Genomic DNA, 230,686 nt, shown 5'->3' with positions numbered 1-230,686 from the left:
TGCTCGGTGGGGACGGCAAACGCGCCACCGAGATTATGATGGCGATAAACCGCCAGACGCTCGGCACGCTCATCAAGAACGCTAAGGGGAACAGCCAGTCGATTGAACAAATCGCAACACTTTTGGACCTTGCGCTCCGAGAGCGCAACCGACTTTCACATTCGTTTTACCGGCAACACAATTTCCGCAGAAATTCAGGCGAGGGCCGGGCGTTGATGATGCAGGACCTTGAGACTATCCACGATGTCATTCTTGAGGCGTATAAGCAGTTGATGTTACTCCACGGTACCGACCTTGACGCGCTGGCCCAGCAACCGTTCACGCTGTCTATGGCCCATGTGCGGATCATCTGACAGCACGGAGTAGGCCGCGCGTCCTTGCCCCGCCGTGTTTCACAAGGGTACAGCTTGAGATACTGCCGGTGAGCGGGTTTGACGGGCATATCCTGTTGCGGCCCATCAAGGCGAAAACGCCGTTGCCGATCCCGCCGCCACTGGCGTTAGCCGTCTGCAAGTGAACATAGCCGCCCCGCACGAAGCATACCTTCAGAACATCACCGGAGAAATCACAAACCTGTCGCACCGCTGCTTTTGCTCATCGCGGATGCTCAAGGGTTGTTGCGGGTGCGCCCGGTCATACGACACGTCGAACTTGAGTGGGCTCCCGAACAAGCACGATTGCCAGCACAGCGGGAAGATGACAATCGTGTCCGGGTGAGCAAGCACTTCCGGGGTGACTGCTGGAGCTACCAGTGTGCCTTGCACAATGACCGCTTGGTCAGTAGCGGTGTATGGGTTGCTCTCTTCGTCGGTGTATCGCAAGCACCAGTCCATGTCCTTAGCCCATGAGGAGCCGGATTGCACATCAGTCAACATCTGTCTAATGACAGTATTCCTAACTGCGGGCGCGGGCATCGGATACGGCGTCATCGTATCGAGCTTGACTCCGGTTAGGCTCGTGTTCGTGGGGTGGGGGAAGATGTCGGTTACCTGCACCACCCTGTAGGAGCCAGCTACAGTTCGTTGCTGCTCCATCGCCATTGGAGACCTTGCTCTTAGCATGTGCATGAACTCAATCAGAAAATCTTTGTGCTTCGCCCATGATGCGAACTTGTCACGCTCCATTAGCTCACGCTTCGACCGCCATTGCTTCTCGAGGCGTCCGAATACAGAGTCGGGATGCGTGACGGCATCGTAGTCGGTTCCCTCGGCGTAGTCATAAAACCCTTCGCCCTGTCCGATTTCTCTAGTGCTGACCGGTCGCCATTTCTGAGTCTCTTTCTCGAAAGAGAAAAGAGGTCTGGGCTCTTCCTTGCGTGACGGGCCGATGAACCCTTGCATGTAACACTGCGGGAGCCAATGGTCTTTTCTTCCCGTCAGTTTGGAGCCGTTTTCTTCTGGAGACATTCGCGCTGTCCTCCAGCTTCATAGTAGTCCCGAAAATCCGCGCGCCCGTACATATCTAAACCAACGTTTAGAGCCTGCACGGAGCCATCCGTCCGACTTGAAGCTGGCCAACCGTGAACTCGGGACCGTGGAGGGCATCGGCCAGGATGGACGGATGAGTTTGAAGATGGACGGAGGCCGCCCAGAAGACCGTGTAGTCGAGCTTTATCCGGCGACGCCGAGCTGGGGGCCAAAGACCTGGTCAACAACCTCATCGCTTACGTTGCCGTTTCGCGCGGGCCTGCGCTGTGCAACTGTTCACTAACAGCCGAGAGAAGCTCGGCTCGGCGCTCGGGCATGATGTCTCGCACACAAGCAGCTCATACGCCCGGCCCGAAGCCGCCGCAGCGTGAGCTTGCAGAGGCACCCAAGCAGGAGAAGAGCCATGACTTGGACATTGGATTGAGCCTCTGAGCCTGCCCATGCCTGCAGTTCACCCCTCTCTCGGTTCTTGAAGGCCAAGCACTGCCCAAAAGAGAAGGTGTGCGATGATGGGAAAGCGGCAAAATTTACACATAAACTTACACAGTTCACATTTAGGCAAGCATAACTCTTTATATGGTAGCTACTTACTAAGAGACACAGCGGACTTAAAATCCGTCGCCCTTTAGGGAATGGGGGTTCAAGTCCCCCCTCGGGCACCAATGTTTACAGGGGTTTGGCGGTATTTCTTGTGGGTGAGGGATCTGGATCAGGTGCCGGTGGATGTTGCGGTGGCTGTTCGAGATTTTGGCTTTGTGACCTCGTGCAGATGCTTTGGCGGGGGCTATGCGTTCGTCTCGACTCGCTTGGACTACCCGCATGAATCGAGCAGATACGAGAGTGGGTTCTGAGACTCGAGCAAGCCATTAAGTCGTCACGGTATCTTCAGGCATTGCGTGGCATCGCGCACATTTCGGCGGTGACGATCGCGTCCGAGTCAGGCCCGGTCTTCGTTTCCCAGGCGCTCGATAACTGATGGGCTACTGCGGCTGTGCCCAGTGAGAACTCCAGTAGGGAGGGGCATCGACAGGGCAGAATCACGAAGACGGGTAACGCTCACCTGAGACGGATTGTTGTCGAATCCGCATTTCCAGATCATTGTTTCCTGGTGAGCGCCTTCCTGGCTGTTGCCTTCGGCGCTGCTTCCTGAGTCGACGACTCTGGACCGGGATCGGGAAACAAAACGTTCCCCCCTCTTAGAAGTTGCATGAGGGCCCCCGCCGTAGCCCGAGAGGAGGTCCTTCCTTTGCTCGCGCGCCAGATATCGGCTGCAGCAAGGAGTACTTCTAATGCAACCCTGGCCGTGAGCAATACGATCGGATCATCACCAGCCTTTTGCAACGATTCCGCAAGCTGTTTGCTCAATTGTCTTTGCTGTTCCCCGAGATAGTCCCAGAGTCGTGCTCGCGCTACCGGAGACTGGCCAAGGATGGACCGTACAAGCAGTGCATGCCTGGGTTCTTCATCCTCCACAGCGAGCACAGCGAAGATTGCCTCCGCGAGGGCGCGTTCCACCGACAGATCTTTGACTCGAAGCGCAAACACTTCGGCAAATTTGGCTGTGTTTCCGGTGAAGCTCGCCAGAACGATGAGGTCTTTGCTGGGAAAGTATCGGTAGAGGGTAGAAGGGCTGACATCCGCGGCCTCCGCAATCGCCTCCATCGTGGTCTCTTCATAGCCTTTCCCTGCAAAAAGGCCCATTGCCTCGGAGATCATTCGTTCCCGGCTGCGCTGCGCTTTGCGTTCTCTCATGCCCATAATGCAAATTTACATCAAATAACAGCGTCACGCTATTGACAGTTACTATCAATAGGCAGAAGCTTGCAGTTGTAAGCAGTTCAGAGGTGTCAAATGTTCTTTCTCGGTAAGTTTCGGATTCATTACCCTTCGCAGATCGCAATACTCATGTTGCTCTTCATCACAGCCGCTCTTAGAGCGCAGAACGCGGATGACAAGGCTGTTGATGAACCTACACGCCATCCGGCCATCCAGGCCAAATTGCTGATTGGTTTGCCCGGAATAGACTCAGGCAGCTATGGCGATCTTTCATTCAACAGTCGTACCCTGCAGTTCACGACGCGAGACGCTTCCTTCAAAGTAGCCAAGGTAAACATCCTCTCGGTCTCGGATGGGGACGAGCAAGTCGAACTGGGTGGCGTGGCCGGCAAGTTTGCTCGCACAGCTATTCCGTATGGCGGTGGTTATGTGCTTGGGGCGGTAGCTCACAAGAAAGTAGGCCTTCTCACGATGGAGTTCGTTGACGCTTCAGGTCAGTACCACGGAGCGGTCTTTCTTATGAAGTCTCAGGATTCCGCGGCAGTGATCAGTGCTCTTAGCCTCAAAGTTGTGGCTAGAGCAACTCCCCAGCCCGTGACGGCTCCAGCATGTTCCGCGTCCGAGCAGACACTGAATACGGTGAAGGTGGAAACAATCTCTGCAGACGCCCCATCGAGCTTTCCGTCCGAAGACCGGGTGCTGCTGTACGAGCGGCTCGTCGAACGGCTCCAATCGGAGAAATCCATCGAACACGTCTACCGTTCTGGCGACCAGAGTTCCCAGGCACAATGCGCCGCGTTTTCCATCAAAGTGAGCCCCATGGCTTTCACCAAGGGCAACCAGGCTTTGCGTGCTTCAGTCGGGCCGCTGGGTCACTTCGTTGGAACAACCAAGCTCAGCTATCACCTGACGATCACCACGCGGGATGGTACTTCACTCTTCGACGACGATCTCAAGAAATCTGAAGGTGCGGACAGCGACAGCCTGAATATCACAAAGTTCGTGAGCAAGACTGTGGTCAAGGATCTTAGAAGGTCCCAATCGCATCTACGCAAAGGGCAGGCAGCCCAGGCGATCTAAATGAACGCCGTGGTGGCTCGTTCTGGGGGAGTAGCCGGGTGTCCAGCAGTGCGGATGCCGGCGAAACGCCAACCACCTCAAGTTCATGAACAAATGATAGAAGCGCAGCGTCAACTTCCCAAATCACGCAGAGGAATCTACTCCATCGAACTGCATCATTGCGACGGGATAAGGATTGCGCTTCTGACAACAGGTAATTCGATACAGCAGTTCGCACCCTGCTCTATCTTTGAGTCTTCAAAGAAAATTTGTCCGCCACTACGATCGACGATGAGCTTTGCGATGGAGAGTCCGAGTCCTGCTCCGCTCCTGTTGGAGGTCGATGCAGAGTCGCTTGTGAAGAAGCGGTCAAAGACACGTTCGCGTTCGGCAGGCAGAATACCTGGACCGCTATCGTGAATACAGACCTTCTGAAAGATTCCTTCCTCTCGCTCTTGCCGGGAGTAGAAGACGTGCAGCTTCGATCCGCCTGCTGTGAATTTGATCGCATTGTGAAGCACGTTGAGGAACGCAACTCGAACGAGACTTCTATCTGCGACGATATCTTCTACAAGCGCGGCGGCGCCCTCCTGCATAACAGCAAGGTGTCGCTCTTCCAGAAGAACATCAAGCAGAGTGATGATCTCCGCAAGCAATTCCGGAAGCGAGAACGGCCTTTGTTGGTCCGCTGCCTGGCCGAGTTCCGTCTTTGCCAAAAGGAGGAGTCCGTCGATGGTCTGGTTGAGCCGGATAGTTTCTTCGAGCATGCTTCCAATTGTGTCGCGATACTCCGCAGCGCTAAGATCTTCCAACAGACTCGCTTCGCCTAAAGCGCGGACCGATGCGAGGGGTGTGCGCAGTTCGTGCGCAGCATCCGCTGTAAAGCGTTGCAGCTGTAGAAAAGCCTGTTCGATCCGATCCAGAAGATGGTTCAGCACTCGTGCCATGTGACCGAGTTCATCATGAGGGTTCTCGACTGTTACACGGTCATGCAAGCGGATTGCAGTGATCTGTTCTGCTCGTGCAGCCATGAGATCAAGCGGGCGAAGCGCGCGTCGGGCGATGCTATAGCCCGCAAAGCCAGCGAGGATCAGGGCGATGGGTGTGGCCAGCAGAAGCAGGAAGAAAAAACGGAGCATCCGGTCATGCAGGGGTTCAAGGCTGTAGCCGAGCCGAATGAGTACCAGTTTGTTCTGGACAGGATGAAGGTGGCTGATGAGCAGGACATGGGTTCCATCAGCGATCCGGATCGAGCGTTGGTTATACGACGTTGCACCTTCATCTGGAAGTGTTACTCCGCCGAGGATCATGTCGCCGAGCGTTTTGCTACGGTAGAGGATCACCCCGGACTGATCCCGCACTTCCATGAGGCGGTCTTCCAATAGGTGTGATTGAGGACGAGAGTGATAGTTGTCCTGAAGGTGGAGTACTCCCGTAGCATCGAAGTAGAGTAGGCCTTCCACGGTCTCAACATCCTGAATTTCGTCGTGAAAAATCTGCCGTTCCAACAAGAAATACTGGAAGCTAAAGACGACAGCGATGTAGATCGTCAGGATGGCTGCAAGAATAGCAATGAACCAGACGGCAAGACGTGTACGGATGTTGGCTGGACGAAAGATCTTCACCGTGGTGGCTCCCGGAGGGCGAAGCCTACACCGTGGATGGTATGCAGAAGCTTCACCGGAAAGGGATCATCTATCTTTCGACGAAGACGAGTTACCTGCACATTGATGATGTTGTCTATCGGAGTGGACCGTGAGGCTTCATGCCAAACATCCTTCACCAGCATCTCGCGCGACACCACGCCGTTACGGTGCTCGAAGAGGTAGAGCAGAAGGTCATACTCACGTGTCGTCAGTTCGAGACGGGAGCCGCCCCGAGTCACGATGCGAGCTTCCTGGTCGACAATAAGGTCAGCCAACTGTAACGTGCCAGAGATGACCTTCGGCGCCGTCCGGCGGAGTGACGCTGACACGCGCGCAAGCAGCTCCGGAAAGGAGAAAGGCTTGCCGAGATAATCATCCGCCCCGGCACGCAGTCCGGCCACACGATCTTCAACGGAGTTGTGAGACGTAAGAATAATGACGCGCACGTTCAACCCCTGCGCACGAACCTGAGTAAGAATTTCCAAACCCCCACGGTGTGGCAACGTCAGATCCAGTATCACCAGATCAGGCTGTGTTGTAAGGATGAGAAAGAAGGCATCCTCTCCCGTTTGCGCATGCGTAGCGTTGTAGCCATTGCTTCTCAGACGCGCAACGATGCTATCTCCCAGCTTGGAATCATCTTCGACAACGAGTACGCGGAAAACTGAAATCATCGCGAGCGGACATCCTTCGTTTTCTATCCTCGCAGGAACGAACCGTCGTGGGGCGAGAGATGGCGAAAATGTAAGATTTGTGTAAGGAAAATGTAAGGAAAATGTAAGATTTGACGCTACTTCGTCGTGGTCTTCTAAAAGGGTCAGCAGTCCTGCTGCCCTGGAGTTGAGATGAAAGTAGCCTTGTCACTCGCGCTTACGCTGTTAGCTTCCTCGTTCGCTCTCGCACAAACAAACCCAGATGTTTCACTCGCTCCAGGCACGACGCTGCCGATCTCTTTTACTCATGGCATTGATGCTGGACATGCTCGCGCTGGAGCCGTCGTTGAAGCAAAAACAATGCAGCAGGTACGACTTTCCAATGATCACGTCCTTCCTTCTGGAACGCGCGTGATCGGACATGTTGTGACCGCGAATGCATTTTCTTTTGACAAAACTCCCTATGCAAAACAGAGCGCATCCACACTGGCCATTCAGTTTGATTCTCTTGTGAGCAGCGGTGAGACGATCCCGCTGCATGTGTATGTTCGAGCCATGGCTGATCCGCTTTCCGTCTGGGATGCACAGCGGCCCAAGGCGACCGATCTCGATCCGCTGAGCACGACGACGCAGATCGGTGGCGATCAGGTCACCCCCTCGCAGAGTGAAGTCGAATCGCAGCAAGGCGAGACGGTTGGTTACAAGCGGAGCAGTGGCGTCTATGCGCACCTGGTTTCAGCAGTAGGACGCGGTTCGGATGGATGTGATGCAACCGACACGGAGCAATCGATGGGCTTGTTCTCGGCCTCTGCTTGCGGGCTGTATGGGTATACCGATGCGAGCCTCTTAAGCACGGGGAAGAGCGGCGACTCTACGCTGACGCTTGCCTCACGTCGTCGATCTGCACAGGTATGGGCTAAAAGCGAAGCGTTACTTGAGGTTATCGGACAGTCGCGGACGATCTCTCAATAAAGAAGGTCGTATGGCCGGGCCCTCGCCTGGGGCCCCAGTTTTGAATTCGACCGGAGATCACGATGCTTCAGGCTGGCCCCGCACTCAAAGTAACCGTCCATATCAATCAGGACACAGGCTCGACGGATGGATTTCTGACTGACGACATTCTGACATTCCTGCAAGAAAAGGGGATTGCGGGTGCTACAGTCTTCCGGGCTCACGCTGGTTTCGGAGCCCATCATCGTCTTCACAGCAGCGACGCCGGCGATGTTTCCGGGCTTCACTTGCCGGTCATCTTGTACTTCGTCGACGAGCTAGCGAAGGTGCGGAGCATCCTTCCCGAATTGCTGGCGATGGTCACCGACGGTTTGGTCGAAGCCCACCCCACCGAGGTTCTGAAAGATGTTGCTAGTCCTGAGAAGGTGCTCTCCTGATGGTTCGAATGAAGACCGTTCTCTGCTTCGTTGTTGTTTGCTTCCTTACCGTCGTCTCCGCGTGCAAAGCACAAACAACAAGCCCAGAGACACCCGTAACAACGTTGACGCTTCACCAGGCGGAGACCATAGCGATTGCCAACCAGCCTCGTATCCTTGCGGCACAGCTCAGGGCAAGAGCTGCAGCACAGAGGATAAAAGAGGCTCGTTCCGGTTTGTTCCCAACGCTGGCGTTCAATGTTACGGGAGCCGAAGTCGCCGATACGGGCACGACAACTGCCGCTGGTGCTCTCACCACCTCGGCGATTTCAGACCGGTTTGCTTTTGGTGGCAATCTCGTCCAGCTTGTAACCGACTTCGGGAGAACAAGCGCCCTCGTGGGGACCGAACGTTCGCTTGCTGAAGCACAAAAAGATCTCACGACGCTCGCGGGTGCACAAATTCGCCTCAACGTACGGGCAGCCTACTTTCAGGTCTTAGGTGCGGAGGCTGTTCTGCACGCCGCTCGCGAGGCGCAGGCGAATCGCCAGCTCATCGTGCGTCAGATCAGCGCCTTGGCGCAGAGCCAATTGCGATCGACCCTTGATGTCAGCTTTGCAAGTGTTCTCGAAAGCCAGGCGGAGCTTGCCGTCTTCCAGGCTGAGAGTTCGGTCCAGCAGCAGCGAGTGCATCTTGCGACGGCTATGGGCCAGTCACAACCCATCAACTCGGTGCTCGTTGACGAAGCACTCCCGGAGGCGCTGCCCCCCGATGCTGCATCGTTGGTCCTGCAAGCAAATGTACAGCGTGCGGATATCGGTGCCGCCGCTTCCCGCCAGCAAGCTGCCTTACACCTTGCCGATGCGGAACGTCGGTTACGTTATCCGACGCTGAACGTTCTTGGTGCTGCCGGTCAGATCCCGTTTCACGACCACACCCTCGAAGGGAACTATGCCGCGGCTGGCTTCAACCTGAATATTCCGGTCTTCAACGGAGGTCTGTTTTCAGCGCGAAAGAACGAAGCCGTGCTCGAAGCAAGTACACGGACCAAGGATGTGGATGCCATCAAGCTTGAGGTCGATGAACAAGTCCAGAGTCAGTGGTACCAGGCAAACGAGGCGTTTCGCAGCCTCGATGTAACGGCTCGTCTCGTCGCTCAGAGCAGGGAAGCGCTTCATCTTGCACAGGCTCGGTACCAGGCGGGCCTCGGCAGCATCGTGGAACTTAATGAAGCCCAACTGAGTGAGACCTCCGCCGAAATCACGGCGGCGGGTGCGAACTACACCTATCTCACACGGCGGGCGCAGCTCGACTACGCAGCCGGACTCTTGAACTAAAAGGATGAAATCCATGTCAAGCTCTATCCGCACGGCAATGCTTATTGCGGTCTCTGCCGGAGCCTCCTGCCTGATGACTGCGTGCCGCCAGACGGCAACCGTAGCGGCGGAAGTTCCTACCGTACCCACAGCGACGGCGGGCGCGGCGAATCTTGCGGATGAGCTTGTCCTGACCGCGGAATTCATACCCTATCAGGATGTTGACGTGATGGCAAAGGTGGCCGGGTACGTCAAGAGGATTCCAGTTGATATCGGTGATCACGTCAAGACTGGTGATCTGCTGGCAACATTAGAAGTACCGGAACTGCAAAATGACATGGCACGGGCGACGGCAGGCGTAGCCGCGGCTCAGGCCAATATCATCACCGCGCGGGCTGCCGTTACGCGGGCGCAGGCGAGCGAGAACATCGCCCACCTTTCGTTCCAACGCATTCAGGATGTCTCGGTGAAGCAGCCCGGTCTCGTCCCAAAGCAAGAGGTTGATGTTGCGGAGTCCCATGACCTTGAAGCTGCCGCCCAGGTTGCGAGCGCGCAGTCCGCATTGCAGAGTGCACAGGAGATGCGCACACAGGCAGACTCGGAGAGACTGCGAACCGTAACGATGTTGCAGTACGCGACGATCCGCGCACCGTTTACTGGTGTTATCACCAAACGATATGCGAATACAGGATCGATGATCCAGGCAGGCATCGCCTCTCAGACGCAAGCCATGCCGGTGGTGAGGCTAGCTGAGAACAGCTTGCTACGCCTGATTCTTCCTGTGCCGGTGAGTGCGGTCGCCGATGTTCACAATGGCAGCACTGTCGAAGTCAACGTCACGACGCTCAACAAAACGTTTCCTGGCAAGATCACACGCTTCGCCGATTCACTACAGACTTCTACGCGCACCATGGACACCGAGGTCGATGTTCCAAACCGTGACGGCACCCTGGTTCCGGGCATGTATGCTGAGGCCCACCTTCATCTTGCGAGTCATCCGAACACTTTGAGCGTTCCGGTGGATGCGGTCGAAGGACTTGGAACTACAGTCCAGCATGTCTACGTCGCCAAAGGCGGCGTGCTCCACCTGGTCGAAGTCACCGTGGGTTTACAGACACCATCACGCGTCGAGATTCTCTCGGGGCTTCAGAGTGGTGATCAGGTTGTGGTTGGACGGCACAGCGGTCTGGCCGATGGAGAACAGGTGAAGACGCAACCTGCCGCCTATGAAGCAAACGGAAGCCACAGCTAAGGGCAGCCTAACCACGAAGCAAGAAAGTCCATTGCCATGTCGGGATTTGCAATACGTAACCCCTATCTGATTCTCGTTCTTTGCTTCCTGGTTATGATTCTCGGGGCTGTCAGCACGGCGGATATGCCGGTCGATATGTTTCCGCCAGTCGATCTTCCCGTTGTTGCCGTCGCGACCTTCTACTCTGGCATGCCGCCACAGCAGATTGAAACAAATATCACATACCACCTCGAGCGCATGTTTACGCTGGCGAGTGGCATCGATCATATGGAATCACGATCGCTGCCCGGCGCGAGCCTGATCAAAGTCTACTTTCGAGCGGGCACTAACCCAGACGGTGCAGCCTCCTCCATCGCCACACTGGCGATGAGTGATATGCGGGATATGCCACCGGGAACGTATCCGCCGATTGTACTCAAGCAGGACGCGTCGAGTCTGCCGGTTGCCCTGGTCACTCTGACCGGTCCCGGCCTGGATGAGAGCAAGCTCAAGGATATCGGCCAGAACTACGTTCGCAATCAACTAGCAGGTGTGCCGGGAGCCTCGGTTCCTCAGCCCTTTGGTGGCCGCTGGCGGCAGATCATGCTGTACGCGGATCCGTTCAAACTCGAGGCCAATCAGCTTAGCCCGATGGATGTCGTTCGCGCGGTCAACGAATCGAACGTCGTCCTGCCAGCCGGTGATGTGCAGATCGGTCGGACGGACTACAACATCTACACGAACTCCATGCTGAAGGGACCCGAGGATATCGCGCAGGTTCCGTTGAAGATGGAAGGCCAATCGCCTGTTCGTGTCGGCGACGTGGCAACCACGAAGGACGCCTTCTCGCTGCAGTACAACATCGTTCGAGTGGACGGTACGCGGGCTGTTTATGTTCCTGTGTTCAAACAAGGCGGTGATTCGAACACCATCGCCATCGTCAATGGCGTCAAGACCACGCTGAAGAAGTTGTATGACGTGCCTCCATCGCTGAAGACAGACGTCGTCTTCGATCAATCGCGTTTTGTGAAAGTAGCGATCGAAACCCTGGTTCATGAGGGTGGGGTCGGGCTCTTCCTGACCTGCCTGATGATCCTGATCTTTCTCGGCAGTGTGCGAGCTACGTTGGCGGTCTTCTTCTCGATCCCGTTGTCAGTGCTCACGACGTTCCTGGTGTTACACCTTGCGGGAAGCTCGATCAACAGCATGGTGCTGGGAGGTCTCGCACTTGCTCTCTCGCGATTGATCGATAATTCAGTCGTCGTGCTCGAAAACATCTTTCGGCATCTTGAAGGGGGTGAATCCCCAGCCGTAGCATCAGAGAAGGGCGGTAAAGAAGTCGCTCTGCCAGTCCTGGCCGGAACTCTCACAACCGTAGTCGTGTTCTTTCCGGTCACTCTGCTTTACGGTGTTAGTAAATTTCTCTTCTCGGCGCTGGCTCTTGCAGTGGTCATCTCACTTTTCGCCTCCTATTTCGTGGCGCTGACCGTAGTCCCGCTCTTCTGTGCGCGCTTCATCAAGAGTCCTCACGGGGAAGCCGCTCCTGCCCTCGGCGGAGGGGAAGTTGCGGCACCTGCAAAGCGACCCAGCCTTGGCGACCGTTTCAACACGCGCTTCAATGCAGGCTTTGAAGCGCTGCTCAACCGCTATAACGGCATGGTCGAGAAGGTTCTCCTATGGCCACGCGCCACGCTGGCGATCTGCGGCATCGGCTTTGTGCTGAGCCTTGCACTCTTTCCTCTGCTCGGCTTGTCATTCTTTCCGCGAACTGATCCGGCGCAATTCGTCATCAACTTCAAAGCTCCATCCGGTACGAAGCTTACAGCTACTAACGAGGAGGCCGCGAAGCTCGAAGGCCTGATCCGCAGTGTTGTGTCGAAGCATGACATGGGCATGATCGTGACCAACCTCGGACTCGACCCAGGCTTCTCGGCGCTCTACTCGCAGAACTCGGCTATGCACACGGGCTTCATACAGGTGGCCCTGCAGCCGGATCATACGACAGGTAGCTTCACCTACATCGATGAAGTTAAGAAGAAGATGTCGTCCGATATGCCGGAGTTACAGGGCTTCTTCTCCACTGGCAGTCTCATCGACGCGGTATTAAACATGGGGTCCCCGGTGCCGGTCGACGTGCGGATCACGGGTGCGGACATCAACGCGGACTATGCCATAGCCCAGAATGTGGCGGCCAAGATTCGTGGCGTCCACGGTGTTGCTGATGTCTACATCCCGCAGGACATCGACTATCCCTCGCTCCAGTTGACCGTCGACCGAACGCGGGCCAGCGAGTTAGGCATGACAGAGAAGGAAGTCGTGTCGAATGTCATCACTGCACTTACATCGAACACGATGATTGCACCCAGCATCTGGATTGATCCGAAGAGCGGTAACAACTACTTCCTTACGGTGATGTACAAAGAGGGTCAGGTTCAGTCGATCGATGACTTAAAAGCTATTCCGCTCCACGGCAAGGGGATCTCACAGCCTACCCGGCTCGACATGGTCGCAACGATCAAGCAATTTGATGCACCGACTGAACTCGACCATACGCAGATCCGCAGGTACGTCGATGTGTACGTGCGGCCACAGGAAGAAGATCTTGGGCGCATCTCGACTTCGATTCACCACATCCTCGATACAACGCAGATGCCGCATGGCATTGACGCAACGCTCGAAGGTAGCGTGGAATCGATGAACAACTCCTTTCACAGCTTTGCCATCGGACTGATTCTTTCGGTCATCCTGCTATACCTGATTCTTGTTGCACAGTTCCGCTCCTTTATGGACCCATTCATCATCCTGCTCGCCCTTCCTCCAGGCATCACCGGTGTTCTGGTGGCGCTCCTGCTCTGGGGAACAACGCTCAATGTCATGTCGTTGATGGGTGTAGTGATGCTCGCGGGTATTGCGCTCTCAAACAGCATCCTGATCGTCGAATTTGCGCACCATCTCATCAAGGAGGGTATGAACGCCCATGAAGCTATCGTTGCTTCGTGCCGCGTCCGGCTTCGTCCCATCCTCATGACTTCACTTGCAACGGTCATCGGCCTCTTGCCGATGGCGCTCAAACTCGGGGAGGGAAGTGAATCTTACGCGCCGCTCGCGCAGGCAATTATCGGTGGCCTTACGCTTTCCGTCCTGCTCACCATCTTCCTGGTGCCAGCTGGCTTTCTTCTCGTATATGAAAACAGGACGTCAGGAAACGAGAGCCATGCGTAATCTTGAACTACTTCGTAAAACCATTATTGATGGCTGAGGTGTGGGATGCGTTGCTAAGTCTGCGCCCGCCACACACTCAAGGCTACAGAAGGATTAGTGATTGGCTCACATGGCAAGCTCACCCACGATGGATTTCTAACTCACGATGGGCGTTCACAGCACTACGCTGCTGATGCAGCATTCAAGATCACGATAAGTTCGTCAATACAAGCTTCCGGTGCTGTCTCCAATAAGCTTCAGAAATGGAACGATCACACGCCATGCGCTGGCGAATTCTAGTAGCGAAGGAAGTCAATACCCTTACTCCTTCACTCCAGGAAACGATAAAGAAGCAGGCCTTCGGTCCGATGGTGGTCAAAGGTCTTGCGCATGTTCTAAAGGCTCTAAGAGACCACAGGCCAGCTCTCATCCTCTTCGACGTACGCTCGTAGGATGTATCGCTCAAAGATCTGCTTTGGCAGATGAACGAACTCAGGAGTACCCGCTCGGGTGCGGAAGTTTATTCTGTCGTCGAGTGGCGGCATCGATGAGGCCGTTGCCGCTCTTGAGTTGGGAGCAGACGATTTCCAGTCAAACTGATCTCCGCGCGGGAACTGGGAAGGACGCGTACATCCTGCAGATGGACAATCCCTATCTCCTCCTCAATCGAGGAGCGTTCGAAGCCTCAGGCTTGAGGAAGAGAAAGCTGAAGGCAGTTCGAAAGCAATCATTGAGAAAGTGTTCGCGGATCTTACTTCTCATGAGAACTTACAGAGCACAGGTCGAACACATGAGCCGTCAACACTTACGCACATCTTCACCACGAAACATATGCGTGAGGGAACACTTCCCGACACTCAGTACGGCAGACTCGTTACTCATAGCTACCTCCCTACGTTGACTGGGCACTCCGCATGAACTTCGGTCCCTACCAGTTCCCATGGCATGGTGCCGGGATTACTCACTTTTCCGCCAACAGCTATGACTGGCACGTCCCACTCGAGTTATCTGGAGCTGACATCATCCCGGGGACTTATCACGGCGTGGTAGCTCCGGTAGATATCGCAGCAGGCGGCGCTGCTCTCCTTGGTTCCACCGCGTCAGGCAGGTGGGAACCAGCCCTTCGTCATCCGTTCAGTGGATGCCATTTGCCGACATATCAAATGCGATTGCTCCGATTGATGTGGTACGGTAAAATTCAGCATACGACAATTTTGAAGTTCTGCCGTCTCGGAACAGGATCTTACGCGCCCCTAGGCGTGTCAGGGTCGTGATACGCCGCAATTGCGGTCTCATCTCTGCATCCGGGCAGGCAGCGAGGAGCAGCATGAGTTTTTTTTCGAGGCTAATACGTATTTCGTTTGTCGCAATGGTGGTCCTGATCGGATCGATGATCGCGGGGGCGCAAACCTTTCGCGGATCGCTTACAGGAACAGTTCTCGATGCACAAGGCGGCGCGATCCAAAACGCCGCGGTGCAGTTGACCAACCCTGCGACGAACGAGGTGTTGAACAGCAAGACGAACGGCTCAGGCGACTTTAACTTCCCCGAGCTTTCCGTCGGTACGTACAAGCTTTTGGTCAATGCGCCGGGCTTCTCTGCGAAGAGCCTCGACAACGTTACGATCGAAGTTTCCAAGGTGAACCACCAACTGATTCCTCTTTCGGTTGGTGCCGAATCGACCGTTGTGGACGTACAGGCTGCCGGCATCACGGTTGACACCACCACCAGTTCGCTGGTCGCCGTGGTTGATTCCAAGTCGGTGCAGGAGATCCCGCTGAACGGTCGTAACTTCACCCAGATGATCAGGCTGGCTCCGGGAGTGAGCCCCTACAGCAACACAGTGAACGGCTCGCGTACCGCGGGTGTGAACTTCCAAATCGATGGTGCGGACAACAACGATCCGTGGTCCAACGCGGTTGCTTCCAACCAAGGCGGAATCGCGGGTATCGCAGGCGGCCTTATCCCCATCGAGGCGATTGACCAGTTCTCGCTCCAGGCAGCCGGCGAAGCAGACACTGGCCGCAATGGCGGCGCTAACAGCAACATGGTCATCAAGAGCGGCACTAATCATCTCCATGGCGACGTCTTCTACTACGACCGTAACGAACTCTTTGCGTGGCTCAGCCCGTCGGTAGCCAAGGGCAGCCGGATTCCTGAGATTCGTAACCACCAAGGTGGATTTACCCTGGGCGGTCCGATCTTCAAGGACAAGACGTTCTTCTTCCTGGCTGGCGAAGTGCAGATCGCACAGGCAAACAACAGCCTTGCTGATACGGTTCTGAACGACACGTGGATCGCTGCCGGTCGTGCGATGCTTGCGAATCATGGCTCCGCCGTCAATCCTGTTGCTACGAACATGTACACCCTGCTATTCCCTGCTGTGAGCCGCACAACGACAGGTTATCTGAACCAGTACCAATCCAACGGCGTCAACACGTACAACAGCTACAACGGCATCATCAAGCTGGACCACAACTTCAGCGACAAGTACACGCTCTCGGTGCGCTACCTGGGCACGACAGGCGCCCAGTCGGCAGACGTGGGTTCGCATTTCGCGGACTACTTCGAAACCGCTCCGATGCACATTCATAACGTCTCGATCGTGCAGACCAGCACGTTCAGCAGCAGGTTCCTGAACCAGATCACGTTTGCCGGGTCATCCTTCCTGCAGGTATTCAACGACCGCAACCAGAGCTTCGACGTGCAAGGGAATGGCTTGCCGCTTGGTCTGACCGGGCAACTGGGACATGGCGCACCGAAGTTCGCAATTGGTTCGTTCGATTACACCGGCGCAACCGCCCCGCTGGGTCGCCAGGATGTTACCGGTCACGTGACCGACCAGATGCACTACACGATTGGCAAACACGACCTCAAGTTTGGCGGCGAGTATCGTCACGCGAATCTGAACGTGGCCTACTTCGTCAATGGCCGTGGAACGTTCACGTTTGACGGTACCCGAGGTGGGTGGACTGACGCGGATTGCCTTGCGGCAAACCTCAACACCACCACTGTCACTGTTAACTCCGCTGCGGGGGCGAACTGCTCCACGGGCAAGCAGGTGGCTGACTTCCTCGTCGGTCAGACGAGCGTAACGGCCGGTGCACAGATTCTGCGTAATAATCCGCAGCGCGTGTACCTCATCAACACGTTCGATGTTTACGCTGGAGACGACTACAAGGTCAGCAACCGTCTCACGCTGAACTATGGCGTGCGTTGGAGCTACCCTGGCACTGTAAACGATGATCGCAACTCGATCTACAACTTCACGCCACAGCGCGGCTACTTCAAGGCTCCGCTGTATGACAAGAACCTGGGCAATGTCGCACCACGCGTCGGCTTTGCCTTTACGCCGTTCAATAACTCCACGGCAACTGTCATTCGCGGCGCCTACGGCTGGTTCTACGATCAGCCTACGGTAGGCCAGTTTGTTTACAACAGCGTCGGTAATGGTGCCAGCGCCGGCATCTTCGGCAGCCCAGGTGATGCGAATGCTGCCATCAACGTCTCCAGCAGCACCTATACCCTCGGCACCTCGACCTTCCCGGCCGGCGTGAGCTTTGGAGCGAATGGTCAGCCCACCACGTCGCTGGGCATTCTTGCCATCAACCCCAACTACCGTGCTGCGTACATGCAGAACTACAACGTGAACGTCGAGCAGCAGCTAGCGCCGAACACTCTCCTGACCGTTGCGTATGTGGGCAGTGGTGGTCGCCGTCTGGCGTACGTCGCCGATCTGAACCAGATCCCGGTTACAACGAACGCAGCAGCCCGAGTTCGACCGTACGCCGCACAGTATCCCTACCTGACGGCCATCAACCAAGTGAACAGCGGAGCTACCTCGAACTACAACTCGCTGCAGTTCTCGCTGAAGCAGGCACAGTGGCATGGTCTTTCGGCTACGGTGTATTACACGTGGTCCAAGTCGATGGATGATTCGTCAAGCGCCACCACGCCTATGAACAGCCTAAACCTTCGCCAGGACTGGGGCCTGTCGACCTTCGACGTGCGCAACAATGTGTCTGGCTTCGCCAGCTACGCTGTTCCGCACTTCACAAGCCGCGCTCCTCGCCTGACGCAGGGCTACCAGGTAAACGCGCTCTACTCGTTCGCAGGTGGTACACCGGTCAATATCCTTGCCGGGACCAACACCAGTGGATCGGGCGAGGCCAGCCGTGATCGTCCGAACCGCACCGGAGGCGTGCTCCCTTATGTGACTCGCGTCACCACGTCGACTGCTACCTCGCGTTCGTACTCTTACCTGAATAAGGCGGCATGGACCGCTGCTCCAGCCGGTACCTTCGGCAACGAGCGTCGCGACAGCATCGAGGGTCCCGGCTTCGGCGATGTCGACATGTCGTTCTTCAAGCGCACACCGATCACGGAGCGTATCAGCACGGAACTTCGTGCCGAGATCTTCAACGTCGCCAACCAGTCGAACTTTGCCAACCCCAGCGGTACGCTCACGTCATCGGCCTTCGGTGTTCTGTCTGCAACGCGTAACTCCTCCTCGGCCCCTGGCCTGGGAGCGGGCGAGCCACGCAACATGCAGTTCGCCTTCAAGGTCAGCTTCTAAGTCTGTAACTGCACCGAACGAAACGGGCCCGCTGTGTTCTGCACTCTTTGCAGGGTGCAGCGGGCCTTCTCCTTTTACCCAGAACACCTTTGAAATGGAGTGATTCAGTGACTTGTTTTGCAACGAAGCTTTCTGTAGTCGCATGCGCGGCTGCATTTGTCCTCGGAACGACCGTGCAGGCGCAGAATGACGGCGACAAGGTCGACCTCGGCGCCCTGAACACCATCAAGAACCAAGCCTTCCAAGACTCGCAGGTGATGGAGAACCTTTATTACCTGAGTGAGGTCTATGGTCCCCGCGTGAATAACAGCCGCAACCACCGCGCCGCAGCCGAATGGGCGATGAAGCAGATGAAGGAGTGGGGTCTGCAGAATGTGCACCTGGAGAGTTGGGGGCCATTCGGCTACGGGTGGCAGATCAAGAAGTTCTACGGTGCTCTGGAAAATCCGGCATACGCTGCACTTATCGGCTTCCCACTGGCGTGGACGCCTGGCACCAACGGCCCCGTCACCGCAGAGGCTGTCTTCGCCCCTCTCCATACCGAGGCAGACTTTGCGAAATACAAGGGCAAGCTGAAGGGTAAGGTGGTGCTCTTCTTCGATCCACGCGCGCTTGCGATGCACACTGAAGCTGAAGCGCATCGATTGACCGATGCAGAGATCGAAGCACGCGCGGAGACGCAGGATCCGTCACGCTCCGGCTTTGGCAGGGGTGCAGGTGCAGCGACCCCACGTCCCGGCGACATCACCCCTTCCACTTTCTCCACCGCCGCGAGCAGCGGCATGGTGCTACGCAACAAGATCAATGCGTTCTTCAAGGAGGAGGGCGTACTGGTGGCCGTGACGCCGGGATACAACGGGGATGGCGGAACGGTCTTCGGCTCTTACGGTGGATCGCAGAATCCAAACGACCCGGTCGGACCGCCCATGGTCGCGATCACGCCGGAACAGTACAACCGCGTGGTGCGCCTGCTGGATCACGGCGAAAAGCCAAAGATGACTTTTGATATTCAAGTGGAGTACCAGAAGGACGACCAGAATGGCTTCAACGTCATCGGCGAGATTCCCGGCACGACAAAGCCCGAAGAGGTCGTGATGGTGGGCGGTCACTTCGATAGCTGGCAGGGAGGTACCGGCGCGACAGACAACGGCACCGGCTCGGCAGTCGCAATGGAAGCCATGCGCATTCTTGCTACCGTAAAGAAGCCCATGGCACGCACCGTCCGTGTGGCCCTGTGGGGCGGCGAGGAAGAGGGCCTGTACGGCTCGCTGGCGTACGTGCAGAAGCACTTTGCACCGCGCACCACCATGGTCAAGACACCTGAGTATGACAACCTGGACGTCTACTTCAACGATGACAGCGGTAGCGGTCGCTTCCGCGCCGTGTCAGCGCTGGGCAACGATCAGCTGGCGGCCATCTTCCGCTCGTGGATCGCACCGGTCAAGGACCTGCAGATCGCTACGGTCACCGGTGTCACGGCAGGCCCAACACTTGCTCCCGGCGGTACGGATTCCACTTCGTTTTCGTGGATAGGCTTGAATGGCGTCGGTTTCATGCAGGATCCGCTGGAATACGGCACGCGCACCCACCACAGCAACATGGACCTTTACGACCGTGTGCAGAAGGGCGATGTGATGCAAGGAAGTATGTTGGAAGCGTGGTTCGCGTATAACGCAGCCACCCGCACCGACATGCTGCCACGCATCCCGACGCCAGCACCCGATCCTAAGGCAAAGGGCTTCTAAGCTCCTGTTTTCTCAAGAGGCCCACAATCTCGCCTGACTTCACTTGTGAGGGGTGAAGGATAGAAACGTGACTTTGCCGATCATGTTCTGAGGATGGCCCTCCCAGATACTGTCTCCAATGCGACGGCTTATCGGGAAAGAACACCAGCTATACACAATTGGGTCTCACAAAGGAGGATGAGCCTTTCGGCTCATCCTCCAACCTGGTGACTACTCGCAATCGGCTGCATCTGCGGAATGTCGCCGCCCTCGATCTTCGAGAGCCTCTTCATGCTTGGCGGCATAATCTCGTCGTTCTTCCAACTTCATGGGTGCGATGTCTGAGGATGACATATTCCTTGTTGGCCTGAGCGTTTTTAGCTTCCGCGTTCTGCCCAAGGCGTCCGATGAGCCTGATCTGGTTGAACATGGTGCAAGTCTCCGTTGTTTCTGGTTTGTGCCGCAGTCTGCATTCCACGCTTGCCCGAAGGTGAATGTGATTGGGACAAAAGTTTATTCCGGAACGCACTTTCTGGCTCGAGTCTTGTCGATCGGGGTATCAGGTTTGCTGATGCCGGCCGAGTGTATGAAGCCTTATGTAAAGTTCGAACAAGAACGGCTTCATCGAGGCTGAAGCGATTGCTAAGGCGGGGTTGCGGCTCGCCATGGCGTTTGTCTAGCGGCTCGTGAACGAGTAGCGCGCCCATCATGATCGTCGAAACCTAATACCGTTAATTGCCCTGCTATAGATATCAAGCCAGTTCTGGTTCCCGCATTCTCGTTACCCATACTCGTCGACACACATAGATACGTGCGCACCTGCGCCCGTAACTTTTCGCAGCTTAAGACGATTAGGTTACTAGTCGCAAATCCAAAAGTAACACCTAAGCGTAATATGTCTGGTATACGACACATGGGTATGCTGTCGGTTAAGCGGGTTGAGTACGTGAGGTGAGCACCTATGCAAGAAATGCAACCCTCGCCCGAAGATCAGATCGTAGGAACGATTCCTTGGGCTCGTATTACCGGCCAAAGTGCGATGTCACAGCGCATTCGTTTCCATGAGTGGGTTACCACTCCGCTTGGCGAGATCGAGACCTGGTCCCAGACCCTGCTGCTGCACGTCAATCTCATGCTCGCTTCAACGCATCCAGCCACAATCGTATGGGGCTCGGAGATGATTTTCTTCTACAACGATGCCGCGATCCCATCATTAGGCAGGATGGATCCTGGCTCGCTTGGGAAGCCAGCGCGAGAGATATTCAGAGAGGCATGGCACTTCCTTGGTCCGGAACACGAGGCATGTTTCTTGCGTGGAGAGACATCCATCCGGGAGAACGTACTGGTTCCTCTCACGAAGGGATCACGAATCGAAGACGGGTACTACACATACTTTCTCACTCCTATCTTTGAAGGAGTGAGGGTCGTCGGTATACGGGGCGTACACCACGAGACGACGGAGAGCGTGCACGCCATTGCGCAACTTGCGGAAGTCCTCGATACCACTTCAGATGGGGTGGTGAGCGTCAATCATGAGTGGGTAATCACCTATATGAATGCCCGGGCCACGGAGATTCTGGGACCTGCCTCCGCGATCCTCGGAACGAATATATGGGAGAGATTTCCCCATCAGGTCTACCCCGATTCGCCCTATGTTTCAGTGTACGAACGCGCGATGATGAAGCGTAGCGCTGGCAGCTTCGAGGCGTTCTACCCCGAACCATTGAACATATGGGTACATATCGAAGCTCGACCGGCTCCGGGCGGTATCGTCGTCTTTATTCGCGATCTGACAGAACAGAGACGAACTGCGGATCTTCTATGCCATAAAGCGGAGCGCGAACGTACAGCACTCGCTGCGCTCTTCGAACAGGCTCCAGTCCTGCTTGCTGTTCTTAGAGGTCCGGAGCATATCTTCGAACTGGTCAACCAGTCCTATCGCGACCTGCTTGGCAATCGAGAGTTGATCGGGCGACGCGTTGTGAATGCTCTTCCCGAACTGGACGGAACAAGATGGATCGACCTGTTAGATGAGGTGTATCAGACTGGCGAAACAAGAGTAGCTGACGACATCCGTATCTCGCTCTCGCAGTTTGAGGGTGGACCACTCGAAGAGAAGTTTTTCAACTACGTCTATCAGGCGCGGCGCGAACTCGATGGTTCCGTCTCCGGCGTTATTGCCATAGGAGTTGATGTAAGTCTTGCCGGGGAGGTATTGGAAAGTACGAGTGACGGCATCCTCATGCTTGATCGCAACTGGTGCTTTGTCTACCTCAATCCACATGCCAAGGAACTCCTGAGTGACGGAAAAGCGCTGGTCGGTTGCAACGTATGGAAGGAGTTCCCGGCAGCGTCAAATCTCGCGTTTTGGGACAACTACCATGTCACCATGGAACAACGCATACCTACGCAGTTTGTCGCCTATTACCCCGCGCCGCTCGATCGCTGGTATGAGGTTCACAGCTACCCCACGCACCAGGGGATCAGCGTGTTCTTTCGTGACGTCACAGTGAAGCGTATTGAAGAGGAGCGCTTGCGGCTTCTAGAGCAAACCGTCGCCGCTGCACCAATTGGCATCACGCTTGCGAAATATGACGGTTCAAACCATTGCCCTTTGATCTACGTCAACCCGGCCTTCGAAAAATTGACAGGCTACTCTGCCGAAGAGGTACTTGGCACAGACTGCCGCTTTCTGCAGGGGTCGGACCTTCAGCAGGAAGGAAGGTTTGAACTCCAGAGTGCTATTGTAGACGGCACCCCGAGCAAGGCATTACTTCGAAATTACAGGAAAAATGGAGAGACCTTCTTCAACGAAGTGTACGTTTCACAAGTACGCGGCGAAGATGGCAAGGTCAGCCATCTCATCGGAATTCAGAACGATGTCACTGATCAAATCGAGACAAGAGAGCAACTGGCAAGACAGGCACGGTACGATGCCCTGACGGGCCTTGCTAACCGTTATGCCCTCGTCGAGCAACTGAAGAGTGCGCTCGAGACTGCGCAGCAGTGCGATCGCCAAGTTGCGGTTATGGTTCTCGACCTCGACAACTTTAAACATATGAACGACAGGTTCGGGCACATCGAAGCTGACCGTATCCTCGTGCAGATCAGTCGACGGTTGAACTCGCTCGTCGAGAGGACCGATACTGCGGCACGACTAGGTGGGGATGAGTTTGCATTTGTCCTCTCCGGGTGGGAGGACCAGGCTCGACTCGAGAAGCAGATGGAGCGATTGCTTTACGAGATCAGGAAACCGCTTCAACTCGGCGATCAGGAGATCATGATCACAGCAAGTGCCGGGATTGCTCTCTTTCCGCAGGACACCAGCGAACCGGAAGAACTTCTGCAGATGGCGGATCTCTCAATGTACTGGATCAAGCGAAGTGGAAAGAACTCCTTCCGCTTCTATAGTCCGGATCTAAGATTTAATCAAAATGAGCCGCTCGACGTCGCGATAGGCTTCAGACGTGCGCTTGTAAATGGCGAGTTCGAACTCTTCTATCAACCCCGCGTCTCTGCGGAGTCCAAAAAGGTTAAAGGGTGTGAGGCGCTCATCCGGTGGAATCACCCGGATCGTGGCATGTTGCTCCCTGCTCAATTTGTTCGCATTGCCGAGGATACTGGACTCATCAACGAGATTGGGCAGTGGGTGCTTGAAGAGGCACTCAAACAGAATGCAACGTGGCGACGCGATGGTTTCGAGCCAATCTGCATGTCAATTAACGTATCTGCCTCGCAAATCCGCGATCCGTCTTTTCCAAGGATTGTTGCTGATGCACTCGCAAAAGCCTGCCTGCCTGCTGAGTCGCTCGAGTTGGAATTGACTGAGTCGTTGCTTATCGACAATGGAGCGCTTGCAGAAAGTTCCCTCGGAGCTCTGAAGCAGTTAGGAGTTCGTATTGCGATCGATGATTTTGGAACAGGCTATTCAGGGCTCCACTACCTCTCCCGCTTTCCGATCGACACGATCAAGATCGATCAGATCTTCACCCGCGACATCGTGAAAGATGAGACGGCTGCAATCATTTGTCGCCTGGTGTTGAGACTCGGACAGGAACTCGGCCTCACGACCGTCGCTGAGGGAGTTGAATCAAACGAGCAGGCCTTGCTTCTGGAATCGTGGAACTGCTGTGAGTTACAGGGATACATGTTCGCTAAACCATTACCAGTCCATGCAGCGGAGTTTGCTTTCCAGCGATCTTCGTAGCTTTCGGTTTCCGAGCCGTTTTTTTCACACTTACACAGTGAGGAGGGAGCTGCCTTGTCACTTGAATCCTGCCAAACGCCTCAGTGGCTAGCGAATTAATGTTGCGGGCAGAGGAGCAAACCTATGTACCTCAAAAGGGGCAGGATCATTCTGGTCCATGCATAAGCGTCGACCGATAAAACATGGAAACAGTGGCATTCCCGTCTTAAGTGACGTAAGCGTCTAATTCCGAAGCTGAGGCGATGGCGAGGTCAGCAAGAACGTCGACTTGCCAGCAAGCTCGGGCGCGCACGCATTCAGATGGTCTTGTGTACGCCGCACCCTACTTAGACACATCAAGCCTCCGCTGGGGCTTTGTTCGAGAAGTACAACGAGGAAGAAGCAGCCTTGGAGTTTGAGAAGCTGGAAAGGGGTCGAGTCGCAGGGGTACTCGCAAAACTCACCACACCCATATTTTAGCAACCGAAGTGGAAATGAGTGACTTGCAGCATGTTCCTCCTAGCGCACTTAGATTTTAGAGTCCGCTCTCGTACCCACGACGGATCTCATAAGGTGAGTATCTTTTCGGCTGCTGAACGCAGTATCGTCACTCTTCGGTCTCACCTTTTGTTTATCAAATCGGCGACCGATACAGGATAAGGAAGTTGTATCTCCTCAGGAAAGAGCGTCCGGTGTGCTTGCAAGATTGGGAAAGAACAGATATGCCTAGCAGTGAGGATAGGCTTCCGTTCGCTCCACGTTGCGTTTGGAAATTGTCCGCGATGCAGGCCAGCCTGGGCTGCTTCGTTCTTCGAGGAGATTCCGAAGTTGCTCCGGCGATGGTCGCGTTCCGTCAGCAGCGAAGAGTTGGGCGATGCTCGTCCAGAGCAGAAGTTGAAACGCCCACGATGCGAGACGGAAAGGCCATAAGACATTAGCTGGAAAGCCGGAGGGCACTTCATTGATCGCGGGAAGAAAACTTTTTGCTGGTCCAAAGCAAAGCAAGTGAGCCTTTCTGGAGTTTCTGAGTTGATTCCGAAGCATAATCTTCTAAATGACCTGTGAGACCCCCGTAGAACGGTGACATGCCCAAACTTCAGCGGCAATCACTTCGCCCAAGATTAAGAAGCTCGACCAGAAGGCCGTGAAAACACCCAGCCTTCTCACCACCTCAGAGACACGTGACTTGGCGAGTCCGTCATGGCTTCACCACAACAAGTCAATGGTCCTTTGCCCAAGCGGAGGACCATTTCTTTTGCGATGCGACACTGCTAAACGTCTAAGAATGATCGACTATACGTAAGACGCACTACCAGACATAAATCGTCGTTGATCATTGTTGTAAAAGGCTTAGGCAAACGGTCTGAGTCTGGTTGCGGTCACCACAGAAAAGCATCCTCGATTGAAGGTGAACCGGTTCTTCCATCAACAACGCTCACTTTGATAACGACCTCTATGTTAGGCCTATTAGGATTCTCCTTGAATCGCGCCTTGATCAGTTGCATGTACTGAGAACTAGTTGCGAACTGGGCGGCTGCCTCGGTTCCGTTGCGTCCGAGTCCAGCAAGTACGGTCACAACACTTCCGGTAGTGCCATCATTAAAGCGGGCGATAAGTCCGTAATCATCCGTGCTCGCATAGGGCTGTGATTTATCGCGGATCCATTGGTGGTCTGGATGATCGCGATCGATGATGCCTTCGGATGGTTCAGGCGAAAAGTAAAAGCGTGTCGGGCGCAGCAAGCGCATGGTCCATGGGTTGTTATAGCCACCGAGCAGGATGATTGGATGGTCGCGCAGATCGCTGAGTGGAGTCGATGTGGAGGCGAGTACGCTTGTCCATCTGCCATAAAAGTTCCTCAAACGAGCCGAGGGGGCGTAGGTATGTCTGTGCTTGAGAGGGGTTACCGAGTTGGGGTAGGGTATCGAAGAGCATTTGAGTCACTTTTCTGAAAAGCTGTTGCATAAGTTAGTACGTTCGTGAGTTGCAGTATCTGGTCACATGGAGCTTTGCAGTCCAGCGGTAAAGACAGCCATCAATCTTCTCTAACCATTCACACCTTGGCGGGACCAGTGTGCTGTGCATGAACACCAGCTTCCATCCCTCTGGTCTTTTGCCGACGATCGCGGATTCTAACCACTTCACCTTGGTCGTCACCGAAGCATCGGGCGTGTAGCTGCTTGATTACCGGCATGAGGCTGTCAACGTCAAACCGTACTCCAGAGCCAAAGAGATAAAGCCTGGTGCAATGACCGAATCGAATGCAGGAAGGTCGTCTGGAGAGAAGTGCCTTGCTCCAAGAACCTGGGCCGTGACAACGTGGGGGGTCAACCTTGCTGGCTTCTCGAGATCAGCCAAAAGGTGCGATGAGCTGATTTAAGCCACTAACACTTTACGGTCCAGCGCAGCCGCCACCACGTCATGGTCAACAACATGGTCGATCAAGGACGCAGAGAGTACATGTTGAGGCGCTTGTGGCAGCGATTCAAATACTGAATCATGAGCGGCGATCTCGTCTGTCGTGAGATGGAGCGCCCCGATACCGTTACGGTACGCGGATGCAAACGCCGCGAGTGGGACTAAAGTATTCCTCCCGCGCCTGGAAACTTGTGTGATCGCATCCCCAGCCATGAACAAGAACCATGGGGGCTAACGTAATCGAACTCCCTTCATCGGTGTATGTGAGATTCGTACCGTCCCTTTGAATTGAAAGCATAAAGTCCCTTCTCACTCATTTTGTTGCTGTTATGTAGCTGTTCAGCGTCCTCGGAGGATGCAGCAGACTTCCCCAACGTCCTGCGATATTCAGTCGGTGTCACAGCGCAAAGCAAGCGGAACACTCTGGCGAAATGCTGCGAGGTCTGGAATCCGCAACTAATCGCGATATCAATCATTCTTAGTCGTGACGAGCTGAGTAGATCCTTGGCGTGTTCTACGCGAGCATTCAAGACAAACTGATGAGCTGCCTGTCCCGTCGATTTCCGGAACATTTGGTTAAAGTAGTTGGTACTCAGTCCTGCTGCCGCGGCCATATCTTGGAGAGAAATTTCGCTGTCGATCTGTCCATACACCACCTGTTTCACTCTGGATAGCTGCATGGGCGTCAGGCCGCAATGGTATTGAGGAAGAGCCCGTTTTAGATTGCCGCGCACCTGGACCAGTGCCGAAGCAATTGCCTGTGCGATGGAATCCATGTAGAGGCGACCGGAAAGCCCTCCTGCTTGCTCCTCCGACTGGATTGCAGAGATCAGTGCATCCACTCGCTTGTCCTCAAACTGTGTGCTGCTGCTGATCTCGACCGTCTCTGCACCCGCCTCTTCTGCGATTGCCCGGAACGCCTCGTCCGGTAGATCGACCTTGAGGATCCTGACCTCGCTCTCCCAACGAACGAACTCGTCAATTCCTCGATTACAAACGATCAAATCTCCGGTGCTGTAGGAGTAGTCGAGGAGCTTATTGCGGCTTACCCCATGCTGGTATCGGCATGGGGTAAGCACCTTGGCCAGGGACTGTTGCTGCTGCATGTAGTAGGCGGGCTCTGGTTCGGCGCAGCTGTGAATTTGCTGCACATGCAAGCCATCGTTCGTGTCCATGCGTACCTCCGGTTGTCCGGAGTCTGCGAATTCCGACAATATCTTAAGCCTACGCCTAACCAGTCCGATACGACGGTCGATCATGCAGCCGGTTAGCGCTATCGTGACGCCTCACTCCAGCTGCAAGTGCGCTTTGACCTCTTTCTCGTCCAAGTCCAGAAGTACTGTTGTTAGTGAACTGTTGGGTAAGCGGGCAATTGCGCCGCAACCTCATTCGGCGACAACATGCGTACCCCATACTTGATGAAGACCTCCATCGTCGCCGTGAGATCCGCCGTCGCGTATGTTTCCATGTCGGAAGGAATCTTCATCGTGCGAGCCGGCGCGTTCATCTTGTTGATCGCGTTGAGGAATCCTCCTGGCGTCATCAAGGCCAGCACATGACACTCGTCAGACTGAATCAGATAGGCATGAGGAACCTTCTTTGGTAGAAAGACGGATTCACCGGCTGCAACTGTCAAGACCTGACCATCGACGAACACCTTGATTTCACCGGAAAGAATGTAGAACAACTCATCTTCCCGCTCGTGGACGTGCGGTGGGGGCTCGGTCCCTTTCTTCATCTTCGATTCAACTAGGTCGAAAGCACCGTTGTTGTCAGAACCCCCAGCCAACTGGCTGATAAGGAGTCCTTTGTACCATGTTGAATTGTCGAGAGCGGGGGACCGTTTATATGCTTGTAGTTTGTTCAATTTATTCCTTCTTTCCTTTGTGGTGGTCGTCGTAAGCGAGCATTCAATAACCATCGGGCTGCTTTATCTATCTGAACGCAGCCGGAGTTGCTTCATGTGTCCGAACGGATGATGTGTGTCTAAACCCCGGGACATAGTTGGCGAAGCCCTTGATGACTCCCGTGTTCGAAGTCCACCCTGCGCGCTCTTACGCCCTCGATTGCTATCATGGTGTGAACAAGCTTGGTGATGACACCCTGCCTTCGCTTCGGCGTGAACATTCTCGCTCTTAAGGAATTCGTCACGTTTGCGCGGGCAATCAGCCCCGTGGCGTACAAAGATTGTGATGGAGGGGATGGGGCAGACTTGGACCAAACGGGTGCCTGTTGCGAGAAAGCTAGCACAAATTAGCACAGATCGGAAGATCTTGGGGGTAAGTCATTCATTCTAAACAAGAAAATATGGAGGCGCGGGTCGGGATCGAACCGACGCATAAAGGTTTTGCAGACCTCTCCCTTACCACTTGGGTACCGCGCCTCGGGTTGGGCTAGGTGCTACTGCAAAACCCGTCTGACTGTGATGAAGTGTATCGCAGATGAGTATTGATTGGAGCGGGAGACCGGGGTCGAACCGGCGACATCTTCCTTGGCAAGGAAGCACTCTACCACTGAGCTACTCCCGCTCGAACAAGTTCAAGTATAGAGACCAAAGGAGGTTAGGTCAACGCTGCGGGAAAGGTTTGTGTGGGAATGAGGTCGAGATGCGCAGCTAGTTTGCGGCGCGTGCAGGAGAGAACGGAATGCGTGGGCCGGAGATGGCATCGGAACGGCGGCGGACGATGTGTGGCGTGAGCAGCAGAACAAGTTGGCTGCTATCGGCCTCAACGGTTTGATCGCTTGCGTTCTGAAAGCCGGGAAGTTCGGCGATGCCCGGCAGACCGTCGATGGCGCGAATCTCAGAACGATTGACGTTGCTGAGAATGAGTGCGGTCTCGCCATCATTGACGGTGACATCGGAGACGAACTGACGGCTATTGAGGACCGGAATGCCATCGAGCGAACCGCCCGCCAACGCTTCGATCTTTAGGTCAAGTTTTAGATTCACCGCGTTCTTCTTGGAGATGGTTGGCGTCGCTTTCAGAGTGAGGCCGAGGTCTTCGTATTGAATCTGGGGAACAGTCTGCGAGGAGCTGCCAAGCTGGTTCAGCAGACTTGAGGCGCTGACGCCGTTGATGCTGACGCCTGCGAGTGCAGAGGTGTTTCCGGTGACCCCCGTGGAATAGGTAGAGGTTGTGATGGGGTAGCGGGTGCCGATGCGGAAGTCCCCCGGTTGACGGTCCGTGATGCGAAGCTGGATCTCGTCCAGGGAGCGGGTGTCGCTCGAGTTCAGGCCGAAGTTCAGGGTGATTCCACCCGTGGCGTAGATACCTGTTGTGGTGAGGCCTCCGCCGAAGATGCCGAGAGTGCTGCTGAGGAGAGCGCTTGTGGCGACACCGGAGGCGAGCAGGTATTCGGCGATCTGGAGAACGCTCGAGCCGACGGGGATGAGCCCTTGTGCGATGGCCTGGTTGACGATCGTCTGGTTCGCAGTGACGAGCTGCTGCGCCTGGCTGGCTACGTTATAGGCACCGATCTGCTGCGGGACGCTGAGACCGGTGTTGCGGCTGTGGGTGAGGTCCACGGAGTAGAGCTTGAGGTCGAGTAGAACCTCGCTGCTGCCATCGAGGAGGTCGGCGAGCGTCAAATTGATGGCATTGATGGCTTGTTCCGGCGCCCGAATGACGATGTTGCCCAAGCCATTCTCGACTGTCGCCTGCTTGACGTCGAAGATGTTGCGGACAACGTTGCCGAAGTCGCTCATCTGCTCCGGGGTCATACCGGGAACGTAGATGGTCTCTTCCATCTGGCGCTCGAGACGCTGGCGATTGTCGGGGGTGTCACGTGCGACGAGGATGCTGGTGGCGTCTAGTGGAACCGCGAAGAGATGGTTGATGCGGAGCAGGATGTGCATTGCCTGCTCGTAGGAGACATCCTCGAGATCGAAGCGAATGTTCTGGTGGGTGACGGAGTCGTCGAAGACGGTGCGAATGCCGTAGGCCTTCGTCACATCGCGAACAATCTGCTGAACTTCGGTATGGCTGTGGAAGCTTTTGATTCCGTCGGCAGGAGTGAGCTGGATTGCTCCCGCGAACACTGGAGGCCGGACCAGCCAGGGTTCTTCTGCCCTAGCGGTTGGCGCATCATGCTGGGTGACCGTCGGATTCCTGGGATCGATGGCACGGGCTTCCGCGAGGAGAGCATCAGCCTTGCTGTTATGACCGAGCATGTGCTCGCGGCCTGATTCCTGCACAAGAGCGGTGACGTGATGTTCGCGGGCCATCGCGAGCGCGGTGGTGTAGTCGCGGTTGGCTGGATTCAGCTCAAGTGCATGGCTGAAATGCTTTTCAGCTCCGGTGTAGTCGCGGCGGTCGAGTGCTTTCGCGCCGGCAAGGTAGGCATCGGCAGCCTGGTTCTTCTGCTTATCGCTGGCTGGCGGGGGAGAGATGGATGCCGCTGCGGACATCGCGACGGAGCTCGAGGAGACCTGTGGTTGTGCGAGGGAGGTCGAAGGAACGCAGACGCAGAGAAGGAAGGCGCAGACAACTCTCGATGCCGCAACGATCGTCCGGTTGTGAATGGAAGGCGTCATGTCCTGCTGATTAGACGGGGCAGGTGGCTAACGGGCGTTTACGACGCTCTGCAGGCGCAGGCGCTCGCTGGTTGGTGGACGTCGCATGCCGCTGCGAATCTGGGTGGTGTCCAGATCGAGTTCAGCGAGGGTACGGCTCAGGGTATTGCGATGCATGCCGAGTTCCTCGGCAGCTTTGCACTGATTACCTTTATGGCGGCTGAGGACCTCGAGGATATAGCGCTTCTTGAACTGCTTGACGGCGTCCGTATAGGAAATACCGGCGCTGTGCATCTGTATCACGATTCCGTCGAGTTCGCGCTTCAAGGTCACCTCACGTACAGGTCAAGTCAGTTGCTGAATCAGAATGCTGGTTTGTTGAATTCGTTACATCTCTATTGTGGCCTTACTGAGGCTGCTTGATCCAACCGGGCGCAGTGTGCTTGAGTTGTGCGGCGCCGTTCGCAATCTGCTGTTCAAGGTCGTGAGGTACAACGAAGGATACCCCATGCGCACCCGCAAGGAAATAGGGACTTAGCTGAGAATTTTTGGTCAGGTTCGACCATGGCCCAAATGCGGCCAGAACCATCATGCAGGCAACACCAAGGAGACAGCCTCGGACAAAGCCAAAGGCTGCGCCGAGAAGACGATCGAAGAAGCCGAGACCGATGGCGTCTGCACTGGTACGGAGGAGTTTTCCGGCAAGGCTGCAGGCGATCATTACGCCGGCTGCGATGAGGATGAAGGCTACGATCTGGGCGGTCGTAATGGGTGTAATCCAGCGAACGAGGCTCTGGGCGAGGGTGTTGTAGTTCCAACTCGCGAGCAGGATGCCGGCGACGAGGCCGACGAGGGAGAAGATCTCACGAAGAAAACCACGCAGGAATGCCCGGACGGTCGAATAGACGAGGAGTGCGACAAGCACCCAGTCAAAGACAGTCAAGGAGGCGAGAGTCACGCGCCTTGACCTTCCAGGCTGGTGAGGCCGGTGATGAGATGAAAAGCCTCCAGATATTTCTCGCGGGTGCGGGAAACGACCTCGTCGGGAAGGCTAGGCGCGGGAGCCTGTTTGTTCCAGTGAATGCTTTCGAGATAATCGCGGACGTACTGCTTGTCATACGAGGGCTGCGGGCCGCCTGGGGACCAGGACGCAGAGGGCCAGTAGCGGGAGGAATCGGGGGTGAGTACCTCATCGGCGAGAATGATTTCGGGCTGGCCCAGTTCGTTATCGATCAAGCCGAACTCGAATTTAGTGTCGGCGAGGATGAGCCCCTTGGTTGCGGCATAGTTGCTGGCCTGGGTATAGATAGCCAGTGTTAAGGTCCGCAGGGCGTCTGCGTATTGCTTGCCGATTGTGTCGACCATGGTGGCGAAGGAGATATTTTCGTCATGGCCAATGTTGTTCTTGGCGGCTGGCGTAAAGATTGGCTCGGGAAGGCGGTCCGACTCGCGCAGGCCGATCGGGAGCGGAATGCCGCAAACTGCGCCGGTCTGCTGGTAGTCCTTCCAGCCAGAGCCTGAGAGATAGCCACGGACCACGCATTCGACCGGGAACATCTTCGCTCGGCGAACGAGCATTGATCGCCCGGCGAGTTGGCTGCGAAATGGATGAAGTGCGGTGGGGAATTGGTCCGGATTGGTGGTGATGAGGTGATTCTTCGTCACGGAAGCGAGGAAATCGAACCAGAAGAGGGATAGCTGCGTGAGGATCTTGCCTTTGTCCGGGATTCCGCTGCCGAGGACATGGTCAAAGGCGGAGATGCGGTCGGTGGCGACGAAGAGGAGGTCGGCTTCGGGATCAGGGCCTAGGGAATAGATATCGCGGACTTTGCCGCGGGCGAGGAGCGGCAGATCACCGAGATCGGTATGAAGAAGTGCTGAAGACATCGTGCAGACAGTATCGCGCATTGCGGCGGGCCATGGTTGGGGATGATGCGGTGAGTGATCAGAGTGACAACGGCTTATCGGCCTGGGATGGGCTTGTTGCAGCACAATCTTTGAAGTTCATCTAAGAACGCTCTCATGCGCGAACAGGCGACTTTGGCCGTTCGACTGCAATTGTCGGGGCGTGAGGTTCACCATGCAAATAAATCCGTCGATGGGCGATGCGCTGGGGCGCTACCTGGATCTGGCGAGCGACCAGCTGAAATTGACAGCAAGCAACATGGCCAACATCGACACGCCGGGCTACAAGACGCAGGGGTTTGATTTCGAGCAGGAGTTTCGGCGTCAGCAGTCGGGCCTGGATCCGGCGGGACCACAGATTACGACGGTTGATGGATTGGTAGCGCGTCCAGATGGGAACAACGTCTCGATGGATCGTGAAGGTCTGCAACTGGCGCAGACGCAGCTTAAGTTCAAGATGGGTGTGGAGCTTCTCAAGGGGCAGTTCTCCAGCGTGATGACTGCGATCCACGCGGAGACGAAATGAACCTCTTTGGGTTGATGGACGTAAGCGCGTCGGCCCTGAAGGCGGAACGGGTGCGGGCGGAGGTAGTCGCGGCGAACATGGCCAATGCAGAGACAACGCGCACGGAAGACGGTGGACCATATCAGCGAAAGCACGTGGTATTTCAAGCGGATGCTGGTGCGGGAAGTTTTCAGCAGACCCTGCTAAGCCGAATGGGAGCAGGTGCTTTGCAGGGGAGCGGTACGAGCTTCGGGCTGCTTGGCTCGGGCAACTCTTCGGACAGCGTAACGGGAGGGGTCGAGGTGACGGGCGTCCTGGCCGATCAGAGTGCGCCACTGCGCCGGTTTGACCCACAGCATCCAGATGCTGGTCCTGATGGTTATGTCGCTTATCCGGACATCAATCCGCTTACCGAGATGGTGGACCTGATGGGCGCAACGCGTGCTTACGGGATGAACGCCTCGGCCGTGCAGGCAGAGAAGGGCATGGTTGCATCGTCGTTGGAGTTGTTGAAGTAAACGGACGCGAACAAAGGAGAGCTGCATGGTGGCAATTGATCAGATTTTAGGAATGTTGCAGGCGACCGCAGGGAGCAGTGCTACGTCGCTGAGTGGGACCGCGGCGGCGACTGGTACGGCGGGCGTGCCATTTGCGGGCGTAATGCAGGCGATGATGCAGCAGACGGCGACGCTTGATAAGAAGGCGGTGCAATCGGTTACCGGGTTGCTGGATGGATCGGGCGTTGAGGTGCATGACGCCATGATTGCTACGCAGAAGGCTGACATGGCATTCGAACTGGCGTTGCAGGTACGGAACAAGGCTGTTGGGGCGTACCAGCAGATGTTGTCGATGCAGTTTTAGGAATTCTTGATAGACGCTGCGTATTGAGACCGTCACACAACTTCGATAGGGACACAGGACCGTAATGGCAGAGACAGTAGAGGCGGCAGGACTGGAACGTAGACCGGGGATGGCCAGTGTGCCCGGAGGCAACGTCGCTGAGAAGGCGGCGGCGATGGCCTCCGCTCTGCGGCAAAGAATAGCGGCGATGGCTCCAGGACGCAGAAATTGGCTGATTGCCTCGGTGTGCGTGGTGGTAGCGATCTTCGCTGCAATGGGATGGTTTGCTCAGCGACCCGACTGGAAGGTGTTGTTCTCGGGGCTGGAAGCGAAGGATGTGCAGCAGGTATCGCAGGAACTGGCTGCCGCGGGAATCTCGTATCAGGCCACGACGGATGGAACGGGCGTTGAGGTTCCGGCGGAGTTGATCGACAAGGCCCGGATGGAGGTTGCGGCTAAAGGTATGCCGCAGACAGGCCGGCTTGGATTCGAGTTGTTCGATAAGCCGAACTGGGTGGGTAGTGAATTTGACGAGCGGGTGAACTATCAGCGCGCGCTTGAGGGTGAGCTCGAGCACACGATCGGCACGTTGAGCGCGGTGAAGTCGGCGCGGGTTCACCTTGTGCTTCCACAACCTTCGTTGTTTCTTGCGGCGGAGAAGGTGGCAAAGGCTTCCGTGGTGCTGAAACTCCGGCGGACCGCCATGGATCCGGAGCAGGCTGATTCGATACGCAGCCTTGTGGCTGGGGCAGTCGAGAACCTGAGCCCGGAACAGGTAACTCTGGTCGATGCGGATGGCAGGGTGAATCTGAAGGCGAAGTCAGCCGGAGGTGTTGAGGATGCGGCGGCGGAAGAGGCGCTTGAGGCGAAGCTGGTGGCGATGTTGGAGCCGCTCGCGGGACGGGATAATGTGCGGGCGACGGTGAATGTCAGTTATGACCAAGGGAGTGAAGAGCGAACGGATGAGGTCTACGATCCTTCGCAGACGGCTGCAGTGAGTATGCAGAAGAGTGAGCAGACGGCTGCGGGACAGGGAAAGGCGGGTGGGGTCCCGGGAACGGCCAGCAACACGCCCGCCGGTTCGCCGCAGGGCGCGGTGCAGGGGTCGACCGCTGCTGCAGCACCGGGGACACCGCCGCTGTTGCAAAAAGACCCGAACCTGCCGGTATATCCGCAGGTGAATGCCCAGGGTCAGAGCCTAAAGGAAGAGAACGGGACATACGCGGTGACACGACATCTCGTTCATAGCGAGCAAGGACCGGGCCGCGTGCGCCGTGTTACAGCGGCGGTGCTGGTAAATGACCGGATGGCAACCGAAGGTGCAGGGAAGCTGGAGCATGCCGTCTGGAAGCCAAGGAGTGGCGAAGAGATGCATCGACTTGAAGAGTTGGCGCAAGCTGCGGTTGGATTTGATACGAGACGTGGAGACCAGGTGGTGATGCAGAACATCAGCTTCAGCTCGAATGCTCCAGAGCCAAAAGCTGCGGCAATGGATAAGGCCCTGGAGCAGGTCCATGCATTGCTCAAGACGCAACCGGGACTGCTGAGAACGGCGATGATTGGCGTCTGTGGGTTACTTCTGGTCTTGTTTGTAGTGCGTCCGGCTGTGCGCCAGGTAACGGCCACGTTGAGTGAGCCGATGTTACTGACAGCAGGAGCGGCAGGTCCTGCTGTTGCAGAGCTACAGGCACCTGTAGAAGCTCAACGAAGCGACTTCGAGCGCATGTTGCCACGAGAGGCGAGATCGAAGACGCCGACTTTACGTGATGGAATTTATGACTATGTCGCGGAGAGTGTTCGTCGCGATTCTGCACAGAGTACACGCTTAGTAGAAGCGTGGATCGGCACCTCCGGGGAGGTAGAGTAATGGGCGCGATCGCACCGTTGAAGATGCCAGATGCATTGCGCCAAAATCCTCTGTTGCTGCCAGTTGAAGCTGGATTTGCACCCGTGGAGATGCCAGGTCTGCGGAAGGCGGCGATCCTGATGGTGGCGCTTGGGGAAGATCTCGCCAAGTCGCTCTTCCAGAGCCTGAGTGAAGCGGATGTCCGCCGCGTGACGGATGAGATTACGCGGCTGGGCGAAGTGCCGGCACTCCTGTCGACCCAGGTCCTGACCGAGTTCTATGGATTGCTTGAGACACGGGAGCATATGTTGCGCGGCGGTCCTGAGTACGCGATTAAGCTCCTCACCGAAGCTTTCGGCGCACAGCGTGCAGAGGCGCTGCTGGCGCAGGTAAAGGGGATGCAGCAGCGATCCTCCGGCGATCTCGCGATCTTGCAGAAGATGGAGCCGCACCAGCTGAGCAAGTTCCTTGAGAACGAACATCCCCAGACGGTGGCCCTGGTGCTGGCGCATCTCGATCCAAAACGTGGCTCGACGGTGCTGATGCACTTGAAGGATACGGTTCGAGTCGACGTGGTGAAGCGGCTGGCAGAGATGCGTCAGTTCTCGCCCGAGATGGCACAGACCGTGGCGCTGGTGCTGCACCGACAGATGGAGGCACTGGGCTCAAACGGTCGCAGATCGTATTCGGGCTTCAAGGCTGTGGCGGAGCTGCTGAATCGCCTTGAGCCGGTGGCGAGTAAGGGAATCCTCGAAGAGATCGAGACGAACGAGCCGCAGCTTGCGATCGGGATTCGAAACCTGATGTTTACCTTTGACGACCTTCTGACGGTTCCGTCACAGAGTATGCGGGAGCTTGTGGGTGCGGTCGATAAGCGCGTGCTGGCCATGGCGCTAAAGGGAGCTAAAGACAACCTGAAGTCCTACCTCTTCCTGGCGATGAGTTCGCGTGCGGTGGAGATGTTGAAGGAAGACATGGACGTGATGGGGCCGGTGCGTGGCAAAGATGTGAGCGCTGCGCAGCAGGAGCTGTTGTCGATTGCGCGAAAGATGGAAAGCGAAGGACGAATCATTTTGAAGATAGAGGCTGACAATGATCTCACCGTCTGAGAACGCAGTACCTGATGGGAACCCGGCAGCGACAGGAACCATGTGGAAAGAAAACTGGCGTACGGGATCGGTTCTACCGCTTGAGTTCAAAGCCATCGATCACCCATTGCGCCGTAAAACGGATTGGATGGGTGGGGATGAAGAAGAGTTCGACGCGCGTGATAGCCGTCTGCGCGAGGAGTTTGCCAGCCTGGAGGTGCGCTATCGTGCCCAGACGCAACAGCTCCCAGTACAGTTGACGGAAGCCCGAGTCGAAGCAAGACTCGAGGCCCGGTCGGAGTGGGAGATCGAACTCAACGAACGCATTGCAACAGAGTGTGAGCGCATCACCGGTGTCTGTACCGAGTTCGCCAAGGCACGCGCAAGCTACTTCATGTCTGTTGAGGAGGAGGTCGTTCGTTTGGCGCTAGCTATCGCCGCGCGCGTGCTGAATCGGGAGGCAAAGCTGGACCCGCTGCTGCTGGGTGCTGTTGTTCGTATGGCTCTTGAGAAGGTGGCGGAGGATAGCGGAGCGGTTCTGCATGTTCCGATCGCAGAGGTAGAGTCCTGGCGCACCATGCTTTCGACCGAAAGTGAGTCCGTTGTGACTGTCGTCGGTGAGGAGCGGATGGCGGAGGCGGAGTGCTTTCTTGAAACGAGCGTCGGACGTGTGGAGTTGGGCGTTGTGGCCCAGATGGAAGAGATCGAAAAAGGCTTTTTTGACCTGCTGCAACAGCGACCGCTGTAAGAGGTGAATGTGGATGTGCAGGATGCTGTACAGACTAGCGGCAGTCTTGAAGCTTACTTCTCGCGGCTGGCAGTTCGGCCGGCGTGGCGGTGGTGTGGACGAGTCGTTAAGGCCGATGGGCAGACGGTTGAGTCAGAGGGGCCACTCTGCTCCGTCGGGGAGAGCTGCGAGATTACCGATAGTGCGGGTGGGAGACATCGGGCCGAGGTCATTGGCTTTCGTGGCCGACACGTACTCGTGATGCCCCTTGAGGCAACGGTGGGGATTCGGTATGGCGATCGAGTGACGGCTCTGGGAGAGAGAGCAGGAGTTGTTGTGGGCGAGCAGATGGCCGGACGTGTTCTGAATGCGCTGGGAGCGCCGTTGGATGATCTACCAGCGCTGCGCCTGACTGCGACCTGGCCCTTGGATGGATCGATGCCGCGTGCTATGGAGCGTGAGCCGATTCGAGATCCGCTGCAGACGGGTTTGCGCGTGTTGGATGGCATGTTGACGGTGGGTCGCGGTCAGAGAATCGGTATCTTTGGCGGCTCAGGTGTTGGCAAGAGCACGTTGATTGGCATGATGACGCGCAACACGGCTGCGGACATTACCGTTGTCGGACTGGTGGGCGAGCGTGGCCGGGAGGTTCGGGAGTTTGTGGAGGACTCGCTCGGTGAAGACGGACGAAAACGATCCGTGGTTCTGGTGTCCACATCGGATCAGAGCCCTTTGTTGCGGATGCGAGCAGCTATGGCTGCGACCGCGGTAGCGGAATTCTATGCGTCACGGGGCAAGCATGTCCTCTTGGTGCTTGACTCGCTTACCCGCTATGCAATGGCTGCGCGCGAGGTTGGGCTGGCGGCGGGTGAGCCTCCGGCGAGTAAGGGGTACACGCCGTCAGTATTCGCGCGACTTGCAAAGCTTGTGGAGCGAGCTGGAAACTTCAAGACAGGGAGTATTACCGCTTTTTACACGGTACTGATGGAGGGTGATGATCAGCAAGACCCAGTAGTCGATGCCGTGCGCTCACTTCTGGATGGTCATGTGGTGCTGTCACGATCGATGGCGGCGGCGGGTTGGTATCCTCCTGTCGACGTGTTGGATTCGTTGAGCCGCCTCATGCCCGCGGTGACGACACCGGAGCATCGCGAGCAGGCAATGATTGCGCGCCGGTTGCTGGCGGCCCATGCACGATCGGAGGACCTGATACGGATCGGGGCATACAAACCAGGCACGGATGCTGATCTTGATCGCGCAATTCGAGTGATGCCTGCTATGAAGAGTTTTCTACAGCAGGGAAGCCGCGAGACGATGAAGATGGAACAGACGGTGAAGCAATTGCAAGCCCTGGAACTTTCCCGATGAAGTCGCGCACGTCTGTCCTGAAGAGGATAAACATACTCTATGGCTTAGTCGAAGAGATCCATTCGGGAGTATTTCGGCAGACGGTCGCCTTAGTCAACGAGGCAGACCAGGCGATCACACTACAGGCCGGTCAGGCCCATGCTGCCGGGGCTCTTGGACGAGCTTCGTTGCGTGAGGGGGATCACCAGGAGTGGGTATTCTCCAAAGCTCAAAGGGAGTTGAGCGAAGCACGGCAACAGCAGCTCAAGACGGTCCGCGAGGCGCGGGTGGTGAATACCGAGAAGGCACGGGACGAGTATCGTGCCAGCAGAATCAAAAGCGAGCAGATGAAGACAATTGTTGAGCAGAGTCAACAGGCGGAAGATCTGATCGCGGGGCGACGGACTCAGGCTGCCGCAGACGACCGCTTCCTGTCACGGCTCCGCTGGAAGCAGCTCCACAGCGACGACCTATGAAGCTTTACTAATGCAATGTCGGCCAGAGTTGGCTGGTGGAGTGCTTCTCTCCTTATTGAGTCGGAGAGCTGGCGATGATGGCACAAACTGCAGGTGTTTCCCAATTCAACGAAGTAATCTCTTCGCAGGAAGATCAGGTGAGCCGGAACAAGAGCGAGGCGATTCCTAATCATTTCGCTTCGACGCTCCAGGCCATTTCCGATCAGGAAACGCCTCGATCGTCTGTTGTAGAGAATTCAGATTCGCAAAGTAGGACCGGGACAATTTTGAGTAGCAGGTTTCTAAGTAAGCTTGATTCCGGTGTCGGACCTTCAGAGCCCCTTTCATTGGGTGTAGATGGTCTTAAAAAGTCCAAGATAGTCCTGCCGATATCTTCAACGGCGATGAGTGGGAATGAGGCGAGCTTACCTTTCGCGGCAGAAGAACCGAATTCAGTTGAAGCCAGCCCTGCTGCGATCAGAGAGACAAAGAACGGCGAGAGCGAAATAAATGGTTCTAAGCTGTCGAACGATCTTCCCGTAGTTTCCGGTTTCGCGCCGCCGAGCGTTGAAGGGGTAGTTGAGGTTGCCGCTCCACTGAGCAACAAAGCGGAAGTGTTTGTTGCGGGATTTTTGGGAGGGAGTAAGGGCCAAGTCTCAAAGGTGGCAGTCTCCGATCAAAAAGCACATATTGCAAACCACAATGCCCGGGCTATTGACCGCGAGAATTCTTTGACCGCTGAAGGTCTCATTCAAGCTGTCCCCATTGAAAGCGAAGACAAGGGGTCTAAGCCTCTTGGAGAGCTTCACCTCGGTAATCAGTCGACAGTTTCAGTACCCCTATCAGCGCAGCTTATGCAGACGGAACACGTGCCTCGTCCTAACACTGGAAAGCCTGTGCCGCCTGGTACAGCTGCCGGTCAGATCGTTGTGTCTGATCAGGGGAGTGCTCCAGCACCTCCCAAAACACTTGAAGTTAAATCTGGAAAACCAACCGAACTTCTCAATGTCAAGCTGGAAGAACGGACAGTGCATTCGGGTGTTTCGGAAGTTGTTGGTACTTCTACAGTGACGGCCTCATCCTCATTTGTTCCATCGATGGTTACGGTTGGAGTCACTTCGGGAACTGTTAGTACTACAACAAATCAGTCAAGTGGAAGTGGAGTGATGGAGTTGCGTACCTCAGCGGAACTCCAGGCAGAAGTCTCCGGTGGGAGTCTGCCCCATACAATGCTGGCTGCGACACCCACGGCACTGGAGATAGGTGTGTCGAGTGGAACCCATGGCTGGCTTAAGATTCGTGCCGAGCTTACCAGCACCGGAGAGGTGAACGCCTCATTGAGTGGGGCTTCAATCGCATCGGCGACATCATTACGAAGTGAACTGCCGGCGCTGAACTCCTACCTTCAGGCGGAGAAAATCTCGATTGGGGAGCTTGTTGTTCATCCAATGACCCACGCAACCAGTGCAGCCTCGCAAGAGCTACAAGGCACGCTTGTGGATACGACAAGGACTTCGAAAGATGGTGCAAGCGATCTTGCCGGCACGATGGCGGACGGCTCGGCAGGGGGGCGCGCTGGTCGAGAGCGCAGTGAGGATCCGAGCAGCATTCCGATATCTGGAGATAGCGAACCTTTGCTGGAGGCGCGGTCTGATCCATCAGCACAGAGAGATCGCACGGAATTGGGCGGCATTGGGAGTCGGCCGCCCTTCGAGTACGGTACCGGCGGAGGCTGGGTGAACGTACGTGCATGACCTTATGAAGATTTTGAGGAACGAGGAGGCAGAATGAGTGGACTACAGTTTAATTCTCTTACGAGTGCAGGAACGGCGGCGGCTAGTGTCGCTTCTTCACTCATTCCAAAAAAGCACATGTCGGCATCACCTGCACAGGCAATGGCGGTGGGGGACAAAGCGGCAGCAGCACCGGCGAATGACGCGTCTGCCGGCGACATCACCTCAAGTGACTTTCTTACGCTGCTGGTGAGTGAGCTGAAAAATCAAGACCCAACGCAACCCACTGATCCGAATGCTTACATCACGCAACTGGTCGGCGTAAATAGCCTGCAGCAGTTGATCTCGATCAACTCGGGTCTCACGTCGATCGAGACTCCGCCTGCCAGCTAATTTCGGTGACTAACTTGTTGTAGGAATTCACGAAAGACTCACCGAATTTGAAAGAGAGACATAGTGCCTAATTTTTCGATAGCTTTGACAGGACTTGAGGCAAACTCAATTGCGCTCAACACCATTGGTAACAATCTTGCCAACTTGAACACAACTGCCTACAAAGGGCAGAGTACGACCTTTGAAGACCTGTTCTATCAGCAGATCGGTACGTCAGGATCGAATGATCCAGTGCAGGTCGGCGTGGGGACTCGTGTCTCTGGTACAGCTACTAGCTTTGCTCAGGGCACCATTTCGACCAGCGCTAATTCTACGGACATGTCCCTCAGTGGTGATGGCTTTTTCGTGGTGCAGCAGGGAGGGGTGCAATCCCTGACCCGCGCTGGAAATTTCCAACTTGATTCTGTAGGCAATCTGACCACAATCAATGGTGAAAGCGTCATGGGATTTCCAAGTGTTGGGGGGGCGGTAGGCAAGAGTTCGACACTAGCTCCACTAACACTCCCGGTGGGAGAGACACAGTCCGCACAAGCTACGCAGAATGTCTCGATCAGCACGAATCTTGATGCATCGGCGGCTGTGGGAGCCCAATTCCAAACGCCGGTTACTGTGTACGACACACTGGGGCAAAGTCACGTGGCAACGGTGACGTATACCAAAGCCAGTGCGACGAGCTGGGGTTATGCAGTGACACTTCCGGCAGCGGATGAGACCGGCACGCCGACAGGAAATACAGGTACTTTGACCTTTGATTCGACAGGCAAGCTGGTAACACCTGCTGCCAACGTGGCAGGTGTTACATTTCCTGGCATGGCAGATGGCGCAAGCAGCATGAACTTCAGTCTCAATCTGTACAACGCAGGTGGAGTGGCGACGGTTGGCCAATCGGCGTTGGCGAGCAACAACGTCACTTCTAATCAAGACGGCTTTCCTGCGGGCACATACCAGAGCTTCAAGGTGGATGCGCAAGGTATTGTGTCGGCATCATTCAGCAATGGCAACTCTGCCCTGATTGGCCAGGTAGCTGTGGCCTCAGTGAACAATGACAACGGACTTACGCGTACAGGAGACAACAACTTCCAGACTACAGCGGCCTCGGGAGCGTCAACGATCGGCGTTGCGGGGACCGGCGGCAGAGCAACTATAGAAGATGATTCGCTTGAACAGTCGAACGTGGATATCTCGACCGAGTTCTCTAATTTGATTGTCGCCCAGCGAGCATTCGAGGCAAACTCGAAGACGGTAACTACCTTCGACACCGTGACGCAGGACGCGATCAGCATGATTCGCTAACAAATCGTAGAGCTATAGAGCGGGAGCAGAGAAGCGAGTGTCAGCCATCTTGGCGAATACTTGCGGTGCTGCTCCCGCTTTCCAGTCAGGCCGCTTCTGTGAAATAGCTAATGATGTGACGAAGGGCCTTGGCGCTCGACGTGCATCTTCACCAGCATCATGGCAAGCTCCTCTGCAATTCCTGAAAATATCGTCCTCCCTTCTGCACCTGTCGCGAAGCTGCCGTGGGTGCCTCTGATCCTTGCGATGGTGGTAACGGTCCTCCTCTGCGTGAGCGTTCTGGCGGGAGGCATGTTCTACCTGATGCGATCAGGAAAAATCTTTACACAGAAGGCGAATGTAGCTGAAGCCTCTGCGGGTGCGCCAACTCTTATACCGGCTACCCACGGAATGATCCTCGAGCCAATGGTTGCAAACCTGGCAGATGCGGGCGGAGCGGCTTATTTGAAGGTCGCGCTTACCCTGCGTCTTGCTGATGATCCTGCGAAGAAAACCACCGCTTCCAAAGAGGAAAAACCTGCTAAGGGGATGAGCGATGCCGAGGCGGCGGTCCGCGACACGGTCTTGACGGTGATCGGTGGACAGACTGCCGACCAGCTCCTTGGAGCGGAAGGTAAGCAGCATCTGAAAGCGTCTTTGAAGTCTGCACTTGCCAAGAACAATCCCGAATTGAAGATTGTCGATCTCTATTTTGTTGATTTTCTAGTGCAGCGATAACGGTGAGAGCGGCGGAGCGAAGCGATGTCCGATACAGAACTGATGGCTGCGCCGGCTGAGGCCGCGCTGTCTGCCGTCCCTGGGCCAATGCGTCAGGGCGATGAATGGATGGAGCGGATTGAAGAACATCCGCAGTGGCTGGTGCTATCTCGGCTGCCTGTTGTGTTGACGGCGCGCATCCCTCTGGCAGCCTTCAAGGTGCGTGATCTTCTGCTTCTGCAGCAAGGGCAGCTGATTGAAAGTGACTGGTCAACGACTGAAGACATCCCAGTCAAGATCGGCCGTGTTCAGCTGGCGTGGAGCGAATTTGAAGTAGTGGAAGACAGTATGGCGATGCGTTTGACACGACTGGCCTAGGAGCAGACAGATGGAACTGGTGCAGGGATTTACGAGACGACAAGAGATTGAGAAAATACCATCGGCTGGCGGCCTTGGCGCCTGGATGGTCGGAGCGTTGCAGGGTCGCGTTCGCATCAAGTGGCGCGGTGGAGTTCCGGATCGAATGCAACAGATGCAGCTACTCGAGACGCTTCCGTTGGGAGGGAAGCGTCAGATGATGTTGATCGCCTGCGAAGGGGAACGCTACTTGGTAGGCTGCGGACCCGAGGCGGTGACAAGCATTGTGAAATTGATGCCAACAGTGAGCGAAGCACGGCCTGCGGTAAAGACGTGGCTTTGATCAGGCCGGCGTTCCAGGCGGTAATGATGTCGATGCTTCTGACACACGTTATGCATGCGACGTCCTTTGCTGCGCTAACCCCCAACGCTAAACAGGGAGAATCTTTTTGGGTGGGTAAGACGATCAACCCTACTCACCCTATCGGCAAACCACGTCTTGTCGTGAGGAGTGCTCCTACAAAGGATCTCACGAAGTTGAAGCCGATTGTCTCAACTCTGACGCTTCCTACAGCAACTGTTGGCCCCTTCTCAGGTAGTCAGAGTGTGCCATGGTCAATCGTTGTTGGTCTTACACTGCTGACCTTGTTGCCGGCGCTTCTACTTTCCATGACACCGCTGGTACGGCTGCTCGTTGTCTTTCACTTTCTCCGACAGGCTCTTGGTACGCAGACCGCACCTTCGAACCAGGTGTTGATGGGCCTCGCATTGATGATGACATGGTTCCTGATGCAGCCTGTGCTGCTGCAGGTGGAACAGCAGGCTGTTATCCCGTATCGTGCCGGACTTATCTCGGGTGAGGATGCGATGAATCGCGGCATCCAGCCGGTTAAGCAGTACATGCTGCGTTATGCGCGTGAGAAAGATCTTGCCGTGTTCGCATCTGCTGGTATGAGCGCGAGGCCTGCAACGAAAGATGATCTTCCGATTCAGGTGGTCGTACCCGCCTACATTCTGAGCGAACTGAAGGCTGGATTTCAGATTGGCGCCGTACTCTTCCTGCCATTTCTTCTTGTCGATATCGTCGTAGCTAGCGTAACGACCTCAATCGGCATGATGCAGCTACCGCCTGTCGTGGTGTCGACCCCGTTGAAAATTCTGCTCTTTGTAATGGTCGACGGTTGGAATCTGCTTGCTGACCAACTTCTCAAAAGTTTCTAGCTGCCAATCAAACAGAAAAGGTGAAGGGATGCGCCCGGATCAGACGGTGGAGATGATGCGAAGGCTGTTGGTGGAGGCGATGCTACTAAGCGCACCGATGTTGATCGCGGCTTGCGTGGTGAGCCTGCTGGTCAGTCTCGCTCAGACCTTGACTGGTGTGCAGGAGCAAACACTGACGGTGGTTCCTCGGTTGATCGTGGTGTTTGGTGTCGCCATGGTCACGCTTCCCTGGACTGTTCATAGGCTCGTGAGCTTCACCATGCACCTGTGGATGGATCTTCACCGGTACCTGGGGTAGATAAGGTAATGGATCTCACGACTCGAATGGCAGGCGATTTTGTCGGACTCATCACAAACTGGACCCAATATCTGGCGGCAGCGCTCCTGGTCCTCGTTCGGCTTAGTGGACTCGTCGCCTTCGCTCCGCTTTTCAGCTCAGCCGCAATCGCTCCAAGAATTAAAGCTGGATTTGTGATCGCCATGACAATCCTGCTTGCACCGGTCGTTGCTGCGATACCAGGGGCACGGGCAATTCCAGATATGCGGGGCATTCTTGGGGAGCTTGGCGTCGGCCTTGTCTTTGGTCTCTCGTTGACTCTAATGAACGAAGCACTGGATTTTGCGGGCACACTGCTCGGGATGCAGTTCAGTTTTTCTTTGGTTAACCTGCTTGACCCGAATTCAATGATCGAAACGCCTGTGCTCGGCCAGATGCTTGGCTGGCTAGGGCTGCTGGTCATCATGGGCGCGGGGCTTGACCGCACATTGATCGCTGCCATGGCGCGCAGCTTCTGCACTGTTCCGGTGGGCACGGCAATGGTGCATGCAACCACCGGAGCGGCGCTCGCTGCGATGGTGAGTGGCGTCTTTCTTGCAGGATTGCAGTTAGCCTCACCAGTCGTTGCTGCGGCTCTTGCGGTTGAGGTGACAATCTCGTTGGTGTCGCGATTGGCCCCGCAGCTTCCCGCGATGGTGATCAGCATCCCGATGAAGACCATGGTCTCATATGTCGTGCTGATCGGCTCGCTGGCCGTGTGGCCTGGCTGGATCGAGAGACATTTCATCGCACTGCTCGATGCCGCTGGACGATTGATTGGTGCCGCGTGAGCGATAAGGGGACTGAGCAAGCGAGTCCGCAGCGCAAGCAGAAGGCTAAAGATCGCGGTGACGTTGTACGGAGTCGTGAGCTGCTCTCAGCGGCTGCGATGCTCGCCGGAGTGTTGGCGCTTGGCGTTACAGCACGTAGCTTTGTGACGACGTGGGGTGAGGTGTACGCGCAGTCGCTTCATCTTGCCGTAGCAGGTCAGGTTAGTGTTGAGAGCGCCTGGAGGGATGCCCTTCGTACAATGCTTGCGCCTGCCTTGTTTCCAATCTTCATGGTGCTGGTGGCCAGCTTCCTTGCTGCCCTCTCCGTAGGCATCGCTCAGGGCGGAGGGCTGTCGATCCATCCAAATGCATTGGAGCTGAAGTTCGAGCGGCTCAACCCGGTAACTAATCTCGGAAATCTCTTCAGTCTGCGTGCCGTTACAAGAGTAGTGAAGTCGCTAGTCCCTGCGGCGGTGATGGTCGTCTTTGGCTGGGGAGCACTAAAGGCCCTGATGGTTCCCATGCCCGTGATGAGTTTGTTACGCCTGCCGTCTGCATTTTCTACGGCATACGGCCTCGCGCTCGATGCTGCCTGGGTCACGTTAGCGTGGAGCGGGCTCGACTACGTCATCGAGTGGAGAAGCTGGAACTCACGCCTGATGGTTACCAAGCAGGAGATGCGCCAGGAGATGCGGGAGGCTATGGGCAATCCTGAGATCAAAGGGCGTATTCGACAGATTCAGCGTGCGATGCGCCGTCGCAAGATTAAGGCAGACATCTCGCGAGCCAGCGTGATTATCACTAATCCCACCCACTACGCCGTAGCGCTGGAGTTCAGCTTTGACACGATGCAGGCACCGACGGTGCTAGCAAAGGGGAGGGATTTGCATGCCGCAGATATTCGCGAAGAGGCACAATGGGCGGGCATTCCGATGATCGAGAATCCTGCGTTGGCACGCAGTTTGTACAAGGCGGTAGAGCCGGGACAGTCGATCCCGTATGAGCTATACGCCGCGGTTGCAGGCATTCTGGCGTTTCTATATCGCCAGAAGATGGAAGAGAAAATGCGCAGTCATCGCGCGCGTGAAGAACGTGCTGCGGCTGCGGCAACGCCGGCTGTGCACCGTGGAATGTATGGGTTTGGAGGAGGTATATGAGTACTGCAGCGGTTGTAATGGACAAAAGGGTAAGCCGATGGCCCGTGGCAAAGCTGCAGAGATTGCTCCTGCCGGTGACTGCAATCAGCATGGTTTTCGTGATGCTCATACCGGTTCCCGGATTCGTTCTGGATATCCTTCTCGCAGCATCGATCACTGCATCGGTCATCGTGTTTCTAACTGCGGTGCAGGTACGGCGAGCTGTGGATTTTTCAGTGTTTCCGACACTGCTGCTTCTGCTTACCCTATTTCGTTTGTCGCTCAATCTCGCGTCGAGTCGGAGAATCCTGCTACATGGACATGAGGGTACTCATGCTGCTGGGTCAGTAATCGAAGCCTTCGGACAGTTCGTAGTTGGTGGGAACTACGTGGTCGGTTTTGTGCTTTTCCTTGCATTGATAGCAATCCAATTCCTGGTAGTCGCGCACGGTGCGGTAAGGACGGCTGAGGTGACGGCTCGGTTTACGCTGGATGCGCTTCCGGGCAAACAGATGGCGATTGATGCGGACATGAACGCCGGCTTAATCGATGAGCAGGGTGCACGTAAGCGGCGTGAGGCGATCGCACGAGAGGCCGAGTTCTACGGCGCGATGGATGGTGCAGCGAGATTCAATCAGCGAGATTCGCTGGCGACGATCTTGATTACGGCGATCAACATCATCGCTGGGCTGCTGATTGGCGTCCTCCAGCAAGGCGCAGACCTGATGACCGCCGTGAAGACCTACACGATCCTCACTGTGGGAGATGGCCTTGTAACGATGATCCCTAGCTTACTCGTGTCGATAGCGGGCGGCATGGTGCTGACGCGCGCTTCGTCGTCGGGCCAGCTTGATGCTGAGTTGGGAGCGCAGCTGCTGCGAGGACGCAACACGCTTTGGATTGCCTGCGCCGTATTGCTTGGCTTGGCTCTAATCCCAGGCTTGCCTAAATTGTCATTTATGCTGATGGCGGCTGCTGTTGCACTGATTGCGCGCAAGCTGCCGGCGACCGCCGATGAAGCTCCAGCTGTAGAGCTTGATCTTGCTGCTGACAAAGCGGCAGCCGCAGAACTCAGTAAGGGAGAGAATCTTGCCTCGTTGCTCAAAATGGATGAGTTGACGTTAGAGATCGGCTTCCAACTCATTTCTTTGGTGGATGAAAAGCAGGGTGGTCAAATGCTCAATCGCGTGCGCGCCCTGAGAAGGCACCTCGCAACCGAGCTTGGTTTCATCGTGCCCCCTGTTCACATCACCGATAATCTACGGCTCAGGCCTCGGGAGTATGTGGTCAGCCTTCGTGGGGTTGAGATTGCCCGGTGGCAGACAGAACAGAATTTCTTGCTTGCCGTGAACGCCGATCCCAAGGCGCGGGTGCTGGCAGGTATCGAGACACGCGAGCCGGCGTTTGGCGTTGCGGCGCGTTGGATCCAGCCAGGCCTTGAGGAGTCGGCACTCGCGGCGGGTTACTCGGTCGTTGACCAGACTACGGTGATCGGCACTCATCTAGGCGAGTTGATCCGCCGCCACGCTCACGAGTTACTTGGACGGCAGGAGGTGAAGCGACTGCTGGACAGCATGAATGAGAGTTACCCGAAGCTGGTTGAGGAACTGGTGCCGAAGCTGATGTCGCTTGGCGAAGTGCAGAAGGTTCTCCAGCAACTACTGCGCGAACAGGTCTCGATCCGCGATCTTGGAACGATACTCGAAATCCTTGTAGACGCAGCCCAGCACTCCAAAGCTATCGTCCACCTGGTGGAGAGTGTGCGGCAGTCACTGGGCCGCGGTCTCATCCACCCTCTGCTCGATACCGACGGAGGACTGCGGGTCCTTGTGTTGGATCAAACTTTGGAGTCCGAACTGGTCCACACCTTCGACCCGAACGGAGCGGCCTTACTGCTGGGCGACGGCGTACGACCTTCCGGAACTCCGGCGGAGTATTTGCGGCGGCTGCTTGAATCTGTGAAACGGCTAACCGAGGGAGGCACTGCTACGGCACTCCCCGTGCTTTTATGTCCAAGCCCGGCCCGCTATCACGTGCGGCGTTGGTTGGAGCCGTTTCTGCCAAAGGTCACAGTGTTGGCTCCAGCAGAGATTCCTCCGGAGATTCGGGTTCGGAGTATGGGAACGGTCGGCTAGCAGGTAAGGCAGGAATGAATTGATGACAGACCAAGCAGGAGAGGACAAAGACGAGATGAGCATGGGAAATCCGTTACCGGTGATGTTGCTGGACAGTATGGCTGTGAATAGTCACCACTCTGAGACTCAGGGGAGCTTTGAGGAGTGCGGACCATCGGAAGCTTCCATGTTGCCGCTCTTACTCGAACAGCAGACGAACGCTGGAAGTCTGGAGGACAATGGCACGGTCGCTCCACCAGATCGCGAGCGTCTACTCCTTGAGCATCTGTCGACCGTCCGGTATCTTGCCCGGCGCATCCATGAGCGTCTTCCACAGCATGTCGATCTTGATGATTTGATCTCTGCGGGCGTGGTCGGACTGATCGACGCTTTTTCGAAGTTCGATCACAGCAAAAAGGTGCAATTCAAGAGCTATGCGCAATTCCGCATCCGCGGAGCGATACTCGACTCCTTACGAACGCTGGACTGGAGTCCAAGGGAGCTTCGCCGCAAAGGTCGGGCTGTTGAAGAGGCAATCCGCTCAGCGACGCAACGACTCGGCCGCGCACCTTCGGAGCAGGAGATTGCTGTGGCTATGGAGTTAAGTCTGGTTGACTATCAGCATCTTCTTGGCGACTTGAAGGGACTTGAGATCGGCAGCCTCCATATGGAGCGCACGGAAGATTCCGGGGATGAAGAGCTGGCATATATCCCGGGCGCTCCTGAGGACGATCCGCTCTTCCGCTGCCTCAAGGGTGAGATGAAGCAGAGGCTTGCCGACGCCATTGACGAACTGCCTGAGAAGGAGCGTTTGGTGCTGACGCTTTATTACTACGAAGAACTCACGATGAAGGAGATCGGGCTAACTCTGGGCGTCGTTGAGTCCCGTGTCTCGCAGATTCATTCGTCTGCGGTACTCCGGCTGCGAACGGCATTAGCGAGCTTGCGTTCCAGCCAAGCCCCTGCGGCGAAGCAGGTCGCAACTGCGAAGAAGCCAGTAGTTCGCAGGAGACGCGAGGCGTAGTGAAGGTCCTGTTCTAACGGAGGTCGTACATGGCAGGTGAGATGAGACAGAATGACGCAGAGACGTTAATCGCAAACGCCGGAGGCAGCCGGTCTAGTGCAACGAACTCAATCGCTGAAGAGGCGCCTGAGCTTTACAACTTCAGCAGGGCAGGCCAGATCAGCCAGGAGCAGATGCGCGCCATCGGAACGGTGAACGACCTGTTTGCGCGTAACCTGATGCACACAGTTGGTGCCTGGTTGAGGACGCAGTTCGGAGTCAAGCTTGCCTCGGCAAAGCAGATGACGTATGCAGAGTTTCTTACGCGTCTCAAGGAGCCTACCTATGTGTGCTCGATTCGCATGGAGCCTTTAGGGGCTCTAGGTTTGCTTGAGCTCGAGTTATCCCTTGCGTCTCCCATAGTCGACCTGCTCCTTGGCGGTATTGGCCGCGCAGGGACCCTGCGGGAGTTGACGGATATTGAAGAGGCCATCCTGACCTCCGTGGTCGAGATGATCGTGCGGGAGTTAAATGTAGCCTGGCAGCCCGTTGGACTTGGCTTCACCTACGAGAAGCGTGAGACGGCAGCCCAGGTTGCGCGCATGATGCCTTCCAGCGAGAAGACGATGTGTGTGAGCTTCGAGGTGCATATGCCGGAGGCTCAGGGAAGCCTGAATTTATGCCTTCCGACAGTCGTGCTGAATGCGATCCTGCGACAACTGGTGGCTGACCGTGAGCGTCCGCGGCGACGCTCTGAGGAGGCAGAGGTGCGGGTGCGCGAGCTTCTTGGCGAGGCTTGTTTTGGGGCAGTACTGCAGTTTCCCCCACTGCGGCTTCGTGCGCGCGAGCTTGCCGATATTGTGCCCGGAACAATCCTGCGCCTTCCGCTACCGCGGCACTCGGCTGCGGAACTGCGTGTAGGAGGCATCGCGTTTGGCCGGGCACGGCCTGTCAGGATGGGTGAACATCGCGGGGCGCAGATGCAAACGGAGCGGATCACCGATCCCGATGGGCCACAGAGCATTTAGTTTGCAGCACCAAGGAGACAGGCCAGCGTGATGGATGAAGTTATACCCGAAGAACAGGGATTGAGCGGCGGAGCAGCGATGAGCCTGCTCTACGATATCGAACTGGACGCGACGTTGCAGTTTGGCTCACGAGAGATGCCGTTACGCGAGGTGCTGGCACTTGGGCCGGGCGATGTCGTCGAACTTGATCGCCATGTCTCAGAGCCAGTTGATCTGGTGGTCGGCGATCGCATTGTGGCGCGCGGTGAAGTGGTTGTGGCCAGCGGAAACTTTGCTTTACGCATTACAGAGGTTGCAACGCCGCAACTACGACTGGAGAGTATCCGATGCCTTTTCTAGAAAAGCGCAATGAACCCATCGAAAACGATACGCGTGCAAGCCGAGGGATCGGAACAGAGAGCGCGGCGCACTGGACCCATGACGTGTACGTACCGGGGTCCGCCTCGCGTGATGCCGCACGTCGATCGCCTCAACGCAACACGACAAAACAGAGCTGTGGCAATCCAGAGTGTACGAAAAGCTGGACGATGCCTTGGAAGAACCGGCGACGGCCAATCTTCGAAGGACGTTGGGGATGTAGCACGCGGTGCCTTGAGGCTGTCATTCACCGTGCGCTCCGGCGCGAGCGAGGCGATCTTCGCCCTGTGGGTAGTGAGGATCAGGACGTGCCGCATCAGCACCGGATTCCGCTAGGGCTGGTTATGCTAAGCCAGGGCTGGATTTCGCAAACACAGCTTCGAACGGCGCTTGAAGCACAACGGCTCGCCGGGACTGGACGGATTGGCGAGTGGCTTGTGCAGGAGAGTGGCGTAACGTCAGCTCAGATTACGCGAGGGCTCGCAACGCAGTGGAGTTGTCCAGTGCTGCCGATCGATGGTTTCGCACCGTCGGCGATGGCACTGACGATGCCACGGCTCTTCATCGAAAGGCTTGGTTTGCTCCCGCTTCGTATCGCCTCATCGCGTATTCTCTATCTCGCCTTCAATGATCGCCTGGACGCTTCTGCTGCCCTTGCGGTCGAACAGATGAGCGGGCTTCGCGTTGAGAGCGGCTTGCTCGACGACTCGCACTACGAACAGGCGCGTCAACGACTTCTCGGCAGCGAATTCATACAGACCAATGAAGAGTCTTTTCAGGATGCCGAAGGTCTCTCGTCGCGGATCGCCACTATCCTTGAAGCGAGCCAGCCTCTCGGCTCGCGGCTGGTTCGTCTGCACAAGCATTACTGGCTCCGTACGTGGCTTGAAACAGGTGCGTACGGCGATGTCGGGACGCTGCCTTCGACTGGTGAAGATGTTACGGACACGCTCTTCACCTTGGGCCGGCAAGATTAACGGGCCATCCATCCGCCGTCAACGGTCAACACTGTTCCGGTTACGTAATCACTGGCACGCGAGCTGAGGAATAAGGCTGCGCCTGCAATATCCTGCGGATCACCCCACCGGTTCGCGGGAATACGTTCCAGGATCTGGCGGTTGCGGGTTTCATCCGCCTGCAACGCCGATGTATTTTCGGTGCGAAAGTAACCGGGTGCAATGGCGTTTACCTGAATGCCCTGAGATGCCCATTCATTAGCGAGAGCTTTTGTGAGTTGAGCCACTCCGCCCTTCGATGCGGCGTAGGAGGGAACGCGAATACCTCCTTGAAAACTGAGTAACGATGCGATGTTGATGATCTTTCCGGACGCGCTCCGAGCAATCATGCCTCTCGCGGCCAGTTGGGAGAGTTGGAAGACGCTGGTCAGGTTTACCTGAAGAACCGTCTGCCAATCCTCAAGCGTGGCATCAACCGCTGCTGCACGATGGATTGTTCCGGCATTGTTAATCAGAATGTCGATTCTGCCGAAAACATCGTGAACTTGGTTGAAGAGCTCTTCTGCACCAGTGTCCGCAGAAAGATCTGCATGGAATGCAGATGCTCTGCCACCTGCACTCACGATTGTCTGGGCAGTGTCTCTTGCGGCTCGGCGGTTGCCGTGGCAAGCGACTGCAGCCCCTGCCTGCGCCAGCGCAGTGGCAATTGCAGCTCCTAAGCCGCTTGCCGAACCAGTGACGAGCGCTACCTTATCGGTCAGGCGGAAGAGATCAAGAACGTGATCGGGGATGTTTGTCATCATGATGCTCACTCTACTGTCCTTGCGATTACTCCAGCAAATCGTTGCTGCGTTGACGGCAAAGATGCACTTTCGTATCGTGGGGTGCTGTGAGGTTTTATGCGAACGATGCTTCTATGTGTTGCGCTGACAACTATTTCGACGAGTCTCGTTGGACAGGTAGCCCAGGCTCCTGCCGCGAATCTTGTGGATGTGCGGACGGCTGCAGCTATCGATGCTGAGGCGAAGATCCTGATGAACCAGGCTAAGAACAGTCCGAGCGGCACTGCCGGTGTGGCTCTGGAGACTTATCCAGGACACCTCACGATGCTCACCGTTCGAGTGAAGAGTGGCGGCGCAGAGATCCACGCAGGGTTCAACGATATCTTTATCGTCGAGGACGGACAAGCTGACGTCCTGACCGGTGGAACCGTCGTCGATCCGAAGCAGGTCTCGCTGGGAGAGACGCGCGGCAGTCGGGTAGAGGGCGGGACTTCTCATGTAATCCGCAAGGGAGATGTGATCCACATCTCGGCCAATGTTCCGCACCAGACGACGGTTGCTCCGGGAGAGACATTTACCTACTACGTTATCAAGGTGGCAGTGCCGCAGCAGTAGTTTGCTGCGACACTGTAGAAGCAGTACTTAGGGAGAACGATGAAGCTTTACCAGATGGCGGATGCTGTGCGGTACAGCCGCATGACGACTGCGGAACGACGGGAGACCTTCCTTCTGGAAGGCATGTTTCAGCCGGGCAAAGCCGAGTTTGCCTATGTTGACCTCGACCGAACGGTGATTGGGTCGGCTGTTCCTACTTCGTCAGATATAGTCCTTGAGACAGAGCCTGAGCTGCGATCGGAGTATTTCCTTGAGCGTCGCGAACTCGGCGTGCTGAACGTCGGTGGTGCAGGTTCGGTGATCGTGGACGGAACGACCTTCGCGCTCGGTAAGCTGGACTGCATGTACGTCGGGCGGGGAAGCAGGAATGTCTGCTTTACCAGTGTTGATCCTTCTTCTCCCGCTTGTTTCTACCTTCTAAGCTATCCTGCGCACAGCGAGTATCCGACTCGACTGGTGAAGTTCGCTGACCTTCAGGGCCTCCCGCTTGGAGCTACCGAGACCTGTAACAAGCGGACGATCTATAAGGCGATCCACATGGAAGGGATTCGCAGCTGCCAGCTTGTAATGGGCTTTACCCTGCTCGATGAGGGCAGCAATTGGAACACGATGCCTGCGCATACACACATGCGACGCTCTGAGGTGTACTTCTACTTTGACGTTGATCCGGCGCATCGCGTTCTGCACCTGATGGGACCACCGCAAGAGACGAGCCATCTTGTGGTCGCGGATAGGGAAGTCGTCGTGTCGCCAGGATGGTCGATACACGCAGGTGTTGGGACGAAGAACTACGCCTTCTGCTGGGGAATGGGCGGCGAGAATCAGGCTTATACCGATATGGATCCCGTAACGATTGCGGAGTTGCGATAGTGACCGCTATAGCAAGCCAGAAGCCGATACTCTCGTTGCGCTCACGAGAGGAGTGTCGATGGGATCTTGTCAGCCTTGGCGAGGTGATGCTGCGCTTCGATCCCGGTGAGGAGCGTATTTCGCGTGCGCGAAACTTCCGTGTCTGGGAAGGTGGCGGCGAATACAACGTTGCGCGTGGACTGAGGCGGTGCTTCGGTCAGCGGACTTCCATCGTTACGGCGCTTGCGGACAATCCCGTTGGACGCCTGCTCGAAGACCTGATGCTGCAAGGCGGAGTCGATCTGTCGCACCTGATCTGGTCGGACTATGACGGGATTGGGAACGAGTCGCGCAATGGTATCTACTTCCTCGAGCGTGGCTTCGGCAGTCGTGCTGCGCTTGGCATGATGGATCGTGGTCACACGCCGATCTCGCAGCTACAACCGGGGCAAGTCGATTGGGACGGAATCTTCGCGACGGAAGGTGTTCGCTGGTTCCATACAGGCGGTGTTCTATGTGCTCTTTCGGCGAGTGCTCCTGAGGTTGCGCGTGAGGCGATGCAAGCTGCGAAGCGTCATGGCGTAATCGTCTCGTATGACTGCAACTATCGGCCATCGCTGTGGAAGAGTTACGGTGGTCGTCAACGCGCTTGCGACGTGAACCGGGAGCTTGCGCCGTATGTTGACGTGCTCTTCGGTCATGAGGGCGATCTTGCTGCGGAGTTATGCGATGCGTCGTCTGGACCGCCGTGGCATAATCTGGCCAGTTATACGGCGATGGTCGGGCGAACGATAGCCGAGTTCCCGGATATCAAGGTGATCGCGACGACGACGCGACGGCCGCGAACCGCTAACCGGAACGATTGGGCCGCTTTTGCGTGGGCTGCTGGCGAGGTCTTCCAGAGTATGGACTTTCTCGACCTGGAGATCTATGACCGCGTTGGCGGTGGAGACTCGTTTGCGGCTGGTCTGATCTATGGCCTGATGGCGGAACGTGGGATGCAATGGGCGCTTGATTGCGGTGTTGCGCATGGTGCTTTGGCGATGACAACTCCAGGCGATAGCTCGATGAGTACGCTGGCTGAGGTTGAGCGGGCGATGCAGGGCGGTTCTGCTGGGGTGCAACGATGAAAGGGATCGATCACGATGGATAAGGTTCAGATACTAGAGACGCTGCGCGAGATCGGACTTGTTCCGGTGCTTCGGGCTGAGTCGCACTCGAAGGCGCTTGCGCTGGCGACAGCGATTGCTGCAGGCGGAGTGACGGTGCTCGAGATTACGATGACGATTCCAGGAGCGATGCATGTGATGCGTCGGCTTGCGGAGGAACGTCCAGACATTCTGATCGGCGCTGGAACGGTGCTCGATCCAGAGACTGCGCGGATGTGCATTCTGGAAGGAGCCAAGTTCATCGTCAGTCCGGCGCTGAACGTGAAGACGATCGAGATGTGTCAGCGCTACTCGATTGCTGTTCTTCCTGGAGCGTTGACTCCGACAGAGATCGTCACGGCCTGGGAGGCTGGCGCGGACGTAATCAAGGTGTTTCCGGCGAATGCGATGGGTGGAGCGAAGTATCTCAAGTCGATCAAGGCACCTCTGCCGCAGGTTGAACTGATTCCGACAGGCGGAGTGACGCTTGATACTGCGACCGAGTTTCTGGCTGCTGGTTCGTTTGCGCTTGGTGTTGGAGCAGATCTTGTGGATGCGAAGGCAATGGCTGACGGAAAACCAGAGCTGATAACGGAGACAGCGCGTAAGTATCTGGCGATCGTCAAGGCGTTTCGCGAGAGCCAGAAGGCATAAGGAAGGCCGCAACGACGGGGTCGTTGCGGCCGGAACTTCCTTAGGTCGGTTTAGCGGGTGCTGATTTCGCCGCCTGTTGAAGATGCTTCGGCTTCCTGATTTGGTCCTAGACCGAGCTTGATGATGGCGCGAGAGTCGGGAATGAGCTTTGTCTGCCAACCATTGTCGGCCTGCATCTTCTGCATTGCGGCTTCCGTCTGATTATCCCAATGTCCAGTTGCTTCGCCGCTGAGATATCCGTGCGAGATGAGTGCGGTCTGAATTGCTGTTGCGCGACTGTCGTCGATGGCTCGCTGTGAGTTGGAATGAGCGACCTTCGCCGTGTGCTTGTTGAAGAGCTTTGGCGAAGTTGGGCCACGGCGCGAATGCGTCATCGCGAGAGCGGGAACTGCGGAGGCGACGATCAGGGATGAGGAAAGAAGGATTCGTCCAAACCGCATAGAGTGAAGCACCTCGGAATTCAGTATCAATCAACCAGTGGTCTGACAGCCAACAACGATGTGCTTAGAGTATCGCTTCGGCTACTCGTGCGCAATAGGAAAAGGTTGCCAGATTTTGAATCGATTCCCGGAAAGAACTACTATGCTGGCGAAAGATCTTCGGAATCAAGCCTAAGGCATCGCACCCCCTGCCTCCCCCCGTACCTGAAGTACGAAAGTATTCATTCTATTGAAGTTAGGTCTGCATCAGGGCCCGCGGAATCGGTGACTATTCCGAAGATGTGGGGTCGTGCGAGGCTGATTCTGTCAAGTTTCTACCGTGCAAACCGTGAGGGTGGAGCAATACAAATCCAGTTTTGTTGGCTTGGAAGCGATAAAAGGGGCGCGAACCAGGTTCGCGCCCTTCTGTTCTCACTGCAATCGGGCTATGGGAGGGTTCCGCCGAGGTAGCTGTTGCCGCGGTTCGCCCCGGTCGGGAAGCGAACTACGAAGACCACATCGTCTCCCGTTTTGAGGCCGGTGACGATTGCCTTATAGCTGGCTTCGTCGCTGACCGGCTTCTTGTTGATGGCGACGATGATGAAGCCCTTGCCGAGACTGATCTCGTCGGCGAAGGAGCCGGGGCGGACGCTGGTAACAACAACGCCACCCTTCACCCCAAGCTTGGTAGCCATCGCTGCAGGTACGCCCGTGACGGTGATACCGAGTTTGCCCTGACCTGCGTCGGCCTCCTGTGCCTGGTCACTATCGTCCGCATCACCCTTATCCAGATTGGCGTAGAGTTTGGCGCGGTCGGTGATCGTAACGTTGGCGGTTTGCTGCTTGCCATCGCGGATAAATCCGAGCTTGACGGTGCTATCCACCTTACGAGCGGAGATATCGGCTACGAGGTCGTCCCCATCCTTGATGGAGCGCCCGTCGATCGAGACGATGATGTCGTTCGGTTGAAGACCAGCTTTGGCTGCGCCAGCGTTCGGCGTGACCGTGCTAACCATGACTCCATTCTGGAAGCCGTACATACGCTGTACAGCGGAGGAGATGGACGGCTGGAACTGGATGCCGATTGAGCCGCGGATGACCTTATGTTCGGGTCCGATAAGCATGTTGTAGACGGTGGCAATGATGTTCGACGGCATTGCGAAGCCGACACCCTGAGAGCCCATGGACTGGGTGTAGATGGCGGTATTCATGCCGATGACCTGGCCGGCGAGATCAACAAGCGGGCCACCGGAGTTGCCGGGGTTGATCGCAGCGTCAGTCTGGATGAACTTCTGAAACTGGCTCTGGGCGGTGCCATCGGCGCCGGGCTCATCGATGGAGCGGTTTTTGGCGGAGACGATACCAGCAGTGACAGTCTTCGAGAGGGAGAAGGGGCTGCCGAGGGCAAGGACCCAGTCGCCAACCTGGGCGCCATCGGAGTTGCCGAGCTTGATGGTGGGAAGGGCTTCCTTGGTCTCAATCTTAATGACGGCGATGTCGGTGTCCTTGTCGACGCCGATCACCTTGGCAACGTGACCTTCATCGCCGGGTCCGCCATCGGGGTCAGTAGAGAGCTTGACGAAGATCTTGTCCGCTTTGTCGACTACGTGGTTGTTGGTGATGATGTAGCCGCGGGAGTCGACGATGAAGCCTGAACCGAGGGCGCGGCGTTCGCTGCCAGCGGCTTCGCCATCCTCATCACCCTGCCCGCCCTGACCATTCTGGCCACCGAAGAACTTGTTGAAGAAGTCCTGCATGTCGCCCTGCTGATCGTCACCACCGCCCTGACCGGGGGTGTTGGGGTGGCCCTGCGGAAGTCCGCGACGACGGCCAGGGAGGGTCTTGATGCTGGACTGCTTGGGAAGGGACTCGGTATTGATGTTTACAACCGCCGGGCCGACCTGCTTGACGATCTGCGAGAAGCCGTTCGAGAGGGAAACTGGCGAGGGAACCACGATGGGGCGAGCGTCCGAGGAGTCGATGGCCTGAACTTCTTTGCCGCTGACGTTGCGGGTGAGAACGGAGCCGGCAAGAATGCCGACCGAAAGGGTAGCCAACAGGGCGAAGGTGGAGGTGAGACGGCGGTTGCGGAGATACTCGCGCAATGGCTTCTTTGGGGTGTTCGTTTCCATTATTCGATCAGTCCTCTAGTCGTACACATGACACTGGTGAGTATATAGATGCGAAGTTCGACTGACGCCGCTTGTGGCTCTTGGCACTAAATAATTAGTTAGACGTGCTTCGAATGGAAAAGTGTCAGCTTATCAAAGGATTTCCGGCCGAAATGCACAGGGTTAAGCCGGGATAGGTGTGGGAGCGGAGCGGTTGGGGAGCAATTCGATGATGGCGATGCCGATGAGGATCAGGAGCGCTCCGGTGAGGGCGCGAGGTCCGAGGTGCTCGTGCAGGATGAGGATGGAGGTGAGCCAGGCGAAGACGGGTTCCAGGGTGAGGATGAGGGCGGTGTGGGAAGGAGAGAGGTGCTGCTGGGCGTAGCTCTGGATCGTGAAGGCGGCGGCAGTAGCGAACAGGCTGGTGATGGCAAGCGCAAAGACGAGTCTTCCGGTGAGGTGAAGGACCGGTCGGCCGTCGAAGGGTAGGGTGACGGCCATAAGGAGGGTTGCGGCTCCGATCTGGAGGGTGGCGAGCAGGCCCGCGGAGAGGTGGAGGGAGGCGCGCGCGAGCGCAAGAAGGTGGGCGGCGAAGGCGAGCGCGCAAAGAAGGACGAGGAGGTCGCCGAGGCCGATGGTGGCGAAGATGTGGGCGAGTGCGGTTCCGGCAGGGGTGGTGAGGAGGAGGAGGCCTGAAAAGGCGAACAGGGCTCCGGCGATCGTGGCGAGCCCGGGGGCGTTGGCCCCCTTTGGACGAAGCCGGGGGATGATGGTGAAGAGGGGAACGAAGACGACGATGAGGCCGGTAATGAATGCGGCTTTGGCGGGGGTGGTGCGGGCGAGGCCAGCGGTCTGGAACTGATAGCCCGCTCCGAGGAAGGCTCCAACGAAGAGGCCGGAGAGGATGGACTTGCGGGTGAGGGTGCGCAACTCGCGGCGGTTGATGAGGGCAAGGGCAAGGAATGCCAAGGCCATGCGGAGCAGGTTGAAGAGGAGCGGCGAGATGTCGCGGAATGCGTCTTTAACGAGGACGAACGTGGCTCCCCATACCGCGACCACGGCGATGAGGAGCAGATGGGCGAGGGTGCTGGGCCGCATCTAGTGGGCTGATCCTGATCCTGCAGAGGGTGCGGTGTAGACATTCTCACCATTGACGATGGTTTGGATGACCCTGGTGTAGAGGATCTGGTGCGGGGAGGCGGTGGTGGGGTCATGGTCGAGCACAACGAAGTCGGCAAGATAGCCGGGTTCGAGACGGCCTAGCTGGTGGTCGCGGAACTCTGCATAGGCGGAGGCTTGTGTGTAGGCGTATAGGGCTTCCTGGATGGAGATCTTCTCCTGCGGCTGGAAGGTCTGGGTACCGGCCTCGTTCTGGCGGGTGGTGGCGGCGTAGAGGCCGCGGAAGGGGTTGATGGATTCGACTGGGTAGTCGGTTCCGAAGGCGAGGGTGACGCCGTGATCGAGGAAGGAGTGCCAGGCGTAGGCGGATTTTGCGCGCTCGGGCCCGAGACGGGCGGTGGCCCACGCCATGTCGGTGAGGAGATGGCTGGGCTGCATGGAAGCGATAATGCCCAGGCGAGCGAAGCGGTCGAAGTCTTCGGGGCGGAGGACTTGCGCGTGCTCGATACGGAGGCGGAGGTCGGCGACGGTGTAATCGCGCGAGTCTGCCTGAACGACAGCGGCGTCGGGATGGTTGGGCGGCGTGGGGTGGTTGGCGGGAACGGCGGTCTGCTCGGCGGCGGAAAAGGCGTTGAGGGCGATCTCGTTGGCGCGGTCACCGATGGCGTGGAAGCCGAGTTGAAAGCCTGCGGCGGCACGCTCAGTGGCCATCAGGTTGAGCTTGTCCTCATCGTAGCGCGGGATGCCGGAGTTGCCGGGCTCGTCGGCGTACGGCTCTTCAAGGGCGGCGGTACGGGAGCCGAGTGAGCCGTCCATGAAGGCTTTGAGCATGCCGATGTGGAGGAGGGGATCGTCGGCGGGGTGGCTGGCGCGGCGCTGCTGGAGGACGGGAAGAGGCAGGTTGAAGTCGAGCCACTCGCTGACGCGGAGCTTGAGTTTGCCGGCGTGCTCGAGTTCTTCGAGGACGAGGAAGTCGTCCCACTCGGAGAAGTCCTGTACGGAGGTGACGCCGTGGGCGAGGGCGTCGGCGATGGAGAGTTGGAGTGCGCGTCGGCGTGTGTCGTTATCGAGCGGGGGGATTTTGCGCTCGATGAGGGTGATGGCGGGGATCTCGCGAACGATGCCGGTAGGGGTGCCCTCTCCGTCGCGGTCGATCTTGCCGCCTTCGGGGTCGGGGGTCGAGGGAATGATGCTGGCGGCGGCGAGCGCGGCGGTGTTGGCGATGACGATGTGGCCGTCGACACGGTAGAAGACGGCGGGGTGCCCTGCGGTGACGGCATCGAGATCGGCGCGGGTGGGAAGGGTCTTCGAGGCCCAGAGGGTGTGGTCCCAACCGCCGCCACGGAGCCATGTGCCGGGTTTGGTGGTGGCGGCGTAGGCCTTGATGCGGGCCTGCATGTCGGCTAGCGAGGTGGTGCCGATGAGGTCGGCGGAGAGCTTTTGCTGGCCAGCGTTGGCGATGTGGGTGTGGGCATCGTTGAAGCCGGGCATGGCGAAGGCGTTTTGAAGGTCGATAAGCTTTGTCTGCGGCGTTTTGAGCTTGAGGATCTCGACGTCGGTGCCGGTGGCTATGATCTTTCCGGAGGCGATGGCGAGCGCGGTTACGGTGGGCGGGGTCGCCGATGGATCGTCCTTGTGGAGGTGGGCTCCGGTAAGGATGGTGCCGTGAAAGTAGATGGTGTCTACAGTCTGGGCGGGCAAGGCGGCGGTAGCGAGAGTGGATGCGGCGAGGAGTGTCGTGCGGAAGAGGTTCACGAGGTGGAGTGTACCAAGGGTACGGGCAGAGATGATGTCAGCGGCGGGCGGCGGAGGCGACTTCGGCAGTGTCGAGGAGAGTGAGAAGGATGCGGCGGAGGGCGATCTCGCGGCCGGTGGGGTCATACCACTCCTGCAGGGTGTGGATGCCGCCGCCGATACCGCCCGCGCCGATGGCCACGGCGGGAATGCCAAGGGCGAGGGGCAGGTTGGCGTCGGTTGAGCCAATGCGGGGCTCGGTGCGGAGGGTGAGGTGGCGGTCCACGGCGCGGATGGTCTGGAGGAGCGGGGAGTCGTCGGGGAGCTCCCCGGCGGGGCGGTCGCCGATGGTTTCGAGGGTTACGGGAGTGGCGCTGGCTTCGCGGGTGTCGTCTTTGCGGGGATCGAAGCGGCCACAGATCTGACGTAGCCGGGCTTCTATGGTCTCCAACTGCAAGGGATCGGTCGAGCGGAGATCGAGGAGGGCGCTTGCCGATTCGGGGATCGAGTTGATGGATGTGCCGCCGGAGATCATGCCCGTGTTGAGGGTTGTGCGCGGATTTGCCGGAAGATCGACCTCGCTGAAGGCTTTGAGGACCTCGCCCAAGATGAGGATGGGATTTGGGGTACCGGCGTCTGACCAGGAGTGGCCTCCGGGCCCGACTACGGTGAGGCGAAAGCGGCGGCTGCCAAGGGCTCGGGTGACGACCGCATTCGTGCCGCTGCCCTCGAGGGCAATCGCCGAGACGATTCGTCCCTTGTAGGCCCCGTTTTCGAAGAGGTGCTTCATGCCCCGGAGATCACCTTGACCTTCCTCGCCTACATTTGCGGCGAAGAGGATGGTGAGGGGTGGCGTGATCTTTGCGTAGCGGAGGGATGCGGCGATAGCCAGGAGACCGGTGAGACCAGCGGCGTTGTCGCAGATGCCCGGGGCGAGCAGGCGTCCTTCATGCTCCGTTGGGGTGCATAAGGTGCCGGGGGGGAAGACGGTATCGAGATGAGCGGAGATAAGGATGCAGGGTGAGGACTCGCCTGCGTCAGGCGCGGGGAGCTCTGCGAGGGCGTTGCCGATGCCGTCGGTGTGAATGTGATTGAGGCCAAGGGCGGTGAATCGGTCGAGGAACCAGGCTGCCCGGATGTTTTCTTCGAAGGGGGGTGCAGGGATGGCTGTCATCTCAATCTGCCACTGTTTGAGCTGCGGCTGATGGAGATGCAGCCAGTGGAAGGCGCGATGAACGGGTGTGAGCGCGGCAAGGCGCGCGATGCGGGACTGTGCGGCTGCAGAGCCGAAGGCGATGGGCATTAGTAGTCCACTTTGACGAGGAAGAGGCCTCGTGCAGGTGCGGTTGGCCCGGCGGCAGAGCGGTCCTGAGCTTCGAGGATTGAGGGGATGGTGTCGGCTGCGATGCGGCCACATGCTACGTCCACGAAGGTGCCGACGAGATTGCGGACCATGTGGTGGAGAAAGCCGGAGCCTGTGACGCGGTAGATATAGAGGCTGTCGCTTTGCTGCCAGCAGGAGCAGGAGAGTGTACGGACATTAGTGGCGTGGACAGGAAGCTCGGCTGCAGCGGCATGGCGGGTGGTGCGGTCAGGATCAGCGGCGGCGAAGGAGGTGAAGTCGTGTGTGCCAAGAACGTGGTGTGCGGCCTCTTGAAGGAGCGCGAGGTTGAGGACCAGAGGACAATCCCATACATACGGAGCGAGCATGGGAGAGCAGATTTTCCCGGGCTGTCCTTTTTCGATGCCGCTGGGATAGATGCGGTACTCGTACGATTTACCTATGGCGCTGTGGCGGGCGTGGAAGTCGGAGGCGACGGCTTCGGTGGCGAGGACGCGGATGCTCTGCGGCAGAGCGTGATTGAGGGCGCGGTGTAGATTCTCGGCGGGGATGGCGCAATCGAGCGTAAAGGTGGCGACCTGACCGAGGGCATGCACGCCGGTATCGGTGCGGCCTGAGCCTTGTGGAAGGACACTTTCGCCGGTGATGTGATGAATAGCGCTCGCCAGAGTTCCCTGTACGGTAGTGAGCTCGGGCTGGATCTGCCATCCATGAAAGGGTGTGCCGTCGTAGGTGAGGATCGTTTTCCAGGTCTGCATGATGATTTCAGCGGTGAAGCAGGTTACGGTGGAGGATACATGGAGGATCACGTTGGTATACTGCGCCTACGGGGATCATGCCTTTTTTTGATGCTATATCGGGAACGTAGCTGAGGGTTTGTGCGTATGAGCCTTTCATGATGCCTTTGCGGGTTGCTTTTGATTTTCAGAGTCGTTCCGGGTAACCGGTGCGTCTAGATGGTACTGACATAGCCAGAGATGAGTAGCCCGTGTTGCAGCGGTAGTTGTGCCGGATGAAGAGTACCCGGATGTGCTGGCCTTTTGGTCAGTATCCGGCAACAGACAGCAGGGTTGGAGATCGCATCGTGAGATTACGAGATTTGCAGGCAGTAGCGTGTATCGCGCTGACATTGATGAGCGCCACGCAGCAGGGTCTAGCGCAGCAGACACAGACGAGCCCGACGGCACCGGCGGCTCCGCAGCAGGTTGTGAATGACACAACTGGACAGCCGGGTCTGCCGCAGGCTCCGCAGGCCAAGCTGACTGAGCCACTCTACCTTCGCGACACAGGCAAAGATTACACGCGCGGGCGTGGCAACTTCTTTAAGAACCCCTTACTTCGCTATGCGGCAAATGACTTTATCTTGCCGCGCCTGACGAACACTCCTCGGCTTGATGGACTGCTTCGCGACGGCAAGATCTACCTGAGCTTGTCAGATGCGATCCTGCTTGCGCTTGAGAATAACTTCGATATCGCGATTGCTCGCATCAACCTCGACATTGCGGATACGGATATTCTGCGAACCAAGGCTGGCCAGACATTTCGCGGCGTTTCGACGGGTATTGTTGCGGGTACGCTTGGCGGTTCTACGACCACGATTACGAGTGGTGGTGGTCCGGGCGGCACGTCGAGTGCATCGGGCGGCGCGGGTACCGGTGCTAATGGTCTCGTACTGAGCACGAATGGCGGAGGCCCGGTGCCAGAGGTTCTGGATCCTGTGCTCACGGGTACGGCAAGCTATGAAGCGGCGTCGACCGTGCAAACGACCCCAGTACTAGCTGGTCTTCCTACCGGCCAGGACACACTGAACAACAACACTTCGACCTACGACGTGGCTTACAACCAGGGATTTCTGACTGGCACGCAACTGCAGGTAGGTTTCAACAACACGCGACAGACGACGAACGGCGGCTTTACGAGCTACAGCCCGCTGCTGCAGTCCAACTTTCGAGCTACGGCAACACAGCATCTTCTGCAGGGATTTGGACCGGGTATCAACGGTCGCTTCATCCTGCAGGCAAAGAATAACCGCCGCATCACGGACTCAGCGTTCCGTCAGCAGGTGCTGTATACGATCAACCAGGTTGAGAACATCTATTGGGGCCTGGTGAGTGCGTATGAGGACGAGCAGGCTAAGGAACGCGCGCTTGGGCAGTCCACGCAACTGACGGCGGATAATCGCAAGCAGCTTGAGATTGGCACACTGGCTCCGCTGGACGTGGTGAACTCGGACAGCTCGGTTGCTTCGGACAAGCAGGCGCTGATCGCTTCGAAGACGAACCTTGAGTATCAGCAGCTGATCATGAAGCAGGCGATTGCGCGCAATCTGAACGATCCTCAGCTGGCGAGTGCTCCGGTTGTTCCGACGGATCGTGTTGGATTGGACCGTCTGCCCGAAGAAGATATGCCGGTCGATGATCTCGTTCGCGTGGCTTACACGAACAATCCGCAGATCGAGCAGGCTGTTCTCAACATGAAGAACAACGAAATCACCATCAAAGCTGAGAAGAATGGCTTGCTGCCGATCGTTGACGCGTACGCCTTCTACGGTGCGAGTGCGGTTGGTGGATCGCCGAACCCGAATCTGAGCACCGGTATCTTTGGCGGCTCGAGCACGCCGGTTCCGTCAATCAACTACGGCAATGTGTTTCAGAATCTCTTCAACAGCACTTCGCCAGACAAGGGCTTTGGTGTCAATGTGACGATTCCGATTCGCAACCGGGCGGCTCAGGCGGACCAGGCTCGATCGCAGATGGAGTACCGTCAGTCGCAGATGCGTCTGCAGCAGCTTTACACGCAGATTCGTATCCAGGTGATCAATGGGCAGTATGCGTTGACGAACGACCGTGCACAGGTGATGGCGGCTCAGGCTGGTCAGACATTTGCAAATCAGAGCCTCGATGCCGAACAGAAGAAGTACCGGCTTGGTGCTTCGACGACGGCGAATGTGCTGCAGCAGGGACGTAACCTTGCGATTGCGGAGAACACGTTGATCTCTGCGACTGCGGCGTATGCGAAGGATCGTGCGGCGCTGCTACAGCTTCTTTCAAATACGTTGGAGAAGTACAGCATCAGCCTGCAGGGAGCAGCGACCGGCGTTGTGGATAACGCCCCGATTGTTCCTGGCCTGACGGCACCGAAGGGGCCTGAGGCTCCGAAGCCGATCTCGGGGACGCCGGCACCTGTACAGCCGTAGTTCAACGTAATCACGATAAGGCCCGGGCTTCGGTCCGGGCCTTACTTTTTGTAGACCAGACTGGACTAGACTTTAAGCCTATGAGTAATTCGCATGACACGACGAATCTGAACGCCCTTTCGACTGCAGCTTCCGCCTATCTGCGGTCTGCGATGCATCAGCCGGTTCGATGGCAGGAATGGGGCGATGCGGCCTTCGAGCAGGCGATTCGCGAAGATAAACCGATCCTGTTGGATATCGGTGCAGTGTGGTGTCACTGGTGCCATGTGATGGATCGCGAGTCGTACGAGAACGCCGACATTGCTGAGGTGATTAATAAGTTCTTTGTTGCGGTGAAGGTGGACCGTGATGAGCGGCCTGACGTAGATACGCGTTACCAGGCGGCGGTGTCGTCAATCAGTGGGCAGGGCGGATGGCCGCTTACCGCGTTTCTTACACCTGATGGCTTGCCCTTCTTTGGTGGAACTTATTTTCCGCCGGATGATCGGCACGGGCGGCCGGGGTTTCGGCGAGTGCTGTTCACGATGGCTGAGGCGTTCGAGAAGAAGCGGGATGAGGTGAACGAGTCAGCGGGCAGTGTGATGAGTGCGATCGAGCAGAATGAATCGTTCTCGGGGCGAGCGGAGAATCCTGGACCGGAGCTGGTGGCGAAGCTGGTCGCGTCGGCGTTGCAACAGTTTGATCCGCGGAACGGCGGGTTTGGATCGCAGCCGAAGTTTCCTCACTCGGGCGCGGTGGACCTGCTGCTGGATGTGGCGTCGAGGCCGGGAGAGATTGCTGAGACGGCTCAGCGGGCGGCTTTGGTGACGCTCGAGAAGATGTCGCGTGGCGGCATCTATGACCAGTTGGCGGGTGGCTTCCATCGCTACTCGGTCGATGAGCATTGGGTCGTGCCGCACTTCGAGAAGATGGCCTACGACAACAGCGAGTTGTTGAAGAATTACGTCCATGCGTACCAGACCTTTGTGGAGCCGGAGAGCGCGCGTGTGGCGAGGGAGATCGTCCGGTGGGTCGATGAATTGCTGTCGGACCGGGAGCGAGGCGGGTTCTATGCGTCGCAGGATGCGGACCTTTCTCTTGACGATGATGGCGACTACTTTACCTGGACCCTGGATGAGGCGGCAGCGGTGCTGACTGCGGATGAGCTGGCCATTGCTGGGCCGTTTTACAACATCCGCGAGGTCGGGGATATGCACCACAATCCGGCGAAGAACGTGCTGCATATTACGCAGTCGCTCAGCGCCATCCCGGAGGCCAAGAATAGGCCCGCCTCGTATGAGTTGGAGACGGCGAAGGATCTGCTGATCTCTGCGCGTAAGAAGCTCTACGCGGCGCGGCTGGAGCGAAAAACGCCTTACATCGACAAGACCGTCTATACGGGATGGAATGCGATGCTAATCTCGGCGTACCTGGCTGCGGGACGTGTGTTCGAGTTGCGTGGTGCAACAGAGTTTGCATTGAAGTCGCTGGACCGGGTGCTGCGCGAGGCCTGGAGCGCGCAAGGTGAGCTGGCGCACGTGGTCGCGTATGGTGAGGGTACGGAGCCGGGGACGCGGGTTGCGGGTGTGCTCGAGGACTATGTGTTTCTCGGCAACGCAGCGCTTGACGCTTGGGAAGCTACGGGCGAGATCCGCTACTACGATGCCTCGGCGGCGATTGCGGAGAGCGCAGTTTCACGCTTCTACGATCCAGTGGGCGGAGCATTTTTTGATACGGAAGCCATAGCCGACGGAGAGCTTCGGCGGGGTGCGCTTGCGACCCGGCGGAAGCCGCTGCAGGATTCGCCGACCCCCGCAGGGAACTCGATTGGCGCAACGTTGCTTTTGCGGCTCTATGCGCTAAACGGTAAGGCTACGTATGCGGATATGGCGACGAACACGCTTGAGTCGTTCGCGGGCGTAGTGGAGCACTTTGGACTCTATGCGGCTAGCTACGGGTTAGCGTTGCAGCGGATGGTTACTCCCCCAGTGCAGGTCTGCATTATCGGTGAGGATCATCATGCGCGCCTGCTTGAGGCTGTTGCGCTGGCTCGCTTCGCGGTGAATAAGAGTGTGATCCGATTCAGCCGAGAGCAGCTGGCGGCGCTGCCTCCTGCTCTGGCGGAGACCCTGCCGTTCCTACCGGAGCAGGAGCGTAGCTTCGCCGTGGTTTGCAGCGGAAATACGTGCCAGCCGCCGGTGACGGATGTGGATGCCTTGGTGGCGATTCTGAGTCGAGCCGTCTAAGGCGATCGGCTTATCATTGGCGAAATTGGTGTGTAGGCGCAGGGATAAGAGACTATCTCGTTTAGAATGCTATGTTTGCGTGTAACCCTTTTAGAATGTTATATTTACACGCATCAAAATTGCCTAAGCGTGACATTCTAAAAGGGTTATGGCCAGCATCTCAATCTGTTTTTTTGCTGGAATCACACTTAAATTCTGAAGCGGGCGCTTACTAGGCGCCGATAGTTGGTGGCTTAGGTGGGGCAGTGGGGTCGGCGGCCTTGGCTACGAAGAGGTTTGCCGGATCGATGCCGAGCGGAATGCTTTCCTGCTCAAACGCCTGGATAACCCGTCGCCGCAGCTCTCGCAGGACGCCGTCTTTCTGGTTGACGCGCACGCGGATGTTGACAGGGTAAGTGACCTCGCGGCCGGTGATCTTGTCGATGCCGGGAATGTCGGGGCCACTGATAATGACGGCTTTGAAGGTCGGTTCGCCGCACAGGCCAGTGGCGACACTTCGAAGGACGCGGAGGACCTTGTCGGGATCGGCGCTCGCATCCACGCTGATGTTGAGGGTGCCGACGGAGAAGTCTCGCGAGAGATTCGCCACGGTGGCAACCTGGCTGTTTGGAATGATGTAGAGGGTGCCGTCGCCGTCGCGCAGGGTGGTGCAGCGGAGGGTGAGGTCTTCTACTGTCCCGGAGAGGGAGGCTATCTTTACGTTCTCGCCGACGTTGTACTGATTTTCGACCAGGATGAAGATGCCGTTGAGAACGTCCTTGAAGAGGCTCTGCGCACCGAGACCGATGCCGACGCCGACGACGCCTGCTGACGCGAGAAGAGGTGTCAGGTTGATGTTGAAGACGGAGAGAATGTGCAGCAGGACGATGAAGCCAATGACCGCGAAGGAGGTTGCGCGGATGATCGAGGCAACGGTGCGAAGTTGCGACGCTCGCGAAGCGTTGTTTAAAGCGTGACGGTCGGCAAGACGACGGAGACGATGGACGAAGAAGTCCACCACGCGGAGGAGGATAAATGCGCCGATCAGGATGAAGAGCAGCGTCGGCAGTTCATGCTGGGCGAAGTCGATGAGTTCGTTATGCCAGCCGCGCTCCAGTGTCTTCAGGCTTTTCTCGTCGGGTACAGCTGGATTCAAAAGCAATGTGGTGAGGGGATGGATGATGTTCACTCTCTTTCTGGAAGTTGTCGAACGATGCGTCTCTTCAATATGACGCACAACCAAGCTTAAATGTGATGTTGTAGAGGATCGCTGAAATTGCTCGTTGCCGATGCTGAATTGCTTCGATAAAATCGCCGCACAACGAGAGCTATGGTTTGCAGAGAGACGAGCCGGACTCCGGCCGATTCGGTGCTTAGAATATGGCCGAGATCTCCTATCAACTCTTACCCTGGAGGAGCCATGAAGAAGCTTGCGACAGTGATGTTGGGAATGGTTTTGTGTGGAGTGGCTGATGCGGCGCTGGCACAGCTTAGTACGCCGACTGGAATTCCCCCGCAGTCAGCGCGTACTCCTTATGGGGCCAAGAGCCGTGAGGACGAGAATCCGATGGCCCCCAATGCGATGGAGCAGATAGAGAAGGGCAGGCAGACTGAACGACAGAAAAAGCTGATTGCCGATACGGATCGGCTGCTGGCGCTTGCGAACGAACTCAAGATGGATATGGATAAGACGACGAAGGACGCCATGTCGATCCAGGTGATCAAGAAGGCCGAAGAGATTGAGAAGTTAGCCCGCAACGTGAAGGAACGGATGAAGGGTTAGCGTGTCAGTTTCGAAGGCTAAGTGCGTTGACCTGTCCGTAGGGCAGGGAGGCGGTTGCTGTTGCTGTAGTGCGCATGGCGGCGATGATGGTTGCGGCGTCCCAGGCTGGGTGTGCGGCGCGGAGCAGGGCAGCGACACCTGCGGCGAGTGGCGCGGCGGCACTCGTTCCCATTGCTTGCACGTAGTCAGCATGACCAAGATTGAAGCAACCGTAGCTGTGTGCGGCGTCTACAGGTAGTCCGTCCGTTGTGGATGGCTTGCCGGAGCTGCAGGCTCCACGGACCCAGCCGCTTATGGCGTTGTCTCCACCGGCTGGAATACTGCCGCCGGGTGCGGCGAGGGCATCGAGTGGTGCGCCGAAGTTGCTGTAGTAGGGAAGCGTGACGGCTCCGGCGGTGCACACGGCTGCGGCGCTTACGTTCTCGGCGCATGCCGGGTTAGTTGAGGCCACGATGGCGAGGACGCTCCGGGCCTGGGCCGGGAGTTCGATGTAGCGTGGATTGGTGAAATTGAAGCCGTCATTTCCTGCTGCGGCAACGATGACGGCTCCTGCTTGTGCAGCGGCGTAAGTGGCGCGGTCGAAGAGAGCTTTGAGGCCTGCGCCGTCGCCGGTGGTGATGTCGACCATGGAACCGAGTGAGAGGCTGATGACGTCGGCGTGCTGGGCGACGGCATCTGCGATGCCTTGAAGGACCCAGCTGAGAAGGCCGCTTGCCTGACCGGAGGTGCACTGCTGGGCTGCTCCGGCAACGCTGATGTCGGGCATCCGCTCCAGAACCTTGATGTTGAGGATGCTGGCTGCAGGGGCTACGCCGACGACGAGGCCGGTTCCGGCACCGGCGGCGCCGGCGGCGAGTGAGGCGGTCCAGGTTCCGTGGCCCTGCTGATCTTGCGGTGTGCCGTCGTCGCAGGGGCTGGGAAGGCCGCTCAACGGCGTCTGATTCACCTCGGACAGGTTGAAGACGAGATTAGGCGCGATATCGGGATGTGCAGAGTCAACGCCGCTATCGAGGATGGCGATGCGCACGCCTTTCCCCATTGTGGTGTTCCACGGACCATTCGCAGGACCACCGGCGATGTTGTTGCCGTACCCACCGACCTGGCGAACGGCCCAGCCTTGCGGAGAGTTGTAGAAGGTGTCGACCTGCGGTGTGGAGGGTGGAGCGATGATGGTCGGCGACAAGGGCCGTGCGAGCGGATTGTGATATCCACCAGATGGGCCGGTGACGACCTGATGCGCGTAAACCATGCGGTCGTGGACGACGAAGTCTACGTTTGGCTGGGCGGCGAGACGAGTGAGATTGGTGGCGTCATCAGCGGTTCCGTTCGCCTGGACGACGGCGATACCAAGAGACTCGTGGCGCTGAAGCATGTGGGCTCCGGCGAGGCTGATACGGGCCTCGGCGTCCTGCGGGATCGAGGCGCTTCGATACGAGACGAGATAGTGGTTTGCGACGATGGGGCTGAGCGGTGTGAGGCGGGAGTTGTCTTGCGCGAAGAGGTGCTGCGCAGCCGTTGTCTGAAGTGCCGCCGTGACCATAAATAGGAGGATGACGAAGGGCGGCGGCGAGAAACGGCGTTGGGCAAACATTGTGACGACTCCTTGAGACGATGCGGATTCAGCGGGAAGTCACCGGTGTGACTGTTACTGTTTCCTGCATCGGCGTAGGGAGGGAGCTCTGAAGGGTGCAGATCAGTACCGTGACGGTACATTGGTGACTTCTAATAAACTGCTGGACGATCTGACGGAGGGTTTTCCGAGGTCGAGCGGCGGATGTGAGCCACGCATTACAATCGAACCCGTAAGGGTACGGAAGCCGGGAAGATCTCCGGTGCCGAACCCCTGCCGTGGAGGGTACGTGGCGCGGAATGGTGCAGTAGTACATCGGGAGACGGCAGACCTCGTTCAGGCGGGCGCGCTGACGCCGGAGCAACTGGTGGAGTTCTACCGGCTGATGTATCTTTCGCGTCGGACCGATGATCGCGAGATCGTACTGAAGAGGCAGCAGAAGATCTTCTTCCAGATCTCGTGCGCTGGGCATGAGGCGCTGCTGGTCGCTGCCGGGATGGCGCTGCGACCGGGCTACGACTGGTTCTTTCCGTACTATCGCGACCGGGCGATCTGCCTTGCGCTTGGGAATACGGTCGAGGAGCAGTTGCTACAGGCAGTCGGCGCGGCGGATGACACTGCGAGCGGTGGTCGACAGATGCCTTCGCACTGGTCGAGTTCCAGGCTGAACATCGTTACACCTTCTTCGTCTACGGCGACACAGTGCCTTCATGCGATTGGCTGCGCGGAGGCTGGGCGGTATTTCTCGCGTCATCCTGAGGCGGCTGCGAAGCATACGGGTGATTACCGCGAGTTCAAGGATGTGACGTTCCATGGCGACGAGGTGGTTTATGTCTCGATCGGCGAGGGTTCGACGAGCCAGGGTGAGTTCTGGGAGTCGCTGAACACAGCGTCGAACGGCAAGCTGCCCGTGCTTTATGTTGTGGAAGATAACGGCTACGCGATCTCGACGCCGGTTGAGGCGAATACGCCGGGCGGGAATATCTCGCGGCTGATCGCCAACTTCCCCAACTTCCACTTCGCTGAGATCGATGGCACTGATCCGATCGCTTGCTATGCGGCGATGGTCGAGGCGGCTGATTATTGCCGGTCGGGCAAAGGGCCTGCGCTGGTTCACGGGCATGTGATTCGGCCTTACTCGCACTCGATGAGCGAGGACGAGCGGGACTATCGCGCACCGGGCGAGATCGAGGCTGATGCTTTGCGCGATCCGATCTCGAAGATGCAGATGTGGTTATTGCGCGAGGGGATACTCGATGCGGCGGGTATCAATGCGCTCGAGCGCCAGGTCGATGAAGAGGTCAATCGTGCGTCGGATCGTGCGATTGCGGCTAAGTTCCCGGAGGTGAGTTCGATCCTGCGGCATCAGTACTCGGAGGATCTGCGCTGCACGGATGAACGATTCGACACGCAGCCGGTTCCGAGTGCAGATACCAATGAGCGCACGATGGCGGACCTGATCAATACGTGTCTGAAGGACGAGATGCGTCGCGATGACCGGATTGTGGTGTTCGGTGAAGATGTGGCCGATGCTACGCGGAGCGACGCGCTGAAGGATGAGAAGCTGAAGGGCAAAGGCGGCGTCTTCAAGCTGACGTCGGGGCTGCAGCGCGAGTTCGGCAGTGAGCGGTGCTGGAACTCGCCGTTGGCTGAGGCGAACATTGTTGGTCGCGCGATCGGCATGGCGGTTCGCGGTCTGAAGCCGGTGGTTGAGATTCAGTTCTTCGATTACATCTGGCCAGCTATGCACCAGATGCGGAATGAGTTAGCTCTGATTAGATGGCGTTCGAATGGCGATTTCAGTTGCCCGATCGTGATGCGGGTTCCGATTGGCGGCTATCTGACGGGCGGTTCGATCTATCATTCGCAGTCGGGCGAGAGCATCTTCACGCACACGCCGGGCGTCCGCGTGGTGATGCCTTCGAATGCGCTGGATGCGATGGGGCTGCTGCGGACGGCGATTCGGTGCGACGATCCGGTGCTGTTTCTGGAGCACAAGCGGCTCTATCGCGAGACGTTTGGGCGAGCGGCTTACCCGGGTTCGGAGTACATGGTTCCGTTTGGCAAGGCGAAGATCGTGCGGCCGGGCAAGGACCTGACGGTGATTACGTATGGAGCGGTCGTGCCGCGCGCGTTGCAGGCGGCGCAAAAGATCCATCGCGACAAAGGGATTGATGTGGAGCTGATCGATCTGCGATCGCTGAGCCCTTATGACTGGGAGGCGATTGCTACCTCGGTGCGGAAGACGAGTCGCGTGATTATTGCCCACGAAGATATGTTGAGCTGGGGCTACGGAGCGGAGATTGCGGCGCGGATCGGGGATGAGCTGTTCCACGATCTTGATGCGCCGGTGCGCCGAGTCGCGGCGATGGATTCGTTTGTGGCCTATCAGCCGTTGCTGGAGGACGCTATTCTGCCGCAGCCTGAGGATTTGTATCGGGCGATTGCTGAGCTGGCGGCTTTCTAAGTCGCGAATTTTGACTTCCGACACTTATGTTCGCAGAGGTCAAGTAGGCTAAGCGACTTATTATGAGCAACTTGTGGCTTTATGTCGGCGTAAAGTATTCATTCTGCTGGGCTTAGGTCCAAAAGTATTCATCCGAAGTGGGTTAGCTATGCATTCCGAGGAGCGAAAACAATCCGCGCGCGGGTTTACGATCTGAACGAATTGCAGTTAGAAAAGACCGTGGCACGTACGCTCAAAACATCAGGCGTAGAGGCGAGCTAGGCTTTGGGTGGGGCAGCTTGGGCTGTTCTAGCGGCTAATGCCAGCCCTTGGCTTCAGGATTACGAAGCCTAGGGCTGCTCCTATGAGTGCGCCTTCGACATAAGTTATGTTTGGGCTGCCTTTGAAGAGGAAGGCGGAGATGATGATCGACGCGGCAAAGACCAAGGCCCAGTAGATGCGAGGTGAGGCGGCGATGCCGAAAAGGTTCATGCAGCAGCGTAGCAGCTAAGTCAAGGATCCGCCGACAACAGTTGTGCCGTGTGGGTGGAGTTCGAGTCCGGCCGGGTGCTTCTCGCTTACTTCCTGATCCTCTGACTTATGTTTACTCAAGCAGGTGAACTCACCCGCCACTTTTCTTTCTTTACTTCAGGTGCGTCTTTATTCGGGATTTTGGCATTTTGAGGTGCTTGGAGGCTTGACAGGATTTTGAGCTTTGGCCACCTTCGCAACTGGTGAGGGAGATATGGGTCTACCTGTGAGTGGGTCTCGCGTGCTGAGTTCTTGCTCACCCTTCGCGGTAGGGCTGCGAAGGATGGGGCACCCGGCGGTCTGTGTCGGGCGTAGCAGATCCCTCCGCTTCGCTGCGGGATGACAGACAAAAGACGAACGCCGCACTTGAGGTGACTTATGACGATTGGATTTGGGATGTTGCGGGATGTGACTGCTGGGGCTTTGTGTCTGGTGCTGGTGGGACAGCCGTTGATGGCTGCGGGCGCTCCCGCGGGTGGGGGAAAGAACGCGGAGGATGCGCGGGTGCTCCATGCGCTGAACCGTTTCACGTTTGGGCCGCGGCCTGGAGATGTGACTGCGGTTGAGAAGATGGGGTTGAAGCGGTGGTTCGATCAACAGCTTGACCCGCAAAGTATCGATGACTCTGCGCTTGAGGCGCGGCTGGCTAATTTTCCGGCGATGAAGCTTTCGCAGGAGGCGTTGATGCAGCGGTTTCCTTCGCCGCAGGTGTTGCGGATGATGGAGCGACAGGATCGTCCGCTGCCGAACGATCCGACGGAGCGGGTGATCTATGCGGACCAGATGGCGTTTTACAAGATGAAGCAGGAGCAGAAGGCTGCTAAGGGGGCTGCGGCTGCCGATCCGGCGATGAAGCCGGATGCCGCTGGAACAATGAAGGCTGGTATGGGGACTATGGATGTCGCTGCCGCTGCTCCTGAGGAGGCAGTGGAACCGCCGATGGCTGGGTTGGCGGTGCATGAAGAGGAGCTCTACGCCGGGCTGGACGCGATGCGGGTAATCAATCTGCCGGCTGATCAGCGGATGCAGCGAATCCTGGCGATGTCGCCAAAGGAGTTGATTGCGTTTCGGCAGAGCCTGAGCAAGCGAGAACTCGCAGAGGCGGTGCAGGGGTTGAGTCCGGAGCAGAAGGAGATCCTGGCGGCGCTGCCGGGTTCTGGGCGGATGGTGACGGGGGAGTTGCTGCAGTCGCGGGTGCTGCGAGATGTCTATAGCGATCGCCAGCTTGAGGCGGTGATGACGGACTTCTGGCTGAACCACTTCAATATTTATGCAAGAAAGAACCAGAATGAGCCGTTTCTGCTGCCATCGTTTGAGCGGGATGTGATTCGACCAAACGCGCTGGGACACTTTGAGGACCTGCTGGTGGCTACGGCGGAGAGTCCGGCGATGCAGATGTATCTGGACAACTGGCAGAGTATAGGGCCAGGGTCGCAGGCGGCACAGAATGGTGCGCGGCGGAAGGCGAACAATCCCAACTTCAAGGCAAAGGCCAGTGGGTTGAACGAGAACTATGCGCGGGAGTTGATGGAGCTGCACACGCTGGGGGTCGGCGGCGGGTATACGCAGGCGGATGTGACACAGGTGGCAAAGGTATTCACAGGCTGGACGATCGAGCGGCCGTACCAGGGAGCGGCGTTTCAGTTTGAGCCGAGGCGGCACGAGCCGGGGTCGAAGGTGGTGCTGGGACAGACGATTCGTGACGGCGGGATGGATGAGGGGCTGGCCGTGTTGCATGCGCTGGCTACGAGTCCGGCGACGGCACGGTTTATTTCGACGAAGCTGGCGGTGCGGTTTGTGGCGGATGAGCCGCCACCCGCGCTGGTGGACCGGATGACGGCTGCGTTCCTGAAGAGCAAGGGCGATATGAAGGTGGTGCTACGGACAATGTTCGACGCGCCGGAGTTCTGGTCGCCCAAGGTGTATCGGGCGAAGGTGAAGACGCCGCTGGAGTTTGTGGTGTCAGCTGCTCGGGCAAGTGATGCGGAGATCGGTAATGCGCAGCCTTTGGTGCAGGCGCTGAATACGCTGGGGATGCCGCTGTATGGGATGCAGACGCCGAACGGTTATAGCTGGATGTCGGAGCCGTGGGTGAGCACGGGCGCACTGGTGAGCCGGATGAACTTTGCGCTGGTGTTGGCGGGGGACCGAATGCCGGGGGTGCGGATTGGGCTGGGGTCTCTGTTGGGTGAAGGTGGGGTGCAGACGGTTTCGCTTTCCTCCGATACAGCTACTAGGGAGAAGGAGCGACGACTAGAGCTTTTTCTGGTCGGGGAGCCGGTGAGTGAGCGGACGCGGTCGGCGGTGCTGCGGCAGTCGGAGGACGGGAGTGCGCAGGAGCAGGCGGTGAAGGAGTTCTCCGGGGCGCTAGGAGATGGACCGGCTGGAGGGCGGATGGACCGGCAGGCGGGTATCATGGCTGGATTGTTGCTGGGATCGCCAGAGTTTCAGCGGCGGTAGTGCTGAACGATAGACGTAGGTTCCCTTCTGGAATGACACAAAGAAGGCAAGAGCCAATGGTGGGAGAATTTTACATTCCCACCTCCCAGGATCGGGATAGGGGGCACCCGGAAGTGTTGCCGAGACAGGGAACGAGCTAATTCACAACATAGTGGTTGATTTGGCGTTAGTAGTATCAGGGATTACGAACGGGAGACGATTATGGCGAATTGGAAGAGCTTTACGGATCAGAGCGACTGGGGATGCGATATGCAGGGGCGCGATCTGGCGCGGCGGGCCGTCTCCCGGCGTGGATTTATGCGGAATGGTGCGCTGGCGCTGATCGGGACCTCGGTGATTCCGAGTTTCCTGGTGCGGAGCGTGATGGCTGAAGTGACGACGGCAGCGGCTAATAAGAAGAAGCTGGTCGTGATCTTCCAGCGGGGTGCGGCGGATGGGTTGAACGTCGTCGTGCCGTACCAGGAGAAGAACTACTACGCGATGCGGCCTTCGATCGCGATTCAGAAGAACCAGGTGCTGGATTTAGATGGGTTCTTCGGGCTGCATCCTTCGCTGGCTTCATTCAAGCCCTTGTATGACCAGGGGCACCTGGCGATCGTTCATGCGGTGGGGTCGACCGATACGACGCGGTCGCACTTCGATGCCCAGGACTACATGGAGTCGGGTACACCGGGCGTGAAGGTGACGCAGGACGGCTGGCTGAATCGTGCTCTGCAGAACGGGCCGGTTGAGGGGAAGGCTAGTGCGTTTCGGGCGGTGGCGCTTGGGTCGCAGGTGCCGCGGACGTTGCAGGGCAAGCTTCCGGCGATCGCGGTGAGTAACCTCGCAGACTTTTCGGTAGGTGGGAAGGGGCCACAGACCTCGCCGATCTCGAATGCGTTTCAGGCGATGTATGACGAGAGCTCGGACTCTATGCTGCATGGGACGGGGCAGGAGACCTTTGAGGCGGTGCGGATGCTGAAGGCGGCCGATCCGGCACACTATCAACCGGCGGCGGGTGTGGACTATCCGAAGAGCCCGTTTGGGAACAACCTGAAGCAGATTGCGCAGTTGATGAAGGCGGATCTCGGGGTGGAGGCGGCGTTCTCGGATATTGGCGGCTGGGACACGCACCAGAATCAAGGGGCGGCAAATGGGCAGTTGGCGAATCGGCTAAAGGAGTTTTCGGATTCGATTGCGGCGTTCTGGAAGGATATGGGGCCGGAGGCGGAAAACCTGACGCTGGTGACGATGTCGGAGTTTGGCCGGACGGCTCGGCAGAACGGGACGGGCGGAACGGACCATGGCCATGCAAACGTGATGTTTGTGCTGGGTGGCGGGGTTCGGGGCGGCAAGGTCTATGGGAAGTGGCCGGGGCTGGCGAACGAGCAACTGAATGAAGGGCGCGACCTGACGGTGACTACAGATTTCCGGAATGTCCTAGGTGAGGCGGCGTATAAGACTCTCGGAGCGAGGAATATGGACGCAGTATTTCCGGGAGCGCAGGTGCGACCGGCGCAATTTCTTAACTTTGTGTAGCGTTTTAAATCCAAAACGGGACTTATGGCGTTCAGGATTTGAACTACGAAACTATTTCTGTGTATGTGTGCAAAATTGCTCTTGTATGTGACGAGTCTGCCGATACACTCAGAACGATCACTGAACGATTGTCCCATTTTCGAAAAATACAGTATTCAGTAAAAAAATATTAGAAACGGGCACAACTATTCCAGTTGGTTCGCGTCTGACTGAATGTACCAAGTAAACGCCAGGCTTGCTCTTCCTTCGGTTCTGGCTTCCCCTATCCGCAAAACCCTCCCCCTCCAAATACGTAAGGCCCCCACAGTATCGGGGGCCTTCACTCCTTAACGCGAGAGTCTCTTAGATGAGACCCATGCGGCGATCTAAGGCCAGGCGGCCTGGTCCGGCGAGGAGCAGCATGGTTGCAATGGCGAGCAGGGCGATCGAGTAGGCGGAGCCACTGTAGCCGTGGTGGCGATTAACCATGACGATGGCTGTGAGCATATTGCCGGCGACGAGGAACGAGAAAAAGCGGACGAAGAGGCCGATGAGGAGGCAGAGGCCGCCGACCACTTCTGTGAAGGCTGAGATGTAGCCGAGCCAGTAAGGGAGGCCGAGACTGGCGATGTAGTGGCAGTAGTGGTCGAGCGCGGCCAAGGTGTTGTGGCCGTGGAGAATGTTGGGGGAGTAGACCTTCTCCCAGCCACTGGCGAGCATGGCTACGCCGAGAACGAGGCGCAGAAGAACTACGCCCCAGGGTTGCAAGCTGTTGAGCCATCTGGTCATGAGGGTAGTTCCTTTACTTTGGTGGGGACTGAAGTTGCTGAACGGCGGCGGTGGCGTACTGGTCCAGAAATCGAGCCAGGTACCTGGTGAGCGTAGGCGCGTAGTCGGGGGTACCAGGCTTCGGCATCTCGAAGATGGTGATCCTGGGATCTGCGGCCGACTTGAAGGCGCTATCATCCTTTTCCGGTTGAATGAGGAGTTTCGGGGTCTTCAGGGTACCGAGGGGTTCGGTCAAGGGGAAGCGGTCGTGAATGAGTGCGTTGACCGGCAGGAATTTAGTTCGCGGGTCGTGGAGGATGATTTGGAGGGGATCGGGGTCGGGGGTGTCGAGGATGACGGCGGGGATCGCGGTTTGAGAAGCGGCAAGGTGAGCGGCAAGGCTTGCGGCTACACCTGTGCCGTACGGGATGATTTGGCCGCCAGGAACCGCGCGTGAGGTCATGAGGTAGTGGAGGGCGGTGTCGGCATCCTGGGTCATGCGGGCCTGATTGGGATGAACAGCGGCGCTCAGGCCGTAGCCGCGATAGTCGATGGCAAAGATATTGATGCCGAGATTGTGGAGGACGGTGAGGGTGGGCAGGGTGTCGATGAGGGAGCCATTGCCGGGCGGCAGGAAGAGGATGGTCAGGCTGGCGTAGTGCGCATCCTTGGCAGCGGGAATGGACCAGCCGGTTAGTTGCGGGGTGCCGCTTTCATCCGTGCCGAAGTGGATGAGTTCGATGGGTGTTCCGGCGATGGCTGCGGGAACGGTCGAGGTCTGCTTCGGGTGGAGGATGAGTTGCCACTGGCCTTGATAGAGAAGGAGGCAGAGGCTGCCGTACCCGCAGACGAGCGCGGCGATGATGACGAGGGCTACTGCTTTGAGGAGCCATATGGGGTCGACGACCTCGGGTGCGCCTGCGGGTGGTCTTGGCGGGTGGGAGCGATACTGCGGGGGCTGCTTGCCGGGATTTTGTTTTTTCGGGGTAGGTTTCTGCGGGGCCATCTTCAAGAACTTTAGCACTCGCGATGGGCGGAGACGACCGGGCGTGGTGCGCCATCTAAAGTAGAGACTGGAGAATTGACCGTGGCACAGTGGGTAAAGATTTGCAGTGTGGGTGAGGCTCCGAAGCCGAACCAAGTGGTTGAGGCTGAGGTGGATGGGATCGGCGTTTGCCTGGCAAACATCAACGGGGAGCTTTCGGCGATGGATAACTGGTGTCCCCATCGGCGCGGACCTTTAGGGCAGGGATGGATCGAGGGCGAGGCGGTGATCTGCCCATGGCACTCGTGGGCGTTCAACACCAAGACGGGCAAAGCCGACTATCCCGAGCATGAGAAGGTGGACGTTTTCCCGTTACGAGTTGAGGGTGAAGACGTGCTGATCGATGTTGCGTGAGTTCCGAGATGAACCTTTGTCGGTTCGTTTGAGCCATGAGGAAAACTTTTTGTTGCGCTACTGGTTAACCATAATAAGCTGCATCTAACTGGCTACCCGTATTCGATCCGGGTAGCCGGAACGAGGAGTTTTCATGAAGATTCGTAATGTAATGCTCGCTGTTATTGCCTTTGTCGTTCTCGCCGGATCCGTTATCCCCGCGAATGCGATGGCACGCCATCACCGTCATCATCACTATCGTCATCACCGCTAAACCGCGGTGTGATGTTGGTGGGAAATTCACAAGACCCGGCCTTGGTGCCGGGTCTTTTCATGTCTGCTGGGGCCTTCCTGACCGGTGAAGACTGATAGAATCGATTGAATCCACTCCAGATTCGCAGGAGAGGCAATGCTGGCAATGCTGGCGCTCGAAGACGGGCGCATCTTTCGCGGTACAAGTTATGGCGCTCAAGCGGAATGCTCGGGCGAGGTGGTCTTCAATACATCGCTGACCGGCTACCAGGAGATCTTTACAGATCCTTCCTATGCGGGGCAGATTGTTGTCCTCACCAATCCACATATTGGAAACTACGGAACGACTCCGCATGATGCCGAGGCGGCGCGGCCTTATATCGAAGGGCTGGTGACGCGCGAGTTTTCACCGATGAGCTCGAATTGGCGCTCGACGCAGGTTGCGGATGAGTACCTTGAGCGTTATGGCGTTCCGGTGATCTCAGAGATCGATACGCGTGCCGTGGTGCGGCACCTGCGGGCGCATGGTGTGATGCGCGGCGTGATCGCGTCCGGGGAGAATCTGGATGAGGCGGCGCTGGTTGCGAAGGCCAAGGCTGTTCGCAACATGACGGGCACCGATCTGGCGAGCGTGGTGAGCACGAAGACGACGTACCAGTGGGACGACAAGGAACCGAAGAACCAGACGGGCGATAAACTGCTGTCGGTGTCTGAGGGGGTCGACCAGATGCACGTGGTCGCGTACGACTTCGGTATCAAGGAGAACATTTTGCGGATGCTGACGCGCGAGAACTGCCGCGTGACGGTGGTGCCGGCAAAGACTTCCGCTGAAGACGTGATGGCGTTGAAGCCAGACGGGATTTTCTTTTCGAATGGACCGGGTGATCCGGAGCCGCTGGAGTATGCGGTTGAGAACATCCGTGAGCTACAAGGTCAGGCTCCGATGTTTGGGATCTGCCTGGGGCACCAATTGTTTGGACTTGCGCTTGGAGGCAAGACGTACAAGCTGAAGTTTGGACATCATGGCGGGAATCACCCGATCATGAATCACGAGACGGGCAAGGTCGAGATTACGGCGCAGAATCATAACTACAACGTTGATCCGTCAAGCCTGCCAGAAAATGTAACGCAGACGCATACAAACTTGAATGATGGAACGATGGCTGGGCTAAAACACAAGACGGACCCCATGTTCAGCGTGCAGTATCACCCGGAGGCTAGTCCGGGGCCGCATGATTCGCATTATCTGTTCCGGGATTTCCGGAAGATGATGGAAGCGTGGAAGAAATAGTTCCGGTATCAACCTGGTTCAGGACAAAAGGGCGCGGCGGTTCGAGCGCCCTTTGAAACGCCACAAGCTTTGCAGCAAAGAAAGAAGCAACGATGCCGCGTAGGAATGACATTGCGAAGATTCTGGTGATTGGGTCCGGCCCGATCGTGATTGGCCAGTCGGCCGAGTTTGACTACTCTGGGACGCAGGCTTGTAAGGCGCTGAAGGCCGAGGGTTATGAAGTGGTGCTGGTGAATTCAAACCCGGCGTCGATCATGACCGATCCCGAGGTGGCGGACCGGACGTATATTGAGCCGTTGAACGCAGCTTATCTAGAAGAGATTCTGCGGGTTGAATCTGAGATGTTGACGGATACCGGCGCGAAGGGCGTATTTGCGGTGCTGCCTACGGTAGGTGGTCAGACGGCGCTGAATCTTGCGGTTGATCTTGCTGACTCTGGCGTGCTGGACAAGTTTGGTGTGGAGTTGATTGGGGCCAAGCTGGAGGCAATTAAAAAGGCCGAGGACCGGCTACTGTTCAAAGATGCGATGACCAAGATCGGGCTGGATATGCCGCGGTCGCAGCTTGTGCGAAACGTGTCTGACGGGCTGGCGTTTGCGGCGAAGATTGGTTTTCCGGTGGTGATTCGACCCTCGTTTACGCTGGGCGGCTCGGGCGGGGGCATCGCATATAACCGCGAGGAGATGACGGACATTCTGGGACGGGGCATCGATCTTTCGCCGGTGTCGGAGTGCCTGATCGAGGAGAGCGTGCTCGGCTGGAAGGAGTACGAGTTGGAGGTGGTGCGTGACCTGAAGGACAACGTCATCATCATCTGCTCGATTGAGAACTTTGATCCGATGGGCGTGCATACGGGCGATTCGATCACGGTTGCTCCCGCGCAGACGCTGACGGATCGCGAGTACCAGTGCATGCGCGATGCGGCGATTCGGGTGATTCGGGAGATCGGGGTGGAGACGGGTGGGAGCAATGTGCAGTTCGCGGTGAATCCGCAGAACGGGCGCATGACGGTGATCGAGATGAACCCGCGGGTGAGCCGTTCGTCGGCGCTGGCGTCGAAGGCTACCGGATTTCCGATTGCGAAGATTGCGGCCCGACTGGCGGTGGGGTATACGCTGGACGAGATTCAGAACGACATCACAAAGGCTACGCCGGCCTGCTTTGAGCCGACGCTGGATTACGTGGTGGTGAAGATTCCGAAGTGGCAGTTTGAGAAGTTTCCTGGCGCGGATGAGGGGCTAGGGCCGCAGATGAAGTCGGTCGGCGAGGTGATGGCGATTGGCCGGACCTTCAAGGAGGCGATGATGAAGGCGGTGCGGTCGCTCGAGACGGGTAAGAAGGCGACGGCGGATGATATTGAGCCGCGACGTCTGACGCAGCGTTTGGTGACGCCGCATCCGGATCGGCTGGCGTATGTACGGTATGCGTTTGAGCGTGGGATGACGGTGCGCGAGGTTGCGCGTATGACGTCGATGGACCCTTGGTTCCTGTACCAGATGAAGCAGATTACAGATGAGATCAAGGCGATCGGCGGGAAGTCGATCGATGAGGTTTCGGCGACTGAGTTGCGGACGGCGAAGCGCATGGGGATTTCGGATGAGCGGCTCGCTGCTGGCTGGGGTCTAACAGGCTCCGAGGGGACGGCGGCTGTTCGCACGCTGCGGAAGAAGCTCGGCGTGATGCCGGTGTACAAGCTGGTGGATACGTGTGCGGCGGAGTTCGAGAGCTTTACGCCGTATCTCTATAGCTGCTATGACGAAGAAGACGAAGCGGCTCCGACGACGAACAAGAAGATCATCATTCTTGGATCGGGACCGAATCGGATCGGGCAGGGGATCGAGTTCGACTACTGCTGTTGCCATGCGGCGTTCGCGCTGCGGGAAGACGGCTACGAGACGATCATGGTGAACTGCAATCCGGAGACAGTTTCTACGGACTACGACACCTCGGATCGGCTGTACTTCGAACCGCTGACGCTTGAGGACGTGCTTGCGGTGTATGAGCATGAGGCTTCTTCGGGTGCGGAGATCGGGATGATTGTGCAGTTCGGCGGGCAGACGCCCTTGAATCTTTCGCTGCCGCTAAAGCATGCTGGTGTGCCGATCATTGGGACTTCGCCGGAGTCGATTGATCTGGCTGAGGATCGGAAGCGGTTTGGGAAGTTGATTACAGAATTGGAGATCCCGCAGCCTGAAGGGGCTATGGCTACGAGTGTTCCGGAGGCAGTCGCAGGGGCGAACAAGGTTGGGTTCCCGGTGTTGGTGCGGCCTTCGTATGTGCTGGGCGGCCGGGCGATGGTGATCGCTTATGACGAGGAGGCGATTGTGCGGTATATGAGCACGGCGATCGAGTATTCGCAGGAGCGGCCGGTGCTGATCGACCACTTTCTGGAGGATGCTACGGAGGTCGATGTCGATGCGCTATGTGATGGCGATGACGTAGTGATTGCAGGGATTATGCAGCATATCGAGGAGGCTGGAATTCATTCCGGCGACTCGTCGTGTGTTCTGCCTGCGGTCGATATTGCGGCGGATGTGCTCGAGACGATTCGGGTGTACACGCGGAAGCTGGCGATGGCTTTGAGCGTGCGCGGGCTGGTTAACATCCAGTTCGCGATCCAGCGGGGCAAGGTATTTGTGATCGAGGTGAACCCCCGGGCTTCGCGGACGGTGCCTTATGTTTCGAAGGCTACGGGTATCCCGCTGGCGAAGATTGCTTCGCGGATCATGGTGGGACGGAAGCTGAAGGAGTTGCTGCCGGAGCAGGTGGCGAATGGCCGCGATCTGGATACGGGATCACATTTCTTTGTGAAGAGCCCTGTGTTTCCCTGGGGCAAGTTCCCGGGTGTGGATACGGTGCTTGGTCCGGAGATGAAGTCTACGGGCGAGGTGATGGGCGTGGCCGACAACTTTGGCGAGGCGTTTGCGAAGGCGCAAATCGCTGCCGGACAGGTTCTGCCGATGAAGGGAACGATTTTCCTGAGTGTCAACGACCACGATAAGGAAGGTCTTGTGAAGCTTGCACGGGACTTTACGGAGATGGGCTTCCACCTGGTGGCGACGCATGGGACGGCGGCTGTTCTCGAGGAAGCAGGCATGCAGCCGGAGCGAGTCTACAAGGTGAAGGAGGGGCGGCCGAACGTGGTCGATCTGATCAAGGGGGATCGTATTCACCTGATCATCAACACTCCTCGTGGGCAGGATACTGTCTTCGATGAGAAGGCGATACGGCGGGCGGCGGTGCTGGCGCGGATTCCTACGATTACGACACTGGCTGCGGCGAGGGCTGCTGCAGAGGGAATCTCGGCTCTTCAGCGCGGGACACTGAGCGTGAATGCGCTGCAGGCGCTGCACCTGGAACGTGAGACTGCCGCAGTATGAAGTGAATTGCTGTAACCGGGGAAGGGAGTCTATAAGGGCTCCCTTTTTGTGTGTAGCGCCAATTTATCTTTGCGGGACTTAGGACTGAGAACTCGGTCTTTCGGCTTCTAGAATGGAGAGATGCTGCTTGAAGGATTGCACCTCCCGCTCACAACACCGTTTGCCCATGATGGCCGTTTGAACCTCCGCAAGCTGGAGCAGAATGTTGCGCACTATTCACTGACTCCGGCGGCTGGAATGGTCGTGCTTGGCCAGACGGGCGAGGCGGGGATGCTGTCTGAGGCGGAGCGTCGCGAGGTGCTGCGGGTTGCGCTCGATGCGGCGACGGCTACGAAGGTGATGATGGCTGGCGTTGCGCGGCAGAGTGTTGCGGGAACGCTGGACCTTGTTGAGGATGCTGCGGCGATGGGGTATGACGCTGTGGTGATCGGTGTGGAGTCTTCGTTGCGGGATCGGGAGCGGCGGATTTATTTTCAGATGGTCGCAGACCGTTCGAGTCTGCCGGTAGTTCTGACGGGCGACCTGTCGCAGGACTTGGTCGCGGAGATGGCGGGACATGCCCAGGTGCTTGGCTGGCTACACGACTTCGAATCGGCAGATGAGGTTCGGGATGTGCTGATGCGGACTGTCGCAGTGAAGCGCACAGTTACGGTGACGCAGGTGTTTGCGGCAGTGACGGGACGGATGATGGTGGGGCAGGCTCCCCATCTGCTTTCGGCTGCAAGCCTGACGAGTGGCGGGACGGCGGTGGCGGGTGCTCCTGCGAAGGCTGGGCTCAAGACGCGGACTAAGGTGGTAGGGTTTCAGGTGCTGATGGGTGGGACGGAAGGGATGCTGGCGGGGATGATCGCTGGTGCGGTGGGGGTGGCGCCTCCGTTTGCGGCTGCAGCCCCGCAGGGATGCTATGAGGTGGTCGCCGCTTGGAAGGACGGTGATCGGGGGTTGGCGGAGGAGAAGCAACTTCGGCTGGTGGAGGCGGCACGTCTGGTTGAGGGCAAGTTGGGCGTTGCCGGGTTGAAGTACGGGTGTGATTTGAATGGATATTTTGGTGGGGGTCCGCGGCTGCCTGGCTTGCCGGTTACTGGGGGGGAGCGGGCGGAAATTGAGGGAGTTATGGCTGGGTTGAAGAGCTAAAGACTCGGAGATTTGTCGCTATGTTTGGGCTGACAAAAGGCGGGCGCACTTGTCAGGTTGACGTGCGGTAGCAGGGAGCGCAGTTGCATCTGGTGCAACTGCGCTCGTCTGTTATGTGGTTAGTCGATGGTGAGGGCAATGGTTAGGGGTGCGGGTGCGACAACTCCGGTTACGCCGGATGAGGCAGTAACGGTTACGGTGTAGCTGCCGGTGGTCGTGCCAATAGGGGTTGGTGTTGGTAGGGGCGCCGGGCTGCTCGAGCCGCCGCAGCCGGAGAGAACGCCTAGCGTTGCGCTGAGGATGAGGAGTAGTGAGAGAGCTCTCCAGGGGTTGCGTCGGCGGATCGGGACCAAGGAGAGCAGGAGGCACGCCAGAGTCGCGCCGGTGGCTTCGAGGATGCTGCTGCGGGGCGAGGGGCGCTGTGCTGCACTTCGCAGGCTGGTGTGGGGTGTAGTGGTGGCGATGGTCAGGGCGGTTGATCCCGGTGCCTGGTTGATGGTGACGGCGTTGCTGGCGAGATTGCAGGTAGGCGGGAAGTTGACGGTTCCGGTGCCGTTGTAGGTGACGGCGCAGGTCAGGTTGACGACACCGGCGAAGTTGGTCTCGTTTATGGTGACCGTGGCGAGGCCATTCGCTCCGGCAGAGAGGGTGAGGGTCGTTGGGCTTGCGGAGAGTTGGTAGGTCGGCGCGGGAGCGGTCACGGCAATGTTGAGAACTGTGGAGGACGAGGATCCGTAGGTCGTGTCACCCCGGTAGAAGGCATAGACGGGGATTGTGCCTGCTGTTGGAAAGCTGATGCTGGAGGTGCTGGCCTGACCGTTGACGAGTGGGACGGTAGCGACGAGGGAGCCGCTCTGAACAAACTCGATGAGGCCGGTCGGGGTGGCGGTCGCACTGCCGGCGGAGCTTACGGTCGCGGTAAACGTGTCGGCACCGTTGACAAGGATGCTGTTTGAGGTGGTGCCGATCCTCGTGATGCTGATCTGGCCGGTGACGGTGAGGGGGATACCCGGAGCGGTGGAGGGGGCGAAGTTGCCGTCACCGCTGTAGACGGCGGTGATGGTGAAGCCTCCTGCGGCGGTGAGTTGCGTGGTGAGTACGGCTAATCCGCCGTTGATCGTGACAGGATTGCTAAGCGGTGTGGTGTTTGCGTAGAACTGGACAGTTCCGGTGGGGCTGCCCGCTGTGGACGAGGTGAGTGTTGCGGTGAAGGTATCGGATTGACCGGGGTTGATGGTTGCACTCATCTCACTTAGCGTGAGGGTGGTGGAAGCGGCCGATGTGGCCTTCGTGGCGGCGGAGATGAAGTTGGCCACGTCGAGCGAGCCGAGGCCTGTGGCCTGATCATAGCCTGTGGTGAGAGCATAGCCTGCCTGGCCTCCAGTGAGAGCGGTGGGGCTGGGGGTGCTGTTGTTGCACATGCTAGGGGTGGCGAGGGTGCAGTTGGCGACGCCGCTGGATGCCGTGGTGGTGTCGTGAAAGGCCGCGGGCGTGCTGGAGGCGAGGCGGTAGAGGAGCGAGTTGACGGTGCCCTGCGGGCCGCCGAGCTTCTGATCGAGCAGGGCGGCGATCGCGGCCATGGAGGGCGCGGAAGCGGAGGTGCCCGCGAAGCCTGTGAAGCTGTAGGATCCAGTGTTGCTTGGGACGCACGAGGCTCCGCTTAAGGCGTAGCAACCAAAGTAGTAGTCGTGGCGTGCGGCACTAAAGCTGATGTCGGGGGTGTCACGGGCTCCGTCGTTGGGAACTCCTACGCCGGTTTGGAAGGCAGGTTTGGGAGTGTAGATGCTGGCACCGCCGCCGGTCGAGGAGATGTAGGTGGTGACGTTGCCGCTGCTGTCCGTGACTGTGGGATCGTTCCAGGCGCCTTCGGGGATGTAGCTGAGGACCGAGACGTGGCCGGTGCCGTTAGTCGCGGACCAGTAGGTTGCAGGGCTGGTGAAGTCGGCGAACTCGGTTCCACCGACACAGGTGACGTAGCCACTGGAGCAAAGATAGTTGGTGCTGAGGAATTGAGCAGCGGGAGGGGCTGCACCATGAGTGTCACAGGCGGCGGCACCGGCATCTCCAGACGAGACGAAGACGGAGATGCCCTCGGCGGCGGCCTGCGAGAAGAGGGCGTCGTACGATGCGATGGTCGAGGCGCTGACGAGAGCCTCACAAGAGCCGAAGCTGATGGTCATGACCGGGTCCAGGAGAGTCTGGACGTTGTACTGCATGGCGGTCAGGATGCCGCCGGTAGCTGTGGAGCTGACGACGAGGTCGGCCTGGGCTGCGGGCGCGGTGCCAAGGACGCGCTGGACGTCGAGGGTGGCTTCGCCCTGATCCCCGGTGCCAGTCTGACCGGGATCCGCCCCGTTTGGCGGGACGACGAGGTTCGGCTGTTTCGTGGGCTGGCCGGCGATGGCCTGATAGGCGCTGATGTCGATGGGGTTGATCTGGGATCGGCCAATGATCGCCACCTTCTGGCCGGTGCCGGTGAGGGCGGGGCTGGCGGAATAGATGGGGTTTAAGTCGTAGAGGATGGCGAAGTCAGCGGGAGTGACATAGTGGCTGCCGGAGTTGGAGTTGAGCTGGGGTGGGTCACCGGGACCGGGTTGCGTCTGCGTGGTGTCCATGTGGAGCATGGGATAGGCCGGGATGTCGCTCAGTCCGTCGATTGCTGTGACGAGGGCGGCGAAGGCAGTAGGGATGGCGGGGGCGGCAGTGGCGGTGAGATGCGGCTTGAGTTGTAGCGCAGCGTCCTGATAGTTAGGCTCGGGGAGATTGACGTAGCGGAAGCCGGTACCAAGGGCGGTGGCCACGGTACCGGCGGTGCTGGCGATGGTGATGAAGGTGCGGCTGGGTGCGGTCTCGACGATGGTGAAGGATTGGGAGGTCAGCCACGCGGCGAGGCTGTCTACATCGTGCTGGGTAGGACCGTACTGATCGCCGATCTGCTGTGGAGTAAGCCAGTGGTGAAAGCTGGGAGAGGCTGGATTCTGCTGGTCGGCGAGGAGTTGGGTGAAGGCAGCTTGTCGCTCTGCCGAGCGGGAAAGAACGAAGGTGAGCCGGAGGGGTGCGGCGGTGGGAACTGGACCGGCGTCGTTCGCGATTGCGGCGGTTGCCCAGGAGGGAAGATGCCCGGCGAGGCGGGTGATGGCGTTTGCTTTGGGCGCCACTGTAACGCGGTTGGTTTGAGCAGGGAGAGACTGAGCCGGGGAGGCAGCTACAGAGAATAGTGCAAAATTTGCGGCACAGAGCAGGGTCGAGAGGGGCCGCCAGATGGTACGAAACATGAGAACTCCGTTAGTGCCTGGGATCGTGTGCGGCTACTGTATCGCATAGCAACGCTCCTGCGTCATTATTTCTCGCCTCTCCGGCAGTGGAAGATGAAGTGGAAAAGCGTCGGGGGCGCTCTGTGCAGTCGCGTGGGTCGACTTTATTCTTCTATTGCATTCCCATAGAAAGATGCCATACTCCTATTGGTAAGACATAGGAGTGGTGATGGGTGACAAGGCGGATGTGTGGCAGGGGACGCTGGTGTTGATGGTTCTGAAGACGCTAGAGATCCTTGGGCCGCAGCATGGATATGGAATCGCACGGCGAATTGAGCAGACTAGCGGTGATCTCCTCTCGCTGAACTATGGGACGCTGTATCCGGCCCTGCTGAAGATGGAGCAGGAGGGTTCAATTCGCTCGGAGTGGGGGTTGTCGGAGAACAACCGGAAGGCGAAGATCTATACGCTGACGGCTGCGGGGCGGCGGCAGTTGAAGCGAGAGACGATGAGTTGGGAGCAGACTACGTCGATCGTGGCGAGGTTCTTTGAGAAGACGGAGGATCCGGCATGAAGAGCTTGCGGGCGTGGTTGATGCGTGTGGCTGGAATGTTCTCGCGGGAGCAACGGAGAGCCGGGTTTGATCTTGAATTGCAGAACCATATTGAGTTGCAGGTTGAGGAGAATCTGCGTGCTGGCATGGGGGCTTTCGAGGCGCGACGAGCGGCCTTGATGAAGTTGGGAGGACTTGAGAAAACGCGGCAGGCTTATAGCGAGCGGGGGACCGTACCGTTTCTAGAGACGCTGATGCAGGACCTGCGATTCGCGGGGAGGCAGCTTCGGAAGAACCCGGGATTTTCCGTTCTTGCGGTGTTGATGCTGATGGTAGGGGTTGCGGCGAGTACGGCGATCTTTGCGTTTGTGGACGCGGCATTGTTGAAGCCGCTGCCGTACCCGAAGCCTGATCGGTTGGTGGAGGTGACGGAGAGCGTGTCGTTCATGCCGCGAGCGAATCTCTCATATCTCGACTATCTGGACTGGAAACGGATGAACCGGGAGTTCCAGTCGATGGAGGCGTTTCGGCCCACTGCCTACTTGCTGAAGACTGCTTCGGGTACAGAGCCGGTACCGGGTGAGATGGTGTCGGACGGATTCTTTCGAACGCTTGGCGTGGCTCCGCTACTCGGCCGCGATTTTTATGCGGGAGAAGATCTTCCGAGTGGGCCTATGAGCGTGATGCTGAGTTTTCCGGCATGGCAAAAATATTACGGCGGACGGAAGAGTGTGGTTGGGGAAGCTGTTTCCTTGAACGGTATTCCGTACACCATTGTTGGCGTGATGCCGAAGACGTTTGAGTTTGCACCTCGCAACAATGCGGAGTTCTGGACGGCGCTGCACGCTACCGATTCCTGCTCGCTGAGGCGGAGCTGTCATAACCTGACGGGAATTGCCCGGCTGAACGATGGTGTTTCGGTGGCGACGGCGCGGGCGAACATCATCACGATTGCAGAGGAGTTGGAGCGAGAGTATCCGGTGACCAATCGTGGTCAGGGAGTGAGCGTGATGTCGCTCTCGGAGGCGATTGTTGGGGACATCCGCCCAATCCTGCTGACTCTGCTTGCTGGCGCGGGGCTGCTGCTGCTGATCGCGTGCGTGAATGTATCGAGCCTGCTGCTGGTGCGGTCGGAGAGCCGGAAGCGGGAGATCGCGGTGCGCGGTGCGCTTGGGGCTTCGCCCTGGAGGCTGAAGCGGCAGTTCATTACCGAGGGCTTGATCCTGGCGTTGATTGGCAGCGGACTTGGGATGGCGGTGGCCTATGGTTTGGCGCGGGTGCTGGTGCAACTGGTATCGCGAGACATGATTATCCACATGCCGTATCTGGAGGGGATGGGGCTGAACCTGCGGGTGTTCGGATTCATCATGACTGTATTTTTGATTGCGGCGGTGCTGTTCTCACTTACTCCGATGTCGAGGCTTTCCTCTGTGGAGATGCGGGAGGGCTTGACGGAGGGGGCGCGCGGTTCGTCTGGCCGGGGCTGGCGGCGGCTTGGAGCGAACCTGGTGATTCTTGAACTGGCGGTTGCGGTGGTGCTGCTGGTGTGTGCGGGTCTGCTGGGTAAGAGCTTCTACCACCTGCTGCATGTGGACTTGAACTTTGAACCGCAGCATCTTGCGACGGCGATGGTGGTGCTGCCTGATGCGGTGTATGCGAAGGATGCGCAGATCGTTGCGGTTCGCCGCGAGATCGTGCGGCGTGTTGGAAATCTGCCGGGAGTTACTTCGGCGAGTGCTACGACTGTTATTCCGACATCGTGCAACTGTAATACGGACTGGATTCGCTTTGTTGGGCGGCCGTATGACGGCAAACATATAGAAGTGAATCAGAGGGATGTGAGCGCGGGCTACTTCACGACGCTGCAGACGAAGCTGGTGCGCGGGCGCTTCTTTATAGAGGATGAGGACGCGGGAAAGCCGCTGGTGGCCATCATCAATAAGGCTTTTGCGAAGAAGTATTTTGGGAACGAAGATCCTGTTGGAAAGAGGATGGGAGATACGGAGCTGACACCGAAGTCGATCAAGGAGATTGTCGGTGTTGTGGACGATCTGCGCGAGGCTTCGCTGGATGCTGAGATTGTGCCGGCGGTGTACTACCCCATCGACCAGAATACCGACTCTCAGTTCGCCCTGGTTGTTCGCAGCAAGCAGGATGTGAACACGCTGCTGCCTGTGCTTGCCCCGACTATTCATGCGATTGATCCGGGCGTCGGCGTGGTTGAGGAGGAGACGATGACACAGTACATCAGCGACTCGCAGTCGGCGTATCTTCACCGGTCGTCGGCGTGGATGGTTACTGGATTTGCAGGGTTGGCGCTGCTGCTGAGTACGCTTGGCCTCTACGGGGTGATTGCGTATTCGGTGAGCCAACGGGAACGGGAGATTGGGGTCCGGATGGCGCTTGGAGCACAACGGTCGGCGGTCTACAGGTTGATTCTTGGTGAGGCTGGGCGTTTGGCCGGGTGGGGAATAGCGGCCGGTGTGGTGTGTTCAGTGGGAGCGGCGATGCTGCTGCGGAGTCTGCTGTTTGGAGTGCAGGCGTGGGATGCGGGAACGCTGGCTACGGTGGCTCTACTACTTGGAACGTCGGCGATGTTCGCGGCCTATGTGCCGGCGCGCCGGGCGGCTTCGATCAGTCCGCAGGAGGCTTTGCGGTCGGAGTAGAGGCTTTCCTGTTGCGTTGCCACATGAGTTGTGACATGCTTGTGTGGCGTTACCACAGGAGGTTGTCGTGGCTGAGACCAAGCTTGATTTATTGCAAGGGACTTTGGACTTAATGGTGTTGCAGACGCTGGCGACGATGGGCGATCTGCATGGCTACGGGATCGCACGGCGGATCGAACAGGTAAGCGGGGAAGAGATCCTGCTGAACCAGGGAACAATTTATGCGGCGCTGGTGCGGTTGCAGCAGCGAGGACGGATCGCTGCGGAGTGGGGAACGTCGGATAACAATCGCAAAGCGAAGTTCTACTCGATCACGAAGAGCGGGCACAAGCAGATGGCCATTGACGTCGCGTACTGGCGCCGACTTGCCGGGGTGATGGGGCGAGTGCTGGCGATGCAAGCGGAAGGTGGCGAGTGATGGGATCCTTCAGCCGTCTGTTCCAGCGTATGGGTGCGGTCTTTCAAAGGCGTTCGCTCGACCAGAGCCTTGAGGCTGAGATCGCGAGCCATCTTGAGTTTGCGATTGAGGAGAATCTTGCGAAAGGTATGTCTCCGGGTGAGGCGCGTCGTCAGGCGATGTTGCGGTTTGGCGGCGTGGAGCGGGCGAAGGAGGAGCAAAGGGTAGAGCGCGGATTGCCGCAGATTGAGATCCTGGCGCAGGATCTCCGCTACTCGCTGCGGACGCTGGTCCGGGATCGTGGGTTTACGGTGATTGCAGTGCTGATTCTGGGGCTGGGGATTGCGGCGAATATTGTCGTCTTCAGTGTGGTGAATACAATCCTGCTGCGCCCGCTACCGTTTACTGCGCCCGAACAACTGGTGCGGGTGGGTAGTGTCGATCCGAAGGGTGGGATGTCGAGCGCTACGTATTCAGCGGATGCGTTCGACCAGTTTCAGCATCAGAACCGTTCGTTCCAAGAGGTGACCGGGTATTTTGGATTCTCGGGAAGCGACAACTTCAAGCTGACAGGCTATGGGGAGCCGGTGCCACTTTCAGGGCTGCCGGTGGTGGAGAACTTCTTCCACATGTTCGGGGTGCAGCCTCTCTATGGACGCCTGTTTACGGCGGAAGAGTGCCGGAAGAATGGACCCGCGGCGGTACTGCTCTCCTATTCATTCTGGAAGCGGCAGTTCTCGTCGAACCGGTCGATTGTTGGGAGCGCTATCAGCCTGAACGGAGTGCCGGTTACGGTAGTAGGTGTGTTGCCGGAGACGTTTGATTTTGGTTCGGTGTTTGCGCCGGGCACAAAGATTGATGCGTTTGTGCCGTCGGTGCTGGATGACATTCGGGATGATGGGAATACGATCGCGATCTTCGGCCGGCTGAAGCCGGGGGTGACGCTGGCGGAGGCGCAGAGCGAAGCCGATGTTCTGTTTCCGAAGCTGTACTTCCGGTTGACGGTTGCGAACTCCTCGGGTGGGTATACGGGAACGTTGACGGGATTGAAGGAGTTTGTGAGCGGCAAGCTGCGTCGTTCTTTGGTAGTTCTCTGGTCAGCTGTAGGACTGATCCTGCTGATCGTATGCGTGAACCTTTCAAACCTCCTATTGGCTCGCGCGGCAACGCGGAGTAAGGAGTTTGCGTTGCGGAAGGCACTGGGGGCCGGCGCTGGTCGGCTGGTGCGGCAGACGCTGACGGAGAGCCTTGTGCTTTCGAGTGGAGGAGCGCTGCTGGGACTGGTGTTGGCGTGGGCGATGATCACGTGGCTGGCACACCAGGGGTCGATTGCGCTGCCGCTTCTGAGTAGTCTACGGATCGATGGATCGGTGCTGGGGTGGACTCTTGGGATCACACTGCTGTCGGCGGTTCTGTTTGGATTGCTGCCGGGCCTGAGGATCTCTGGCACGAGTTTGATGGAGGCGCTGAACAGTACCGGTCGAGGCGGGAGTGAGGCACGCGGTCAGGATCGGCTGCGGTCGATGCTGGTGGTATCGGAGATTTCGCTGGCGTGCGTGCTGCTTGTAGGGGCGGGGCTGCTGCTGCGGAGCTTCCTGCATATTCTTGACGTTGATATGGGATTTCGGGCGGACAGCGCCGCGACGATCAAGTTGGACTTCGATGCGATTCGGTTGGATAGTGCGGGGAACACTTCGCCGGCAGACCGTACTGCCTTCTTTCGCGATGTGATTGGCCGCGTGCAACAGATTCCGGGTGTCGAGATGGCGGGTGTCTCGGATAACCTTCCATTGGATCGGAATCGAAGCTGGGGTATTCGCGCGAAGGGCCACGAGTATCGCAAGGGTGAGCTGCAGGCAACGTTCGTTTATATCGTCACGCCGGGTTACTTGAGGACGGCTGGAATACGGCTTGTGGAGGGGCGTGACTTTACGTGGAGCGATACGGCGACCTCGGAGAAGGGCGTCATCATCAACGAGACGGTGGCGCGGAAACTTTGGCCGGGGGAGGACCCGATTGGCCGTGCGGCGCAGACCGGTAGTAATGAGAAGGTTGTGATCGGAGTGGTGGCGGATGTTCGCGAGAGTAGTGCGGAGCGGGAACCGGGCTGGCAGATGTACCTGCCGACATCGCAGGAGAGTCCTGATGGGGCGCAGTTAGTGATCCGTTCGAAGCTGCCTGTGGCTACGCTGACGCCGAGTGTGATGGCGGTGCTGCGATCATTGAATCCCGCACAGCCGCGAGTGGAACTCCGACCGATGCAGGAGTTAGTCGATCGGGCCAGTTCGCCACGGCGCTTCTTTGTGTTGCTGGTGGCAGCGTTCGCCGGCCTGGGACTGCTGCTGGCTACACTGGGGATCTACGGGATCATCTCCTATTCCGTAACACGGCAGACGCAGGAGATCGGGATTCGCATGGCGTTGGGTGCGACGCTTGGACGGGTGCAGTTGGATGTGATCTCTCGGACGCTGCGGCTAGCGCTAATCGGGATCACTGTGGGGACAGTAGCTTCGTTTCTCACATCCCGGCTTATCGCTTCGCTGCTGTTTGGGACGAGTGCAAGTGACCCATTGACCTTTGCGGCGATGATTGTGCTGCTTGGCGTTGTGTCGCTGCTCGCTGGGTACGTTCCGGCGCGGCGTGCTTCACGGATCGATCCTATGCAGGCGCTTCGTAACACTTAGCTCTATGGTAGAAATGCCTACCCGCAGCTCGAGCGCGGGTAGGCGTTTTTGCGTATGGACGGTGTCCGGGAATGGACAGCTGGTTGCAGGGGTGGACACTTCGCACGTGGTTCAAAGGGCTAAGTAGTTGATAGGACGTAGCAATGTTTGGGTAGGTACGTGCAACAGAGAGCGCCGTGATGGATATTTCTAGACCTGATATCAAGCGTAAAAAGTTGCGGCAGCAGTTGATTTTTGGGGTCTGCGGAGTGCTTGCCCTGTGCGGCGTCGGCTTTGTAGTGAGTCGGCTGAAGCCTGCGTCGCCAGAGGTGGACCGAGCGACGATCTGGACGGATACGGTAAAGCGAGGGCCCCTGCTGCGGCAGGTGCGAGGGCCGGGCTCGCTGGTTCCGCGTGAGGACAAGATTCGGTTGATCCCGGCGGAGACAGAGGCGACCGTGGTGCGGATACGGGTGCTCCCCGGTGCGAAGGTGCAGCCAGATACGCTGCTGATGGACCTCGTCGACCCGACCGTGCAGCAGGAGTTGCTGGATGCGCAGTTGCAGTTGAAGGGTGCCGAAGCTGACCTCACCAACACGCGAGCAAAGTTGCAGAGCGACCTAATGACGCAGAAGGCTGCTGCGGCTACGGTGGGTGCGGATCATCACCAGGCGCAGTTGCAGGCGCAGACGGACAAGTCGCTGTTTGATCTTGGGGTGATCAGCGGACTGACGTATAGCGCCTCCAAGGGCAAGGCGGATGAGTTGACGACGCGGAACAATCTTGAGGGTGAGCGGTTGACGCTGAACGAGAAGGCAATTGCCACTCAGATGGCGGTGCAACAGACAAAGGTGGATCAGGCCAAGGCTCTCCTGGGGTTGAAGCAGAAGCAACTGGATGCGCTTAGTGTTCGGGCCGGAATCAGTGGAACACTGGTGGACCTGCCGCTCCAGGTGGGAGAGCATGTAGCGCCTGGTACGACGCTGGCGAAGGTGGTGCAGACGGACCAGTTGAAGGCGAGCTTGAAGATTGCAGAGACGCAGGCGCGGGATATCCAGATTGGCCAGCCAGCGGAGATCGATACGCATAACGGTGTAATTGACGGGAAGGTGACGCGTATCGATCCAGCGGTTGTAGCTGGAACGGTGACGGTGGACGTTGAACTTGCCGGAGCATTGCCGCAGGGTGCACGACCGGACCTGAGTGTGGATGGAACGATCGATCTCGACCGGATGGCGGATGTGGTGTTTGTTGGACGGCCTGCATTCGGAAATGAGAACAGCACGATTAACCTCTTCAAGCTGGCGGCCGATGGCAAGACCGCAGTAAGGGTTCCGGTGAAGGTCGGACGGGCTTCGGTGAACAGCATCCAGGTGCTGGAGGGTCTGCAGGCCGGGGACATGGTGATTCTTTCGGACATGAGTCGATGGGACAGTACGGACAAGATTCGGTTGGAGTGATGGGCTGCCAGGTCTTCAGCTTTGCTCAGGTTATGAGATTTGTAGTGAAAGGTGTGAGGGAACGATGAGCCAGATGATTATTTCGATTGAAGGAATGACGAAGGTCTTCTACACGGACGAGATTGAGACGCATGCGCTTTCGGGGGTTCACCTGGAGATCTCACGGGGTGAATACGTGGCTATGTCGGGGCCTTCGGGCTGCGGTAAATCGACACTGCTGTCCATCATCGGGCTGCTGGATACACCCACTACGGGGAGGTACATGCTGAACGGGAAGGAGGTTGCGAATCTGAACTTTGGGGATCGCTCGCGGATTCGTAATCAGGAGATCGGATTTATCTTCCAGAGCTTTAATCTGATTGGCGATCTCACGGTGGCGGAGAACGTGGAGCTTCCGTTGACTTACCGAGCAGGCATGCCTTCCGCTGAGCGCAAGAAGCGAGTGCAGGAGTCGCTTGAGCGAGTGAATATGGCGCACCGGATGCGGCACTATCCGGCGCAGCTTTCAGGTGGTCAGCAGCAGAGGGTTGCGGTGGCGAGGGCACTGGCAGGATCGCCATCGATCCTGCTTGCGGACGAGCCTACGGGCAACCTTGATTCTAAGAATGGTGAGGCCGTGATGAAGCTGCTGAAGGAGCTTCACGAAGAAGGCTCGACGATTTGCATGGTGACGCACGATCCACGATTTGCGGCGCATGCGGAGCGACAGGTGCACCTCTTCGACGGCAAGGTTGTGGCTGAAGGTGAGTTGCAGCATTTGATGGCTGAGATTTAGGAGCAGCAGGCGCCATACCGTGATGGACGTTGCGGCGCGATAGAGGACACGATGCAGACCATTCTTCAAGATTTTCGCTTTGCTCTTCGACAGCTTCGCCGAGCACCTGCACTTGCGTTGACGGCGGTGCTTACGCTGGCGCTGGGAATCGGCGCCAATACGGCAATCTTCTCGCTGCTGGACCAGGCGCTTCTCCGTTCGCTGCCGGTTCGCGATCCGCAGCAGCTTGTGGTGCTGGAAGGTACGGGCAAGGCGTGGCAAGGGCATACGAGCAGCCATGGTGGCGATGCGGACGCATATTTTTCCTATCCGATGTACCGCGATCTTCGCGAGCAGAACCGTGCGTTCCAAGGACTTATTGCGACTTCGCCAGCGGGGCTTGATGTGACCTGGCAGGGTAGCGCACAGTTTGCGGATGGAGAGGTGGTGAGTGGGGACTATTTCAGCGTGCTTGGAGCGCGGGCGTACGAGGGCCGGTTGTTGAGTGCGGCTGATGATACGGCTCCCGGAGCAAATCCGGTGGCTGTGCTCTCCTTCGATTTCTGGCAGAGTCATCTGGGATCAGCCTCAGGGCTGATCGGTAAGAGTCTGTCTCTCAATGGATATCCGTTTGAGGTGATCGGCATAGCGGCGCCGGGGTTTCACAGCGCGGTGTGGGGGCAGACTCCCGGGGTGTTTGTGCCGATGTCGATGCTGGAGCAGGTAATTCCAGGGCAGGGCCGACGCCTGACCAATCACAAAGATCGTTGGATGAACATCCTGGGACGGTTGCGCGATGGCGAGTCTATGGCACAGGCGCAGACTTCTGTGGCGCCGCTTTGGTATGCGTTGCGAGCAGACGAGTTGAAGGCGCTCGGCCACCAGTCGCCACATTTTGTTGCGGATTTTCTGACGAACAGCCGACTGCGTGTTCTACCGGGCGCGCGTGGGTTTTCTTATAGCCGAGATGCTCTGCAGAAGCCGCTGCTGGTGGTGATGGGCATGGCGATATTAGTCCTGCTGATCTCTTCAGTGAATGTCGCCAGCTTATTGCTGGTGCGGTCGGCTGGGAGAGTACGTGAGTTCTCGCTACGAACAGCGCTTGGTGCAAGCGATCGGCGCATGATGGGGCAGCTCGTACTTGAGGGTTTGCTGATCGGCGTACTGGGCGGCGGCGCGGGTCTGCTGCTTGCGCCTGCTGCGTTGCGCGTGCTGGTTCATAGTCTTTCGGAGGCTGATGGGACGAGCATCTTTTCAGCGGCGCTCGACGGACGGGTGTTGCTCTTCAACTTCGGGATTGCCTTGCTCGTGAGCCTCTGCTTTAGCATGGCTCCTGCACTGCAGCTCCGTCGCTTGAACCTGACGACGGCTCTCAGGGAGAGCAGCTCGACTGGCTCTGGTGGCATGCTGGTCCTCCGAAGGATGATCGTATGCCTGCAGATTGGCCTGAGCGTACTGCTGCTGGTCGGAGCAGGCTTGTTCGTAAGGACGATGCAGAAATTGCGTGCGGTCGATGTGGGCTTCAATACGGGCCATGTTCTCAGCTTCAACATCCACCCAAACCTTGCCGGCTATAGCGCGATGAAGATGCCGGCGCTGCAACAGCGCATTGCGGATTCGCTTGGCGCGATTCCGGGAGTGGAAGGCGTTGCGGCGACGGACGACCCGCTGCTGTCGGGCTCAACGCAGGGTGGAAACATCTCCGTCGATGGGTATACTCCGGCGACGGATGACGAGATGGATGTCGAAAAGAGCGCTGTAAATCCGGCCTACTTCTTGACGATGCAGATTCCGCTTCTTGCGGGGCGGCAGTTTAACGTGTCGGACAACGCGGCAGGTCCGAAGGTTGCTGTGGTCAATGAAAGTTTTGCGCGACGCTACTTTGGCAGGGCACAGAATGCATTGGGTCACCGTCTGATGGACGGCGCTTCGTCGAAGCCTGTCTTCGACACGGAGATCGTTGGCGTGGTTCGTGATTCGAAGCACTCCGGCATCCGTGACCAGCCGGAGCCCACGCTGTACATGCCGTTCGATCAGTCGCTCTCTCATGCTGTGCGTGAAACGTATTTTTACGTGAGAACAGCGGGTGCATCGGCAAACAGTGTGACGGCGGTCCGCCACGCGATGCAGCAGGTTGATGCTGACCTGGCGGTGGATGAGATGAACACCATGGACCAACTGATCGACGAGGTATTACGAGACGATCGCACCGTTACACTGCTTGCCGTGTCATTCGGGGTCTTGGCAACGGTGCTGGCCGGCATTGGTTTGTATGGTGTTCTTGCGTATGCGACGACGCAGCGCACACGAGAGATTGGCATACGCATGGCGCTTGGGGCGCAACGGCTTGTTGTGATGCGGCTTGTGGTGGGTGACATGGCGAAGGTAGCGGGTGTGGCGGTGCTCATTGCGTTACCGGTTGCCGTAGGGCTTTCGCGTCTGCTGCGAAGCCAGTTGTTCGGCGTGTCGTCTTCTGATCCTGCGACGCTTGTGGGATGTTTAGCCGTTACCGCAGTGATGGTGTTGATAGCCTCCGCTGTTCCGGCTTTGCGAGCTGCGAAGGTCGAGCCAACTGAAGCACTGAGGATCGAGTAAAAGGAGGCTGTGTGACTATTTCGTTGATGCAAGATATTCAGTTTTCGCTGCGGCAGTTGCGGAAAGCTCCGGCATTCACAGTGACGGCTGTCCTCACGCTGGCACTGGGAATCGGGGCAACTGCATCGATGTATAGCGTGGTGCGGGATGTGCTGCTAGCGCCACTGCCGTATCCGGAGCAGGATCGGCTGGTAGGCCTGGCATTTACATTTCCGCAACAAAGGCCAAACAATCGATTGACGGGAGCTGGAGCGGACTTTATTGAGGAGCATACTCGCAACTTCGTGTCGATCGGCGTTTCGGATGGCGAGACGACCGGAGAAAGTCTCTCCATCGGCGCGGGCGATGCGGCGCATGCGTTTCAAGTAGTGGGAACGCATGTGAGTAAAGGGTATTTTCCGACGTTGGCCGTACGGCCCGCGCTGGGTCGCTGGTTTACTGCTGATGAGGATCTGCCCAATGGGCCGAAGGCAGTGTTGCTGAGCGATGCCCTGTGGCGGCGAGCATTTAGTAGCGATTCGAAGATCGTGGGTGCGGCGATCCGTGTCAATGAAGACGCGTACACCGTAGTAGGCGTGATGCCAGCGCTGAGTCTGGGGGCGAGCGGTGGTCGCGAGGCGGGGAAGTCCTCGGACGCGGACATATGGACGCCGTTGCAACTTGGACCGAAAAGCCCGGGATACGACGGTAACAACTTTCAGGCTATTGGACGATTGAAGCCTGGTGTCAGCATGGCACAGGCGCAACAGGAGTTAGATGGACTTAAGTGGCCGTACTACAAACTGTTTCCTGGTTATCTTCGATGGACAATTCAGCCAGGAGTCGTCCATGACTTTCGACTTTGGCCGCTGCAGGAAGTGATTGTGAGTGAGACGCGAACCAGTCTGCTTACGATGCTGGCAGCGGTGATTGCCGTACTTCTGGTAGCGTGCCTGAACCTTGGCGTGATGATGACGGCACGAGCGTCACAACGGGCTCGCGAGATCGCTTTGCGAACGGCGCTAGGGGCTACACGTGGCAGTATGCTGCGACTGATGATGGTGGAAAGTCTTTTGTTGGCTCTTGCTGGCGCTGCTGCGGGGTTAGTGATTGCGAAGTTCGGAACACCGCTGCTGTATGCAGCTTCTCCGTTGGCGATACCGCATCTGCAGGGGACAGGATTGCCGATTTTTACAACGCTGGCGATTGCTTGTGTGACGACACTTCTCTTTGGCTTGTTGCCGGCGCTTGGAGTATTTCGGCAGGATGCGAACCGCGTGTTGCAGGTGGGAACGATGGGTGGGTCGGTGTCACAGATTCGGCTTGGCAAGGCCCTGATGGTAGGACAGGTTGCGCTCGCGATGGTATTGCTGTCGACGGCATCACTTCTGCTGGGAACCTTCCTCAAACTTCGTGCGGTGCCCTCTGGAGTGCTGGTAGAGCGGCTGACCGTGGCCCAGGTAACCTTGAAAGGAGGACCATATGCAGGCACGCAGCACACCGAGCGGTTTATCCAGAAGGTAATAGCTGGGTTGGCGCATTACCCGGGCGTGCAGCGAGTGGCGGCGGTAAACGGACTGCCCCTTGACCGCGGTTTGAACAGCGGGGCCCATCCGGTTGAACAGCCTAACCTCAACGACAACATGGTGGAGTTTCGCGCGATTACGCCAGGATACTTTCGCACGCTGGGTGTGTCGGTTTTGCAGGGGCGTGATGTCGCAGATCAGGATCGTGCCGGTGTCGCGCCCGTCGCAATGGTGAACGAAGAGGCTGCGCGGCGATGGTGGCCGGGGCAGTCACCGCTCGGACATCAGGTGGTCATGGGTGGCAAGGGAGAGATACCGATGACGATCGTTGGCGTCGTCGCTAATACGCGATCCAACTCGCTTGCCGAGGAACCTCAGGTGATGATCTACGCTCCATTCGCTCAACTTTCGGATGTTGTTACGAAGATGATCAATGGCTGGTTTCCAACCACGTTTGCACTTCGGACGGCGGGCGACGTGGATGTTGCTGCGGCGATCGAGAGGGCGGTAAGCGCTGCGGACGTCGATATCCCCGTGGCGAAGATCGAGACCATGCAGGCTGTGATCGACCATACGGTGGCTGGACCTTCCTTCTTTGCCTGGATTGCGGGAGGCTTCGCTGGATTTGCGCTGCTGCTTACGATGATTGGACTGTTTGGGTTGCTGAGCTATCAGGTGACGCAGCGGACGCGAGAGATAGGCGTCAGGCTGGCGCTTGGTGCTCAACGGACGCAGGTACTTGCGTTTGTCATGCGACGTGGCCTCGTATTGCTGGGGACGGGGTTGGTTGTGGGTGGAATGGTAAGCGTCATGGTTCCGCGCATTGTGGGAAGCGTGCTTTCTGATTACGTGTATATGGGTGGCGGGACGATTACGCAGTTGCTTTCGAGCACAAGTGCAGCCCTGATCGCGGCCGCGTTGGCGATGCTGGCCGCGACCTTGGTAGCGAGCTTTCTTCCTGCAATGCGCGCAGCAGGAATTGAACCGATGGAAGCATTGAGGACGGAGTAAACAATGATCGAACTGAAGAACCTGGAACGCAGCTATAAGACGGGGCACACCGAGACCTGGGTGCTGCGCAGGGTGAACCTGACGATTCGCGAAGGTGAGTTTGTAACCGTGATGGGTCCGTCCGGGGCGGGGAAGTCGTCGCTGCTGAATGTGCTGGCGATGCTAGATGACCAATGGCGGGGCGAGTTTAGTTTCGAGGATCAGGCGGTACACGCAATGAACCGCAAGCAGCGGGCAGAGCTAGCTCGACGCCGCATTGGCATGGTGTTCCAAAGCTATCATCTGTTGGATGATTTGACCGTTGCTGAGAATATCGATCTGCCGCTTTCTTACAAGGACATTCCGCGATCGGAGCGGCAGGCGCTTGTGGCGGATACGTTGGACAGGTTCCACATTGTGGGTAAGAAGGATCTCTATCCAAGCCAGCTTTCCGGGGGGCAGCAGCAGCTGGTGGGGGTGGCGCGAGCGGTGATCCACAAGCCTTCGCTGCTGCTGGCGGATGAGCCGACGGGTAATCTGCATTCGGAGCAGTCGCGGGAGATTATGGAGCTTTTTCGAAAGCTGAACCAAGAGGGTACGACCATCGTGCAGGTGACGCATGCGGAGGCCAATGCGGCGTATGGAACAAGGGTGATCGAGCTACGGGATGGCTGGTTGTCGCACGATACGGCAGGTCTGCTCGCGGAGGTTCGGTCTTGATGAGGGCGGAGGGTTTGCGATGCGGTACTGGTTTGATCTTGCTCGCGACTGTCTCAGCAATGGGACAGGTGGCAACCTCGCCGGCGCTACGGTTGGATATACCGCATTCGTACAATCCAATCAGTACGTATCGGGCGACCCTGGTGCCCCGCCCGAACCTGGCGAACTCTGCAAGGATCGATGCGCTTGTACAGAACGGGGTTCTGGAGTTGAGCTTGCGCGATGCGGTCGCGTTGGCGCTCGAGAATAATCTCGATCTGGCGATTGCGCGCTATAACCTGCCGATTGCGCAGGCCGATATTTTGCGGACGCAGGCGGGCGGTACGTTTCGCGGTGTAAATACCGGAGTGGTCCAGAACACCCCGGGTGGTGGTGTTGGTGGCTTTGGATCAGGCTCGAGCGGTGCAGGCGCTGGTGGAACTTCGGGCGGTGCAGGCGGTGCAGGAGCGGGCGCTTCTGGCCTGGTGTCTTCTACGTTAGGAACGGGAACGAGTGTTTCGTCCTATGATCCGGATATCACGGGAAACTTCAACATCGAGCACTACACGGAGCCGTTGTCGAATCAACAGATCTATGGAGTTCCCACGCTGCAGCAGAATACGACGGTCGGTGATATCGGGTATGTGCAGGCTTTTCCTACAGGCACAACCTTCTCTGCATCGTTCAGCAACAATCGCGCCACGACGAACAGTCCGTTCAGCTACTTGAATCCAACATTGAATACGTACTATCACTTCGGTGTTCAACAGCAGTTGCTTGCCGGGTTCGGACTGGGACCGAATCTTCGCTTCCTGAGAATTGCAAAGAACAACCAACGCATCTCGGACGAAGCCTTCAGGCTGCAGGTTGTGACTACGGTGACGCAGATCGCAGATATGTACTGGGACCTTGTTGCGGCCTACGAGGATGAGCAGGTAAAGACGCGCTCACTTGAGTTTGCACAGCAGGCTCTGGATAGCGGACGTAAGCAGCTTGCGCTGCAGGCCATTCCAGCAATGGACGTGATGAAGGATGAGGCGGAGGTGGCAAGCCGTGAGCAGGACCTGACTATCGCGAAGACAACGCTTGAGTTTCAGGAGTTACTGATCAAGAATGCGCTTACGAAGAATCTGGATGATCCGATCCTGGAAGCGATGCCGGTGCGTCCAACGGACAAGAGCTCGGCTGGTGCGGACCAGACACAGGGGCTTGGCACCCTAGCTGTGGGACGACTTCGGACAGAGAACATCATTACGCGTGCGCTGCATGACCGACTGGAATTGGGTGAGTCAGACATTGACCTCGATAATCGGCGCCTGAGTCGCGATGCCGCTCGAAACGCGCTGCTGCCGACGGTGACTCTGACGGCATCGTATGCCGGTACAGGGCTGGCAGGTTTGCAGAATCCGGTGGCTGGGCTAACTTCTACAGCGCCGACGGGGTTCGGTGGTGCGGTTACGGATGCCTTCAACAACAGCGCTCCCGACTACTATGTGGGGTTGCAGGTGAATATTCCACTGCGGAACCGAGTGGCGAAGTCGGACCAGTATCGAGCGGAGTTGGAGACGCGCCAGTCGGAGCTGCGACAGCAGCAATTGCGGAAGCAGATCCGCATTGAGGTGCGGAACGCCCAGTATTCTCTGGAGCAGAGCGAAGCGAGAGTGACGTCTGCACGGAAGGGTCGCGATCTGGCTCAGAAGACCTTCGACATCACGGCTAAGGAGCAAGAGCTTGGAGCAGGCTCAAATTACCAGACACTGACAGCGCGCCGGGATTTGGCGGCATCGGAGTCGACGCTGGTTGCTGCACTGACTGCATACCAGAAAGCAAAGATTGAACTCGATCGGTCGGTGGGGTCTACGCTGGATGCGAACGATATTTCTATAGAATCGGCGAAGACTGGTATTGCGCCCGTGAGACAGTCGGGTGGCCAATAGGCGCGAGTGGAGAGACGGTGACGGACGAGCAGCGGAAGGACGGGGGAGCGGCCAACGCGGAGAGTCCATGCCGACTGCTGATTGCGGATGATCAGGCTCATATTCTCGAGGCGCTACGGCTGCTTCTGCAGCCAGAGGGCTACCGATTGGAGATGGTGCGAAGTCCTGCGCTGGCACTTGATGCACTGAGGAACGACAGCTTCGATGGTGCCTTGATCGACCTGAACTATACGAGGGATACCACCTCTGGTCAGGAAGGTTTGGACTTGGTGGCGCAGGTTCGGCAAATAGATGCTCAACTGCCGATCATCGTAATGACGGCCTGGGGAAATGTTGATCTTGCTGTCGAAGCGATGAGACGTGGCGCGAGCGACTTCATCCAGAAGCCATGGGAGAATGCTCGCCTGCTGAGTGTTTTGCGCACCCAGCTTGACTTGCATCGGAGCCAGAAGAGAGCGCAGTGGCTTGAGGCTGAGAATCGCATTCTGAGGGCTGCGGGGACTATCGATTTTATTGCGACTGCGCCGGCGATGCGACAGGTCCTTGACCTGATGGCGCGGGTTGGTCCTTCTGATGCGAATGTGCTGATTACTGGCGAGCATGGGACAGGTAAGGAGGTCGTTGCACAGACGCTGCATCGGCTATCCAATCGGGCTGACCGATCGCTGGTGGCGGTGAATACAGGTGCGCTCCCGGAGGGTACCTTTGAGAGCGAGCTATTCGGCCATGTGAAGGGGGCGTTTACAGACGCTCGGACGGATCGGATCGGGCGCTTCGAGTTGGCAAACCACGGAACGCTTTTCCTGGATGAAATTGCGAACATACCTGTGAGGCAACAGGCAAAGCTGCTTCGAGTTCTGGAGTCAGGCGAACTGGAACGGGTTGGATCGTCGAAGACGCAGAAGGTCGATGTGCGCGTGCTTTCAGCGACGAATGCGAACCTTGCGGCAGAGTGTGCAGCGGGGAATTTTCGAGAAGACCTGCTATTTCGTTTGAACACGGTCGAGATACGTCTGCCAGCCTTGCGGGAGCGTCGAGAAGACATCCCTGCGCTTGCTGGTCACTTTCTCGCCCGATATGCGGTGCGCTACCGCAGGGTCATCCAAGGATTTGAGCCGGCAGCAATGCAAGTGATGATGCAATTTGCGTGGCCGGGGAACGTGCGGGAGTTGGACCATACGGTGGAACGAGCAGTCCTGATGGCGCGAGGAGAACGCATCGAAGCGGCAGATCTTGGACTGAGCTTGAACGCGGATATGCAACGGTCAGGCGCGAGTAATCTGGAGGAGATGAGCCTTGAGAGTGTCGAGGCTATTCTGATTCGGAAGGCGCTGGCGCGTTTCTCAGGCAACGTCAGCCATGCAGCGGATGCGCTGGGATTGAGCCGGGGCACACTCTACCGGCGCATGGAGAAGTATGGCCTTTGAGTCGCGACGAAAGCGGCTCGCGTTAGGTCGCTCCGGCAGACGGTTGAGCTTCGAGCGGCGCATACGGATCTGGCTGTATTTGCTCGGCCTTCCAGTGCTGTTGTTGTGCTTGATATCGCTACGCCAGGCTACTGTTGAGAGTTCGATGCAGTGGATCGTCGTGTTCGCGGTCATCGCGGCCTGGTGGTTTGCCGTTACCTTGTTGACGGAACAGATTGTACGGCCGCTCCAGACTCTATCGAATGTGGTGGCCGCCTTGCGAGAGGATGACTACTCCTTTCGGGCACGCGGTGGCCGCAGGAATGATGCCCTCGGCGACCTTGCGCTCGAAATCAATGCACTTGCGAGCATGTTGCAGGGACAACGTGCGGGCGCGCTGGAGGCGATGGCGCTCGTGGAGCGCGTTATGAGCTCGATGCAGTCGCCTGTATTGGCGTTCGATCCGAACGGACGGTTGAAGTTGCTGAACGAGGCGGCGGAGCACGCATTCGGTTTGAAAAAGGGACTTGCACTGCATCAAGGTGCGCACGAATTGATGCTGGACTACTTGTTGGAGACTGCTGATGATGGGGTCCTTTCGCTCGGCGCTACACAGCAGACTACGCGATGGGTGGTGAAGCGAAGCGGTTTCCGGCTGCGCGGTATTCCCCATACCCTCTTCGTGCTGTCTGATGTCAGCGTGGCTTTGAGAGAGGAGGAGCGGGTTGCGTGGGAGCGCCTGATTCGCGTGCTTGGACACGAAATCAATAACTCTCTCGCACCGATCAAGTCGATCGCGGGGAGTCTCCGAGATAGATTGGCAGCGCTACCTCTCGGCGCCACCGAGCATGAGGATTTCGAACGCGGTTTAGAGGTCATTGCAAACCGTGCGGAGTCTCTGAACCGTTTTCTGCAAGCGTATCGGCAGCTGATGGGATTGCCTGCGCCTGCGCTCGCGAGGTTTCCGCTTGCCGGGCTGGTGAGACAAGCGGCGGCGCTTGAGACTCGGCTGACCGTTGTTGATCTTGGTGGTCCGTCCATCATGGTTATGGCAGACGCAGACCAGATACAGCAAGCGTTGATCAATCTCCTTCGGAACGCCGCGGAGGCGGCACTTGGTCCTGATACTCGGAGCGATGTAGAGCCACTGGTTGACATAGGGTGGGAACTTGACGGGGCGGAGATTGTCCTTGCGATTCGTGATAACGGTCCAGGATTGCTGAATGAAGCAAACCTTTTCGTACCTTTTTATACGACCAAACCTGACGGCACAGGTATCGGGCTTGTTCTGGTGAAGCAGATTGCTGAAGGGCACCAGGGATCAGTGCGGTTGAAGAACCGGAGTGATGGTACGGGGTGTGTCGTTGAGTTTCGTATACCGTACCGGCATGAGGCCTGAACGCGGCGGTTCAGGGGGTTGCTTGTAACATCATGACAAACTGCGTGCCCTGACCGAGCTGGACGCTTTGGTTTGGAGTTGTAAGCAGAGTGCTACAGCCGGGACCAGCCTCGGGTTGGAGCTTCAGTTTAGGAATGCCGAGGACGGCACCTGGACGAATTGTGCCGGGTGCGCCACCAGGATTGAGGTTCTGGTCGTTTGCCGTACCCATGGCAGAAGCTACATCGGAGATCTGGCGAGTCGATCCTCGTCCCAATTCCGTTGGAAGTGCGTTGTGAAGTCCCTGGAACTCTCCGGGCGGTGCGAGCAGACCGAGAGTGCTGATTGCCAGTTGCTTCTTGCCTTGCCCATCGCAGTCGCCGTGATCGAAGGTGAGGGCAAACTGGGCGTCTCCAGAGGTCTTGGAGAATGTCGACGCCATGACGTGGCCGTAGAGTATGGCATTGGGAGAGAGGGTGCATCCGGGCGAGGTCCAACCCTGTATCACCTGTACAGAGATGGAGGAACCGGCTTTCAGGTGCCTGGAATCCCAGAAGCCCGTCGTTCGTGCCTCGATAGTTGAGGATATCGGATGGACTGTGTCTTCGAGATGCTGGCAAATGGGCTGGCTGGCAGGCGCTGCGGAGGCGACACCGGCAGTCGAAGAGGTCGAGGTTTCTGCGGCGGAGACCTGCGGGTCCATCGACTCAAACCTCACCAATCCATCGCGGTAATCCAAATGGATGGTCATGGAGTGCAGCAGGTCAAAGCCGAGCATGCCGCCGATCTGCAATCCGGTCGTTCGTTCGACGGCGGAGGTATTCATCTCGAGCATGTGAGGTTGGTGGGGTATGAGCAGATTCGCAAACTCCAGATTGAAGTTGTCCCGATAGACCTGAATCGTTGCACCGGAGGTGGTTTGCACTGCGTTGGTAAAATTCATTTTGGTTGACGAGACGGAGTGCGCTACCTCGGAGGTCATCGTGCTGAAACGAATGCCAGAGTCAAGTACGAAGAGCCGACGCTCTTTGTTGTTCAACAAGACTGGGACGAGTAGATAGTGCTGTCGGTGATAGACAGGGCTGAAGCCACGCAACTCCGCTGCATCGGAGCGATCGCCGGGTAGGGAACTGGCTTGCGGCGGGAGTGGAGCCAAGGTTAGTTTCGCATGCGTGTAGTCGAGGGTGATGAGGTAAGGAGCGAAGAGATCCATGCCGATGAAGCCGTCTCCATTACCTGCAAAGGGTGTCTCGCTAACGCCGACAGTGCAGTCCCTGAATTCGAAAGGCCCTACTTGTATACGGTCGGCATGGACCGTGCCGGATGGAGTGCTGTCATTAGACTTCAGGCCGTTCGCGTCGGCTAATGCTCGACTGATATAAAGGCCTGAAGCTGCCGTGTCGACCTGCAGAGTGGATTTCGTTTGAGGGAATTGCACCTCAAGGCGATACGCGTCGATATTCTTACCGTCGCGCATTGAAGGGAGCAGCGGCAGGGTGGCTGACGGAATCGTCGGCAATATCTGGCAGGTCTGGGAGTTTTCTGAAAGAAGAGACAGCATGGACCGGGCTGAGGCTTCGGCCATCGTCTTCACCTCCGGGGTCATCTCGTTGGTGGAGGACAGCGACTGCTGGATGCTAAGAATGTCGTTCGTCGGCGAGACGGTCCTCACCCATGCTCGCCGGATCTCGGGATCGGTCGGATCGATATCATAGGCGCTCTGGATCTCCTTACGTTCCGAACTGTACATGGAGTCGATACGAAAGATACGGCTGCGGATAAGGTGAGCGCGCGCGTAGCACGGGTTGGATGTAGCTATGGTCTGGAGGCTTTGTGCTGCAAGCCAAGGTTGGCCCTGGCGAAGCTGCACTTCAGCTTCAGCGGTAAGCAGAGGTACAGAGTCGGGGCTGCCTGGCAGGACCGCATCGAGGGTCGCAATAGCCTTCGGGATTTTCCCTTCGTGAAGCAGCGTTCGTATGAGACCGGCGGTCAACTCAGCATCATGTGGCTGCTGCACGATCTGTTGCGTGTATAGCTCTTCAGCGTTCGGGTAGATTCCTTCCGCATAAGCTGTGTCGGCCGGTGTAGCAGTTCGTGTTGATACTTTGGGACAGGTAGCTTCCTGTCCAAAGGTATGAGTCGCTGGGAGGAGTACCGCTAAGGCTAGCGCGAAGATGAACGGCAGATGGAGCGGAAGATTAGGCATGGACTGTGATCCCCAGGGCGGCGAGTTTCTTGTCGAGAACAGGTGCCCATTGTTGCTGCGATGAAAGCTCCATCGCTTCGACCATTTTCTTTGCAGTGAGGTAGTGCACTTGCGCCTCGGAGTTGCGTTCAAGCGCATGGAGAGCATCACCTGCTGCAACCTGACCCTCGAAATTGGCAGGATCAATCGCCAGCGCAGCTTCTGCGAAGTGGAGAGCGCCTAGGTGATTTTTCGAATCAAGAAGTGCCTGAGCCCTCCACAATGGCTGCAGCGAGGCGACCTGCGGAACGGTAAAGTCTCCGTTGAAGACGGCTATCCCGTTTGCAATGACGGCATCAGGTTTGCGTTCGAAAAAAGTCTGATAGGGATTTAGAACTTTTGAACCAAACTCAAAGCCATTTAGATCGGCGAAGCTTATCAAGACAGGTCCGTGAATGGTCGGCGGAACATCAATGTCCACTTGGCCATGCGTATCGGCGGTTGGGAGGAGTTTGCAGGGAACACCGTAGTCCGAAGGAAGGAGGAATGGAGCGGGGAAGTAAGCAAACCAGCACTCATGCACGTTGTTTGCGTCAAGATATTGCTTCGTCCATTTGAGCTCCTGACCCCAGTCGGTAGCCGAGTCGGAGAGGTAGAGGTGAGTCTTAGTGGGTCCGCCCCATAGGATGTTGGCGTAGGGCATGTAGTTCGGAAACATGCGGACTGAATCGATTGCATGGCAAAGGAGGAAAATGGCGATCGGATAGATCCACAAGCGTTTCTGCTGCAGGAGTAAGCACGCTCCGCCGCCAGCCAGCGCAAAGGCAAATGGGAAGACGGGGAGAACATGGCGCACTCCAATGTTCAATGGTCCCGCCATCGCGACAGCTAGATAAAAGACAGCTGGTAAGGCAAGAAAGTAGACTTCGCGTGGTTTCCGTACGAAGCCTGTGGCGAAGGCGAAGACAGCCAGCAACAGGAGACCAAGGACGCCAACGGAGCATTTCAGTGAGAGAGCCACTGGAAAGTAGAACCATTGCCCATGGGCATAAAGCTTGCCAAAGATGTAGGTCGGCATGAACGCCGCTACCCGTTGCACATCAATCAGCCCATAGAGGTAACTTTCGGGGAGCAGATGATGGTGCGCACAGAAAAGAATGACATGAGCAGGAATTGTCGTGAGACCTGAGGCCTGATGGTCAAGTCCGGGCATGCTGACACCGCTCGGTTGCATCGCATAGCGAAAGCTGTATACGCCCCAGAGGACGAAGATGGCGAGGGCGGCCATCGCGAATAGTGCAGCACCGAGGTGAATTGTGTCTCTCAGGATTGACTTGCGGCGTTCATACCACTTGCCGGAGAGCTCTCCTGTTGCAAGCAAAAGGAGAATTGGTAAGAGCAGAATGCCGGAGTGCTTCGACACGAGAGTGAGGCCGAAGGTGAGGCCGCAGACGAGGACTCGTTGTCCGGATGGTGCCTTGACGTACCGATAGAACGCATACACAGAGGCGAAGAAGAGACAGGTCGCACCCGAGTCAGTGGTTACAAAAGGTGCGTTCGTGAGGATGGTTGGATCGAAGACAAAGAGAATCATCGCGATCAGGCCAGCGGCCGTGCCGAACATCTCACGACCCGCCAGAAAAAGCAGGGAGGCTAAGAGCAGAGCAAAGATTGAAACGGCCATATGGACACGAAACAGCAGGGAGTCGGCTGTGTAGTAGCCACCGTACCGAGGATCGTTGCGAAATAGCAACTCGCGGCCGCCGTAGTACGCCTCGTCCTTAAAGAATCGCCCCTGCCGAGGAGCGATTCTCAGGTCAAGCCCTAGTAAAGGGAGTGTAGCCACGAGTTTTACAAGTGGGGGATGTTCGGGGTTGAGGCTGTACTCTCGGTGCTTCCAATTCATGTAGCCAGAGAAGATGTGATCCCCTTCGTCCCAGCTTGCCGAGGCCTGTCGTGTCGAGAGAGCTATTTCACAGATCATGATGAGAAGCAACGCCGCAGCTGCAAACCAAGCCCATCGTTCACGCTTTGCTATCAAGGTGCTCACCGCCCGCAACCATCATACGGAAAGGGCCTGCGGGAGCACGAGAGGTTTACTGCCCGCCGGTCTTACGTGCGGTTACAGTGATGCCCATGCCGCTCAGCTTGCTGCGAGCGAGCGTGGCCTCGGGAGATGCGGGATAGCGCGCGATGAGGGCGCGAAGTTCGCGGACGGCTGCGTCATTCTGCTTGAGAGCCAGCAGCGCCTGACCTTTGTGGAGGCGTGAGGCGGGGACTTTATTGCTGGCTGGGAAGTGATCAAGGACCATGTCATAGTCCTTGACGGCCTCATCATATTTGGCTGCCCGGTAATCAATCTCGCCGAGGTAGTAGAAGGCGTTTCCGGAAAGAGCGTGATCAGGATAGTCGCGGATGACATCCGAAAACTCGCCAGCGGCCAGTGAGTACTTTGCGGCCATGTAGTCGCCAAGAGCGGACTTGTACATATCGTCCACGGCTCCCGCTGGAGCTGCGGAGACGGGTGCAGTTGTGTCGGGCAACGGCGCGGCCGGGGTCATCGAGGCCATGGGGCTTCCCGCAGCGGGCTTACCGCGACGGCCGGTTGGTGGAGTCGCTGGAAGCGTCTGTGGCTGCGTAGTGTCGGGGACGGAGCTGACGGGCGGAGCCGTTACTTGAGGCGTCGGGCTGCCGGCACCGATACTTTGCTGCTGATTCTGGATGTCCTGCGTCAATTTTTCGAGCCGAGCCAGGCGGGTCTTCATCTCATCGAGCGAATCGTTCAGGGCCTGGACTTGGCCACCGACAGCGTCGAGCTTCGCGCCCGTCGCCTCTTGCTGGGTCTGTAGGTTGCGCTGCAGGGCGTCCATGTTGGCTGACATCTTGTTGACAGTGTCGGCGCTCTGCTGGACGAGGTCCTTCATGACGCCCATACGCTCGTCGTTCGACTGTTGGAGGCGTGCAACGGCATCCTGCAGCTGCTGGATCTGGGTTTGTAGCTGGATCATGTCCTTATTCGCCGCAAAGGCTGGGGCAGCAAAGAGGACGAGGGTTAGGAGCGTGGAAGCGCGGCGGAGATGCTTACTTTGAGAGATCATGGGAACTCCGATGGAAGGCGAGTTGGAGGAGTGGGGTTCGCATAAGCGAAAACCCCACCCTTTGTGATGAGTCTACAAAGAATGGGGCGTCCGATAGTTTAACTACTTTAGCGGTCGAGTGAGAACTGACCACGACGATTTTGCTGGTAGCAGCTCTCATCAGCTTCGGTGCAGAACTGCTTTTCCTTACCGTATGAGACTACGCGGAGACGGCTTGCCGATACTCCGGCATTGACCAATGCGGTCTTCGCAGCATTTGCACGATTTTCGCCGAGGGCAAGGTTGTACTCGGCTGAACCACGCTCGTCACAATAGCCGCCGATGATGACCTTGATGTTTGGATGTGCCTGAAGGTAGGACGCTGCGTGAGTAGCATTTGCCTGCGCATCCGGACGAAGATCGTAGCTGTCGTAGTCGAAGTAGACATCCTGAACGTTTTGATGGAACGCCTCTTCGCTGCCCATATCACCGTTCGCGTCAGCTACGGGCGCAGTCGGAGCGGTCGGTACTCGAACAGTGACACGAACATTGGCTTCAGTATCGCCGCCGCCACCCTTGGCTACGAGGTGAAAGCTGGTCGAGGTCGATGGGGAGACGGTCTGCGTGCCGTTCGCCGGAACCGTGCCGATGCCGTCGATGGAGACAGAGTCTGCATTCTGAGTGCGCCAATTAAGGACGACCGACTGGCCAAGATCGATTGCCAGGGGATCAGCGGTGATGACTGCGGTAGGGGCATTGCCGCCGTTTGAGGGAGCGCCAGACATTGTGCCGATGTTGGAGTCGATACCCTTCTTATGGCAGCCAACGGCGGCGCTCAGTACAACGGCGGCGCCTATGGTGAAGATCTTGCGGATTGCAGGATGAGTCGAGTTCATTTGATTTCTCCTAGGTAGTAGTCAGATTTATTTCCTGAAGCTATTGGCGAATGTATGGACATCACCGCTCTGCTCTGAATGACAGTAGATCGTGGAGTGGTCGGCTATTTCCAACTCCAGTTTGGCATGTCTCCGCCGCCACCGGTGAGGGCGTGGCGTTGAGTTCCGTCAGCGAGCATCGTCCAGACCTTGGTATCGCCGGGACGACCGCTGGCGCTATTTGCATACACGATGTGGCGGCCATCAGGTGACCAGGAAGGAAAGTCGCAGCGACCACCATCGTGGGTAAGCTGGATCCACTTTTTGCTTGCGACTTCCATCACGTAGATGTCCTGGCCGCCGGGTGCTCCTGGACCGTATTTGCGATCCCAGGCGAAGGCAACAAACTGGCCGTTTGGCGACCAGGAGGGAGATGTAGCGTAGCCGCCATCGGTCATGCGCTGAATGCCGGAGCCGTCCGTCTCCATGATGTAAAGCTGAGGGAGACCTGTCCGGCCGCTGATCCAGGCAATCTGCGCCCCGGTCTTTGGATTGTAGGTTGGCGAGACATCCGGGCCTTTGAAGCTTGTAACGCGACGGGAGAGACCGCCGGTCGCGTCGGTGATCCAAATGTCTGGATCGCCGGAGCGGGAGGACGAGAATGCAATCTCGCGTCCGCTGGGCGCCCAAGCGGGCGAAAGATTCGTGCCGCCAGTCGATGAGAAAGCCACCGTGCGATTCAGAAGGAGAGAGTACATCTGGATCTGGAAGCCGTACTTACCAAGCGTTGAGAAAGCAACGCGAGAGTTATCCGGCGATACGCGGGGTGAGATGGAGACCGTACCGAGATGAGTGATGGCGTGCTGATTCGCACCGTCATAGTCCATCATCCATATCTCTTTCGTTCCGCCAGCGATGTGAACGTAAAAGATCTTCGTCTCGGCAATTCCAGAGACGCCGCCACCCAAACGGAAGATGATCTCGTCGGCAAAGCGATGCGCAATCTGGCGAGCGCTGTTCTCGCTGGGCTCTTCGCTGTACTGCTTGGCGAGAACCTGTGGGTACTGGGAGTTTTTAGCGTCGAAGAGATAGCCACTTACTACCAGCTTGCCTGACTGGATACCGAGAGAGCCGAAGGCCACCATGGCCGCCGAAGCTGGAGCGCCGGACCACTGAGGCAAACTGATTTCGGAAGGGCCACCGGGAGTCGCCTGGGGTGTCAGTGACTTCGAGACCATATCGAAGATGCCGGCATTGGCGAGGTCAGAGTAAAGGGTAGTATCGAAGGTGCTCTTGTCCGTTGCGACCTGAGAGTCTGCAGTAGCAGGCTTGAAGTCGGCGACAGCGACACGGATGCGGTCGGCCCCGCTTGACGTTTCTGTCTTGAACCAGTCCTGTGCGGGACTCGCCACGGCTAAGGCGGATAGGGCGAGCAGCAAAACAAGGGACTTACGGGCGCGGGAGGTTTGACGCAGACTTATCATTCTCTTCCATGGTAGACGCAAAGACGTTATGTTGCGTTGATTGAGCAGGCAGAATGTTGCTCTCCATGGTTCGATGCAACCACGATGCTAGATGAGACGGGCAGATTTTGCCTAAACGGTGGTGTCGGCCCATTGTCACTGCCGCTTGTAGTCAAAGGAATATTCGACAGTAATGTGGTCGCCTGCAGGGAGCGGCCCGAAGCCCTCCACACGCTGGATCGCGCGCATTGCGGAGGTGTCGAGTGAAGGTGAACCGCTGCGCGTCTCGACACGGGGGTTCGAGGGCACTCCGTCCCGATTGATGTCGAAGACGATGGTGACCCGCTTGCCATTCGAGGCGACCGGGTCCGCTTCCTGGGTAAACCACTGCTCGGCTACCTTTTTGTTGACGATGTTGATGTAGTAGGCGAAGCGCGCGCCAAAGGTTTTGTCTTCCACGTTGACGCTGGCCGTGCCGTTCTTAAGTTGCATTGTGGCCATGGCTACGCGGACGCCGGGAGCTTCACCAGTCGCGGCCTTTGTGGGTTTCGGCGGTTCGGGCGTGGGATGCTTCGGCGGCTCAGGGGTGGGCTTCTCGGCCACTTTAACCGGTTTGGTGATTTTCTTAGGGATTGCTACTTCATTTGGCTTGGGCGGCGGCTCGGTCTTCTCTTTCGCAACCACGGGGGCAGGGCTTGGTGTTTCTGAGGCGAGGACGTTCTTCTCGTCAATCTTCTGCTTCGGCGGCAGAGGAATCGACGCAACCATGGTGGCCTGGATTGCCCCAGCCGTGGCCTGGTCCTGTCCCCATGGCTTGGTGTGTGGGTGAAGGTATGCGGCTCCGATGATGCAGCCGGCGATTACGACGTGTAGGAGAATAGATCCGCCGAAATCTTTGGCGGTACTGGCTTTCTCCTGCTCGGATTTGAGCTGCGTTGGGATCGGTGGCTCCGGTGTTTACAAGCGAAATCCGCTCAAGTGAATGAGTATTTACTTGGCGTCGAGTGGTTGGGTCACGATGCTGATGTTGGTGATGCCAGCTTGTTTCACTGCGTCCATTACGGAGGCGAACGCGCCGAAGGGAACGCGTTCGTCAGAGCGGATGTAGACGATGCGCTTAGCGTCAGGCCTGGTCCCTGTGCGGAGACGCTCGGGAAGCTCGTTGACGTTTATGGGCTTATCCTGCAGGAAGACGGATTGATCTTTGTCGATCGTGATGACCATCCGTTCCTCAGTAAGCTGATTGACGGATCGGGTATGCGGCACCGCAACTTCGATTCCGGATTGCAGAACCGGAGCCGTCAACATAAAGATAAGCAGCAGAACGAGCACAACGTCGACGAGTGGCGTGATGTTGATCTCAGCGAGCGCCGTCTGGGTACGCGCCCGGCCACCGCTCTGGACGGAAAAGGCCATGGCTAGTAGTCCCTTCGGCGGGGTTCTTCGGGCTGTCGCCTAATTTCTTCCTGCGGAGCAGCGGGTGTGATCATGGCAGCGTTTTCGATCGCATTAAGGAGTTCGCGGCCAAAATCGTCCATACGAGCCCCAAAGTCGCGAAGGCGGGCGGTGAGTTGGTTGTAGCCTACGACGGCAGGGATGGCCACGACGAGACCGGCGGCGGTTGTAATCAAGGCTTCCGAGATGCCGGGAGCTACAGCGCGAAGGGTGGCGGCGCCGGAAGTTCCGAGGCCGTGGAAGGCGTCGATGATCCCCATGACTGTGCCGAGAAGGCCGATAAACGGGGCGATAGCAGCGATCGTTGCCAGCCACGTCATCCGTGACTCCATGACCGTAAGGGCCTCAGATGACGCGGTCTGGGCGGCCCGGTCGAGAGCTATGGGGTTGCGAGGAAGGCCTCGGCCTCCAGTCTGACGCTGGTATTCGTCGTGAATCTCGTTGAATACGGCAACCAGAGGGCTGGGCTTGAATTGGTCAGAGACTGTAGCGATCTCGGAGAGGCGTCCAGACTTGCGGAAAGCCCTCAGAAATCGCTTGCCTTGTGTCTCAGCTTTGCCGAAGCTCGACCATTTCGAGAGCATGATCGACCATGAAAATATGCTGCATAGCAGTAGGAGGATGAGGACCCCTAGCGCTACGGGACCGCTATTATGGACCATCTCAAGGAGAGCGCTGTTGCCGGAAGGGGCGGCGGCGGAGGGGTCGACAGGAGTGGCAGCATCTTGAAACCAGTGCAGGGTGAGCGATAGGATTGCGGCTGAAATCGTCATCTAGAGACTAGTGTAAAGGTACTTCGGTGGACCAGGCACGAAAGGTACCCTCAGAGGAACCCCCAGCCTTAAGACGAGGTTCGTCCCGTAGTGGATTAGAAGATTGAGGTGTTTAGGTCATAGCCTTCAGGGAAGTAAAGGCTCAGCAGCTACTCTTGTTCCAAAGCGCGAGAACCTTGGGTGAAAGATACTTCTCGATGGGCTGGTAGTGCTCGCAGCGAGCTTGCTGGAATTCGAGTAAAGCGTGTTGTTCAAGGCTCTTGTGCTCGGTTTTACCACGAGGATCGGCGAGTAGAGCTTGTGAAGCGAACGTTGCGCCCAAGTAAAAGTAGGCTACACCACGGTTTCGGACTCCGCCCGCTGTAAGGTAGAGCGAGATCGCGTCTCCTGCCTCGGCAAGTTGGGATCTATAGTAATCATGAAGGCCAATTGACAAAGTGTTTTCAAGGCCTTGCGGGGTTTTCTGCATGTTGTCCATGATGTGCTGTTTACCTGCAAGTGCTTCAGCCTGACGCGGGTTGATTGCAAGGACACGCTCGAAGGCTTGGAGAGCGGCGTCTACATCTTTGCGCGATTCTGCGGCGTGCCCCTCCGCCAGGGCTGCCCTAATCTTGGCGTCGTTGTCGGGCGCTTTCGGAATTTCTACCGGTTTTTTGGTGTCCGCCACGACCGGTTTGGTAGGGGGCGGTGTGCTGGGCTTGTTCACTGTTGCGGCCGCGAGCAGCACTTCAACTTCTTGAAGCTTTCCACCTGGATTCCCGGGACCATTTGGCCGGATAACCATAGCAAATTTGTACTTTTGCTGGGCAGCCTGATAATTTCCATTTTGCTTTGCGGCATCACCTGCCTGCATCGCATCCTGATAGATGCGAATGTTGGTGAGGATTTGCTGAACTGAAGACTGTAGTTCGGGGACCTGCACCTGCTTCGCGTTGGCCTCTGCAGTTGCTAAATCACCACGATCGTAGGCTGCCTGGGCTGCAATAAGAGTCTCTTTGTTTGCCGCGAGAAGTTGCGGATGGCCCTCTGCGTTCTTAGCTTCCTGCATGAGATGGACCGCATCGTCATGACGCAGCCCAAAGGTGATCTTGCTAAATTGCTTGACTGCGCCGGAATAATCCTTCTGCTGCATGGCGGCTTGCCCGGCGGCAAAGAAACCGTCAAAGGACTGAAGCTGCTCGTTCTCATGGTGTTGAGCGGCAACACACTTCTTGTCATACTTTTTGGGTTCGAGCTTAGCCGCGTCACACAGGAAGCCAACCGCCAACTCGACGTCGCCCTTCGACATGGCGAGTTTGTAACGTGCTTCGAGGTCGTCGGCCTGCTGCGCTGCCTGTTGGCCAGCACTGAGAGGATGTGGGACGAGGAAAAGAACGGCAATAGTCCATAAAGCAAGGAACCGAAAGTTCATAAAAGGTCCAAATCGTCTCTGTCGCAAATCGTTCCGGTCTCCGGTCTGACGAGGCTAAATCTCAGAAGGTCTGCTCCTGCCAGCATGGAGCCTTTCGCTCGATGCTGACGTAGAAGGTTCTCTAATTTTACTTGGCAGGCAGAAGATCTTCAGCGAATCAAAAGCGACAAAATCAATTTCATAGACATTTTCTGCATCCAGCTTTCGCCCAAGACCGAGAAGTGAAATCATGAGCGGGTGAGGCCCTTACTGAAAAGACAGACAGTAGCATTCAAAGCCTGGATAAATCTCCACCAAATTCAGGCCTTGATGCTCATCACCGGTTTGGCAGTTTTCCTATTCTACGGGTACACAATCACCTCTGGATTTGCGCCGTATGACGATCCAATTTTGATCGTCGGCAATCCGTCGGTCCACTCTATCAGCGCAAGCCTCAAATATTTCAGCAATTCGGTTTCATTTACAAGTGACTTGCGGGGCAGCGAAGCAGCGTTCTACCGGCCGCTGTTCTGGATGAGCCTGGCCGCAGACGCTAATCTTTGGGGATTGTCACCGATTGCGTTCCATATAACAAACCTGGTTCTTCACTGGGGGGATGGGATCCTCTTGTATTTTCTCCTTCACAGGCTGAAATCGAGTCAAGTGCAAAGTCTATGCATTACCCTCCTCTGGCTGGTTCTTCCGGTTAACTCTGAAGCGGTTGCCTGGATTTCAGGGCGAAGTTACCTGCTGGTTACCCTCTTTATCCTGGCGGCGCTGCTTTGTGCTGCGCGGTATCTTGCTGGGGAACCGAAAATCTTTCTTGCTGGTTACGGACTGGCTGCTGCGGTCGCTCTGCTCTGCCATGAACAGGGAGTATTGCTGCTACCACTGACTCTCCTCGTTGCCTTGTTGTTTGGGGCGGCTCGCACCCGGAGAGCGATGGAACTTTGTGTGATTGCGATACTCGTAGGCGGCGGATATGTACTGCTTATCAAGGCTCTCGGAGATAACAGCGGGCTCCGGTTTGGGGCTATTTCTTCGGTAGGATTGACGCTGGCAAGGTACATTGGATGGCTGCTTCTTCCCGTCCACATGAGTGTGGAGAGATCGACCGACACTCCGATAACCGGTTGGTCGTATGTGGCAGTACTTACGCTCCTGGTTGCCGTGGCGGTTATAATAACCCTGTTTTTCGTACGTAAGATCCCGAAGCTGGTTCGTGTGGGTCTCGTATGGATTCTGGTGTGCATGCTGCCGTTTACGGGCATTGTGCTGATCTACCAGGGAATGGCTGAGCGATTTCTCTACCTGGCCTCAATTGGACTGGCTATCTCTGTGGTTGCATGTTGCGCGTCAATCCGGGGGCAAACGCGCGCCTTTGTTATTGGCGTAGTCGCGCTTTGGGTGGTCTGGGGGGTTGGCCGTCTCGAGATGAGACTCGTGGATTGGCATAGTCCGTTGCGGCTCTATCAGAGTTCACTCAGGGCTACGCCAAGGAGCTTCAAACTCGGATATGACCTCGGCGCTCTCTATGAAGAGCAGGGGAGATACAACGATGCTCTTGAGGCGTATCGGGAGTCGCTTCGAATGAATATTGGCTATGAGCCGTCAATCGCTGGAATGGGGAATGCGTACCTACTGCTGAACGACCCAGAGATAGCGCGAAAGTTCTACGAGCAGGCGCTGGTTCGGAAGAATGATGACGTGAAAACCATCAACAACTATGGGACGGCTTTGGATCGGCTTGGGCGACTGAACGACGCCAAGCGCCAGTATCTGCGGTCGATCGCACTGGCTCCGACAGACGATACCGCCTACTGTGATCTGGCCGTGCTGTTCTATGACGCAGGTGATGCAGACGTGGCTGTGACGCTGTTCAAGAAGGCTATTTCAGTGAATGCGCACGATCCGCTGCCGTACTCAAACTTGGCAGCGATCTATGTAAAGCAAGGACACAAAGAGCTGGCGTTGCCGATGTACAGAGAGGTGCTGGAGCTCGACCCGGGCAATGAGTCTGCAATTCAGGCTGTCCAAAGTCTGCAGCGAAAGTGAAGCGTTTGCTATCCTCCCCCTTAGACCTGTCGTTTCGTGGTGCAGACGGTCATTGATTCGAGGGCGGAATGCTGCTGGAGTTGCGTGTTGAAAATTATGCGGTGATCGATCGCGCGGTGGCAAACTTCGGCCGCGGACTGAACCTGCTGACAGGTGAGACAGGCGCAGGCAAGTCGATACTTATCGATGCGCTGGCACTACTCCTGGGTGGTAAGGCAAGCTCCGACGTTGTCCGGCATGGTGCGGAAAAGGCGGTGGTCGGATGCGTCTTCGAGATGACGCTGGGTGCTCTGGCGATCCTCGAGGCGAACGGAATCGAGGCTGAGTCGGACGATATCCTTTTGCGGCGAGAGATCGTGGCCAATGGTAAAGGCCGAGTTTTTGTAAACAATCAGCCGACAACGGTTGGGGTGCTCCGACAACTTGCGCCGGAGTTGGCGCTGATTCACGCACAGGGTGAGACCATGGGGGCCTTTGACGCTACCCAGCAGAGACTCCTCATTGACCGCTTTGGCGGGGTGAGCACCGACTCGGTTACTGCTGCCTATGCTAGTTGGAAATCGACGACCGACAGGTTGGCCTTATTAGAGTCAGCTGAGCAGGACCGCTTGCGAATGGCGGATCTCTGGCGCTTCCAAAGCGGTGAGATCGACGGAGCAGGATTATTTGCGACCGATGAGGATGCGCAGCTTGAGGCAGAGAAGCGGGTGCTAGGCAATGCAGAGAAGCTTTACACCGCGGCGATGAGCGCTCACGATCTCTTATACGAATCTGAAAAGTCGGCTGAAACTACCTTGGGCGCGGCGCTGAAGCATGTAGAAGAGCTTGCTCGCTATGATGCCAGATTTACGGAGCCAGCACAGCAGCTTGCCGCGGCGAAGGCGACGATCGAGGACGTAAGCACGGAGGTGCGGGACTTCGCGGAAAATATCCATGCCGCCCCGGGTCGATTGGAAGAAATCGAAGATCGGCTGGCTGCGCTCGATCGGCTCAAGCGGAAGTATGGGCAGACGCTAGCCGAAGTGATTGCATTCGGCCAGGAAGTGGCCCGGCAACTAGCTGAGGTTGAAAACCGCGACGCGCTACTGGTGGAATTGAAGGCGCAGCAAGCCAAAGATGTTACGGCTTACCAAGTAGCTGCGGGAAACGCAACCTTGGCCCGGCAGGAAGCTGCGAAGCGGCTCGAAAAACTAGCGGAAACACAAATCAACGATCTTGCTATGCGGGTTCGGTTTGGAATCCAGGTGATCGCAGACGAAGAACCGGTGCACTGGACGGCGCACGGGTGGGACACTGTGGCGTGTTTGATTGCGACAAACGCTGGTGAGCCGCTTAAAGCACTCGATGAGATCGCATCGGGCGGCGAGATGTCGCGGGTCATGCTTGCGCTGAAGGTTACCGTAGAAGAGGGAAGCGCCTCGGGCTCACGCAAGAAAAAAATTCCGCTTCCTCGAACCCTGGTCTTTGATGAGATCGATATTGGGATCGGCGGTCGAGCGGCGGAGGCGGTCGGGCGCAAGCTCAAGACGCTTTCGAAGGGCCAACAAGTCCTTTGTATCACCCACCTCCCGCAAATTGCGGCCTTCGGAGATCAACATTTTCTGATCGAGAAGACGGAGAAATCTGGACGGACCCAGACCAGCGTTCGCAAGATGGAAGACGTCGAACGGAAGCAAGAGATAGCGCGCATGCTGAGTGGTGCAACGTTGACAGAAACGAGTCTCAAGCATGCGGAGCATCTATTAGAAAGTAGTAAGTAGCGACATCTCGCGTAAGCACGAAGGCATCCAAACTACCTGTAGCTAAGGAGATTGCGATGACCATTACCGGCAAGAAATGCGCCCACGAAACCTGTACTTGTATGGCTGCCGACGGCAGCCAGTACTGCTCAACCTTCTGTCAGGATTCGAAGGGTATTACCACCCTTGATTGTGACTGCGGGCATTCTGGATGTGTTGCTCAAAAGCTCTAGTGCGAAATTGATCACGCAAGTTCGGGTACGACGTGTAGTCTCTATGGCTTGCGTCGCGTCTTGCGTTGCACCATTCTTGGTTCAAATCAGTTCGCGAAATGGTCCGACGCGGTATACTAGCCAATGTGACGACTCTTGCTATTGACTCCATTAACCCTTCTGAAATAACCAGCAGCAATCCTGTTAAGCGTGTCCTGTTGCTGAAGCCCCGAGGTTTCTGCGCGGGAGTTGTGCGCGCGATCGATATCGTTCAGATTGCTTTGGATACTTTCGGCGCACCGATCTATGTGCGTAAGGAAATTGTTCACAATAGCTATGTCGTAACAGATCTGGCTAAAAAGGGCGCGATCTTTGTGAATGAGTTGGATGAGGTGCCGGAGGGTGCGCGGGTGATCTACTCCGCCCATGGCGTGTCTCCTGCTGTCAGGGAGCGGGCTAAGGAGCGCGGTTTGAAGGTTGTAGACGCCACCTGTCCTCTTGTTACTAAGGTTCACGTTGAAGCGATTAAATTTGCCAAACAGGGGTACTCTCTAGTGCTAGTCGGCCATCGCGACCATGAAGAGGTCGAGGGTACACAGGGTGAAGCGCCGGATGTGACGCAGGTCGTCTCTACTGTTGAAGAGGTCGAGGCTCTGGTTGTTCCAGATGAAAGCAAGGTCGCATATCTAACACAGACAACGCTCTCACTCGATGAAGCTGGCATCATGATCGATGCGTTGAAGAAGAGATTTCCCAAGATAGCCGGACCGCATGCGCAGGACATCTGCTATGCAACTGAGAATCGCCAGGTGGCCGTCAAGAAGGTGGCCCATGGTGCCGATTTAGTGCTCGTGGTTGGATCAGCCAATAGCTCCAATTCAAATCGGCTGGTGGAGGTGTCGAAGAATCTCGATACCAATTCATATTTAATTGATTCTGCGGATGCAATACAGCCGGAGTGGCTTGACGGTGTAAATACCGTAGCAGTAACTGCGGGTGCCTCTGCCCCTGAAGTATTAGTTAAAGATGTCGTGGATTATCTGCAATCCATGGGATACGGCGATGTCGATGAAGTTGAGGTGATGCCGGAGAATGTGCGGTTCGGTTTGCCACCAGAGATTGTTCGGGCGATTACACCTGCGCCTTCGGAAGTTCGTCCCTAGTCGCACAGGTACGGAGAGAGTTTGTCGAATCGATGAGTACAACACCACGCAATCCGCAGACGGCGAATCGGCCGGCACAGCCTCGCTTCGGCCGGATGGATCTGGGACTCGATCAAGTCGGCAAAGGAATCGCAAGCGCGCGGGATTGGCTCCTTGGCAAGCAGCATGCTGACGGTTATTGGTGCGGTGAGCTTGAGGCCGATGTAATGCTCGAGGCGGACTACATCTTTATGCACACCTTGCTCGGAACCGGTGATGCAGGAAAGATGGTTCGAGCTGTCAACGAAATTCTGCGCCATCAGAATGAAGATGGTGGCTGGAGCCAGTACCCAGGTGGACCATCTGACATCAACTATGGCGTCAAAAGCTATTTCGCACTGAAGCTGATGGGATGGTCTGCGGAGCATCCGACGCTGGTTAAGGCGCGAGACTGGGTGTTGGCACACGGCGGGGTCGTAGAGTGCAACACCTTCACCAAAATCTATCTTTGCTCTCTCGGGCAGTATGAGTATGACGCAGTCCCCGCGATTCCGCCGGAGATTGTTCTCTTCCCTAACTGGTTCTACTTCAACATCTATGAGATCTCTTCATGGTCCCGCGGCATTCTCGTACCGCTTTCGATCATTTACGCGAAAAAGCCTTTCAAGAAGATTGCTCCCGAGCAGGGTATTGAAGAACTCTTCGTTGGAGGACGCGAGAACGCCGACCTTCACCTGAAATGGGATCACAAGAAGCCGATTAGCTGGAGGAACTTCTTTCTTTTCTGGGATCGACTGTTCCACTTGGCAGAGCGAGTCCATATCCGCCCTTTGCGCAAAATGGCTATTAAAGCAGCCGAGAAGTGGATGTTAGAACGCCTGGAAAAGTCAGATGGACTTGGCGCGATCTATCCCGCAATGATGAATTCAATCATTGCGCTTCGCTATCTCGGATACTCCATCGATGATCCCCAGGTGATTCGGGCGATGGACGAGTTCGAAAAGCTGGGAATTGACTGTCCCGATGGTGAGGCGGGCTATCCAACGCCTACATTCAGAATGCAGCCATGCTACTCCCCTGTATGGGATACGGCGCAGGTCGTCTCTGCATTGGGGGAGGCCGGACTTGCCCGGACGGACCCGCGACTTCTCCGTGCGGCTGACTGGCTGCTTTCAAAGGAAGTTCGCCACAAGGGCGACTGGGCTGAAAAGGTTAAGAATGTTGAACCGGGCGGCTGGTACTTTCAGTTCAACAATGAGTTCAATCCGGACGTCGACGATACGGGAGAGGTCCTGTTGGCTCTTAACTACGTCGACAATCCGCGCGAGCGTTACCAACATGAGGTCTGTCAGCGAGCCCTGAACTGGATTTGGGCGATGCAATGCAAGAATGGTGGCTGGGCAGCCTTTGACAAAGACAACACGAAGACGATTTTTCAGTACATTCCGTTCGCTGACCACAACGCGATGCTGGATCCACCAACAGTCGATATCACTGGCCGCATGCTCGAGATGCTTGCACAGTACGGATTTACGCGCGCTGACAAAAGGGTCGAGAAGGCTGTGCAGTTCGTACTGAAAGAGCAGTCGCCGGATGGTAGCTGGTTCGGTCGCTGGGGCGTCAATTATTTGTACGGAACATTTCTTGTGCTGCGCGGGTTAGAGGCTATTGGAGTATGGAGTCACGAGCCGTGCATTCTGCAGGCCACAGAGTGGATCCGTATGATGCAAAACTCCGATGGAGGTTGGGGTGAGACCTGCGGTACTTACGATGATGATTTGCAGAAGGGCATTGGTCCGAGCACCCCATCGCAAACAGCGTGGGCTTTGCTTGGACTCTTGGCGGGCGGCGATAGTCGGTCGGATTCCGTCGCTAAAGGTGTTCGCTGGTTGATTGATCGCCAGCATCAGGATGGAAGCTGGGATGAGTTGGTCCCAGGACGTAACGGCGAAAGTTACTACACTGGAACGGGGTTTCCACGAGTTTTCTATTTGGGGTATCACTTATACAAGCAGTATTTTCCTCTTCTCGCACTAACGACGTATAAGCATTCCATGGAGCGGGAAGCTGCGTAGCAAGGTACAGAAACCTATAACGATAGTGAGTTTGACAGGCAGTTCTGAGGAGCAATCAACATGGCTGTACCGATTTCCCAGGCATGGACCGTAGCAACTTACGTGCTGAAACAGAAGTTCATGGGCAAGAAGAAGTACCCGCTTGTCCTGATGCTCGAGCCGTTATTCCGCTGTAACCTCGCATGTGCCGGATGTGGCAAGATCCAATACCCGGCACACATTCTCAAGGCTGAACTGTCGCCTGAGGAGTGCTTCAAGGCGGTAGATGAGTGTGGCACGCCCATGGTCGCGATACCGGGCGGCGAGCCTCTCCTCCACCCGCAGATGCCTGAGATCGTAGCTGGGCTTGTCGCTCGGAAGAAGTATGTCTACATGTGCACGAATGCTCTGCTATTGAAAGAAAAGTTACATCTCTTCAAGCCGAGCAAGTATCTCTCTTTTTCGGTGCATGTGGATGGACAACGTGAACATCATGATTTTTCAGTTTGTCGTGAGGGTGGCTATGACATCGCGATGGAGGGTGTTCGGGTTGCGGTTGAAGCTGGATTTCGTGTAACAACGAACACTACGCTGTTCGATGGCGCTGATCCCAACAGCGTGCGTGCGCACTTTGATGAGTTGATGGTCGCCGGTGTTGAGAGCATGATGGTCTCCCCCGGATATACCTATGACAAGGCTCCTGACCAGAAGCACTTTCTGGGGCGGGCACGCTCGAAGAAGATGTTTCGCGCCATTCTCTCAAACCGAAAGAGTTCCTGGCGCTTCAACGCCTCTCCAATGTTCATGGAGTTCCTCATGGGCAAGAAGGACCTTACATGCACGCCATGGGGTATGCCGACGTTCTCGATCTTTGGCTGGCAGAAGCCGTGCTACTTGCTTCAAGATGGCTACGCCGATAGCTTCAAGGCGTTGATGGAGACGGTGGAGTGGCAGAACTATGGAACAGAGAGCGGTAACCCACGTTGTGCCAATTGCATGGTTCATTCAGGATATGAGGCAAGTGGTGTGAACTACACCTTTGGCTCGATCAAGGGTTTGCTTCAAACAGCGAAGGCAATTTTCTTCAGCAAATATGAAGATCATGGAGCGATGAAGATCCTGAACGAATGGAAGCCAGCTCATCACACTCCATTGGTGCAGATCGCAGCTAAGGCCGAGAGCGATCCGCAGTCCGCACACAACGCAGCCGAACTGCAGGAAGTTTCGGGAGACTGACGATGGCAACGGAAATTCAGGAGGGCGCCAAGCTTGAACAGCTTTCGCATGAGAATCCCGACGAGATCGAAGTCGCGGCGGGCCGTGACCGGGAACAGCTCGAGGGGTGGATCCCAGAGTTGGCAAGCGATGCTGATGTGCGCGAAGCGCTCGAAAAGGCCTTTGACTATCGAGGTGACATCACTGTCACCCGCAAGGATGGAACCCAGGTTCAAGGCTATTTATTCGATCGCCAGAGCTCAACCACGCTCACAGACTCGTTCATTCGTATCATGCCGTCGAATGCCCCGGGAACTAAGATTAACGTAGGTTATGCGGACGTGGCAGCGCTTGCGTTCACAGGGCGAGATACTGCAGCCGGAAAGACCTTCGAAGCCTGGGTGAAAAAGTACTGGGCAAAGAAGGCAGCTGGTGAGCAGAATATTCAGATCGAGCCGGAAAAGCTGGATTAAGCTTTGAGCTCTGTACTCAAGCTGCTCATCGGCGTAGGGTAAACCGACAGTTAATGTGTTGGCGGACGTGTCCTGTGCCAGGCGTTCGTGCGGAGAAGAGCGGGCGTGCGCATATTTATTACCGGAGCAACCGGGTTTGTAGGCGGCCATGTGGCCCGCGTCTTGGCGGCACAGGGAACGACTCTTCGGTTGCTGACCCGGCGCACCAGCAGCACAGGATCGCTTGCTGGTATCGATGCTGATTTGGTAATAGGTGATCTGCGCCAGGCAGAGGGCTTAAGATCTGCTCTCGGGGATTGTGATGCACTGATCCATGTGGCAGCTGACTACAGACTTTGGGTGCGAGATCCACAAGAGATGTACGCCGCAAACGTTAACGGCACTCGCGAACTACTGCGAATCGCACAGGAAGTTGGAGTCAAGCGCGTGGTCTACACCTCGAGCGTGGCAACGATGGGATTCAAGACCGACGGAACCATCGTGGATGAGGTCACCCCAGTCGGCCTTGCAGATATGATTGGCCACTATAAGCGTTCGAAATATCTTGCTGAGCAAGAGGCCGTTCAAGCTGCCCGAGCAGGACAACATATAGTGATCCTTAACCCAACGACGCCAATCGGTCCGGGCGATACGAAGCCAACGCCGACCGGCAGAATCATCGTGGACTTTCTAAATAAGAGGTTTCCTGCATATGTCGATACAGGACTCAATCTGGTTGATGTAGTCGAGGTCGCCAGGATGCACTTCACCGCTCTGGAACGGGGAACACCTGGCGAACGATATATTCTTGGTGGCGAGAACCTCACCCTCAAACAGATACTTGACCGAATGTCATCGATTACGGGTTTGCCCTCACCTACTTTGAAGGTTCCACATGCAGTGGCTATGATCTTCGCCTTCTTCGACGAAATTGTGACTGGTACCTTGCGTGGCAAGGAACCCAGGGCGACGGTCGAGGCAGTGCGAATGGGCAAGAAGATGATGTTCGCTTCATCCGCAAAGGCGGAGCGGGATTTAGGCTTCCAGGTCATGCCGGTATATCACGCGATGCGTGATGCGATCGATTGGTTTCTGACAAATGGTTATGCTCCCGCCCTCAGTGGAACGGGCGGAAAGCGATCGGATTCGTGAAGGGAACAATCGCGATCATCGCAGCTCTGCCGGGAGAATTAAAGCCGCTTGTTTCTGCCACAAAAGGGCCGCGCTGGCAGCGCCTGAAGGCATCGAAAGGAACGGTCCTCTGGGAGCGCTCTCATGCTGACGGACGGTGGATTGCCGGCTGCTCAGGCATGGGTGGCGAGCGCGCCATGGTGACTTTGCAAGAGATAGAACGATACGCAAAGGTGGATGCGATCTGCTCCGTGGGGTGGGCGGGTGCGCTCGATGTAGATATTAGTGCGGCCTCCGTGTGGCACGTTGCCGAGATCATCGACACACAAACGGGTGAGCGGTTCAGGACGGCTCAGCAGGTGATCGGACAGACGGAAGATTGGCCCTTGCTGGCGACTGCACCGCGGGTAGTAGATTCCACTGAGAAGGTGCGCTTAGCGGCCAGCTATGGTGCGAAGCTGGTTGATATGGAAGCGGCGACAGTTGCGAGAGTTGCACAAGGCAGGGGTGTTCCGTTCTTTTGTCTCAAGGCGGTTTCGGATGATGCCGACGCTAAGCTTCCAAACCTGAATCCGTTTATAGGCCGAAGCGGAAAAATGCGCATGATGCCCTTCCTTGCGCATATAGCTGTAAGACCTGGATCGTGGCAGAGCATGATGCAGTTAGGGAGGTACAGCGCTATGGCAGCGCGACATCTCGCCGTCGCTACGCAGCTATGGCTTGATGGATTACCGACCGACCCGTCTAATTGAATGTGCGCAGTGAAACGGAGAGATCTAATTACTATGAAGAATGTGCTTCCAGAGATGATGCGCGCCGCTGTCTATCGCGGTATCAACGATGTTCGTGTCGAGACAGTCCCAATTCCTTCCATTGGATTTGGCGAAGTGTTGATCAAGATTGACACCTGCGGCATCTGCGGAACAGACCTTAAGAAGATTCACAGCGGATCGCATTCAGCACCTCGGATTTTCGGGCACGAAATGGCCGGTACGATCGTTGCAGTCGCGGAAGGTGTCAGCAAATTTGTCGTGGGTGACCGCGTGATGGCCTACCATCACATACCCTGCGGCGCTTGCTATTACTGCCGCAAAGGTACGTTTGCACAATGCGAGGTCTACAAGAAAGTGGGATGTACAGCGGGGTTTGAGGCCGCTGGTGGTGGATTCGCAGAGTATATCCGCGCAATGGATTGGATTGTTGAAGGCGGCTTGATAAAAATCCCAGTCGACATTCCCTTCGAGCAAGCAGCATTGATTGAACCTACGAACACCTGCTACAAAGCCATTCAAATGCTTAGTTTAGATCCCGACGAGACAGTACTGGTAATTGGGCAAGGGCCAATCGGGATCATGTTAGCCACGCTGGCCGCAAAGACGGGAGCAACCGTATTGACGAGTGACCTCTACCCCGAGCGACACGCAATAGCTGCGACCTTTGGTCTATCCCACCCACTCGATGCTCGCGGCGATGTCGTGGCTGCTGCGAAGGCTGCTACAAATGGCCGAGGCGCGGATGTGTGCCTGGTAGCAGTCGCAGGTAATGCGCTCATCCAGATTGCTATGGATGCGATCAGACCGGGCGGACGCGTTATGCTTTTTGCGTCGACGCAACATGGCGAAGCTCCATTCGATCCTGCGGCTGTCTGCATGGATGAGAAGACGCTGATGGGATCCTACAGTTCATCAGTGGCGATTAATGAGGACGTGTCTCAGATGATCTTCGATGGATATGGCAGCGGGTTCGACCTCACCCGGTTGATCTCACATCGGTTTTCGTTGGAGGATGCAGTCGCAGCGATCGACCTCGCTTCACACCCACGGGCAGATTCACTAAAGATCGTGATTCAGCCTGGCTTGTAGCAAATATCGTGGTTCGCATCCGACGAGAACGTCGGATGCGAGCCACTCATTTCTAGTTGAGAGAAGCCTGTAGTGGGGCTCCGCCCTGTTTGATAATGTCAGCGAGCTTGTGCATGCGATTCGCGTCCACCGGTGACTTGGCAGCGGCCGCATCCTTATCAAGGCTTGCTGCCATTGTTTTCAGTTCTTTTGATTTGTTCTTGGCAATAGCCGCGTTCAGTGAGGAGACCTGCTTCGCATCAAGAGAGTTGCTACGGGCGAGTTGATCGATGTAGGCGTGAGCGACTACATAGTTCGCGGGCCAGCTAAATTTCTCCTGATTCTGCACGTTCAATTCAGCAACATGCACTTGGCTTGCCGCGTCGATCTCGTTTTGAGTGAGGTACTTGTTGGGAACGAGTTTGAAGACATCCACGCCGCGAGCGATCTCCGAGCCGTAGATGTAGCCGTTGTACCAGTAAGTCGACCATTGACCACCCATGGCATGCCGTGTGCCATCGACGGGTCCACGGTCAAAGTAACCGATCTCGATGGGGTGAGAAATGTCGGTAAAGTCAACGATTGAGACTCCACCCTGATACCAGGATTGCACTTCAATATCGCGCCCTGGGATCGGGATCAGCGAGCCATTGTGAGCAACGCAGTTTTCCAGTTCGGTTTGGGGTGCGGGCATTTTGTAGTACGAAGCCAAGGTCAGCTTGCCGTCTTTGAGGTTGAAGAGAGCGTCCGCACCCCAGTTCATCGGATCCGTGGAACGGCAGCGAGGCTGTCCACCGCCGCCCCATTCGTCGGTAAACAGAACCTTGGTGCCGTCGTTGCTGAAGTTAGCGGAGTGCCAGAAAGCGTAGTTTGGATCATTTACTGCGTCGAGACGGACGGGGTGCACAGGGTCAGAGATATTCAGAAGGATTCCGTTACCTGAGCAGGCACCTGCAGCCAGGCCGAGGTCGGAACGGACAGTGATATCGTGGCAGCCACGAGTTGCCGAGGTCGTCTGTGTGCCTTCGCCGTGCGTGCCACCCTTCCAGAGACCGTTGACATCACCTGACGCCGGATCAGTGAAGATCTTCGGGCTGTTGACTACCTTCGAGAGCTCAGGATGAGCAAGGGGAACTTTGATGACGACGATTGTGAAGAGGGCCGTGTCAGGATCAGCCGAAGGATCGGCACCCGAGCAGCCAGCAAGCTCTTCCGCTTGACGGACGGCTGCCGAGCCGGAGACATAGATATAGACGTTATCCTTATCCTTCGGATCGACTACGAGGGTGTGGGTATGGGAGCCGCGGCAGGTCTGAACGTCGGCGACTTGCTTCGGCTTGGAGATATCGCTGATGTCAAAGATGCGAACGCCTTTGACGCGGTCGGAGCTTGGCGGCGGAAGCGGCGGACGCTGGCGCGCAACAGGTGCACCGGGAGCGGCAGGGGAGGCGGGTTCAGGAGCCGGCGTAGGCGTTGCAGCGGCTGGAACAGGGAAACCCTGCGTGCCGCAGTCGAGTCGGCCATTCGCCGCTTCAACCGACATGAAGAGCAGATGACCATAGACGGAGACGTCACCCTGGCCACCTGGGCAGACCATCGATGTAACCAGCTTGATCTTTGCCGGGTCGGAGATGTCGTAGAAGTTGACGCCGTTGTAGTTGCCTACGAAGAGGTGGGTACTGCTGAAGGCAAGGTCGGAGTTCGTAGTGCCGTAGGGAGCAGGACCGGCAGGACCCGGCGGACGCGGCGCGCGTGGGGCACCCGGAGCAGGTTCAGGCGCGGCATCTATAGCGGCAATTGCAGCGAGGTCGGGAGCGAAACCGGCTGGCTTTGGCAGCGAAACAATCCGCTTTAGTCCGAAGGCCGCTTCTCCTGCATCGTATAAGCCACCTTTAAGACCGATACGAGGATCATCAGCTCCCGCTCGAGGATTGGTGTAGACCGATGATGTGGTTTGAGCAGCGCAGAAAGAGACAGACAGTGCAAGTGCCGTGATGACAGCACTGCGCGTAAATGACGAAGTAAGCCTTGCGATCATTGGTGCTCCTTTTTCAGCATATGCTGCATAAAATCAATTTCCGCTAACTGGGTGTTGTCTACGTCATTGGCAAAGTCGAAAAGTTGTGGATCCTGACCGGCTCCCTGTGTATTGAAGAGCTGCTTCACCATGTTCACGGCGCCGGTGTGGTGCTGAATCATCCCCGTCAAGAAAAGATGATCAAAGGTTGAGCCCGTTGACTTTCGGAGGGTGTCCATCTGGCGAGGGGTCAACATGCCCGGCATCATGGCCATGTCGGCCATGTCCATTCCACTCATATCCATACCCGCCATCGAGTCATGTTCGGAAGCCAATGGCTTGCCTCTATCCTGCAGCCATTGCTTCATGTAGCGCAGCTCGTCGGTTTGTGAGACGTTGATCCGGTCTCCGATAGCTTGAACCTCGGTATTGTGACTACGCGTCTTCAGTAGCTCTGTCATCTCCACGGCCTGCCCGTGATGCATGATCATGTCCTGCATGAACTTGACGTCGGCCTCCGAGGGTTCACGGTGGGGTCCCGCTGCAGTTGCTGCGGTCAGCGTCTTATTGCTATGGCCTGGCGCACCCGGCTGAACAATAGGTGCATCAGCGGGTGTGGCCTGTGCCTTGCAAGGAGCAGGTACGATGCTCAAGCAGAGCAACGCTGCTGCATAGAGACGAAATGCAAACCTAATGGAGCCTTCTTCTGCCAACCCAGCTCTCCCTGTTTTCGGATGTATTTGAGACGTAAGGCCCGCAATAAAGGACGCACCATTCACAGCATTCAATTTGTGATCAGGCGTTATAGGCTCTGGAGATAAGACGTAATCAGTGGATTGGTGAAATGTATCACATCCGATTTGCGCTTAACACAATGGACTTCACTTACGTACCAGTTGTTCAGGAATACTGGCGCTTTGCAAAACAGGCATTACACGAGAACCAACCTGTACAGATAGTCGTTAAGTGTCCGGCTTAACGGAGCCGTCAGAGCCGCCCATCAGCACTGGTGGAACAGTGCACTGGATCTAAATCAGGCAAGAGTCCTGGACAGCTTGTGACTTACATCCCTTGTGGCTAGTCTCTGAGGCTACGCTTTTTGATCTCAACATTGAGGCGTTTGATCTTCTGGTTAAGGGTACTGAGCGGGATCTTAAAGTACTCTGCCGCTTCGGTCTGATTCCAGTGGCAGCGTTCGAGACGATCAGCAATGATGCGCCGTTCGATCTCTTCCATCAGGTCGAAGAGGCTGGCGTCCGGACGGTGATCGAGGATACTGGCTGAGTAGGTGCTACCAGTCAACTGCGCAGGGAGAAGATCGGCCGGGATGGTCTTGGCGGTCGAGAGAACAACACCGCGCTCCATCGCATTTTCAAGCTCGCGAACATTGCCGGGCCATTCATAGTCCATTAGTACTCGCATGGCATCAGGCGCTAAAACGCGCGGCTCCATGCCGTTCTCTTCGGCGTAGAACTTGAGGAAGTGAGCGGCAAGCAGAGGAATATCTTCGCGCCGCGATCGAAGCGGCGGAAGTTCCAGAGCGATCACATTGAGGCGATAGAAGAGGTCTTCACGGAACCTTCCGTCACGAACGGCCTGCTGGAGATTCACATTCGTCGCGGCGATGATGCGAACGTCGACTTGAATTTCGGAGGTTCCACCGAGATGCATGAAGCGACGATCCTGCAACACGCGCAGGATCTTGGCCTGCATATCAATGCCCATGGTGCCAATCTCATCAAGAAAGAGTGTTCCACCATTGGCTACTTCAAAGAGGCCCTTCTTCGAGGAAACTGCCGATGTAAAGGCACCCTTGACATGGCCGAAGAGGGTAGACTCCAGCAGCTCAGAAGGAACCGCACCGGTATTGACGGGTACGAACGGTTTGTCGCGGCGTGGAGAGTTGGCGTGGATCGCTTTCGCGATCAGCTCTTTGCCTGTACCGCTCTCACCTTGAATCAGAACTGTGGAGCGACTAGGCGCGACCTGGCCGACCATGTCGAAGAGCCGCAGCATGGGTTCGGACTTGCCGATGATGTGCTCGAAGTTGTAGCGCTGCTTGAGGGTGCGTTTAAGTTGAACGACCTCTTCTTCAGCGCGATGGCGAGAGACGGCAGTGCGTATGTCGGCGAGCAGCTTCTCATTGTCCCAGGGCTTCTGGGTGAAATTCTCGGCCCCTGCGCGTATGGCGTCGACCACATTACCGACGGTCCCATAAGCGGTAATCATGATTACCGGAAGCTGTGGCTGGATCTCTAAGATACGTGGCAGCAGATCAATACCGCTCTCGCCGGGCAGAGCCAGGTCGAGCAGGAGTAGATCGTACTGATTGCGGGACAGCTGGTCCAGTCCAGAGGGGCCATCGATCGCCATCGTCACGTTGAATCCTTCCAGCGTGAGGAGAGTGTCAAGCGATTCACGGATAGCGCCTTCGTCATCGATGATGAGAATGCTTGCACCTGTCGAATCACGTAGCGAGCGTGTGGCTGGAAGCGATACAGAAACTGGTTCGGCGATTTCAGGCATGGATGGTCGACCTCGTATCTTCGACGGGTGTTGCGCTCGCAAGGGAAGGATATGCCGACTTCTCGCTTGTGGACAGAGAGGTTAAAGACGGGAATTCGAGGCGGAAGATGGTGCCGATGCCGACCTCACTTTCAACATGAATCTTGCCCGAGTGCTCCTGAATGATCCCGTAGGTGACGGCGAGACCCAGGCCGGTGCCTTTGCGTTGACCTTCGGGTGGGGTCGCCTTAGTCGTGAAGAATGGATCGTAGATGCGATGTAGATGCTCGCGTTCGATCCCGTTGCCGGAGTCTTGGACGACTATGAAAACGTGCGTACCGGTCTGTTCGGTTGTGACACGCAGAGAGGCATTCGGAATTCCATGCATAGCGTCCTTCGCGTTGAGGAGCAAATTAAGGACTACCTGCTGGAGCTTACCCTGATTTCCCTTGATGCGTTCGAGGGACGGGTCGAAAGCCGTATCGACACGTACCTGCGAAGTCTTAAGCTGATGATCGAGAAGTGTGAGGGTATCGCGAAGAAGCTGATTGAGATCAACGCTGGTGAACTCGCTGCCGCTGGTACGCGAAAAGTTGAGCAGGCCATTGACGATCTCTGACGCGCGGAAGGTCTGCTGCGTGATCTTCTCGAGGATCGGCGCGAGACGCGTGTCAGCGCTCATATGCTTCGTCAGCATCTGCGTGTAGCTGGAGATGACAGCCAACGGTGTATTGACCTCGTGCGCGACGCCAGCTGCTAGAAGACCAATCGAGGAGAGTTTCTCTGCTTGCGTCAATTGGACTTCGAGCTGGATGCGATCGGTAATATCGTCGACCAGGACAATACGGCCGATGGCTACCAGGTCTCGTGTCACCAGTGGCGCGATCGAGATGTTGGCAATGCGAAACTCGCCGTTCGGAAGCGCAAGACGGAATTTATAAAGTGTATGTGTGCCGTGATCGTCCCGAACGCTGGCGAAGCGAGAGACAAACTCAGGAGGGAAGACGCTTGAAAGCGGCTGACGAAGCGCCTCGTGACGCGGCTTTGAGTACATCGCCTCCATCGGTGCGTTCCAGGTCTCGATCCGATCTTCGAGGTCAACCGCAAAGACGCCAATGTTGATGGATTCAACGATATTTTCGTGAAACTCCTTAAGCCGCTCATACTCGGTGATCTTTGACTCAAGGCGCCTGTAGAGCTGGGCATTCTGGATTGCAATTCCGATGTAGCCGGCGAGCGATTCAAGAAGTTCCATGTCTTCGCTCGATAGAAAGTCCCCATCATCGGTCCGTCCGAGGCCGATTACAGCAACAGTGCGCGTACCACTTCCTTCGCGGTTTGCAACGCGGCATGGGAGATAGTAGTTGAGGTCCAGACGACCTGCGGTACGGCGTTGATCCTCGGGGAGACGTAGAACCTGTTGAGGATTCTCCAGGAAGATATGGCTATTCGATCCAGGCTCGTCGAAGTCGAGAAAGCGAACATCAAGCGCCTGAAGTTCAACGGCTTGAAGATTCGTAAGGCCGTGCGACGCGGCGAGGGAGAATGGGCTCGTGTCGCGAGCATCGGGCTCGGCCGCGAGAAACACGGCTACACGGGTCACCAGGAGAGTCTGGGGAAGGCGCTCGACGATCGAATCGACCAGAGCACGAAGATCGGTCTGCGAGTTGAGGCTTCGGCCAAAATTGATGAGTGTCTCGCGATAGTCGAAACGCTTTTGATCGAATACGCGGTCGACCCTGCCCTGGATAGCACGCTTCAAAGGGTCAAAGACAAGCCCGGTAACGACGATTGCGGCGAGCAGGCCATAGATCTTCAGGCTAGGAAGGCGAGTGTGTACCATCTCGGCCGTAACCGCGACCGCTCCGAAATAGAGGCCGACCAGGGCAGCTGTGGCGAGGGTGTACGTCACACCGCGCTTGAAGATCAGATCCACGTCCATCAGTCGATATCGAACGATCGCCCAACTGAAGGTAAGAGGAAGAAAGACGAGAGAGAGTCCGGCGAACTTCGTCACGAGCGTCGGAACCGCCATGTCAAAGACATACGGCAGGACGTAGAGCACGGTGAAGGGAATAACGGCGAGGAGCGTGCCGCGGGTCAGCCATTTCAGTTGCTGACGCTCCAGGGCCGACTCCGCTGAGCGATAACGGAAGGTGAAAACGACTGCAGCTGCGACGTAGTAGACAGCCAGATATGCGTAAGCGGTCTGATCGAGGCGATGCTTGAGAAGCTCAGTTGCTGACCAGAACTCGACCGCGGTGTACTGTAGGGCGACAAGAATGAGCCCGGGTAGATAGATGAGCGGGGTCAGGAGACGTCGGCGCCCGGCACTTCGTCGACGACTGGTGAAGTTATCCGAGAAGCTGACTGCGAAGTGAAGGAAGAGCGCCGGCTGGAGCGCTGTGGCGATGATGTTTGACCAGTAGATAGTCCAATCGAGGATGTCAAACTTTGCGGTGTACTTAAAAGCGTACAAAACGAAAGAGGTTAGGCAAAAAACAAAGAAATGAGTGGATTTTGGCGCAGTCCACCGTCGGAAGAGCACGTAAAGACCGATAGACAGGTAAACGAGAGCGATCAGGCGAGAAACTTGCAGATTGCTTTTATCGACTGGTTCGAGGATGACGTTTATGTCGAGTTTCGGTGCGAGATCACCCCGGGCGGCGGTCATCGGCCGATGGATGGCATAGCTGGCGCGCGCCCAGATGCCAGTGCTATAAATGGCTCGCTCGAACGGTGCCAGGCGCGGCGTAGCGTGGCTATTTACAGCCTCGAGAATATCTCCAGGACGAATGCCTGCGCGACTTCCGGGAGAGTCTGCTGGAACCCGCTCCGCGCGCAATCCACCCTGCGCTTCGACCCACCAAATGCCATCAGTTGGGGAATCGAAGCTGTTCTCCTGCACCAGATTGAAGCTCGCCAACAAGCAAACCGCTAAGGTCGCCAATGCAAGGCCGACGGCGAGAATGCGAGTTTGAAAAGCGTTCCTCATATGGCTGTATGTCTTGTGTAGCAAGCGTCGTTCCAACCCAATTCGCCTGCCCACTCTGCACGAAGTTGGGTGAGAACATGGCACCTGCTACTGATTTTCATAGCCAGTGCTGAAAAAAAGAATGTTGACCCTGTACGCAGTTGGTATAGCGAGTGATACGGCACTGCACTGATTTTAGTTCGGTTTACCTCGGCCGGGGGACTAAATCGGAAACCCGCGAAGTCATTCACCGTCGAGCCTATTGATGGATATAGCAGTGCTGTTAATATTCCTGTAACATTGAGTCTGACTCGTCAGACGACGCACAACAATCGCGACCTGAGATTCCCCACATCGAGATAGGAAGCAGCTGCAACTGCAGCAGTAGCAGGAACAATTGTGATTGAGGATCTGTTCGTATCGACCAATGGAATGCGTGTTCACCTGCAACGTTCGGGTGAGGGAGCGCCGCTGCTGCTGCTTCATGGTCTTGTGGGTTCGGCTCGCAACTGGCAGCAGAATATCAACTTCCTGGCGCAACATGCGACGGTCTATGCGGTCGACCTCTTCAATATGGGTGAATCGGAGCGAGTGGCTGGACTTGATGCAGGGCTTGAGGCTACCGCGGACGGCTTGGCAGGATTGATGGATGCGCTTGGGATTGCACAGGCTGACGTATCCGGACATTCTCACGGCGGCGCGGTTGCAATGATGCTGGCCGCTCGGCATCCAGAGAGGGTTCGAAAGCTGATCCTCTTTGCCCCGGCAAATCCTTTCTGCGACTTCGGACATCAGCTCATCCGCTTCTACCAGAAGCCAATCGGGCGCTGGTTTGCGCGACAGGTTCCGATGCTGCCGAGACGCCTGAAAGCTACCGCTCTGAGCCGGATGTACGGCGATCCTTCGCGGGTTGTCGACGGAACGCTCGAGGGCTACATCACAGGCCTCAAGATTCCCGGGACGATGGATCATATTCTCGCGATTCTGCGGAGCTGGTTTGACGATATGCGTGCGTTACGGCTTGTGCTTGGTGGTCTGGCAGAGAAACCAACCTTGTTGATCTGGGGTGATCTTGATCGGACGGTCGGTCTTCCTTCAGCTCACAGGCTGCAGGAGATCCTGATGCGCTCGAAGCTGCTGGTGTTTCCGGGAGTTGGTCACATCGCTTTTGCGGAGATGCCGGATGAGTGCAATCGGGCGATGCGTGATTGGCTCGCCGACGGAAGTTCGGTGATGCTAATGCCTGCGAGTCACCGAGCAGCCTAGCTGAGTTGGAATTGCTTCTGAAGCCAGGTCTGCATCTCGTGACGCATGACGTCGAGCTTTGCTGCTGGTGAACCTGGAACTCCCTGAAAGAAATGGTCTGCGCCTTCGATCCAGACCATATGTTTGGGATCAGGTGCGGTTTCGAGGACCTCTTCCATCACGTCACGCGGACCGAACTCATCGTGATCGCCGCTGAGGAAGAGCTTGGGTTCGACGCACTTGGGCAGGAAGCCGTAGGTATAATCGCGATGCTCGGCGCGAACGGGAAGGCCCAGGCCGATCAGACCTTTCACGCGTACATCGCCACAGCAGGCGCGCAGACCGACGTGGGAGCCGAACGAGAATCCGGCGAAGATGATGGGGAGCTTGAGATTGTGCTCGAGCCAGCTTAGAGCGGCGCGAACGTCGTTCTGCTCACCATGACCGTTGTCGAAGGTGCCTTCGCTGAGGCCAACTCCGCGGAAATTGAAGCGCAGAACGGGAAGGCCAAAGCTGGAGAAGACCTTCATGGCGTTGTAGACGACCTTGTTATGCATCGTCCCACCTGCTGGTGGATAGGGATGACAGACCATTGCGGCGTAGGGCGCATCTTCGCTACCGGTGTTGAGGACGGCTTCGAGTTTGCCGTCTGGACCGTAGAGGTTATCGATCGAGCGGATCTGGGAAGCGGTTTCGGTAGGGCTCATCTCTTTGAGTCTAACCGCGGAAGCGTGGCTGTAATGCTTGTCGGGTATTCTGAAGTTCCATGGCTATCGACCCGATTGCGCTCACGAAACAGCTTGTCGACATCGACTCGACGACGTATCACGAAGGATTGGCTGGTGCATTTCTGTATGAGTATCTGACAAAGCAGAAGTATGCAGTAGAGCGGCAGGCGGTTTCGCAGCCTGAGCTTGCATTGACGCCGGGCGGAGGCGAAGGGGAACGGTTCAATCTCTATGCTGCTCTGCCTGGAATCACCCCGGATGTTGTGCTGTCGACGCACATGGATACGGTTCCTCCATTCTTTGGGTGTACTGAAGACGATGAGTTTCTGTATGGACGCGGAACGTGTGATGCGAAGGGGATCATCGCGGCCCAGGTTGCGGCGGCGGATCGGTTGCGGGAAGCGGGCGTGAAGGTTGGGCTGCTGTTCGTGGTTGGGGAAGAGCGGGATTCGGCTGGGGCACTTGCGGCGAACACGACTCCGAAGGGTGCGCGGTTCCTGATCAACGGTGAGCCGACGGACAATCGACTGGCCCTGGCGACCAAGGGCGCTTTGCGGGTTGAGCTGCGGGCCAGCGGAAAGATGGCCCACTCGGCCTATCCGGAGCTGGGCGACTCGGCTATCGACAAGCTGCTTGCGTCGCTGCACGACATCATGGCGCTGGACCTTCCGGTTGAGCCTGAGATTGGCCCTTCGACTGTCAATATTGGGCTGATTTCGGGTGGTCGAGCGCCGAATGTGATCGCGGACAAGGCTGAAGCTCATCTGTTGATTCGAACTGTTGGACCTTCTTCGGACGTCAAGGATCTGATTTTAAAGGCTGTTCGCAACCGGGTCGAGGTTACCTTCTCGCTGGATCTCAGCTTTGTGCGGATGCGGAGAGTAGGTGATTTGCCGACGATGGTGGCCAAGTTCGCTACCGACATTCCGACGCTGACGAACTGGGGGGAGCCGTTTCTGCTTGGGCCGGGAAGCATCCATGTAGCGCATACGCCGGATGAGCGGATCAGCAAGCGGGAGTTGCTGGAGTGTGTGGACTTGTATGTCGGGCTGGCCACAAGTCTTGTGGACTAGACCTTAGAGTTTTTTCAAAAGTCCAAAGTCGTCAAAACATTGGACTTAGGTCTGGACCGCAAGTGGACCTGCGCGCTTGATCGACCGTGTCACGGCGATTAGAGGGGTCTAATTGGGCCTCTGTTTGTCAAACAGGCTACTTTATATTCAGAGGAATGGGGCTCAGGCGTACTTGCGCAAGACGCCCAGGACCTTGCCCTGAATGTTGACCGTGGCAGCGGGAGCATAGATCGGCGCCATCTCCTTGTTGGAGGGTTGGAGGCGGATCATGGCACCTTCTCGGTAGAAGCGCTTGAGGGTGGCATCGGCTCCGTCGATGAGGGCGACGATGATCTCACCTTCGCGTGCGGTGCTGGTGCGCTCGACCAGAACATAGTCACCGTTGACGATGTGCTCGTCGCGCATGGAATCGCCCCGGACCTCCAAAGCGAAGACCTCGCGATTGCCAATGATGTCTCCAAGGGAGATGGTCTCAGCGGTCTCGATGGCCTCAACGGGTTTACCGGCGGCGATGCGACCGAGTAACGGCAGGCGATCAAAGCCCTTTTTGCTGGAACGGGCGGGCAGAACGTCGATCGAGCGGCTGCGATTATGAGCGCGCTGTAATAGACCCTTGTTCTGGAGGTTGGTGACGTGCTTGTGCACGGTGGCAAGGGAGCTGAGGTTAAGTCCCTGGGCAATCTCTTCATACGAAGGGGAGTAGCCGTTTTTGGTCGTGAAGCCGGAGAGAAAGTCCATGACCTCTTTTTGCCGCCGCGTGATAGCCATGGCGTGATTGTAGCGAATAAAAAGCGAAGTGGAAATGTTTGTTGTTGCACAACGCGAGATTTAGCGACATGAGCCTGCGTAGTTAATCCGACCTGTCATTCCTCTTTTGGGATGGAAGCGTAGTTCAGTTTGCACGAATCCTGTTGCAGATCGCGCCTTGAAGCACCAAGGTAATAAAGCAACACCCAAGACGGTAACTGAGGTGTTCTGTGGAAGTGTGGAAAAGAAGGTTGTTTTAGCAAACTATCGAGGGACATACGCATGCGGGTTTTGATTGTTGAAGATGATGCTGCCTTAGGGTTATTTCTGCAACGGGGACTGCAACTAGAGGGACACCAGATTGAATGGGTAGGAGATGGAGAGGCGGCTGTGGCCACTCTCGAATCGTCACAATTCGACCTTGTGATTCTGGACCTCGGGCTGCCGCGACGGGATGGGGTCGAGGTGCTGACAGAGCTTCGGTCGCGATGCAAGCGGACGGCGGTTCTGGTGCTGACGGGGCGCAGCGGAGTCGAGGAGAAGGTGAAGTGTCTGGATCTGGGGGCGGATGATTGCCTGTTAAAGCCGTTCAGTTTTCACGAGTTACGAGCACGGTGTAAGGCGCTGCTGCGACGGCGGGAACAGTTTGCCGATCCTGTGCTGCGACACGGCAATGTGGAGTTGAACCGGATGACGCGCAAGGTAATGCGTGGCGCGCGAGCGGTGGAGCTAACGGGTAAGGAGTTCTCCCTGTTGGAGTTTCTGCTGGCGCGGAAAGGCCAGTGCTGCTCACGTGGGGAGTTGCTCCGGGACGTGTGGCAGATGGCCCCGGATGCGGGGACGAATGTGGTGGATGTGTACGTGAACTATCTCCGAAAGAAGCTTGGTGCTTCTGAGGCTGAGCTTGCGTTTGGCGGCGTGCAGGCAGGGGAGTTCCTGATCGAGACGGTTCGCGGTGAAGGCTATATGGTGGGCGGCCCGACCCGTAAGAAGCCAGTACGCGCGGTTCGATCGCAGGTGCTGTTTGGACAGATGCCGCTACAGATGGTTGGACAGCAGGTAGGAGCGTGAACGCGACGGGCAGGGAAGGCAGCTTGCGGCAAGAGGGAACGCTGGGTGACGTTGCCCAAGCTCTCCACGAGATGTGCCAGCCGCTTACTGCGCTGCAGTGTCGACTTGAGATCGGGCAACTGAACGAAGAGGCCGGATTGATCGGAACTGGCTTAGCTGCAGCGCGAAGGAAAGTCGGAGACGGACTATTTGCGGAGTGTCTAAGAGAGTGCAATCGCTTGAGTACGACGGTGATTGCGATGCGGTCGGTGATCCAACAAGCGATGGAACGAGAGAGGGTTGGGTGATGGGATGGCGGCTGGACAGACTGTACTTGGGCAGGTAGCGGGAAGACCGGGACCAGCGATGGTTGGCGGGCGTGAGTTTGCGGCGATGCGGACGGTAGTGCTGGTGAGTGCGGACGCCGGGCTGCGTGGACGGTTGCGAGCGACCCTGACGGGCCTGCGGTGGCAGGTCCGCGAGGCAAGCGGAGGGGCTGAGGCGATGGGCCATTTAGAGATGGCGCGGGCTGAGGCGATGTTGCTGGATAGCTGGCTGCCGGATCTTGAAGTGGGCGAGTTTGCGGGACAACTGCGGCTGCTGTACCCGGCGATGGACCTGGTGCAGGTGGATGGCGGAGTGGAGAGTGGAGGGGCGCGCAGTCCGCGACGCAATGAGCTGCTGCATGCGCTGCGGGAGTCGCAGGATGGGTCGGAGATGGAGGCCCCGGTGAGCCGGCCGGAGCATACGGCGGTGCAGACCCAGAGTGTGCAGATGCCGTTGCTCGAAGATATGAGGGTTCGGCAGACTGGACCGCCGGACGAGGTATTGATTGCGGGGATGGTGGGGCGGAGCGAACCCATGCGGGAGTTGGCGCGGCTGATCCGGCTGGTGGCTCCGCGGACGGCTACGGTGCTGATCGAAGGAGAGACGGGGACGGGCAAGGAGGTAGTGGCGAAGGCGCTGCATCGGCTCAGTGCGCGGGCTTCAAGGGCGTTTACGGTGCTGAACTGCGCGGCTATTCCCGAGACGCTGCTGGAGGCGGAGTTGTTCGGCCATGCTCGCGGCGCGTTTACAGGGGCGGTGCAATCGCGCACGGGACGGATTGAGGCGGCTGATGGAGGCACGCTATTTTTGGACGAGATTGGCGAGATGCCGCTGGCGCTACAGGCGAAGATGCTGCGGTTTCTAGAGACAGGCGAGCTGCAACGGGTGGGCGATAACGAATTGACGCGGGTCGATGTGCGGGTGATCGCGGCGACACACCAGCCTTTGGAGAAACGCGCGGAGGAGCGGCTGTTTCGGTTGGACCTTTATCATCGGCTGGCTGTATTTCCGGTGGAGGTGCCAGCGCTGCGGGAGCGTATGGATGACCTGCCTCTGCTGATTGACCATTTTCTTGAGCAGATGGGACAGACGATGCCGCAGAAGAAGATCTCCGCTGCAGCGGTGGCGAAGCTACAGGAGCATGGCTGGCCGGGGAATGTCCGAGAGCTGATGCACGTACTGGAACGAGGAGCAATTCTTGCCGGAGATCGGCCGCAGATTGAGGTAGATGAGATACGGCTGCGACGGGCTACGAGCAGGAACGGGAATTAAGTTCGCCGTGGTTTTGTTGATGAAGCCCCTAAGTCGGCATATATGCGACATAAGTGCGATGGTCGTTTTCTTGTGTTCAAACTCTATCTATACTGGAGGCAAAGAAACTTGCACCATTGATTGGCTTCTGCACTAGTTCTGGGGTCTGAAAGGTAAGGGGTCACTTGAACTATTACGCCATCCCGGATTTCCTGGCTGTCGGGATGATTGTGCTCGTCTCCTTTGCATTGCGACGGCTGAATCGGCAGACGCGGTTTCGATACTGGGCGCTCGGATGGCAGGTCCTGCTGGTGCACACCATTCTGCATGTGGTGACGATCCAGAATGGGCGCTGGCAGCTCTACCAGGATACGGCGAGCATGGTGGCGATCTCGCTGTCGAGTGTGATCTTCCTCGGTGCCGCAGGCTCGCTAAACTTCGCGAAGATGCGGTGGATGGTTCTTGCCGCTGTACCTAATTTTGCGTATATCGTCTGCTGGAACTTTAATGTTCTTTCGCATGCGGTTTACTTCGCGCTGACTGGTGCGGGTTTTGTGGGCGCACTGTGGTTCATGATTCGAGGGCGCTTTAACGCGGATGGTTCAATCGTGGTGTCGCGCTTTTTTGTGGCGGCCGCGTATAGCGTTCAGTTACTTCTGCTGGCGTTTGCGCCGATGGATTTTGCAGGGCAGTGGTTGCTGTGCTGGCCGTTTCTGCTGGTCGCGTACCTGTTCTGGCGCGATGCGGTGGAGACGACCACGGGTGTGATTGTGACTGCGGTGAGCTTCTTACTGTGGGCCTGCGTGTTTCCTGTGGCGCAGTACCTGGCAAATTATTATCCGGCAGTGCATGTGGAGTCGGAGGTCTGGAATATTCCGAAGTTTCTGGCAGCGTCCGGCATGCTGCTGACGCTGGTGGAAGAACAGATGACGCGAATGACCAAGCTGGCGATGCGCGATGAGTTGACGGGGCTGGCGAATCGGCGGTCGTACATCAACGAATTCGAGGTGGCGCTGGAGCGGTCGCGGCGCACGGGAAGCAACATCGCACTGCTGGTGATCGACCTCAATCACTTCAAGGCAGTAAACGATACGCTGGGACACAAGGGTGGGGATGAGCTGTTATGCGAGGTCTCGAAGCGTTTTCTCAGCAGGTTGCAGGATGCGGATATGCTGGCGCGGGTTGGTGGGGATGAGTTCGCGGTGATTATGGAAGGTACGATGACCCGGGGTGTCGTGGAGAATATTATCGAGATGCTGCATGAGTCACTGGAGAATCCGGTGTGGGTACGGGGCCACGCGCGGGTGGTGACAGCAAGCATCGGTGCGGCGTTTTATCCGGATGACGGGGACACGCACGACAGTTTGTATGCGCTGGCTGACTTGAACATGTATCACGTGAAGGAAGCGAATCGCGAGGCGTTGCGGCTTTCGTAGTAGTTAGTTCGAGGCGAAAAAAAGCCGGAGCGACAGGGTGCCCTCTCCGGCTGCGCAAAGTTGGGTGAAGCTAGGCTACGGCGCGACGGTTTTCTGCGTTGTGTTGACGGCTCAGGTTGACGCTGACGATCTTCGAGACGCCGGGCTCCTGCATGGTGACGCCGTAGATGACGTCGGCCTGGGACATGGTGCGCTTGCTGTGGGTGATGACGACGAACTGTGTGGTGGCGCTCATGTCGGAGATGAGCTTGGCGAAGCGGCCTACGTTTGTTTCGTCGAGCGGGGCGTCTACTTCGTCGAGCACGCAGAAGGGGGCAGGCTGGAACTGGAAGATGCCGACGAGGAGCGAGAGGGCGGTGAGGGCCTTCTCGCCGCCTGAGAGCAGGAGAATGTTCTGGAGCTTCTTGCCCGGAGGTGAGGCGAGGATGTCGATGCCGGATTCGGCGGAGTTCTCTGCGTCGGTGAGCTTCATCGAGGCCTGACCGCCGCCGAAGAGTTTGGTGAAGGTGAGGCCGAAGTTCTCGTTGATGATCTTGAAGGCTTCGTCGAACTTGATGCGGGAGACGTCGTCGATCTCCTTGATGGAGGCCTGGGTGTTTTCGATGGCTTCGAGCAGATCCTTGCGCTGGGTCTCGAGGAAGCCATGGCGCTCGGCGGATTCTGTGTACTCCTCGAGGGCCATCATGTTGACGGGGCCCATGGCTTCGAGCTTCTTCTTGAGCTCGCGGGACTCGGACTCTTCGAAGGTGAGGGTGTCTCCTTCGATGCGGACGATGGATTGATCGGCGCGGAGGTCGGTGGCAGGAAGGCCGAGGTCGTTGAGGCAGGTGGCCTCGATGTGTTCGATATCGGCGGCGAGGCGGGCGGCGCGGGCGGTGAAACCGGCACGCTGTTCGCGAAGACCTTCGGTCTCGGTGCGGAGGGCGCGGAGGCGGGTGTCGAGGTCGGCCATGAGCGCGCGGAGCGACCTGGCTTCTTCGGTGAGGCGGGCGGCGTCGGCTACGGCGGTGGCGCGGGTCTCGGCTAGCTGACCATGCTGGATTTCAAGGGCGGTTGTCTCCTCTTCGCGGCGAAGTTTTTCTGCGGAGGCGGCTATAAGCTGCTGGTCGATCTGCTGGATGCGCTGGTTCTGATTGTTGTAAAGGCGGGTGGTCTGCTCGAAGTTGGCGGCTGCGTTGCGGCGACGTTCTTCTAGGCCGGCGAGGGCTGCTGCTGCGGCTGCGGCGGCGGCCTGGAGTTCTTCGCGCTGACGGCGGAGACCTTCCAGCTGCTGCTGAAGATCAGCGAGGGTGAGTTCGGCTGCGTTGCGCTGGGCTTCGAAGCTGGCGGCCTCTTCCTGACGGCGGGCGATGAGGTCTTCCTTCTGCTTGCGGGCGTCGCCGTTGCGGGCGATGGAGAGCTGCCACTCCTGCATGCGGCGCTCGATGCGCTGAACCTCGGACTCAAGCTGGCGAAGGGCTGCGCCGGAGTTGGCGGACTCGCGCTCGAGGTCGCGGCGTTCATGCGTCTTGCCGTCGATGTCGGCGTTGAGTTGAGCGTTCTGGTGCTGAAGGTTGGCGGTCTCCTGATCGGTCTGCTCCAACTCTCGCTCGGCTTTCTCAACCTTCTGCTGGACGTCGTTGAGTTCCCGCTTGAGGGCCAGTGGACCTTGCGCGCTGGGGCGTCCGCCGGTGACGGTGAGGTGATGGAAGGTCTCGCCGGTGGGTGTGAGGAAGTAGGCCTCGGGGTGCTGGAGGGCGAGGGTGCGGGCGGTCTCGGTGTCGGTGGTGATGTAGCCGTTACGGAAGCGGGGAAGGGTCTGGTCGAGGGCCTGGGTGAACTCGGCCTTGACGCGGATGGCTTCGCGGAGGGGGGTCACGCCTTCGATCTGGAGCGGTGGCGCTTCAGATCCAACCCTTTGGCTGGCGGTATTTTCGGGAGTCTGGATCAGGAAGGTGGCGCGTCCGGCTACTTCTTTCTGGAGGAGCTGGACGCCTTCGCTTGCGGCGTCCCAAGAGTTGACGACGATGTAGTTCAGTTCGTCGCGGAGGTATTCGTCGACGATGGACTCGTACTGGCTGTCGACGTCGAGGAAGTCGGCGAGAGTGCCGATGGGTACTGCTGTCTGCGGGTTCTGCTTGAGGCGATTGGTGGTGGCGCGGAAGATGTTGCGGACGGTATCGGTGGAGTAGCTGTGCTCGCGGATGAGCGACTCGAGCGAGTTGCGACGACCGACGAGGGTGGCTCGCTCGCCACGGAGCTGGTCGCCGCGGCGCTTGGACTGAGCCTCTTCGCTGCGGGTGACGTTGACTTGCTCGCGGAGTTGGTTGAGATCGGCTTCGAGGGCTTTGAGTCGTGCCGTTACGTCCTCGAAGGAGAGGGCAACCTGGCCGCGCTGCATGCCGAGGGTGTCGAGTTCCTGACGGGCTGTGCTGGATTCGCGGGTGAGGCGGTCGGCCTCGGCGGTGAGGCCAGCGAGGGCTGCGGCGGCCTGCGTTTCTTCGTTGCGGCTCTGGGCGGCGCGCTCCATCAACTGCATGGTTTGGCGCCGGTTCTGTTCGGCGGATTGCTCGGCGGTGGCGAGGGCTCGGACTGCAGCCTGCGCCTCCTGCTGCTGCTGGTTGGCGTGATCGCGCGAACCAGCGGACTCGGTGGTGGCTGTCTCGACGAAGCTGCGATGGGTTTCGAGGTCGCCTGCGAGGGCGGCTAGCTGAGCGCGAGCCTGGGCCAGATCTTCGTCGCCCTGTGCGAGACGGGCGGTGAGTTCCACGACGCGGTCAATGTTCGCGGCGGTGCGTGCGGCGGTGCGTTCGAGTTCAACTGCGGACTGATTGGCGGCGGTGTTGGCTTCGCGGATCTGGCCGTCGAGGGTGTAGCCGTCGCGAACACCATCGGTGTGCTGGGCGTCCATGGTCTCGATCTCAGCAGCCTGGGTGTCGATGGTGCCGGAGAGTCCGGTGATCTGTGCTGCGGTGGTTGCCTGATCTGCATCGAGTTGGCCCATGCGGCTGGCAAGGACAACCTGAAGGCGAGCGCGGAGTTCATCACGCAGAGCACCGTAGCGCTCGGCCTTGGCAGCCTGCCGCTTGAGGGTGGTCATCTGCTTTGTGACTTCTTCGAAGATGTCGTTGACGCGGGAGAGGTTCTGCTTGGCGGACTCGAGGCGGAGTTCGGCGAGACGCTTCTTCGTCTTGAAACGAGTGATACCGGCGGCTTCTTCGATGATGCTGCGGCGGTCGTGGGGTTTGGAGGAGAGGAGCTGGCCGATGCGCTCCTGACCGATGATGGCGTAAGACTCGCCGCCGAGACCGGTGCCCATGAAGATGTCCTGTATGTCACGGAGGCGGCAGATCTTACCGTTGAGAAGGTATTCAGAGTCGCCGGTGCGGAAGAGACGGCGCGTAATGGTGAGTTCGCCAGCGCGAATGGGAGCACGGCCAAATTTGCGGCGGCGAATTTTGAGGACGACGTTCGGATTGGCTGGGTCGATGACTGCTTCGGCAGAGTCAGGTGCTGCTGCGCTGGAGGGTGCTGCTTCGCCCTCGAGGATTGTACCGGGCTGTGCCTCGGCTACTGCATCTTCGGTTTCGGCGGCATGGTGGGCGCGGAGAGCGGTCTCATCCCAGTCGCTGGTGCTGTCGATCGAGACGACGCCGTTGAGGATCTCGTCTTCCTCGTTGTTGAGGCTGGAGCCGTCATAGACTTCGGGGTCGACGAGGGTAAGCGATACTTCGGCCATGCCTGTAGGCTTGCGGTCGCGGGTGCCAGCGAAGATGACGTCTTCCATCTTGATGCCGCGGAGAGATTTGGCGGACTGCTCGCCGAGGACCCAGGTGATGGCGTCGGAGATGTTTGATTTGCCGCAGCCGTTGGGACCGACGATGGCGGCGATACCCTCGCCGGAGAGCTGGACCTCGGTACGATCACAAAAGGACTTGAAGCCGAGAATCTGGACCTTCTTCAGTTTGAGCAAATCGAACCTCGCTTGCGAGACGCTGAAACTATGGTCAACGATGCAATTCCTCTACTCTAGTCTGCCGTGAGGATGGTAATCAACGGGAATAGCCCTACATATTGTGGATAAGGCGGCGCAAACCCTACAAATAGACGGCAAGTGCATCGCAGTCAGTGCATTCACGTGAAAACGGGGATTCTGGACATAAAAGCAGGCAGAATGTAACCGGTAAAATCAGCAAATTGATGGGGATTTCATCGCCAAATGTCGGTTATCCGACGTAGGTGGCTTACTCGCCTCGTATCCAAGATGCTGCTTCGTGATGGGCACAGTAGCAAGAGACGGTGCGGATGCATGGCAACTTCTCGTGCAGACCTATACTTCAGAAGTGAACTCGCCTTATCTTTTTGAAGTTGCTGGATTGGTATTGGGACTGCTTCTGGGCAGCTTCCTGAATGTCTGTATATCGCGAGTTCCGCAGGGTGAGTCGGTGGTGCGGCCGGGGTCGCGGTGTGGCTCTTGTGGTAAGGCGATTCGATGGTATGACAATGTTCCTCTGCTGAGCTGGGTGGTTCTTCGGGGGCGGTGCCGGGATTGCTGTGCAGCTATCTCGTGGCGATATCCTGCGGTGGAACTGGCGGTTGGGGTGTGGTTTGCGGTGCAGGCTGGACAGCTTTGGGAGGCTTTCTCGTTCTCACTTCTGAGTGCCGGACATATGGGGACGGCATTTGATGTGGCTTCGCAGGTCATTCTGCATGTAGGGCTGGCGGTGCTTGGCTGGCTGCTGATCGGGTTGTTGGTGATGGACTGGCAGACGATGCTGCTGCCGGATGCGTTCACGTTCTCGGGGATGGGGATCTCGTTCCTGCTGGTGTGTGTGCAGGCTGTTTTTCTTGGACCAACCGAGGATCAGGTGATTCTTGGGGCGCACCATCTGCGACTGGCCAGCCCGGGAAACGTGGTGGATCACGGGAATGTGTTTCTTACGGGTCCGGAGAACATGCTGGGGACGTGGCTGGTGGCAACGGTGGGTGCGGCAGCGATCCTGCTGATGGTGCGGTGGCTGTATAAGGTAGTGCGCCACCGCGAGGGCATGGGATTGGGGGATGTGAAGCTGCTTGCGATGATGGGAGCGTTTCTGGGATTCTGGCCGGCGGTGCTGTCGCTGTTTCTGGGCGTGGTGCTGGCGAGCGCTTATTCGATAGTGCTGCTGGTACGGCGGCGGGCTGGCGGAGCTACGCGGGTGCCGCTAGGAAGTTTTCTGGCGATGGGTGGGTTGATTACTGCGCTGGTTGGCAGTCACCTGATCGACACGTATAAGTCATTCCTTCGATAGGGACAAAGGCGAGGGGTGGTTTGGGCGGTATGCGGTGCAATCGCTTGACTCTTGCCAGCGCTAATCTTAGAGTCGAAGCTGGCCATGCAAACGTACCCATACATTTGGAATTATCTTCCCCTCGTGCTGCAGGTCCTGGTCGCTATCGGGCTGGCGGGCGGCATGGTGGGTGCTTCGTTCTTCATTGGCAAGCACAAGAACTCGCGCACCAAGGGTGGGGCCTATGAGTGCGGTATGGACCCGGTTGGGGATGCACGCGGCAGGTTCTCGGTGCGCTTCTACATGGTTGCCATGTTGTTCATTCTGTTCGACGTCGAAGCTGTTTTCATGCTTCCGTGGGCGGTGATCTTCAAGCAGCTTCCAGCGATTACGGGGTCGAGGATGTTCGGCTTCTGGGAGATGTTTGTGTACCTCGGCTTTGTCGCCGTTGGGCTGTTCTACGTCTGGAAGAAGGGCATTCTGGACTGGGCGAACGATCGGGGAGATCTCTAATATGTACGATCCTGCCTCATCGATTACCGGATGGGATGCCGTCCGTGAGGCTCATCCCGAGAATGCGGCGGTTATTGCGCTCGCCGGGCTGGCCGAGAATGCGAAGTTTGACCGTGGGGAGCTGACGGTTACTGTCGCTCGCAAGAACATCGTTGCCGCCTGCCGGGCAGTGCAGCCGGTCTATAACTTTTTCGAGGACGTGACGGCGGTCGACTGGTATCCGTCGGAGCCGCGTTTTCAGATTACGTACCATATCCTTTCGCATTCGTTGAAGCAGCGCGTTCGGCTGATTGTTAGGCTGGATGGATCGGATGCGGTTGTGGATACGATCGTCCCGGTCTGGCCCTCGGCTAACTTCTACGAACGCGAGATCTTCGATCTTTTCGGCGTCCGCTTCAGCGGCCACCCCAACATGGTCCGCATCATGATGCCCGAGGATTGGCAAGGGCACCCGCTGCGGAAGGACTACCCGGTGGAGGGCTACCGCTAATGTCACCTACGCTCACTCCTGAGAAGCCGATTGTGCCGGAGAAGTATGCAACCGACATGATCAATCCGGGTATCAACGATCTGATCGCCGATGCCGCTCGTCATAACGCCAATGCGGATGCATCGGCCGATAAGACGATGATCCTGAACATGGGGCCGCAGCATCCGTCGACGCATGGTGTGCTGCGCTTGGTGCTTGAGATTGATGGCGAGACGATCGTGGCTTGCGCGCCGGACATTGGGTACCTGCATACCGGTATCGAGAAGACGTGCGAGGCGAAGTTCTATCAGCAGGTCGTTCCGCTGACGGATCGGATCGATTATTTGTCGCCGATGTCGAACAATCTCTGTTATTGCCTGGCGGTGGAGAAGCTGCTGGGCCTCGAGATTCCGGAACGGGCCGAGTACCTGCGGGTGATGCTGAATGAGTTGACGCGCATCCAGTCGCACCTGGTCTGGCTGGGGACGCACGCGCTCGATATCGGCGCACTGACGATGTTCCTGTACTGCTTCCGTGAGCGGGAAGAGCTGCTGCGCATCTTCGAGAATGTTTCGGGACAGCGCATGATGACGAGCTACTTCCGTATCGGTGGCTTGTCGCTCGAGCCGCCGCTCGACTTCTACAAGCAGGTACAGAACTTTCTGGATATTATGCCGGGGCGGATCGATCAGTATGAGAGCCTGCTTACCGGGAATCCGATCTGGATGGGTCGGTTGAAGGATGTCGGCTATCTCTCGCCTGAAGACGCAATTGCGCTTGGTGTGACCGGGCCGCCGTTGCGGGCGAGCGGTGTGGACTGGGATCTGCGGCGCGATATGCCGTACTCCGGCTATGAGAAGTTCAAATTTGAGGTGCCGGTTTCGAAGGTCGGCGATGTGTGGGCGCGGTACGTGGTGCGGATGCAGGAGATGCGGGAGTCGGTGAAGATCGCGCAGCAGGCACTGGATGGTCTGCCCTCGGGACGGATTGTGGCCGATGCGCCGAAGATCGTGCTTCCGGATCGCGAGCAGATGAAGACGCAGATGGAGTCGCTCATCCATCACTTCAAGATTGTGACGGAAGGCTTTGCTGTACCCGCGGGTGAGGTGTTCCAGGCGATCGAATCGCCCCGTGGCGAGATGGGGTACTACGTCGTCTCCGATGGGACGGCGAAGCCTTACCGGGTGCACATGCGGAATCCGTCGTTTGCTACATTGCAGGCGCTGGAGACGATGTGCAAGGGGCGGTTGCTGGCGGACGTTGTGAGCGTGATTGGTTCCATTGACATTGTGCTGGGAGAGATCGACCGGTAGGAGATTCCATGAGCGGTAAACTTGGGTCCAAGCTGGCACAACTCGCGAATGCCAAGAAGCAGATAGAAGAAGCCGTACATGCTCCAAAGGAGGATCTCGAAAGAATCGAGGCGGAGAAGACTGCCAGAAACGTGAGCGCAATTGAACTTTTGCTCCTACCGCATGTCGATGAATTCAACGGTATGGCAGAAACGTCACTTCACATTGCACTTGAAGTTGCCATGCAGCGCATAGTGATCAAGCAACTTCGGGTCAGTTTGCTGACACTTGAAATCAGTTCAACAGGTGCGGTCGTCAAGCGGAAGTCGGGTGCTTACAGTTCGGATGACTACTTTACGATCGGCAAGGTACCAGACGGCACGATGACGTTTAGCAATTATTCAGCGGAAGTTGCGAGGCCTCTGAATGCAAACCAGTTTGCAGAACTTGTTTTGATGGAAGCATTAGGTCTTACTTAGGGATGACAAGTCTTCACGCCGAACTCTGGACTTCGTTCGCATCGCAGATTCGAAGTTATGCAGCAGCACATGGGCTGAATAGCCGCCATCATGCTGTTGTTGAAGTTGGGAACGACGTAATTACGCTTCGGGTCAACACTCGCTGGCTGCGGTTTACGCGGAACGAGATGACCGGGGATGACGATCAATCGCAGCCGTTTGAGATACACGACGACGGCACGGTGACGGTCGGCGCAGTGACTGAAGATATGGACTTTACAGCCGAGCGGCTGACGCGGGAGTTAATGAAGTGAGCACAATCGCCAATACGATTTTTTCTCCGGAGCTGGCTGCGCGCTTCGATCACCTGGTGACGATCTATCCGCTGCGCCGGTCGGCGCTGGTGCCGATGCTGCTGTACGCGCAGGACGAGATTGGCTACATTTCGGATGCTGTTGTGTCGGAGATTGCCAAACGCATTGAGATTTACGAGCTGGATGTGCGGAATGTGCTGAGCTACTACTCCATGCTGCGAACGGTCCCGGCAGGGAAGTACAACGTGCAGGTCTGCACGAATATCTCCTGCATGCTGCGTGGTGGGTACGAGCTGCTTGACCATTGCAAGCACAAGCTTGGCATTGGGCATAAAGAAGTGACCGCAGATGGGATGTTTTCGCTTGAAGAAGTGGAGTGCATTGGAGCGTGCTGCTGGGCTCCGGCGATCCAGATCAACTATGACTTCCATGATGAGTTGACGCCCGATAAGGCCGACGTGCTGTTTGAGATGTATCGCGCTGGCCAGGGAAAGGATGTGAAGTAGTGCCGAATCTTGTGTCGCATCCGGATGAAGTAAAGGTGATCTCGCGGCGGTTTGGGCAGGGCGCTGCGGACATCGAAAAGTACATCGAGCTTGATGGTTACAAGGCCGTGCAGCAGGCGATCGCCGAGGGTCCGGAGTGGATCATCAACACGATGAAGGCCTCGGGTTTGCGCGGGCGCGGTGGTGCTGGGTTCCCGACGGGTATGAAGTGGAGCTTTGTACCGAAGCAGTCGGAGAAGCCGAAGTACGTGCTGGTGAATGGCGACGAGTCGGAGCCGGGGACGTGTAAGGACCATGTGATCTTCCTGCACGATCCGCACGCGGTGATCGAGGGAACGATGATCGCCGGGTTGGCGATTGGGTCGAAGCTCGGGTTTATCTACCTACGCGGGGAATATCGCTACCTGCTGAAGATCGTCGAGAAGGCCGTCGCGGATGCGTATGCGAAGGGCTTTCTGGGGAAGAATATCTTTGGGACGGGCGTGGATTTCGACATCATTACGCAGACCGGTGCGGGCGCGTATGAGGTCGGCGAAGAGTCGGCGCTGATGGAGTCGCTTGAAGGTAAGCGCGGTGTTCCACGCATTAAGCCACCATTTCCGGCAGTTGTGGGCCTGTATGGCGGACCGACCGTCATCAATAATGCTGAGACGATTGCGAATGCTCCGCATATTTTGTTGATGGGTGGCGAGGCGTACGCGAAGCTGGGTACGGAGCGCAATGGCGGTACGCGGCTGTTCGGAATATCTGGGCATGTGGAGCGGCCGGGCGTGTATGAGCTGCCTATGGGCTACTCGTTACGGAAAGCAATCTACGATGTCGCGGGCGGGATCAAGGGCGGCAAGAAGCTGAAGGCGGTGGTGCCCGGCGGTTCGTCGTGCCCGGTGTTGCTGCCAGATGAGATCGATGTTGGACTCGACTTCGACCAGATGGGCAAGGCTGGCACGATGCTTGGGTCGGGCGGAATCGTGGTGCTGGACGAGACGGTGTCGATCGTTGAGTTTGCGCTGAGGACGATTGCCTTCTACCAGCACGAGAGCTGTGGATGGTGCATTCCATGCCGTGAGGGAACGGACTGGATCAAGAAGACCCTGACGCGCGTGCATGCGGGCGGCGGATCGAAGAAGGATATCGATAACGTGCAGTATCTGGCGGAGAACATGATGGGCAGAACATTCTGCCCGCTCGGGGATGCCGCGGCGATGCCCACACTGGCGTTCGTAAAGAAGTTCCGCAAAGAGTTTGAAGAGTATATCGATGGCAAGCGCGTCGATCATCCGCTGATCGCAATCAAGCCGATGGGTGAGACAGAGTTGGCAGGAGCACATTAGATGGCAGATGTAACTTTTACCGTAGATGGCAAGAAGCTGACAGCCCCCGCTGGCACACTCCTTATTGAGGCCTGCAAGACTGCTGGGATTGAGATTCCGGCGTTTTGCTATTACCCCGGACTGTCCCTTCAGGCCGCGTGTCGCATGTGCGTGGTGCGAATCGAAAAGATGCCGAAGCTGCAGACGGCTTGTACGACGCCAGTCGCCGAGGGCATGGTCGTTGCGACTGAGACGCCGGAGATCGCACAGGCGCGGAAGGCGACGCTGCAACTGCTGCTTGGAAATCATCCGCTGGACTGCCCGGTATGCGATGCGGGTGGCGAGTGCGAGCTGCAGGACATGACGTTCAAATATGGCGCGGCGGACAGCTTCTACGCGGAGCCAAAGAACCATCGCGAGGAGCAGAAGTGGTCGCCGGTCGTGTACTTCGATCGTCCGCGCTGCATCCTCTGTTATCGTTGCGTGCGAATGTGCGGCGAGGGCATGGACGTGTTCGCGCTGGGTATTCAGAATCGCGGCAGCTCGTCGGTGATTGCGCCGAACGTTCCGGCGCAGATGTCGCCGGACGATCTGGCGCATGTGGACTGCGAGCAGTGCGGGATGTGTATTGATGCCTGCCCGGTTGGCGCGCTGACTTCGGGAACCTATCGGTATAAGACGCGCCCGTGGGAGATGAATCACGTTGCAACGATCTGCACGCATTGCGGTGATGGCTGCAAGACGACGCTGGGCGTACGTTCAACCTCGGATGGGTCGGAGATTGTGCGTGGCGACAATCGTGACAAGTCTGGTATCAACGGTGATTTCCTCTGTAACAAGGGCCGGTATGCGTTTGATTTCGCCAACAACGAGGATCGCATCACGCAGCCTCTGGTCCGGCAGCCGAATGGCGAGCTGAAGGCCGTGAGCTGGGAGATTGCGCTCGAGCATGTTGGCACGAAGTTCCGCGAACTGCGCGAGACGCGGGGAGGGAAGAGCATCGGTGTGGTCGGCGGCAATCGTCTGACGAACGAAGAGGCTTACCTGCTGCAGAAGTTTGCTCGGACGGTGCTTGGAACGAACAATATTGATCACCATCGTACGGCGGATTACGTGACGTTTGCTCAGGCGCTCTCGGGTCATCCCGGGCGGACGGCTTCTCTTCGGGATACGCTGACTGCACCGGCCATTATGGTGCTTGGCGGCGACCCGACGAACCAGTCGCCGGCGACGGCCTGGAATATCCGCACGAACGTTCGCAATAATGGCGCGAGATTATTTGTGGCGAACACGGCAGAGATTAAGCTGCGGCGCCAGGCACGGGCTTTCGCGCATGTAGCTCCATTTGGGTACGGTGCGCTGGCAAGCTTTATTGCAGGCGATGACAGTGCCGTTGAATCCTTGACCCATGAAGGTGCAGACGCGGCATCATTCCATCGCTTCCGCGATGCGGTACGCGCGGAGACGGAGCTTCTGGTGCTGATCGGACCGGAGTTTCATGGAGCGGACCTCAAAAGGCTTCTCGAGTTCGGCCGTACCATGCCGAACCGCAAGTTTGCGTTGCTCTCGGATTACGTGAACTCGCGCGGTGCGGCAGATATGGGTCTGCTGCCGGACGTGCTTCCGGGCTACACGCCGTTGACGGGGACGAGTCTGCTTTCGACTGAGTATGGTGCGAATGCAGAGACGGGCCTCGATATGTTGGAGATCTTCGACGCCGCAGCCCGTGGTGAGCTGTCTGCGCTGTACGTGGTCGGAGCGAATCCTGTTGCTCGCTATAGCGTCGATCCTGCCACGCTGAAGAATACCTTCGTCGTTGTACAGGAGATGTTTATGACGGAGACAGCGGCGCTGGCCGATGTGATCCTTCCAGCGGCGAATTTGTACGAGAAATCTGGTTCGGTGACGAACCACTACGGCGATCTGCAGCAGGTGAAGAAGGCTGGAGACCGTGCGGGTGTGCGATCGGATTTTGAGATGATCGTGCGGATTGCCGACAAGATGGGCGCGGATATGCGGAAGCTTGTTCCGTTCGGTAAGGGATTGCGTGCCGATATGGGCCAGTCTCGCGGCGCGCAGTCGGGCGAGGCGGATCGCCATGCTGTGTGGCTGACGGCGAACAATCTTGAGCCACGGCTCAGCCCGTTCGATCCGTTTGCCATTCTCGATGAGATTCAACGGCTGGTGCCGGGCTACAACCTGCTGCGGCTTCAGTTGCTCTCGGGAAACGATCAGCACCTGTCTCCGGCTGCGCCCTCTGAGTTAGTCACTATTTCGGATCGACGCGACCTGGTGATGCCTGCAAACGATACACTGTTTACCTCCGGCACTTTAGGGCGCTACTCGGCCATGCTCAACGACTTGCAGCAAAACGAGGCGCGTAAGCTGCCCATCCTCGACCAGACCGCTGCTGATTAGCGAATCTGTCGAGATTGAACCAAGGAGCAAGAAGACAGCGTGAGCCACCTGAGTCCTTTCCTGACGTTTTTGATATTGAACGTCCTCAAGATCGTTGTAGTACTTATGATTACGCTGACGGCTGTCGCCTATACGGTGCTGCTGGAGCGCAAGGTTCTTGGCCGCATGCAGAACCGTTGGGGACCCTCCCGTGTCGGACCCGGTGGCATCCTGCAGCCTCTCGTCGACGGCGCCAAACTCTTCCTCAAGGAAGACTTAATGCCCTTGGCTATTGCGCAGCCGCTCTTCATCGTCGCGCCAATCATCGCGCTTAGCTGTGCCCTTATCTCCATCGCAGTCGTGCCGTTCGGTGCTGTCACCAGGGTGAATGGTGTCGACTTATTTCAGATTGCCGATCTCAACATCGGTTTGTTGATCATTCTGGGAGCGACGTCGATCGGCGTGTACGGAATCGCCTTGTCGGGTTGGGCTTCCAACAACAAATTCTCGCTACTGGGCAGCTTGCGCGCGACCTCACAGATGATCAGCTATGAGCTTGCGCTTGGTCTTTCCCTCGTGGGTGTTGTGCTTCGGGCGCAGTCGCTTTCGCTACGAGAGATCGTTAATAGCCAATCGGCTCATGGTGCGCTCTCCTGGAACGTCTTTGGCGGCTTTCAGATTATTGGCTTCTTCATCTATCTCATGGCGGCTTATGCCGAGACCAATCGTTCGCCATTCGATCTTCCAGAGGCCGAGTCGGAACTTGTGGCCGGGTATCACACGGAATATTCCTCGATGAAGTTTGCGATGTTCTTCATGTCTGAATACGCCAACATGATTACCGTTGGTTGCGTGGCCACCCTGCTCTTTTTCGGTGGTGCTGCCAGTCCCTTCGGTCATATCTTCGACGACTACCTGAACACTCCCATCTTCCATGGCATCTTTTCTGTCCTATGGTTTGTGGCCAAGATTTTCTCGTTTCTCCTCCTTTACATCTGGGTTCGTGCCACTCTACCCCGATTTCGTTATGACCAACTTATGGCCTTCGGGTGGAAGTTTCTTTTGCCATTAGCGATGGCAAACATCGTCCTTACGTCACTGGTCACGGCCCTGCGCGCTTAAGCTGTAAGCTGCTTTACAATCGAAAGAAGCCCAGAAGACTTTTACCGCGCAGTTTGCGACTTACCTCGACGGAGCAGCATGGAACTGGCACTCTTCATTATTTTTGGCGGACTTGCGGTGGCGGCGGCGTTGAACCTGCTGCTGCAGCGGCACCCAATCAACTCTGCGTTGTCGTTGGTAGTGGTGATGATGTCCCTCGCGGTCTTGTACTGGTCACTCGGGGCGGAGTTCCTCGCTGCAGCACAGGTGATTGTTTACTCCGGCGCCATTATGGTGCTGTTTGTCTTTGTCATCATGCTGCTGAACGCCGGCGAAGAAGAGCGGACGACCGGAAGCCGTGCTGCGTACATCGCAGGTTTTCCCGGGGCGGCAGCGATCTTCTGCCTGCTCAGTTTTGTGTTTCTGTCTGAGAGCAAGGCATTGGGCACTTCGAATCTTGGCGGTTATCTTGGCGGGGCTGTGAGCAACATCACGCAGATCAGCCATATTCTCTTCACCAGCTTGTTGCTGCCATTTGAAGTAACGTCCATCCTGATTCTGGTGGCTATACTTGGAGCCGTCGTGCTCGCCCGGAAGGAGCAGTAATGATGGACCACCTCAATCCATACACTCTCCTGCTCGTCACCGTTTCAATAGCAGCGTTCGGTGTGGTGTCTTATTGGCTCTACAGCGTCGCCAGCAATCTCTATCAGGATTTCATGCATTTTTCGCGCCGTTTTCGAGGAGTTGAATAATGGTGCCTATCGCGTACTATCTGATCCTCGCTGCCATCCTGTTCTCGATCGGCGTCTCAGCCTTTCTGATCAAGCGAAATGTTATTACGGTCTTCATGTCGATTGAGCTCATGCTTAATGCTGTCAATCTGACCTTTGTTGCGTTTTCGCATATGTGGAACCAGGTGCAGGGACAGATCTTCGTATTCTTCGTGATGGTGGTTGCCGCGGCTGAGGCTGCCGTGGGCCTGGCCATCATTATCGCTATCTTCCGTTCGCGCCAGACGCTGAACGTCGACCAGATCAACTTGATGAGACTGTGACCTCTATGCCCTATTCCTATCTCTGGTTGATCCCGCTCCTGCCGTTCATTGGTTTCCTGATCAATGGAACGATCGGCCGCAAGCTGCCCAGAAATGCCGTTACCGGGATTGCCTTGCTCTTTACCGCTGTTCCTGCGGTCATCGTCGCGTATCTGTGGACGATCATGAAGGCGGCAAATGCTCCCGAGGTAATTCGTGTCGTAAGTCGGCCATGGATCGCCATCACTGGCTTTCAGGTGAACTTTGCTTTTACGGTTGATCACCTCACGCTGATCATGCTTTCGATCATCACTGGCGTCGGCTTCCTGATCCATCTGTACTCCGCCGGCTATATGGCACATGAGGACGGCTACTGGCGTTTTTTTGCTTATCTGAACCTGTTCATGTTCTTCATGTCGGTGCTGGTCCTGTCGGAGAGCTTCCTGCTTTTGTTTGTGGGGTGGGAGGGTGTCGGTCTGGCTTCGTACCTGCTGATCGGCTTCTATTTCAAGAAGGATGCAGCGGCCAACGCCGGGAAGAAAGCGTTCATCGTCAACCGAATCGGCGACTTCGGTTTTCTACTTGCGATGTTTCTTCTGATTGCACACTTTGGAAATCTGAACTTTACGCAGGTGTTTGCCGAAATTACGGCGCATCCTGAGTGGCATGGCGGCTTCCTGACTGCGATTGCGCTGTTGCTTGTGCTTGGAGCAGCAGGGAAGTCAGCCCAGATTCCCCTCTACGTCTGGTTGCCGGACGCAATGGAAGGCCCGACACCAGTCTCCGCCTTGATCCATGCGGCGACGATGGTCACGGCTGGAATTTACATGGTTGCCCGGTGCCACACCCTCTTCGATCGCAGCCCTTTCGCGCTCGGCGTTGTCGCAATTATCGGAGCGGCAACAGCTCTCTTTGCTGCAAGCATCGGGATGGTGCAGCAGGACATCAAGCGGGTGTTGGCCTATTCGACTGTCTCCCAGCTCGGCTACATGTTCCTTGCATGCGGGGTGGCTGCCTACTCGGCTGCGATCTTCCACTTGATGACCCACGCGTTCTTCAAGGCATTGCTGTTCCTCGCGGCTGGCTCGGTCATTCATGCGCTTTCGGGCGAACAGGATATGCGGAAGATGGGAGCGCTTCGCAAGCGGATCCCCGTTACCTTCTGGACGATGACGGCTGGGGTCTTCGCCATCGCCGGTATCTACCCGTTCAGTGGATTCTTCTCAAAGGATGAGATTCTCTACCAGACGTTTACCTCGCCTAATCCGCTGGCCAAGTTGCTCTGGTTAGTAGGCCTTGTGACTGCGGGCATGACCTCGTTCTACATGTTCCGCCTCTGGTTCAAGACCTTTTTTGGCGCATCGCATGTGGAAGAGGAAGGCGCACATGGACACACGGTCGCTCAAGGTAAGGATGAACACGACGAAGGTCAGGCGGCACATTCTCATGGTGTGCACGAATCGCCATGGGTTATGCTCGCGCCGCTAGTGATCCTCGCGATCCTGTCAGTGATCGGCGGCTGGGTCGGCATTCCGGCTGCTCTCGGTGGGCATAATGAGATGGAACACTTCCTCGACCCAGTTTTTACCACTGAGGTCGCCCCGACGATTGTGGGTCATGGCCTTGAACTTGGTTTAGCTGCGGTGTCGTTGCTGACCGCATTTATCGGACTCTTGATTGCTTATTTCCTGTATATCAGGAAGCCGGGCGCCTCGACAGCATTCGTGCTCAGAGTCAAGCCGCTCTACACGTTGCTGGAGAACAAGTTTTATGTGGATGAGGTGTATCACGCACTGATCGTGATGCCCCTTATTGTTCTTACCCGGATACTGCTTTATGGTGTTGTTGACTTTGGCATTGTTGATGCCTCCGGCAAGCTGGCGGGTGCGGCTACACGTGGTCTTGGCTCGGTGACACGACGTATTCAATCCGGGAACATTCGTTCGTATGCGGGCTGGCTTGCGCTTGGTGCGGCTGCCGTGCTCACTGTAATGATCTTTGGCCACTCCCTCTGGCCTCATTGAGGCATGTTGCAAACGGACTTTGCTTGACCTGTTATTTCTAAGGACCTGATGAACTTTGACCACTCCATCCTGACCCTAATCACCTTTGTACCGCTTGTCGGCGCACTGCTGCTCGCGCTGCTGCCGGACAAGGGTAAGACGATGCAATGGGGCGCGCTCGCCGTCACACTGGTTACATTCCTGCTTACGTTGCATCTGCCGACACACTTCAACTACGGACTTGCGCCAGGCGGATTCCAGTTTGTGGCTGATCACCCCTGGATGCCGTTTCCGCAGATTCGCTACCACCTCGGGGTGGATGGTCTTGCGATGTGGCTTGTAGTATTGACCGGTTTTCTGGCACCGCTCGGCGTCCTGATCTCGTGGCGTGCCATCGACAGCCGGGCCAAGACTTTTTACATCCTCTTCCTGCTGCAGCAGGTCGCGATGATGGGCATCTTCGTCTCGCTGGACCTCTTCCTCTACTATGCTTTCTGGGAGCTTTCGCTTGTTCCCATGACGATTCTGATCGCTACGTTCGGCAGGACGAAGGATCGTCGGCGCGCTGCAATCAAGTACTTCCTCTACGCTTTCATCCCTTCGGCGCTTCTCCTGGTAGCAATGATCTGGCTGTATCTGCAGACCGGGACCTTTGATCTGCCGCGCCTTGCCGCGCTTGCTGCGGCTCACAGCATCTCGGGAAACTCTGCCGCTTTGTGGCTTGCCTCACTGGCGTTCCTCTTCGCCTTCGCAGTCAAAGTTCCTGTGTTTCCGCTTCATGGCTGGCTTTCAGATGCGATCTACGAAGCTCCCACAGCGGCCGTCATGGTGCTAGCCGGCAAGACTGGTTTGTACTCGATCCTGCGCTTCAGCTTTGCGATCTTTCCGGCCGAATCTCATCGGATTGCTCCTCTCATGATCGCGCTCGGTGCGATCGGCATCGTTTACGGAGCGCTGGTTGCGCTCGTGCAGAATGACTTAAAGCGACTCGCGGCTTACTCGACACTAGGACACCTCAGCTTCATCACGCTTGGCATCTTTACGTTCACCGTCTCGGGTCTCGACGGTGGAATTTACCAGATTCTGAATCATGGAATCTCGGGTGGTGCGCTCTTTATGCTGATGGGTCTGCTCTACGAACGATATAAGACCTACGATATGCGACAGTACGGTGGACTCGCGGCGAAGCTTCCATGGATTGTGACCATGTTTGTGATCACGACGCTATCCGTTATCGGCTTGCCGATGCTTAACAGCTTCGTCGGAGAGTTCCTGATTCTTTCTGGCTCCATGCAGGCGATGCTTCCGCACCACATCCTCTGGACGGTTGTTGGAACAACGGGAGTTATCTTCGGCGCGGCCTACATGTTGGTAATGATTCAACGGATCTTCTACGGTAATCTCGGACGCATTCCTCAGACGGTCGCCGGATGGGATCTCGATGCGCGGGAACATTTGGCGCTTTGGCCGATGGTGATTCTGTTCCTCGTTATGGGCATCGCGTCCCCGATCTGGCTCCGTGCGATCGATATCGCGGGCGTCGATCTGGCCACTCGCCTTGCGCATGCTGTACCGAGTCGCAACATCCACCCAGACTATGGATCGACGACAAACCCTGATCGCGTTTCAGGCGTCAGCAGCGTTACAGCGGCTCAGGCCCAGGTTGGGAGCCAGCGCTAATGAATACACTTTCCCCTAATATCCTTGGATTGCTGCCCGAATATATCCTCACCCTGACTGGTGTACTTGTCATGGTGCTCGAGCCAGTACTGCGACCAGCTTTGAGCCGTAAACCTCTGGGCTGGCTCGCCATCATCGGAACGTTGGCGGCAGGACTAGCCAGTTGGTATCAACTGCATCTCGGCCCACTGGTCGCATTTTCCGGGACGATTCGAGTAGACGCCTTCAGTATCTTTTTCCACTTGCTTATCGCGTCAGTCGTGCTCGTCACTCTACTTGGCTCACTCGATTACTTCGAAGGCAATGCGACGCATGCTGGAGAGTATTTTGCCCTCACCCTCTTCGGTGCGGTCGGTATGATGCTGATGACCTGCTCGGTCGAACTCCTGATGGTTTTTATCGGGCTTGAGATTTCTTCGATCTCGACCTACATCATGGCAGGCTTCCGCAAGGGACAAGCGACCGGCTCTGAGGCTTCGATCAAGTACTTCCTGCTCGGTTCGTTTGCAACTGCCTTCTTCCTCTACGGCATTGCCCTGGCATTTGGAGCGACCGGTTCGACCTCAATTGCAGCAATTGCTGCGGGACTTGGCTCGACAACGACTCCACATCTGGCTTTTACGGCACTGGCTCTCATCATCATCGGTCTCGGCTTCAAGGTATCGGCTGCGCCGTTCCATGTCTGGACCCCGGACGTGTACCAGGGAGCGCCCGCACCTGTGGTCGGACTGATGTCGACTGCTCCGAAGGCTGCGGCGTTCGCAGTGCTGCTGCGGATTACCTTCTCAGGCTTTCCGGCGATGGAACACCGCTGGGCGATCCTCATCTGGGGACTAGCCGTACTTTCTATGACCATTGGCAACATCGGCGCCCTGCTGCAGCGCGATGTCAAACGGATGCTGGCCTATTCTTCGATCGCCCACGCTGGCTACCTGTTGGTTGCTTTCACAGCGTTTCCAGCTGAGGGTATCGCCGCGGCCTGTCTTTACACGGCGACCTATGCCGCAATGAACGTCGGCGCCTTTGCGGTGATTACGCAGATTGCCGGATACAACGAATCGGTGCGCTCCATCGATGATTACACCGGCCTCGCGGCAAAGCGCCCTGTGCTCTCGGCCGTGTTGGCCTTCTTTCTCCTGTCGCTCATCGGTATCCCGTTCACTGGTGGTTTCTTTGGTAAGTTTGTCGTCTTTACGGCGGCAGTCCATGCCGGCAATATCTGGCTTGCCGTCATCGGATTGCTGAATAGCGGCGTCGCCTGCTTCTACTATCTGCGTTTGCTGAGTGCGCTTTATACCCGGTCGGCTCCGGATAGCTCTGCAGGTGTGATCTCGAAGAGGGTCAGTGTGCCTGCTGGTCTTGCCCTGGGGGCGAGCGCGTTGGCGACCTTCATGCTGGGTGTCGTGCCTGCGCCTATTCTGCACATTGTGCAGCGGGCCGCGTTCGACTCAATGGCAGCCAAAGCTATTCCTGTTGCCGCTGCGACACGAACTGTAGAGATGAGTAACGGCGGGCAGACTAAGTAGTGCTTGGGAGCATTTGCTGCTGACGGACACCCTGCTCTCTTCGCCAGCGGAACCGGTCAATACCCTCGAATTAGACATAGACATGTAGCAACAGTAAAGCCTCCGCGAACGGAGGCTTTACTGTTGCTACTAACTAGTGATCGAGAGATGAGTACTTCCTGAGACTCTCCGTCAAACTCGATTGATCGACTATGCCTGAACCTTGATGAAGATGATTACGAAGGTGAAGAGTGCGAGGGACTCGATGAAGGCCAGACCGAGAATCAGGAAGATGAAGATTCCTGGACGTGCGCCGGGGTTACGAGCAAGCGCTTCGGTGGCGGAAGCGGTCGCGCGACCCTGACCGAGACCGCAGAGGCCAGCGGCAATCGCCATGCCGAGACCGGCAGCGAGGGGAACCCATTGACCAGCAGGTGATCCGCCATTAACGGCAGCGGCCTGTGCGAAGGCGGGCGTTGCAAACAGCAGCGCAGCCAAGGACATAAACAGATATTGCAACTTCTTCATGTGGTACTCCTGCTCCCGTCAGATACGCCGCCAGTGGGTGGTTGATGCTCACCTTGCTGGCACCCTCACGCTTGCGACGTTGTTACCTGCCGCGAAGAGGGAGCGCCCCATCGCGGCAAAATCAAACTTAGTGGTCGTGCGCTACGGCGAGTGAGAGGTAAATTGCTGCCAGCAGGAAGAAAACGTACGCCTGGATGACGGCTACCCCAAGGTGCAGGCCGAGAAAAATGAGCGGAATGCCGACCGGTACCAATGAGAAGAATGCAAGGGTGACGAGGTCGCCGGCGAACATGTTGGCGTAGAGACGAACCGTAAGTGACAGAACGCGAGCCAGATGGGAGATGATCTCGATCGGAAGCATCAGGGGCGCAATCGCTGGCACCGGTCCTAGAAACTGCTTGATGTACGCTCCGCCGTTCGCCCGGATGCCATGGTAGTGGTAGTAGATGAAGGTGACTAGGGCAAAACCAAGCGGAACGACGACGTCGGCGGTTGGTGACTTCAATCCCGGGACGAGACCCATCAGGTTCGCTAAAAGGATAAATAGAAAGAGCGCCGTGAGATAGCTCGAAAAGCGCTCATAGCCGTGTCCGATGATGGACTCACCCTGCTCTGAGACAAACTCATGGGTCATCTCAGCAAGGTGCTGTACGCCGCCTGGCTTTTCGACGCTGAGGGATACGCGCACCAGGAGGAAGTAAGCCAGGAGAACGAGGAATACGAGCAGTTCCATCGCGAAGGCGTCCGTGATGGGGGCGCTCGGGTATTTCGGCTGAATGTGCAGGCCGCGCAGCAGCGCCGTGGTGGGCGAGGCAAAGGCGTGGTTCAAAGCTTGGGTTACTAACGTCTGTGTCGGCATATTGGAAATCGATGGAGCTTTCGGAAATCTATCTAAACGGTCCAGGCCTTCATGAGTCGGATGCCCTCTACAGAGAGACAAAATACACCGAGTGCAAGGCCGAAGGCGAGGGCGTAAACCGAACCATTCAGATGCTTAAGGCTAACATACAGCAGCACGATCGTGAGTCCCAGACGGAGGAAGAATCCAACCAGGATCATCCCCATCGGCTTTGCCTCGCCGCCCGCGTCCATACGGACCATCACTGCGCTCATCAAACGTAGCCACTCCCACAGGCCGGAGCCGGAGATAACGGCGCCCACGACCAGCAGAGCGGCACTTTGCCAGCTTGATTTCCACCAGATGAGCGGTGCTGCGACGGCTGTCGCGATGATGAGGAGGCGGATCGCGCTTCGTATCGTTCGTTTAAAGTCGTCGTCGCTAAATCCGGCAAGGGTCTTCAACGGCCGCTCCGCAGAAAGCGCTGGGCAGTGGTGATGATCTGGATGAGACCGGCTATCGCACCGAGGAGAATGCCGACGATGCCGATCCAATGCTGGTGAAAGTGGCCGTCGAGCCAGTGGCCGCCCAGCCAGCCGATCAGGCATCCTGCCGGAAGGGCGATCGCGAGCTGGATCATCGATTCTGCTTTGACGACCTCGCCAAGCGCGCCGGATTTCTTATTTGGTTCATCTGCCATGACAGACCATTACACCACGCAGGACGACTTCTTCAGAATCCCCGCAGGTGAGTCACTCCGTCGGACGGCCCGGCCTCGCTATACTGAAGCGTCAAGCCCCTTGAGAAAAGGAACTACCGTGTCCGAATCAGACTTCGAGCAAAATCTTTACCAGCTTCGCCGGGAGAAGCGCGACCAGATCGTCGCCCTCGGCCAGCCAGCCTACCCGAACAGCTATGCGTATAGCCACGACAACGATATACCCGCCATCCGCGCGGAGTATGACACGCCGGAGAACACGAACGAGGCGCTCCAGGAGCCGCGGGTCACCGTGTCGATTGCTGGACGCATCATGGCGATTCGTGTGCAGGGCAAGGCGGGGTTCGCGCAGCTTCAGCAGGGCGGTCGGCAACTACAGATCTATGTCCGCAAGGATGATGTCGGCGAGGACCTGTTCGCCCTCTACAAACTGCTGGATCTGGGAGACCACATCGGCGTGCGCGGCTACCTGATGCGTACGCGCACCGGGGAGCTTACCGTGCATGTGTCGCCCATCGACGGGCAGCCTGCGCTCACGTTTCTCGCGAAGGCGATGCTTGCGCTGCCGGATAAGTACCACGGGCTCGAAGACACGGAGTTGCGGTATCGGCAGCGGTATGTCGACCTGTTTATGAACACAGGGCATACGGTGAAGCAGGCCACGCACGCTCCTGATGTGAGTGATGGAGCGGTGGAGGCTGCTGAGCCGGAAGAGGCGTCGACTAATGTGCGCGAGGTCTTCGTCAAGCGCGCGGCGGTGCTTCGGGCGATTCGCAAGTTCTTCGATACGCGCGGCTACCTTGAGGTCGAGACGCCGATGCTGCACACGATCGCTGGTGGCGCGGCGGCTCGCCCGTTCAAGACGCACCACAATGCGTTGGATATTCCGCTATCGCTGCGGATCGCGCCTGAGCTTTACTTGAAGCGGCTGGTAGTCGGCGGGCTGGACCGGGTGTATGAGATCAATCGAAACTTTCGCAACGAGGGTGTGAGTACACGGCACAACCCAGAGTTCACGATGCTTGAGTTCTACCAGGCTTATGCGAACTATCACGACCTCATGCAGCTTACTGAGGAGCTTGTGACGTTCGTGGCTATGGAGGTGAATGGGACTACGGTCACTAGCTTCAATGGGAATGAAATTGATCTTGGTTCGTGGACCAAGTTGTCAATGCGTGAGGCTATCCGACAGTTCTGGCCGGTATTACTAGGCGCTGATTCTTGGCAAAGACTCACATTCGATAGTTATGACGCATTGTTGCCATCGGTCCAAGAGTTACAAAAGATGTTTGCCGGCCTAATCCAAGGTATGCCTGCATTAGCGGCAACAGTCCCGAACGAAAATCACTCTGCACATGCTGAAGTCGCCGCAGCTGTTCTGGGGTATCAAAGAAGTGAGAGGATCGTCCAAGGGCTTCTTCAGAGTCTTACAGATCAAACAGTTCCCCTCGGCAAAATAATTGCAGAACTATTTGAATTCCTAGCCGAACCTCACCTGATCCAACCCACGATCATCTACGACTTCCCACTAGCCGTCTCACCACTCTCCAAGCAAAAGCCAGACGAACCTGATTGGGTCGAGCGCTTCGAGTTCTACATCGGCGGCTTCGAGGTTGGGAATGCCTTCTCGGAGTTGAATGATCCGGACGAGCAGAAGAAGCGCTTTGAGGATCAGTTGAAGGAGCGCGACCGCGGCGACGATGAGGCTCATGCGATGGACGAGGACTACGTCCGCGCGCTCGGCTACGGCTTGCCGCCGACGGGAGGCGAGGGAATCGGCATCGATCGCCTGACGATGCTCCTGACCGGGTCGAAGTCGATCCGTGACGTCATCCTTTTCCCACTCATGCGCCCGCAGGCGAAACCACAGCAAGCCCCGACAGAGATCCAAGGAGAAGAGCAGGCATGAGCGTTCCGCGCAGAGACATTATCCTCAATCCCGACAAGCCCTTCAGCGATGCCGTACTTCGCGGCGATACGCTTTACCTCTCGGGGCGAATTGGCCTGATCCCCGGAACCTCGCAGGTTCCGGAGAGCGTTGCCGAGGAGGTTCACTACCTCATGCAAGGCTTCCGGGCCGTCCTCGAGAAGGCGGAGATGACCTTCGACGATCTGACCTATGTCCAGATCTTCTCCCCGAATGTTTCGCTCTGGCAGGCGTTCAACGACGTATACCTGACCTACTTCACCGGACCGCTACCAGCGCGCGCCTTTATCGGGTCGGGTAAGCTTCTCTTCGACGCCCGATTCGAGATGCAGGGTATCGCTGTACGTTCTTAGGCAGCACCTGGAGACCCTATGAAGCTATTCTCAGCGCTCGCTGCCCTTGCCCTCGCTCTCCCTGCCAGTCTTTGTGCGCAGCAGCCTCCGACCGGGCTCGTCCATACGCCGCAGGTCGATCTGGCCTACTGGGTCTACGGGAAGACGTCAGCCGCGGTGCCCGTCATGGCGATCAATGGCGGCCCGGGGCTGTCGCACATCTACATGATGCAGAATGACGTCTGGCCGCGGCTCTCGCATGATCGACAGGTAGTTCTGTATGATCAGCGCGGCACCGGCAAATCCACGCGCCTGGGCACAGATGCGCCGATGGGTATGGACGCGCAGGTGGCCGATCTTGACGCTGTGCGCGATCACCTTCACTTCGATAAAGTCGACCTGGTGGGCGATTCGTACGGCGGAATGCTCTCGATGGCCTATGCTGCGGCTCATCCTGAGCATGTCCACAAGCTTGTCCTCTCGGACTCGCCTGGACCTTCGTGGAAGGAGATCGACCATCTCTTTCCCGATGTCTTTCCCGACATCCTTGAGAAGTTGCCCAAGCCTGCATCGGCCGACGCACCTACAGAGGCAGAGTCGCAGCAGTCACTTCGCAACCACTTCCTGATGCTCTTCTACAGCGAGCAGAAGCGCGATGCGTACCTGGCAGGCGCGAAGGATCTCGAATCCGCTCCAAAGGTTGGCGCGGCTGTCCAGAAGGCCACGGCCAGTATGGATCTGAGCTCTGCGATTGCGAAGTTCAACCTTCCAACGCTTGTCCTTACGGGGCGCTACGACATGAACGTCGCGCCCCTTACCGCCTGGAAGCTATACAAAGCGATTCCGGGTGCAAAGTTTGGAGTGTTTGAGAAGAGTGGACACCTGCCCTCATACGAGGAGCCGGATAAGTATGTCCAGGTCGTGGGCGATTTTTTGAAGGACTAGCCAGCGGCCTTCTAGCCCTTCTTCATGCGCTTAGCGGCCTGCGCCAGGGTGGTCTCGTTCATGGCGGTGACGGCGGCGGCACGAACCTTCTTCAGCAATGGCTCGACGGCTTTGTCCTCGGCTGAAAGCCACTCGCCAGTCGCAGCAACAAAGAGGTCGCCGATGCCTATCTGCTTGGCTGACGTCTTGAGTTGGGCACCTCCATTGGGCCCCTTGCGCTGCATGATCCAGCCAGCTTTGTGAAGCAGGAGGAAGGTTCTGCGCACCATAACGGCGCTCTCGCCAAGCTCTTCGGCGATAGTTGCCGAGGTGTGCATCGCGTCGGGCTCGGAAGCCAGGACGGTCAGGACTTTTAAACTCAACGCGAAACGTGCGCTCTGTGCCATGCAGAGCAAAATACCACAGGAATGCTTCCAGGTCTCATCGTGCTAGCATCCCCTTGTGAAGATTCTCTTTGTGGGTGACGTATTTGGCGCCCCCGGACGTCATATCGTCCGCGAACATCTGCCCCACGTTATGGAGACGCACCAGATCGATCTCCTCGTCATCAACGGCGAAAACTCCGCCGGCGGCTTCGGCATCACCCCCTCGCTTGCTGAAGAATTGTTCGACCTCGGTGCCCACGTCATCACGACCGGCAACCACATCTGGGACAAGCGCGAGATCTTCGAGTACATGACTGTTCCAGCCGAGTCCCATGTCCGCGGACGTCGCATCTTGCGCCCGGCAAACTACGCCGTGGGCACGCCCGGCTTCGGTGTCTACCAGGGAGAGCTGCCGACCGGACAGAGCTACGCAGTCATCAATCTGCAGGGACGTGTGTTCATGTCGTCCTGCGACGATCCGTTCCGCAAGGCGGACGAACTGCTGTCGAAGATCACCGCGAAAGTGATCCTGCTTGATCTCCATGGTGAGGCGACCAGCGAGAAAGTGGCGCTCGGCTGGTACCTCGATGGCCGTATCACCGCCATGCTTGGAACGCATACCCACATCCCAACGGCCGATGAACGAATCCTGCCGAATGGCACCGCCTATCAGACCGACGTTGGCATGTCTGGCCCGTATGACTCCGTCATTGGTGTCGAAACGGAGCTGGTGCTCAACCGCTTCCTGACAGGTATGCCCGGCAAGTTCGAAGCAGCGAAAGGGAATGCCAAGATGTGCGCTGCCGTGATTACCTGCGATGGCATGACGGGTCGCGCGAGTCACATCCAGCGCCTGATGCTGGGCGAGTAGTCATGCCAATCCCAGATACTGAGGTTCCCGCCTACTTTGAACCGCAGGAGGCAGCCCACTTCTATGCGGCACAGGGAGCGTTTTTCCTTGTCGATGCAGCGCGGGTGCTTGAGGTCATTGGCCCGGATGTGGTCGGTTCGGATCTCATCAAGACGCTCACTCGCAAGAGCTACCCTCATGAAGCCTATCGGCAGGGAGCAGTCGTGCCAGCGCTGGGAGTCGAACAGGGCCACTACACCATCCATGTTCGCTCGACCCAGACCGAGGGCGCACAACTTCCGTTGTCGCACATCCTTTTCTCTGCGGGGTTCGTGCTCGGGACGGAGACCGGAAGGCTTATCGTCTGCAACACCGACCGCCTGCAAAGCTGGACGCCCGGTAGTCTGCCGGATGGACGCGAGGAGCATCCGCTCGCCACCTATGAACGGACGATCGAGGTAACTCCCGGCTGGTACAGTGTTACCGTCGTGGCTGGGATTGTCGACTCCGCCAGCGGTGAAGAGGAGTGGGTTTGTGCCTTCCTGCTCGATCCCAGCGCAACGCAGCCTGCTTTTGCGGCAGACCTCGCGAAGCACTTGACCTTCTAACAGGCAAAGAATAAGGCAGCCCCGAAGGACTGCCTCTTCTACAGCAACCTTTTGGCTACTTGTGTGTGGTGTGGTGGACGGGAGCAGCTTTCTTTACGGGAGCCTTCTTGGTGACAACCTCACCACCGGTCATGGTGATCATGGCAGGTGACTGCGTGTAGGAGTCATAGGTTCCAGTGAGTGTGATCTTGTCGCCGACTGCGGGAAGCGTCTTCAACGGCTCCTTCATGGTGAAGGTGAAGTCAGCAACCTTGGGAGTCGCCTGGACTGCATCGTCCGAGACAGCTACCTGCAGCGAGGTGTCCGTGGCGGCTACGACGACTGCGTTCGGAATGGAGACTTCCTTACCCTTGATCGTAGCGAAGACCTTCTCAGCATCTTCAGGCGTACCGTTCTGGAGAATGAACTCCTTGTCGCTAAGCGCCAGAGTTGCCAGATCGGCAGTGCTGGTGACGGTGGAGTGAGCAATGTCCGATGCCTTGGGAGCAGGCGTAATGGTCGTGGCGAAAGAGTCGGGCGGGTTCAGGTTCGCCTGTGCTGCCGCCGTGACAGCGTCGTAGCCATCGGTGCTGCCGTGGTACTTCTTGTAGCAATATTGCGCCGTGGGAAGCATCTGCGACTTATATGGCTCTGGAGCATACGCAACGAAGCGGGCCACGTAGAACGTGCAGTTGAGCAGGTCTGGCGGGGTCGACTGCAGATAGGCTGAACCGAGAAAGAACGTGTCCTGCAGGATCGGGCCGGGCTTGGTGGTCTGGTCGACGGGAACAGCGGCCAGTTCCAGCTTGAAGTTGGTGATCGCGGTTGCGGTGTCCTTCTTGCTGAGAGCGGCGGTCGCGATGGCGCTGTAGAAGATAGGCGTTGAAGCGGCCTTGAGCGCGGTGTAGTCCGTATCGCTCATCTCGGCAGGCTTGGTGGCAACCGCTGCGATGCCCTTGGTTGCATAGTCGGCAGCCTTGTCAAGCGAGGCCTGCTTGGCGGCAGGATCGGTCAACTGGTCGGCCCCAGCCTTGCGGAAGTAGACCTCAAAGGTCAAAGCGCGAAGGTTGTTCGGGTCGACGGCGAGAAGGGCATCAGCCGCAGTGAGTGTCTTGGCCGGATCAAACGAGCTGTAAGCCAGCATGATCTGCATGAGCGTATCGTTTTTCACAGCAGACTGAGGATAGGCGGCGATGTAAGCCTCGAGCGCAGGCGCCTTGGTCTGCGGGGTCGTTTGGCTCACCGCATCGTTGTAAACCTTGTACTCGGCGGGCGCCATCTGGATTCCGCCAGCCGCCTGTGGTGCCGCTGCTTGCACAAAGGGGTTTCCCAAGGGTTCTGCAGACAGGTTTTGCGCAGCAGGTGCGATACACGCGACCGCCAGGAGAGATGCAATAACTACCTTCTTCATGCCACACTCCTCAGTAAATCGTTCAAAACTTATGATGCCATCGGTCGGCCCGAATGGTTGTCGCTGATCTCATACTAAAGCGGTTCTGCCGAAGAAATGACAAATTCGCGATGGGGCACGAGAGGGCTGTTGTTGCGGATTATAGAAAGCGTATTCCTCAAAGGCAAATCCTGCGATATTTCTGAGTCATTTCTTTGTCGCAGGCAAGTAGAGCAGCGCTATCTGGACTTGGTCCCAACTACGACCAAGCCTACTCCAGCTATCAATGCAGCGGTACTAAGAATCGGCGAGATGGGAACCGTACTCTTCTGTTCGTGGCCAACCTGAATCGGACCAAGGTCGACATCCTTTTTCTCGTGTGTGAAGGTAATGCCACCGACAGCAAAACCAACGATGCCCAAAAGTATCAGCAGAATGCCTACAACTGTTGCAGCTTTCATCTTGAATCCTCTGATATCAACGCTCGTCTGTACGATGCGTCACACTTGAATGAAAGATGCTCTTGAGGCTCATTGGCGACGGCGGCCCACGTCACTTGCAAAGCTCACCGCCTCTGGAGTACTCTCTGGCTACACGGGAAAGGAGGATGGTCCAGCCTATGAAAATTGACAGTAACAGTTGCACAACGGTACGTGAGGTGACTGAGGCTTAGAGCGTCCAGCTCTAGTCCCAGCGGTTTTAGCAAGTAGTCCCGCAGCGGCCCATGCACGAGTGTGGACGCCTCAAGTCAATCCCACCAGTCTACCGCCAGAAGGCCCGCCCTCTATCCGAGTGCGGGCCTTCTGCTTTTCAGTCAAAACTTAAGCCTAAGCGGGAACTTCGTCGATTGACTTTGGCTCGACGTGTGGATGACCCTTACGCTTGGCGCAATACCCGGTCGCCTCTTCATAGGCCTTCAGCATCGTCCGCGTGATGTGCTGCATCGTGCGGGAGAGTTCGTCGAAGATCACCGGCTCGTCAGCTACAGGCCGCCCAAACGCTCAGCGAACAGCGGAGGTAGGCTTCCGGGGCGGGGTGCTCGACCTTCTGATTTGGATCGAGGGAGAGCGACATGCATGTCCTTTCGTCTGACGACGGCTGCTTCTAGGGATTGATTCGTGCGCCGTACGCACTAAGGATGCTGGATTTCACCATGTTGAAAGGACAAACCTCCCAGTCTGCATAGCGTCCGTAAAAAAGCTCTAAAATGAAGCTATGGAACCCTTAGTTATCGCCGGAAAAGCCTTCCAGTCGCGCCTTATCGTAGGAACAGGGAAGTATAAGGACGGAGCTGAAACACAGGCTGCGATTGAAGCCTCCGGAACGGAGATGGTCACCGTTGCCGTCCGCCGCGTCAATCTGGACCGCTCACGCGAGTCCCTGCTCGACTTCATCGATCCGCAGCGCTACTTCCTTCTGCCGAACACCGCAGGCTGTTACACCGCCGACGAGGCCATCCGAGCCGCGCGTCTCGGCCGCGAAGTGGGCTTGTCGGACTGGGTAAAGATTGAAGTGATCGGTGATCTGCCGACGCTGTACCCCGATGTACAGGCAACGCTTGAAGCGACGCGTGTGCTGGTCAAGGAGGGATTTACCGTTCTCCCGTACACGACCGACGACATCGTCTTTGCGAAGCGGTTGATCGATGCCGGTGCCGCAGCCGTTATGCCTCTCGGCGCTCCCATCGGCACGGGCCTTGGTCTATCGAACATCAACAATCTCCGCATCCTGCGTGAACTCATCACGGAGGTTCCGCTGATCATTGACGCCGGCCTCGGCACCGCCTCCGATGCTGCGCTTGCCATGGAGCTAGGCTTTGACGCTGTCCTGTTGAACACGGCGATCGCGGGTGCGCGCGACCCCATCCTCATGGCCGAGTCGATGCAGCATGCTGTATTAGCCGGAAGGCAGTCTTTTCTCGCCGGTCGAATGCCGCGCAAACTCTACGCGACGGCAAGTTCGCCGCTTGAAGGCATCAGCAAATAGCAAGCTACCCGGCACGGCAAGGAGAAAAGCCTTGTTTGGATGGCTCATAAGAGATCGCGGTGTAGTGGGGCTGCTCACCGGATTCGTCCTGTGGGCGATCTCAGCTGTCGCACTTGGCTTCTCGATGCGGGCAAACCTGGCCGCATCCATGCAGGAGCGAAGCCACAACTTTGGCGACGCAGGACTGCTGATCCAGCATCTTCACGGTTCTGCAGTCGGCTGGAGCCTGTGCTTTACGGCGCTCCAACTGATGAGCCTGGTAGCCACAGCCTTCGTCCTTCGAGCCTGCTATCGCTGGCGGACGGCAGCCTGTTTCATTGCAGGTGCGGGATTTGTGATGATCGGCGATGTGCTTGGCTTGCTCGGATTGCTGGTGTGGCTTGGAACAACGGTCGGCGTAGGGTAACGGCAAAGGCTACCGTCCGCTGCGTAGGAGTGAAGCTCGGTTAGACTCTCAGATATGCGCGTCTTTGGGATCGATTGCGGGACGGAGTTCACCGGCTACGGCGTGGTCGAGATGGACCATAACTCCCGTTTGCCGCGTCTTGTGCACTGCGCAGCGGGGACGATCCGGCTCAGTAAGAAAGATAAGGCACCGCAGCGGCTTGCGCAGGTCTATGCCGAACTGATCGCACTCATCACCCTGCACGAGCCGGAGGTCATCGCGATCGAAGAGGTCTTCTTCTCCGCCAATGCCAAGTCCGCGCTCAAGCTCGGACAGGTGCGCGGAGTCGCGATGCTGGCCGCGGCAACGTGTAGCAAGCCGGTTGTTGAATATGCCCCGCTATCTATAAAGAGCGCGGTCGTCGGTTATGGTCTCGCCGCGAAGGAACAGGTCCAGTTCATGGTGACGCGCCTGCTTGAGCTAACTGAGGCACCCGATTCTCCAGATGCTGCCGACGCCCTGGCGATTGCGATCTGTCACATCCACACCGCCCAGACACTCGAACTACAGGGCTCACGACGGTGATCCTCATCCGGTCTGTCTGCGCCGTAGCAGTGTTTTTTCTCCTCGGAGACTCGGCCTTCGGCCAGGACGCACCGGCGGCCAGCTACCAGGCATCCTTCAAATTCGACCGTTCCTTGCCCGGCGTGCTGGTTCCGCGTTACACCATCGAACTCCACGGAGACGGAACCGGTTTCTACCGCGCCGAAGTGGTCGCTCCCCAATCGCCTGAGCCTCAGGCAGTTGAGCGTCCTCTGACCTTCAGCCCTAAGGGGGTGAAGCTGGTCTTCGATGCTCTCGAGACCATGCGCGCTTCGGACACGCCATGCGCCTCAAAGCTGAAGAACATCGCCGACACCGGTACGAAGATCCTCACCTATCGTGATGCCAAGGGTGATGGAAGCTGTACCTTCAACCACTCCGAGAATAAAGCGGCTGTGCAACTCACGGCGTTCTTTCAGGGCGTCGAGAACACATTAGAAGAAGGTCGTGCGCTCGATTTCAAGCATCGCTTCGACCGGCTCGGGCTCGATACGGAGATCTCGAACCTCGCCGCTGCCGTGGATAACGGCAGGGCGCAGGAGCTTGAAAACATTGGTTCGACATTGCGGTCGATTGCAGGAGACACCGCACTCATCGAGCGCGTACGATTGCGGGCAGCCAAGTTGCTGGAACAGGCCAAGGCTGGAGAATGAAGCGAGACCTCCAGCCGATACGTCTAACCTAGTGGCCAGAAGTACGTTGTCGGGGGTTGTTGTGAAGAACATTCAAAGTATTGCCAAATGGTTCGTGTCGGGCATGACCGGATTCTGCCTTATCGCTGCTGGCGGTGCGTTTGCCCATGCGGACGTAACTCCAACAGCCCGTATCGTGCGGCTTACCTATACGGAGGGCTACGTTCGCGTCGACCGGCATGATGCCAGTGCAGGTGATCCCGCGCAGCTCAACATGCCGCTGATCGAAGGGCAAAGCATTGTGACGGGGGAAGATGGTCAGGCTGAGGTGGAATTTGAGGATGGCAGCGTCGCGCGCGTGACGCCGAACAGCACTGTGACGCTTACGCATCTGTCTGTTGACCAGGGCGGCAACTTTAATACACAGATTGGGCTGGCCAAGGGGCTCGCCTACTTCGAACTGCGCTCGGCACCCAAGTTCGCCTACAGCGTCGACGCGGGTGGCGACATCATCTCTCCTGCAGAGAATACGACCTTGCGCGTCAACCTGGATGAAGCTCCGGCAGCGATAGCCGTCCTTACGGGCGCTGCTCATGTGGAGCATGCCAATGGCTACAAGGTCGATGTGCCACTCGGCGAAACCTTTCGAGGCGATATCAGCCATGAGGGCCAGTACTTCCTGACGCAGGAGATTGCTGCCGACACCTGGGATCAGTGGAACGAGTCGCGTGACCAGATCGCAGCCGATGCAGCTCCAAAGCAGACCGCGGAGCGCAACGGCTACGCAGGCAGCCAGGGTTATGGCTGGTCCGACCTGGATGCGAACGGAAGCTGGTTCGACGTTCCGGGACAAGGGCAGGTGTGGCAGCCAAATGGTGGCGACGCAGAGGACTTCGATCCGTATGGGAATGGGAGCTGGATGTGGTATCCCGGCGGCGGTTATCTCTGGGCGTCGTCATATTCGTGGGGCTGGACGCCGTTTCGCTGTGGCGGCTGGTCGTATTGGGACACCTTCGGCTGGGGATGGTCGCCTAACTCCGGCTGCGGTGGCTTTGGCTTCGCGGGATATGGCGGTTACGGCTATGGAGGTGGATACGGCGGATATGGCGGCCGTGGAGGATACCTCAACGTCATTCTGCCGCCGCGGCGCTATCCAATTCATCATCCTCCAGGTTCCGGTGGAACGGGCAACGGACCACACCCTATTCTGACCGTCCACAATGGCTGGAACGGCTCTGGTGGCACGCGACCAGTCGGGCAGCAGCCTGGCTTCCGGCACATCGCTGGAGTGGTCGCGACGCCGGTCAGGCCGATTGGGCAGTCGTACACGTTTCGAGGTGGGAGTGTCGTTGGTGCCTCGCTTACGCGGGACTTTCCGGTTGACCGGCAAACACATACGCCAGTGATCGGTGTTCAGCCTGCTCGTCAGGGTGTGCAGAACGGTTTCGTCAACTCGTCTAATCCGACGACGGTTCGACAGGGTGGCTCGCAGCCGGGCTTTCGCAACGGACCGCAGCAGGGCGGGTTGCAGCCAGGATTCCGCAGCAATCCTCAGCAGGGTGTTGTCCAGCAGGGAATGCGGCCTGTTCCGCAGCAGGGCTTCCGACCTTCAGGTCAACCAACGCAGGGAAACTTTACCAGGCCGACTGGCGGTTCCGGAGTGCAGTCGAGCGCTCCGCATTACTCGGCTCCGGCTCAGTCTGCACCGCACTACTCCGCTCCTGCGCAGTCGTTTTCAGCCCCAGCCTCACACTCGTCCCCGGCTCCATCCAGCAGCGGCGGAGGAGGGAAGAAGTAACCTCAGGCTGGTTGCGTCTGGGCGAGTGAGCGGTAGAGAGCGGCCATTGGTTCAAGTGCGAGTGATTCCGCTCGCGCTTGTGCCGGCATCTCCCTGGGCCATGCAGCGGCAAGCTGTTCCGGCGTAAATCCAGCGGCGCGCAGGTTGTTATGCAGCGTCTTGCGCTTCTGGGCGAAGCACCGCTTCAGGAAAGCGTCGAAGCCAACCGCATCGATGCCCAGCTCCACAAAACGTGGTGCAAAGTGCAGACGGATGACGCTTGAGTAGACATCAGGTGGTGGCTGGAACGCCGATGGTGGAAGCGTGAAGAGGTTGTCGACGCGGGCGTTCATCTGCGTCGTTGCGGAGAGCAGGCCGTAATCGCGCACTCCCGGAGCAGCGGCGACGCGGTCGGCGACCTCGCGCTGCATCATCAGGACGGCGCGTAAGAGCTTGCCTGCGTTGACGTCCGAGAAGAGGTGCAGCAGGATGTCGGACGTAATGTAGTACGGCAGGTTGCCGATCACGTCGAGGGTTTCGCCCTCGGCTGCCAGCGTTGCGAGGTCGATCTTGAGCACGTCGCCGTTCAGGACCTCGACATGCGGCTGCTCGCGATAGCGGAAGCGCAGCTCTGCGGCGAGCGATGGATCAAGCTCAAGGGCGATCAGTTTGCGGGCGCGCGTGGCGAGAATATCGGTGAGCGCGCCGTGACCTGGGCCGATCTCGACAACTGTTCGCTGGCTGAGATCGCCGAGGGCGTCGACGATGGCATAACGAGCGGCGTCGTCGACGAGGAAGTTCTGACCAAGCTTCGGCTTCTTCATACCTCTACAGAGTAGCGGGTCTTGACCTTACAGCGTAACGGGTCGAGCCATCTTGCCGCGCTGCAGGAGATAGTGCACTGGAATGCCGAGGAGGATAATCGCGCTGCCAACGGTTGAATTGAGAGGATGATCGGCGAAGGAGAAGACCAACAGCACGATTGCGGCGGCGATGAAGAGCGCAGGCAGAACAGGATATCCCCAGACGCTGTAAGGCCTGTCTGCGGCCAGATCACGGCGGCGGAAGACGAAGATGGTGCTTGCAGTCATGGCGTAGAAGAGCCATTCGCCGAAGATGGCGAGCGAGAAGAGTGCCTGGAATCTGCCGATTGCCAGCAACAGCAGCGAGGTAAGGACGGCTTGCAGGACCAGCGAGGCTGAGGGCGTGTGAAAGCGCGGGCTGACATGAGCCAGCTGCTTGAAGAAGAGGCCATCGCGCGCGGCGGCGAAGGGAACTCGTGCACCGGAGAGTGACGAGCCGACAAAGGTTGCGCCGATGCTGACAGCCATGCCGAGCGAAACAAGAGCCGCTCCCCAATTTCCTGCGACGAGGCGCATTGCGTCGGCTGCGGGACGATCTGCTGCGGCAATCACGCTGGCTGGAAGAACGTATTGGATCGCGGCGTTGGTGAGCATGTAGAGCGCGCCGACGATGGCGACTCCGCCGATCAGGGCGATGGGAAAGCTGCGCTGCGGGTTTTTCACTTCGCCGGCCATTGTGGTGACGTCGCTCCAACCGTCATAAGCCCAGAGCGCGGCGACGAGGGCGATCATGAAGCCCGAGAAGCCGCCTTTTGCGCCGACGAAGCTGGTAGAGAAGTTGTGCCATGTTCCATGCTGACCCGCGGCGAAGAAGCAGAAGCCCGCGATGACCATAATGAGCAGGCCTTTGAGCCACGTGAGGACGAGCTGCACGTTGGCCGAGTTGCGCGTTCCCATGATGTTCAGCAGGGTGATGAGCCAGGTCATCGTGATGGCAAAAACCTGTCCCCAAAGCAGGTGCAGGAAGGCTGGTTTCGCGAAGGCGCTGAAGATGGCGAAGGTTCCGAGGACACGCGCTAAACCGGCTGCGACAGTCGCGAGCGAGGCTGGTTTGGCAACGGTAATCTGCGTCCACATGTAGAGAAAGCCGGTGAGATCGCCGTAGGCTTCGCGGAGGAAGGCATATTCGCCGCCGTAACGCGGTCGAGCGGCGGCGATTTCCGCGTAGGTCATGGCGCCAAAGAGTGAGAGCAACCCGCCGACGATCCAGACTGCGTAGACTCCGGCGGAGCTTCCGACTGCGGCCATCATTTCGCGTGGGACCAGGAAGATGCCGCTTCCGATGATGATGCCGACGACGATCGAGGTCGCGTGCGACGCATTCAGGACGCGAGGAAGTTCGTGCTCTTGCTGGGCCATTGGGTTTGAGGCAGCGTATCACAGGCGACTCGTGAGGTACCCCCTACCCCCCGTACCTGAAGTACGAAAGTCTTCAAAACAGGCGGGTTAGGTCCGGACTTCGGCATGCACAAGTAGGGGTGCGGTTGGACTTTCCGGTGATTGAGGGGGTCGCAGGATGCCACGTTTGTCAAATTTCTGCCGGTGTGTGGCAGGTTGCCGCGGGTAATTATCTAAGGGTGCGATGTGGAAGTTAGGAGAGGTGCATACGCGCGTTCGCTTCGGGAATGACAACCGGAGGTAGAGGCAAGAGCAGCCGCAAGTCTTTCGACTCCGCTCAGGATGACAGTTTGTTGGCGGCTTAGATATGCGGTTTATTTATAGTGGCTTACCTCTCGATCTAGATGTAGTGCTTGAAGTCCGGCCAGTCTGCGGTGAGGTTCTTGTGGCGTCCGCGGAGAAGATAGATGTTGCGATGTTCGAAGGGCATGGAGAGGGGATGGTCCATGCGTCCCACGATCTCGACGGAGTCGTAGTTCTGGTGCATCTCCTCGGGAGTGGCCATCGTAATGGCGATCATGATCTCCCCGGTGTAACCGTGCGGTCCCCAGAGGAAGTAGTTGTTATGACCGGCGATGGCGACGGGTAAGCCGTGGCCGAGAAAGTTGATGGCTCCGGCCTCACCGTAGTTGGTGCAGAGGATGCCGACCTTCTGCTGATCTGCCGGGGAGAGGGAGTGGTAGACGCGGGTGACCTGATCGACCTCCTCCTGCCAGCCGAAGCGATCCGCGTAGAACTGCGGCAGGGGGCCGCTTGGACTGTTCTCGGTGTTGCTGCTGGATTTGTAGAGATGCGTCGCTGCGGTGTACCGGAGCCAGGCTTGCGGAGTGAGCACCGGGATGGCCATGGGCAAGGCAAGGATTGTGAGGACGAGCAGCAGCGTCTCCATGATGGGGAAGGCGTAGATACGGTTGTTCACGACAGCCTTGCTGCGGGCGAAGTAGCGCTCCCAAGCGATGCCTCCGGCGGCGAAGAGGATGGGGTAGATGGGGATGACGTAGTAGTCCTTGGCGTGGAGCGCCATCATGCCGACAAGGAAGAGGAGGTAGGTGACGCCGAGCCAGCGCCAGCTTTTTTCGCGTAGCAGCAAGACAAGGCCCGCTCCCCATATAAGGATGGTGGGCGGTAGAAGGTTCTTGACCTGCAAGCCGAGGAAGGCGAGTGGGCCTAGGCTGATGTTTTTGTTTTCGACGCGACCGTTGTGGAGGAACTCGAGCGTGGGCCAGTGGTGCAGGACCTGCCAGACGAGGTTGGGGAGAGCGATGAGGATGAGGAGGGCAACACCTGCTGCGGCCCATCGGGTGGCGAGGAGCCGGCGCTGCGGTGTGAGGATGAGCGCGACGAGCAGGGCGATGAGGAAGAAGGTCATCGATGGTTTGTTGAGGAGACCTAGCCCTGCGGAGACGCCGAAGAGGAGCCAGAGGCGCTCGTTATTTCGACCTGCAAGGCCGCCGCGCACAATAAGGATCAGGGCGAGCAGGCAGGTCATCCAGAAGAGGGATTCGAAGGAGTTCATCGAGAGGAAGCTGTCGAGGCCAAGGTACTGCGGTGCGATGAGGATGCCGATCATGGCGAGACCCTGCGCTGGGCGGCGACCCCCAAGCGACCAGGTGAGGATGCCGGTCAGGAAGACGCGGCCTGCACCGGCGAGCGCCGAGAGCATGCGGATGCCGACGAGCGATTTGCCGAAGAGCATGACGGTGAGCTTCGCCTGGAGAGCGACGATGGGGCCGTGGTCGACGTATCCCCAGGCCATATGACGGCCGCAGGCGATGTAGTAGAACTCATCGCGGAAGTAGCCCCAGCCGATGTGCGCCTCCCAGGCGTTGGTCGCGATGTGGATGAGGAGCTTGATCGCCGCGAAGAGCAGTGCGAGGCGGACGGCGGCGTGCAACTCCCGGTCCTGTGGATGAACTACAGTTGTGCTCATATTGGGCAGGATACGACCAGAGGTGTGCATTCGTTCCGACTACTCTAAACTTTCGAGAGCCGTGCGGGACGTGCCGCTTTCTGCATCAACCGTTAGGACGGGATTTTAGGAGGAAACATGGATTGGCAGCCGGGTGGGATGAGTGATGATGTTGAGGATCGGCGAAGCTCTTCGGGTGGTGGCGGAGGGTTTGGCGGTGGCGGGCTCGGAATTATCGGGTTCATCCTGCTGGCGGTGATCAGCCTGGTGACGGGCCGCAACTACCTCGGAGCCTTCCTGCATGGCGGCGGTGGCGGGACCCAGAGCCAGCAGATGGGGCCGCAGCAGCAGCAAAGGCCGCGAGGGGCGACGGCTCCCGGAGAGGATCGCTCAGCCCACCTGATCTCTTTTGTGCTGGATGATGTGCAAAAGGAGTGGACGACGATTCTGCCGGAGCAGACGGGTAAGAACTATCGGCATGCGAAGCTTGTGCTCTTCCGCAATCGGACCTACTCGGGGTGTGGCACGGCGCAGTCGGCTACGGGGCCGTTCTACTGTCCGGGTGACGAAAAGGTCTATATCGACCTGAGCTTCTGGGATGAGCTTGCGCACTTTGGCGGCGGTACGAGCGAGTTCGCGCAGGCGTATGTCGTCGCGCATGAGCTGGGGCACCACGTGCAGAAGATCCTCGGGACGGAGGCAAAGGTGCAGCATCTTTCGAGCCAGCAGCCGGATCAGCGGAACCACCTCTCGGTCGAACTGGAGCTGCAGGCTGACTGCTTCGCAGGCATCTGGGCGAAGAGTGGGGAGCGGCGGGGATTCATCCATGAAGCCGACATTGCGGGCGGTCTGAAGGCGGCTGCAGCTGTCGGCGACGACCATCTGCAGAAGATGGAGCGTGGGACGGTGAGCCCTGAGACGTTCACACATGGGAGTTCGGCACAGCGGATTCACTGGTTCAAGACGGGGCTGGAGCAGGGGACGGTGCAGGCCTGCGATACGTTCAGCTCTGGGGCGATGTCGCAGTAGAGCTTACTGGAGGACGTGGAGTTCGGATGATTCTTCGGCGAAGTGTTTGCGGATCTTTTCGGCGGTGGTGGCGTTGACCACCGCGGTGAGGGCGTCGAAGCTGGCTTGCTTGATGCCGCGGACGCTGCCGAAGTGCTGGAGCAGGCGCTGGCGGGTGGTTGGACCTACACCGGGGATGGCGTCGAGTTCGGATTCGCGGTCGCGCATCTCGCGGCGCTTGCGGTGGTAGGTAACGGCGAAGCGGTGGCTCTCGTCGCGGATCATCTGGATGAGGTGCAGGACGGGGGAGCGGCGGTCGAGGACGATGGGGTCGTCCTCCTGCCCGTGGACGTAGATGATCTCCTCGCGCTTGGCGATGGAGGCCAGCGGTTGCAGGGTGACACCGATCTCCTCGAGCGCGGCGTAGGCAGAGTGAAGCTGGCCTAGGCCACCGTCGATCAGGATGAGGGAGGGGAACGGCTTCTTGTCGTCGAGCAGGCGCTTGTAGCGGCGCTGCACGACCTCGCGCATGCTGGCGAAGTCGTCTACACCGGAGACGGTCTTGACCTGGAACTTGCGGTAGTCGGCCTTCTTCATCGCGCCGTCCTCCCAGACGACCATGGAGGCGACGGTCTCGGCACCCTGGATGTGGGAGATGTCGAAGCACTCGATGCGGCGCGGGAGTTCTTCGAGGGTGAGGGCGTCCTGTAGGGACTCCTGGATGGCCTTCATGCCGGGTTTGAGGACGCGGAATCGTTGGTCGTAGGACTGTTTGGCGTTCTGGCAGACGAGGTCAACGAGGGAGCGCTTGTCGCCGCGCTGCGGGGCGGCGATGTCGATCCTGTGTTTGCAGCGTTCGCTGAGAAGTTCGGCGAGGATGGCGCGGTCGGGGAAGTCTACAGGTACGTAGATGGCGCGGGGGACGTAGCTCTGGTCGAGGTAGAGCTGCTTGAGCAGGGCAGAGAAGAAGATCGCCGGGCTGAAGATGCCGTCTAGTTCGGTGATGCCGGAGCGCTGGATGATAGCCGTTTCTTCGAGCACCTCCGGGGCGGACTGCAGGGGGTCGGGCTCGAGGCGAGGCAGGCTTTCGGCGGCGCAGGAGGGGTCGTCGACCTGTTCGTTCAGAGTGTCGGAGAGGGATTCGGGTAGCTCTTCCCAGAAGAAGTCGCGGCGATCGACGATCTTGCCGCCGCGCATGTGGAAGAGGTTCACGGCGAGCATCTCGTTCTCGTAGTGGAAGCCGAAGACGTCGGCGTCCTCGTTGTCTGCCGTGGCGATGCGCTGCTTATCCTGCGCCTGATGGACGGTGACGATCTGGTCGCGGAGGCGAGCTGCGAGTTCGAACTGCTCGTTTTCGGCGGCGGCGGCCATGCGCTTGGTGAGGGCCTGTTCAAGTTCGTTCGGTCGGCCTTCGAGGAACAGTTGCACATCGCGGATGGTCTGCTTGTACGCCTCGGGCGTGGTGAGGCCTTCGACGCAGGGGCCGAGGCAGCGCTTGATGTAGAACTGCAGGCAGGCGCGCGGATGGTAGCGCGACAGGTCCACCTTGCAGCTTGGGATGAGAAAGCTTCGGTGGATCAGGTCGACGAGGCGGTGGGCCAGGTTGCCGGGAAAGTAGGGGCCGAAGTACGCGCCGCCGTCCTTGCGGAGCTTGCGGGTGACGAAGACCTTCGGGTAACGGTCGTTCATCGTCAGCTTAATGTAGGGGTAGGTCTTGTCGTCGCGCAGGAGGATGTTGAAGCGCGGCTTGCGCTGCTTGATGAGGTTATTTTCGAGGGCCAGGGCCTCGCGCTCGTTGTCGACGGTAATGTACTCGACGTCGACGGCCTCGCGCATGAGGGAGCCGGTCTTTGCGTTGGCCTGCGAGGCATCCAGGAAGTAGGAGCGGACCCGCGAACGCAGGTTCTTCGCCTTGCCGACATAGATGACCTCTCCCTCGGCGTTCTTGTAGAGGTAGCAGCCCGGCGAGGTCGGCAGGGTACGGATTTTCTCGTTTATATCCATAAAGGCGGCTAATCCAAGTGTAGATGCGGGCGCGACGGAGTGTCGCGGCTGTCGGTAACTTGTTTCGACTCAGTAAATTTGACGCAAAAACGATGCAAAAGTTCCATAAGCGCTCTATGGCGCAGGGTAGGACTGTCTACGGAGAGCCGCTGTAACTAACTCGATTCAAGGAGGTTGTTCGCTCTTGCTTTGTTTGGCCGACTGGTTGCACCATTGTTTACGTTGATGCAGGTGTAATTCAGGAGAACTTGACTTTTATGAAAGATATGAATCCGGTTCGAAGCGTTATCGATCTGAAGTTTTTTGCACTCCAGTCTGCTGTATTGGGCACCGCCGCTGTGTTCCTCCTCGGCGGATGCTCTTCGAAGAATTATGTTCGGTCGCAGACGACGCCTATTATCCAGCAGACCAATGAACTCGACGCGAAGACCGCCTCCGACCACCGCACGATTGTGGATACGGACGAGCGCGCTACGAAGGGTATCGCTGGTGCGATGGATGCGGCAGGTACGGCAGATCAGCACGCTGGGGCTGCCGGCCAGCAGGCCGATGTTGCGGGCAAGTCGGCTCAGAACGCTGTTAATCGCGTCGACAGCCTAAGCGGCATCATCGCGAATCTTGACACTTACAAGCCGTTGGCGGATCTGAGCGTGACCTTTGGCTTCGACAAAGCGGTGCTGACGGCAGATGACAAAAAGCAACTGGATAGCTTCGCCTCGACATTAGCTACTGCGAGGGGTTATATTCTTCAAGTCACAGGTGGCACGGATGCTACCGGTGATGCGCAGTATAACTACCAGCTTAGCCAGCGCAGGGCAGATGCAGTTGTCAACTACCTTGCTGGAAAGCACAACATCCCACCGCACAAGTTTTATCTTGTTGGTATCGGGAAGGACATCCCGGTTGCGAGTGATCGCACCGCATCAGGGCGCGCCAAGAATCGGCGTGTCGAGATTAAGTTGATGTCTAATATGAGTTCGTCCAACGCCTCTGTTACCGGTCCCAGCGGCCAGTAATAAGTCTGGACAAAAATCTTCGCTCCAATTTCCGCGTTTGCAGTTCCAGTCTAGAAAGCTATTTGCCGAACCATGCAGTAAGACGAGTAGCACCTTTCAACTAAGCGGCGGGGAGCATGTGCAACACCCCGCCCGCTCCCTCCCCTCCCCAGGGAGCTTTATTGAATCAAGTTGCGAAAAGACCACGCCCGTAGTCTTCGAGGCGAGTATTACCCGAAAATCTAAATAGCAGTAAGAGGAACAGAAGGCCGCCTGGGCCCCGTTGTCGGCGTAGACCGTCCGACGGGATCTTGATCGCTTCTTAGCCGAGGTGAGGCTGTATGCCGTCTCAGGATTTTTATCTCTCGGTAGACGACAGGGCACGTCTGGTGAATCGGAACAGGGAACCGACCATCAAGTAAAGTAGAGCTATGGCTGCGGTCGAACGAGTAACAGAGAACCCACAAGATGCTGCAGGGCAGGACGATCCCATCGCTGCGTCGATTGCGATCATGGCACGACTGCGTGGACCCGACGGCTGTCCATGGGACCGCGAACAGACCTTTGATTCAATCAAGCGGCACACTCTCGAGGAGACGTACGAGGTGTTCGACGCGATCGAGCGGCGCGCCTGGCCTGATCTGAAGGACGAGCTTGGCGACCTGCTGCTGCAGGTGCTCTTCTACTCGCAGATGGCCGCCGAGGCCGGTTACTTCACGATCGATGATGTGGCGGCCAACCTGAACGCGAAGCTGATCCGCCGTCATCCCCATATCTTTGGTGATGCTGTCGCTACGGACGCTACGGCGGTGCTGCGGAACTGGGAACAGATCAAGAAGACGGAGAAGCAGGCTGCTGCCGGCGCGGAGACGGTGCTGGGTGGCGTGCCTCGCTCCATGCCTGCAATCATGGAGGCAGCGAAACTTGGCTCACGCGCTGCAAAGGTCGGCTTCGACTGGCCGAATGCTGACGGCCTCTTCGATAAGCTGCAGGAGGAGATCACGGAGTTGAAGGCGGAACTTGCGCCGGATGCGACGGGTGCCGAGGAAGAGCTTGGCGACCTGCTTTTTACTGCCGTCAATCTCGCTCGCCACCTGAAGGTTGATCCCGAGTCTGCGCTGCGAGCGACGAATGCCAAATTTCGTGAGCGCTTTGGCCATATGGAAGCGGCTGCGGGTGGGGCGGCGGCGCTTGAGGCGCTCTCTGCGACGGAGCTTGAAGAACTGTGGGCGGCGGCAAAGCAGAGCGGCAAAAATCTCAGGGCGGTCAGCTAGCGTATGCGTCCCGAGATCCGCATCGCTCCCGTTGAGACGCTCGTACAGTTTGATCGCTGCGTCGATCTACAGATTGCCGTGTGGGGCTATAGCGACGGCGACGTGATTCCGCGCCGGGTGTTTCTCCTCGCGCAGCGAATCGGCGGTCAGGTCCTTGGCGCCTTCGATGGCGATACGGTGGTCGGTTTTGCCATGGCGCTGCCGGGCTATCGGAACGGCCAACCGTATCTGCACTCCCACATGCTCGCTGTGCTGCCGGAGTACCGCGACGCTGGCCTTGGACGTCGGTTGAAGCTGGCCCAGCGCGGCGATGCGCTGGCCCGCGGCTTCGAACTGATGGAGTGGACCTTCGATCCGCTTGAGATCAAGAACGCCTACCTGAACCTGCACCGGCTGGGGGCGATTGCGCGACGATACCATCCGGACTTCTATGGGCCGTCCTCATCACCGCTGCAGGGCGGTTTGCCGACCGACCGGCTGTATGCGGAGTGGTGGATGCGCTCGCCGCACGTCCTTGGACGCCTTGAGGGTGAGGTTTCGGCTGATGAGGTCACGACGCGCATCCAGGTGCCAGCGGCTATTTCGCAGTGGAAGCAGGATGAGTCCAGGCGTATGCTGGCGGTCGACCTGCAAACAAGTAATCGGAATGCGCTGCAAACAGCCTTCGCACAGGGCCTCGCCGTCGTAGACTACGAGCGCGACGTTGAGGGGAACGGCTTCTTTCTCCTCGGACCAGAACCCATGGCGAACGGTAGCTCAAGCTGAACAAGTTCAACCTGGAAAATCAGCACATGCTCGCACGACAGGACGCCACACCATGATCAAGATTGACGCTATTCATCTCCGCGAGATTGCCATGCCGCTCGCCTTCCCCTTCGAGACCAGCTTCGGTGTCACGACCGGTCGCCGCATCCTGCTCATCGAGATCGAATCGGAGGGCCTGACGGCGTGGGGCGAGTGCGTTGCGGGGGAGCATCCCTACTTCTCCGACGAGAGTATCGACACCGCCTGGATCACGACCGAGGCCGAGCTTGCACCGCGCCTGCTGAACGCTACCGACCTGGAGAGTGGCGGAAGCTGCCCGCACATCTTCAAGCAGGTTCGCGGTCATCGCATGGCAAAGGCAGCGCTCGAGAATGCCGTCTGGGATCTGGTCGCTCAGCAGGAGGATGTGTCCCTCTCCCAACTGCTCGGCGGCACGCGCAAGACAATTCCGTGCGGAGTTTCTATCGGTATCCAGCCCTCTCTTAACGCGCTGCTGGAGACCATTGCGAAGGAGCTTGCCGCAGGCTACCAGCGCATCAAGCTGAAGTGTAAGCGCGGCTGGGACGTTGAGATTTTCGAGGCAGTACGTGCGCGCTGGCCGGAGATTCTGTTGAGCTGCGATGCCAACTCCGCATACAGGATGCGCGACTTTGATCACATCGCGAGTTGGGATCAGTTCAACCTGCTGATGATCGAGCAGCCGCTCTGGTATGACGACTTCTACTTCCACTCGATGCTGCAGAAGCGGATCGAGACGTCGATCTGCCTGGACGAGTCGATCCGCAATCGCCGCGATGCGCTTGCGGCGATCGACATGGAATCCTGTCGCATCATCAATATCAAGAATGGCCGGGTTGGTGGCTTTAGCGAGGCTATTGCGGTGCACAACGCCGCGATGGAGCGCGGCATGCCGGTGTGGTGTGGCGGCATGCTCGAGACGGGCATTGGACGGGCGCATAACATTGCGCTGTCGTCGCTGCCGAACTTCTCGCTTCCCGGTGACGTGTCGGCGTCAAGTCGATACTGGGTCGATGACATCATCGAGCCAGAGGTGACGGTCAGCGCAGCCGGTGAGATTACCGTGCCTACGAGTGCAGGCTCCGGGTATGCAGTTCGCCGGGACCGTATCGAGCGGCTCACGGTGCGCCAGCAGACGCTTCGTGCGAAGGCGCTGGTGACTGCATAGAGTCTAGTGACTCGGTGCGGAAGTTGAGAGCAGCAGGCGAATTGCATCCTGATAGCTCATCTCTCCCGGCAGAATCTGGAAGGCTGAAGCGTCGATCTGCGTGTGGACGTTGAGTGTTTTGAGTAGAAGCGCACGGATGGTGACCTGCTGGGTGAAGTGAGTGTAAATCCAGCGCCCGTTGCCCGCGTCGGTCTGCTCCAGCTCGAGCTTGCCGCCGGGATAGATATGCGCGAGCATGCCCCAGCCAAAGTTTACCGGTTTGAATATCTGGCCTTCCATACGCACCATGCAGTGGGTCTTCACATCGAGCCACATGCGCCCCTGGAGGCCGGTAAGCGCCTCCGCTGTGGTCGAGGGCGGCGACCACTTCGGATTGGGTGTGTAGTCCAGCACAACCTCGGGACTACCTGAGCCGCGGCCAGAGGGCGGCTGCCCGGGAACGTAGGTGTAGATCATCGCGTCCGGCATCAGGCGGATGAGGTCGACAGCAAGCTTCTTGCCGGAAGCATCGTTCTTCACATGTTTGGCGTAGTTGGCAGGCGAGGCGAGGACGTCGTTCAAACGCTCACGCTCGGCGGCATCCTCCTCGGCGGTGAGGGCGCGCCCATCGCGCAGGATCAGGCGAGCGACTGTTCCATCCTTGCTCTCGATCACGTCGCGGACCTGGTCGCCCTTCTGATCGACCACGTGCATGCGATAGCGCAGGTAGGTGCCGGAGTGCTGCAGCATCAGGATCTCGTTAGCGGCAGTTTCGACAATCCAGTCGCGAGGTGGACGCGCTGTCGGACCAGGGTTTGCAGCAGCGTGCGCATTCCCATCGAAGATCAGGGCGGCTATCGCAAGCAGTGCAGCCGACATAACGCGCTGTGACGTGATCGCGAAGCCCTTGTTGCAGCGCCTGTTGGAGCGCTTACTCGCGATACTGCTCATGTAAGCCCTCGACCTACGCACCATTTGCCCGCATACTTACGGTGAGACGTTCAGACCAGCCGCAAAGTTTTCCCGTTTGCCTAGCCGCACAGGCTTGGGTATAGTTCGGGCAAGACACACCAATTCGATTTACATGAACAGGGCCATCCTACAGGAGCAATATCAGCATGAAATCAGAGACCGCCACCGTCATTGGGAAGTCCGTCACCATCCGGGGAGAGTTGACCGGCAGCGAGGACCTCTTCATGGACGGTCAGATTGAAGGCACGATTACGCTAACCGACTGCCGCCTCACGATCGGTCCGAACGCCCGCGTCAGCGCCGACATCAACGTGCAGGACATCATCATCTTCGGCAAGGTTGACGGCAATATCAAGGCGACCGGCAGTATCGATCTGCGACAGTCTGCCGTTGTTACCGGCGATGTTCTTGCAGGACGGCTCTCCATTGAAGAGAGCGCCATCATCAAGGGACGCGTTGAACTGAATCCCGTCGGCGCCACAGCCGTTCAATCGTAGAAAGGTTTGCGGTCGCATGCGCAGTTTTTTCGGCAACCAAGACAAGGCAGGCGGCTCCGGTAACACGACGAAGACGCCGCGCCATTCAAGCGGCTGGGCGCAGCTGCTCACGCACCTGCGGGCCAACGAGTCTCTGCGCATTCTAGATATCGGACCGACGTCCTCAAGCAACATCAACTACATTACCGGGCTCGGTCACAGCGTCTACATGGCAAACCTTGCGGAAGAGGCTGCACGGCCGGAGTGGCTGGTCGCCGGAGAGCCCGGAGAGGCGTCGCACTACGACGTCGACGGATTCATCAAGTCGAATCTCGACTTCTCAGGTCGCATCTTCGACGTAGTCATATTGTGGGACGCTGCGGACTACCTGCCGGAACCACTGCTCGCGCCCATTATGGACCGGCTCCACGAGGTGATGCAGTCCGGCGGCAAGATGCTGGCCTTCTTTCATTCTAAGAACACAGGTCCGGAGGTCGCGTTTCGGCGCTACCATCTCACCGACACGGATGTTGTGGATATGCAGTTGACGGGAAGTCAGCCGCTGTTGCACACGTTCAACAATCGCCAGATTGAGAAGTTGCTGGAGAAGTTCAGCGGAACAAAATTCTTTCTTGCGAAGGATAGTCTTCGCGAGGTAGTTGCCAACCGATAGGTTCTGCATCCCCAATCGAAAGTAAAAAAGCGAACGAACTGCGAGTGCAGTTCGTTCGCTTTTTACATGGACTTCAAACCTTACTTGACGGCGGTCTTGCGGCGTTCTGCCCAGCGGCGCTTCATTGCATCAGCGATGCGCTTGCGGCCCTCGGGGCTGAGCTTGCGCTTCGCAGGAGCAGCAGCGGTCTTCGCAGCAGTCGCGGTCTTTGCAGGAGCGGCAGTCTTCGCAGGCGCTGCTGTCTTCAAGGCGAGTGCAATCTTTTTGGCGCTGGGGACAGCGGACTTGCTCCCCTTGGGTCGGCCACGACCTGCCTTTACGGCTGGTGCGGGCGTCGAAACGCTATCCAGAATGTTGCGAGCTTCCTGTAACTTCTGAATCTGTGCGTCGATGCCGGCAATAATGACACTTACTTCCACGTGTTACCTCCCATTGAATAGATCCAGGCGTCTTCTCTTGTGAACGGCAGAATACTCCAGACCTCTCAACGATACAGAATGAAGTTACAGGTTGCAAACATTCGACAGATGATTTACCCGCATTTTGACTGGAAGTTACCACTCAGAATCCATCTATGTATGTAATTAGTCCCGCAAATGACATCCACTTAGCCGTCGTCTGATGCATGAGTTTTGGACTTAGTACAAGGCGCACCGTGAACAGCACTTTCCAATTCGTGGTCGCGGATTTGCCGATGATTAAGCTGTAAGTGCCGATGACGCGATGAATCGATGTGCCATGCACGGCTGCTGCGGAATGGTAGACTTCGCACAGTTATGCGACTCATTCCCTTGCGGCTCTGGCTTCTGACCATCCTCTCCGCAGCCCTGCAAACACTGCCATTTCCACTCGCTGGTCCGGTGCCGCTATGGCGAACTGCCTTCTGCTGGATTGCGCTGCTGCCGTTGTTGTCGGCGCTCGCAGGAGTGAATAAATCCGGCGAACCTCTTACTCTGCGGCAGGCTACAACGCTTGGGTATCTCTGCGGCTTCCTCTGGTATCTCGGTAATTGCTATTGGATCTACCAGACGATGTACATCTATGGTGGCCTCGATAAACCCATCGCCATCGGCATCCTGATTCTCTTCTGTCTCTATCTCGGGCTTTATCATGCATTGTTTGCATGCCTGTTTGGATGCATACGTCGCACGCGATTTGGCGCGCAGGGAGCGTTGTTGCTTTCGCCCTTCATCTGGGTTGCGGTAGAGCTTGCGCGTGCGCGTATCACCGGGTTTCCGTGGGATCTGCTTGGCTACACGCAGGTCGATAACCCGCTGTTGACGCGCCTCGGACCAATTACCGGTGTCTATGGAATCTCTTTCCTGATCGTGCTGGTCAACGCCCTGTGGCTGGTCCGCATTCGCATCAAGGAGCGCAAATACACCCGCCAATTACTTACGCTGGCTGGTTTTTTGATCGTGGTGACTTACTTGTACTTGCTGCGCAGGATGGAGCCACCAACCCATCTGCCCACCAGCAGCTATGCCACCCTGGTGCAGGAAAATCTAAGTGTCGGTGCTGAGGCGAAAAATACGCATGAGACCTCGCAGCAACTAGTTGAATCATTTACGCGCCTGAGCATTGCGCCGCCAGCGGATCGATGCCTCGGTATTCCTGAGCTACCCTCAACCCGCTGCATTCATTTCACTGCAGATAATCCAGCCAGCCTGACCAGCACGCGACCGAGCGACCTGATCTCATGGCCGGAATCACCCGCTGGCTTCCGCTCCGATGATCCGATCTTCATGGAGCATTTAGCTGCATTGGCTCGCGCTGCACAGGCGCCGCTCGTCATCGGCAATCTCGGTGTAGTTGCTGACCCGGCCTCCGCGCGCGGCGTTCATGTCTACGACTCGGCAACGCTAGTTGCTGCAGATGGCGCACCTGCGGGCCGCTACGACAAGATTCACCTGGTGCCGTGGGGCGAATATATCCCATTCAAGAACTTCTTCTTTTTCGCGAATAAGTTAACCGCAGGCGTTGGCGATATGGATCGTGGCACCGATCGAACTGTCTTTCAAACTGCAGGTAGGTCTTATGGTGTCTTTATCTGTTACGAATCCATCTTCGGCGATGAGATTCGACAGTTCGTCAAGAATGGAGCCGACGTTCTCGTCAATATCTCTGATGATGGCTGGTATGGCGATACCAGCGCCGCATGGCAGCACCTCAACATGGTCCGGATGCGCGCGATCGAGAACCATCGCTGGATTCTCCGCTCGACCAACACCGGCGTGACCGCAGCGATCGATCCTTACGGCCGCGTCACTGTCTCGGCTCCACGCCACATCCGCACGGCTCTGCGTGCAGGTTATAACTTCGAGCACGACATCACCTTCTACACCGCGCATGGCGATTTGTTCGCCTACGCCTGCGCCCTCATCACAGCGCTTGCGGCGGCCTATAGCTTCAAACGTAATTTGAACTAAACTATCCAGATGCTTGACGACCTAGAATTTCGTTACTCCCCGGTCCGCGACAGAGTGCGCGAACTGCGGGAGTATCTTTGACTCCGCCCGCCTTCGCCGCGAACTAGCCACTCTTGAAGAAAAGATCTCCGACCCCACTGTCTGGGCCGATGCCTCGCGCTCGCAGCCGCTGATGCGCGAACGCAAGCGCCTCGAAACCCTGTTAGCCGATGACACCGAGCTACTGCGGCGCTCCGACGACATCGAGGCTTACTTCGAGTTAGCCCGGGAAGGAGAGAACACCGAGCCTGACCTGACACGTGAAATTCCTGCGCTCATCGAGTTCTCGGAAGCATTGGAATCGAAGACCATGCTCTCCGGCGAGACCGATCCGCTCAACGCCATCGTGACCGTGCACCCGGGTGCAGGCGGTACCGAAAGCCAGGACTGGGCCGAGATGCTGATGCGCATGTACGTCCGCTGGGGCGAGCGCCAGAGCTTCAAGGTCGAGATCAATGAAATTCAGGATGGCGACGAAGCGGGCATCAAGTCCGCCACTTTCACCATCTCGGGCGAGTTCGCCTTTGGGCTTCTCAGCGGCGAAACGGGTGTCCACCGCCTGGTGCGCATCTCGCCCTTCGACTCCGCAAAACGTCGTCACACCAGCTTCGCCAGCGTCTTCGTGTCGCCAGAGATCGACGACACAATTGTGATCGATATCAAGGTCGAAGATCTCCGCATCGATACCTATCGTTCGGGCGGTAAAGGTGGTCAGCACGTCAACACCACTGACTCTGCCGTGCGCATCACGCACCTTCCCACGGGCCTGGTAACGGGCTGCCAGAATGAACGTTCGCAGCATAAGAATAAAGAGCGCGCCATGAAGATGATGCGGTCCAAGCTTTACGAATACGAGTTAGATAAGAAGAAGGCGACCGCCCGCAAACTCGAAGACTCCAAGCTCGACATCAAGTTCGGTTCGCAGATTCGCAGCTACGTCCTGCAACCCTATCGGATGGCGAAAGACCTTCGGACCCGTGTCGAAGTTGGCGATGTCGATAAGGTGCTTGATGGAGCGATCGAACCGTTCATTCGTGGCTATCTTCGAATGCGCCGTGAGGGTAACTTCCCGGCGGAGTCTGTCGAGGATGATGACCTATAGCTCTCCTTCGTTGCGGTGTGACACCTGTCATACCCTTCCGTGACACCTTGCACTACCTTGGCCAGCGGAGCGTGACGATACTCCGGAGGGTGGGGGAGCTACAATCATCCCCACATACGGAGAATGCCATGCCCGCAACCCTGTCCGTGAAGCCCGACTATGGCGTAGATGCGCCCGCCGTCATGCGCAACCTCTTCCTCATCGGCGCGCTCTGCCTGCTGATCGCTGTCTTCGGCCCGCACATCATCACGCTTGGCCAGGTCAGCATCCTGCCAAAGCCAATGTTCGGCTGGACGGCTGGCTTTCTGCTGGTGGAAGGTTTTCTCTTCCTGTTCTATGTCAAGGTCGGTAAGTTCTACCACCGCGACAAGATGCTCTCGCTCCACACGTGGCGTGGCGATGAGCTGGTGCTCGATGTCGGCTGCGGCCGCGGACTCCTGCTGGCCGGGGCGGCGAAGCTCATACCCGATGGTCACGCGACCGGCATCGATGTCTGGTCGAACGTGGACATGGGCGGCAACAGCGCTGAAGCTACGCACCACAATCTCAAGCTCGAAGGGGTGGAAAGCCGAACCACGCTGCTGAGCGAGTCGGCGGCCGAGATGACCTTTCCTGACGCAACCTTCGACGTGATCGTCTCGAATCTCTGCCTGCACAACATCTACGATCGCCCGACCCGCCTGCGCGCTCTTCACGAGATCGTCAGAGTGTTGAAGCCGGGAGGCACAGCCTTGATCTCAGACTACAAACACACCGGTGAGTACGCTGCGGAGTTTGTCGATTGCGGCTTGGCGGTGACAAAAAAGCGGGGCGATCCGATCACCACCTTTCCGCCGCTCACGATTGTCATCGCGCGTAAATCCTGAGCCACTTCTGACGCATCCAATCGCCGGAGATTCCTTTATGTCTGTAAAGCCAGAAGTCGCCGAAGCCGAGTCCATCGAGATCCGCACGCAGTTGCTCGCCCTCCTGAAAGGCGGCCAGGCCCACGCAACGCTTGACGCGGCTGTTAAAGACTTTCCCGCTCATCTGCGGGGAAAGGTGCCCGAGAAACTGCCGTACTCCGCCTGGCAGATTCTGGACCATCTACGGTTCACTCAGCGCGACATCCTCAACTTCTCAGCGCCACCCACCGGCGGGTACCACGCCCATAAGTGGCCGGATGATTACTGGCTGAAGACTCCCGAGCCACCCTCTGCCCATGCCTGGGACGAGTGCATCGCCTCCATCCGCTCCGATCAGGAACACTTCGAGGCGCTCCTCACCAAGACAGATGCAGATCTATCCAAGCCCTTTCGCTGGGGAGATGGCCAGAACCTTCTTCGCGAGGCACTCCTGATTGCCGACCACAATGCCTACCACGTTGGCGAAATCATCGTGATTCGCCGCCTTCTCGGAGCTTGGCCGAGCTGATCTTCGTGTACCTTCATCCTGTGTTCAAAACAGGCGTTCTTCTAGTAGCCATCGGCATAGCTTCGTGTGGTGCGGCTCAGATGCCCGCCACCCTTCCGGGCAGAGGCCTGGCCCAGCATGATTTTCTCTATGCGGGCGAGTCCCACAATCGCCGCATCTTCATCGTGCGTGATGGCAAGATCGTCTGGAGCTACGACGACCCGGGGGGCCGTGGCGAGATCAGCGATGCCGTCATGCTCTCGAACGGAAACATCCTCTTCGCCCATCAATATGGCGTGACCGAGATCACGCGGGAGAAGAAGGTCGTCTGGAACTATGACGCTCCCGACCACCACGAGGTGCATACCGCTCTGCCGATCGGCAACGAACGCGTCCTCTATATCCAGAACGGCGAGCAGCCTATCATCCGCGTCGTCAACATCGTGACGGGCAGGACGGAGAAGGAGTTGCCCCTGGCGGCGAAGCAGCCCATTAGTGTTCACGGTCAGTTCCGCCACGCGCGCCTGACCCCGCGAGGCACCCTGCTCGTCGCCCATATGGACCTGAACAAGGTGGTCGAATACGACTCCAATGGCAAGGAACTGTGGTCGTTCCCAGCCTCGACACCCTGGGGCGTGACGCCGCTCGCTAACGGAAACGCACTCATCACGGACCGCAGCGGCACCCGCGAGGTAACCCACGAGAGCAAGGTCCTCTGGAGCTTCAGCCCAGCCGATGCTGGCGGCTACAAGATCGCGAATCCCCAGCAGGCGTGGCGACTGCCGAATGGCAACACTGTCGTCGATAGCTGGTCGAATGAGTGGAACCCTGCGAGTGGTGACGGTCCGGGCGATGTACAGGCTATCGAGGTAACGCCCGCGAAGGAGATCGTCTGGGTGCTCCGCGAATGGACGCCCCCCTCGAACCTCGGCCCTGCAACAACGCTTCAGTTTCTCGACGAACCTTCCGCGCCGGAGGACGTCCATTTTGGTCCGATTCACTAGACGCAATCTCCTCGCACTGCGTCCAAGGTAGCTATGAATGAGCCAGAGATTCTTCGCTCCATGCTGAGTGCCCGCACCATTGCCGTCGTCGGACTCTCGGATCGGCCAGACCGTCCCAGCCACTACGTCTCCGAATACATGCAGCAGCACGGTTACACGATCTACCCGGTCAACCCCGCTCTTACCGAGGTACTCGGCGAGAAAAGCTACGCCTCGTTGAGCGATCTTCCCGTCAAGCCTGACCTCGTCAACGTCTTCCGCGTCCCCAGCCTTATCCCCGGCATCGTCGACGAGATGCTGATGCTCGGCCTGACAGACATCTGGGTCCAGCAGGGAATCGTGAACCGCGAAGCCGCCATCCACGCTGAGCAGGGTGGCATCCGCGTCGTGATGGATCGCTGCATCATGGTCGAGCATCGCAACGCGCGGCTCGCGTGAGCCCGTCTGTCATTCCCTTGTAACCTGCAGGGGTACTTGCTCATCCAACCTCTACAATCGATGAAGATGACTATTCGCCTCCGCTCCGCTGTGCTCGCCCTTCTTTGCGCTCTCGTCGCGCTTCCCTTCGCGAACGCCCAGATGCAGGAGGTGGGCGATGGTGGGCCTGGCCCCGTCAAATCCCAGCACCTCACGGCTGAGTTGGTCTCGCTTGCGCCCGCAATCGCTCCCGGCGGAACCCAGCAGGTCGGCCTCGTCATCACGCTTGAAGAAAAGTGGCACGTCTACTGGCTGAACGCCGGGGACGCCGGTCAGCCGCCGAAGATCACCTGGACCCTGCCCGCGGGCATCACCGCTGGGCCAATGCAGTTCCCGATCCCAAGCCGTCTGCCCAATGCCACCCTGATGGACTACGGCTACGAAGATACCGTGGCCTTCCCGGTCCAGCTTACGGCCGCCGCCTCCGTCAAACCCGGTCCCGTTCACCTCGACGCGCAGGTGCACTGGCTCGTCTGCCGCGAGGTCTGCATCCCCGGCAAGGCGCACCTTGGTCTCACCCTCAACGTCACGCCCGGCGCAACGGTCGGCCCGATGGTGGGCGCTCTTGGCCAGTCAATCAGCCTCATCCCGACGCCTCTGCCTGCGGGCTCCACCTTCTCCGTCAAGGGTGGCAAGACAGACCTCGTCCTTACGCTCATCACCGGCAAGAGCGAGGATGACGCGGAGTTCTATCCCGCCGATCAGGATCAGATCGTCAACGCCGCCGAACAGGACATCACCGCGCTCCCCAACGGCGTGCAGCTTCGCATCCAGCGCGCGCCGGAGCTGACCAAGCTCCCTGACCAGCTCCACGGCGTCTTCAAACTCAACGACAAGGTTGCCTACGAGGTCACTGGCCCAGTCACGCCGGGCGAAGTAGCCGAGGCTCCCGGCAAGCTGAAGCCCGCCACGGCGGCCTCCGGCGTCACCACCATCACCGCGATTGGCCTCGCCTTCTTCGGCGGCATCATCCTCAACCTGATGCCGTGCGTCTTCCCGGTCCTCTTCCTCAAGGGCCTCGCGCTCGTGCAGTCTTCTGGAGAAGAACGCAGCCGCCTGCGCAGCCATGGCCTCGTCTATACGCTCGGCATTCTCGTCTCGTTCTGGGCCATCGTCGGCGTGCTGCTCATCCTGCGCGCTGGTGGAAGCCAGGCAGGATGGGGCTTCCAGCTCCAGTCGCCTACCTTCATCGCGCTTCTGGCGGCGGGCCTCTTTTTCTTCGCACTCTCGCTCGCCGGACAGTTTGACCTCGGCCTGTCGCTTACCAGCGTAGGCGGCGACCTCGCGAAGAAGCAGGGCTATACGGGAAGCTTCTTCACCGGAGTTCTCGCCACCATCGTCGCCACACCCTGCACCGCGCCGTTGATGGGAGCGGCCATCGGGTTCGCCCTCGCGCAGCCCGCAGGCATCACCTTCGCCGTCTTCACCGCGCTCGGACTGGGCCTCGCCACACCGTACCTCGCCCTCAGCTTCCAGCCCGCGTGGACGCGCATCCTCCCTCGTCCGGGCGCATGGATGGAGATCCTGAAGCAGCTTACCGCCGTGCCACTCTTCGCCACGGTCATCTGGCTCGTCTGGGTTTACGGCCGCCTCTACTCCTCGACCACCGCAGCAGGTGCAGGCGCGGATCATCTCGCTCTCCTCCTCTGCACGCTGCTGCTCCTCGCCGTCGCCGGATGGGCGCTCGGCAAGTGGCCCGCCAAGGCCGGTAGCACCCTCGCCGCCATCCTTCTCGCTGTGGCCGGCCTCGCCATCCCGCTCTACCAGCCCAAGGACACCACCCTCGTCTGGACCCCCTACACGCAGGCCGCGCTCGACCAGGCCCGCGCCTCCGGTAACCCTGTCTTCATCGACTTCACCGCAGCGTGGTGCCTCTCCTGCCAGGTCAACGAGCGAGCCGTCTTGAAGTCAGCCGACGTCCAGAAGCAGTTCAGCCAGCATCACGTCACGCTGCTCCGCGCCGACTGGACCCAGTACGACGCCGAGATCACCAAAGAACTCGCCTCGATCAATCGCAGCGGTGTGCCCACCTACGTCATCTACCCCGCAGCCAAAGACAGCGCTGCCGACGTTCTCCCCGAACTCCTCACCAAAGACCTCGTCCTGACAGCCCTGATCAAAGACACGAAATGACCGAAGATCCTGAAGTCGCCAAAGTCCGAGTCGTCATCGAGTTGTGGGCGGCGGCCTCCGAAGCAGGCGATCTCCAGGCGCAACTCGGCATGATGACGGACGGCGTCACCTTCCTCACGGCAGGAAATCCGCCGATGTCCCGCGCCGGCTTCGTCGCAGGCTTTGCGCGCATGATGAACAGCTATCGAATGAAGTGCAACTCCGACATCCGCGAGATCACCGTCACCGGCGACCTCGCCGTTGTCTGGAATCACCTCACCGTGGAGATCACGCCGCTTGAGGGAGGCGCACCGATCAAGCGCTCCGGACAGACCCTCACCGTCCTCCGCCGCAGCGCAGACGGTGAGTGGCGCATCTGGCGTGACGCCAACATGATGTCTGGCCAGCCAGCCTAGTCAGCCGACTGCATCGACTTGAACGCCTCGTCCGCACGCTCATCAAGCTCCGCAAGCGAGGGCTTCGAAATCGTCTGGCCCATCGCCCATCGGTGTCCGAACGGATCCATAAGCTGCCCATAGCGGTCGCCCCAGAACTGGTCGATCAGCGGCATCTTCACCGAGGCTCCCGCCGCAACCGCCTTCTCGAAAGCTTCGTCGATACCCGTCTCATAGTGAAGGTGCAGCGTCACCGGCGAGCCGCCAAGCGCTTCAGGCGTCGACTCGGGAATCCCTGCCATCTTCGAGAAGTCGTCGCACAGCATGAACACGCCGCCGCGAATGCTCATCCGTACGTTCAGAATCTTCGTCGTACCCGGCGCATAGTACGCAGGTTCATCCTCGACGGCGTCAAACGCCTTCTTATAAAACTCGACAGCCGCGGTTCCGTTGGAGACCACGAGGTAGGGAAGAAGTGGGGGAAGCTTTTCCATGGCACGACCTCATATCGGAAGTTGATTGCACCCGAAACGCTACCATGCTCTACTCCGATTCGCTACCGTTCTTTCGTAATTTAATCCGCGCGATCTCGTCCATCCGCTGCGCCAGCAGCTTCTCACGACCCTCATTCGTCGGCACATAGTATCGCCGCCCGGCGAGCGAAGCCGGAAGGCATTCCATATCCGCCACGCGCCCCTCGACGTCATGCGCATACTGATAGTCCTTGCCATAGTCGAGCGACTTCATCAGCTTCGTCGGCGCATTGCGCAGGTGCAGCGGCACAGGCTCCGCAGCCGTTGCCTGGATGTCCGCCTGCACCGCAGCATACGCCGTATAGACCGCGTTCGACTTCGGCGCCAGCGCCAGGTAGACCACCGCCTGCGCCAACGCCAGCCCACCCTCGGGTTGTCCGAGAAAGTGCATCGCATCCCGCGCCGAAAGGCACAGATTCAGCGCCTCAGGAGCCGCTAGCCCGATATCTTCAACGGCCATCCGCACCACCCGCCGCGCCACATACATCGGGTCTTCACCGGCCTCGAGCATCCGCCCCAGCCAGTAGAGCGAAGCGTCCGGATCGGAGTTGCGCACGCTCTTGTGCAGCGCCGAAATGATGTCGTAGTGCTGCTCGCCCTTCTTGTCATACAGTAATACGCGCCGCTGCAGCGCCTCCGCTGCAAGCGCCTTCGTGATGCTCTTATCACCGCGGCCCTGCGCCAGCTTTGCCGCAACTTCAATGGCGTTCAAAGCATTCCGCGCATCACCACTCGAGAACGACGCGATCATCGCCACAGCATCCTCCTCAATGCCAACGCCGAGCGCACCCAGCCCCTTTTCGGTATCGCTCAAGGCGCGCAGCAGCAGCGCTGTCACCTGCTCTTCGCTTAACGCACGCAGCGTATACACACGGCATCGGGAGAGCAGCGCTGCGTTGATCTCGAACGAGGGATTCTCCGTAGTCGCACCGATCAGCCGAATCGTTCCTCGCTCCACATACGGCAGAAACGCATCCTGCTGCGCCTTATTGAAGCGATGAATCTCGTCCACAAACAGGATCGTCCGGGACCCGAACCCAGCCGCCCGCTCCGCCTCCACCATGACCTGTTTGATCTCTTTGATCCCACTCAGCACGGCGGAGAACTCGATGAAGTTCGCCTCCGTTACCTGCGCAATAATCTTCGCGAGCGTCGTCTTGCCCACACCCGGCGGCCCCCAGAAGATCATCGACGCCGCATCATCACTCTCGATCGCCACACGCAGCGGCATCCCCTCGCCCAGCAGGTGCTCCTGCCCGGAGTACTCGCCCAACGCGCGCGGCCGCATTCGCTCCGCCAACGGGGCTTGCTTCGCCGTATTCGCCGCAGCCGCCAGCGGCGACGCATCAAACAAACTCATTGGCTGGACCTCTGCCGGCTAGCCTCGTACAACAGCAGACTCCCAGCCACCGCCGCATTCAAACTCTCCACCTTACCGGGGCAGGGAATCATCACCTGTGCATCTGCAATCTCCATCCACTCCGGCCCGAGCCCCTGGCCCTCGTGCCCGATCATCACCGCACATGCTCCGGTGAAGTCGGTATCCTGCGCCGCGACCACGCCATGCTCCTCCGCACCAACAGCCGCCAGCAGCCGAACCCCCCGCGCCCGCAAACCGGCAATCTCATCGAGCGTAGCCCCAGCCACTGCCACGCGAAAGATCGATCCGACGGACGCCCGCAGCGCCTTCTGGTTCCACGCGTTCACCGTTCCCGGAGCCGTCAACACGCCCGTCGCACCGAACGCCTCCGCCGACCGCACCAGCGTCCCAAGGTTTCCCGGGTCCTGCAGACCACACGCAATCAGCACCAGCGCCTTAGCGGAACCATCGCCCAGCACCTCGCTAAACTCCCGCACGGGCGGCACAATCAGCGCTGCCAGCCCGCGTGGCGACTGCGTCTCGACCACGCTGCGAAACACATCATCGGCCAGCCGCAGCACCTCAACGCCATAAGGAATCCATCGCGGCAGTTCCAGCCGCTCGCTGATGAAGACCGTCTTGAAGACCATCCCGCTCCGCAGCGCCTCCCGCAGCAGGTGATCACCCTCGATCGCGACCATCCCACCTGAAAGTCGCGCCTGCCCGCCAAACGCCGCCCGAAGCTGCTTCACCCGATCATTCGCCCTGCTCGTAATTACACTCGACACCATGGCTTAAGTGTACGTACTTTCCAGCCTGGGGAACGAGGATGCCGTTCAGGCCGGGACCGCCATAATCAGCACCTGAATCTCCTGCGCCGTCAGACTCTTTCTGTGGCGATACGCCATCGTCCACCCGCCAGCCGATTCAAGTTTCATCGTCCGGTCCGCCCTCACCGTGGGGAAGCACTCTTCGCCGCCACGCACGGCAATCACAGTCTGTGCGACACCAATGCGAGCGCCTCGGAAGACGCAATCAAAGAACACCACCTCGTGCCGCCCGCGAACGCCCGCGCCGATCAGCCCCACACCGATCCGTTCGGCAAGCGAGGTCTCCGCGATGGGGAAATCCGCTGGAAGTGTTTCGCCTAAGGATTGAAAGCCAAGCTGTTGCATCAGCAGCAAAATCTGCTGGCCCCGATTGATCTGCGACTTGAACATCCGCGCGATCAGCACCACGATGACCACTGCAAACACGATCTTCAACACCATAGACTGGCCCTCGTTCCTGACGAGGATAACGCCACATCCTTTGAGCGGAGCGAAGAAAGCACCATCGCTCCTCAAAACCGCGTAGCCGCGAGCAGGGCAACCGCCGTCCGTTCTATCTGAATATCTCCTGAAACAACCCGCCCGAATTGAGCCCACACTCCCACTATGCTAGGCTGCGGAGTTGTAGGCCTAGCCCGCGACACGCCTTTTGGGCCATTTCAGGAGCACCCATTTTGACGGCTGAGATCCTCCGCGTTCATCCAGACGAGCCCGAGCAGCACCACATCGAGACCATCGTCGCCAGCCTCAACAGCGGCAATGTCGTCGCCCTTCCCACCGATACCTTCTATGGTCTCGCCGTCGATCCGGTCAATCTGCACGCCGTCGACCGCATCTACGACCTCAAGGCCCGCGCCCGCCACAAGCCCCTTTCGCTGCTGATTGCCGAGGTCTCGCAGGCCTACGAACTCGCTCGCCAACTCGACTCCGCCTTCGATCGCCTCGCCGAAAAATTCTGGCCCGGCCCCCTCACCATCGTCGTCAAAGCCGGCTCGAAGCTTCCGCTGCGCGTCACCGCGAACACCGGCAACCTCGCCCTCCGTGTTCCCGAAGCAGCCATCTGCCGCGCCGTCGTAGCTCGCCTTGGCTTGCCGATCACCGCAACTTCTGCCAACCTCTCCGGCTATCCCGAGTGCACGCACGCCATGGGCGTCTTCGATCAACTCGGGGATCAGGTCCCTCTTATTGTGGACGGCGGCCCCACCGCCCGCTCCACCGCCACCACCATCGTCGACCTCTCCGGCGGCGGCAACTCCTGGATGATCCTCCGCGAAGGAGCCATCCCCACCCACGAGATCGCGCTCGCCCTCCAGCACTAGGATCTTCCCACCCGCCACCAACCTGTCATCCTGAGCGAAGTCGAAGGACCTGCGGTTGCTCTTGCTTTTCTTTCTCTCAGTCCTGCGGGGAACCTGCGTTGAGCACCTGACCAGAACACCTATTGGCCTCAACCCGCACACTGGTCCATACTGTCACTCTGTAGTCTTCCTTCGGGCTTGGCACATTTCTGCTCGGAATCAAACATGAACATAACGACCGACACCAAGCCGCGTTCCAGTCTGCACCTCGTGCGGAAGTTCGTCGGCATACTTCTCCTCCTCGCGCTCATCTGGACCGTCTGGGTCTACCACCAGATCGCCACCGTCGCCAGCGTTGATCAGGCCCAGACTGCAGACGCCATCGCCGTCTTCGGAGCCGCGCAGTATTCCGGTCGCCCGTCGCCCGTCTTCCACGCCCGCCTCGACCACGTAGTCGACCTCTATCACAAGCAGGTCGCGCCACTCATCATCACCCTCGGCGGCGGCAGCGATAAAGATTCCGGCATGACGGAGGGTGGCGTAGGCCGCGATTACCTCCTCGCCAACGGCATTCCTCTGGACAAGATCATCGCCGAGACCGCGTCCATCGATACCCAGCAGCAGGTCGATCGTCTCGTCGAGATCGCCCGCGAAAATAACCTCCACCACGTCGTCGTCGTCAGCGACGGCACCCATCTCTTCCGCATTCGCGTGCTCTGCGAAGAAGCCGGGCTTGAGGTCTACACCTCACCGCGCTCTGCCTTTGGCCGCATCAGCAACTACAACCTCGCGCAGCGCTACCTCCACGAGATTCTCAGCTACACCGTCTTCAAGCTGAACATCGACAGCGACGCCCTTCACCACTGGCTCGAAGACAAACCCGAATAGCCACTACAGCAACCGCATCCCGACGTAAGCCAGCGCAGCCGCAAACAACGTCGAGCAGAAGTTCACCAGGTCATTCCCCAGCCAGCCGCGCCGTTCGACCGTAGCGCCCAGGTAGCTATCGAACAGCAGTCCGGCGACTCCCGCCCCAAACACCACCAGCCCCATCGCCCAGGGCAGCCACCCCACAGCCGCCGTCACCAGCACGACGATCCCCGCACCCGCAGCGCCAAGCGTCGTCCCGGCGATGCTGATCCCGCCATCCGTTCCTACGGGAACCTCGCTCCACGTCGTCAGCAGCAGCGTCCGCCCGCCGACCACCTGGCCCATCTCGGACGACACCGTATCTGCCGTAGCCTCGGCAAGCGCCGCCAAACATGCCGCAAACAATAGCGGGGAAGCCGCACCCGCAAACAGCCCCGCCACCCCAAGATTCGCCAGCACCTGCGAGGCCCGCCGCCCGCGCTTCGGCTCTGCAAGCCCCAGCTTCTCCTTGTGTCTGCGCCCAAACCGCGTCGCCGCAAAGGTCAGCAGGAAGAGGCTCAGCAGCGCAGGCATCGCCGTCTCGGCCCAGGAGCGCCCGGCGTTCTGCGCCAGCAGGATGTTCAAACAGATCACCCCGCCGATCATCGCCGCCGCACCCGTAGCCGACCGCAGAAGCCACACCAGAAGCGCAAACGCCGCACTCGCCCCACACGACCACCACAACCACGGCGGATACCCTCCCAGCCGATGCATCGCAATCACAATCGCCACTGCCTTCACCACCAGAAGCCCGCCCACAGCGCCTGTCAGCAGCTCCGACTGCATCCGGTCCCGCCAGGCGGAGATTGTCTTTCCCGTCGCTGCCCTCAGCCTGTCCCCGTGCATTTTGGAACCCACCGCCCCACCTACTCTCCTGTGATTTACAATCGATGCTTGAGCATAGCCAAGATCGGCAACACAGTGGGAGCAGTTTTGCACTTAGCAGAAACCGAAGCAGCCCGGACCAAAGCAGCAGGCACCACCGTATCGCGCACGACGCGGCAGCACGTACAGTCGGCGCGGTCTCTCCTCCAGTCGGCAGCCATCGTCGCGATTGCGGCAGCCAGCTTCACCTCGCTGATCGGTTGCGGTGCAAGCTACCGCCCTGTCGTCTCCGCCATCAATCCTGTCGGCCCCTCTGCCCAACCCGCAAAGTACGCCGTAGCCATCTCGAGTCCGAGTCCCGGTACGCCCGGCCTCGTCACCATCGTGGACTTTTCAGGCGACACCGTACTCATCACGGCCAACATCGGCGTCGATCCGAAGTACCTCGTCCTGAACGCCGCCAGCACCACCAGCACGACCGGCGTCGTCACCACGGCGAACACCGGCTACACCATCAACGGTGACGGCACCCTGAACGTCTTCGACATCTCGACCTCGCTCATCACCAGCCAGATCCTCGAGACCACGCTGCTCGCCGGTGCCAACCCCGTCAGCCTCTTCGCCCAGGGTGCCAACACCTATGTGACCGAGACCGGCCGCAACGCCATCGGCGAGTTCCTAGGCTCACCCCTTGCCCTCCGGCAGGAGCTCGCAGTTCAAAATCCGATCTACGTCGTCGGCCTCTCCGGTGGACCACGCGCCTATGCGCTCAGCCAGGGCGCGACCGCCACATCGACCGGCAGCGCCATCGCCATCGACACCACGACCAACACCCCAACCTCGACCATCCCGCTCGGCGTAGCCCCTGTCTATGGCATCATCACCAACGACGGCCGACGCGCCTTCATCCTGAATCAGGGCAGTGGCACCGTCAGCGTCATCAACGCGCAGACCAACCTGCTGGATACCTTCAGCAGTGGCCCAGTTGTTCCCCCTGCGACCGTCGCGCCCTCGACCAGCACCATTCCCGTCGGCACCAATCCGCTCTGGGCTGACTTCGCTCCAACCCGCTCCGAGATGGTCGTCGCCAACGCGGGCTCCGGCACCAATAACGGTACGCTGAGCATCATCAGCATTCCGCTCTGCAATGCTGCCGCCCCGGTCACCAACGTCAACTGCGATCCAAACAACCCTGTCGACGCAGCAGGCTTCGGTACCGTCCTCGCCAGCCCCCAGGTTGGCATCAATCCCGTCATGGTCTCCGCGCTTCAGGATGGAACCCGCGCTTACGTAGCCAACCGTGGCAACCCGAACCTTCCCTGCGCGGTTGCCGGGGCAGGCGGCGCAGTCACCACCACGCCGACCGGCAACTGCACGGTATCCGTCGTCAATCTCTCGACGAACATCGTCAGCGCCACCATTCCGATCGCCGGACGGCCACTCTATATCGCGGCCACCACCGGAGCACCCACCGGCAAGGTCTACGTCGTTTGCGGTATCGATGCCATGGCCAAGGGGACCGACACAAACTCCCGCAACATGATCGTCATCCGTACGGACATCGACGCGATCGACACCACCATCCCCCTACAGGGAACTGGCGTCTCTGTTCGCGTCACCGCCCAGTAGTCTCCACACATACCGCACAATAGAAAGGCCATCCGCAAGGATGGCTTTTCTGTTCGTGCAATGACAAGCTGCCCTAAGCGCCTACCAGGATGATCGGCAGCGTCGGTGAAGTAGCTCCACCCTCCGCCTCAACCGTTACACCGAAGGCCTTGGCCTGCACGCCGACCGGTAGTTGCGGCATCACGACGCTTGCATAGCCACGCCCATCCGGATGGAAGGTGCCTGCCGCGATCGGCGCCGTGCCGTTGGCCGGAATCAGCCAAAGCTCATACGTCTTCGCGCTTGGTAGCGGCGCGAGGTTATTGGCGGTGAAGATCAGTGTCCCCTTGTCGGCCAGATACGTTGCCCGACCCTGAGGAAGCGCCTTCGCTGCAGGTGTCGTATTCAGGGTCACGCGCATGGCGCTGCTATCGGTCAACGCGTCCATAATTGCCCGCGCCTTCGAAGCATCCGCCGAGAGTGTTGCCATCTGCGCCGTCTGCGATTGCAGTTGTGCCGACTGGTCAGATATCGTCGTCTGCAACTGTACCCGTTCGCGGTACAGACTAGCCGCTGAAAGCGTCACACCTGCGGCAACCGCCCAGCCAAGCCACGGCAGTAGCTTGCCCGATGTGCCCTGCTTCGGCGCGATCATCGGAACAACCTTCTGCTCGTTAGCGGACACCGCCGTTACCGGAGCAGTAACCGTCCGCTTTTCCCGTGTTACCTGTTGTGTAAATCGTTCCCGTGCAGCGGGCGAGGGTGTCGCCAATTCAACGGACATCGCCACGATCGAGAGATCGTCCAGCGCAACCGCAAACTCCGCACGGCATTCGCTGCACTCGGCGAGGTGAGCCTGCACGGCGGCAGCCTCTTCCGCGCTCAAGAGCCGCATGGCATGCAGCGTTAAATCTTCAGGGTTGATATGTTGAGTGTCTGTCATGCCTGGAATGCCTTTCTCAGCGTGATAAGAGCGCTGCGGATTCGCGTCTTGACCGTACCTAACGGATCGCCCGTCATCTCTGCAATCTCTGCGTGGGTTAACCCATCGAAGAATGCCATTTCCAGCGTCTTGCGCTGTTCTGCGGGTAGCAGATGAATCACTGCCCGCGCCTTTTCCATCATCGAGTTACGCTCGGCCTCGTCCGCCAGGTTGTAGGACGAAGCGAACTGCATGTCATCGATCGACTCACTCGGACGCTTTCGCCGTAGCGCATCGATCGAACGGTTGCGCGAAACCACAGCCAGCCAGCCGCCGAGACTTCCTCTCGTTGCGGTAAAGCTGTCCGGATTACGCCAGATCTGCATAAAAATCTCCTGAAGCACGTCTTCAGCCGCAGAAGGATCCCTAAGCACCCGTAGCGCTACCGAATAGACGACCCTTGAGTACCGGTCGAATATCGACGCCATCGCATGCTCGTCGCCCCTCTGGACAAGCCCCAGTAATATCGAGTCATCCTGACCCGACCCCGGCGGCATGTTCAGCACTCCTGTGTCTCTATACATAGAACGCACCCGTAAGGCATTTAGATTGCAATATCATAGCGTGTAGTCTGCAGGCAGCTTTCTTGAATTCTGAGTTTCCTGGAACTCCAAATGAGTGCCAGTGTACGTGATCAGATGCCTCCGGTGTACCCTCAGGCTAGTGGCTACAAAGAAACAAATTGGGCCAACCCGTCACATCAGAACTCAGAAAGTACAGTAATGAAGCTACGTTTGGATAAATTGCTCGTCGATCAGGGGCTCGCAGCCTCTAGAGAACGAGCCCAGGCCCTCATCCTCGCCGGTCGCGTCCTCGTTGCTGAACAGCGTATTGACAAACCAGGTACCCCCGTCGCATCCGACGCCATCCTGCGCCTCCTCGGGGACGATCTTCGCTACGTCAGTCGGGGCGGCCTCAAACTAGAGCGTGCCCTCGCCCACTGGAAGATCGACCCGACCGGCCTCGCCTGCGTCGACATCGGCACCTCTACAGGTGGCTTCACCGATTGCCTCCTCCAGCAAGGTGCCGCCAGCGTCCTCGACATCGACACCGGCTACGGCCAGATTCATGCGAAGCTCCGCGATGACCCGCGCATCACCCTCCGCGAGCGCACCAACGCCCGCCTCCTCACCCCCGGCGAACTTCTCTCTGCCTCACCGACCCCGATCACCCTCCTCGTCATGGATGTCTCCTTCATCTCGGCTACCCTCGTTCTGCCGCCAGTTCTAGCCGCCCTCGTACCACCGGAGCAGGCATGGCACGGCGAAGCCATCATCCTCGTCAAGCCCCAGTTCGAGGCAGGCCGAGAGAACGTCGGCAAAGGCGGCATCGTCCGCGAACAAGCCGCCCGCCAACTCGCCATCGACCGCGTCCACGATGCCGTCCTCGCCCTCGGCGGCACCCACACCGACATCATCGACTCGCCCATCCGCGGCATGGAAGGCAATCACGAGTACCTCCTCCACGCCCGCTTCTGAGCTTCCTGCCATTCCGAAGAGAACGGCGGCTGTCACAAGAATGCCCACGCGTCCGACCGAACTCATCTCGCTCGCGCCAGCACAATCTCCTTGAGGAACCATCCTGCGTATTCTGTGCCGTTGCTCCTGCCCGGTACACTAGAGACATGCTGCTAGCCGCCATCATCTCGAAGCCGCAGAAGCCCGAGCTTGCCAACATCCTGCCCGAGCTCGTCGCCTGGCTGAAAGACCATAACTACGACTACATCCTCGATCCCGACAGCGGGATCTACATGGACTGCGAGAAGTGCGTCCAGCGTCCGGAGATGCCGAAGCATCAGCCCAACCTCGTCATCGTCTTCGGTGGCGACGGCACGTTGCTCGCCGCCGCCCGCGCCTTCGCCCACACCCAGACTCCCATCCTCTCGGTCAATCTCGGCTCCCTCGGCTTCCTCACCGAGACCCCGCTCTCAGACATCTACAACACCCTCGAAGCATGGTGCGGCAATACGGCAGCCCTCGACATCCGCAACATGATGCACGCCGAGCTTCATCGCGACGGCAAGATCCTCAAAGCCTGGGATGCCCTCAACGATATCGTCATCGCCAAGGGCACCATCGCCCGCATGGCCGACTTCACAGTCGAGATCGATCAGCAGTTCGTCGCGACCTTCCGCGCCGACGGTATCATCGTCTCCACCCCCACCGGCTCGACCGCCTACAACCTTGCGGCCGCCGGTCCCATCATGATGCCCAGCGTCAACGCCATGGTGGTCACGCCCATCTGTCCCCACCTGCTCACCATCCGCCCCATCGTCGTCCCCGGCGAGTCGACCATTAGCATCCACGTCGTCGGCGTCCCCAACGAGACCTACCTCACGGTAGACGGCCAGGAGGCAGTCGAGCTCTTCTTAGGCGACCACATCCACTGCCATCGCTCCGACTACAGCGTCCGCCTGCTTCGCCACCAGCCCAACGGTCTCTTCAACGTCCTCCGCTCCAAACTCAAGTGGGGAGAACGCTAGGGGACCTGCGTTTACCCGCGCCGCCCAAAAACTGTTATCCTGAGCGAAGTCGAAGGACCTGCGGTCGCATGGCACCCTGTCCACTCCTCAACGATTGGGGTTAACCAGAAAATCAACACCCCTATACTTGGTCACCATGTACGGAAGGCGCTAGCCATGCGTTTACAAGACCTTACGAGACTTCGCAGGACCTTTGGACTTCGTTGGACCTAAGTTATTTAGAAGGCGGACTTTAGGACTTCTAGGAAAAAATAAATTACCGCCGGAGTGTAACCACCGGCCCTGTCACCGGATGGCAAAAGACCTTCCCATGGTTCAGGGCAATCCGTCGCTGAGCCAGCGCCGCCATCTCCGGATCATGGGTCACCATCACGATCGTATGCCCGTTCCGATGCAGGTCCCGCAACAGGTCAGCCACGATCTTCTGGTTGGCCGCATCGAGGTTCCCGGTAGGCTCATCCGCCAGCAGGATCGGCGGATTATTGATCAGCGCTCGCGCGATGCAGACCCGTTGTTGCTCCCCACCCGATAACTCGCTGGGCAGGTGCGAGACCCGCTTGCCAAGTCCTACCTTCTCCAGCGCCGTCCGAGCCTCACCCTCATCCGTCATCGAGTGGAAGTATTGCGCCAGCATCACATTCTCAACCGCCGAGAGGTAGGGAATCAGGTGGAACTGCTGGAAGATGAACCCGATCTTATCCGCCCGAAAACGGTCCAGCTCCGTAGCTGACATCGAAGCAACATCGACGTTGTCGATCTTGAGCTTGCCAGCGGTAGGCCGGTCCAGACACCCCAGCATGTTCACGAGCGTGCTCTTACCCGACCCCGAAGGCCCCGTAATCGCGACCCACTCACCCGCCACGATCGAGAAGGTCGCCTCATCGAGCGCCCGCACCACCCCACCGCGACCGGAGTACTCGCGGGTCACATGCTCCAAGTCAATCACCGCACACTCGGCACGCGTCGTGTTGTTGGGCCAATCCGTCCTGATCTCTGCCATCGCCATCTATGTTCTCATTCCCCCTTCAACAGCGCAGCCGGTTGCAACCCCCGCAGCACCCGGGCAGGGAACATCGCCGCCATCGCCGCAATCACCACGTTCAGCAGCAACACCAGCGGCACCACCGAAAGCCGAGGCAAGGTCGCTGTATGGAAGTTGATCTCGCTGATCGCAAGCGCCGCAGCCGAGCCCACAACAAATCCGACTACCACCCCCGCCAGTGCAAGCACCAGCGCCTCCAGCAGAAAGAGAAGCATCAACTGAACCTGCCGCGCTCCAAGCGCCTTCATGAGCGCGAAGTCACGCCGCCGCTCGAGCACACTTGCCGACAGGGTCGCCAGCACTGAGACCGCTACGGTCAGCGCAATCAGCAGTACCGCCGCATACATCAGAGAGTGCGTCCGATCGACGATCCGCGACTCGCCCTCCACAAGTTGCCGCACCGGCTGAACCTGCACCCCCGGCAACGCCTGCCTGAGCCGCGCAATCGCCGCCTCAACCTTCGTGCCGCCTCCTGGAACCTGCACCTCAACGACGCTGATGCCCGCACCCGTCCATGCTGTGAAGGTCGCCAACGGTATATAGATACGGCTATCTTCATCGCCGCCGGTCTTCAACCGCCCAGCGTTGTGGAGCGCCAGCGGCTTACCCGCGAAGTTGAGCTTCAGCCCACTCTCATCTGCAACGAAGTTGGCCGCCCGCTGACCAACCAGCGCGGCATGCTCATCCTGAGCTGCAGGCCACGCCGAGACCTGCCACCAATCGTCCAGCCGCTTGACCGCCGCAAAGTCCGTGCCGGCCACAACGACTGGCGTACCCCGATCCGTCGTCGCCACCGCATAGCCAAAGCCCGCTGCAAGCGCATCACTACCTGCAGCTCGCTGAATCGAGGCTAAGACATCGGCAGGAAGGCTCGAACCAGCATTCGCAGTGACCACAACGTTCGCGCCAAAGCTGCGAAACTCCTTGTGCAGCTTCGCGTCCAAATCCCCATAGAGCGTCAGCAGCGCCGTCGCCACCCCCGCCGAAACCGTCAGCGCCACCAACGCCGAGAGCGACCTTGCCCGCCGATGCACAAGGGACTGCCGCAGCATCCGTCCGACATTCAGCTTGATTGCGGCACTCATGCGTCTGACCGCAGTACGGCGGAAGGGTCCATCCTCAACGCCGTCCGGATGGATGGTGTACTTCCCGCAATCGCCACCACCAACGCTATCGCCACTACCACCGGCAGCAGCACCGGGTTCAGGACGTGCCCCTCAGCCACGCCGCTACCCGCAAAGATCCGGGCACCGAGCCACGCTGCCAGCCCCGACCCGATCAGGTAGCCAAACGTTCCCGCAACGATCGCCAGCAGGCCCGTCTCCGCATAGAAGAGCAGGGCAATGGCCCCCTTGCTCGCGCCAAGCGACCGCATCAGCCCAATCTCGCCGCGCCGTTCCAGAACGGCGGTAGCCATGGCAGCGGAGACGGCAAATCCCGCCGCCAGCAGCGCCGCCGCGCTGATCAGCCACATCAGCCCGGAGATGCGGCTCAACACCGTCCCCTCCGACTGCTCGACGCGTCGCACCTGCTCCGCTGCCGCACCCGGCATCACCTCACGAATCTGGTAGGCAATCGAGTTTGCATACGGGCGGCAGTACCAGATTTCGCGCTGCTTCGCCGACAGCGTCTCCGGATCGACCCGCGCAAAGGCATCCTCCGGCTTGGTCGTCGCTGAGATTTCAACGCGCCGCACCGACCCAGGCACACCTGCTAAAATCTGCGCCGCCGCAAGGGGCAGCAGCAACTTCGTCTCCGTCGCATCGCCTGTCGACACCATCCCCACAATGGTGAGCCGGAAGCCGACAGGGTTGTGCCGCATCGCCACATCTGCATCAGTGAGGGGGAAAAAGGAGTCAATAGTGTCGCCGGTCTTCAGGTGTAATCGGTTCGCAAGAGCCTCGCCAATCACGGCCTCTGCCGCACTCTGGTCTGTAGGATTTGCAGGCCATCGCCCTGTCAGCTTCCACCACGGATGAAGCTTCTCCGCTCCCGTCACAATCGAGTCTGGTGCTGCAGTCAACGCATGGTGAAACCATAGGCCGATCGCCGGTACTTCAACAATCGTCCCGGACGCATCGTGAATGGGTAGGGTAAAAGGCAGTTCAGGGCTCACGCCGTTGATATTGTTCCCCCAGAAGATCGTCTTCAGCTTCGGCAGATCGCTCTCTTTCAGGTAGGCTCCTCCGCTGGTCGGCTTCACGCTCACGCCGCCAACCTTGACCTCAAGTTGATCTGCCTGTGGGTAGATCACGATGTTCGCGCCGTACACCGCAAGCTCCTTCGAGATGCGGTCGCCAATCGTCGTCGCCAGCGCCAGCATCGCCGTCACGGTCGTCGTGCCAAGCAGAATCGCAATTCCCGCAAGCGCCTTGCGGCGACGCTGGCGCAGGAATGATTCGAGCAGGAGGCGGAAGAACACTACTTTTCGAAGACCGTCGTCAGCGTCCGCAGATCAGAGGCAGCAATCGTGATCTGGCCACCGGCATTTGTCGACTTCAGCGGGATCGGATTGCACCCGCCCGCCTGTCCCATCGACGAAGCATTGAGCGGACTCGCGCACATCTTGCACGTAATTCCCTGCGAACCGATATAGAAGCCGACCGGTCCACAGATGCTGCACGCATCGGCAACCGAGACGATGTTGCCATCAGGCTTGCGGAAGAGCAGGAAGCGCACCTCAGCCTGACCGCCCTTGCCATCGTCCACGCGAACGCCATACCGGTGGAGTTTGTCATCGTTCACGTCCGCAGTCGGCACCGTCACCTGGTTGCCGACGAGGGTCACAGCCGCAGTCGGCGAGAGAGCGGTCGAACTTTTCGCGTAGATAAACTCAGCGGTCGAAAGAAAGATAAACAGGAAGCTCGTCCCCACGACGGCAGTCATCCACATCTTCTCGCGGCGCTGTGTCCAGGCAAGCTTGCGCTTCTCAGCCAGGGTCGCTGTTTCCTCAAGCCTGACCGGCGCGCGCCGCTTGTACTCCATCAGCATCATCAGGCCAGCGAGAGCGAGCATGGTTACGAAGAAGAAGAGATCGTTCCGCACGATTGGCCCGATCAGCCGCATCTCGGTCGTGCTCGAAGGCAGCACACCATTCTCGGAGAGTTCATGCAGGCCGCTTACCAGCAACTGGAAGGTAACGAAATAGAGGATAACGGTCGTCACGCGGAAGAAGCGCTGCAAATTGATCTTCACGCTGCCGCGAATGAACAGCACGCCAAAAACCACCGAAACTGCAATGCCCACCAGTGTCCCGGTAAAGCTGAGAATCTCGGTCGAGTTGAGGGAGACTGCCGATAGGATCAATACCGTCTCCACGCCCTCGCGAAGCACCAGCAGGAACACGAAGAAAAACAGGCCGAGCCGCGAGGTCCCGCCCACCAGGCTCGCGATCTTACCTTCAATCTCGCCCTTCATACTGCGCGCCGTCTTCTGCATGAACCAGATCATGCTCACCACGAAGACCGCCGCCGCCAGCATCACCCAGCCCTCAAAGATGTCCGGATTGAAGTTCATCCGCGCCAGCACCACTGCCACGCCCACGCTTGCTGCGATTGCCGCACCGAGCGCCCAGAAGACGGTCCGCTTCAACTCGTGGCGACCGATCTTGCTCAAGTAGGCAAAGATAATTCCTACGATCAGCGACGCTTCCACCCCTTCGCGGAGCGTGATGATAAAGGCCTGCAGCATGGTTCCGTTACTCCTGAGACCAGTTCCAGAGGAGTCTCTTGAACTCATGGCGGCCACCTTCAAGTGTATTTCGGACTAATCTGGTCGTCAATGCGCACCCAGGTCCCTCACGAGGTGAAGCAGCCGACCGGCATCCATTGTTGACGCCACGCAGGGCGCACAGAAAGCAGGGTTACCATGTTGACGTGAACCTGCCCATCAATCCGCCCCTTCTCCCGATGCTTGCCAAACGTGTAGCCGCCATCCCCGCAGGTGATAGCTGGAACTTTGAGCCGAAGTGGGATGGCTTTCGTGCGTTGATCTTTCGCGATGATGAAGAGATCGTCATCCAAAGTCGGGACGGTAAATCACTGAACCGTTACTTTCCGGAATTGCTCGAAGTGTTGGAAATTCAACTGCCGAAGCGCTGCGTGCTCGACGGCGAAATAGTTATCGCGTCTGAAGGAGGCCTCGACTTCGACGCACTCCAGCTTCGCATTCATCCCGCTGCCTCGCGGGTCAAGCTCCTCGCCTCCCAGACCCCGGCCTCCATCGTCTTCTTCGATCTCCTCTGCGAAGACGGCGTCGACCTCCGCACCGCACCCTTCGAGCAGCGTCGCCAGAAGCTCGAAGCCCTCCTCGCCTCTGCCGTTTCGCCCATCCACATCACGCCTGTCACCAACGTCCGAAGCGTAGCGGAAGACTGGTTCAAGCGCTTCGAAGGAGCTGGTCTCGACGGTGTCATGGCCAAGTCGCTCTCAGGCACGTACGAGTCCGACAAACGCACCATGCTCAAGGTCAAACATGAGCGCGATTGTGACTGCGTCGTCGCCGGCTTTCGCTGGCACAAAGATAACGAAGGCACCGCTATCGGCTCGCTCCTGCTCGGTCTCTATAACAATGCTGGCGACCTGCAGCATGTTGGGGTCTGTGCCAGCTTCAAGATGGAGAAGCGCCGCGAACTGGTCGAGTGTCTCGCACCCTACCGCAAGGACGCGCTCGCCAATCATCCGTGGAGATCGTGGGCCGATCAGGGCGCAGGCGAAGACGGACAGCGCATGCCCGGCGGTCAAAGCCGCTGGAGCCAAGGGAAGGATCTATCGTGGGAGCCGCTACGGACGGAGCTTGTCGTCGAAGTCGCCTATGAGCACATGCAGGGGAATCGCTTCAGGCACATGGCGCAGTTTCGCCGCTGGCGCATCGACAAGCAGCCCAAAGACTGCACCTACGCCCAACTCGAAGTGGTCCCCCCGCAGGAGCTGATGGCCATCTTTCCCGAAGCCCTCGAGTCTCAGGTCTCCTGAGCTATCGTCGGATCATCGTCGGGGTCAGGAGTCTCCTGAGGTGGCCGCGAGTCTTCAGGAACATGGCGCAAATTCACACGAATGCGCGTCCACAGTGAAGACCGGCCACGCATCCGATCGACCAGAACATCATCGATTGCCAGCAACGCCGCAGCCTCCGGATGACGAACCTTCCATCGCTCCAAACCTTCTAGTGCTGCCTCTTTACTTGGCGAGTTCGCGATCACAATCAACGGCATCTTTGTGCGAACAGTCTTCACGGCTGACTTTTTCGCCGCAGACCTCGCTCGCGATGGAGCCACCCGCGACCCCTCACCCTCAGCCTTCTTGAAGTGCGGCGGCCACGGAGCATCGCCGAGCCCCTCTCGCTCATCCCTCGCCGCAAGCTCCAGCAGTTGCTCCAGAGACCCTGCAGCCGCATCCATCCCCGCATGCGGATCGCCCTTCTCGGCAAAGCGCTGCGGCATGGTGAGCACCGTGAAGTCAGCAGGGTTGCAGTCCGGCACTTCATTCCACTCCAACGGGGCGGACACGCGTGCATCCGGTAGCGGGCGCACTGAATACGCGGAAGAGGTCGTGCGATCCTTCGCGTTCTGGTTGTAGTCGAGGAAGACGCCGTGGCGCTCCTCCTTCCACCACTTCGACGTCGCAAGCGCAGGCACGCGGCGCTCCACCGCCCGTGCGAGCGCGAGTGCCGCACGCCGAACCTCCGTAAAGGTCCATCGCGGCTCAATCCGTACATTCACATGAATGCCGCGCGAGCCACTCGTCTTCGCCCAGCCCCGAAGCCCAGCCTCTTCGAGAACGGATTTCACTTCGAGCGCGACCGCCCGCACATCGGCCCAACCAACACCGGGGCCGGGATCAAGGTCGATGCGCAGCTCATCAGGATGATCCAGATCTCCCGACCGGACCGGGTGAGGATGCAACTCCATACATCCCAGGTTGACGATCCACGCCAGTCCTGCCGCATCGTCCACCACCAACTCCTCGGCGGTTCGCCCGGAAGGGAAGGAGAGGGTGGCCGTGCGCAGCCATTCCGGTCGCTCCGACGGTGCTCTCTTCTGGTAGAAAGGCTCTGCCTCCGCACCGTTTACAAACCGCTTTAACACGATCGGCCGGTCGCGGATTCCTGCTAGCGCACCCGGCGCAACCGACAGGTAGTAGCGCACGAGGTCGAGCTTCGACAGCTTGATTTCGCGGGAGAAATAAAGCTTGCCCGGATGCGTGACACGCACCTCGCGCTCCTCAACCGATAGCAGTTCGACATCCTCTTCTTTTTTCACGTGTTCAGCCTATATCACCTCGAAATGTAGATGCGCAGTTCCACCCATCGCGCCGCATCAATCATCTTGATCCGCGTCTCAGGACCGCATACTCTGGTCAGCATGAAAGCGCCTTCCGCACGATCCATTCACGACAACCCTGCCGTAGATGCATACATCGACCAGGCGAAGCCCTTCGCCATTCCCATCCTCATGCACCTCCGCAAGCTCATCCACAAGGCCTGCCCAGAGGTGGAGGAGTCGATTAAGTGGTCGCGCCCGTTCTTCTCCTATCGCGGCGCCATCATTTGTAACACCTCCGCCTTCAACCATCACTGCAGTCTCGGCTTCTGGGGTGAAGAGATAGCGGCTGTGCTTCGCGAAGCTGATGCACTCCAGTCCGGAGCGATGGGATCGGTAGGTCGCATCACCACCCTTAGCGATCTCCCTTCTGACAAACTGCTCCTCGCCTGGCTCAAGCAGGCTATAGCGTTCATCGACTCCGGCAACTACACCAGCCCGGTCGCCGCTCGCCAGAGGGTAGCGAAGCCCGCAAAGTCCGCTCTAGAGCCTGCCTCAGATTTTCTCGCAGCACTATCAGAGAACGGGCAGGCCGCTACCGTGTACGCCGCCTTCAGCCCCAGTTGCAAACGCGAATATCTAGAGTGGATCACCGAAGCCAAACGCCCTGCCACTCGCGCTGCGCGCATCGTCAATGCAGTCCTCTTGATCGCCGAAGGCAAGCAGCGTAACTGGAAGTACCAGAACTAATAATGATGCCTTGTCTTCGATCGAATACTTAGCTTAGACTCTGCGAGACGTCGAGGAGCCCAGGCATGTCATCCAGATCGTCATTCAACACTGCTGTAGGTTCAGTGGTTCGACTAACGTCAGGTGATCCGTAAGGATCCGTGCAGGCTACCTGATTTCGACCTTGATCTTTGGCGCGATACAGCGCGGCGTCGGCGTCGCCCAGAAGCTCCCTTGGATCCTGTCCATATTCAGGAATGCGGCTTGCTACGCCAATGCTGATCGTCACAATCGGAGCGACTGGCGAGTTCTCATTCTTGATCTGAAGCTCCATCACAGCCAGTCTGAGTTCTTCTCCGATCTTCGCTGCGGCCTGGCAATCCGATCCTGGTAGAAGAAGTGCGAACTCCTCCCCACCATATCTCGCAATTACATCTTCAGCCCGCCACTTTCGCGATGAGAACACCTGTCCCATCCGTCGAAGACATTCATCACCAGCCAGATGACCGTACCGGTCGTTGAGCATTTTAAAGTGATCAACATCAATCATGAGGAGCGCGAGTGAACACGGCTGACGGGTCGAACGTTGCCATTCAGTAGCAAGCACTCCTTCGAAGCGGCGTCTGTTATTGAGATCCGTAAGAGCGTCTCGAGCGGATAGTTCGAGTAAGTCCTTATTGGCCTGCTGCAGTTCGCTATCGGCAACTAGAAAATGAACCAGACTTTTCGCCAACCTGGGCGTTGTTCTTGCAAACAGGATTGCAGTTGGAATGGAAGTAAGAGCAGCTACAACCTTGACCGCTGCAGCGAGAGGGTAAACCGGGACCCACACGGTAATCACTTCCATCACATGTGTCGCTCCGCAGGCAAAGATGAACGTGCCGAAGGCGAGCAGTATCCAAAGATAAGGGCGAAGTCTGGGCGTCCCTTTAAGCTTTGAAACCATCCACATGAGACATCCGAAGATCACCGCATAGGACAAGGCAATCAGTCCGTCGGTGATGACATTCGTCCAGACGAGCTCTGGCTTAGCGAGATAGCAATATCGGTGCGGTAAGTAGTTGGCCGAGAACAGCGGCTCAAAGGTCCCAGTAAGTCCAAGGAGGACAAGCGCGAAGCATCCTGAGGTCACCACAACTGCAAGCCTTTTCATAAAGATCGCCTTTCGGATCAGTTGTGAACGGCGGAGCGGTTACTAAGGTGCTTTGCAATACTGAGCTTCATCTTAGAGCAGTTACTAGTTTCTAAGTCATAAATCTTTCACATGCCCAGGCTTAGGATAAATTGGCTTGGACTTACGTTTTGCATTGGTAAATCAGTTTGTTCTAGGATCTCGAACTAGCTGGGCAACGCGAGATAATCTAGATCTCTGAACTAAGCTGATGCCCTGCGAAGTTAATTGCGGTCGGCTGACTTGCCGCAGGAGTCGTCCTCGCAGCAGGCGAAGGATGGTCACACAAAAAATATCGCCACATGTAAACGTCTGATTCTGAGCTTCTGTCTGGGTCTTACCTGTGCAATAAATTGAGGCTAATGGGGACAATAAAATCCGCATCTAATCCAAAATGAAGCCTAGCAAGCCCATCCTTGTGAAGAGCCCTCCCGGAACGCACGGCTATCGTCACAGCCCTTTCCTTTTCCTAATCATGTTGGCAATTATCGTGCTGGTGTTTTGTTACCTGGTCATCCGGCCCACTCCACATGACTCGGCCGCACCAAAGAGCATGCCAAGCCCAAGCCGGCAGCAATAGTCAGCGTCGTAGAATTGATTGAGTAGATGAAGTAGGGGAATGGTGCACCCGGAAGGATTCGAACCTCCGACCCTTTGGTTCGTAGCCAAATGCTCTATCCAACTGAGCTACGGATGCACATTGCGAAGAAGCAACTCCCTAAGTCTATTGGATTTTTGAGGTTTGATCAAGCGTCGCACGCAACTTGGCGCCACCGAGAATCAACTGAGACTCTCCCTCAAGTTACAGGCTCTCACCACGCAACGCGCACCCCGAAGAGTGTGATCAACATCGACGCCTGATCTGGGCTGATCATCAAGCCATCCATGCTGGCCGGTGTACCCCGAAGGCCGTCGAGACGGCAGTCACGCACATCGGCGGCGTTCAACTTCGCCTGGCTAACATCAGCTTGACTGAGGTTGCAGTCGCGAAAGATCGTACCGGAGAGGTCAGCCCCATAAAAGTCGGCATCGGTTAGATTACAGTTCTCAAAGACGCACAGTTGCAGACGCGCCATCCGCAGCACTGCAAAGTCCAGCTTGCAATCTCGAAACAGCACACTGGTGAGTTGAGCCTCGCTGAACGTCGCTCCGGTCAGTCGCGCCGACACGATCTCAACACGCTCAAGTGAACCGCTCGTCAGGTCGATATTCGCAAGGTCAGCATCTTCAATCTGTACATCGCCTAGTCGCAGCTTGCATGCGGCAGGGTCGGGGAGCGCCACATCGCGCAGAACGCATCGCTCCATCTCCACGGATTGGCTACGCGCACTCTGAAGGGCTGGCAAGCGAATACCCGTTGCTTTGGCATCGCAAACGTAGCCGGTCAGAAGTTGTTCCACGAAATTATCAGCGAGCAACTCAGCATCGATACGAGGTGCGGTGCGAACCTTCAATTTTGTCGCCATAGTTCGGTCCAGTAGTCCCAGACTATAAGGCATCTCCGTCGTGGAAGCCGTTAAAGAATCTCCCGGCTAGTGCCTCACACTGTCGAGTATGAGTTGGTGAAGCCACGCAGAAACGCCACGACCTTGGTCGTGGCGTTTCGCTGGAGTTGATGGCTGGTTACTTGGTAGCGCGGGCAACTTCCTTGAGACGGGCTGCCTTGCCGCGAAGACCGCGGAGATAGAAGAGCTTGGAGCGGCGAACTTCGTAGGAGCGAACCTTGGTGACGGTGTCGACCACCTTGGAGTTGTAGGGGAAGATGCGCTCGACGCCTTGGCCGAAGCTCATTTTGCGCACGGTGAAGGTGCCATGCGGACCCTTGCGGGAGGCGATGACCATGCCTTCGAATGCCTGGAGGCGCTCTTTCTCGCCTTCCTTGATTTTGACCTGAACACGGACGGTGTCGCCTGGAGCGAAATGGGGGAGATCGGTCCGCTCGAACTTGGCGGCCAGCTTCTGCATGATGGGATGTATAGACATGGCACTGCTTTCCTGTAAAGAACTCGAGTCTTTAGTTTACATGCTTTGTTCGCCTTGAGGGAAGAAGTAGTGCATTATTGCCTCGCTTAGGGTGCATGTTGACTTCTGGAAAACGGGTTCGTCAACTTGGTACAGGCGCAATTGTTGGTATGCCAACCTTCGGGTGGAGATACAAACCCATCCTTGGGGTCACGACTTGGCCTGATCGTGGCTGCTAATGTCCGGAAGAGCTAAAGACCACAAAACAAGAGATTACTTCTTCACAAGAGATTACTTCTTTCAAGGACATGCCATGATGCAGCGAATGATGAGGCAGCGGTATGCTGCGAGGATGGTGGCGCGCGCGTTCCTGCTCGCGTCGGGGGTCGTGCTTTCGGGCGCGACTGCAAGACTATTTGCCCAGGGCTGTGTGGCGGCCCATTCGCCACAGCCGCTCATTGCGGGGCTGGATCCCGGGAGCGAGCAGGGGCTCTCGAGTGGGTTGAGCGGGATGTCGATCCACGGACTTTCAGTGACCGTTGGTTATCGGACGTACAGCTCGTTCCGACACTACATCGGGACGGTATACCAGTTGCAGCGGGAGTTGAAGCATAACGAGGTGCAGAACCATGCCGACCTGTTCGATCTTTCGTTCAACTACCAGATGACACCCAGATGGAGCATCATCGGCGATGTCCCGGGGCTGGAGGCTACGCGTCATGCCCAGGGATCGAACGCGCTGAATACCTATCGTGCGGGTGGGATCGGTGACGTAACGGTTGGCGCGCAGGCCTGGGCGTTCCGGCCGCCTACAGAGGATCACGGGAATATTTCGCTGGCAGTGTCGCTTAAGTTGCCGACAGGTATCAACGATGCAAAGGGCCATACGTATGCGGCGAATGGGACGAGCACGATCCTGCCGTTTGACGAGTCGATCCAGCCCGGTGACGGGACGTGGGGTTTCTCACTGGCCACACAGGCGTTCAAGGAGACGTACTTCCACACGGTAGGGTACTTCTCAGGCTCGTGGCTCTTCAGTCCGGCAGATACGACGGGCGTGGCAACGGGGCGGAAGGCTCCCGAGAACACGATCTCAGCTACGGACCAGTACCTCTGGCGCGGCGGCCTGTCGCACGCCATTCCGGTGCCGGTGAAGCTGGCTTCGGTGGTTTTCAGCTTTGGAGGGCGGATGGAAGGCGTGCCGGTGCGTGATGCGTTTGGCAAGAGCGACGGGTTTCGGCGGCCAGGGTATGTGATCTCGATTGAACCAGGGCTGATGGTGGCTCGCGGGCGCAACATGCTGAATGTAAGCGGGCCATGGGCGATCCAGCGCAATCGGAAGACGAGTGTCGCGGACTACCTGAACCATACGCACGGTGATGCAGCGTTCTCGGACTACACGCTCATCGCTTCGTACACGCGGAGTTTCTAGGGCGGGAACACGGAAATGTGTCCAGTGCGGAGACATCCTCTAGACTTAGGCTTCCATGAGCTTTAGGGTCCGATGGGTTTTGGCGATGGTGCTGGTGGCCTGGGCGCGGTCTGCGCTCGGGCTCGACCCACGTGGGGTGCTGAGTCAATACGGGCGACAGGTGTGGGAGACGGACAACGGTTTACCGCAGAATACTGTCCGCGCGATCGTGCAGACTCCGGACGGCTATATCTGGTTGGGGACCGATGACGGTCTGGTTCGCTTCAACGGGTATGAGTTCAAGGTGTTTACGGCCGAGACGACGCCAGAGTTGAGGAGCCATGGCGGCAGTTCCGGCGGCAGCTCGATTCAAGGATTGACGGTGGATGCTGCGGGTGGTCTATGGATCGTGACGGGCGGCAAGCTTGCCTTCTATGCGCACGATCGTTTTCGGGCTGTAGGCATTATGAATGGGCTTCCGGATGCGACGGTCTGGTTCTCCCACAAAGATCGCGGCGGCCGACTGTGGGTATCGACGGCTGGCGGCCCGTGCCTGATGCAGGGAGAACATTGCGCTGCGATTGCGGCTGCTCAGGGGATGAGTGTGAGCCTGGAGAGCCGGTTTGCCGAAACTTCTGATGGCCAGGTGTGGCTGGGGGATGGCGCGCAAGCTGTTGAGCTGAACGCCTCGCTCGGGCGCATTAGGGCGGTGAAGACGGTGGGCGGCGCTGAGATTGTGGCAGAGGCGGTGGATGCGAGCGGTCGGCTGATCGTGGGCACTGCGGAGGGGTTGCAGGTTTTGCAGCGGGGATTGCTGGCACCGGTAGCGATCTCTGGAGCTGTGGGACGGACAGCGGTGACGACGTTGCTGGCAGCGTCGGATGGCAGCACGTGGGTGGGGACTTCGGCTGGGCTGGCGACGGGGAACGGGGAACGGTTTTCGGTGGTTGCGGGTAAGAACCTGGGAGCGGTCCAGACACTCTTTCAGGATCGAGAAGGGGCGATCTGGGCGGGGATGGATCGGGGGGTGGCGCGTGTCGTCGGGGACCGGGTTGAGGTGTTTCCAAAAGCGGATGCGCTGGCGGGAAGCTCGGTGCTGGCGAGCTTCGAGGATCGGGAGGGCGATCTCTGGGTGGGAACGGAGTCGGATGGGCTGACGATGCTGCACGAGCAGAAGTTCACGACGTATACGACGGCGGAAGGGCTGTCGGGGAACGTGGTGCGGTCGGTGCTGCAGGATGCGGCGGGTACGGTGTGGGTAGGGACGGATGGTGGTGGGCTGAATCGAAAGACGGCCGATGGCTTCGTCGCGCTGACAACGCGGGATGGGTTGTCGAGCAACGTGATTCTATCGCTGGCGAGCGCGCCTAACGGGGATCTATGGGTGGGAACGCCGACGGGGTTGAACCTGGTTCGCGGACGAACGGTGAAGGTGTGGACGACGGCGGATGGGTTGGCGGATGACTTTATCCGGTCGCTGCTGGTGGATAAGGCGGGGGATGTCTGGGTGGGGACGCGGCATGGGTTGACGCGGATTGCGAAGGAGGGGATGACGACGTTGACCTCGCTCGACGGGCTGGGGAGCGACTTTATCGGCGTGATGGTGCAGTCGGACGATGGTGATCTCTGGATTGGTACTTCGGGTGGGCTGACGCGGATGCGGGCTGGGAAGTTCAGAAATTTCACGATAAGAGAGGGGCTGCCGAGCAACGTGGTGACGGCAATCTTGCCGGAGGGGCATGGGAATCTGCTGCTAGGGACTGATGGGAGTGGGTTGAGTCGATGGGTGGGTGAGAGTGGAAAGGCGGTCCGGCTGGGGGAGAAGACGCTGCCTGCGACGGTGTTCGGGATATTGCGGGAAGCGGCGGGAGCGGTGTGGATTAGTTCGCGAAGCGGAATCTTTCGACTGATTGAGGCGACGGATTCCCTCGCGGTAGAGAAGGCAACGGCATACGACACTTCGGACGGGATGCGAGTGCGGGAGGGGAGTAGCGGCGGGCATCCGGCTGCGGTGCGGATGCGGGATGGGACGCTATGGTTTGCGACGTTGCGCGGGGTAAGCGTGGTGGATCCGGCGCGGCTGCACGAGAATATGGTGGCGCCCTTAGTAGCTGTTGAGACAGTGCTGGTGAACGATGTCCAGCGAACGACAGAAAGCGCTGAATTGACGCTTGAGCCGGGAAGTCAGCGGGTGGAGTTTCAGTACGCGGGGATGAGCTTCGTCGCTCCGCAGAAGGTACGTTACTCGTATCGGCTGGAGGGATTCGACCCGGCGTGGGTGGAGGCAGGGACGCACAGGGCGGCGTTCTATACGAATTTGAAGCCCGGACACTACGTGTTCCACGTGACGGCGACAAATAGCGATGGGGTGCGGAGCCCTAAGGAGGCGACGATCCGGGTGCGGGTGCGGCCGTTCTTCTGGCAGACGTGGTGGTTCTATGGCGTGCTTGTTCTGGTGGCTGCGGGGCTGGCGTACCTGATCTATGCGTGGCGGGTGCGTCGGGTGGAGGCGCTGTACAGCGGTGTGATGGAAGAGCGGAGCCGGATTGCGCGGGATATCCACGACACGCTGGCGCAGGGGATTGTGAGTATCTCGCTGCAGTTGGAGGTGGTGACGCGGCTGCTG

The 230,686-nt window shown here is 57.9% G+C and carries 195 protein-coding genes and 3 tRNA genes (2 of these 198 running past the window's edge); 125 read left to right on the top strand and 73 right to left on the bottom strand.

The window, feature by feature from the left end; translation table 11 throughout:
• Window positions 1-353, top strand: the 3' portion of a protein-coding gene (locus OHL20_RS21885; protein ID WP_263385426.1) for a hypothetical protein. The gene continues 124 nt to the left of window position 1, outside the view; only the last 353 of its 477 coding nucleotides appear in the window; its start codon lies off the left edge, out of view; it ends in the stop codon at window positions 351-353.
• Window positions 354-545: 192 nt separating this feature from the next.
• Here OHL20_RS21885 and OHL20_RS21880 read toward each other — a convergent pair whose 3' ends face one another.
• On the bottom strand, window positions 546-1,406 hold the full coding sequence (locus OHL20_RS21880) for a DUF4238 domain-containing protein (RefSeq protein ID WP_263385425.1): 861 nt from the start codon (window positions 1,404-1,406) through the stop codon (window positions 546-548).
• Between the two features lie 1,012 nt (window positions 1,407-2,418).
• Here OHL20_RS21880 and OHL20_RS25320 point away from each other — a divergent pair.
• Entirely contained in the window at window positions 2,419-2,577 is a 159-nt protein-coding gene (locus tag OHL20_RS25320; protein ID WP_396272724.1) for a transposase, read from the top strand.
• Here OHL20_RS25320 and OHL20_RS21875 read toward each other — a convergent pair.
• Window positions 2,523-3,179, bottom strand: coding sequence for a TetR/AcrR family transcriptional regulator (locus tag OHL20_RS21875; protein ID WP_263385424.1), 657 nt, complete (start codon window positions 3,177-3,179; stop codon window positions 2,523-2,525). The two genes, OHL20_RS25320 and OHL20_RS21875, sit on opposite strands and share 55 nt — an antisense overlap.
• Window positions 3,180-3,278: 99 nt before the next feature.
• Here OHL20_RS21875 and OHL20_RS21870 point away from each other — a divergent pair, with 99 nt between their 5' ends.
• On the top strand, window positions 3,279-4,283 hold the full coding sequence (locus OHL20_RS21870; protein ID WP_263385423.1) for a hypothetical protein: 1,005 nt from the start codon (window positions 3,279-3,281) through the stop codon (window positions 4,281-4,283).
• A 155-nt stretch (window positions 4,284-4,438) separates the two neighbouring features.
• On the opposite strand, the gene OHL20_RS21865 is transcribed toward OHL20_RS21870, so the two are convergent.
• Complete coding sequence (locus OHL20_RS21865; protein ID WP_263385422.1) at window positions 4,439-5,887, bottom strand: ATP-binding protein; 1,449 nt, start codon at window positions 5,885-5,887, stop codon at window positions 4,439-4,441.
• Window positions 5,884-6,582: a response regulator transcription factor gene (locus OHL20_RS21860; protein ID WP_263385421.1), complete on the bottom strand. Its 699-nt coding sequence runs from the start codon at window positions 6,580-6,582 to the stop codon at window positions 5,884-5,886. Before OHL20_RS21860 ends, OHL20_RS21865 begins: the two co-directional genes overlap by 4 nt.
• Window positions 6,583-6,753: 171 nt before the next feature.
• On the opposite strand from OHL20_RS21860, the gene OHL20_RS21855 reads away from it, so the two are divergent.
• The 8 genes from OHL20_RS21855 to OHL20_RS21820 all read left to right on the top strand — a co-directional run bounded on the left by OHL20_RS21855 (window position 6,754) and on the right by OHL20_RS21820 (window position 24,183).
• Complete coding sequence (locus OHL20_RS21855; protein WP_263385420.1) at window positions 6,754-7,533, top strand: hypothetical protein; 780 nt, start codon at window positions 6,754-6,756, stop codon at window positions 7,531-7,533.
• A 62-nt stretch (window positions 7,534-7,595) separates the two neighbouring features.
• Window positions 7,596-7,949: a DUF190 domain-containing protein gene (locus tag OHL20_RS21850; protein ID WP_263385419.1), complete on the top strand. Its 354-nt coding sequence runs from the start codon at window positions 7,596-7,598 to the stop codon at window positions 7,947-7,949.
• 8 nt (window positions 7,950-7,957) lie between these two features.
• Window positions 7,958-9,265, top strand: coding sequence for a TolC family protein (locus OHL20_RS21845; protein WP_263385418.1), 1,308 nt, complete (start codon window positions 7,958-7,960; stop codon window positions 9,263-9,265).
• A gap of 13 nt (window positions 9,266-9,278) precedes the next feature.
• Window positions 9,279-10,496: an efflux RND transporter periplasmic adaptor subunit gene (locus tag OHL20_RS21840; protein WP_263385417.1), complete on the top strand. Its 1,218-nt coding sequence runs from the start codon at window positions 9,279-9,281 to the stop codon at window positions 10,494-10,496.
• Between the two features lie 36 nt (window positions 10,497-10,532).
• Window positions 10,533-13,697, top strand: a complete 3,165-nt coding sequence (locus OHL20_RS21835; RefSeq protein ID WP_263385416.1) for an efflux RND transporter permease subunit — start codon at window positions 10,533-10,535, stop codon at window positions 13,695-13,697.
• A 1,306-nt stretch (window positions 13,698-15,003) separates the two neighbouring features.
• On the top strand, window positions 15,004-18,252 hold the full coding sequence (locus tag OHL20_RS21830) for a TonB-dependent receptor (protein WP_263385415.1): 3,249 nt from the start codon (window positions 15,004-15,006) through the stop codon (window positions 18,250-18,252).
• 107 nt (window positions 18,253-18,359) lie between these two features.
• Entirely contained in the window at window positions 18,360-19,997 is a 1,638-nt protein-coding gene (locus OHL20_RS21825) for a M28 family peptidase (protein WP_263385414.1), read from the top strand.
• 940 nt (window positions 19,998-20,937) lie between these two features.
• On the top strand, window positions 20,938-24,183 hold the full coding sequence (locus tag OHL20_RS21820; protein WP_263385413.1) for an EAL domain-containing protein: 3,246 nt from the start codon (window positions 20,938-20,940) through the stop codon (window positions 24,181-24,183).
• A 705-nt stretch (window positions 24,184-24,888) separates the two neighbouring features.
• Here the strand turns inward: OHL20_RS21820 and OHL20_RS25315 are convergent.
• The 10 genes from OHL20_RS25315 to OHL20_RS21775 all read right to left on the bottom strand — a co-directional run bounded on the left by OHL20_RS25315 (window position 24,889) and on the right by OHL20_RS21775 (window position 32,980).
• Window positions 24,889-25,206 (bottom strand): CbtA family protein, encoded by a 318-nt coding sequence (locus tag OHL20_RS25315; RefSeq protein ID WP_396272719.1) that lies wholly within the window; start codon window positions 25,204-25,206, stop codon window positions 24,889-24,891.
• A 335-nt stretch (window positions 25,207-25,541) separates the two neighbouring features.
• Window positions 25,542-25,910 (bottom strand): hypothetical protein, encoded by a 369-nt coding sequence (locus OHL20_RS21815; protein ID WP_263385412.1) that lies wholly within the window; start codon window positions 25,908-25,910, stop codon window positions 25,542-25,544.
• Between the two features lie 921 nt (window positions 25,911-26,831).
• Window positions 26,832-27,839 (bottom strand): helix-turn-helix domain-containing protein, encoded by a 1,008-nt coding sequence (locus OHL20_RS21810; RefSeq protein WP_263385411.1) that lies wholly within the window; start codon window positions 27,837-27,839, stop codon window positions 26,832-26,834.
• A gap of 86 nt (window positions 27,840-27,925) precedes the next feature.
• Complete coding sequence (locus OHL20_RS21805) at window positions 27,926-28,318, bottom strand: cupin domain-containing protein (RefSeq protein WP_263385410.1); 393 nt, start codon at window positions 28,316-28,318, stop codon at window positions 27,926-27,928.
• Between the two features lie 570 nt (window positions 28,319-28,888).
• Window positions 28,889-28,963 (bottom strand) — tRNA-Cys (locus tag OHL20_RS21800).
• 70 nt (window positions 28,964-29,033) lie between these two features.
• Window positions 29,034-29,108: transfer RNA gene (locus OHL20_RS21795), tRNA-Gly, on the bottom strand.
• 86 nt (window positions 29,109-29,194) lie between these two features.
• Entirely contained in the window at window positions 29,195-31,114 is a 1,920-nt protein-coding gene (locus tag OHL20_RS21790) for a hypothetical protein (protein WP_263385409.1), read from the bottom strand.
• A 27-nt stretch (window positions 31,115-31,141) separates the two neighbouring features.
• Window positions 31,142-31,420: a helix-turn-helix domain-containing protein gene (locus OHL20_RS21785; RefSeq protein ID WP_263385408.1), complete on the bottom strand. Its 279-nt coding sequence runs from the start codon at window positions 31,418-31,420 to the stop codon at window positions 31,142-31,144.
• 79 nt (window positions 31,421-31,499) lie between these two features.
• Window positions 31,500-32,051, bottom strand: coding sequence for a CvpA family protein (locus tag OHL20_RS21780; protein ID WP_263385407.1), 552 nt, complete (start codon window positions 32,049-32,051; stop codon window positions 31,500-31,502).
• The gene (locus tag OHL20_RS21775) at window positions 32,048-32,980 is read right to left on the bottom strand and encodes a phosphoribosylaminoimidazolesuccinocarboxamide synthase (protein ID WP_263385406.1); all 933 of its coding nucleotides are present in this window, start codon (window positions 32,978-32,980) and stop codon (window positions 32,048-32,050) included. The genes OHL20_RS21780 and OHL20_RS21775 overlap by 4 nt, the downstream gene beginning before the upstream one ends.
• 193 nt (window positions 32,981-33,173) lie before the next feature.
• Here OHL20_RS21775 and OHL20_RS21770 point away from each other — a divergent pair, with 193 nt between their 5' ends.
• The 23 genes from OHL20_RS21770 (at window position 33,174) to OHL20_RS21660 (ending at window position 53,200) form a co-directional block, all read left to right on the top strand.
• Complete coding sequence (locus OHL20_RS21770; protein WP_263385405.1) at window positions 33,174-33,524, top strand: flagellar basal body rod protein FlgB; 351 nt, start codon at window positions 33,174-33,176, stop codon at window positions 33,522-33,524.
• Window positions 33,521-34,021 (top strand): flagellar basal body rod protein FlgC, encoded by a 501-nt coding sequence (flgC, locus tag OHL20_RS21765; RefSeq protein ID WP_263385404.1) that lies wholly within the window; start codon window positions 33,521-33,523, stop codon window positions 34,019-34,021. The genes OHL20_RS21770 and flgC overlap by 4 nt, the downstream gene beginning before the upstream one ends.
• A 25-nt stretch (window positions 34,022-34,046) precedes the next feature.
• Entirely contained in the window at window positions 34,047-34,364 is a 318-nt protein-coding gene (gene fliE / locus OHL20_RS21760) for a flagellar hook-basal body complex protein FliE (protein ID WP_263385403.1), read from the top strand.
• Between the two features lie 64 nt (window positions 34,365-34,428).
• Window positions 34,429-36,210 (top strand): flagellar basal-body MS-ring/collar protein FliF, encoded by a 1,782-nt coding sequence (gene fliF, locus OHL20_RS21755; protein ID WP_263385402.1) that lies wholly within the window; start codon window positions 34,429-34,431, stop codon window positions 36,208-36,210.
• A complete protein-coding gene (fliG, locus tag OHL20_RS21750; RefSeq protein ID WP_263385401.1) occupies window positions 36,210-37,298 on the top strand; it encodes a flagellar motor switch protein FliG in 1,089 nt (362 codons plus the stop codon). The genes fliF and fliG overlap by 1 nt, the downstream gene beginning before the upstream one ends.
• Entirely contained in the window at window positions 37,282-38,025 is a 744-nt protein-coding gene (locus tag OHL20_RS21745; protein WP_263385400.1) for a FliH/SctL family protein, read from the top strand. The genes fliG and OHL20_RS21745 overlap by 17 nt, the downstream gene beginning before the upstream one ends.
• Window positions 38,026-38,040: 15 nt before the next feature.
• Entirely contained in the window at window positions 38,041-39,372 is a 1,332-nt protein-coding gene (locus OHL20_RS21740; RefSeq protein WP_263385399.1) for a FliI/YscN family ATPase, read from the top strand.
• Complete coding sequence (locus tag OHL20_RS21735; protein WP_263385398.1) at window positions 39,369-39,827, top strand: hypothetical protein; 459 nt, start codon at window positions 39,369-39,371, stop codon at window positions 39,825-39,827. Before OHL20_RS21740 ends, OHL20_RS21735 begins: the two co-directional genes overlap by 4 nt.
• Window positions 39,828-39,901: 74 nt before the next feature.
• Window positions 39,902-41,560 (top strand): hypothetical protein, encoded by a 1,659-nt coding sequence (locus OHL20_RS21730; protein ID WP_263385397.1) that lies wholly within the window; start codon window positions 39,902-39,904, stop codon window positions 41,558-41,560.
• 33 nt (window positions 41,561-41,593) lie between these two features.
• Entirely contained in the window at window positions 41,594-41,932 is a 339-nt protein-coding gene (locus OHL20_RS21725; protein WP_263385396.1) for a flagellar hook assembly protein FlgD, read from the top strand.
• A 63-nt stretch (window positions 41,933-41,995) separates the two neighbouring features.
• The gene (locus tag OHL20_RS21720) at window positions 41,996-43,225 is read left to right on the top strand and encodes a flagellar hook protein FlgE (RefSeq protein WP_263385395.1); all 1,230 of its coding nucleotides are present in this window, start codon (window positions 41,996-41,998) and stop codon (window positions 43,223-43,225) included.
• A 159-nt stretch (window positions 43,226-43,384) separates the two neighbouring features.
• Window positions 43,385-43,942: a flagellar basal body-associated FliL family protein gene (locus OHL20_RS21715; RefSeq protein ID WP_263385394.1), complete on the top strand. Its 558-nt coding sequence runs from the start codon at window positions 43,385-43,387 to the stop codon at window positions 43,940-43,942.
• Window positions 43,943-43,966: 24 nt separating this feature from the next.
• Window positions 43,967-44,299, top strand: coding sequence for a FliM/FliN family flagellar motor switch protein (locus tag OHL20_RS21710; protein WP_263385393.1), 333 nt, complete (start codon window positions 43,967-43,969; stop codon window positions 44,297-44,299).
• 10 nt (window positions 44,300-44,309) lie between these two features.
• A complete protein-coding gene (locus OHL20_RS21705; protein WP_263385392.1) occupies window positions 44,310-44,621 on the top strand; it encodes a flagellar biosynthetic protein FliO in 312 nt (103 codons plus the stop codon).
• 110 nt (window positions 44,622-44,731) lie between these two features.
• Window positions 44,732-45,499, top strand: coding sequence for a flagellar type III secretion system pore protein FliP (gene fliP, locus OHL20_RS21700; protein ID WP_317890997.1), 768 nt, complete (start codon window positions 44,732-44,734; stop codon window positions 45,497-45,499).
• 28 nt (window positions 45,500-45,527) lie between these two features.
• Window positions 45,528-45,797, top strand: coding sequence for a flagellar biosynthetic protein FliQ (locus OHL20_RS21695; RefSeq protein WP_263385391.1), 270 nt, complete (start codon window positions 45,528-45,530; stop codon window positions 45,795-45,797).
• An 8-nt stretch (window positions 45,798-45,805) separates the two neighbouring features.
• Complete coding sequence (locus tag OHL20_RS21690) at window positions 45,806-46,606, top strand: flagellar biosynthetic protein FliR (RefSeq protein ID WP_263385390.1); 801 nt, start codon at window positions 45,806-45,808, stop codon at window positions 46,604-46,606.
• Window positions 46,603-47,742: an EscU/YscU/HrcU family type III secretion system export apparatus switch protein gene (locus OHL20_RS21685; protein ID WP_263385389.1), complete on the top strand. Its 1,140-nt coding sequence runs from the start codon at window positions 46,603-46,605 to the stop codon at window positions 47,740-47,742. The genes OHL20_RS21690 and OHL20_RS21685 overlap by 4 nt, the downstream gene beginning before the upstream one ends.
• A gap of 17 nt (window positions 47,743-47,759) precedes the next feature.
• Entirely contained in the window at window positions 47,760-49,856 is a 2,097-nt protein-coding gene (gene flhA / locus OHL20_RS21680) for a flagellar biosynthesis protein FlhA (RefSeq protein WP_396272753.1), read from the top strand.
• 22 nt (window positions 49,857-49,878) lie between these two features.
• Window positions 49,879-50,859, top strand: a complete 981-nt coding sequence (locus tag OHL20_RS21675; protein ID WP_263385387.1) for a sigma-70 family RNA polymerase sigma factor — start codon at window positions 49,879-49,881, stop codon at window positions 50,857-50,859.
• Window positions 50,860-50,888: 29 nt separating this feature from the next.
• Entirely contained in the window at window positions 50,889-51,866 is a 978-nt protein-coding gene (locus tag OHL20_RS21670) for a flagellar motor switch protein FliM (RefSeq protein WP_263385386.1), read from the top strand.
• A 30-nt stretch (window positions 51,867-51,896) separates the two neighbouring features.
• Complete coding sequence (locus OHL20_RS21665; protein WP_263385385.1) at window positions 51,897-52,205, top strand: FliM/FliN family flagellar motor switch protein; 309 nt, start codon at window positions 51,897-51,899, stop codon at window positions 52,203-52,205.
• Complete coding sequence (locus OHL20_RS21660) at window positions 52,193-53,200, top strand: hypothetical protein (protein ID WP_263385384.1); 1,008 nt, start codon at window positions 52,193-52,195, stop codon at window positions 53,198-53,200. The genes OHL20_RS21665 and OHL20_RS21660 overlap by 13 nt, the downstream gene beginning before the upstream one ends.
• On the opposite strand, the gene kduD is transcribed toward OHL20_RS21660, so the two are convergent.
• Window positions 53,197-53,982 (bottom strand): 2-dehydro-3-deoxy-D-gluconate 5-dehydrogenase KduD, encoded by a 786-nt coding sequence (kduD, locus tag OHL20_RS21655; protein ID WP_263385383.1) that lies wholly within the window; start codon window positions 53,980-53,982, stop codon window positions 53,197-53,199. The genes OHL20_RS21660 and kduD overlap by 4 nt on opposite strands.
• Window positions 53,983-54,078: 96 nt before the next feature.
• Here kduD and OHL20_RS21650 point away from each other — a divergent pair, with 96 nt between their 5' ends.
• The 4 genes from OHL20_RS21650 to OHL20_RS21635 are packed head-to-tail and all read left to right on the top strand — an operon-like array spanning window position 54,079 to window position 57,227.
• Complete coding sequence (locus OHL20_RS21650; protein ID WP_263385382.1) at window positions 54,079-54,576, top strand: cupin domain-containing protein; 498 nt, start codon at window positions 54,079-54,081, stop codon at window positions 54,574-54,576.
• 39 nt (window positions 54,577-54,615) lie between these two features.
• Window positions 54,616-55,446, top strand: coding sequence for a 5-dehydro-4-deoxy-D-glucuronate isomerase (gene kduI, locus OHL20_RS21645; protein WP_263385381.1), 831 nt, complete (start codon window positions 54,616-54,618; stop codon window positions 55,444-55,446).
• Entirely contained in the window at window positions 55,446-56,555 is a 1,110-nt protein-coding gene (locus OHL20_RS21640) for a sugar kinase (protein ID WP_263385380.1), read from the top strand. Before kduI ends, OHL20_RS21640 begins: the two co-directional genes overlap by 1 nt.
• Before the next feature lie 15 nt (window positions 56,556-56,570).
• Entirely contained in the window at window positions 56,571-57,227 is a 657-nt protein-coding gene (locus tag OHL20_RS21635; RefSeq protein WP_263385379.1) for a bifunctional 4-hydroxy-2-oxoglutarate aldolase/2-dehydro-3-deoxy-phosphogluconate aldolase, read from the top strand.
• A gap of 50 nt (window positions 57,228-57,277) precedes the next feature.
• On the opposite strand, the gene OHL20_RS21630 is transcribed toward OHL20_RS21635, so the two are convergent.
• From OHL20_RS21630 to truA, 6 genes are all read right to left on the bottom strand, one after another.
• Window positions 57,278-57,667 (bottom strand): peptidoglycan-binding domain-containing protein, encoded by a 390-nt coding sequence (locus OHL20_RS21630; protein ID WP_263385378.1) that lies wholly within the window; start codon window positions 57,665-57,667, stop codon window positions 57,278-57,280.
• 425 nt (window positions 57,668-58,092) lie between these two features.
• Window positions 58,093-59,778, bottom strand: coding sequence for a trypsin-like peptidase domain-containing protein (locus OHL20_RS21625; protein WP_263385377.1), 1,686 nt, complete (start codon window positions 59,776-59,778; stop codon window positions 58,093-58,095).
• 162 nt (window positions 59,779-59,940) lie between these two features.
• Window positions 59,941-60,855 carry a DMT family transporter gene (locus tag OHL20_RS21620; protein WP_263385376.1) on the bottom strand — a complete coding sequence of 305 codons (915 nt, stop codon included), beginning with the start codon at window positions 60,853-60,855 and terminating at the stop codon, window positions 59,941-59,943.
• The gene (locus OHL20_RS21615) at window positions 60,856-62,757 is read right to left on the bottom strand and encodes an amidohydrolase (protein ID WP_263385375.1); all 1,902 of its coding nucleotides are present in this window, start codon (window positions 62,755-62,757) and stop codon (window positions 60,856-60,858) included.
• Complete coding sequence (locus OHL20_RS21610; protein WP_263385374.1) at window positions 62,669-63,913, bottom strand: M20/M25/M40 family metallo-hydrolase; 1,245 nt, start codon at window positions 63,911-63,913, stop codon at window positions 62,669-62,671. The genes OHL20_RS21615 and OHL20_RS21610 overlap by 89 nt, the downstream gene beginning before the upstream one ends.
• Entirely contained in the window at window positions 63,913-64,761 is an 849-nt protein-coding gene (truA, locus tag OHL20_RS21605) for a tRNA pseudouridine(38-40) synthase TruA (protein WP_317890996.1), read from the bottom strand. The genes OHL20_RS21610 and truA overlap by 1 nt, the downstream gene beginning before the upstream one ends.
• A gap of 290 nt (window positions 64,762-65,051) precedes the next feature.
• On the opposite strand from truA, the gene OHL20_RS21600 reads away from it, so the two are divergent.
• Window positions 65,052-67,148: a TolC family protein gene (locus tag OHL20_RS21600; RefSeq protein WP_396272751.1), complete on the top strand. Its 2,097-nt coding sequence runs from the start codon at window positions 65,052-65,054 to the stop codon at window positions 67,146-67,148.
• An 80-nt stretch (window positions 67,149-67,228) separates the two neighbouring features.
• Window positions 67,229-69,373, top strand: a complete 2,145-nt coding sequence (locus OHL20_RS21595; protein ID WP_263385372.1) for a thioredoxin domain-containing protein — start codon at window positions 67,229-67,231, stop codon at window positions 69,371-69,373.
• Window positions 69,374-69,584: 211 nt separating this feature from the next.
• On the opposite strand, the gene OHL20_RS21590 is transcribed toward OHL20_RS21595, so the two are convergent.
• Window positions 69,585-70,541 (bottom strand): mechanosensitive ion channel family protein, encoded by a 957-nt coding sequence (locus tag OHL20_RS21590; RefSeq protein WP_317890995.1) that lies wholly within the window; start codon window positions 70,539-70,541, stop codon window positions 69,585-69,587.
• Window positions 70,542-70,772: 231 nt separating this feature from the next.
• Here OHL20_RS21590 and OHL20_RS21585 point away from each other — a divergent pair, with 231 nt between their 5' ends.
• On the top strand, window positions 70,773-71,135 hold the full coding sequence (locus OHL20_RS21585) for a hypothetical protein (protein ID WP_263385371.1): 363 nt from the start codon (window positions 70,773-70,775) through the stop codon (window positions 71,133-71,135).
• A gap of 4 nt (window positions 71,136-71,139) precedes the next feature.
• Here OHL20_RS21585 and OHL20_RS21580 read toward each other — a convergent pair whose 3' ends face one another.
• Window positions 71,140-72,726: a S8 family serine peptidase gene (locus OHL20_RS21580; protein WP_263385370.1), complete on the bottom strand. Its 1,587-nt coding sequence runs from the start codon at window positions 72,724-72,726 to the stop codon at window positions 71,140-71,142.
• Between the two features lie 268 nt (window positions 72,727-72,994).
• On the opposite strand from OHL20_RS21580, the gene OHL20_RS21575 reads away from it, so the two are divergent.
• The gene (locus OHL20_RS21575; RefSeq protein WP_263385369.1) at window positions 72,995-75,172 is read left to right on the top strand and encodes an alpha-ketoacid dehydrogenase subunit alpha/beta; all 2,178 of its coding nucleotides are present in this window, start codon (window positions 72,995-72,997) and stop codon (window positions 75,170-75,172) included.
• A gap of 288 nt (window positions 75,173-75,460) precedes the next feature.
• Here the strand turns inward: OHL20_RS21575 and OHL20_RS21570 are convergent, their stop codons facing one another.
• Complete coding sequence (locus OHL20_RS21570) at window positions 75,461-75,643, bottom strand: hypothetical protein (RefSeq protein ID WP_263385368.1); 183 nt, start codon at window positions 75,641-75,643, stop codon at window positions 75,461-75,463.
• A 417-nt stretch (window positions 75,644-76,060) separates the two neighbouring features.
• Here OHL20_RS21570 and OHL20_RS21565 point away from each other — a divergent pair, with 417 nt between their 5' ends.
• Complete coding sequence (locus OHL20_RS21565) at window positions 76,061-78,142, top strand: DUF1800 domain-containing protein (RefSeq protein WP_263385367.1); 2,082 nt, start codon at window positions 76,061-76,063, stop codon at window positions 78,140-78,142.
• A 249-nt stretch (window positions 78,143-78,391) separates the two neighbouring features.
• Window positions 78,392-79,660 (top strand): DUF1501 domain-containing protein, encoded by a 1,269-nt coding sequence (locus tag OHL20_RS21560; protein ID WP_396272749.1) that lies wholly within the window; start codon window positions 78,392-78,394, stop codon window positions 79,658-79,660.
• A 342-nt stretch (window positions 79,661-80,002) separates the two neighbouring features.
• Here OHL20_RS21560 and OHL20_RS21555 read toward each other — a convergent pair whose 3' ends face one another.
• Window positions 80,003-80,428: a DoxX family protein gene (locus OHL20_RS21555; protein WP_263385365.1), complete on the bottom strand. Its 426-nt coding sequence runs from the start codon at window positions 80,426-80,428 to the stop codon at window positions 80,003-80,005.
• A 13-nt stretch (window positions 80,429-80,441) separates the two neighbouring features.
• Window positions 80,442-81,413: an alpha/beta hydrolase family protein gene (locus tag OHL20_RS21550; RefSeq protein WP_263385364.1), complete on the bottom strand. Its 972-nt coding sequence runs from the start codon at window positions 81,411-81,413 to the stop codon at window positions 80,442-80,444.
• 81 nt (window positions 81,414-81,494) lie between these two features.
• Here OHL20_RS21550 and OHL20_RS21545 point away from each other — a divergent pair, with 81 nt between their 5' ends.
• From OHL20_RS21545 to OHL20_RS21530, 4 genes are all read left to right on the top strand, one after another.
• Window positions 81,495-81,806, top strand: a complete 312-nt coding sequence (locus tag OHL20_RS21545; RefSeq protein WP_263385363.1) for a Rieske (2Fe-2S) protein — start codon at window positions 81,495-81,497, stop codon at window positions 81,804-81,806.
• Window positions 81,807-82,194: 388 nt separating this feature from the next.
• The gene (carA, locus tag OHL20_RS21540) at window positions 82,195-83,328 is read left to right on the top strand and encodes a glutamine-hydrolyzing carbamoyl-phosphate synthase small subunit (protein WP_263385362.1); all 1,134 of its coding nucleotides are present in this window, start codon (window positions 82,195-82,197) and stop codon (window positions 83,326-83,328) included.
• A 92-nt stretch (window positions 83,329-83,420) separates the two neighbouring features.
• Window positions 83,421-86,708, top strand: a complete 3,288-nt coding sequence (gene carB, locus OHL20_RS21535) for a carbamoyl-phosphate synthase large subunit (protein WP_263385361.1) — start codon at window positions 83,421-83,423, stop codon at window positions 86,706-86,708.
• 120 nt (window positions 86,709-86,828) lie between these two features.
• Window positions 86,829-87,842: a dihydrodipicolinate synthase family protein gene (locus OHL20_RS21530; protein WP_263385360.1), complete on the top strand. Its 1,014-nt coding sequence runs from the start codon at window positions 86,829-86,831 to the stop codon at window positions 87,840-87,842.
• Between the two features lie 119 nt (window positions 87,843-87,961).
• Here OHL20_RS21530 and OHL20_RS21525 read toward each other — a convergent pair whose 3' ends face one another.
• On the bottom strand, window positions 87,962-91,117 hold the full coding sequence (locus tag OHL20_RS21525; protein ID WP_263385359.1) for an Ig-like domain repeat protein: 3,156 nt from the start codon (window positions 91,115-91,117) through the stop codon (window positions 87,962-87,964).
• 208 nt (window positions 91,118-91,325) lie between these two features.
• On the opposite strand from OHL20_RS21525, the gene OHL20_RS21520 reads away from it, so the two are divergent.
• From OHL20_RS21520 to OHL20_RS21465, 12 genes are all read left to right on the top strand, one after another.
• Window positions 91,326-91,670 (top strand): PadR family transcriptional regulator, encoded by a 345-nt coding sequence (locus OHL20_RS21520; RefSeq protein ID WP_263385358.1) that lies wholly within the window; start codon window positions 91,326-91,328, stop codon window positions 91,668-91,670.
• Window positions 91,667-94,315, top strand: a complete 2,649-nt coding sequence (locus OHL20_RS21515) for an ABC transporter permease (protein WP_263385357.1) — start codon at window positions 91,667-91,669, stop codon at window positions 94,313-94,315. Before OHL20_RS21520 ends, OHL20_RS21515 begins: the two co-directional genes overlap by 4 nt.
• A gap of 67 nt (window positions 94,316-94,382) precedes the next feature.
• Window positions 94,383-94,733 (top strand): PadR family transcriptional regulator, encoded by a 351-nt coding sequence (locus OHL20_RS21510; RefSeq protein ID WP_263385356.1) that lies wholly within the window; start codon window positions 94,383-94,385, stop codon window positions 94,731-94,733.
• Entirely contained in the window at window positions 94,733-97,396 is a 2,664-nt protein-coding gene (locus OHL20_RS21505; RefSeq protein WP_263385355.1) for an ABC transporter permease, read from the top strand. Before OHL20_RS21510 ends, OHL20_RS21505 begins: the two co-directional genes overlap by 1 nt.
• A 179-nt stretch (window positions 97,397-97,575) precedes the next feature.
• Complete coding sequence (locus OHL20_RS21500) at window positions 97,576-98,835, top strand: efflux RND transporter periplasmic adaptor subunit (RefSeq protein ID WP_263385354.1); 1,260 nt, start codon at window positions 97,576-97,578, stop codon at window positions 98,833-98,835.
• Window positions 98,836-98,899: 64 nt separating this feature from the next.
• Window positions 98,900-99,610 (top strand): ABC transporter ATP-binding protein, encoded by a 711-nt coding sequence (locus OHL20_RS21495; RefSeq protein ID WP_263385353.1) that lies wholly within the window; start codon window positions 98,900-98,902, stop codon window positions 99,608-99,610.
• Between the two features lie 51 nt (window positions 99,611-99,661).
• Window positions 99,662-102,184 carry an ABC transporter permease gene (locus tag OHL20_RS21490; protein ID WP_263385352.1) on the top strand — a complete coding sequence of 841 codons (2,523 nt, stop codon included), beginning with the start codon at window positions 99,662-99,664 and terminating at the stop codon, window positions 102,182-102,184.
• An 11-nt stretch (window positions 102,185-102,195) separates the two neighbouring features.
• Window positions 102,196-104,700, top strand: a complete 2,505-nt coding sequence (locus OHL20_RS21485) for an ABC transporter permease (protein ID WP_263385351.1) — start codon at window positions 102,196-102,198, stop codon at window positions 104,698-104,700.
• Between the two features lie 3 nt (window positions 104,701-104,703).
• Entirely contained in the window at window positions 104,704-105,399 is a 696-nt protein-coding gene (locus OHL20_RS21480) for an ABC transporter ATP-binding protein (protein WP_263385350.1), read from the top strand.
• Window positions 105,400-105,458: 59 nt separating this feature from the next.
• Window positions 105,459-107,315, top strand: a complete 1,857-nt coding sequence (locus OHL20_RS21475) for a TolC family protein (RefSeq protein WP_263385485.1) — start codon at window positions 105,459-105,461, stop codon at window positions 107,313-107,315.
• Between the two features lie 17 nt (window positions 107,316-107,332).
• A complete protein-coding gene (locus tag OHL20_RS21470) occupies window positions 107,333-108,742 on the top strand; it encodes a sigma-54-dependent transcriptional regulator (RefSeq protein ID WP_263385349.1) in 1,410 nt (469 codons plus the stop codon).
• Between the two features lie 145 nt (window positions 108,743-108,887).
• Window positions 108,888-110,120 carry a sensor histidine kinase gene (locus OHL20_RS21465; protein ID WP_263385348.1) on the top strand — a complete coding sequence of 411 codons (1,233 nt, stop codon included), beginning with the start codon at window positions 108,888-108,890 and terminating at the stop codon, window positions 110,118-110,120.
• A 10-nt stretch (window positions 110,121-110,130) separates the two neighbouring features.
• Here OHL20_RS21465 and OHL20_RS21460 read toward each other — a convergent pair whose 3' ends face one another.
• The 9 genes from OHL20_RS21460 to OHL20_RS21420 all read right to left on the bottom strand — a co-directional run bounded on the left by OHL20_RS21460 (window position 110,131) and on the right by OHL20_RS21420 (window position 121,059).
• The gene (locus tag OHL20_RS21460) at window positions 110,131-112,305 is read right to left on the bottom strand and encodes a tetratricopeptide repeat protein (RefSeq protein ID WP_263385347.1); all 2,175 of its coding nucleotides are present in this window, start codon (window positions 112,303-112,305) and stop codon (window positions 110,131-110,133) included.
• Window positions 112,298-114,334, bottom strand: coding sequence for a glycosyltransferase family 39 protein (locus tag OHL20_RS21455; protein ID WP_263385346.1), 2,037 nt, complete (start codon window positions 114,332-114,334; stop codon window positions 112,298-112,300). Before OHL20_RS21455 ends, OHL20_RS21460 begins: the two co-directional genes overlap by 8 nt.
• Before the next feature lie 46 nt (window positions 114,335-114,380).
• Entirely contained in the window at window positions 114,381-115,382 is a 1,002-nt protein-coding gene (locus OHL20_RS21450; protein WP_263385345.1) for a tetratricopeptide repeat protein, read from the bottom strand.
• A 107-nt stretch (window positions 115,383-115,489) separates the two neighbouring features.
• On the bottom strand, window positions 115,490-116,257 hold the full coding sequence (gene pal, locus OHL20_RS21445; RefSeq protein WP_263385344.1) for a peptidoglycan-associated lipoprotein Pal: 768 nt from the start codon (window positions 116,255-116,257) through the stop codon (window positions 115,490-115,492).
• Between the two features lie 104 nt (window positions 116,258-116,361).
• Entirely contained in the window at window positions 116,362-117,720 is a 1,359-nt protein-coding gene (gene tolB, locus OHL20_RS21440; protein ID WP_263385343.1) for a Tol-Pal system beta propeller repeat protein TolB, read from the bottom strand.
• A 135-nt stretch (window positions 117,721-117,855) separates the two neighbouring features.
• A complete protein-coding gene (locus tag OHL20_RS21435; RefSeq protein WP_263385342.1) occupies window positions 117,856-118,467 on the bottom strand; it encodes a TonB family protein in 612 nt (203 codons plus the stop codon).
• Window positions 118,468-118,689: 222 nt separating this feature from the next.
• Window positions 118,690-119,115, bottom strand: coding sequence for an ExbD/TolR family protein (locus tag OHL20_RS21430; protein WP_263385341.1), 426 nt, complete (start codon window positions 119,113-119,115; stop codon window positions 118,690-118,692).
• Between the two features lie 2 nt (window positions 119,116-119,117).
• Entirely contained in the window at window positions 119,118-119,927 is an 810-nt protein-coding gene (locus tag OHL20_RS21425) for a MotA/TolQ/ExbB proton channel family protein (protein WP_263385340.1), read from the bottom strand.
• Between the two features lie 142 nt (window positions 119,928-120,069).
• Entirely contained in the window at window positions 120,070-121,059 is a 990-nt protein-coding gene (locus OHL20_RS21420; protein ID WP_263385339.1) for a tetratricopeptide repeat protein, read from the bottom strand.
• Window positions 121,060-121,065: 6 nt separating this feature from the next.
• Between OHL20_RS21420 and OHL20_RS21415 the strand changes: the two genes are divergently transcribed.
• The 10 genes from OHL20_RS21415 to OHL20_RS21370 all read left to right on the top strand — a co-directional run bounded on the left by OHL20_RS21415 (window position 121,066) and on the right by OHL20_RS21370 (window position 133,179).
• On the top strand, window positions 121,066-121,317 hold the full coding sequence (locus OHL20_RS21415; protein ID WP_263385338.1) for a hypothetical protein: 252 nt from the start codon (window positions 121,066-121,068) through the stop codon (window positions 121,315-121,317).
• A 345-nt stretch (window positions 121,318-121,662) separates the two neighbouring features.
• Complete coding sequence (locus tag OHL20_RS21410) at window positions 121,663-123,372, top strand: tetratricopeptide repeat protein (RefSeq protein WP_263385337.1); 1,710 nt, start codon at window positions 121,663-121,665, stop codon at window positions 123,370-123,372.
• Between the two features lie 68 nt (window positions 123,373-123,440).
• The gene (recN, locus tag OHL20_RS21405) at window positions 123,441-125,132 is read left to right on the top strand and encodes a DNA repair protein RecN (RefSeq protein ID WP_263385336.1); all 1,692 of its coding nucleotides are present in this window, start codon (window positions 123,441-123,443) and stop codon (window positions 125,130-125,132) included.
• Window positions 125,133-125,469: 337 nt separating this feature from the next.
• Window positions 125,470-126,486: a 4-hydroxy-3-methylbut-2-enyl diphosphate reductase gene (locus tag OHL20_RS21400; RefSeq protein WP_263385335.1), complete on the top strand. Its 1,017-nt coding sequence runs from the start codon at window positions 125,470-125,472 to the stop codon at window positions 126,484-126,486.
• 32 nt (window positions 126,487-126,518) lie between these two features.
• Window positions 126,519-128,540: a squalene--hopene cyclase gene (gene shc / locus OHL20_RS21395; protein ID WP_263385334.1), complete on the top strand. Its 2,022-nt coding sequence runs from the start codon at window positions 126,519-126,521 to the stop codon at window positions 128,538-128,540.
• A gap of 60 nt (window positions 128,541-128,600) precedes the next feature.
• Window positions 128,601-129,755: an adenosyl-hopene transferase HpnH gene (gene hpnH / locus OHL20_RS21390; protein ID WP_263385333.1), complete on the top strand. Its 1,155-nt coding sequence runs from the start codon at window positions 128,601-128,603 to the stop codon at window positions 129,753-129,755.
• Window positions 129,756-129,757: 2 nt separating this feature from the next.
• The gene (locus tag OHL20_RS21385) at window positions 129,758-130,207 is read left to right on the top strand and encodes a hypothetical protein (RefSeq protein ID WP_263385332.1); all 450 of its coding nucleotides are present in this window, start codon (window positions 129,758-129,760) and stop codon (window positions 130,205-130,207) included.
• A gap of 105 nt (window positions 130,208-130,312) precedes the next feature.
• A complete protein-coding gene (gene hpnA / locus OHL20_RS21380; RefSeq protein ID WP_263385331.1) occupies window positions 130,313-131,338 on the top strand; it encodes a hopanoid-associated sugar epimerase in 1,026 nt (341 codons plus the stop codon).
• The gene (locus OHL20_RS21375; protein WP_263385330.1) at window positions 131,335-132,069 is read left to right on the top strand and encodes a 5'-methylthioadenosine/S-adenosylhomocysteine nucleosidase family protein; all 735 of its coding nucleotides are present in this window, start codon (window positions 131,335-131,337) and stop codon (window positions 132,067-132,069) included. The genes hpnA and OHL20_RS21375 overlap by 4 nt, the downstream gene beginning before the upstream one ends.
• 33 nt (window positions 132,070-132,102) lie before the next feature.
• Window positions 132,103-133,179, top strand: a complete 1,077-nt coding sequence (locus tag OHL20_RS21370; protein WP_263385329.1) for an alcohol dehydrogenase catalytic domain-containing protein — start codon at window positions 132,103-132,105, stop codon at window positions 133,177-133,179.
• 52 nt (window positions 133,180-133,231) lie between these two features.
• Here the strand turns inward: OHL20_RS21370 and OHL20_RS21365 are convergent, their stop codons facing one another.
• The 4 genes from OHL20_RS21365 to OHL20_RS21350 all read right to left on the bottom strand — a co-directional run bounded on the left by OHL20_RS21365 (window position 133,232) and on the right by OHL20_RS21350 (window position 140,675).
• The gene (locus OHL20_RS21365; protein WP_263385328.1) at window positions 133,232-135,196 is read right to left on the bottom strand and encodes an LVIVD repeat-containing protein; all 1,965 of its coding nucleotides are present in this window, start codon (window positions 135,194-135,196) and stop codon (window positions 133,232-133,234) included.
• Window positions 135,193-135,888 (bottom strand): DUF305 domain-containing protein, encoded by a 696-nt coding sequence (locus tag OHL20_RS21360; RefSeq protein ID WP_263385327.1) that lies wholly within the window; start codon window positions 135,886-135,888, stop codon window positions 135,193-135,195. The genes OHL20_RS21365 and OHL20_RS21360 overlap by 4 nt, the downstream gene beginning before the upstream one ends.
• 364 nt (window positions 135,889-136,252) lie before the next feature.
• Complete coding sequence (locus OHL20_RS21355; RefSeq protein WP_263385326.1) at window positions 136,253-137,701, bottom strand: sigma-54-dependent transcriptional regulator; 1,449 nt, start codon at window positions 137,699-137,701, stop codon at window positions 136,253-136,255.
• Window positions 137,694-140,675 (bottom strand): GAF domain-containing sensor histidine kinase, encoded by a 2,982-nt coding sequence (locus OHL20_RS21350; protein ID WP_263385325.1) that lies wholly within the window; start codon window positions 140,673-140,675, stop codon window positions 137,694-137,696. Before OHL20_RS21350 ends, OHL20_RS21355 begins: the two co-directional genes overlap by 8 nt.
• A 378-nt stretch (window positions 140,676-141,053) precedes the next feature.
• Here OHL20_RS21350 and OHL20_RS21345 point away from each other — a divergent pair, with 378 nt between their 5' ends.
• Window positions 141,054-141,920: an alpha/beta fold hydrolase gene (locus tag OHL20_RS21345; RefSeq protein WP_263385324.1), complete on the top strand. Its 867-nt coding sequence runs from the start codon at window positions 141,054-141,056 to the stop codon at window positions 141,918-141,920.
• Here OHL20_RS21345 and OHL20_RS21340 read toward each other — a convergent pair.
• Window positions 141,917-142,606 (bottom strand): alpha/beta hydrolase, encoded by a 690-nt coding sequence (locus OHL20_RS21340; protein WP_263385323.1) that lies wholly within the window; start codon window positions 142,604-142,606, stop codon window positions 141,917-141,919. The genes OHL20_RS21345 and OHL20_RS21340 overlap by 4 nt on opposite strands.
• A gap of 59 nt (window positions 142,607-142,665) precedes the next feature.
• Here OHL20_RS21340 and OHL20_RS21335 point away from each other — a divergent pair, with 59 nt between their 5' ends.
• Window positions 142,666-143,700 (top strand): M20/M25/M40 family metallo-hydrolase, encoded by a 1,035-nt coding sequence (locus tag OHL20_RS21335; protein ID WP_263385322.1) that lies wholly within the window; start codon window positions 142,666-142,668, stop codon window positions 143,698-143,700.
• A gap of 162 nt (window positions 143,701-143,862) precedes the next feature.
• On the opposite strand, the gene lexA is transcribed toward OHL20_RS21335, so the two are convergent.
• On the bottom strand, window positions 143,863-144,468 hold the full coding sequence (gene lexA / locus OHL20_RS21330) for a transcriptional repressor LexA (protein ID WP_263385321.1): 606 nt from the start codon (window positions 144,466-144,468) through the stop codon (window positions 143,863-143,865).
• A 261-nt stretch (window positions 144,469-144,729) separates the two neighbouring features.
• Here lexA and OHL20_RS21325 point away from each other — a divergent pair, with 261 nt between their 5' ends.
• The 3 genes from OHL20_RS21325 to OHL20_RS21315 all read left to right on the top strand — a co-directional run bounded on the left by OHL20_RS21325 (window position 144,730) and on the right by OHL20_RS21315 (window position 148,511).
• Window positions 144,730-145,518 (top strand): response regulator transcription factor, encoded by a 789-nt coding sequence (locus OHL20_RS21325; protein ID WP_263385320.1) that lies wholly within the window; start codon window positions 144,730-144,732, stop codon window positions 145,516-145,518.
• Window positions 145,519-145,797: 279 nt separating this feature from the next.
• Complete coding sequence (locus OHL20_RS21320; RefSeq protein WP_317890993.1) at window positions 145,798-147,096, top strand: sigma-54 dependent transcriptional regulator; 1,299 nt, start codon at window positions 145,798-145,800, stop codon at window positions 147,094-147,096.
• Between the two features lie 164 nt (window positions 147,097-147,260).
• Window positions 147,261-148,511, top strand: coding sequence for a GGDEF domain-containing protein (locus OHL20_RS21315; protein ID WP_263385319.1), 1,251 nt, complete (start codon window positions 147,261-147,263; stop codon window positions 148,509-148,511).
• 70 nt (window positions 148,512-148,581) lie between these two features.
• On the opposite strand, the gene smc is transcribed toward OHL20_RS21315, so the two are convergent.
• A complete protein-coding gene (gene smc / locus OHL20_RS21310) occupies window positions 148,582-152,463 on the bottom strand; it encodes a chromosome segregation protein SMC (protein ID WP_263385318.1) in 3,882 nt (1,293 codons plus the stop codon).
• A 304-nt stretch (window positions 152,464-152,767) separates the two neighbouring features.
• Between smc and OHL20_RS21305 the strand changes: the two genes are divergently transcribed.
• From OHL20_RS21305 to OHL20_RS21230, 16 genes are all read left to right on the top strand, one after another.
• On the top strand, window positions 152,768-153,781 hold the full coding sequence (locus OHL20_RS21305; protein WP_263385317.1) for a prepilin peptidase: 1,014 nt from the start codon (window positions 152,768-152,770) through the stop codon (window positions 153,779-153,781).
• An 84-nt stretch (window positions 153,782-153,865) separates the two neighbouring features.
• Entirely contained in the window at window positions 153,866-154,273 is a 408-nt protein-coding gene (locus OHL20_RS21300; RefSeq protein ID WP_263385316.1) for an NADH-quinone oxidoreductase subunit A, read from the top strand.
• A 1-nt stretch (window position 154,274) separates the two neighbouring features.
• Window positions 154,275-154,763 (top strand): NADH-quinone oxidoreductase subunit C, encoded by a 489-nt coding sequence (locus OHL20_RS21295; RefSeq protein WP_263385315.1) that lies wholly within the window; start codon window positions 154,275-154,277, stop codon window positions 154,761-154,763.
• Window positions 154,764-154,819: 56 nt separating this feature from the next.
• On the top strand, window positions 154,820-156,055 hold the full coding sequence (gene nuoD, locus OHL20_RS21290; RefSeq protein ID WP_449555760.1) for an NADH dehydrogenase (quinone) subunit D: 1,236 nt from the start codon (window positions 154,820-154,822) through the stop codon (window positions 156,053-156,055).
• Window positions 156,056-156,063: 8 nt separating this feature from the next.
• Window positions 156,064-156,513: a hypothetical protein gene (locus OHL20_RS21285; RefSeq protein ID WP_263385314.1), complete on the top strand. Its 450-nt coding sequence runs from the start codon at window positions 156,064-156,066 to the stop codon at window positions 156,511-156,513.
• A 2-nt stretch (window positions 156,514-156,515) separates the two neighbouring features.
• Entirely contained in the window at window positions 156,516-156,806 is a 291-nt protein-coding gene (locus tag OHL20_RS21280) for a transcriptional regulator (RefSeq protein WP_263385313.1), read from the top strand.
• Entirely contained in the window at window positions 156,803-157,312 is a 510-nt protein-coding gene (locus OHL20_RS21275; RefSeq protein ID WP_263385312.1) for an NADH-quinone oxidoreductase subunit NuoE family protein, read from the top strand. The genes OHL20_RS21280 and OHL20_RS21275 overlap by 4 nt, the downstream gene beginning before the upstream one ends.
• A complete protein-coding gene (gene nuoF / locus OHL20_RS21270) occupies window positions 157,312-158,643 on the top strand; it encodes an NADH-quinone oxidoreductase subunit NuoF (RefSeq protein ID WP_263385311.1) in 1,332 nt (443 codons plus the stop codon). Before OHL20_RS21275 ends, nuoF begins: the two co-directional genes overlap by 1 nt.
• A complete protein-coding gene (locus tag OHL20_RS21265; RefSeq protein ID WP_263385310.1) occupies window positions 158,644-161,040 on the top strand; it encodes a molybdopterin-dependent oxidoreductase in 2,397 nt (798 codons plus the stop codon).
• A 39-nt stretch (window positions 161,041-161,079) separates the two neighbouring features.
• On the top strand, window positions 161,080-162,141 hold the full coding sequence (gene nuoH / locus OHL20_RS21260) for an NADH-quinone oxidoreductase subunit NuoH (protein WP_263385309.1): 1,062 nt from the start codon (window positions 161,080-161,082) through the stop codon (window positions 162,139-162,141).
• A 78-nt stretch (window positions 162,142-162,219) separates the two neighbouring features.
• Window positions 162,220-162,726 (top strand): NADH-quinone oxidoreductase subunit J family protein, encoded by a 507-nt coding sequence (locus tag OHL20_RS21255; protein WP_263385308.1) that lies wholly within the window; start codon window positions 162,220-162,222, stop codon window positions 162,724-162,726.
• Entirely contained in the window at window positions 162,726-162,875 is a 150-nt protein-coding gene (locus tag OHL20_RS21250) for a hypothetical protein (protein WP_263385307.1), read from the top strand. Before OHL20_RS21255 ends, OHL20_RS21250 begins: the two co-directional genes overlap by 1 nt.
• On the top strand, window positions 162,875-163,177 hold the full coding sequence (nuoK, locus tag OHL20_RS21245; RefSeq protein ID WP_263385306.1) for an NADH-quinone oxidoreductase subunit NuoK: 303 nt from the start codon (window positions 162,875-162,877) through the stop codon (window positions 163,175-163,177). Before OHL20_RS21250 ends, nuoK begins: the two co-directional genes overlap by 1 nt.
• Before the next feature lie 5 nt (window positions 163,178-163,182).
• Complete coding sequence (gene nuoL / locus OHL20_RS21240) at window positions 163,183-165,180, top strand: NADH-quinone oxidoreductase subunit L (protein WP_263385305.1); 1,998 nt, start codon at window positions 163,183-163,185, stop codon at window positions 165,178-165,180.
• A gap of 48 nt (window positions 165,181-165,228) precedes the next feature.
• Window positions 165,229-166,839, top strand: a complete 1,611-nt coding sequence (locus tag OHL20_RS21235) for a complex I subunit 4 family protein (RefSeq protein WP_263385304.1) — start codon at window positions 165,229-165,231, stop codon at window positions 166,837-166,839.
• Window positions 166,839-168,365 carry an NADH-quinone oxidoreductase subunit N gene (locus tag OHL20_RS21230; RefSeq protein ID WP_263385303.1) on the top strand — a complete coding sequence of 509 codons (1,527 nt, stop codon included), beginning with the start codon at window positions 166,839-166,841 and terminating at the stop codon, window positions 168,363-168,365. The genes OHL20_RS21235 and OHL20_RS21230 overlap by 1 nt, the downstream gene beginning before the upstream one ends.
• 189 nt (window positions 168,366-168,554) lie before the next feature.
• Here OHL20_RS21230 and OHL20_RS21225 read toward each other — a convergent pair whose 3' ends face one another.
• The 4 genes from OHL20_RS21225 to OHL20_RS21210 form a co-directional block, all read right to left on the bottom strand.
• Window positions 168,555-168,872 carry an ATP synthase F0 subunit C gene (locus OHL20_RS21225; RefSeq protein WP_263385302.1) on the bottom strand — a complete coding sequence of 106 codons (318 nt, stop codon included), beginning with the start codon at window positions 168,870-168,872 and terminating at the stop codon, window positions 168,555-168,557.
• A 127-nt stretch (window positions 168,873-168,999) separates the two neighbouring features.
• Window positions 169,000-169,731 (bottom strand): F0F1 ATP synthase subunit A, encoded by a 732-nt coding sequence (gene atpB / locus OHL20_RS21220; RefSeq protein WP_263385301.1) that lies wholly within the window; start codon window positions 169,729-169,731, stop codon window positions 169,000-169,002.
• 32 nt (window positions 169,732-169,763) lie between these two features.
• Window positions 169,764-170,174 (bottom strand): ATP synthase subunit I, encoded by a 411-nt coding sequence (locus tag OHL20_RS21215; protein ID WP_263385300.1) that lies wholly within the window; start codon window positions 170,172-170,174, stop codon window positions 169,764-169,766.
• Complete coding sequence (locus OHL20_RS21210; protein WP_263385299.1) at window positions 170,171-170,410, bottom strand: AtpZ/AtpI family protein; 240 nt, start codon at window positions 170,408-170,410, stop codon at window positions 170,171-170,173. The genes OHL20_RS21215 and OHL20_RS21210 overlap by 4 nt, the downstream gene beginning before the upstream one ends.
• A gap of 118 nt (window positions 170,411-170,528) precedes the next feature.
• Here OHL20_RS21210 and OHL20_RS21205 point away from each other — a divergent pair, with 118 nt between their 5' ends.
• Genes OHL20_RS21205 through OHL20_RS21195 form a run of 3 tightly spaced genes read left to right on the top strand, consistent with a single transcriptional unit; the run spans window position 170,529 to window position 173,632 of the window.
• Window positions 170,529-172,337 carry a lysine--tRNA ligase gene (locus tag OHL20_RS21205; protein WP_263385298.1) on the top strand — a complete coding sequence of 603 codons (1,809 nt, stop codon included), beginning with the start codon at window positions 170,529-170,531 and terminating at the stop codon, window positions 172,335-172,337.
• A complete protein-coding gene (locus tag OHL20_RS21200) occupies window positions 172,334-172,708 on the top strand; it encodes a RidA family protein (protein WP_263385297.1) in 375 nt (124 codons plus the stop codon). The genes OHL20_RS21205 and OHL20_RS21200 overlap by 4 nt, the downstream gene beginning before the upstream one ends.
• Before the next feature lie 18 nt (window positions 172,709-172,726).
• Window positions 172,727-173,632 carry an alpha/beta fold hydrolase gene (locus OHL20_RS21195; RefSeq protein ID WP_263385296.1) on the top strand — a complete coding sequence of 302 codons (906 nt, stop codon included), beginning with the start codon at window positions 172,727-172,729 and terminating at the stop codon, window positions 173,630-173,632.
• An 11-nt stretch (window positions 173,633-173,643) separates the two neighbouring features.
• Here OHL20_RS21195 and OHL20_RS21190 read toward each other — a convergent pair whose 3' ends face one another.
• Window positions 173,644-174,018: an RrF2 family transcriptional regulator gene (locus OHL20_RS21190; RefSeq protein ID WP_263385295.1), complete on the bottom strand. Its 375-nt coding sequence runs from the start codon at window positions 174,016-174,018 to the stop codon at window positions 173,644-173,646.
• Between the two features lie 55 nt (window positions 174,019-174,073).
• Between OHL20_RS21190 and OHL20_RS21185 the strand changes: the two genes are divergently transcribed.
• Both OHL20_RS21185 and OHL20_RS21180 read left to right on the top strand, forming a co-directional pair.
• On the top strand, window positions 174,074-174,868 hold the full coding sequence (locus tag OHL20_RS21185) for a TIGR00282 family metallophosphoesterase (protein ID WP_263385294.1): 795 nt from the start codon (window positions 174,074-174,076) through the stop codon (window positions 174,866-174,868).
• Between the two features lie 2 nt (window positions 174,869-174,870).
• Window positions 174,871-175,455, top strand: a complete 585-nt coding sequence (locus OHL20_RS21180; RefSeq protein WP_263385293.1) for a hypothetical protein — start codon at window positions 174,871-174,873, stop codon at window positions 175,453-175,455.
• 55 nt (window positions 175,456-175,510) lie between these two features.
• On the opposite strand, the gene OHL20_RS21175 is transcribed toward OHL20_RS21180, so the two are convergent.
• The 3 genes from OHL20_RS21175 to OHL20_RS21165 all read right to left on the bottom strand — a co-directional run bounded on the left by OHL20_RS21175 (window position 175,511) and on the right by OHL20_RS21165 (window position 177,795).
• Window positions 175,511-176,845, bottom strand: a complete 1,335-nt coding sequence (locus OHL20_RS21175; RefSeq protein WP_263385292.1) for a hypothetical protein — start codon at window positions 176,843-176,845, stop codon at window positions 175,511-175,513.
• A 218-nt stretch (window positions 176,846-177,063) separates the two neighbouring features.
• Entirely contained in the window at window positions 177,064-177,285 is a 222-nt protein-coding gene (locus tag OHL20_RS21170) for a DUF3185 domain-containing protein (protein ID WP_263385291.1), read from the bottom strand.
• 366 nt (window positions 177,286-177,651) lie between these two features.
• On the bottom strand, window positions 177,652-177,795 hold the full coding sequence (locus tag OHL20_RS21165; protein ID WP_263385290.1) for a hypothetical protein: 144 nt from the start codon (window positions 177,793-177,795) through the stop codon (window positions 177,652-177,654).
• 244 nt (window positions 177,796-178,039) lie between these two features.
• Here OHL20_RS21165 and OHL20_RS21160 point away from each other — a divergent pair, with 244 nt between their 5' ends.
• From OHL20_RS21160 to OHL20_RS21140, 5 genes are all read left to right on the top strand, one after another.
• On the top strand, window positions 178,040-178,810 hold the full coding sequence (locus OHL20_RS21160) for a thiazole synthase (protein WP_263385289.1): 771 nt from the start codon (window positions 178,040-178,042) through the stop codon (window positions 178,808-178,810).
• A gap of 31 nt (window positions 178,811-178,841) precedes the next feature.
• Window positions 178,842-179,216 (top strand): hypothetical protein, encoded by a 375-nt coding sequence (locus OHL20_RS21155; RefSeq protein ID WP_263385288.1) that lies wholly within the window; start codon window positions 178,842-178,844, stop codon window positions 179,214-179,216.
• Window positions 179,217-179,270: 54 nt separating this feature from the next.
• Window positions 179,271-179,780, top strand: coding sequence for a crossover junction endodeoxyribonuclease RuvC (gene ruvC, locus OHL20_RS21150; RefSeq protein ID WP_263385287.1), 510 nt, complete (start codon window positions 179,271-179,273; stop codon window positions 179,778-179,780).
• Window positions 179,777-180,451: a hypothetical protein gene (locus tag OHL20_RS21145; RefSeq protein WP_263385286.1), complete on the top strand. Its 675-nt coding sequence runs from the start codon at window positions 179,777-179,779 to the stop codon at window positions 180,449-180,451. Before ruvC ends, OHL20_RS21145 begins: the two co-directional genes overlap by 4 nt.
• Before the next feature lie 61 nt (window positions 180,452-180,512).
• Window positions 180,513-182,228: a FecR family protein gene (locus OHL20_RS21140; RefSeq protein ID WP_263385285.1), complete on the top strand. Its 1,716-nt coding sequence runs from the start codon at window positions 180,513-180,515 to the stop codon at window positions 182,226-182,228.
• Between the two features lie 2 nt (window positions 182,229-182,230).
• Here OHL20_RS21140 and rsmA read toward each other — a convergent pair whose 3' ends face one another.
• The 3 genes from rsmA to OHL20_RS21125 all read right to left on the bottom strand — a co-directional run bounded on the left by rsmA (window position 182,231) and on the right by OHL20_RS21125 (window position 186,428).
• Complete coding sequence (gene rsmA, locus OHL20_RS21135) at window positions 182,231-183,031, bottom strand: 16S rRNA (adenine(1518)-N(6)/adenine(1519)-N(6))-dimethyltransferase RsmA (protein ID WP_263385284.1); 801 nt, start codon at window positions 183,029-183,031, stop codon at window positions 182,231-182,233.
• 27 nt (window positions 183,032-183,058) lie between these two features.
• On the bottom strand, window positions 183,059-184,429 hold the full coding sequence (locus tag OHL20_RS21130) for an APC family permease (protein ID WP_263385283.1): 1,371 nt from the start codon (window positions 184,427-184,429) through the stop codon (window positions 183,059-183,061).
• Between the two features lie 379 nt (window positions 184,430-184,808).
• On the bottom strand, window positions 184,809-186,428 hold the full coding sequence (locus OHL20_RS21125; protein WP_263385282.1) for an ArnT family glycosyltransferase: 1,620 nt from the start codon (window positions 186,426-186,428) through the stop codon (window positions 184,809-184,811).
• Between the two features lie 87 nt (window positions 186,429-186,515).
• Here OHL20_RS21125 and ypfJ point away from each other — a divergent pair, with 87 nt between their 5' ends.
• Window positions 186,516-187,406, top strand: a complete 891-nt coding sequence (gene ypfJ / locus OHL20_RS21120) for a KPN_02809 family neutral zinc metallopeptidase (protein WP_263385281.1) — start codon at window positions 186,516-186,518, stop codon at window positions 187,404-187,406.
• Window positions 187,407-187,409: 3 nt separating this feature from the next.
• Here the strand turns inward: ypfJ and uvrC are convergent, their stop codons facing one another.
• A complete protein-coding gene (gene uvrC, locus OHL20_RS21115) occupies window positions 187,410-189,389 on the bottom strand; it encodes an excinuclease ABC subunit UvrC (RefSeq protein WP_263385280.1) in 1,980 nt (659 codons plus the stop codon).
• 257 nt (window positions 189,390-189,646) lie between these two features.
• Here uvrC and OHL20_RS21110 point away from each other — a divergent pair, with 257 nt between their 5' ends.
• The 4 genes from OHL20_RS21110 to menC all read left to right on the top strand — a co-directional run bounded on the left by OHL20_RS21110 (window position 189,647) and on the right by menC (window position 193,609).
• Entirely contained in the window at window positions 189,647-190,405 is a 759-nt protein-coding gene (locus OHL20_RS21110) for an OmpA family protein (RefSeq protein WP_263385279.1), read from the top strand.
• A 410-nt stretch (window positions 190,406-190,815) separates the two neighbouring features.
• Window positions 190,816-191,658, top strand: coding sequence for a nucleoside triphosphate pyrophosphohydrolase (mazG, locus tag OHL20_RS21105; RefSeq protein ID WP_317890991.1), 843 nt, complete (start codon window positions 190,816-190,818; stop codon window positions 191,656-191,658).
• A gap of 3 nt (window positions 191,659-191,661) precedes the next feature.
• Window positions 191,662-192,423: a GNAT family N-acetyltransferase gene (locus tag OHL20_RS21100; protein WP_263385278.1), complete on the top strand. Its 762-nt coding sequence runs from the start codon at window positions 191,662-191,664 to the stop codon at window positions 192,421-192,423.
• A gap of 55 nt (window positions 192,424-192,478) precedes the next feature.
• A complete protein-coding gene (gene menC / locus OHL20_RS21095) occupies window positions 192,479-193,609 on the top strand; it encodes an o-succinylbenzoate synthase (RefSeq protein WP_263385481.1) in 1,131 nt (376 codons plus the stop codon).
• Window positions 193,610-193,612: 3 nt separating this feature from the next.
• On the opposite strand, the gene OHL20_RS21090 is transcribed toward menC, so the two are convergent.
• Window positions 193,613-194,539: a hypothetical protein gene (locus OHL20_RS21090; RefSeq protein ID WP_263385277.1), complete on the bottom strand. Its 927-nt coding sequence runs from the start codon at window positions 194,537-194,539 to the stop codon at window positions 193,613-193,615.
• A gap of 167 nt (window positions 194,540-194,706) precedes the next feature.
• Here OHL20_RS21090 and OHL20_RS21085 point away from each other — a divergent pair, with 167 nt between their 5' ends.
• Together OHL20_RS21085 and OHL20_RS21080 are read left to right on the top strand one after the other, a co-directional pair.
• Entirely contained in the window at window positions 194,707-195,057 is a 351-nt protein-coding gene (locus OHL20_RS21085; RefSeq protein WP_263385276.1) for a bactofilin family protein, read from the top strand.
• 16 nt (window positions 195,058-195,073) lie between these two features.
• Window positions 195,074-195,709, top strand: a complete 636-nt coding sequence (locus OHL20_RS21080; RefSeq protein WP_263385275.1) for a methyltransferase domain-containing protein — start codon at window positions 195,074-195,076, stop codon at window positions 195,707-195,709.
• 80 nt (window positions 195,710-195,789) lie between these two features.
• Here OHL20_RS21080 and OHL20_RS21075 read toward each other — a convergent pair whose 3' ends face one another.
• The gene (locus tag OHL20_RS21075; RefSeq protein WP_263385274.1) at window positions 195,790-196,128 is read right to left on the bottom strand and encodes a hypothetical protein; all 339 of its coding nucleotides are present in this window, start codon (window positions 196,126-196,128) and stop codon (window positions 195,790-195,792) included.
• 357 nt (window positions 196,129-196,485) lie between these two features.
• Here OHL20_RS21075 and lnt point away from each other — a divergent pair, with 357 nt between their 5' ends.
• The 8 genes from lnt (at window position 196,486) to OHL20_RS21035 (ending at window position 204,680) form a co-directional block, all read left to right on the top strand.
• On the top strand, window positions 196,486-198,138 hold the full coding sequence (lnt, locus tag OHL20_RS21070) for an apolipoprotein N-acyltransferase (RefSeq protein ID WP_263385273.1): 1,653 nt from the start codon (window positions 196,486-196,488) through the stop codon (window positions 198,136-198,138).
• Window positions 198,139-198,147: 9 nt separating this feature from the next.
• Window positions 198,148-199,279, top strand: a protein-coding gene (gene prfB, locus OHL20_RS21065; protein ID WP_263385272.1) for a peptide chain release factor 2 whose coding sequence is annotated in 2 segments (ribosomal slippage) — window positions 198,148-198,216 and window positions 198,218-199,279 — 1,131 coding nt in all. Because the reading frame shifts where the segments join, the coding sequence is not laid out codon by codon here.
• 128 nt (window positions 199,280-199,407) lie between these two features.
• Window positions 199,408-200,145, top strand: coding sequence for a class I SAM-dependent methyltransferase (locus tag OHL20_RS21060; RefSeq protein ID WP_263385271.1), 738 nt, complete (start codon window positions 199,408-199,410; stop codon window positions 200,143-200,145).
• Window positions 200,146-200,182: 37 nt separating this feature from the next.
• Entirely contained in the window at window positions 200,183-200,692 is a 510-nt protein-coding gene (locus OHL20_RS21055; protein ID WP_263385270.1) for a DinB family protein, read from the top strand.
• A complete protein-coding gene (locus OHL20_RS21050; RefSeq protein WP_263385269.1) occupies window positions 200,680-201,675 on the top strand; it encodes a beta-propeller domain-containing protein in 996 nt (331 codons plus the stop codon). Before OHL20_RS21055 ends, OHL20_RS21050 begins: the two co-directional genes overlap by 13 nt.
• Before the next feature lie 33 nt (window positions 201,676-201,708).
• Window positions 201,709-202,113 carry a CoA-binding protein gene (locus OHL20_RS21045; protein WP_263385268.1) on the top strand — a complete coding sequence of 135 codons (405 nt, stop codon included), beginning with the start codon at window positions 201,709-201,711 and terminating at the stop codon, window positions 202,111-202,113.
• Window positions 202,114-202,179: 66 nt separating this feature from the next.
• Window positions 202,180-204,285, top strand: coding sequence for a protein-disulfide reductase DsbD family protein (locus OHL20_RS21040; RefSeq protein ID WP_263385267.1), 2,106 nt, complete (start codon window positions 202,180-202,182; stop codon window positions 204,283-204,285).
• Complete coding sequence (locus OHL20_RS21035) at window positions 204,282-204,680, top strand: YybH family protein (RefSeq protein ID WP_263385266.1); 399 nt, start codon at window positions 204,282-204,284, stop codon at window positions 204,678-204,680. The genes OHL20_RS21040 and OHL20_RS21035 overlap by 4 nt, the downstream gene beginning before the upstream one ends.
• Here the strand turns inward: OHL20_RS21035 and OHL20_RS21030 are convergent.
• From OHL20_RS21030 to OHL20_RS21015, 4 genes are all read right to left on the bottom strand, one after another.
• The gene (locus OHL20_RS21030; RefSeq protein WP_263385265.1) at window positions 204,677-205,153 is read right to left on the bottom strand and encodes a VOC family protein; all 477 of its coding nucleotides are present in this window, start codon (window positions 205,151-205,153) and stop codon (window positions 204,677-204,679) included. The two genes, OHL20_RS21035 and OHL20_RS21030, sit on opposite strands and share 4 nt — an antisense overlap.
• A gap of 49 nt (window positions 205,154-205,202) precedes the next feature.
• Entirely contained in the window at window positions 205,203-206,552 is a 1,350-nt protein-coding gene (locus OHL20_RS21025) for a replication-associated recombination protein A (protein ID WP_263385264.1), read from the bottom strand.
• Window positions 206,549-207,304: a TrmH family RNA methyltransferase gene (locus OHL20_RS21020; protein ID WP_263385263.1), complete on the bottom strand. Its 756-nt coding sequence runs from the start codon at window positions 207,302-207,304 to the stop codon at window positions 206,549-206,551. Before OHL20_RS21020 ends, OHL20_RS21025 begins: the two co-directional genes overlap by 4 nt.
• Window positions 207,305-207,388: 84 nt before the next feature.
• Window positions 207,389-207,823, bottom strand: a complete 435-nt coding sequence (locus OHL20_RS21015) for a hypothetical protein (protein WP_263385262.1) — start codon at window positions 207,821-207,823, stop codon at window positions 207,389-207,391.
• A 233-nt stretch (window positions 207,824-208,056) separates the two neighbouring features.
• Here OHL20_RS21015 and OHL20_RS21010 point away from each other — a divergent pair, with 233 nt between their 5' ends.
• Complete coding sequence (locus tag OHL20_RS21010) at window positions 208,057-208,701, top strand: L-threonylcarbamoyladenylate synthase (protein ID WP_263385261.1); 645 nt, start codon at window positions 208,057-208,059, stop codon at window positions 208,699-208,701.
• Window positions 208,702-208,905: 204 nt separating this feature from the next.
• Window positions 208,906-209,568 carry a YdcF family protein gene (locus OHL20_RS21005; protein ID WP_263385260.1) on the top strand — a complete coding sequence of 221 codons (663 nt, stop codon included), beginning with the start codon at window positions 208,906-208,908 and terminating at the stop codon, window positions 209,566-209,568.
• Window positions 209,569-209,571: 3 nt separating this feature from the next.
• Here the strand turns inward: OHL20_RS21005 and OHL20_RS21000 are convergent, their stop codons facing one another.
• The gene (locus OHL20_RS21000; RefSeq protein ID WP_263385259.1) at window positions 209,572-210,447 is read right to left on the bottom strand and encodes a DUF92 domain-containing protein; all 876 of its coding nucleotides are present in this window, start codon (window positions 210,445-210,447) and stop codon (window positions 209,572-209,574) included.
• A gap of 75 nt (window positions 210,448-210,522) precedes the next feature.
• On the opposite strand from OHL20_RS21000, the gene OHL20_RS20995 reads away from it, so the two are divergent.
• Window positions 210,523-212,043 carry a YncE family protein gene (locus OHL20_RS20995; protein ID WP_263385258.1) on the top strand — a complete coding sequence of 507 codons (1,521 nt, stop codon included), beginning with the start codon at window positions 210,523-210,525 and terminating at the stop codon, window positions 212,041-212,043.
• A 73-nt stretch (window positions 212,044-212,116) separates the two neighbouring features.
• On the opposite strand, the gene OHL20_RS20990 is transcribed toward OHL20_RS20995, so the two are convergent.
• Together OHL20_RS20990 and OHL20_RS20985 are read right to left on the bottom strand one after the other, a co-directional pair.
• Complete coding sequence (locus tag OHL20_RS20990) at window positions 212,117-212,965, bottom strand: anti-sigma factor (RefSeq protein ID WP_263385257.1); 849 nt, start codon at window positions 212,963-212,965, stop codon at window positions 212,117-212,119.
• A complete protein-coding gene (locus tag OHL20_RS20985; RefSeq protein WP_263385480.1) occupies window positions 212,962-213,501 on the bottom strand; it encodes an RNA polymerase sigma factor in 540 nt (179 codons plus the stop codon). Before OHL20_RS20985 ends, OHL20_RS20990 begins: the two co-directional genes overlap by 4 nt.
• A 225-nt stretch (window positions 213,502-213,726) precedes the next feature.
• Here OHL20_RS20985 and OHL20_RS20980 point away from each other — a divergent pair, with 225 nt between their 5' ends.
• Together OHL20_RS20980 and OHL20_RS20975 are read left to right on the top strand one after the other, a co-directional pair.
• The gene (locus OHL20_RS20980) at window positions 213,727-214,482 is read left to right on the top strand and encodes a TlyA family RNA methyltransferase (protein ID WP_263385256.1); all 756 of its coding nucleotides are present in this window, start codon (window positions 213,727-213,729) and stop codon (window positions 214,480-214,482) included.
• A gap of 146 nt (window positions 214,483-214,628) precedes the next feature.
• A complete protein-coding gene (locus tag OHL20_RS20975; protein WP_263385255.1) occupies window positions 214,629-215,486 on the top strand; it encodes an NAD(+)/NADH kinase in 858 nt (285 codons plus the stop codon).
• Between the two features lie 256 nt (window positions 215,487-215,742).
• Here OHL20_RS20975 and OHL20_RS20970 read toward each other — a convergent pair whose 3' ends face one another.
• Genes OHL20_RS20970 through OHL20_RS20955 form a run of 4 tightly spaced genes read right to left on the bottom strand, consistent with a single transcriptional unit; the run spans window position 215,743 to window position 220,218 of the window.
• Window positions 215,743-216,492 carry an ABC transporter ATP-binding protein gene (locus OHL20_RS20970; RefSeq protein WP_263385254.1) on the bottom strand — a complete coding sequence of 250 codons (750 nt, stop codon included), beginning with the start codon at window positions 216,490-216,492 and terminating at the stop codon, window positions 215,743-215,745.
• 8 nt (window positions 216,493-216,500) lie between these two features.
• A complete protein-coding gene (locus OHL20_RS20965; RefSeq protein WP_263385253.1) occupies window positions 216,501-217,613 on the bottom strand; it encodes an ABC transporter permease in 1,113 nt (370 codons plus the stop codon).
• Window positions 217,610-218,950 carry an ABC transporter permease gene (locus OHL20_RS20960; RefSeq protein ID WP_263385252.1) on the bottom strand — a complete coding sequence of 447 codons (1,341 nt, stop codon included), beginning with the start codon at window positions 218,948-218,950 and terminating at the stop codon, window positions 217,610-217,612. The genes OHL20_RS20965 and OHL20_RS20960 overlap by 4 nt, the downstream gene beginning before the upstream one ends.
• Entirely contained in the window at window positions 218,950-220,218 is a 1,269-nt protein-coding gene (locus OHL20_RS20955) for a Fe-S-containing protein (protein WP_263385251.1), read from the bottom strand. Before OHL20_RS20955 ends, OHL20_RS20960 begins: the two co-directional genes overlap by 1 nt.
• A 185-nt stretch (window positions 220,219-220,403) precedes the next feature.
• Between OHL20_RS20955 and OHL20_RS20950 the strand changes: the two genes are divergently transcribed.
• Window positions 220,404-221,501 carry an ATP-dependent DNA ligase gene (locus OHL20_RS20950; protein WP_263385250.1) on the top strand — a complete coding sequence of 366 codons (1,098 nt, stop codon included), beginning with the start codon at window positions 220,404-220,406 and terminating at the stop codon, window positions 221,499-221,501.
• On the opposite strand, the gene OHL20_RS20945 is transcribed toward OHL20_RS20950, so the two are convergent.
• Window positions 221,489-222,787 (bottom strand): DNA polymerase domain-containing protein, encoded by a 1,299-nt coding sequence (locus OHL20_RS20945; protein ID WP_263385249.1) that lies wholly within the window; start codon window positions 222,785-222,787, stop codon window positions 221,489-221,491. The genes OHL20_RS20950 and OHL20_RS20945 overlap by 13 nt on opposite strands.
• 30 nt (window positions 222,788-222,817) lie before the next feature.
• On the opposite strand from OHL20_RS20945, the gene OHL20_RS20940 reads away from it, so the two are divergent.
• A complete protein-coding gene (locus OHL20_RS20940) occupies window positions 222,818-223,537 on the top strand; it encodes a YdeI/OmpD-associated family protein (protein ID WP_263385248.1) in 720 nt (239 codons plus the stop codon).
• Window positions 223,538-223,565: 28 nt separating this feature from the next.
• Here the strand turns inward: OHL20_RS20940 and OHL20_RS20935 are convergent, their stop codons facing one another.
• From OHL20_RS20935 to rplS, 4 genes are all read right to left on the bottom strand, one after another.
• Window positions 223,566-224,669, bottom strand: coding sequence for a GGDEF domain-containing protein (locus tag OHL20_RS20935; RefSeq protein ID WP_263385247.1), 1,104 nt, complete (start codon window positions 224,667-224,669; stop codon window positions 223,566-223,568).
• Between the two features lie 638 nt (window positions 224,670-225,307).
• A tRNA-Arg gene (locus tag OHL20_RS20930) sits at window positions 225,308-225,384 on the bottom strand.
• Between the two features lie 115 nt (window positions 225,385-225,499).
• Window positions 225,500-226,153: a pentapeptide repeat-containing protein gene (locus tag OHL20_RS20925; protein WP_263385246.1), complete on the bottom strand. Its 654-nt coding sequence runs from the start codon at window positions 226,151-226,153 to the stop codon at window positions 225,500-225,502.
• 157 nt (window positions 226,154-226,310) lie between these two features.
• Entirely contained in the window at window positions 226,311-226,670 is a 360-nt protein-coding gene (rplS, locus tag OHL20_RS20920) for a 50S ribosomal protein L19 (protein ID WP_396272666.1), read from the bottom strand.
• A gap of 292 nt (window positions 226,671-226,962) precedes the next feature.
• Here rplS and OHL20_RS20915 point away from each other — a divergent pair, with 292 nt between their 5' ends.
• Entirely contained in the window at window positions 226,963-228,081 is a 1,119-nt protein-coding gene (locus OHL20_RS20915) for a hypothetical protein (RefSeq protein ID WP_263385245.1), read from the top strand.
• A gap of 55 nt (window positions 228,082-228,136) precedes the next feature.
• On the top strand, window positions 228,137-230,686 hold the 5' portion of the coding sequence (locus OHL20_RS20910; protein ID WP_263385244.1) for a sensor histidine kinase. It continues 501 nt past the right edge of the window; the window shows 2,550 of its 3,051 coding nt (coding positions 1-2,550); its start codon is at window positions 228,137-228,139; the stop codon falls past the right edge of the window.

The sequence above is a fragment of the Granulicella arctica genome (assembly GCF_025685605.1).
Lineage (GTDB): Bacteria > Acidobacteriota > Terriglobia > Terriglobales > Acidobacteriaceae > Edaphobacter > Edaphobacter arcticus.
This window is presented reverse-complemented; position numbering and strand designations above follow the sequence as displayed.

Coding starts and splice junctions, on each gene's coding strand:
- OHL20_RS21650 (WP_263385382.1), top strand. CDS start 54,079: ATGCGAACGATGCTTCTATGTGTTGCGCTGACAACTATTTCGACGAGT.
- OHL20_RS21835 (WP_263385416.1), top strand. CDS start 10,533: ATGTCGGGATTTGCAATACGTAACCCCTATCTGATTCTCGTTCTTTGC.
- OHL20_RS21840 (WP_263385417.1), top strand. CDS start 9,279: ATGTCAAGCTCTATCCGCACGGCAATGCTTATTGCGGTCTCTGCCGGA.
- OHL20_RS20925 (WP_263385246.1), bottom strand. CDS start 226,153: ATGGCGACAAAATTGAAGGTTCGCACCGCACCTCGTATCGATGCTGAG.
- OHL20_RS20985 (WP_263385480.1), bottom strand. CDS start 213,501: ATGCCGCCGGGGTCGGGTCAGGATGACTCGATATTACTGGGGCTTGTC.
- OHL20_RS21675 (WP_263385387.1), top strand. CDS start 49,879: ATGACAGACCAAGCAGGAGAGGACAAAGACGAGATGAGCATGGGAAAT.
- OHL20_RS21130 (WP_263385283.1), bottom strand. CDS start 184,429: ATGGCCCAGCAAGAGCACGAACTTCCTCGCGTCCTGAATGCGTCGCAC.
- OHL20_RS21635 (WP_263385379.1), top strand. CDS start 56,571: ATGGATAAGGTTCAGATACTAGAGACGCTGCGCGAGATCGGACTTGTT.
- OHL20_RS21735 (WP_263385398.1), top strand. CDS start 39,369: ATGAAGTCGCGCACGTCTGTCCTGAAGAGGATAAACATACTCTATGGC.
- OHL20_RS21225 (WP_263385302.1), bottom strand. CDS start 168,872: ATGAAGAAGTTGCAATATCTGTTTATGTCCTTGGCTGCGCTGCTGTTT.
- OHL20_RS21280 (WP_263385313.1), top strand. CDS start 156,516: ATGACAAGTCTTCACGCCGAACTCTGGACTTCGTTCGCATCGCAGATT.
- atpB (WP_263385301.1), bottom strand. CDS start 169,731: ATGCCGACACAGACGTTAGTAACCCAAGCTTTGAACCACGCCTTTGCC.
- OHL20_RS21670 (WP_263385386.1), top strand. CDS start 50,889: ATGGCAGGTGAGATGAGACAGAATGACGCAGAGACGTTAATCGCAAAC.
- OHL20_RS20965 (WP_263385253.1), bottom strand. CDS start 217,613: ATGAGTGCCGCAATCAAGCTGAATGTCGGACGGATGCTGCGGCAGTCC.
- OHL20_RS21815 (WP_263385412.1), bottom strand. CDS start 25,910: ATGCGCTTGCTGCGCCCGACACGCTTTTACTTTTCGCCTGAACCATCC.
- OHL20_RS21200 (WP_263385297.1), top strand. CDS start 172,334: ATGAGCGTTCCGCGCAGAGACATTATCCTCAATCCCGACAAGCCCTTC.
- OHL20_RS20915 (WP_263385245.1), top strand. CDS start 226,963: ATGATGCAGCGAATGATGAGGCAGCGGTATGCTGCGAGGATGGTGGCG.
- OHL20_RS21585 (WP_263385371.1), top strand. CDS start 70,773: ATGAAGAAGCTTGCGACAGTGATGTTGGGAATGGTTTTGTGTGGAGTG.
- OHL20_RS21690 (WP_263385390.1), top strand. CDS start 45,806: ATGGATCTCACGACTCGAATGGCAGGCGATTTTGTCGGACTCATCACA.
- OHL20_RS21285 (WP_263385314.1), top strand. CDS start 156,064: ATGAGCGGTAAACTTGGGTCCAAGCTGGCACAACTCGCGAATGCCAAG.
- OHL20_RS21790 (WP_263385409.1), bottom strand. CDS start 31,114: ATGACGCCTTCCATTCACAACCGGACGATCGTTGCGGCATCGAGAGTT.
- OHL20_RS21845 (WP_263385418.1), top strand. CDS start 7,958: ATGAAGACCGTTCTCTGCTTCGTTGTTGTTTGCTTCCTTACCGTCGTC.
- OHL20_RS21340 (WP_263385323.1), bottom strand. CDS start 142,606: ATGAGCCCTACCGAAACCGCTTCCCAGATCCGCTCGATCGATAACCTC.
- flhA (WP_396272753.1), top strand. CDS start 47,760: ATGGACAAAAGGGTAAGCCGATGGCCCGTGGCAAAGCTGCAGAGATTG.
- OHL20_RS21005 (WP_263385260.1), top strand. CDS start 208,906: ATGAACATAACGACCGACACCAAGCCGCGTTCCAGTCTGCACCTCGTG.
- OHL20_RS21370 (WP_263385329.1), top strand. CDS start 132,103: ATGAAGAATGTGCTTCCAGAGATGATGCGCGCCGCTGTCTATCGCGGT.
- OHL20_RS21015 (WP_263385262.1), bottom strand. CDS start 207,823: ATGGTGTTGAAGATCGTGTTTGCAGTGGTCATCGTGGTGCTGATCGCG.
- OHL20_RS21305 (WP_263385317.1), top strand. CDS start 152,768: ATGGGCACAGTAGCAAGAGACGGTGCGGATGCATGGCAACTTCTCGTG.
- OHL20_RS21465 (WP_263385348.1), top strand. CDS start 108,888: ATGCAGTGGATCGTCGTGTTCGCGGTCATCGCGGCCTGGTGGTTTGCC.
- OHL20_RS21615 (WP_263385375.1), bottom strand. CDS start 62,757: ATGACCCCACCGGCCGCGAGATCGCCCTCCGCCGCATCCTTCTCACTC.
- OHL20_RS21730 (WP_263385397.1), top strand. CDS start 39,902: ATGATGGCACAAACTGCAGGTGTTTCCCAATTCAACGAAGTAATCTCT.
- OHL20_RS21870 (WP_263385423.1), top strand. CDS start 3,279: ATGTTCTTTCTCGGTAAGTTTCGGATTCATTACCCTTCGCAGATCGCA.
- OHL20_RS21195 (WP_263385296.1), top strand. CDS start 172,727: ATGAAGCTATTCTCAGCGCTCGCTGCCCTTGCCCTCGCTCTCCCTGCC.
- hpnH (WP_263385333.1), top strand. CDS start 128,601: ATGGCTGTACCGATTTCCCAGGCATGGACCGTAGCAACTTACGTGCTG.
- OHL20_RS21570 (WP_263385368.1), bottom strand. CDS start 75,643: ATGAACCTTTTCGGCATCGCCGCCTCACCTCGCATCTACTGGGCCTTG.
- OHL20_RS21175 (WP_263385292.1), bottom strand. CDS start 176,845: ATGAAGAAGGTAGTTATTGCATCTCTCCTGGCGGTCGCGTGTATCGCA.
- OHL20_RS21625 (WP_263385377.1), bottom strand. CDS start 59,778: ATGGAAACGAACACCCCAAAGAAGCCATTGCGCGAGTATCTCCGCAAC.
- OHL20_RS21325 (WP_263385320.1), top strand. CDS start 144,730: ATGCGGGTTTTGATTGTTGAAGATGATGCTGCCTTAGGGTTATTTCTG.
- nuoK (WP_263385306.1), top strand. CDS start 162,875: ATGGTGCCTATCGCGTACTATCTGATCCTCGCTGCCATCCTGTTCTCG.
- OHL20_RS21430 (WP_263385341.1), bottom strand. CDS start 119,115: ATGGCCTTTTCCGTCCAGAGCGGTGGCCGGGCGCGTACCCAGACGGCG.
- OHL20_RS21210 (WP_263385299.1), bottom strand. CDS start 170,410: ATGGCAGATGAACCAAATAAGAAATCCGGCGCGCTTGGCGAGGTCGTC.
- OHL20_RS21490 (WP_263385352.1), top strand. CDS start 99,662: ATGCAGACCATTCTTCAAGATTTTCGCTTTGCTCTTCGACAGCTTCGC.
- OHL20_RS21525 (WP_263385359.1), bottom strand. CDS start 91,117: ATGTTTCGTACCATCTGGCGGCCCCTCTCGACCCTGCTCTGTGCCGCA.
- OHL20_RS21160 (WP_263385289.1), top strand. CDS start 178,040: ATGGAACCCTTAGTTATCGCCGGAAAAGCCTTCCAGTCGCGCCTTATC.
- OHL20_RS21830 (WP_263385415.1), top strand. CDS start 15,004: ATGAGTTTTTTTTCGAGGCTAATACGTATTTCGTTTGTCGCAATGGTG.
- OHL20_RS21820 (WP_263385413.1), top strand. CDS start 20,938: ATGCAAGAAATGCAACCCTCGCCCGAAGATCAGATCGTAGGAACGATT.
- OHL20_RS21350 (WP_263385325.1), bottom strand. CDS start 140,675: ATGAGGAACGCTTTTCAAACTCGCATTCTCGCCGTCGGCCTTGCATTG.
- uvrC (WP_263385280.1), bottom strand. CDS start 189,389: ATGGATATAAACGAGAAAATCCGTACCCTGCCGACCTCGCCGGGCTGC.
- flgC (WP_263385404.1), top strand. CDS start 33,521: ATGAACCTCTTTGGGTTGATGGACGTAAGCGCGTCGGCCCTGAAGGCG.
- rplS (WP_396272666.1), bottom strand. CDS start 226,670: ATGTCTATACATCCCATCATGCAGAAGCTGGCCGCCAAGTTCGAGCGG.
- lexA (WP_263385321.1), bottom strand. CDS start 144,468: ATGGCTATCACGCGGCGGCAAAAAGAGGTCATGGACTTTCTCTCCGGC.
- lnt (WP_263385273.1), top strand. CDS start 196,486: ATGCGACTCATTCCCTTGCGGCTCTGGCTTCTGACCATCCTCTCCGCA.
- OHL20_RS21230 (WP_263385303.1), top strand. CDS start 166,839: ATGAATACACTTTCCCCTAATATCCTTGGATTGCTGCCCGAATATATC.
- OHL20_RS20975 (WP_263385255.1), top strand. CDS start 214,629: ATGCTGCTAGCCGCCATCATCTCGAAGCCGCAGAAGCCCGAGCTTGCC.
- OHL20_RS21500 (WP_263385354.1), top strand. CDS start 97,576: ATGGATATTTCTAGACCTGATATCAAGCGTAAAAAGTTGCGGCAGCAG.
- OHL20_RS21300 (WP_263385316.1), top strand. CDS start 153,866: ATGCAAACGTACCCATACATTTGGAATTATCTTCCCCTCGTGCTGCAG.
- OHL20_RS21100 (WP_263385278.1), top strand. CDS start 191,662: ATGCGTCCCGAGATCCGCATCGCTCCCGTTGAGACGCTCGTACAGTTT.
- OHL20_RS21855 (WP_263385420.1), top strand. CDS start 6,754: ATGAAAGTAGCCTTGTCACTCGCGCTTACGCTGTTAGCTTCCTCGTTC.
- OHL20_RS21425 (WP_263385340.1), bottom strand. CDS start 119,927: ATGACGATTTCAGCCGCAATCCTATCGCTCACCCTGCACTGGTTTCAA.
- OHL20_RS21705 (WP_263385392.1), top strand. CDS start 44,310: ATGGAACTGGTGCAGGGATTTACGAGACGACAAGAGATTGAGAAAATA.
- OHL20_RS21745 (WP_263385400.1), top strand. CDS start 37,282: ATGATCTCACCGTCTGAGAACGCAGTACCTGATGGGAACCCGGCAGCG.
- mazG (WP_317890991.1), top strand. CDS start 190,816: ATGGCTGCGGTCGAACGAGTAACAGAGAACCCACAAGATGCTGCAGGG.
- OHL20_RS21030 (WP_263385265.1), bottom strand. CDS start 205,153: ATGGAAAAGCTTCCCCCACTTCTTCCCTACCTCGTGGTCTCCAACGGA.
- OHL20_RS21025 (WP_263385264.1), bottom strand. CDS start 206,552: ATGAGTTTGTTTGATGCGTCGCCGCTGGCGGCTGCGGCGAATACGGCG.
- OHL20_RS21385 (WP_263385332.1), top strand. CDS start 129,758: ATGGCAACGGAAATTCAGGAGGGCGCCAAGCTTGAACAGCTTTCGCAT.
- recN (WP_263385336.1), top strand. CDS start 123,441: ATGCTGCTGGAGTTGCGTGTTGAAAATTATGCGGTGATCGATCGCGCG.
- OHL20_RS21110 (WP_263385279.1), top strand. CDS start 189,647: ATGAAAGATATGAATCCGGTTCGAAGCGTTATCGATCTGAAGTTTTTT.
- OHL20_RS21770 (WP_263385405.1), top strand. CDS start 33,174: ATGCAAATAAATCCGTCGATGGGCGATGCGCTGGGGCGCTACCTGGAT.
- OHL20_RS21035 (WP_263385266.1), top strand. CDS start 204,282: ATGACCGAAGATCCTGAAGTCGCCAAAGTCCGAGTCGTCATCGAGTTG.
- OHL20_RS21580 (WP_263385370.1), bottom strand. CDS start 72,726: ATGTTTGCCCAACGCCGTTTCTCGCCGCCGCCCTTCGTCATCCTCCTA.
- OHL20_RS21715 (WP_263385394.1), top strand. CDS start 43,385: ATGGCAAGCTCCTCTGCAATTCCTGAAAATATCGTCCTCCCTTCTGCA.
- OHL20_RS21355 (WP_263385326.1), bottom strand. CDS start 137,701: ATGCCTGAAATCGCCGAACCAGTTTCTGTATCGCTTCCAGCCACACGC.
- OHL20_RS21190 (WP_263385295.1), bottom strand. CDS start 174,018: ATGGCACAGAGCGCACGTTTCGCGTTGAGTTTAAAAGTCCTGACCGTC.
- OHL20_RS21420 (WP_263385339.1), bottom strand. CDS start 121,059: ATGCAGCAGAAGGATTATTCCGGCGCAGTCAAGCAATTTAGCAAGATC.
- fliF (WP_263385402.1), top strand. CDS start 34,429: ATGGCAGAGACAGTAGAGGCGGCAGGACTGGAACGTAGACCGGGGATG.
- OHL20_RS20990 (WP_263385257.1), bottom strand. CDS start 212,965: ATGACAGACACTCAACATATCAACCCTGAAGATTTAACGCTGCATGCC.
- OHL20_RS21875 (WP_263385424.1), bottom strand. CDS start 3,179: ATGAGAGAACGCAAAGCGCAGCGCAGCCGGGAACGAATGATCTCCGAG.
- OHL20_RS21560 (WP_396272749.1), top strand. CDS start 78,392: ATGCAGGGGCGCGATCTGGCGCGGCGGGCCGTCTCCCGGCGTGGATTT.
- OHL20_RS21090 (WP_263385277.1), bottom strand. CDS start 194,539: ATGAGCAGTATCGCGAGTAAGCGCTCCAACAGGCGCTGCAACAAGGGC.
- OHL20_RS21860 (WP_263385421.1), bottom strand. CDS start 6,582: ATGATTTCAGTTTTCCGCGTACTCGTTGTCGAAGATGATTCCAAGCTG.
- OHL20_RS21170 (WP_263385291.1), bottom strand. CDS start 177,285: ATGAAAGCTGCAACAGTTGTAGGCATTCTGCTGATACTTTTGGGCATC.
- carB (WP_263385361.1), top strand. CDS start 83,421: ATGCCGCGTAGGAATGACATTGCGAAGATTCTGGTGATTGGGTCCGGC.
- OHL20_RS21595 (WP_263385372.1), top strand. CDS start 67,229: ATGAGTAATTCGCATGACACGACGAATCTGAACGCCCTTTCGACTGCA.
- OHL20_RS21630 (WP_263385378.1), bottom strand. CDS start 57,667: ATGCGGTTTGGACGAATCCTTCTTTCCTCATCCCTGATCGTCGCCTCC.
- OHL20_RS21235 (WP_263385304.1), top strand. CDS start 165,229: ATGAACTTTGACCACTCCATCCTGACCCTAATCACCTTTGTACCGCTT.
- OHL20_RS21085 (WP_263385276.1), top strand. CDS start 194,707: ATGAAATCAGAGACCGCCACCGTCATTGGGAAGTCCGTCACCATCCGG.
- OHL20_RS25315 (WP_396272719.1), bottom strand. CDS start 25,206: ATGCTTCGGAATCAACTCAGAAACTCCAGAAAGGCTCACTTGCTTTGC.
- OHL20_RS21265 (WP_263385310.1), top strand. CDS start 158,644: ATGGCAGATGTAACTTTTACCGTAGATGGCAAGAAGCTGACAGCCCCC.
- ruvC (WP_263385287.1), top strand. CDS start 179,271: ATGCGCGTCTTTGGGATCGATTGCGGGACGGAGTTCACCGGCTACGGC.
- carA (WP_263385362.1), top strand. CDS start 82,195: ATGCTGGCAATGCTGGCGCTCGAAGACGGGCGCATCTTTCGCGGTACA.
- OHL20_RS21550 (WP_263385364.1), bottom strand. CDS start 81,413: ATGGCCCCGCAGAAACCTACCCCGAAAAAACAAAATCCCGGCAAGCAG.
- OHL20_RS21565 (WP_263385367.1), top strand. CDS start 76,061: ATGACGATTGGATTTGGGATGTTGCGGGATGTGACTGCTGGGGCTTTG.
- OHL20_RS21495 (WP_263385353.1), top strand. CDS start 98,900: ATGAGCCAGATGATTATTTCGATTGAAGGAATGACGAAGGTCTTCTAC.
- OHL20_RS21450 (WP_263385345.1), bottom strand. CDS start 115,382: ATGATCTCTCAAAGTAAGCATCTCCGCCGCGCTTCCACGCTCCTAACC.
- fliE (WP_263385403.1), top strand. CDS start 34,047: ATGGTGGCAATTGATCAGATTTTAGGAATGTTGCAGGCGACCGCAGGG.
- OHL20_RS21660 (WP_263385384.1), top strand. CDS start 52,193: ATGCCTTTTCTAGAAAAGCGCAATGAACCCATCGAAAACGATACGCGT.
- OHL20_RS21460 (WP_263385347.1), bottom strand. CDS start 112,305: ATGCCTAATCTTCCGCTCCATCTGCCGTTCATCTTCGCGCTAGCCTTA.
- OHL20_RS21505 (WP_263385355.1), top strand. CDS start 94,733: ATGGGATCCTTCAGCCGTCTGTTCCAGCGTATGGGTGCGGTCTTTCAA.
- tolB (WP_263385343.1), bottom strand. CDS start 117,720: ATGATAAGTCTGCGTCAAACCTCCCGCGCCCGTAAGTCCCTTGTTTTG.
- OHL20_RS21055 (WP_263385270.1), top strand. CDS start 200,183: ATGTCTGTAAAGCCAGAAGTCGCCGAAGCCGAGTCCATCGAGATCCGC.
- OHL20_RS21810 (WP_263385411.1), bottom strand. CDS start 27,839: ATGATCGACCGTCGTATCGGACTGGTTAGGCGTAGGCTTAAGATATTG.
- OHL20_RS21180 (WP_263385293.1), top strand. CDS start 174,871: ATGCCAATCCCAGATACTGAGGTTCCCGCCTACTTTGAACCGCAGGAG.
- OHL20_RS21295 (WP_263385315.1), top strand. CDS start 154,275: ATGTACGATCCTGCCTCATCGATTACCGGATGGGATGCCGTCCGTGAG.
- OHL20_RS20970 (WP_263385254.1), bottom strand. CDS start 216,492: ATGGCGATGGCAGAGATCAGGACGGATTGGCCCAACAACACGACGCGT.
- OHL20_RS21475 (WP_263385485.1), top strand. CDS start 105,459: ATGGGACAGGTGGCAACCTCGCCGGCGCTACGGTTGGATATACCGCAT.
- OHL20_RS20940 (WP_263385248.1), top strand. CDS start 222,818: ATGCGCAGTTCCACCCATCGCGCCGCATCAATCATCTTGATCCGCGTC.
- OHL20_RS20935 (WP_263385247.1), bottom strand. CDS start 224,669: ATGAAAAGGCTTGCAGTTGTGGTGACCTCAGGATGCTTCGCGCTTGTC.
- kduI (WP_263385381.1), top strand. CDS start 54,616: ATGAAGCTTTACCAGATGGCGGATGCTGTGCGGTACAGCCGCATGACG.
- OHL20_RS21710 (WP_263385393.1), top strand. CDS start 43,967: ATGTCCGATACAGAACTGATGGCTGCGCCGGCTGAGGCCGCGCTGTCT.
- OHL20_RS21060 (WP_263385271.1), top strand. CDS start 199,408: ATGCCCGCAACCCTGTCCGTGAAGCCCGACTATGGCGTAGATGCGCCC.
- kduD (WP_263385383.1), bottom strand. CDS start 53,982: ATGATGACAAACATCCCCGATCACGTTCTTGATCTCTTCCGCCTGACC.
- OHL20_RS21080 (WP_263385275.1), top strand. CDS start 195,074: ATGCGCAGTTTTTTCGGCAACCAAGACAAGGCAGGCGGCTCCGGTAAC.
- pal (WP_263385344.1), bottom strand. CDS start 116,257: ATGAACTCGACTCATCCTGCAATCCGCAAGATCTTCACCATAGGCGCC.
- OHL20_RS21775 (WP_263385406.1), bottom strand. CDS start 32,980: ATGTCTTCAGCACTTCTTCATACCGATCTCGGTGATCTGCCGCTCCTC.
- OHL20_RS21480 (WP_263385350.1), top strand. CDS start 104,704: ATGATCGAACTGAAGAACCTGGAACGCAGCTATAAGACGGGGCACACC.
- OHL20_RS21620 (WP_263385376.1), bottom strand. CDS start 60,855: ATGCGGCCCAGCACCCTCGCCCATCTGCTCCTCATCGCCGTGGTCGCG.
- rsmA (WP_263385284.1), bottom strand. CDS start 183,031: ATGAAGAAGCCGAAGCTTGGTCAGAACTTCCTCGTCGACGACGCCGCT.
- OHL20_RS21335 (WP_263385322.1), top strand. CDS start 142,666: ATGGCTATCGACCCGATTGCGCTCACGAAACAGCTTGTCGACATCGAC.
- OHL20_RS21610 (WP_263385374.1), bottom strand. CDS start 63,913: ATGCCCATCGCCTTCGGCTCTGCAGCCGCACAGTCCCGCATCGCGCGC.
- OHL20_RS20955 (WP_263385251.1), bottom strand. CDS start 220,218: ATGCTGCAGGCCTTTATCATCACGCTCCGCGAAGGGGTGGAAGCGTCG.
- ypfJ (WP_263385281.1), top strand. CDS start 186,516: ATGGATTGGCAGCCGGGTGGGATGAGTGATGATGTTGAGGATCGGCGA.
- OHL20_RS21805 (WP_263385410.1), bottom strand. CDS start 28,318: ATGAAGAAAGGGACCGAGCCCCCACCGCACGTCCACGAGCGGGAAGAT.
- OHL20_RS21515 (WP_263385357.1), top strand. CDS start 91,667: ATGAAGAGCTTGCGGGCGTGGTTGATGCGTGTGGCTGGAATGTTCTCG.
- nuoL (WP_263385305.1), top strand. CDS start 163,183: ATGCCCTATTCCTATCTCTGGTTGATCCCGCTCCTGCCGTTCATTGGT.
- OHL20_RS21555 (WP_263385365.1), bottom strand. CDS start 80,428: ATGACCAGATGGCTCAACAGCTTGCAACCCTGGGGCGTAGTTCTTCTG.
- OHL20_RS21725 (WP_263385396.1), top strand. CDS start 41,594: ATGAGTGGACTACAGTTTAATTCTCTTACGAGTGCAGGAACGGCGGCG.
- OHL20_RS20980 (WP_263385256.1), top strand. CDS start 213,727: ATGAAGCTACGTTTGGATAAATTGCTCGTCGATCAGGGGCTCGCAGCC.
- shc (WP_263385334.1), top strand. CDS start 126,519: ATGAGTACAACACCACGCAATCCGCAGACGGCGAATCGGCCGGCACAG.
- OHL20_RS21880 (WP_263385425.1), bottom strand. CDS start 1,406: ATGTCTCCAGAAGAAAACGGCTCCAAACTGACGGGAAGAAAAGACCAT.
- OHL20_RS21850 (WP_263385419.1), top strand. CDS start 7,596: ATGCTTCAGGCTGGCCCCGCACTCAAAGTAACCGTCCATATCAATCAG.
- OHL20_RS21695 (WP_263385391.1), top strand. CDS start 45,528: ATGCGCCCGGATCAGACGGTGGAGATGATGCGAAGGCTGTTGGTGGAG.
- OHL20_RS21045 (WP_263385268.1), top strand. CDS start 201,709: ATGAATGAGCCAGAGATTCTTCGCTCCATGCTGAGTGCCCGCACCATT.
- OHL20_RS21520 (WP_263385358.1), top strand. CDS start 91,326: ATGGGTGACAAGGCGGATGTGTGGCAGGGGACGCTGGTGTTGATGGTT.
- OHL20_RS21365 (WP_263385328.1), bottom strand. CDS start 135,196: ATGATCGCAAGGCTTACTTCGTCATTTACGCGCAGTGCTGTCATCACG.
- OHL20_RS21435 (WP_263385342.1), bottom strand. CDS start 118,467: ATGGTTGCGTCGATTCCTCTGCCGCCGAAGCAGAAGATTGACGAGAAG.
- OHL20_RS21125 (WP_263385282.1), bottom strand. CDS start 186,428: ATGCACACCTCTGGTCGTATCCTGCCCAATATGAGCACAACTGTAGTT.
- nuoD (WP_449555760.1), top strand. CDS start 154,820: ATGATCAATCCGGGTATCAACGATCTGATCGCCGATGCCGCTCGTCAT.
- OHL20_RS21665 (WP_263385385.1), top strand. CDS start 51,897: ATGGATGAAGTTATACCCGAAGAACAGGGATTGAGCGGCGGAGCAGCG.
- OHL20_RS21530 (WP_263385360.1), top strand. CDS start 86,829: ATGCTGCTTGAAGGATTGCACCTCCCGCTCACAACACCGTTTGCCCAT.
- OHL20_RS21250 (WP_263385307.1), top strand. CDS start 162,726: ATGATGGACCACCTCAATCCATACACTCTCCTGCTCGTCACCGTTTCA.
- fliG (WP_263385401.1), top strand. CDS start 36,210: ATGGGCGCGATCGCACCGTTGAAGATGCCAGATGCATTGCGCCAAAAT.
- OHL20_RS21040 (WP_263385267.1), top strand. CDS start 202,180: ATGACTATTCGCCTCCGCTCCGCTGTGCTCGCCCTTCTTTGCGCTCTC.
- OHL20_RS21255 (WP_263385308.1), top strand. CDS start 162,220: ATGGAACTGGCACTCTTCATTATTTTTGGCGGACTTGCGGTGGCGGCG.